Below are 226,074 nucleotides of genomic sequence, written 5' to 3'. Positions count from 1 at the left end.
TGTTGTCGCTCTGGCCGGCGGTGGCGGTCCGGGCGTACGGGAAGGCGGCCGCCTGGTGGGCGGCGGGGCTGGAGGCGGTGCTGCTGGCGGTCTCCATCGCCGTCGTGCTGGGCGGCGGGCGGCCGATCCCGCTGCTGACCGCGCTCGGCCCGCTGATCCTCGTCCAGTGGCTGTACTGGCGGCGGTGGTCGGCCCGGCGCACGCCCGCGCCGGTCCGGCCCGCGGTGAACCGGGCGCTGGACGTCCCGGCCGGCGCGCAGGAGGGGGTGTGGGCCGCGCTGGACGACGGCGGCGCGCTCGTCGGCGCGGGCGCCACCCCGGGCCAGGCCCGCCGCGAGGCCCGGCTGGCAGGCGCGACCGGCACCCCGGTCGTGCGGTGGCTCCAGGACTGAGCCGGAAGCGGCGCCCCGTCACTACTTGTCGCGGGGGTGGTCCTTCAGGTAGGCGGCGACCTGGCGGCCCTCCGGGGTGTCGCCGAACAGGGGCAGGGCGTGCCGCCAGGCCGTGGCCGCCTCCTCGTGCCGTCCGAGGCGGGCGTGGGCCCGGCCCATCTCCGTGAGCGTGCGGGCCCGCCACACCTGCGGGCCGTCGCGGCCGAGCCGGTCCAGCGCGGCGGCCAGGTGCCGCAGCGCCTCGCGCGGGTCGCCCTGGCGCAGCCGGACGACGCCGAGTGCGTGCCCGCTCAGCGCCTCGCCCAGGACGTCGCCGCACTCCACGAACAGCCGCAGGCTCGCCGCCAGCGTCTCGGCCGCCTCCTCGAACCGGCCGAGCGCGCCCAGCGCCTCGCCGAGCCTGCGCAGCACCTTGCTCATCTCGACCCGGTCGCCGACGGCCTGGGCGGTCAGCAGGCTCTCGCGGTAGCACGCGACCGCCTCGGCCGTCTCGCCCGCCTGGTAGCAGGCGGTGCCGAGGGCGCGCAGCAGGTTGCCGCGGGTGCCGTGGTCCTCCTCGCCGGTCTCCGCCAGCCGGGCACGCGCGATCTTGACGGCCTGCTCGTGCTCGCCGCGTTCGATGTGGATCCAGATCGGCCACGTCCAGGCGTAGGCCAGGCCGGCGGCGTCGTCGTGCGCGGCCAGCAGCTCGATCGCCGCGTACGCGTCGGCCAGCGCCTCGTCCAGCCGGCCCGAGCCGTGGCGGTCGGCGGCCCGGCTGATCAGCGCGTACGCGGCCCCGTGCGGGTCGCCGACCCGCACGAAGGCGGCCAGCAGCTCCCCGCACGCCGCGTCGGCGGCCGGGTAGCGGCCCCGCTCGATGTCCATGTTGACCAGCAGCAGCCTGGACCGCAGGGCCGTGCGCTCGTCGCCCGCCGCGGTGGCCGCCGCGATCACCGCGTGCTGGACGCGCTCGGCGTCGGCCAGGAAACGTTCCATCGTCAGGTAGCCGGTCAGGTGGTGGGCCAGCTCCGCGGCGGTGGCGACCTGCCCCAGCTCGGCGGCGGTGGTGACGGCGAGCACCAGCGTGCGCCGCTCGGCCGACAACCACACCGTGCCGGCGGGCGTGTCGGCGGTCGGGCCGGAAGTCGGGCCGGAAGTCGGGTCGGCGGGCGTGCTGGAAGTCGGGTCGGCGGGCGTGCCGGGGCCGGGTTCTCCGCGTTCGTAGGGCGGGGACAGTGGAATGGGCAGGCCGCGGGCGGCGGCCCTGGTCCTGCGGAGGCTTTCCAGCGCGAGCCGGGTCAGCGCGGCATGCCGCTGCCCGGCGGGCTCCTCCGCCTCGGCGCGTTCCCTGGCGTAGACGCGCAGCAGGTCGTGCAGCCGGTAGCGGGGCTGACCGGCGGCGTCGATCTCGGTGGAGGTGAGCATGCCGCGCGCGACCAGCGTCTCCAGGACGGCGTCGGCCTCCCGCGCGGGCAGGCCGAGCAGGGCGGCGGTGGTCCACTCGGCGACGCTGTCCAGCCCGGCCAGCCCGAGCAGGCGGAAGGCGTGCCTGGCCCACTCCGGCAGCGCCGCGTAGCCGGGCTCGAACGTCGCCCGGACGTCGAGGCCGCCGACGACCAGCTCGTCCAGGTCGTGGCCGGCCAGGCGGGTGGCCAGCTCGCGTACCGGCCAGACCGGGCGGATGGCCAGGCGGGCGCCGGCGACCCTGAGCGCCAGCGGCAGCCGGCCGCAGGAACGCAGGATCTCCTCGGCGGCGTCCGGCGCGGCGCCGATCCGGTCGCGGCCGGCCACGCGTTCGAGCAGCAGCCGGGCGTCCCGCTCGCCGGGCAGGTCGAGCCGGATCCGGACGGCGCCCTCCAGCGCGGGCAGCGGCGAGCGGGAGGTCACCAGGACCGCGCCGCGCGGCGTGCCCGGCAGCAGGTGGCGGAGCTGCGCCTCGTCCACGGCGTCGTCGAGGACGACCAGCACCGCCTGGTCGGCCAGCCGCTGGCGGAGCAGCCCGGCGCGCTCCTCGGCCGAGGCGGGGATCATGGCGCCGTCCAGGCCGAGGGAGCGCAGCAGCACGTCGAGCAGCTCGCCGGGGTCGCGCGGGCCGCGGGCGTCCTGGCCGAGCCGGACGAAGAGCTGGCCGCCCGGGTAGTCGGCGCGCAGCAGGTGGGCCAGGTGCACGGCGAGCGTGGTCTTGCCGATGCCGGGCAGGCCCGACAGGATCGCGATCGGCGGGCTGAGCCGGTCCGGCCGCGCCCGTAACAGCGGCAGCAGCTCGGCGATCTCCGGCTCCCGGCCGACGAAGTCGGCGGTGTCGGCGGGAAGCTGGCACAACGCCTGTAGCGGGACGGCCGCCCCGGGCCACTGGTCGGCCGGCCCGGCCGCCGGGAAGCGCGGATCGGCCGCCGCGGTCGTCCCCGGCGGCCGGTCGAGGTCGGGATCGCCGGCCAGCAGCGCGGCGTGCAGGCGGCGCAGCTCGGGGCCGGGTTCCAGGCCCAGCTCGGCGACCAGCAGCTCGCGGGCCTCGCGGAAGGCCTCCAGCGCCTCGTCCCGCCGCCCGCCGCGGTGCAGGGCGATCACGAGCTGCTCCCACAGCCGCTCGCGCAGCGGGTGGGCGGCGATGAGGGCGCGCAGCTCGGCGACGAGGTCGTCCTGCCGGAGGGCGAGCCGGGCGTCGATCCACTCCGACCTGGCGACCGCGAGGCGTTCCTCCAGTTCGAGGAGCCGGGGGGCCATCGCGCCGGTGAGCGGCACGTCCTCGGCGGGCGCGCCGCGCCACAGGGCGACGGCCTCGGCGTAGGCGCGCTCGGCCGCGGCCAGGTCGCCCGCCGCCCGCTCCCGCCGGGCCAGCCTCAGCGTGTCCTCGAACACCAGCAGGTCCAGGCTGCCCGGCGGGACCTCGCAGACGTAGCCCGAGCCCTCGGTGCGCACCAGCAGGCCGCCGCCCGCCAGGGACCGCCGGAGCTGGTGGACGTAGGTCTGGATGTTGGCCAGGGCCGAGCGCGGCGGATCGTCCCAGACGGCGGAGATCAGGCGCTCCCTGGAGACGGTCGCGTTCGGGTGGAGCAGCAGGACGCCGAGCACGGCCCGCTGCTTGCGGCTCAGGTGCACCCGCCCGCCGGGGCCGTTGACCCGGATCGTGCCGAGGATCGCGAAGTCCACCGTGCCTCCCTCGTGGCCGGACCGAAAGATCGGCTTTCCGGACGGCAGTACATCCCCCGCGACGGCGTTTTGACAATCCCGGGTGAGGGACCCTGACCTGATCCGGCGCGGTCAGCCGCAGACGGGCCGGTAGGGCAGCGTGGGCACGTACGTCCGCCATTCCCGCTCGGTCAGCGCCCGCCCGGCGCGCGCGCAGACCGTCTTCGCCACCAGCTCGGCGGCGGCCGGGACGCGCCCGACGGTCCCGCCGGCGTCCACCGTCAGGACGTGCGAGCCGTCGGGGGCGAAGGCGATCGACAGCAGCTCGCCCTCGTCGCGGTCGAGTCCGCCGCCCGGGTCGGCGGACAGGCCGAGGTCGCCGCCCGTCCTGGGGTCGATCAGGCGGACGCGGCCCTGCCCCGCGTTGACCGCGACGAGGTCCTCGACCGGCGAGTACGCCGGCGTGCCGAGGAAGGAGAAGCCCTCGGTCCCCTCGGTCAGCCGCCGGCCGCCCGCGTCCCACGTGCTCAGCCGGCCGCGCGAGTCGAACACGACCAGCCCGTCCCCCGCGTGGGTGAAACGCACCCAGGAGCCCAGGACGTCCTTGCCGAAGACGCTGAACGGCGGGCCCGCGACCCGGCCGTCGGCCGCCCGCAACACGCGCACGTCCAGGCCGGTCACCGCCAGCCGTCCGCCGTCGGGCGCGAACGCCAGGTCCACGACCTGGCTCAGGGGCGTGCTCCACAGACGGCGGCGCGACCGCCAGTCCCACAGCTCGACCGCGTCCTCGCCGGTTCCCGGACCGTCGAGCACGAGCGCGAGCCGGGCGCCGTCCGGGCTGAAGCGGACGAGCTCGGGCTGCGACCGCCCGGCACCGGCGGTGAACCCGCCCGCGGGCTGCCTGGTCGCGGCGTCCAGGACGCTGACGTCGTGGCCGGACAGCAGCGCGAGGCTCCGGCCGTCGCGGCTGAAGGCGAGCGCGTGCGCGGTGGGCAGGCGGCCGGACGTCGCGCCCCCGACCTGGCGGAGCGCGCCGTCCACGACGAGGTGCAGCCCGTCCTCGGCGAGGTCGGCCCGTTCGTACGACGGGCCCTCGACCGGCTCGTTCACCAGGTCGGCGACGTCCACGGCGAACACCTGGTCGCCGACGAGGTAGCGGAAGGTCGTGCCGTCGAAGGCGGCGGCCGGGCGGGTTCCGGCGTCCACGTCCCCGCGCACCGGGACGGCGCTCAGCAGGTGGCTGTCGGGCAGCCGCCAGAACTGGACGGTGGCGTCGGTGACGGTGGCCAGCAGCCGGCCCGTGTGGTCGAAGACGGGATCGCCCTTGTTCCAGGCGCCTTCCCTGCCCTCGCCGACCTCCTCGGTCCAGCCTTCCTCCGTCTGTCTCAGGGTCAGGGTCCCGTCGCCGGATGTGGCCAGCCACCGGCCGTCGGGGCTCAGCGTGCCGCGCCGGGCGGCGGGGTCGGTGACGTCCCACTGCTCGCTGTCGTCCGGCTTGACGATCACCTTGCGGCCCTCGTGCCGGCGGACGGCGTCCTGCCAGCCCTCGACCAGGTCCCTGAGCCGGTGGACCGGCCAGTCGCCGACCGGGCGGCCGGTGCCGGCGTCCCAGGCGCGGGCGCGGCGCCCGGTGGCGGCGACCAGCGTGCGGCCCGAGGGGGACAGCCCGATGTCGGACACCCGCTCACGGCCGAGGCCCAGGCCGGAGATCAGCGTGACGCGCCGGCCCGTGCGCACGTCCCAGAGCCGCGCCTGGTCCTGGCCGACGCTGAGCAGCGTGCGGCCGTCGGCGCCCAGCGCCCGCAGGGTGCTGCGGGCGGCGGCCGGATCGCGGAACATGCCGCGCTCGCGCTGCGCGAGCGCGGCGGTCAGCGCCGCCCTGGCCTGCGGCGTGGGCCGCAGCCGCCAGGCGGCCACGGCGAGCAGCCCGGCGAGCACCGGATCGCTGCGCCTGGTCGCCTCGGCGCGCGCGGCCAGGCGCGTGGACTCCGACGTCGTCAGCCGGTCCTGGAGCTCGTCGGCGCGGGCGGCGGCGAGCCTGCTCTGCTGGACGGCCACGCCGCCCGCGACCAGCGCGACGACCAGCAGCCCCGCCAGGCTCAACGTCAGCAGCCGGGCGCGGCGGGCCCGGCGTTTGGCCAGCCGCGCCGACGACTCCAGGAAGTCGCGCTCGGCCTGGGACAGCCTGATGTCGCGGCGGGCGGTCGCCGCCCAGCTCAGGGCCTCCTCCAGCATCGTGCCGTGGAACAGGCCGCCGTCCCTGCGGCCGCCGTCGTCCCAGCGCCGGACCGCGGCCAGGATCGGGCCGTGGACGGCCAGCCCCTCCCTGTTGGCCTCGATCCAGCGGCGCAGCCGCGGCCAGGCGTGCGGCAGGGCCGGACGGGCCAGCCAGACCTCGTGGCCGTCGCGGCCCAGCAGGTACGCGAACACCTCCAGGATCCTGGTGACCGCCGGGATCTCGGCCGCCGATCGTCCGGCCACCAGCTCGTCCAGGGCGGCCTTCCGGGTGGCCAGCTCGCCCATGCCGTCCACGGTGAACAGGCGCAGGAACACCTCGGGCGCCAGCTCCCGCTCCGCGGGGGACAGCAGGGTGTAGGAGTCCTCGGCCAGCGTGCCGAGCGCCGGGTCGGCGACCGTCCCGGCGACGTGGGCGGCCTGTCGGCCGCGTTCGAGCAGCCGCGCGGTGTCGAGCCCGCCGTCCCCGCTGACCAGCGCGAGCAGCAGCTGGCGGGCCTCGGGACGCCGGCCGGGCTCCTTGCTCAGCGCCGCCGACACCAGCGGGCGCAGCGAGTCGGGCAGCGCGGCCAGGTCAGGCGTGGCCGACAACACCCGGTGCATCACCCCGCCCAGGCTCTCGGCCTCGAACGGGTCGGCGCCGGTGGCCGCGTACAGCACGACGCAGCCCCAGGCGAACACGTCCGCGGGCGCGCCGGCCCGCTGGCCGCCGAACACCTCGGGCGCCATGTACGTCGGCGTGCCGGTCACCAGGCCGGTCGCGGTCAGCGACATCTCGGCGGTGCGCGCGATGCCGAAGTCGATGACCCGCGGGCCGTCCGGGCCGAGCAGCACGTTGTCCGGTTTGAGGTCGCGGTGCACCACGCCGGCCTCGTGGATGGCGGTGAGCGCCGTCGCCACCGCCGTGGCCAGGCGGTGCAGGTCGCCGCCGAGGAAGCGGCGTCCGGCGGCGACCGCCTGGCGCAGGCTCGGCCCGGCGACGTACTCGCTGACGATGTGGGGGCGCGGACCGTCCAGTTCGGCGGCGAGCACGCGGGCGGTGCAGAACGAGGCGACCCGCCGCGCCGCCTCGGCCTCCCTGGCCAGCCGTCCGGCCTCGTCGCCGTGCAGCACCTTGATCGCCACCCGGGCGCCGTCCTCGGCGTAGGCCTCGTAGACGACGCCCTGACCGCCGGCGCCCAGCCGTCCGGCGAGCCAGTAGCCGCCCAGGCGTTGCGGGTCGTCGGCGGTCAACGCGTTCACGGCTGGTTGGATGCGATGATCGCCGGCAAAGTTGTGGTCATTTTGCCGGATTTATCGGTGCTTGACATTCCAGCGGCGTCAGGATCTAGGATCGCCGCCGTGCTCATGACCTTGACGCTCAGCGCGGCGCTCGTTCTGACCGGAACGCCCGCGCAGGCCACCAAACCCGTGTCGTTCCAGGGGTTCACCATCCAGATACCGGTCTCCTGGAAGGTGAAGAAGGACGCGATCGGCGGGCTCGACGTGGTCACCGGGGCCTGCTCCAAGCGGGCGACGGAGTGCCCCGGCTTCTCCCTCGGCGGGCCGCGGGCCATCGCCTACGCCTCCGAGGGCGGCACGTACCGGCCGGGTGAGCCGTACCACCCCAGCAGCGGGGTCGTGGAGTGCGTCCCGGACCGGCGCTACCTGGAGGGCGTGCCGCCCGTCCGGCCGTCCCGCGCCGCGACCGTGCAGGTGGGGGCGGGGCACCAGGCCCGCTTCACCGAGTGGAGACTGGGCTGCCAGACGAGGACCAGCAAGCCGGTCCCGGTGTCCTTCACCCAGCGCATCTGGTATCTGCGCAAGGAGAAGGTGCTGGTCGTCGACCAGTGGAAGACCCCCGGGCTGGGGAACATCCTGGCCAAGGCCGTCTGGAAGTGACCGGGTTGCCCGCGCGCCGTGCGGGCAGGAGATCGTCATGCGCAGCAAGCGGCTCTCCACCGTGGAGGAGCAGACGTACGCGGTGGTCCTCGACCCAGGTGACGAGGTGGTCGAGAGCCTGACGGCGTGGGCCGCCGACAACGGCGTCCGCGCCGCCCGGCTGACCGGCATCGGCGGGTTCCGGCAGGTCACGCTGGGCTTCTTCGACCCGGAGGCGCTCCGCTACGACCCGATCCCGGTCGACCGCCAGACCGAGGTGCTCTCCCTGATCGGCGACTTCGCCATGCCCGACGACGACGTGCGGCCCACCCTGCACGCCCATGCGGTCGTGGGCCTGCCCGACGGCACGACCCGCGGCGGTCACCTGCTGGCCGGCGAGGTGTGGCCGACGCTGGAGGTGATCGTCACGCAGTCCCCCAGCTACCTGCGGCGCCGCCACGACCCCGCCACCGGCCTGGCCCTCATCGACCTGCGCTGACCCCACGGCCTGCGCCGCCGCCGGCCTCTCCCCCTGCGCTGCCGCTGACCCTGCGCTGCCGCTGACCCCTCGGCCTGCGCCGCTCCCGCCCGGTCGCCGGCCCGGCCCGCTCCCGCCCGGTCGCCGGGCGGCGGCGGTCACTCGAAGTCGTCCGGGTTCAGTTCCTTCATGTGCTCGAAGCGCTCGCGTTCCTCGTCGTAGTCTTCCTCGCCTGCGGGGCCTTCGAGGTCGGCCGCGGGCGTCTCTTCGTCCTCGGGCTCTTTGCGTCGCATGCTCATCCCCCTCCCGGCGGACCGGGCACGGGGCTCCCCCGCGCCCATCGCTCCGGCTACCCCTCTGACCTGCGGGCAAACGATCGCGGACGCCGGATGTTGACCGGCTCTTGTGCGGGCTCGTGGGGGCGCTTGGCGCGCCGAAGGGGAGGTTTCCGGGCGATTGTTCCGACTATCTGAGGAGATGTACGTGCCCACCAAACGCTCCGCCAAGCCGACCCGGTCGAAGCCCGACAGCCAGCCGTGGCTGCACGTGAACGGCGTGGAGATCCAGGAGTACGGCACCGTGCGGATGTTCCCGCTCGGCCTCTCCCGCGACGCGCGCGAGTACTCCTGCCAGCGCCTCAACCAGATCCTGGCCGACACCCAGATCCTCTACAGCCTGTACAAGAAGCACCACTGGCTGATGCGCGGCCCGACCTTCTACCAGCTCCACCTGCTGCTGGACAAGCACGCCTCGGAGCAGATCGCGCTGGTGGACGAGATGGCCGAGCGCGTGCAGACCCTCGGCGGCGTCGCGGTGGGCGACCCTCGGCACGTGGCCGAGATCACCGTGATCCCGCGCCCGCCGAACGGCTGCGAGGAGGTGCCCGCCATGCTCTCGCGCCTGATCGAGGCGCACGAGACCATCCTCGTGGCCGCCCACGACGCGGCCGCCCGGGCGCAGGAGATGGGCGACGACGGCACCAACGACCTGCTGGTCTCCGACGTCATCAGGACGAACGAGCTCCAGACCTGGTTCCTGATCGAGCACCTGGTGGACACCCCGCTGGTGGAGAAGCCGGACAGCTGACCGGCCACCCGATGTCCGGTAAGCCGGAAATCGACGCCAGGTGAAGGAAATGTCTGGATTTAGGCGGACATCGCACACCGGACGTAACGGTTCATACCGGGCGCAGTAAGGCGCCGCATCGAGCCCGCACCGCCGGGTACGGAGGAATCGCGGGCCTTCGGGGCCGCCGGCGACCCGCCAGAGCGCGCCGCCACGAAGGCGTGCCTCACCAGCGGGACGCCCTCTGACCAGGGCCGACCCCGACCGGGCCGCCCTGACGGGGGCTACTTCTGACCGGGAGCGACGGAGAACGACATGACCCAACCGCTGACCTCACCGCCCGCCCCCGCCCACGGCGTCGCGGGACGGGAGCGGCGGCCATGAGCCTGTCGGACCGCGAACGCCGCATCCTGGCCGAGATCGAGCAGGATCTGCGCTGGCAGGACCGCGACTTCGCCTGCCGCATCGACGCGCTCAACGCCAAACCGGCCCGCCGCCGCCGCTGCCCGGTGACCCGCAGGGAGATGGCGTTCATCCTGGTCATCGTGGTCGCGATGACGCTGCTGTCGGCGGTCGTGTTCGTGGCGGCGGGCCGTCCGCGCACCCCGCCCGCGCCGCGCCCCACGCGCGAGGTGGTGACCACCTCGCCCCAGGTCACCCATCCATGACCGCCGGCCGCCCGCTCAGGACGGCGGCGGGGCGACCGAGGCGCGGGTGACCAGGCGCGAGCGCAGCGTGTGCACGCCGTGCCGCGGCTCGGCCCCGTCGAGCACGTCGAGCAGCACCTCGGCGGCCTTCGCGCCGAGCTGGTGGACCGGCTGCTCGATCATCGTCAGCGGCGGGTCCATGACGGCCGCCCAGGCGCTGTCGTCGAAGCCGATGAGCGAGATGTCGGCCGGGTAGGACAGCCCGGCGGCGCGCACGGCCCGCAGCGCCCCGGTCACGGCGTCGGTCTCGGTGCAGAACAGGGCGGTGGTGCGGTCGGGCAGCGCCAGCATGCGGGCCACCTCCTGGGTGGCCCACTCCTCGGTCTTCGGGCCGGTCATGACCAGCTCGGGATCGAAGGGGATGCGGGCGTCGTCGAGCGCGTCGAGGTAGCCGCGCAGGCGCTCGCCGTCGGTCCACACGTTGCGGGCCTTCTCCAGCAGCGCCCGCCTGGTCACGGGCGGGTCGACCGAGGACGGCCCCCACACGAACCCGATGCGCCGGTGGCCGGCCGCGATCATCACCTCGACCGCCTCGCGGGCCGCGCCGCGGTTGTCGATGACGACCGTGTCGAGGTCGAGCGGCGCGACCGCGCGGTCGACCAGCACGATCGGGATGCCCCGGCCCATGGCCGCCCTGATGTGCTTGACCTCGTCGCGCCCCACGGCCGCCGAGGCGATGATGACGCCGTCGACCCGCTTGTCGATGAGCACGTCGGTGGCCGCCACCTCCTCGTCGAGCCGCTCGTACGTGCTCAGCACGATCGTGTCGAACCCGCGGGCGCGCGAGGCGTCGGAGATGCCGCGCATGACGCCCGCGAAGAACGGGTTGCCGATGTCGGCCAGGATCACGCCGAGCGTGTGGCTGACCCCGGTGGACATGCTGCGGGCCAGGGCGTTGGTGCGGTAGCCGAGCTTCTCGGCCGCCGCCAGCACCCGTTCGCGCAGCTCCGGGCTGACATAGCCGTAGCCGCCGAGGGTGCGGGCCGCGGTGGCGCGGCCGACGCCGGCCTCGGCGGCCACCTCCGAGATCGTCGGCCGGCCCGACTGGCTCCGGTCGGCTGCCATCGAACGGGTTCCTCGTTTCTGGGGGGTCGCGGGCACGCCCATGCTAGCCGCGCGGGGCGGGCCTGCCGAAGCCGAAGGCGCCTTCGACGAAGCACTGGTCGTAGGCGGTCTCCGCGCCGGCCAGCAGCGCCCGCAGGACCGCCCCGCGGCCGGGCGCGGCACCCTTGCGCCAGCCGTCGCGCAGCAGGGAGACGGCGAACCCGGCCAGGAACGCGTCCCCGCAGCCCATGGTGTCGACGATCTTGCCCGGGTCCTCGACCAGCCGGGCGGGGGCGGCGACCAGGTCGTGGCCGTCGTAGGCCATCGCGCCGTCCACGCCCCTGGTGCCGAGGGCCAGGCGGGCGCCGCTCGCCACGGCGCGGGCCAGCAGGTCGCGGGTGCCCGCCGCGTCCAGGTGGGAGCAGGACAGGAGCACCAGGTCGGCGTGCGGGCAGACGCGGTCCAGGTAGGCGGGGGCGCGGTAGTCGTCCTCGCTGGACAGGTCGAAGCTGACCAGGGGCGGCAGACCGGCCAGCCCGGGCAGCTCGTCCTCGCTGCCGGAGTAGACGCTGGAGTGCACCAGGTCGAACGAGCCGGCGTAGGCGAGCAGGTCGCCGGTCAGCGTCAGCGGCTCCCGCACGGTGACGCCGCCGCCGTTCCAGCCCAGGAAGACCCGGTCGCCGTCGTCCACGCGCAGCCGCGACACGCCGCTCTCGCCGGGACGCACCACGCAGCGGTCGACCGCGACGCCCTGCGCGGCGACGGCCTCGCGCAGGAAGCCGCCGAGGTCGTCGTCGCCGAAGACCCCGAGGTAGGCGGCCTCGACGCCGAGGCGGCCCGCGTAGACGGCGACGTTCACGCTGTTGCCGCCCGGATAGTCGATGCCCCGATCGACGAACCGGTCGACGATGTTGTCGCCGAAGCCGAGGACTCTCATGTTTCTCCTGTGCCGAGGGGGTTCGGGATGGGCAGGCCGGGGCCGCTCCCGTCCCGGCGGGCGGGAGCGGGAGCGGGGGTGGCGGCGGCCTAGTAGTCCATGACCCGGTAGTAGCGGCGCAGGTCGAGCGAGTGGTCGCGGACGCGTTCCAGGTGCTTGCTGACCCGGCCCAGCACCGTGTCGAGCACGAGCGGCGCGAGCAGGCCGCGGAACTCGGGGCTGATGCCGTCGAGCGGGTAGTCGCGGGTGTCGAAGACGGTGACGTCCTTGGAGATGCGCCGGGCGAAGGCTTCGGCGCGGTCGGTGAGCGGGCGCGTCTCGTCCTCGCCCTGGAAGATCAGCACGCTCGTGTCCTCCTCCAGCAGCTCCAGCGAGCCGTGGAAGAACTCGGCGCTGTGCACCCTGGTGGTGCGCAGCCACTGCATCTCCTCAAGGATGCACATCGAGTACAGGTAGGTGAATCCCCACAGGTTCCCGCCGCCAATGAGGAAGTGGTAGTCGGTGTCCTTGTGGGCCTCGGCGAACGCGGCGGCCACCGGCTCGGCCTGCCGGGCGACCTCCAGCATCACGCCGGGCAGCCCGGCCAGCTCGCCGGCCAGCTTCTCGTAGCCCTCGAACTCGCCGCGGCGGGACAGCAGGCGGCCCATGAACAGCAACATCTGCTGGTCGAACGGCCACGCCTTCGGCTCCGACACCAGCACGGCGTCCACGGCCTTGGCGATCGGCGAGTCGGGGTAGCCGGTGAAACCGACCGTGTAGGCGCCCTTGTCCTTGACGTACTCGATCGCGCGCAGGCTGTCCTCGGTGGTGCCGGAGACCGAGGTGAAGATCGCGACCGTGCGCTCGCCGAGCCGGGCGTCGCCCGAGACGACCAGCTCGGCCGCGATCGCGGCGCGCACGTCGAGCGTCGAGCTGCGCCTGGCCAGGTGCTCGTAGGGCCACATCTGGGCGTACGTGCCGCCGGCGCCGACGAGCAGGAGGGTGTCGAACCCCTGGTCCACGAGCCGATCGACGAGCTCCTCGATCTGGGGGCGCAGGGCCACGGTGCTGGCCAGCTGCGACAGGAATTCCGGCTCGTTGAATCCGAGCATCTTCGCGTCCTTTCGGGAAAGCTTGCGGGCCGGCGGCGTCCAGCGGCCTGATACCGGTATCACGCGGAGGTCACGCTGACACAGGATCCGGCCGCGCGTCAACACCCCACCTGCGAGAACCCGCTTCTTGCTGCTGTTTCGTCGCAGGAAAAAGCCCACAGGCAGGCGCTCGGAAAGAAAATCTTGCTTCGCGGTCTGGTACCGGTATCAGTTCATCTGTACAGTCAGCCAACACCCCCACCGCGGACCGGCAGGTCCCCCTCTCCCTCCGAGAGAAAGGAAGCCCATGCGCCCTCGCGCAATGACGTCGTTCGCGGCGCTCCTCGGGACGCTCGCCCTGGCCGGCTGTTCCGGCGGCGGCGACGGAGCGGCCACGGCCCCCGCCGCCGACCTGTCCGCCACGCCCGACTTCTCCGGCACGCTGAGCATCCTCACCAAGTTCGCCGGCGAGCCGCTGCAGCCGTACTTCGAGGACCTGGCCGCGGCGTACCAGAAGCAGCACCCGGGCGTGAAGGTCGAGCTCATCCAGGAGACCGACCAGAGCATCAAGGACAAGACCAAGACGCTGACCGCCTCCGACGCGCTGCCCGACGTCTTCTTCACCTGGAGCGGCAACTGGGCGGAGAACTTCGTGCGCGGCGGGCGGGCCGCCGACCTGAGCAAGGTGATCGGCCCGGACACCGAGTGGGGCAGGACGTTCAGCCCCGGCTCGCTGTCGGCCTTCGCCTACGACGGCAAGTACTACGGCATCCCGCTGTACGGCAACGGCAAGTTCATGGGCTACAACAAGACCGCCTTCGACAAGGCCGGCGTCAAGGTGCCCGGCACGTTCGAGGAGCTGGTCGGGAGCTGCGCGGCGCTGCGCAAGGCGGGCTACGAGCCGATCGCCTTCGGCAACAAGGACGGCTGGCCCGCCCTGCACTACCTCCAGCAGCTCTTCGCCTACGACGTGCCGGCCGACGTCCTGCAGGCCGACTTCACCCCGAAGACGGCCAAGCTCGACAACCCGGGTTACGTGACCGCGCTCAACCGGTTCAAGACCCTGGTCGACACCTGCACCGACACCGGCAAGGGCACCAACGGCGTGCTCTACAGCTCGGCGCAGCAGGCCTTCCACGACGGCAAGGCGGCCATGTACTACCAGGAGGTCCTGGAGTTCGACAACGCCACCGACAAGAACGGCCTCAAGCCGGACGACTTCGGCATCTTCCAGCTCCCCGCCTCCCAGAACGCGGCCGGCGACCCCAAGACCATCGAGGGCGCTCCCGAGGGTTACCTGATCAACGCCAGGTCGCCGCGGGCCGCGCTGGCCGTCGACTTCATGAAGTTCGTGACCTCCACGCAGAACGCCAAGACCCTGTCGGCGCCCCCGTACGGGCAGCCCAGCACGGTCGTCGGCGCGGTCAGCCCCGAGACCTCCAGCAAGGCCGTCTACGAGGGCATGGAGCAGGTCAACAAGGCGCCGCGGCTGGCCGCGTGGCTCGACACCGTCACCGTGCCCGAGGTCGCCGACGCCTGGCTGGCCGGCGGCGAGGCGCTGATCAGCGGCGGCTCGACCCCCGACAAGGTGCTGGCGAGCGTCCGCGAGGCGTCGGAGTCGGCGAAGTAGGCCGGGCGGCCGGAGGGAGAGCATGCCGGTGCGTGCCATACGTCAACGGGCGCTCGGCCTGGCGTGGGTGGCTCCCGCGCTCGCGCTGGTCGTGGTGTTCGTCTACCTGCCGCTGGTGCAGAACTTCCAGTTCAGCACCCTCAAATGGGACATCTACCGCGGCACCCAGGAGTACGTCGGGCTCGACAACTACCGCAAGCTGATCGACGACCCGGTCTTCTGGTCCTCGCTGGGCAACAACGTCCTGTACGCGGTGGTCTCGATCGTCTTCCAGGTGTTCGGCGCGCTGCTGCTGGCCGCGCTGATCGAGGGCGTCCGCAGTGAGCGGTGGCAGCGCGGCCTGCGGGCGGTGTACTTCATCCCGTCGGCGATCTCGATGACCGTCGCCGGCCTGCTCTTCTACTTCATCTACGAGCCCAACCTGGGCCCGCTCAACCACCTGCTCAGGGCGATCGGCCTGGACGGCCTGGCCCAGGCGTGGCTGGGCCAGGAGAGCACCGCCATGTCGGCGATCATCGCGATGAGCCAGTGGCAGGGCTTCGGCTACTCGACGCTGCTGTTCGCGGTCGCGATCCAGCGCATCCCGCGCGAGATCTACGGCGCCGCCGCCATCGACGGCACCGGCCCGGTCCGGCGGTTCTTCCACGTGACCGTGCCGCTCGTGCGGGAGATGACCGGGCTGATGATGATGGTCACCGTCTCGGGCGCCTTCCAGGTGTTCAACGAGGTCATGGTGATGACCAGCGGCGGCCCCGACAACTCCAGCCAGGTCCTGGGCACCTGGCTCTACCGCAGCGGCTTCGTGCGCAACAACTTCGGCTACGCCGCCGCCATCGCGACGGTGATCTTCGTCATCACGCTCGGCATCGCCGTGGGACAGATGTGGGTCACCCGTAAGAGAAGGGTGGAATGGTGAGTCGCCGCGGCTTCCTCGGCGTGATCGCGCGCGTGTTCCTCTGGGCGTTCCTGCTCTGCCTCGCGGTGGTCGTGCTCTATCCCCTGCTGTGGATGGTGCTCAACGGGTTCAAGTCCAACAGCGAGCTGTTCGGCAACCCGTTCGCGCTGCCGTCGAGCTGGAGCTTCGAGAGCTACCAGAAGGCGTGGAACCGGGGGGTGAGCGACTACCTGACGACGAGCGTGCTGGTCACGCTCACCTCCACGGTCGCCACCGTGTTCGTCAGCGCGTGGGCGGCCTACGGGCTGACCCGGGTGGACATCCCGTTCAACCGGTTCGTCACGATGGCCATCCTGGGCGGGCTCATGCTCGCGCCGACCGTGGCGCTCGTGCCGCTGGTCAAGATGTTCCAGGCCATGGGGTTGTACAACAGCTTCTGGGCGCTGCTGATCCTCTACACCGCGTTCCGGATCCCGTTCACGACGTTCCTCATCAGGGCGTACATGATCGACCTGCCGCGCGAGGTGGACGAGGCCGCCGAGATGGACGGGTGCGGCCGCTGGACCGCGTTCTGGCGGATCATCCTGCCGATGTGCAAGCCGATCCTCACCTCGACCGTGCTGCTGCACATCCTGTTCGCCTGGAACGAGTACCTGTTCGCGATGGTCTTCACCAGCGGCGCCGGCGTGCAGACGCTGCCGGTCGGCCTGACCGGCCTGATGAGCAAGCACGGCACGGACTTCCCCGTCGTCTTCGCCGGGATGGTGATCGCGGCGCTGCCCGTGGTGCTGCTGTTCTTCCTCGGCCAGCGCTACATCGTCAAGGGCCTCGCCGACGGGGTCGGGAAGTGAGTCTGATGTCGTTGTCACTGCGGCAGGTCACCGGTTCGAACTTCGCCTACCAGCACCTGCCCTTCGACCGTTTCCTCGACGACGCGGCCGCGCTCGGGCGCGAGCACCTGGAGCTGTGGGGCGTCGCGCCGCAGCTGCACGTGCCGTGGCTGAGCGACGCCGAGGCGCGGGCGATCCGCCGGCGCGCCGCCGGGCGGGGGCTCACCGTCCGCTGCCTGACGCCCGAGCAGGTGGCCTACCCCGTCAACCTGGCCTCGCCGGACAGCCGGCTGCGGGCCGCGAGCGTGGCGATGTTCCGCCGGGCCGCCGAACTGGCCGCCGAGCTGGGGGCCGAGCTGCTGCTGCTGACCCCGGGCCGGGGCTTCGAGGACGAGCCGGTCGCCGCCGCCTGGCGGCGCTCGGCCGACGCGATCGGCGAGATCTGCGCCTACGCCGGCACGCTCGGCGTGTCGTGCGTGCTGGAGGCGTTGCAGCGGGTGGAGTCCAACCTGGTCAACGACGCGCCCACGCTGGCCCGCATGATCGGCGAGGTGGGCGCCCCGAACCTGGGCGCGGTGCTGGACACCGTGGCCATGGCGGCGGCCGGGGAGGGCGTGGACGACTACTTCGACGCCCTCGGCGACCGGGTCAGGCACGTGCACCTGATCGACGGCTCCCCCACCGGGCACCTGGCCTGGGGCGACGGCGAGCTGCCGCTCACGGAGTACCTGGCCGCGCTGGACCGCAGGGGCTACCAGGGGGCGATGACGTTCGAGCTGTTCGGGGCCGGGAACTACGCCTTCGACCCGCGTCCCGTGGTGGAGCGCTGCCTGGCCTCCGTACAGGCAGCGCTCCCGGGAGCCTCATAGCCCGCCGACGGCACCGGGCATGACCAGTCCCCTGCCCTGGCCGGGGTACTTGGCCACCGGCCTGGACCTGCCGGTGCGGACGTCCACCGCGTAGGCCCGGGTGTCCTTCCCGGCCTCGACGGCGAGCGTGACCTCCGACCGGCTCTGCCAGATCGTGGCGTCGTGGATGCCCGCCCCCGTCGGCAGGCCCTTCACGGAGACCTTCCGCAGGGTGCGGCCGGTCCTGGTGTCGAGCACGGTGAGCCTGCGGGTGACGTACTCGGGCTGGGCCTTCTTGCCGGGCGGGAACTCGAAGGCGACCACCGTGCGGCCGTCCGGGGCGAGCTCGCTGAACATGATGAAGACGCCGTCGAAGCGCACCGGCCGGCCGCCGCCGGTGACCGGCATGAACAGCAGGTCGGTCTTGCGGTAGCGGACCAGCTCGGCGACGCCGTCCTTGATGGCGACCGGCTCGTACACGCCGGGGACGGACACCGTCCCGCCGGTCCGCACGTCGATCAGCAGGCCGGGGTCCTTGGTGCCCTCGCGCGGGTCGAACGCCAGGTGGCGGCCGTCGTCGGAGACCACCAGCATGGAGCCCGTGCCGAGACGTTCCTCCGCCACCTTCGCGGCGGAGACCGTCTCCGCGCCGGTCACCATGTCCCGGACGACGTGCGCCCCCGCGTCTTCGTCGTAGTAGGCGAACATGCGCCCGTCGCGGCTGAGGGCGACGGGCACGCGGTCGTTCCTGGCGGTCCTCGCGAGCGCCTGGGGCACCCGGTACGTCCTGCCGTCGGCGGTGACCACCCGCCATTCGCCGTCCAGGCAGCCGGGCGGCGCGCTGTTCCCCTTGGGAGGCAGGCAGCTCTGCCGGTAGGCGTGGCTGAGCGTCCCCACCTTCCCCTCGGGCAGGACGGGCACGGCCGCGGCCGCGGCCTGCGGCGCGGCGGCGGGCACCCGTCGCGGCCCGGCCACCAGCACGGTCGCCGTCACCCCGGCCAGCACCGCGATCGTCGCGGCGGCCGCCAGCGTCGCCGAGGCGCGGCGTCTGCGCCGGTACCCCGCCACCGCGAGGTCGGCCAGGTTCACCGGGGGCGCCTCCTCGGCGATGCCGTTCAGCGCGTCACGCAGTCTGGTCATCGGGCCACCTCCTGAGGGGTTCGCGAGTCCACGAGGTCGGGGGCCAGCGCGCGCAGGCGCGCCAGCGCGTGATGGGTCTGGCTCTTCACCGTGCCGACCGCGCAGCCGAGCGCGTCGGCGGTCTGGGCCTCGGTGAGGTCCTCCCAGAAGCGCAGGACGATCACCGCGCGCTGCTTGCGCGTCAGCTTGTCCAGCGCCTGGCGCAGCACGATCCGGTCGAGCGCGTCGTCGTCGTAGGTGACCGCGCGCTCGGGCGGGTCGGCGCTGGGCAGCTCGGGGTTCGGCCGGCGTCGCCACGAGATGTACTGGTTGACCAGCGCCTTACGCGTGTACGCCTCCGGGTTGCCGTCCCGCGCCAGCTTGTGCCAGTGCCGGACGACCTTGACCAGCACGCTCTGGAGCAGGTCCTCGGCCTGGTGAGGGTCGCCCACGAGCAGGTAGGCGGTCCGCATCAGCGCCTGTTGCCGGGCGATGACGAACTCGCGGAAGCCGTCGTGAGCGTCCAATGTGGTGATCTCCCTTCGCCCGTTCCCAACGCGGCCGGCCGGGCGGAGGGTTGCAGGTTCGTCGCAGAATTCTCTACGGCCTCACCGGGCCCGCCGGTCGGGACGGCGGCCCCAGGTGGCCCAGCGCCACAACCATTCCAGCGGGCCGAAGCGGTACCGGCGCAGCCAGAGGGTGGACCACACCCACTGCAGAGCCAGGATGACGGCGGCGATCCCCACGATCGTGGTCAGCGTCCAGCCCTCCGGCGGGCCGCCGGCCAGCTTGCCGAGGACCAGGACGAGGGCGGTGGCGCTCAGGTAGTTGGTCAGCGCCATGCGGCCCAGCGGGGCGAAGACGGCCCGCAACACCGGGCGCAGCGGGGTCCTGAGCAGGACGAGCAGGACGCACACGTACAGACCGGCCATGAGCAGCCCGGACGCGGCCATCGGCAGGGGGACGCCCGTGCTCGCGGCCTGCCACATGAGCGCCGGGACGGTGGCCGCTGCGAGCCCCAGGGCCAGCAGCGCCGGGACGCGGGTGGAGCTCTCGATCCGGTCGATCACGCCGTACCTGGTGAGGGCCGAGCCCAGCAGGAACAGGCCGGGCACCAGCATCGTGCCGCCCCCGAAGACGACCAGCGCCGCGACGACGAGCACGGCGGCGAGCCCGGCCACGGCCCAGCGCGGCAACCATGTCGAGGGCAGCAGCACCACCAGGCCGACGACCGCGTAGACGGTCAGGATGTCGCCGCGCCACAGCAGGAACATGTGCGCCAGGCCCATGCAGGCCAGCAGGAGGAGCCTGCGCAGCAGCAACGCCCGCGGATGGGGCACGCGGGCGGCGGCGGAGTCGAGCAGCAGCGAGAAGCCGACGCCGAACAGCAGCGAGAAGATCGGGAAGAAGCGCTGCTCGACGAGCAGGCCCAGCCAGCGGGCGGTCTCGTCGAGCGTCGCCTGCTGCGCGGTGACCGGGTCGGTGCCGACGTGCGAGATCGGCTGGACGTTGGCCAGCAGGATCCCGCACAGGGCGAAGCCGCGCACGACGTCGAGCGCGATGATGCGCGACCGCCCGGGGGCGGCCGGGGATGTGGTTCGGGGTGTGGTGTCCTGGGGCAGGGCGCGGGCGGGCCGCGGGTCGTCATGGGGCATGAAGCCTCATCCTGCGGCGGGCGGCGGGGCGCGGGGAGGGTCCAAAGCAGGGTTCGGGCCGCGGCGACCGTACTTTCGGCCGGTGTGCGGGACGGACCGGCCTCCCTGGCCTGGAGTGCGCGCGGCGACCGTACTTTCGGCCGGTGTGCCGGGCGGGCCCGCCTCCCTAGCCTGGGTGCGTGAACGTGCGGAACCGGCCGGAGCTCGCCTGGCCCTTCGGGCGGCGGGCCGCGGCCGTGACGGCGCAGGCCGCGCTGGCGGTGGCGGCCGTGGCCGTGCTGGTCTTCTGGGCCGGCCTGATCGCCGGCAGCTGGGGCGGCGGCTACTGGGTGTTCGACTGCGCGGCGGGGGCGGCGGTGTGCGCGCTGGCCCTGGCGCGCCGCCTGGCCCCGGTGTGGACGGCCGTGGGCGGGCTGGCGGTGGCGGCCGTGGCCGTCCTGGTCGCCGCGTGGGCCGGGCTGCCGAACGAGCCGGGACCGGCCATGGCGCTGGGCCTGTCCGTGCTGGTCGGGTCGGCGGTCAGGACGCTTCCCGTACGGGCCGCCTGCGCCGTCGCGGCCGGTGGGCTCGCGGTCGCCGCGGCGAGCGTGCCCGGAGCGCACAACGGGGCCACGGTGGGGCTCAACGTGGCCTGGTGGCTGGCCGCTCTGGGCGTCGGCGGCGGCCTGCGGCTGCTGTCGGCGCGCCGCCTGTCGGCCGCCGATCGCGTCCGGCACGACGAGCGCCGCAGGCTGGCCAGGGAGCTGCACGACGTGGCCGCCCACCACCTGACCGGCATCGTCCTGCAGGCCCAGGCCGCCCGGCTGCTGGCCCGCAGGGGTTCAGGCCCGCTGGAGGAGTCGCTGGAGGACATCGAGGACGCCGGCGCCGGAGCCCTGGCCGCCCTGCGCCGCGTCGTGGGCCTGCTGCGCGAGGCCGCCGACGACGTGCCCGGCCCGCCCGGCCGGCTCACCGACCTGGTCGGCGGCTTCGACGGCCCGCCCGTGACCCTGCGCGTCCCCGGCGAGGCCGAGAGCTGGCCGCCGGAGGTGAACAGCACCGTCTACCGGATCGTCCAGGAGTCGCTGACGAACGTCGCCCGCCACGCGGCCCGCGCCCGCGCGGTCACCGTCGAGGTCACGGTCACCGGGCGGGACGGCGCGGTCGTGGTCGCCGACGACGCGCCGCCCGCGCCGCCGTCCCGGAGCCGCGGCGGCTACGGCCTGCTCGGCATGCGCGAACGCGTCGAGGCCCTCGACGGCACCCTGCGCGCGGGCCCCCGGCCGGAGGGCGGCTGGACGGTCCACGCGACCCTGCCACTAGGGGGGCGGCGATGACGATCGGCGTGCTGCTGGCCGACGACCAGGCGATGGTCCGCCGGGGCCTGCGGCTGATCCTGGAGGACCAGCCCGACATCCGCGTGGTGGCCGAGGCCCGGGACGGCGCGGAGGCCGTGGAGCTGGCCCGGCGGGTACGCCCCGACGTCTGCCTGGTGGACATCCTCATGCCCGGCATGGACGGCATAGCGGTCACCCGCGCCCTGGCCGGCGCCGGCGTGCCCGACCCGCTGCCGGTGGTCGTGGTCACCACCTTCGACCTGGACGAGTACGTCTACGACGCGCTGCGCTGCGGCGCGGCCGGGTTCGTGCTGAAGGACGCCGGCCCGGCCCTGCTCGCCGAGGCCGTACGGGCGGCCAGCACCGGGGACGCCCTGATCTCGCCGTCGATCACGCCGCGCCTGCTGGGCCGCCTGGCCAGGCGGGCGCCGCGCGCGACGGGAGCGGTGCACCCGCTGTCGGAGCGGGAGACCGACGTGGTGCGCGCCGTGGCCGCCGGACGCAGCAACCGGGAGATCGCCGCCGCCCTGCACATCTCGCTGAGCACCGTGAAAGGCCACATCTCCGCCATCCTCGACAAGCTGGGCATACGCAACCGGGTCGAGATCATCGCGTGGGCCTGGGAGAACGGGGTGGCGGGCTGACCGCGGGCCCGGGGACGTCCCTCAGCGCGACTCGTCTCCCAGCCGCACGCTCGCGCGGGCGATGTCGGCCAGCGTGATGTCGGCCAGCATCATCTCCTCGTGGTCGCGCAGCGCGCTCCACACCTCGGCGAGCGGGCTGGCCACACCGGGATAGCCGCCGTGGTCGCCGCCCTCGGAGACGCCTTCGACGATCAGCACGATGTCGGCGAGGGTGATCTCGCAAGCGGGCCTGGCCAGCCAGTAGCCGCCCTCGGGGCCGCGCTGGCTGTGCAGCAGGCCCGCCCGGCGCAGCTGCAGCAGGATGTTGTCGAGGAACTTGCGGGGGATGCCCTGGGCCGTGGCGATCTTCTCGGCGGGCATGGGGCCCGGCGGCGCTGCGGCCAGCTCGGCCGCGGCGCGCAGGGCGTACTGGGTTCTGGCGGAGATCCGCATGACCGTCTACTGCTCAGGTGCTCACCTGGTGCAGGCCCCAGCGGCGGCGCAGCGCGTCGTCCGCCAGGCCGAAGACGCGGTCCACCACGATGCCGATGACCAGGATGACGATCATGGTGGCGAGCAGGCCGGGCGAGTCGGCCAGTTCGCGGGCGTAGTGGAGCTGCTCGCCCAGCGAGGCCTGGTTGGCGATGATGACCAGCAGCTCACCGGCCATCAGCGAGCGCCAGGCGAACGCCCAGCCCTGCTTGAGCCCGGCCAGGAACGACGGCAGCGAGGCCGGCAGGATGACGTGCCGGTAGAGCGCGATCCGGCGGAAGCCGAGCATGTGCCCGGCGCGCAGCAGGATCGGCGGCGTGTAGTCCACCCCGGTGATCAGGCCGTTGGCGATGGACGGCGCCGCGCCCAGCACCACCACGAACAGGATCGCGCTCTCCGACAGCCCGAACAGCAGGATGGCCAGCGGGAACCAGGCGATGGACGGCATCGTCTGGAGCCCGGTGATCAGCGAGCCCGTGGCGCGGCGCAGCGGCCCGATCCGCGAGACCAGCGCGCCGACGACCAGCCCGACGGCGATCGCCAGGGCGAACCCGGTGACCGCGCGGCGCATGGTGACCGTCAGCGCGGTGTAGAACTCGGGGTCGCCGAGCCGGTGCCCGAGCTCGGCGAGCGTGGTGACCGGCCCGGCGAAGACGTACTCGGGCCACCAGCCCGCCCACACCACGGCCTGCCAGACGGCCAGCACGATGAGCACGGCCGAGGCGATCGGCCACAGCCCCGCCCACAGCCGGGAGGCCAGGCCGGCGCGGTGGCCGGTGCCCAGCTCCAGCGCGTCGAGCCCGGCGAGCTGCTGGGCGTGGGTGTCCGTCGTCGTCATGCGGGCTCCTCCTGACGGGCGTGGCGCAGGACCTCCTGGCGGAGGCGGCCGGTGATCTCCCCCGCCAGCTCGGCCACCTCGCCCGAGTCGGTACGGCGGGGCCGCGGCAGCGCGACGGGGAAGTCCTCGACCACCCGCCCCGGCCTGCTGGACAGCAGCACGACCCGGTCGCCGAGCCGGACGGCCTCGCGCACGTTGTGGGTGACGAACAGGACCGACAGGGCGCGTTCCCGCCAGATGCGTTCGAGCTCGTCGTGCAGCAGGTCGCGGGTCATGGCGTCCAGGGCGCCGAAGGGCTCGTCCATCAGCAGCACGTCGGCGTCCTGGGCGAGCGCCCTGGCCAGGGCGACGCGCTGGCGCATGCCGCCGGACAGCTCGTGCGGCCGTTTCCTGCCGAACCCGCTGAGGTGGACGATGTCGAGGAACTCGGCGGCCCGGTCCCGGCGTTCCCGCTTGCTCACGCCCTTGGCGCGCAGCGCCATCTCGACGTTGGCCGAGACGGTCAGCCAGGGGAACAGCGCGGGCTCCTGGAACATGAGCGCGACGCGGGCGTCGTCCACGTCGATCCGGCCGGCCGTGGGCCGGTCGAGCCCGGCGACCAGCGACAGCAGCGTGCTCTTGCCGCAGCCGGACGCGCCGAGCAGGCAGACGAACTCGCCGGGCGCCACCGACAGCGAGACCTGGTCGAGGGCTTGCAGGGCCGTCCGGCCCTGACCGTAGAGCTTGGAGACGGCCTCCAGCCGGATCGCGGGGCTCTGCCCGTCGACCCGGCCGGTGACCTGCTCCGTGAGCGGAGCGGACATCGCGTGCGCCTCCTACTTGTCGGAGATGGCCTGCTGGCCCTTGGCGGCGAGGACCTCGTTGAGGACCTTGAGGTCGTAGATGCCGTTCAGGTCGACCGGGTCGAGGAGGCCGACCTTGGTCGCGTGCTCGGCGCTGCCCACCAGCGACGAGGCGATCGGGTCGTTGGTGAAGGTGATGTTCTTGAACGCGCTGTCCAGCACCTCGGGCTTGAGCGCCTTGCCGGTCAGCTTCTGCAGGGCGGCGTTGGCGGTCTGCGCGGCGCCGGCCGGGTCCTTGGCGATGACGTCGTTGGCCTCGACGTGCGCCTCGATCAGCTTCTTGAGCAGGTCGGGGTGCTCCTTAGCCCACTCCTGGCGGACGATCAGGTGGGTGATCACGAACTGCTTGTTCGGCCACAGGTCGCGCTCGTCGACCAGCACCTTGCCGCCGCTCTCCTTGATCAGGCGGCTGGCGAACGGCTCGGGCACCCAGGCGCCGTCGATGTCGCCGGTGGCGAAGGTCTGGATAGTCTGGGAGTTCTCCTGGGGCACGATCGAGACCTCGCCGCCGCCCTTGGTGTCGGTCTTGATGCCCTTCTCGGTCAGCCAGTAGCGCAGCGCGACGTCCTGGGTGTTGCCGAGCTGCGGGGTGGCGATCTTCTTGCCCTTGAGGTCCTCCACCGAGTTGATCCCGGGCTTGACCACGAGGAACACGCCGCCGGACGCCGCGCCGGCGACGATCTTGATGGCCTGGCCCTTCGACTTCGACCAGGCGTTGATGGCCGGGTTGGGGCCGACGTAGGTGGCGTCGATGGCGCCGGAGAACACGGCCTCGATCGCGGCCGGCCCGGCGTTGAACGTGCTGGTCCTGGGCGCGGTGCCGAGGTGCTTGGCGTAGATGCCCTTCTCCACGCCGACCAGCGCGGTGGCGTGGGTGATGTTGGGGAAGAAGCCCAGACGCACCTGCGTGGCGCCGGCTCCCCCGCTCTTCGCGCCGCTGTCCGCAGGGCTGCCGCTGCCCCCACAGGCGGCCGCCATGGTCGTGAGCGCCAGGGCGGCCAGGGTGGCCACCGTTACGCGAACCCTGCGAGCGTTCATCTCTTCTCCCTATTTCCCACTTATTTAGTGGCTTTAGAGTGTTTATAGGAGCAAGGGAGGGCGCTCGTCAATCCCACTCTGGGTCACAGACTCTTCACGAAAGGCAGCGGGCCGCGCTTCGGACGGTCGTCCGGGTCGAAGCGCGGGGTGTAGCCGCCGGCCAGGTACAGGGCGACGGCCTCGGGCTGGCGGGGGCCGGTGGTCAGGTGAACGCGCAGGTAGCCGCGGCGGGCGGCCTCGCGTTCCAGCTCCCGTACGACGACAGCGCCCAGGCCGCGCCTGCGGTGGCCGGGATGCGTCCACACCCGCTTCAGCTCGGCCGTGTCGGCGTCGTAGCGGCGGAAGGCCCCGCCCGCCACGGTCTCGCCGCCCACCACCAGGACGAGGAAGGCCCCGTCCGGCGGCGCGAACTCCTCGGCCGGGTACCGGTTCAGCTCGTCGTTGGCGCCGTACCGGCTGGTGTACTCCAGCGCGAGGTCCGCCAGCAGCGGCCGGACGGCGGGATCGTCCGGCGCGACCAGGCGGACCTCGAAGGCGGGCGCGCTCAACCGCTCTGCCTCGGCAGGCCCGGCGGGTTGACCCTGGACTCGGCGACCGCCTCGTTGCCCAGCCCCCACCGGTCGAGCACCTGCCGGTACGTCCCGTTCCCGATCACCGTGGCCAGCGCGTCGTGCACCGGCCCGACCAGGCCGTCGCCCTTCTTCGTCATCGCCGCGATGAGCCCCTGCAGGCCCGGCCCGGCGCCCGAGGCGGTGCCCACGATCCTGGAGCCGCCGCTGACCGCGACGTTGTAGGCGATGGTCGGGTTCGGGCCGAAGTACGCCTGCACGCGCCCCGACTTCAGGGCGAGCAGCACGTCGCCGTACTTCTGGTAGTAGAGGATCTCGACCGGTTTCCGGCCGGCCTTCCGGTTCTGGGCGTCCCAGTCGAGCAGGATCTTCTCCTGGTTGGTGCCCGAGCCGACCGAGACGCGCAGCCCGGCCACGTCGGCGGGCCCGGAGATCCTTTTGATCGGGCTGGAGCCGGGAACCTGCCAGGCGAGCTGGTCGATCCGGTACGTCGCGAAGTCGTAGACGTCCTTGCGCTCCTCGGTGACGGTGACGTTGTTGAACACGGCCTCGTACTTGCCGGACTTGGCGCCCAGGAACAGGTTCTCCCAGGAGGAGCTCTCCGGCTCCAGCTCCAGGCCGAGCACGTCCGCCACGAGCTGGGCCAGGTCGGTCTCCACGCCGATCGGCGTGACGTTGTCGCTGGCCGGGAAGACCAGCGGCGGCGAGCTCTGGACGCTGAAGCCGACGGTGAGCCGGCCGTCCCGCGCGATCGCGGCGGGCACCCGGGCGGCGATGCTCGCGACCTTGCCGGTGCGCACCCGCTTCTGGTCGGGGCCGGTGTCGACGGCGCGGCCGGCGACCGCGCCGTCGGCGCCGGCCCCCTCGCCGGCTCTTCGGACGAGCGCGGGTTCGGCCGCGCAGGCGGTGACGGTGGTGGAGACGATCAGCAGGAGTGCGGGCACGGCGGTGAGACGCATGGGGGTTCCTTGTGATCAGAGGACCTTGCCGAGGAAGGCGCGGGTGCGCTCGTGGCGCGGGGCGTCGAGGACCTGGGCGGCCGGGCCGCGCTCGACGATGCGGCCGTCGTCCATGAACACGACGGTGTCGGCCACCTCCCGGGCGAAGCCGATCTCGTGCGTGACGACGATCATGGTCGTGCCGCTGCGGGCCAGGTCCTTCATGACCTCCAGGACCTCGCCGACCAGCTCCGGGTCGAGGGCGGAGGTGGGCTCGTCGAACAGCACCACCTTGGGCTCCAGGGCCAGCGCCCTGGCGATGGCGACGCGCTGCTGCTGGCCGCCGGAGAGCGTGCGCGGGTAGGCCGCCGCCTTGCCGGCCAGCCCGACCCGGTCGAGCAGGCGGGCGGTCAGCTCGGCCACCTCGGCGCGCGGCCGGCGCTGGGCCGACAGCGGGGCCTCGGCGATGTTCTGGCTGACGGTGAGGTGCGGGAAGAGGTTGAAGTTCTGGAAGACGAAGCCGATGCTGGTGCGCTGGCGGAGGATCTCGCGTTCGGGCAGCTCGTACAGGTGGTCGCCGGCGCGCCGGTAGCCCAGCAGCTCGCCGTCGACCGTCACCGTCCCGCGTTCCACCTTCTCCAGGTGGTTGATCACGCGCAGCAGGGTGGACTTGCCCGAGCCGGACGGCCCGAGCACCACCGCCACCTCGCCCTGGCGTACGCGCAGGTCGATGCCCTTGAGCACGTGCAGCGCGCCGAAGCTCTTGTGCACACCGGCCAGTTCCACCATCATGAGCGGCCCCTGCCGTAGTGGCGCTCCAGGAAGTGCTGGACGACCGAGAGCGTGGTCGTCAGGACGAGGTACCAGACGGTCGCGACCAGCAGCAGCGCCATCACCCTGCCGTTGCGGTTGTAGATCACCTGTACCTGGTAGAACAGCTCGGGCAGGGCCATGATGTAGACCACCGAGGTGCCCTTGACCAGGCTGACGATCTCGTTGCCGGCGTTCGGCACGATCGTCCGCATGGCCTGCGGCAGGATGATCCGGAAGAACCGGCGGGCCCGCGGCACGCCCAGCGCCGCCGCGGCCAGGCGCTGCCCCGGATCGACCGACAGCAGGCCGCCGCGGACGATCTCGGCGGCGTAGGCCGCCTGGTGCAGCGCGAGCCCGAGCGCGGCGGCGGTGACCGGCCCGATCAGGTCCATCGTGCCGACGTCGAAGAAGGCCGGCCCGAACGGCACCCCGAACGACAACCTCGGGTACAGCAGCGCCAGGTTGTACCAGAACAGCAGTTGCAGGATCAGCGGCACCGAGCGGAACAGCCACACGTACCCCCAGGCCACCGAGGCCAGCAGCCGGTTGGCCGACAGGCGCATGAGGGCGAGCAGGGTGCCGAGCGCGAACCCGAGCCCGATGCCCAGCGCGGTCAGCTCCAGCGTGAGCAGCACCGAGCGCAGGACGGAGGGCGCGAACAGGTACATGCCGACGACGTCCCACTCCCAGGCGGGGTTGGTGACCAGGGCGTTGGCCGCCATCGCCAGCAGCACCAGCACGACGAGCGCGGCCACCGCCCGTGACGGGTGGCGGGCGGTCACGACCTTCGGCGCGGGCTCCTCCAGCCCGGCGGCGGGCACCGCCTCGGCCGTGTCACGCAGCGCCATGGCCCGCACGCACGTCGTCGCCACGACCCGAACGTGCGGCTCCCTCGCGTGCGGCTCCCTCGCGGGCGGCGTCGGCGCGGGCGGCGTCGCGGCGGGCCACTTCGGCGCGGACGAGCGGGATGACGTGCCGGCCGAAGTCGACGGCGTCCTCCAGGATCGCGTAGCCGCGCGCCGAGAGGATCTCCACGCCCAGGTCGTAGTAGTCGAGCAGGGCCTGCGCGACCGTCTCCGGGGTGCCGACCAGGGCGGTGGAGTTGCCGGCTGCGCCGGTGGCCGCCGCGGTGGGCGTCCACAGGGCACGATCGTGCCGCTCTCCCCTGGCGGCCACCTCCAGCAGCCGCAGCGACCCGGCGTTCTGCGGCGGCCCCCCGGGACGCCGCCGCGGGTTCGCCCGGGAGTGTCGCAGCTCGCCCAGGATCCGGTGCGCCTTCTCCCAGGCCAGCTCCTCGGTGGGCGCGATGATCGGCCGGAAGGCCACCTGGATGCGCGGCACGTCGGCCCGCCCGGCCGCACGGGCCGCCTCCTTGACCGAGGCGATCTGCTGCGCGGTCTCGGCCAGCGGCTCGCCCCACAGGCAGTAGACGTCGGCCTCGGCCCCGCCGGCCGCGTACGCCGCGGGCGACGAGCCGCCGAAGGAGACCTGGGGCCGCGGCCGCTGGACCGGGAAGACGTCGGAGACGAAGTCCCGGAAGGAGTAGTGGGCGCCCTCGTGGTCGAACGGCTCCCTGGAGGTCCACCCCTTCTTGACGATCCTGATGTACTCCCTGGTCCTGGCGTACCGCTCGTCCTTGGTCAGGACGTCGCCCTCCCTGCCCTGCTCGTGGTCGTTGCCGCCGGTGATGAAGTGCACGGTCAGGCGGCCGTCGCTGATCTGGTCGAGCGTGGCGAAGGTCTTGAGCGCGTACGTCGGGTACGACACGTTCGGCCGGTGGGCCAGCAGGATGCCCAGGCCCTCGACCCGGCCGGCGACGTACGCCGCCACCTGGGCCGGGTCGGGCGAGCCTGAGCCGTAGGCGAACAGCACCCGGTCCCAGCCGTGCTCCTGGTGGGCCCGCGCGAGCCGGAGCGTGTACTGCTTGTCGAAGGAGGGGCCCGAGCGGGGCGAGGTCTCCGAGCCGTCGTTGGTGCCACCGATACCGAGGAACTCCACAGGCATGTCGCGGCCTTTCTGGCGTCGTGAACGCCTTTCACCCCAGCACGGCGATCTTATTCCGTCAAGCCCTACCAATTTAGTTGGTTTTTATTTACGGTGGAGGCGTACGGAAGGAAGGACACCATGCCATCCCTGACCATCACCCCCGTCGCCGGCCGTATAGGAGCCGAGATCACCGGTGTGCGGCTCGCGCCCGATCTGCACCCCGACGTCGTGGCCGAGCTCCGCCAGGCCCTCCTCACCCACAAAGTGATCTTCCTGCGCGGTCAGGAGCACCTCGACGAGCAGAGCCAGGTGGGCTTCGCCCGGCTGCTCGGCGAGCCGACCGCCGCCCACCCGACCGTGCCCGCGCTGCACGGCAACGCCCACATCCTGGACCTCGACTACAGCAACGGCCACAAGGTCGACCGCTGGCACACCGACGTGACCTTCGTGGACCGGCCGCCGCTGGCCTCGGTGCTGCGCGCGGTCGTCGTGCCGGAGGCGGGCGGCGACACGTTGTGGGCCAACACCGTCAGCGCGTACCAGAACCTGCCCGCCGAGCTGCGCGACCTGCTCGACCGGCTGCGCGCCGTGCACACCAACCAGTACGACTACGTCCGCACGGCCACCATCGACGAGCGCGCCCGCGAGCACGCCGAGGTGTTCGCCTCCACCCTGTTCGAGACCGAGCACCCGGTCGTGCGCGTGCATCCGGAGACCGGCGAGCGCTCGATCCTGCTCGGCGACTTCGCCAAGCGGCTGAGCGGCCTGTCCGGGCACACCTCCGGCTCGATCATCCGGCTGGTCCAGGAGCACGTCACCGAGGTGGAGAACACCGTCCGCTGGCGCTGGTCGCCCGGTGACGTGGCCATCTGGGACAACCGGGCCACCCAGCACCGCGTGGTGCACGACTTCGGCGACCGTCCCCGCCGCCTGCACCGGGTCACGATCGCCGGGGACGTGCCGGTCGGCGTGGACGGCCGCACCAGCACCGCCCTCAGCGGCGACGCCGCGACCTACTCGCCGATCGCCGCCTGACCCTCCCCGGGGCCGCCCCGGCCACGAACGTCGCCGTGGCCGGGGCCTCGCGGAGCGGCCGAAGCCAGTGCGGGCGGGGTTGGCTGGGCCCCGCCCGCACCTCCCATCCCCCATCTGAAAGGCACGCCCATGAGCACCGGCGAATCCCCCACCGGACGCGAGAGCCGCGTCGCGATCAACGAGGACTGGGCCGCCACGGCCGTCGGCCTGGTCCTGCTCGTCCTCGTCCTCACCGGCGTCATCCCCGTCGGGCTGGTGCCCTGATGAGCGCCGCGACCGTCACCGCCGACCGCGCGACCTGGCGCGGGACGGCGCTCGGCGTCCTGGTCGTCCTCGTGCTGGCCGCCGCGACCCGGTTCCTGGAGAAGGGCGTGCCCGGCTGGCTCCCGGACTCCGGGCTCGCCAAGGCCGTCGAGTTCCCGGTCTACGCGATCGCCCTCGGGCTGCTCGGCAACGCGCTGCTGACCGCGGCCGGGCTGCGGGAGCGGCTGGCCGGCGGGTTCCGCACCGAGTTCTTCATCAAGACCGGGCTGGTGCTGCTCGGCGCCTCCATCAACCTCAAGGTGATCGTGACCGCCGCCGGGCCGGCCGTGCTCCAGGCGATCGTGCTGATCAGCACGGTGTTCCTGTTCACCTGGTGGCTCGGCGGGCGGCTCGGGCTCGACGACCGGCTGCGCGCGCTGCTGTCGTCGGCCGTGTCGATCTGCGGGGTCAGCGCGGCCATCGCGGCGGCGGGGGCCGTCCAGGCCAGGAAGGAGCAGCTCGCCTACAGCGCGAGCCTGGTGATCGCGTTCGCGCTGCCGTCGATCTTCGTGCTGCCCGCCCTGGCCTCGGCGTTCGGGCTGCCGCCCGAGGTGGCGGGGGCCTGGATCGGCGGCAACATCGACACCACCGCCGCCGTCACCGCCGCCGGCACGATCGCGGGCGAGGACGCCCTGGCCATCGCCACGATCGTCAAGGTCACCCAGAACGCGCTCATCGGCGTCGTCGTGGTCGCGCTGACCGCCTGGTTCGCCTTCCGGGTCGAGCGGCGGGCGGACGCCGAGCGGCCGGGGGCGGCCGAGTTGTGGCGGCGCTTCCCGAAGTTCGTGCTCGGGTTCGTCGCCGCGTCCGTGATCGCCACCTGGTGGCTCACGACGGTCCCCGCGGGCCAGGGCAAGGCGGTCGTCGGGGTCGCCAACGACCTGCGGACCTGGTTCCTCATCCTGGCGTTCGTCAGCATCGGGCTGGAGTTCCGGGTGGCCGCGCTGCGGGCGGCCGGCTGGCGGCCGGTCGCCGCGTTCGCCGCCGCGACGGTGGTGAACGTGGTCGTCGCCCTGGCCCTGGCCCTGGCCCTGTTCTCCGGCTTCACGGCCGGCTGAGGGTCCCGCCCTCGGGGGGCGGGACCGTCCCGCTACGCGACGGGCTGCTGGGCGGGATCCGCCACCCGGACGATCGAGCCGCTGATCTGCTGCGGGTTGCGGATCAGGTTGAGGATCGGGCAGACCCGCTCGACCTCGGCGTGCAGCCCGGCCAGCTGCTCGTCCGAGGCGGGCGAGCCGATCTGCACCTCGTAGCGGAAGTTGTGCGGGTACACCGGGACGCCCTGGTCGCCCGGGAGCTGGGCCTTCGGGTCGTACTCGGCGCGGACGTCCACCTCCAGGGAGTCGATCGGCACCTCCAGCTCGGCGGCCTTGATCAGGAAGATGTGCGTCACGCAGCTGCCCAGGACGCCGGCCTGCAGCTCGGGCGAGCCGGGGCCGAGGTCGTAGCCGGCGAAGTCGGGGCCGCTGTCGCTGATGATCTGGAAGTCCCTGATCCTGATGCGCCGGATCCCGCTGCGGCCCTCGGCCGTGACGTGGGCGTGCAGCGGCACCGGGCCGCCCGCCGGGGCCTCCCGGCGGGCCAGCAGGGCGGCGCGCTTGTGCGACAGGTACTCGCGAAGGGTGCTCATGGGTCTTTCTCTCTCGAACGGGGTTCAGCTCAGGGTCACGTGGCCGAGCGGGGTGTCGACGACGGCCCGCAGGCCGGGCTCCGGCCCCTCGGTGACGTCGAGCGTCACGTCGAGGGCGGCCAGGTCGCGGCGGAGCGCGCCGGGGTCGGGGTGGACGGCGGCGAAGGAGACCAGGCCGAGTTGCGGCAGGTCCGTGGCGGCCGGGTGGGTGGTCGTCCCCCAGTCGATGAGGAAGGGCACCGGACGGATCGCGGCGGGGTCCTCGCGCCGGGTGAGCCGCCACTCCAGCAGCTCGCCGGACGGGGTGCGCCGGGACAGCGGCTGCACGTCACCGGGGTCGTAGCCGCGCTCGCGGGCCAGCTCCACGGTCTTGTCCAGGTCCTGCGGATGCACGGCCCAGGCGGCCAGGCGCGGCTCGGTCAGCGTCGCCAGCCCGAACGCCCGCGGCCGCACGTCCGACTCCGGGTCCGGCCCGATGATCTCCAGGTACGCGGTCGGCCCGAAGCGCACCAGGTAGTTCGCGGTGCCGCCGGGATGGCTGCCGCCCCGGACGGGCCGCACGCCGGTGCGCGCGGCGAAGTCCTCGACCCCCGCGAGCAGGTCGGGAACGGCATAGACGAGGTGGTCGAGGTGACGGTCGGTCATCGGTGGTCCTCCGGTTCGCCGAGTGAGAGCATGAGCCGGTTCGCCCAGTTGAAGAAGGCGGCGGCGTGGATGGTGTCGCTGATCGCCAGGTCGTCCAGCCCGGCCGCGCGCAGCGCCGCGATGTGCTCGGGCCCGAACTCCACGGGCGTGGCGGCCAGCGCGACCGAGGCGTCGACGACCGCCCGCCAGGTGCCGTCCTGCGGCGCGTCCACCCCCTCGTCGAGCAGGCGCTGCACGTCCTGCGGGCGCTTGGAGTGGTGGGCGGCGAAGCGGGCGTGCACCGACGCGCAGAACACGCAGCCGTTGCGCCGCGAGGTCGCGGTCGCGGCCAGCTCGCGCTCGGCGCGCGGCAGCCCGCCGTCGGCGTTGTAGAAGATGTCGTTGTCGGTCTTGGTGCGCGCGTGCAGGATCTCGGGGTCGCGGGCCAGCAGCAGGAAGTACGGCGATGACGCCCGCGCCCGGTCCACCAGCGCCTCGTAGTGGGCCTCGGTCAGCTCCTCCGGCGCGAGCGGCGGCAGCCAGGGCCGCCAGCCGAGCTGTTCCTGGGTGAAGCCGGTGCTCACGCCGCCACCTCCGCGTTGAGCAGCCGCAGGCCGCCGACCACCCGGACCTGGAAGGCGAGGAAGGCGACGAGCTGCGACAACGTCACCACGCCCGTCGGGCTCCAGCCGGCCGCGGCCAGCGCCTCCAGGGCCTGCTCATCAGCCTCGCGGGGCCGGAAGACCAGCAGGTGCGCGTGCTCGAACGCGGCGGTGAGCCGGACGCCCAGCTCGGCCGGGTCGCGGACCCGGTAGCGCAGGCCCTCGTCGCTCTCGGCGGCCAGCGGCGCGGGGTAGACGCCGTACGGGCCGGTGGTGGCGCCCGCCTCGACCTCGGTCTCGACGGCCTTCAGCAGGCCGGGGGCCAGCTCGGCGAGCCGGTCGGCGTAGAAGCCGGCGACGACGGCGTCCCGGTGCAGCCCGGCCACGAAGGCCGCGACGGCGTCGCGTTCGACGAGGGTGACCTCGCCCTCCTCGTCGGGGGTGAAGAGCGCGTCGAAGCCGCGCTGGGCGTGCTCGCGGGCGGCGGGCCGCAGGTCGCGCAGCTTGTCGAGGCGGGAGCCCGGTCTTATCCCGGCCAGGTGGTCGATGACGTCGTTGATCATGTGGAGCTCATTTCGGTGGAGGGGAGCCAGCCGAGCGCGGGGGCGACCTCGGTCGCCAGCAACTCGGTCGAACGCAGGACCAGCGGGTGCGGCGGGTCCACCGAGTGCACCTGGAAGACCAGGTCGGTGACCCGTTCGAGGGTCGGATCGGCGCGCAGGCTGTCGATGACGTCCTGCGGGGTGCCCACGTGCACGTCGAAGGCGGCGATGCGGCTGTCGAGGTCGCCGCCGGGCAGCTCCCACGGCAGCCGGCCGCGCCCGAGCCCCCGCTCGGCCCAGCGCAGCGCCTCGGCGCGGCTGTCGGCCACGAACGCGGTCCGCGAGGCCACGATGCGCGGGACGACGCCCGCGGGCAGGTTCTCGTGGTAGGCGTCCACGATCGGCCGTTGCAGGTCGGCCAGCGTCGCCTGGGGGTCGTCGGCCGGCCGGGGCTGGGTGCGCGAGAGCATGAGCCCGTTGCCCGCCCGGCCGGCGCGCGCTCCGCCGGCGGCCGAGAACGTCGCCTCCCAGATCGCGCCGGGCAGCCGGGGCGCGGGCGGGTAGAGCCGGTTGCCGCCGCCCAGGTCCTCCCCCGACCAGGCCCTGAGCAGGATCGACAGGTGCTCGGCGTACAGGGCGGCGCGGTCGCCGCTGTCGTGCCCGAACGGCCCGAACGACGACGGCGTCCCGCCGCTGCCCACCCCGATCTCCAGCCGCCCGCCGGTGAGCAGGTCGAGCACGGCGGCGTCCTCGGCCACCCGCACCGGGTGCTCCAGCGGCAGCGTGATGATGCCGGTGCCGAGCCGGATGCGGCTGGTACGGGCCGCCACGTGGGCCAGGAACACCAGCGGCGCGGGCAGCCCGCCCTCCTCGCCGTCGAAGTGGTGCTGGGCCACCCAGGCGGTGTCGAACCCGAGCGACTCGGCGTGCGCGATCTGCTCGGCGGCCAGCCGGTAGCGCTCCGCCGGGGGCGCCTCGTCCAGGACGCGGGTGAAGAAGCCGAGCCTCATCGCACCGGCTCCGGGATGGCCGCGAGCAGCTCGCGGGTGTAGTCGTCGGCCGGGTCGGTGAAGACCCGCCGGGTGGATCCTGATTCCACGATGCGTCCTTTGTTCATGACGGAGACGGTGTGCGAGATCTGCCGCACCACCGCCAGGTCGTGCGAGATGAAGAGGTAGGTCAGGCCGAGGTCGCGCTGGAGCTGCCCGAGCAGGTCGAGGATCTGCGCCTGGACCGTGACGTCGAGCGCCGAGACGGCCTCGTCGAGCACCAGCACCTCCGGCCCCGCGGCCAGCGCGCGGGCGATGGCCACCCGCTGCCGCTGCCCGCCCGACAGCTCGCGCGGCCGGCGCGACGACACGTCCGCGGGCAGCGCCACCCGGTCGAGGAGCTCCGCGACGCGGGCCCGGCGGGCGGCGCGGTCGCCGAGCCGGAAGTTGCGCAACGGCTCCTCCACGATGTCGGCGACCGACTGCCGCGGGTCCAGCGACCCGTACGGGTTCTGGTGCACGAGCTGGACGTGCCGGCGGAAGCCGCGGCCGTCGGGGGCCCCGGCGACGGTGACCGTGCCCGACGTGGGCTCGGCGAAGCGCACCACCATGCGCGCGGTGGTGGTCTTGCCGGACCCCGACTCCCCGACGAGCGCGTGCGTGGTGCCGCGCGGCACCTCGAACGAGACGCCGTCCACGGCCCGGAAAGGCCGCCGCCCCGACCGGAACTCCTTGACCAGGTCGCGCACCACGATCGCGGGCTCGGCGGCCACCGGCTCGCGGAAGGGGCGGGCCGACAGCGCGGGGGCGTCGTGCAGCAGCTTGCGGGTGTAGTCCGCGCCGGGCGCCGCCAGGACGCCCCTGGTCGGGCCCTGCTCCTCGACGCGGCCGTCCTTCATGACGACCAGCCGGTCCGAGCGGCTCGCGGCCACGCCCAGGTCGTGGGTGACCAGCAGCACGGCGGTGCCGAACTCGGCGCGCAGGTCGTCGATGAGGTCCAGGATGCGCCGCTGCACGGTGACGTCCAGGGCGCTGGTGGGCTCGTCGGCGATGATCAGCCGGGGTTCGAGCGCGACGGCGATGGCGATCAGCACGCGCTGGCGCATGCCGCCGGACAGCTCGTGCGGGTACTGGCGGGCCCGCGTCTCGGGGTCGGGCAGGCCGACGCGGGTGAGCAGCTCGACCACCCGGCGCCGGACCGCGGCCCGGTCGCCGCGCTTGTGGATGCGCAGCACCTCGGCGATCTGCGCCCCGACCGTCTTGACCGGGTCGAGCGAGTTGGACGGGTCCTGCGGGACCAGCCCGATCTGGGCCCCCCGGACGGACTCCATCCGCCGCGGCGACCAGGTCGCCAGGTCGTTCTCCCCCAGCAGGACGCTGCCGCGGTCGAGCGAGGCGTTGCGCGGCAGCAGGCCGATGATCGAGTGCGCGGTCGTGGTCTTGCCGGACCCCGACTCGCCGACGACCGCCACCACCTCGCCCGGCTCGACGGTGAAGGAGACGCCGTGGACCGCCGGGCGGCCGTCATAGGAGACCGCGAGGTCGCGGACGTCGAGCAGGCTCACGAGGACTCCTTGGCGATGGACCGGCTGATCCGGCCGGCGGCGAGCACGACCGCGACCACCACGGCCCCGGGCAGCGTGGTCAGCCACCAGGACGTGGCCAGGTAGTTGCGGCCCTCGGCGATGAGCAGCCCCCACTCGGGGGTCGGCGGCTCGGCGCCGTAGCCGAGGAAGCCGAGCGTCGAGATGGCCAGGATGGCCACGCCGAACTGCAGGGCGGCCAGCGCGACGACGGGGCCGAGCGAGTTGGGCAGCACGTGCCGCCACAACACGGCGGTGAACCGGCCGCCGCTGCCGAACGCGGCCTCGACGTAGTCGGTGCGGCGCACCCGGACGACCTCCGACCGCGACAGCCGGGCGAACGCGGCCACCGAGCCGACGCCGACCGCGACGGCCACGTTCACCGTCCCCGGGCCGAGCAGGATGATCACGACCAGGGCCAGGAGCAGGCCGGGGACCGACAGCAGCACGTCCACGACCCGCATGACGGCGGCGTCGGGCACCCCGCCGAGCGAGCCGGCCAGCAGCCCGAGCAGCGTGCCGAGCAGCAGGCCGACCGCGACGGCGACGAACGCCCCCGACAACGAGTGCACGGCCCCGTGCACCACCCGCGCGAACACGTCCCGCCCGACGGCGTCGGTGCCGAACAGGTGCTGCGCGCTCGGCGCCTGGAGCTTCTCGACCGGCACGCCGGCGATCGGGTCGTACCCGGTGAACAGCCCCGGGACGACCGCCCACAGCAGCGCCACGGCGATCACCGTCCAGGCCAGGATCAGGCCCGCCCTCACGACGCCGCCTTCAGCCGCGGGTCGAGCACCGGGAACAACACGTCCACCACCAAGTTGACCAGGACGAACACCGCCGCGGCGAGCACCACCACGGCCAGCATCACCGGCGTGTCCTGGGCGGTCACGGCCTGCTCGGTGAGCCGCCCGATGCCGTTGCGGCCGAAGACGGTCTCCGTCACGACCGAGCCCGCGATCAGCTCGCCGAACGTCAGCCCGGCCACGGTCAGCGTCGGCAGGACGGCGTTGCGCGCCACGTGCCGCCACAGGATCCACCAGCGGGTGGCGCCCTTGGCCGCGATCACCGGCACGAACGGCTGCGCGTACACCTGGTCGATGCCGCGCGCCAGCACCTGCGCGATGGGCGCCGAGATCGGCACGGCCAGAGTCAGCACCGGCAGGACGAGCTGCTGCAGCTCGCCGCCGCCGATGACCGGCACCAGCCGCAGCCGGAAGGAGAAGACCTGGATCAGCAGGATCCCCAGCCAGAACGCCGGGACCGAGATGAACAGCGACGGCACCGACAGCAGCGCCCCGCGCAGCCACGACGTCCTGCTGTAGCTCGCCACGAACGCGATCACCACGGCGAGCAGCACCGCCAGGACGAACGCCGCCGAGGCCAGCCGGGCCGTCTCGGGCAGCGCCTCGCCCAGCCGCTCGACCACCGGGGTGCCGGTGTCGATCGAGTAGCCGAAGCCGCCGGTCAGGAAGCCGGTCAGCGTGCGCAGGTACTCACCGACCGGCGAGCCGCCGCTGTAGTAGGCCCGGATGTCGGCGATCTGCTGCGGCGACAGGCCGAGCTCGGGGTTCTGGAACTTGATCAGGATCGAGTCGCCGGGCAGCAGTTGCAGCAGCACGTAGCTCGCGGTGAAGGCGGCCCACAGCACGAGCACCGCCTGCCCGGCCCGCGTCAGGAGATACCTGGTCATTGCTGGGCCTTCCACGTCGAGTAGAACCACGGCCGGGCGACCGCCTCGAAGGCCACGCCCTTGACGTACGGCGCGCCGCCGTACACCTGGGGCTCCTCGAACAGGGGGATGGCGTAGCCCTGGTCGATCACGTACCGCTGGATCTCGCCGACCTTGGCGTTGCGCTTGGCGTTGTCGGGTTCGGCGGACTCCTCCTCCAGCAGGGTGTCGAGCTTCTTGTCCTTGGACAGGATGACGTCGCGGTTCTGGCTGTGGAAGTGGCTCTTGATGACGTCCTGGTCGGCGCGGCCGACCATGCTGTGCGCGACGGCGGTCTTCTCGGCGTCCTTGATGTCCACGGCCTGGGTGCCGGCGTCGGCGGGGCGGATCTCCAGCTGCACGCCGAGCTTGGCCCACTGCTGGCCGACGAGTTCGAGCGTCTGCTTGGACAGCGGCTGCGGGCCGGCGACGAAGACGCCCAGCCGCAGCTTGACGCCGTCCTTCTCGCGCACGCCGTCGGCGCCCCTGGTCCAGCCGGCCTTGTCGAGCAGCGCGTTGGCCTTGGCCGGGTCGTAGGCCAGGTCCTCGGACAGGTCGAGGTAGCCCTGGGCGAGGTGGCTGAGCACGGAGGTGGCCCGCGGGTAGCTCGCGGTGAACAGGGTGTCCACGACCTCCTTGACGTCGGTGCCCGCCTGCAGCGCCTTGCGCACGTCGAGGTCCTTCAGGATGCTGTTGGACGGCCGCAGGTACAGGCCGTTGTTCACGCCCCTGGTCGGCTCGGCGTAGATCTGGAAGCCGGCGTCCTTGACGGTCTTCTCGTCGTACGCCTGGACGTACCGCACGAAGTCGGCCTGCCCGGAGGTCAGCGCGCCGACGCGGACGTTGTCCTCGGGCGTCACGATGATCTTGATCTCGTCCAGGTACGCCCGCCCCTGGTGCTTCGACGACGGCGGCGCCCAGTCGTAGTCCTTGCGGGCGGCCAGGTCCACCTCCTTGTCGACGATCTGGTTCTTCAGCGTGAAGGGGCCCGAGCCGACGATGTTCTTCAGCTGGCACTGCTGCTCGTACGGCAGCGAGATCGTCTTCTTCGACACCAGCCCGGCCCCGATGACCGAAGTGCCCTGGAGGAAGCCGGGAGAGGGCTTCTTGAAGTGGAACTTCACGGTCAGCGGGTCGACGACCTCGCTGCGCTCGTAGTTGTTGACGAACTCGGCGACCGGCAGCTTGAGCTCGGTGTTCCCGAGGCCGTACACGTCGAAGTTGGCGGCGACGGCGGCGGCGTCGAGCGGGCTGCCGTCGCTGAAGGTCACGCCCTGGCGCAGGTGGAAGGTGTACTCGGTGGCATCGTCGTTCACCTCCCACTTGGTGGCGATCCAGGGCTCGATCTCCAGGGTCTGCGGGTTCTGCCAGGTCAGCTTGTCGGTGATCTGGTTGAGGATGCCGCCGTTGGGATAGAAGCCGGCGGCCGGCAGGTAGAGGCAGGTGGGCGGCTGGTGCTCCAGGTAGGTCAGCGTGCCGCCGTAGACCGGCTGACCGCTGGACGGCGCCGCGCCGGCAGCACCCCCTTGGCCGCCACAGGCGCCGAGGAGCCCAACGACGGCGAGCATGACGGCTGCGGTGCGCAGGCTGGATGAGGACATGGGGGTACTGCCTTTCAGACAAAACATACCTAAAAAGTAGGAAAAGGCTACAGCAAACGCGCGACCGAAGCCACCAGGGGCTTCGGTCGCGGCGTCAGAGGCGTCTCCGGATCACGGACGCGCCCAGGCCTCGGCGAGCAGTTCGTAGGAGCGCACGCGGTCGGCGGGGTCGTGGGTGATGGTGGTGACCAGCAACTCGTCGGCCCCGGTGACCCGGCGCAGCACGCGCAGCCCCTCGGCCACGGCCCGCGGCGTGCCGACGAATTGCGTGTCGATCCGGTCCTTGACCAGCGCGCGGTCGGCCTCGGTCCAGACGTGCCGGGCCGCCTCCGACGGCGTCGGGTACGGCATCGCGCCCGCCCCCGTCCTGATGCTGCGCACCCACAACCCGTACGGCGAGGCCAGCTCACGCGCCCTGGCCTCGTCCTCGGCCACCACCGCGTCGGCCGACACGATGACGTACGGCTCGGCCAGCTCGTCCGACGGCTTGAACGCCTCGCGGTACGCCTCCACGGCCTCCAGCACGCTCGACGGGCTGACGTGGTAGTTGGCCGCGAACGGCAATCCGCGCTCCCCCGCGACCCGGGCGCTCTGCCCGCCGCTGCTGCCCAGGATCCACACCTGGACGTCGGCCCCCTCGCCGGGCGTCACGTGCGCCTCGTGGGTCCCGCCGAGCAGCGCCAGCACCTCGTCGACCTGGTCGGCGAAGTCGGGCGTCACCGCTCCGGGCTGCTGGAGCAGGCTCGCCTGGAAGGCCAGGCGGGGGATCTTCGCCAGCCGCGACCAGTCGAAGGGCGGCGGGACGAGCAGCCCGTCCACCACCCTGGCCTCCGTGCTCGCGGGACGTGCGGGAGCCGGCTCGGCCCCGCGCCGCCCCGAGCGCCCGATGCCCAGATCGAGCCGGCCCGGATGCAGCGCGTCGATGATCCCGAACTCCTCGACCACGGACACCGGCGTCCGGTGGCCGAGCTGCACGGCTCCCGAGCCGACCCTGATCGTCGAGGTGGCCGCCGCCACCAGGCCGATCAGCACGGCGGGGGCCGAGCCGGCCACGCCCGGGGCGAAGTGGTGCTCGGCCAGCCAGTAACGGGCGTAGCCGAACTCCTCCGCGCGCCGGGCGAGCTCGATCGTGTCGCGTAACGCCTGGCCCGCGGTGCCGCCCGAGCTGATGGGGGCCAGGTCGAGGACGGACAGGCTCATGACGCGCTCCCCGGGAACGGGCGGCTGGGGATCTCCGCGCGCAGTGCCGGCGCGATCTCGGTCTGGAACAGCTCCAGCGTCTCCCGGTGCTGCCCCGGCGTCAGGCCGTCGGCATCGGCGGGCAGGTGCATGACCTCGTGCCCGAACCGCTTGTGGTAGCGCAGCACCTTGTCGATGATCTGCTGCGGGCTGCCGACCAGGATCGAGCCGCGCTCGACGGCGTCCTCCAGGGTGGGGAAGACCGGCCGCACCCCGGCCCGCCGGAACGTCTCCAGGCGGGCCTGGTAGATCGGCCGGTACTCGGCCAGCGCCCGTTGCGAGGTGCGGGCCGCGTAGTAGCCCGCACTGCCCGCCCCGACCAGGGCGTCGGCGGGGTCGTGGCCGTGATGGGCCCAGCGTTCGCGGTAGTGGTCGATCAGCTCGGCGTACGGCTCGATGGGGTTGGTGACGTTGGCCGAGAACAGCGGGTCGCCGTGGCGGGCGGCCAGCTCGACCGACTCCTTGCTGGTGGCGCTGCCGTGCCAGACCCTGATCGGCCGTTGCAGCGGGCGCGGCCAGGTCTCGGCGTCGGTCAGCGCGGGCCGGAAGCGGCCCTGCCAGGTGACCCGGTCCTCCCGCCACAGGCGGCGGAACAGCTCGTACGACTCGCGGTTGCGCTCCCACTGGTCCGCGGCGGTGACGTGGAAGAGCCTGGCCTGCGCCGCGCCGTTGCCCTTGCCGACGATCAGTTCGAGCCGGCCGCCGGACAGGTGGTCGAGCGTGGCGTAGTCCTCGTAGGCGCGGACCGGGTCGAGCAGGCTCAGCGTGGTGACCGCGGTGAACAGCCTGATCCTGGACGTTTTGGCGGCGATGTGGCTGAGCACGACCGGGGGCGAGGAGGAGATGAAGGGCCGCTCGTGCCGCTCGCCCACGCCGTAGCCGTCGAAGCCCAGTTCCTCGAAGAGCACGGCGGTCTCGACGACCTCGCGGAATCGTTGCGTGGGTGACCGGCCGTCGCTGTGGACGATCAATGTGATGCCCAGAAATTTCATGACACCTCCGCGTACCTGCTCGCCGGGCGCGGCAGGCCGAGCAGCCCGCGTAACGTCCGGGCTTCGTACCCGCTCCTGAAGGCCCCGCGCCCGCGCAGCTCGGCCGTCAGCTCCCGGCTGATCCGCTCCAGGTCGTACGGCACCGCCCCCGGCCGCAGCCGGAAGCCCTCGATCCCGGCCCGCCGCCACTCCAGCAGCAGGTCGGCCAGCTCCCCCGCGTCGCCGGTGAAGATCGCCGCGTCGGAGGTCAGTTCGGCCCCGTCCAGCTCGTCGAGCCGCGCCTTGCGCCGGGCCGCGTCCGGGCCCAGGAAGACGAGCAGGTCGGCGAAGATCCGCAGGTCGCCGGAGAGCCCCCGGACCTCCTGGACGATCTCCCGCGCGTGCTCGGCCGAGCGCGGCGTGACGAAGACGACGTCCGCGCCGCCCGCCGCGAACTCGTACGGCAGCCGCGCGTGGGCCAGCGCGGCCACCACCGGCTGCCCCTGCGGCGACCTGGGCGTGATGGACGGCCCCCGCACCGAGAAGAACCCGCCCTCGAAGTCGATGTGGTGGAGCTTGCCGCGGTCGACGAACCGGCCGGTGGCCACGTCCCTGATCTCGGCGTCGTCCTCCCAGCTGTCCCAGAGCCGCCGGGCCACCTCCACGGCGTCGGCGGCCTCGGCGAACAGGGCGCGGACGTGCGGGTCGGCCGACAGGTCCACCCCGCCGGGCCGGTTCAGCACCTGGTCGAGCGGGGCGAACCGGCGGCGGCCGAAGTGGGCCGCCTCGCTCGCCCGCGCCGAGACCTGCGGCCGCCAGCCCGCCCGGCCGCCGCTGACGTGGTCGAGGGTGGCGATGCCGATGGCCACGTGGAACGGCTCGGTGTGCGTGGTGGTGGCCGTCGGCACCAGGCCGATCCTGGTGGTCAGCGGCGCCAGCCGGGCCGCGAGCAGCACCGCGTCGAACCGGCCGCGTACCTGGTCGGTGCGGTCGTCGGGGCCGTCGGGCCGGGTGGACTGCAGGCCCAGGGCGTCCTCGATGGTGACGAAGTCCAGCAGCCCGCGCTCGGCCTCGGCGACCAGCCCCGCCCAGTGACCGGCCGAGAAGAGCCGCGTGCCGGGGGCCGCGCGCCAGGCGGCGGGGTGCCACCCGGCGCCGTCCAGGGCCACGGCCAGGTGCAGCGTCATGACAGCTCCAGGTGCTCGCGCAGGGTGGTCCCGGTGTACTCCGTGCGGAAGACGCCGCGTTCGCGCAGCGCCGGCACCACCCGGTCGACGAATTCGTCCAGCCCGCCGGGGGTCAGGTGCGGGACGAGGATGAAACCGTCGGCCGCGCCGGCCTGCACGTGCTCGTCCATCTGCCGGGCCACGCCCTCGGGGGTGCCGACGAACGTCTGCCGCCCGGTGACCTCGATCACCAGCTCGCGGATGCTCAGCCCCTTCTCCGCGGCCAGCGCCCGCCATTTGGCCGCCACCTCGGCGCGGTCCTTGATCGGCACCCGTCCCTGGGAGACGCCTTGGGACAGGTCCGGCTCGACGTCGGGGAACGGTCCATCGGGGTCGAAGGCCGACATGTCCCGCCCCCACACCTGCTCCAGGAACGCGATCGCGGTCTGCGGCCCGACCTGCTGCCGCCGGATCCTGGCCGCGTTCTCGGCGGCCTCCTCGTCGGTGTCGCCCAGCGCGAACGTCACACCGGGCATGATCTTGAGCTGGTGGGGCTCCCGGCCGTACCGGGCCAGGCGGCCCTTGACGTCGGCGGAGAAGCGCATGCCGTCCTCCAGCCCGCCGTGCGGGGTGAAGACCACGTCGGCGTGGGCGGCGGCGAACTCGCGGCCGTCGTCGGAGTCGCCGGCCTGGATGATCACCGGGTGTCCCTGCGGCGAGCGCGGCAGCGTGAACCGGCCCTCGACGGTGAAGTGCCTGCCCCGGTGGCTGACCGTGCCGATCGCGCCCTCCCGCAGGAAGCGGCCCGCGCCCTGGTCGGCGAGCACGGCGTCCGGCTGCCAGGAGTTCCACAACTCGCGCGACAGCCGGACGAACTCCTCGGCCCGCCGGTACCGGTCGGCGGGGTCGAGGAAGCCGCCGCGGCGGAAGTTCTCGCCGGTGAAGGCGTCGGAGGTGGTCACCACGTTCCAGGCGGCCCGGCCCTCGCTCAGGTGGTCGAGCGTGGACAGCCGCCTGGCCAGCTCGTACGGCTCGTTGAAGGTGGCGTTGACCGTGCCCGCGAGCCCGAGCCGCGAGGTCACCGCGGCCAGGGCGCTGAGCACGGTCAGCGCCTCGGGCCTGCCGACCACGTCCAGGTCGTGGATGCGGCCCTTGAGCTCGCGCAGCCGCAGCCCCTCGGCCAGGAAGAAGAAGTCGAACGTGCCGCGCTCGGCCGTCCTGGCGAGGTGGACGAACGAGGCGAAGTCGATCTGGCTCCCCGACCGGGGGTCGGCCCACACGGTGGTGTTGTTCACGCCGGGGAAGTGCGCGGCGAGGTGCACCTGCCTCTTGCGCGTCACCGGCCCCGCCCGTGCGGCGTGTCCCAGGCGGCGGGCAGGCCCTCGATGGTCTCGCCGAACGCCGGGCGCTGGTAGAGGTCGCGGGCGTAGCCCCAGAGGTGCTCGAAGTCGGGCAGCTCGCGCTCGCTGATGAGGTGCTCGCGGTTGTGCAGCGCGTCGAACCTGGCCAGCGTCACCCACAGCCGCACGTCCGCCTCGGTGATCGTGTCGCCGGTCAGGAACCGCTGCTCGGCCAGGCGTTCGTCCAGGCGTTCCAGGGCCGCGACGACGCGGTGGCGCTCCTCCTCGCGGGCGGCCTCGGTGCCGGCGGGGGCCACCCGGGTGACGCCGGTGTTGACGTCGTGGTAGATCCACGCGTTCAGCTTGTCGATCTCGGCGCGCAGGTGCTCGGGGTAGAGGTCGACCGAGGTGTCGGCCCACTTCTCGAACTGGGTGGCCAGGTCGATCGTGATGTCGGGGAAGTTGTTGCTGACGATCCTGCGCCGCGCCCTGTCCCAGAGCACGGGCACCGAGATGTGGCCCGGGTAGCCCTTCTCGGTGGCGTCGTAGGCCTGCTCCAGGAAGGCGAACCCGTTGACCGGGTCCGGGCCCCTGCGCTCCCTGAAGGCCCAGCCCCGGCCGTCGCGCTCGTCGTCCACGTACGACAGCGAGACGACGTCCTCCAGGCGCTTGAGCTTGCGGACGATCGCGACGCGCTGGGCGTAGGGGCAGGTCCAGGCGGCATAGACGTGGTAGCGGCCGGGCTCGGCGCGGTAGCCGCTGGTCCCGTCGGCGGTGACGCGGTCCTGGAAGGGGTAGACCGGGCGGTCCCAGCCGGCCGACAGGTGCAGGCGGCCGGGGCCGTAGCGGCCGTAGGCGATGCGGTCGAGCGGGCCGGCGTAGACCGGCGTGCCGGTGGTGGCGGTCACAGGTTCTCCTGGTGGGGTAGGAAGCGGCCGAACCGGCCCTGGTGGTAGAGCAGCGGACGGCCGGCGTTGTGCGTGGCCGCCTCGGCCACCAGGCCGACGACCAGCACGTGGTCGCCGACCTCGACGGTCTCGTACGGCAGGCAGATCAGGTGGGCGGAGACGTCCTGGAGCAGCGGCGCGCCGAGCGGCCCCGCCCGCCACCGCGTGGGCGCGGCGAACCTGTCCACCCCCTTGCGCGCGAACCGCGCCGCCAGCTCGGCCTGGTCGCTGGCCAGGATGTTGACCGCGAAGTGGTCGGCTCCCCGCAACCATGGCCAGGTGGTGGAGGACTGGTCCACGTAGAAGGAGACGAGCGGCGGGTCGAGGCTGACCGAGGAGAACGAGGTGGCGGTGAGCCCCACGGGGATGCCCTCGCTCTGCGCGGTGATCACCACCACTCCGCTGGCGTGCACGGCGAGCGCCTGGCGGAACACGTCGGCGCCGACGGCCTGCTGGTCGGGCAGGGTGTCGGTCATGCGCCGGCCTCCGCTCGGTACGGGCGGACGGTTCTGTTTGCGATCACGGAAAGGCTCCTCACGGGAGAGAGGGCGTGCTCACGCCGCTCCCGGCGGCCGGGCCGGGAGCGCCGGGAAGGGGGCACGCAAGGGTTCGTCAGCGGAGGCGTGGACGACGTCGGCCACGCTGGAGCGCTCAGGGGAAGGCGGGCGGCTGCTGGTCCGTGATCAACGACACTGCGCGCTGGCGACGTGGCCGAAGTCCACGTGCGGGCGCCTGGTCAGGAGAGTGCCCTGGCTCATGCCAACGACGCTAGGCCGCCGCGAGCCTCAAGTCAATATTCCCTACTGGTTTTAAAGGGAATACCTTATTGGGATGAATCGCGAAGTTTGGCGGGTGGCACGGGGATCGCCGGGAAGGGGTTGTCCGGCAGCAGGATGACCCGGCGCGCCTGCCGGGGCTGCATGGCGGCGTCGAGGTGCAGCAGGGCGGCCCCGATGCCGGCCGCGCCGACCATGTACCCGGTGTCCGCGCTCACCTCGCCCGGCCGCAGCCGCCGGTACGCCTGGTACCAGCGGAACCCCTGGCCGTCGTGGTTGTCGCCGCGCCCGATGAGGTGCCCGGCGAGCACCTGGGCCTGCGCGAGGCGCGCCTCGTCGCCGGTCGCCGCCCACAGGCCGACGAACAGTTCGAGCAGCCCGGCCGCGCCGCAACACTGGCAGGCCACGTTCCAGAAGCCGTCGGTCTGGCGGAGGGGGGCGCCGCTCTCGACGACGCCGTGCGCGAGCCGTTCGACCCAGTCGAGGTGGCCGGGGTCGCCGGTGACCCGGTACAGCTCGTAGAACATCCGGGCCACGCCCGCCGAGCCCGAACAGAAGCCCAGGTAGTGCAGCTCGCGCCCCTGCGGCACGTGATGCGGGACGACGGCGCACCTGCCCGCCACGGCGCTCACCTCGCGCACGAAGCCCGCGCCACGGGCGGCCGCCTCCAGGAAACGCCGCTCGCCCGTGACGCCGTGGAGCCTGGCCAGCAGGAAGGCGGTGCCCGCCGTGCCGGACAGGAAGCCCGGGGTGACGGCGTCGAGCGGCAGGTCGGCGCAGTCGCCGAAACGATGGCCGGGCACGGCGAGCCCGGCGATGCGCTCGCCCGCCGCCACCGCCGTCTCCTCGTAGCCGCGCACGCCGAGCGCGGCGGCGGCCTGGAGCAGCCCGAGCACGATCCCGCCGTCGCCGCGCTGGGCGGGCTCGCGGGTCCAGCCGAGGCCGCCGTCCAGCGGGCGGGCGGCGCGGACGATCGTGTCGGCCACCGCGACGGCCTCCTCCTCGAAGACGCCGTCGCCGAAGGCCCAGCCGGCCTCGATCAGCGCGACGAGCGTGCCGGTCAGGCCGTGGTAGAGGGTCAGGTCGGCGCGTTCGCGCCAGGTGGCGGCCAGGTAGCGGGCGCCTCTGCGGGCGTCGTCCAGGTACGCCTCGTGGCCGGTGGCGGCGGCCAGTTCCAGGAAGAACAGCACGATGCCGGCCGCGCCCGCGTACAGGGAGGCGGAGTCGCCGGCGGCGGCCGACCTGCCACGGGGGTCGGGGTTGGCGCGCCAGTGGCGGCCTCTGCCGTCGTCGACGGCGGCGGTGCGGATCCAGCGGCCCGCCATGATCGCGGCGGTCAGCGGAGTCTCGGCGCGCTCACTCGGCGAGCGGGTCCGGTCCAAGCCCATACTCCATTCTCCCACACTTCCGGTAGGAAAATCGGCCTTTTCTCAAGGGTTCGCCTCCATCATCGCGGGTAACGGAACGGTGACGTGGAGTATCGAATGGGGAGGGCGTCGTGAAGCGTCCCATCATCTGTGCCGCGATCCTGGCCCTGGGCGTCACGGGCTGCACGAACACCGGATACGACACAGGGCAGCACCTGCCGCAGAACGAGGGCGCGAACGCCGACGCCAAGGGCGTCATACACGTGCGCAACGCCCACCTGCGAGCCGCCGCCGGCCAGGCGGCCACCCCGACCTCGCCCGCCGCCGAGCAGAACCTCTACGCCGTGCTGATCAACGACGGCCACAAGCCCGACCAGCTCCAGCGGATCACCGTCGACGGCGGCGGCTCGGTGCAGCTCTCCGGCGCCGCCGCCGACATCCGGCCCGGCCAGCCCGTGGGCGCGGGCGACCAGCCGCTCGGCACGGTCACCGGCGTACGCGGCGCCACCGTGCCCATGACCTTCACCTTCCGCGACGCCGGGGCCGTGCGCGTGTACGTGCCCGTGAAGCAGAACGCGACCCAGTCCCCCGCCGGCTCGCCCGGCCCCGCGACCACTCCGGCGGCGCCGGGCCACGCCCCGCCCCACGCGCCCCGGCACCGGACCGGCCACTCAACCGGCCACTGACGGCCGCAGCGCCGACAGCAGCCGGTCCAGCTCTGCGGCGATCAGCGGCAGGTCGGCGTCCGGGTCGGCGGAGCGGGCCAGCAGCATGCCGCCCTCGCAGACGGCGCCGAACACGAGCTGCGCGCGGGCGGGCGCGTTCCCGCCCTCGATCCGGCCGCCCTCGGCGGCCCGGCGCAGGCCGCCGGCCAGGACCCGCAGCAGGTGGTCGTACTCGATCTCGCGGGCGGTCTCCCAGCCCAGCACCGAGGGCGCGTCGAGCAGCACGATCTGCCGGAAGCCCGGGTCGAGGCAGTGCTCCAGGAAGGTGCGCAGGCCCCGGCGCAGCGCCGCCAGCGGGTCGTCCTCCTGAGCCCCGGCGCGCTCCAGGGCCGCCGCGACCTCGGCCAGCTCGCCGGTGAACGCCGCCCGGAACAGCGCCGGCTTGCCGCCGAAGTGGTGGTAGGCGGCCCCCTTGGTCACCCCCGCGCGGGCGGCGACGGCGTCGATCGAGGTGTCGGCGTAGCCGTTCTCGCCGAACAGCCGGCGCGCGGCGCCCACCAGCCGCGCCGTCGTCTCGTCCGTGCGTTCTGCCTGGGTACGGCGGCTCATTGACTTCCATACTCCTAGTACGTATGTTCGAATCACGTACCAGAAGTATGGAACATGGAGGCCGATCGTGTCCGCAGAACCCATCGCCGTCTACGGAGCAAGTGGTCATACCGGACGCCTGGTGGCGGCGGAATTACGCGCCCGCGGCCTGGAGGTGATCCTGGCCGGCCGCGACGCCGCCCGCCTCAAGGCCGTCTCCGACGAGCTCGGCGGAGCCCGCGTGCACGAGGCCCCGCTCGACGACGCCGACGCCCTGCGGGCCCTCACCGCCGAGGCCGGCGTGCTGGTCCACTGTGCCGGGCCCTTCACCGACACCGGCCGGCCCGTGGCCCGCGCCGCCGCGGCGTCCGGCTGCCACTACGTCGACCACGCCCTGGAGCAGCACCACACCAAGTGGATGTTCGACGCCATGTCCGAGCCCGCCGCGGCCGCGGGCATCACGATGATCACGGCCATGAGCTTCTACGGCGGCATGGGCGACCTGCTGGCCGCGGCCGTGTCCGCCGGGCTGACCGGCATCGACCGGGTGACCAGCGCGTACGCCGTGTCCGGCTGGCGGCTGACCACCGGCGCGCGCAGGACCGCCGAGCTGCTGTTCGCCGACACCCGCCGCATCACCTTCAGCGACGGCGCCCAGCACGTCGGGTACGTCGAGCCGCGCAACGCCGTCTTCCCCTTCCCGCCGCCGCTCGGCCCGCGGACGATGATCGCGCCGATCCCGTCGTCGGAGGTCGTCACCGTGCCCAGGCACGTGCCCGCTCGCTGGGTCGAGGCACAGCTCACCGCGCACACCTTCGAGGAGGAGGGCGCGTTCACCGGCGAGGCCGTCGACCCGGAGACCAGGGCGGGCTCGGAGTTCACCGTGGCCGTCCAGGTCGTCACCGAGGACGGCGGCGCGGCCGGCCGGATCACCGGCCGCGACCTGTGGCGGCTCAGCGCGCTGGCCTCGGTCGAGGCCGCCGTGCGGCTGGCCGCCGGGCACGGGCCGGGGCCCGGCGTCTTCGCCCCGGCCGAGGCGTTCCCCGCCGAGCCGTTCCTGCGCGACCTCGAAGCGCTCGGGCTGCTCAGGCTCACCCTGCCGGGAAGGAGCGGGCGATGATCCTGGTCACGGGCGCGGCCGGCGGCCCCCAGGGCGGCACCGGCAGGCAGGTGGCCGAACAGCTGCTCCAGCGCGACCAGGCCGTGCGCGCCTTCGTGCACTCCGACGACGAGCGCGCCGGCGAGCTGCGCAAGCTCGGCGCGGACGTCGTCGTCGGCGACCTGCGCGAGATCAGGGACGTGCGGCCCGCGATGCGCGGGGTACGGCGGGCGTACTTCACCTATCCGGTGACGGCCGGGCTGCTCGACGCGACCGGCGCGTTCGCGGCGGCGGCCCGGGAGGAGGGGGTCGAGCGGGTGGTCGAGGTCTCCCAGCTCGACGCCCAGCCCGAGGCCGGGACGCCGCGCATGCGCCGCCACTGGCTGTCGGAGCAGGTCTTCGACTGGGCGGGGGTGGGCGCGGTGCACCTGCGCGCGGCGGTCTTCTTCGAGAACCTGGCCGTCGTGGCGGACGCGTACGGCGAGCTGGCCCTCCCGCTGGGCCCGCCGGACACGCTGATCCCGCTCGTCGCCGCCGCCGACGTGGCGCGGGTGGGCGCGGGCCTGCTGCTGGACCCGGCGCCGGCCGACCCGGTGTGCCTGGTGACGGGCCAGATGGCGACGGCCGCCGAGGCCGCCGACGCCCTCGGCGTGCGCTACGCGGACCTGCCGCCCGAGGAGTGGGAGCGGCGGGCGCACGAGGTGTACCGCGACCCGTACGCCGTCGAGCACCTGAGCCACCTGTGGGCGATCTTCCGCTTCATCGGCTCCGGCGACCACCCGCTCTACCGGGTCACCGAGAGCATCGAGCGCGTCGGCGGGCGTCGTCCGGTGACGATCGGGGAGTTCGCCGCCGCCCGGCGCTGATCCCGTCCTGGCCGGCCCGCCTCCACCAGGTCGGTCAGCGCAGGCCCGCGAGCACGCCGCGCGCGACGGCCTCCCGCCCGGCCTCCTCCTCGGCCGCCGCCGCCTGCTCGGCCGCCATGCGCACGTCGTAGGCGGCGCGGGCCGTGGCGATCTCGCCCTGGTGCTCCTCGGTCCAGGTGACCAGGGCGCGGATGGTGGCGTGCAACGTGCCGCCGAGGGGCGTCAGCGCGTAGTCCACGCGGGGCGGCACGGTCGGGTGGACGGTACGGCTGACCAGGCCGTCGCGCTCCAGGTGACGCAGGGTCCTGGTCAGCATGCGCTGGCTGACGCCGTCGATCATGCGGCGCAGCTCGGTGAAGCGCAGGCTGCGCCGGTCGAGCAGCGCGATCACCTGGAGCGACCACTTGTCGGCGATCCGGTCGAGGATCTGCCTGACCTCGCAGTCCTCCCGCTGGTCCCATTGCAGCACGTCGTAGTCGGTATCCCCGCAGTGACCGAGGGACATCGAAGTTCCGTCTTCCATGGCTCCTTATGGTGACCAAAAATGCTGCTGGTTACAAGAAGGAACCGACCATTATGGAAGGAATTCACCATGTCTCCCTCGAACCACCCCCGCATGGGGGCGCGCGCGTGGAGCGCGCTGTTCGTCCTGGCGGGGGCCGTCTTCCTGGAAGGCATCGACGTGGCCATGCTCAACGTGGCGCTGCCGTCGATCCGCGCCGACCTCGGCCTGTCCACCGGCACGCTCAGCGGCGTGGTCAGCGCGTACGTGCTGGGTTACGGCGGTTTCATGCTGCTGGGCGGCCGGGCCGCCGACCTGCTCGGCCACCGCCGCATGTTCCTGACCTGGCTGACGGTGTTCCTGCTCTTCTCCGGGCTGGGCGGCCTGGCGACCGAAGGATGGATGTTGCTGGTCGCCCGGTTCGTCACGGGGGTCGCCGCCGCGTTCATGGCGCCCGCCGGGCTGGCGCTGGTCACCGGCAACTTCCCCGAGGGCCCGCAGCGCACCAAGGCGCTCGGCGTGTACGCCGGGACCGCGGCGGGCGGCTTCTCGCTCGGCCTGGTCGCCGGCGGCCTGCTGGCCTCGATCGGCTGGCGCTGGGTGTTCTTCGCCCCCGTGGTGTTGTCGGCGGTGATCCTGCTGGCCGCCGTCCCGCTGGTCAAGGACTCCGGCGAACGGGTGCGGGGCTCGTTCGACCTGGCCGGGGCGCTGACCATCACCGGCTCGATGTTGCTGCTCGTGTACGGCGTGGTCCGCCTGGAGGCGCCCGCGGACGGCTCCGGCGCCACCGTCGCGACGTTCGCCGCCGGGCTGCTGCTGCTCGCCCTGTTCGTGCTGATCGAACGCCGCTCGTCCAACCCGCTGGTCCGGCTGGACATCCTGCGCTCGGGGCCGCTCGTCCGGGCCAACCTCGGCGCGCTGCTCTTCCTGGCCTCGTTCGCCGGGTTCCAGTTCCTGGCCACGCTCTACCTGCAGGAGGTTCGCGGCTGGAGCACCCTGCAGACCGGCCTGGCCATGCTGGTGATCGGCATCGACACGGTGCTGGCCCCCACGCTCACGCCGCGCCTGGTGAACAGGTTCGGCAACGCCCGCGTGCTGTTCGCCGGGATCGTGCTGTCGGCGCTGGCGTACGCGCTGTTCCTGCCGGTCGGCCCGGACTGGACGTACGCCGCCATGCTGCCCACCATGCTCCTGCTCGGCCTGGCCTTCTCGCTGACCTACGGCCCGCTGACCATGGCCGCGACCGAGGGCGTGGCGGAGGACCGGCAGGGCCTGGCCGGCGGCCTGCTCTACACGGCGATGCAGTTCGGGACCGCGCTCGGCCTGTCGGCGGTCACCGCCGTGAACGTGGCCGCGCTCGGCGGGGGCGCCGCGCCGACCCTGGACTCTCTGCGGATCGCCCTGGCCGTCCCGCTGGCCGTCGCGGTGGCGGCGGTGCTGGTGACCGCGTTCGGCCTGCGTGCCCGCGCCGCCGCCGCGCCCGTGGAGAGCCCGGTGCCCGAGACCGTCGGCTAGGACGGGTCCGCCCCCGGCTCCTTGCGCACCCGGGAGATCTTGTCGGGGTTCGCGACCGTGTAGATGTCGCGCACCTGCGACCCGTCGGAGGTCAGATCGACGACCATGACGGCGAACGGCGCGTTCTCCACGAACACCACCGCCGACGGGTCCCCGTTGGTCTCCCGGTACTGGATGTCCAGCCCCTCCATCGGCTGGGCGGTGCGCGCGACGAGCAGCCGGGCCACCTTGTCGCGGCCCCGGACCGGACGCGGCCCGCCCACCACGGACTTGCCGCCGCCGTCGGCCCACAGGGTCACCTCCGGCGCCAGCAGCTCCATCAGCGCGTCGAGGTCGCCGCCGAACGCCGCCGCCACGAACCGCTCGGTCACCTCCTGCTGGACGTGCGCGTCCACCCGGTAACGCGGACGCCGGGCCTGCACGTGCTCGCGGGCCCGGTGCGCGAGCTGGCGTACGGCGGCGGGGCTGCGGCCGAGCATGCCGGCGATCTCGGTGTGCTGGAAGGCGAACACCTCGTGCAGGACGAACACGGCCCGCTCCAGCGGGGTCAGCGTCTCCAGCACCACCAGCAGGGCCAGCGACACCGACTCGCCCCGCACCACGTCCTCCGCCCCGTCGGCCGGCCCGTCAGCCGCGGTGACCAGGGGTTCGGGCAGCCACGGCCCGACGTAGGTCTCGCGGCGGCGGCGCAGCGCCGACTGGTGCGCGAGCGCCTGGTTCACGGCGATGCGCACCAGGTAGGCGCGCGGGTTGCCGATCTCGTCCGGGTCCCGCGACGACCAGGCCAGCCAGGTGTCCTGGAGCACGTCCTCGGTGTCGGAGACGCTGCCGAGCATGTTGTAGACGATGGAGAACAGCAGCTCCCTGTGGCCGCCGAAAACGTCCGTCATTCCAGGCATCATGTCCTTTGAGAGCCTTTGTGGCCCCCGGGTGTGACATGGACTGCGTCACACCAGGTAACGCAGCCACAGGTACGGCGTCGCCAGCGCGACCGTCGTCGCGGTGACGATCAGACCGTACTTCGTGAACTGCCAGAAGCTGATCGGGGTGCCGTTGCGGGCGGCGATGCCGAGGATGACCACGTTCGCCGCCGCGCCCACGGCGGTGGCGTTGCCGCCCAGGTCGGCGCCGAGCGCCAGGGCCCACCACAACACCTGCGCCGGCCCCTCCCCGCCGTTGGCCTGGACGAGGTCGGCGACGATCGGGCTCATGGTGGCCACGTACGGGATGTTGTCGACGATGGCGGAAAGGCCCGCCGAGGCCCACAGCAGGACCATCGTGGTCAGCCCGAGCTGACCGTGCGTGGCCTGCGCGGCGGCCTGGGAGACCTGGGCGATGACCCCGGTCTCCACCAGCGCGCCGACCATGACGAACAGCCCCGCGAAGAACACCAGCGTGGGCCACTCGACCTCGGCGATCGCCTCCTCGGTGGTCACCTTGGTGAGCGCCACCAGCACGCCCGCGCCGAGCAGCGCCACCACCGACGGCTCGTAGTGCAGCACGGGATGCAGCACGAACGCCGCCATCACCACCGCGAGCACGGTCAGCGACTGCCACAGCAGCCGGCGGTCGGCGATGGCCTCGCGCTCGTCGAGCGTCATGATCTCGGCCGCCAGCTCGGGGTCGTAGCGGAACGACCGGCGGAACATCACCCGGCACAGCCCGATGAAGACCACGAGCAGCACCACGATCAGCGGGGCGAGGTGGGCGAGGAAGTCGTTGAAGGTCAGCCCGCCGCGGCTGGCGATGATGATGTTGGGCGGGTCGCCGACCAGGGTGGCGGTGCCGCCGATGTTGGAGGCCATCGCCTCGGCGATGAGGAACGGCGCCACCGGCAGCGCCAGCCGTTCGCAGACCAGGAACGTCACCGGCGCGATCAGCAGCACGGTGGTCACGTTGTCCAGCAGCGCCGACGCGCCCGCGGTGATCAGGATCAGCAGCACCATGAGCCGGAACGGGCGCCCCCTGGCCCGTTTGGCGGCCCAGATGGCCAGGAACTCGAAGACGCCCGTCTGTTTCAGCACGCCGACGATGACCATCATGCCGAGCAGCAGGAAGATGACGTTCCAGTCGATGCCGGTGTGCTCGTCGAAGAAGGCCGCGCCGCCGTCGGTGGCGTGCAGCACCAGCATGATCCCCGCGCCGCCGAGCGCGGCGGCGACCCGGTGCACCTTCTCGGTGGCGATCAGCGTGTACGAGACGAGGAAGACGGCGACCGCCAGCCACGCGGTGACGGTCACGGCGGACCGCCCGGGAAAGCCTTCAAGGAGAACTCCACGATCGACGACAGAATCGCCGACCAGACTTCCCGGCACACCTCAGGACAACTTACCAAGAGGCGCGGCCGGACGGGACCGGCGGACTGGCCGCCCGTACGGGGCCAGGCGCCGGTCGCGCCCGGTGGGGTGGCTGCTCAGCCGACGCTGAACTGCCCCTTGAAGCCCGCGTGCAGGACGCTGCCGGACGAGCCCGAGACGCACGTGCCCGAACCGCCGAGCAGGTAGGTGTCGAACCGGCCGGTGAACGTCCTGCCCCTGAACGGCCCGGACTGGATCGTGCCCGACACCTTGGCCGTGTCGTGCACGACCTCGACGATGCGCGCGCTGGCCTTGCTGGTCTGCCTGGCGCCCTTGATGGTCCAGTCGATGGTGACCGTGCCGGCGCCCGCGGGCGCGGCGGTCCCGGCGGCGGCGGCGCGGTCGCGGATGACGCCGTCGGACTGCCCCCAGCGCTCGCGGTCGTAGACGACGCGGTCGGCCAGGTTGCGCTCGTCCTGGTCGTGGACGATGCGGTCGGCCAGGCTGCGGCCCTCGCGGTTGTAGACGATGCGGTTGGACAGGCTGCGGTCCTCGGCGTCACGGTCGCCGAACACGCGGTCGAAGGCGTTGCCCTCGCCGGACGGGCGTCCCCTGGTGATGGTGCGTCCGCCGCAGCTCGGGTTCACGCCGTTGAAGCTGGCTCTGAGCCGTGCCGCGGTGACGCCCGTGCCGCTGCGGTCGACGCAGTTCCACGGCTCCCGGCGGCTGACGGAACGGTCCAGGTGCAGCAGCCGCTGCGCCCCGGGAAGGTACTGTGCCTCGCCGGACACGGTGCAGGAGATCACGGCCGCGGCGTGCGCGGCCCCCGGGACGACGGCCGGAGCCAGTACGGTCAGCCCGGCGGCGGCCAGGGCGGGCAGTGACGTGGCGAGAGTAGGCATGAGACTGCTCCTTTTCGAGGCAGGACGGGTCGGCGCATCGGGCCGGCCTGTCACGACAGGACGGGTCGACGCGAGCCGGCCGGGCCCGCCATCGCTCTCCGGTGAGAGGTCCCGATCTCGGACGCTACGAGGCGAACCGCAAACATCGCCCCAAATGGCCGCCCGTGGCGTCCCAGATGTACGGACTCACCCCTGCCTGTCCGCCCCCAGCCGCTCCGGCAGCGCAGGCGCGGAAGCCCGGCAGCCGGAGCAGGCGATCAGAGGAGGTCGTGCGCGCGGGCGGCGGCGGCCGCCTGCGTACGGGTGGAGACCTCCAGCTTGGCCAGGATGTTGGAGACGTGCACGCTCACCGTCTTCTGCGCGATGAACAGCCGCCCGGCGATCTCCTTGTTGGTCAGCCCCTCGGCGACCAGCCGCAACACCTCGACCTCGCGCGCGGTGAGCCCGCCCTCGGCCTGCCCGCCGCCGAACCTGGCCCGCCTGCCGAACTCCGTCAGCGCGGCCTCCAGCGGCGCGGCCCGCAGCCGGCCGGCCGCCTCCTTGGCGAGGGACCACTCCTCCTGCGCCGCCTCCCGCTCACCGGCCGCGAGCAGCGCCTCGGCCAGCCGCCAGCGCGCCCTGGCCACCTCGTAGACGAAGCCGAAGTCGAACGCCGCGACCACCTGGCGCCACAGCCCGACGTCGAGCCGCCCGTGGAGGCGGTGCCAGTCGGCCTCCACGCGCAGCGCCCACGCCTGGCCCTCGGGACCGAGGTGGCCGCCGTCGCCGGTCGGCCCTCTCGTGGCGGCGAACCGGGCGCGGGCCAGCAGGTCGTCGGCCCCCTCGGTGGTGCCCAGCTCGGCCATCGCCCACAGGCTGACGGCGGCCAGCCGCAGCGTGCCCGACTCGCCCTCGTCGAGCGTGGCCATGGCCGCGTGGGCGTGGTCGAGCGCGGCGGCCGGGTCGCCGTTCCACAGGGCGTGCTCGGCGGCCATGCCCCGCGACATGTACGTCGCCAGCGGGTCGTGCCAGAACGGGCGCAGCCACCCCAGCCGCGCCTCGACCGCCGGCAACCCCCGACCCACCTCGATGAACAGGGCGAAGGACGACAGGATGGCCTCCGGCAACGTGCCCACCCGCGCGCCGAACCCGGCGGCCACCGCCTCCGCGGCGTCCCACTCGCCCGCGACGTAGTGGATGAGCAGGCGCAGGAAGCGCAGGTCGGTGCCGTAGGTGCTCCAGTTGAGGCCGGTGTGGACGGCCAGCTTGATGCCGTCGTCGGCGACCTCGGCGGCCTGGGCCGGCAGGCCCTGCTCGTAGAGGATGCGGGCGTGGTGGAAGCGGGCCCGCAAGTCCATCGCCAGGTCGCCGGTCTCCCGGGCGGAGGCGCTCTCGACCAGCGAATGGGCGCGGGCGACGTCGCCCCGCTGCTCGACGTAGCTGGCCAGCGTGAGCAGCGCGCCCACCTCGGCGTCGACGGCGCCGCAGGCGCGGGCCGTCTCCAGGGCGCGCGCGGTCAGCGGCTCGACCTCGTGGTGGCGCGGCGTCCACAGCAGCGTGCGGGCCTGCGTGGCGAGGGCACGGGCGAGGCTCGGCTCGTCTTCGGCGCTCTCGACCGCGCGTTCGGCCGCCGCGATCGCGCCGGGCGGGTCGTTGGTCTCGAAGAGGTAGTACGCCAGCCGCTCCGCCACCTCGGAGGTCGAGGGCAGCGCGCGCAGCCGGTGGACGGCCCGGTGGTTGTCGCCGCTGTCGGCCGCCGCGACGGCGCTGCGGAAGGCCAGCGCGACCCGGCTCTCCCCGGCCAGGCCTGCGGCGTCCTCGACGCGGTCCCACAGGCCGAGCGCCTGGTCGTAGTGGTTGTGGGCCTCGGCGGGCGCACCCAGCCGCTCGGCCTCGCGGCCCGCCTGCGCCGAGGCCGCCAGCGCCCCGGCCAGGTCGTGGCTGGCGAGGTGGTGGTGGGCCAGCTCGGCGGGCGAGGTGAGCAGCCGGGCGAAGTCGGCGTGCAGCCGCGTGCGCTCGCCGGGCAGCAGGTCGGTGTAGACGGCCTCCTGCAGCAGGGCGTGGCGGAAGGCGTAGCCGTGGCCCTGCACCTTGAGCAGGCCGCGCGAGACGATCTCCCTGACCGCCTCCTCGAACTCGGCGAGCGGCAGCCCCGCCACCTCGCGCAGCAGGTCGTCCTCCACCCGGCGGCCGGCCACCGCGGCGGCGCGCAGCACCCGCTGCCCGGCCTCGGACAGCACCTCGACCCGCGACAGCAGCAGGCTGGCCAGCCCGTCGGGCAGGCTGTCGCCCTCGGACATGGCCGCGAACAGCTCTTCGGCGTAGAACGGGTTGCCCTCGGCGCGCGAGACGATGAGCCCGAGCTCCTGCGCGTCCACCTGCCCCAAGGTGGTGACATAGTCCGACATTTCGCCGGATTCCAGCGGGCCGAGCTCCACGTTCGTCACCGACGGCAGCCGCTTCAGCTCGGCCAGCACCGCGCGCAGCGGATGGCGGCGGTGGAGGTCGTCGGTGCGGTAGGTGCCGGCCACGCAGACGCGCTCGCTCTGGAGCATGCGGCTGAGGAAGACCAGCAGGTCGCGGGTGGAACGGTCGGCCCAGTGGAGGTCTTCGATCACGAACAGCACCGGCTGGACGTCGGCCAGCAGCCCGAGCAGCGACCCGAACAGCCGCTGCTGGGTGAGCCCGGCCGACGGCGCCCCGCTCTCCCGGCCCGGCAGGAGCTGGCCCAGCATGGGATGGGCGGCGACGGCCTCGCGCACGCCGGGCTCGGCCCCGCGCAGCGCGTCGGCCAGCGGCAGGTAGGGCAGCGCGTCGCCCAGCTCGGCGCACTGGCCGACCATGACGTGGAAGCCGCGCTCGCGCGCCTCGGCGACCAGCTCGCCGACCATGCGCGTCTTGCCGATCCCCGCGTCGCCGCCGACGAGCGCGACCCCGGCCGTGCCGTCGGCCGCGGACTCCAGCACACGCACGAGCTTGGACAGCTCGGCCGAGCGCCCGACGAGAAGACCGTTCACGCCAGCAAGTGTGCCACGGGCCTGTGACATTCCATTGGTCCGCCCGGCCGCCCCGGGATTGGCCCTCATCGTCGAACCGGACCCGCTCTACGCTGCTCTTTCGTGATCTCCTTGACGACTTTCGTGCTCTTCACGACGGCCTCGCTCGCCCTGGTGCTCGTCCCCGGCCCCAACCACCTCTACATCGCCGCCAGGGGCCTGGCCCAGGGCAGGGCCGCCGGGCTGGCCAGCGCGCTCGGCGTGGAGACCGGGACGCTGGTGCACATCGCCGCCGCCGCGGCCGGGCTCTCGTACGTGATCTCGCGGTCGGCGACGCTGTTCGCGGTCGTCAAGTGGGCGGGCGTGGCCTACCTCGTCTACCTGGGCGTGCGCGCCTTCACCGCCAAGGAGGCGCAGGCCGGGACGCCGCCCGTGCAGCCGCTGGCCAAGGTGTTCCTCGAAGGGGTCCTGGTCAACGTGCTCAACCCCAAGGTGGCGCTGTTCTTCGTGGCGTTCCTCCCGCACTTCGTGGACCCCGGCGCCGGCTCGCCGGCGCTGCAGATCGTCGTGTTCGGCCTGACGCTGCTGCTCCTGGGGTTCGTCTCCGACGTCGTGTACGCCCTCACCGCCGGCACCCTCGGCACCCGCCTGACCAGGGGCGCCAAGGCTCTGCGGTACGTCAGCGGCGTCGTCTACCTGGGGCTCGGCGTGGCCATGGCGTTCGCCGGGAGAAAATGACCTATGGCGCCGAGGAAGCAGCAGGAGATCTTCGACGCGACCCTGTGGATGGTCGCGGAGAAGGGCTACGACGGGCTCACCGTCGAGGGGGTCGCCGAGCGCTCGGGGGTCAACAAGACGACGATCTACCGGTGGTGGCCGTCCAAGGCGGCGCTGCTGGGGGCCGCGCTGGTCGAGTCGGACGTGCTGGCGTTCGAGCCGCCGGACACCGGGTCGTTCCGCGGCGACCTGGTGGCGCTGGTCGAGCAGGTCGGGCGGCTGCTCACCGAGCCGCCCGGCAGCGACATCGCGGTCGCGGCGCTGGCCGCCGTCGTGCGCCATCCCGAGCTCGACGTCCGCCGGTTCTTCGCCGACCGGTTCGCGCGGGAACGCGTGGTGTTCGAGCGCGCGGTGCGGCGCGGTGAGCTGAGCGCGTCCGCCGACCCGTTGCTGATCATGGATCTGCTGGCCGGGGCCGTGTGGATGCGCACGGTCTTCCGCGGCCTGCCGCTGCCCGGCGGCTTCGCCGAGAAGGCCGTCTCGGCCCTGCTCGACGCCTTCTGAGCATTGGCAGGTCAGCCGGCGGCGGCGAGGGCGGCCGGGATGCGGTCGAGCACCGGGTGCGGCACCAGACCGTAGGCGTAGAAGTCGACCGCCAGCGCGCCCGCCGCCTTCGCGCCCCTGGCCTTGGCCACCAGGCGGTCGGTGGAGTCGCTGTCGGGGTAGCCGGGCCGCAGCACCGCCCGCACCTCGCGGTCCTTGCCCACCGACCGCAGGTACGCGCCCACGTCGTCGGCCACCCGCGCCGCGTCCCGCGCGTACGCCAGCACGCCGAAGGCGGGCACCAGGTCGCCCAGCGCCACCAGGTCCACGCCGAGCTGCCAGGCGTCGTGGGCGGCCAGGCCCGGCGTCGGCAGGCCGTCCCGGTAGCCCTTCACCGCGCCGGTGGAGTCGATGAAGACCAGCTTGGAGCCCTCTTCCGCGACCGCCGACGACACCTCGGAGACCAGCGTGGTGACGGTCTCCGAGCGCGCCCGCGCGTACGCCACCACCTCGGGCCCGGCGTAGGCGGTGAGCGCCGCCCTGGTCACCTCGCCCTGCGCGGCCGGGTCGCCGTCGAAGACGCCGCCCACGATCCGCGCGCACTCCTCGCGCGCCACCTCGGCGTTCACGCCCAGGTCGGTGGCCCGGCGCATGCAGTAGTCGCAGAAGCAGAGCCCGAACAGGAACGTGTCCATGGGGCCGAGCTGCACGAACGAGCGCTGCGGCTGGACCGGCGTGAAGTGCAGCGCCTCGGCGACCACGCTCTCGACGCCCAGCCGGGCCACCGCCCTGGCCAGCGCGACGGAGTATGCGCGCACGTCGGGATGGGCCGGGCACAGGTCGACGAGCGAGCCGCGGTCGCCGAAGCAGTCGCGCACGGTCACGTCGGGGTGCTCGTTGCCGAGCGTGGCGTTGCGCAGGAAGACCGTCCAGCCGTGGAGCTTCAGGCCGCGCCCGGCGCACGCCTCGCGCAGCCCGTCGAGGGCGTGGACGTGGCCGGGCACGGGGGCGAGCCGCAGCCCGTCGAACAGCTCGGCCGGCGGGGTGAAGTGGGCGCCGTCGTGCCTGACGGTCAGCCGGGACAGTCCGTGCGGGGTGACGTCGCGCGCGGCGTGGTGGACGGCGCCGACCGTGACCCCGCCCACGCCGTACGCGCTGATCCTGTCGAGCACCCGCTCGACGCCCTCACCGTGCAGGTCCTCGGCGAAGACGTATACCGAACTGTCCACGTGCAGACCTTACGCGCTCTTGTGCGCGACGAAGTCGATCTCCACCAGGATGTTCATGAGCTGCGAGCCCACCGTCGTCCGCACCGGGTACGGCTGGGTGAAGTACGACTTGTACACCTCGTTGTACGCGGCGAAGTCCTCCTTCACGTTCTGGAGGTGGACCGTCGACTTGACGACGTCGTCGAAGCCGAGGCCGTGGGCGGCGAGGATGGCCCCGAGGTTCTTCATGACCTGGTGGGTCTGGGCGGCCACGTCGTCGCCGACGATCTCGCCGGTGTGCGGGTCGAGCGGGCCCATGCCGGAGGTGAAGACGAAGTCGCCCACCACGAGCCCCTGGGAGTACGCCCCGACCGGCGCGGCGCCCTCGGTGGTCTTGAGCTCTTTCTTCACGGAATCTCCCTAGAAATCGGTGTGAATCGTGCCGACGACACGGTAATCCCGGTCCACCAACGGCAGCACGCGCCACTTGTCGAACGCGGTGCACGGATGTGAGATCCCGAAGGCCAGCAGGTCGCCCGGCTTGAGCCCGTCGGCCCGGACGACGGTGTGCTGGTCCTGCATCTTCGTGATCGTGACGCCGCTGCGGCGCGGCACCGGCAGGCCCTCGTCGTAGGGCGCGTCGCGCTTGCCCATGCCCACGATCGCGAGGCCCGGCTCGGGCGTGGACAACACGTGCGCCCACACCTCAAGGGCCGGCCGCAGCTCGCCCTCCATCCGGTTGAACGGCGTGCGCTCCCGGTAGTAGCCGTCGTCGTGGGTGACGTACGCGCCGCTGCGCAGCAGGATCCTGGCGTGCGTGGTGACCAGCTCCCGCCCGATCACGTCGAACCACTGGCTGCCGCCGATCGTCAGGATCGGGGTGCGCACGCGGACGTGCTCGACGGCCTCCTGCAGCCCGCCCAGGTACCGCCGCACCTCGTCGGCGCTCTTCAGCGCCCCTTCGTACCCGGCGACGCCGGCCAGCTCGACGCCGGGCGTCTCCTGCGCGTACGCGGCCACCTTCAGCAGCTCGTCGAGGGTGCGGCAGCCGGCTCGTCCGCCTTCGTGCCCGAGCTCCACCAGCACCCGGAACGGCCGGGTCGAGGCGTGCCGGGCGAGGATGTCCACCCCGGCCTCGGAGTCGACGAAGCTGAGGAACTCGAAGGCGGGGTCGCGGTCGAGCTCTCCGGCTGCCCAGGTCAGCCCGGCGGTGTCGACGACCTGGTTGGCCACCATGATCCGGTCGCCGCCGTAGCCGCGGGCGATCCTGGCCTGCCGGGTCGTGGCGACCGTCAGCCCCCAGGCGCCCGCTTCGAGCTGCATCGCGGAGATCTCTGGCGACATGTGCGTCTTGACGTGCGGAGCCAGCTCCATGCCGTGGTCGCGGGCGAAGGCCGCCATCGTGGCCACGTTGTGCTCCAGCGCGTCGCGGTGCACGATCATCAGCGGAAAGCCGAGCTCGCCGTCGAGGACGGACTGCCCAAGGATCACCTGCACGACACCCCCTTTTATCCGCGTCTGACCTTATCCCAGGCGGGATCAGCGTGATCGAAGCGCCCGTCCTGGATTGGCCCCGGTCAGCTCGCCACCGATCAGCACCCGCACGCCGGAGACGAGCACGTCGTCCACGCCGTGCGCGGGGGTGCGCGGATCGGCGTACGTCGACCGGTCCGACACCGTGAGCGGGTCGAACACCACCAGGTCGGCGACGTGTCCGGCGCGTACCAGCCCGCGCCGGTCGAGCCCGAACCGCCGGGCCGGGTGGGAGGCCAGGTGCACGACCGCCTGCTCCCACGTCCAGTCGCCCAGCTCGCGGACGTGCCGGCCGAGGAACCTGGCGAAGGCCCCGAACCCGCGCGGATGCGGATGACCGCCCACGTAGATGCCGTCGGAGCCGCCGGTGTGGGAGGGATGGCGCAGGATCCGGCGTACGGACTCCTCACCCGCCGGGCCCTCGTCGGGACGCGCGGAGACGCACCCGGCCTCCAGCCGCGTCGCCACCAGCAGGTGGCGGCAGAAGGCGGCGGGCGTCATGCCGGCCCGCTCCGCGGCGTCCGGCAGGGCGAGCCCTTCGGCCCATTCCAGGCCCGGCGCGTGGGAGACGGTCAGCCGGGGGTAGACCTCGCCGAGCCCCGCCCACCAGTCGTCCAGCTCGGGCGAGGCGATCATCTCCAGCGCCGCGTCGGTGTCGGCGCCCGGCACGGACGGCGGCAGCACCACCATGGCCAGGATCGTGCTGCCGCGCAGGTAGGGGTAGGTGTCGAAGGTGAGGTCGACGCCGTCGTCGTGAGCCCTGCCGACCAGCGGCAGCAGCACGTCGGCCGGCCCGTGCAGGTGGGAGACGTGCACGGCCGCGCCCGAACGGCCGGCGATGTCCACGACCTCCGCCATGCCGACCCCGGCGTTCGCGCCGTAGGCCCGCATGTGGGTGACGTACGGCAGCCCGCCGAGCGGCGCGCACAGGGCGGCCAGCTCGGCGGCGTCGGCGTAGCGGCCCGGCAGGTACTCCAGCCCGCTGGACAGCCCGACCGCGCCCTCGGACAGGCCGCGCTCGACCCGCTCGACCATCGCGGCCAGCTCCGCCCGCGAGGCCGATTCCGGCGACGGCCCGAGGACGTCGTAGCGGATCGTGCCGTGCGGCAGCAGGTAGGCCGTGTTCAGCGCCACCGCGCGGTCGTAGCCGTCGAGCAGCTCGGCCACGCTCAGCGGGCCCTCGTGCAGGGCGCCGTTGACGGCGGCGAAGTAGCGGGAGGCGTAGGCGACGGTCTCCGCCGACCCCGGCGCGAAGGACAGACCATCCTGTCCCAGGACGAACGTGGTCACCCCCTGCCGCAACGCCGCAAGCTGCACGGCCGGGTCGAACACGGCCGCGTCGCCGTGCGCGTGGCAGTCGACGAAGCCCGGCGCGACGAACCGGCCGGTCGCGTCGATCATCGTCCCGGCCTGCGCGCCGCCCAGCCTGCCGACCGCCGCGACCTCGTCGCCCGCGATGCCCACATCCGCCCGGTACGGCGGCGCGCCCGTGCCGTCGAGCACCCGGCCGCCGCTGATGACTACGTCGAACCTCACACCAAGATTCAATCAGAGCCGCGCGAGGACGCCGATGGGCACGTGATCGAGCGGACGACGGGCCGCTCGGCCAGCAGGTCCCTGGCCCGCGCACGGGCGAGGTTCCAGCCGTTCCACGGGTCGGGACGGTCGAGCCCGTTGGCGCGGACCACGTCGGCCAGCACGCAACTGCGCTGCGGCTCGGGCAGCCGGTCGAGCGCGGGCACGGCCTCCGCGCCGAGGTCGCCCAGGTAGTCGGAGTCCATGTTGGTCACGCCGCGCACCTCGACCTGGGTCTGCGCGACCTGCAGATCGGGGTTCACCATCGCGAACGCCCCCAGGCCGAGCCCGGTGACCAGGACGATCGTGCGCGGCAGCCAGCCGGAGCCGCGGCCCGCCAGGCGTACCGCCCCGGCCAGCAGCACCAGCGCGAACAGCGCGCCCAGCCACCACACCGTCGCCTGCACCGAGATCCGCAGCCGCGACAGGCCGTAGGCGTCGGTGTAGAGGCTCATCCGGTGCAGGGCCGAGACCAGCACCACCATGGTCAGCCCGCACAACACGCCGAGCATGACGGCCAGCAGCCAGCGCTCGCCGCGCTCGGTCCGCAGCAGCCCCCCGGCCACCGCGACGATGCCCAGCACGAACACGCTGACCACCACGAGCTGGAAGAACCCCTGCCTGGCGTACTCGGCGTAGGTCAGGCCCGCCGTCCGCAGCACCCAGCCGTCGCCGCCGAACAGCACCCTGATCTGGACCGCCACGAACGCCGTGAACAGCAGGTTCACCGCGACCAGCGGAACCAGCCACACGCTCCTGCTCACGCCGAGCTTGTGCTCAGGACCGACCGGGTCGATCACCGGCCGCAGCGCGACCAGCACCGTGGCGGCCAGCAGCACGGCGGCGAACCCGAAGACGAAGATCCGCGAAGGCACCGAGTCGGCCCAGGCCGGGGTGCTGGTCAGGCGCTCGACGTACGCGGCGAACACCGCGTCGGCCGAGGCGAACAGCAGCCCGAACACCAGCACCAGCACGACCGTGATGCCGAGCCCCGCGAGCACCGGCAGGATCCGCCGCCTGGCGGTCAGCTTCCGCAACGGCCCGGCGAGGAACCACGGCACCGGGCCGAGCGCGAGCACCACGGACATGCCGCCCCTGATCACGCCCAGCCATCCCGCCCCCGCCCCGGACACCGCCAGCGCGCCCAGCCCGGCCCCCGCCATGAGCAGGATCGCGACCAGCCAGTCCGCGTCGCGCACGGCCGTCATGGAGATCAGCCAGTACGCCGTCATCCCGAACGCCAGCGTCCAGGGGGTCATCCTGCGCAGCACGGCCGGCAGCGCCGCCGCGCCGAGCACCATGGCGACGAGCACGATCCCCAGCCCGACCTGCGCGTCGGGCAGTGCCACGGCGGCGAACACGCCCGCGCCCGCGGCGGCCGGCAGCAGCCAGCGCGGCGGGGCGGGCAGCTCGGGCCTGGGAAAGAGCGGCGGCGGCACATAAGCCTGCCCACCCCCGCCCCCTGCCCGCCCGGCCCCCTGATAGGCGGCCTCCTGATGCGCTGCCCCTTGATAGGCGGCACCCTGGTGCGCGGCGCCCTGGGGCGCGGCGCCTTGATAGACGGCACCCTGGTGCGTCGCGGTCTGGTAGGCGGCCTGGTAGGCCGCCGTCCTGCGTGCTGAGCCCGCGCCCAGCGCCATGCCGAGCGCGCCGCCCAGGGCGGTCACCATGACGAGGGTGACGAGCGCGAGGCCGTCGCCGACCGTCATCGAAACCAGCACGGCCGCGAACAGACCGCCCAGGAACCCGACGATCAGCCCGAGGACCCCGCCACCAACCATCCTGGCCAGCCCCCCGCTCCCAACCCCCGCCGGAGCCGCCCCCGCCGACGTGGGCTGCGCCGGACCGCCCGCTCCATACCCCCCGCCTCCCACCGGCACCCCGGCCCCCGCCGCCCCCCCGGGCCGCGTCAACGCCCCGGACCACGCGGGCACGCCGCCCCCTGCCGTGGCAGCGATCCCCACGGGCACGCCGGCCCCTGTGGCGGTACCAGACACTGCGGGCACGCCGCCCCCTGCCGTGGCGCTGCTGGGGACGCCGGCCTCTCCGGACACGCCAGACCCTGTGGCGGCACCGGCCCCTGCCGGTACGCCGACCCCTGTGGTGGCGCTGGATCCTGTGGAGATGCCAGACCTGCCGGGCAAGCCGGCCCCTGCGGGGATGCCGGAGACTGCGGGGATGCCGGAGACTGCGGGGATGCCGGAGACTGCGGGGATGCCGGCCCCTGCGGGGATGCTGGAGCCTGTGGCGGCACCAGTCGCTGCGGTGGCGCCAGCCGCTGTGGGGATGCCGGTTCCTGTAGGGATGCTGTCCCCCGTGGGCGCCCCAGCCCCTGCGGAGGCCCCAGGCCCTCTGGGGGCGCTGGACCCTGCGGGTGCGTCGAGCCCTCTGGGGGTGCCGGAGGCCGGGAGCGGGCCGGGGTCCGTCATTGCCGGGGCGGGCGGCGCGTCCTCGGCCGCGGCCGGCCGGACCGGCGTTCCCGAGGCAGCCGCGCCCTCCCTTGCCGTCGGGCCCTCCTCCGCCGTCGCACCGTGAGCGCCCGTCGCGCGCTCCCCCGCCGTCGCGCGCTGCGCGCCCATCGCGCCCTGACCGGCCGCCGTGCCCTGAGCCGCCGTCGCGCCCTGAGCCGCCGTCGTGCCTTCAGCCGCCATCTGGGGCGCCAGGGTGCCGGGAGCCGGGGTGGGGGCGGCGTGGACGGCGTCGCCTGCGTGGAGGGCGGCGGCTGGGGGGAGCGGGCCTCTCAGGTGGTCGTCGTGGCTCCGGTTCGCCCCCGTGTCGAACGGTGTGTCCGTCATCGTCGTCCTTCCTGGTAGATCGACGACCATGCGGCACCCCGCGCACTCGTCGATGCGGATCGACCCCCCGTGCAGCTCCACGACCTCCTTGACGATCGCCAGCCCCAGCCCCGCGCCCCCGGAGTCGGCCGCGCGCCCCGCGTCCAGCCGGGAGAACCGTTCGAACACCCGCCCCCGGGCCGCCGCCGGGATGCCCGGCCCCTGGTCGGCCACCACCAGCCGAGCCCCGTCCCGCTCCGCACCGCACGCCACCGTCACCACGCCCCCGGGAGGGCTGTGCCGTACGGCGTTGTCCAGCAGGTTCGCCAGCACCTGCGCCAGCAGGTCGGGATCGGCCCGCACCCCCAGCCCGGCGGGCACCGACGCCTCGATCGTGACGTCCTCACGGGCCAGCGACGCCTCCCGCACAGCCTGCTCGACCAGCGGCGCCAGCGCGACGGCCTCGGGCTCGATCAGCCGGACGCCGGAGTCCAGCCTGGACAGGTCGAGGAGCTGGGCGACCAGGCGGCCGAGCCGTTCGGTCTGGGCGAGCGCGGTCCTCATGGTGACCGGGTCGGGCGCGGAGACGCCGTCCACGACGTTCTCCAGCACCGCGCGCAGGCCGGTGATGGGGGTGCGCAGCTCGTGGCTGACGTTCGCGACGAGCTCGCGCCGCTGCCGGTCCACCTCGCCGAGGTCGGCGGCCATCGCGTTGAACGCCCTGGCCAGCTCGCCCACCTCGTCCCGCGAGGTGGCGCTGACCCGCAGGCCGTAGCTGCCCTTGGCGATCGTCTGGGCGGCCCTGGCCATCTGGCGCAGCGGCTTGGTCATGCCCATGGCCAGCACCTGGACCATGATCAGAGCGAGGATGACCGCGACCACGATCCGGACGTCCCGGGTGAACCCGGCGTTCAGCCCGACCTCGTTCACCACGAACGCGGTGCCCACCGCCAGCACGATGACGATGCCCAGCTTGACCTTGATGCGGCCGAGGAAGTCGAGCGGCCTCATTGCCGGACCAGGGCGTAGCCCACGCCGTGGACGGTGCGCACCACGTCGGAGCCGAGCTTGCGGCGCAGCGCGCGGACGTGGCTGTCCACGGTCCTGGTCGCGGCGGCCTCGGAGAAGCCCCACACGTCCGACAGCAGCCGGTCGCGCTCGAAGACCTGCCCGGGGCGCTCGGCCAGCCGCCGCAGCAGGTCGAACTCGGTCCTGGTGAGCTGGGCCTCGATCCCGCCCACGAACACCCGGCGCGCGGCCGTGTCGATCTCCACCTCGCCCACCCTGATCACCGTGTCCTCGACGGCGAGCTGGGCGGCCCGCTCGACCCGGCGCAGCAGCGCGTGGATCCTGGCCACCAGCTCGCGCATGCTGAACGGCTTGGCCAGGTAGTCGTCGGCCCCCACCCCCAGCCCGACCAGCACGTCGGTCTCCTCGCCGAGCGCGGTCAGCATGAGGACGGGCACGGGCCGCGCCGCCTGCATCCTGCGGCACACCTCCAGCCCGTCCAGACCGGGCAACAGCCGGTCGAGGATCACCAGGTCGGGCTCCGCCTTCCCGTACTGGACGAGGGCGTCCTGCCCGTCGCCCGCCACCCGGACGTCGAAGCCCTCGGCGGCCAGCCTGTTCCGCACGGCCAGTGCGATCGTCACATCGTCCTCGACCACGAGGACACGCCGCTGCTCTGCCACGTACGAAAGCCTAGAAGTGCGCTGTGCAGACGACACTCCATAATTTGTGCACATCTGGTGCAGACTTGCCGCGTGAACACCGCTGGCTACCTCAGCCGTCTGGGCCTGTCCCACCTGATAGACGCCCCCGCGAGCGCCGAGGGCCTGCGCGCGCTCCACGTGGCGCACGTCGAGAAGGTCGCCTACGAGGCGCTGGAGATCTGGCTCGGCCGTCCCACCTCCCTCGATCCCGTCGAGTCCGCCGAGCGCATCATCAGGGGCCGCGGCGGCTACTGCTACCACCTGAACGGCGCCTTCTCCGAGCTGATCAGGGCCCTCGGCTACGACGTCACCAGGCACGTCGGCGGCGTGCAGAACCCCGGCAGCGAGCCCGGCGTCACCGGCAACCACCTCGTGCTGACCGTGCGGGGCCTGCCGAGCCAGGACAACCCGGGCGGCGAGTGGCTGGCCGACCTCGGCCTCGGGGACGGCGTGCACGAGCCGCTGCCGCTGGTCGCGGGCGCGTACCGGCAGGGGCCGTTCACGTACGTCCTGCGGCCGTCGCAGGTCGCGCCCGGCGGGTGGCGGTTCGACCATGACCCGAGCGGTTCGTTCGTGGGGATGGATTTCGAGCGGACCCCGACAGAGATGTCCGCTTTCGCTGATATGCACAGCCATTTGTCGACGTCACCGTCGTCGGGGTTCGTGCGCACCGCCGTCGTGCAGAGGCGCGACGCCTCGGGCGTGGACACGCTGCGCGGGCTCGTCCTGACCCGCGTCGGCGCCGGCAGCCACTCGATCACCCTGGACACGGCGCGCGACTACTTCGCGGCGCTGGCCGACGTGTTCTCGCTGACCTTCGACGACCTGACCGACCAGGACGAGGAGCGGCTGTGGAGCAGGCTGCACGACGCCCACGAGGCGTGGCTGACCGGCCGGACCGCGTGATGGCCGGGCGGGCCGGGCGAGCGCTATCGTGCACTCGACATGGCTGAGACCAGGAAGCTGGCCGGGCGCTACCGGCTGCTCAACCCCCTGGGCGCGGGGTCCGTACGGCTGGCCTTCGACGAGACGGAACACCGCGACGTCGCGGTCAGGGAGCTGCGCATCCCGCCCGAGTTGCGCGAGTCCGCGCTGCACGAGGCGCGCAGGGCCGCGGGGCTGCGGCACGCCTCGATCGCCCGGGTGCTCGGCGTGCTGGTCGAGGACCGGGTGCCCTGGCTGGTCATGGAGTTCGTCTCGGGGGTGTCGCTGGAGCAGGCCGTACGCGCGCGGCAGCCGCTGCCCGTCGTCCAGGTGGCCAGGATGGGCGTCTGCGTGTTGTCGGCGCTGTCCGTGGCGCACGCGGCCGGGATCGTCCATGGGCAGGTCAGCCCCGGGAACGTGCTGCTGACCGGCACCGGGAGGGCGGTGCTCACCGGGTTCGGGGTGCCGAGCCTCAGCATGCGGCCCTCGGCCGACCTGTGGTCGCTGGCGGCCACGCTGCACTTCGCCGTCGAGGGCCGCCCGCCCGGCCAGGTGCCCGCCGAGGGCGCCGACCCGCTGCGGTCGCTGATCCGCGCCATGCTGCATCCCGCCGGGTCGCCGCCGGTGGAGGTGGTCCGCGAGACGCTGGAGAGACTGGCTCTCGACCAGCCGCTCGACCAGGTCGTCCGCGCCCTTGGACCGCTCCCGCCCGCCGAGGTGGCCGAGATCGGGCTCGCCCTGCTCGACCAGCTCCAGGCCATGGGCGGGCGGCACGGGGCGGTGCAGCCGAGCGGCGTGCTCATCTCCGACCAGGGGCGGGCCACGCTGGTCGCGCCGCTGCGGTCGGGCACCGTCCCGGCGTACACGGCTCCGGAGGGGGTGGCGAGCCCGGCCGCCGACCTGTGGTCCCTGGGGGCGACCCTGTTCATGGCCGTGGAGGGGGTGCCGCCCGCGCCGGGGGCGTCGCTGGCGCGGGCCGGGGCGCTGGCTCCCGTCCTGGTGCGCCTCCTGTCCGGCAATCCGGCCGACCGTCCCGCCCCCGAACTTCTCCGGCACGAGCTGCGGGCGGTCATGGGCCCACGCCGATGACCCGCGTGCCCGTCCTGCCGCGTCCCGTCGACGCCGCCACGCGGGACGCCGGCCGGTGGTGGCCGGTCGTGCCCGCGGCCGTCGCCGCGGCGGCCGGGTTCTGGGGGCTCTCGGGGCCGTCGTTGTGGCGGGACGAGTCGGTCAGCGCACTGGTCGCGCGCATGCCGTTCGGCGAGCTGCGCCGTTTCCTGGCCGACCTCGACGCCGTCCACGCCCTCTACTACCTGCTCCTGCGGCCCTTCGCCGCGCTTCCCTGGCCGCCGGAGATCGCCGTCCGGCTGCCCTCGGTGCTCGCCTTCACGGCCGCCGCGCTCGGGGTCGCGGCCCTGGGCCGCCGCCTGGCCGGCACCCCCGCCGGCCTGTACGCCGGCCTGCTGTACGCCCTCACCCCCATCGCCGCCCGGTACGCCCAGGAGGCCCGCTCGTACGCCCTGGTGAGCGCGGTCGCCGTGCTGGCCACGTGGCTCCTGGTCAAGCTGCTCGACCGTCCCGGCGCGGGGGTCTGCGCGGCCTACGGCGCGAGCGTGGCGCTGCTCGGCTGGCTGCACCTGTACGCCCTGCTGCTCGTCCCCGCCCACCTGCTCACCGCCTGGCTGCCCGCCCTCCGCCGCCGGCTCACCGCGAACCCGATGCCCGCCGTCGTTCGGTCGTCGGTGGCGGTCGGCGCGGCGGGCGCGGCGCTCGTGCCGCTGCTCGTCCTGGCCGCCGGTCAGCGGGACGCCCAGGTCTTCTGGCTCAGGACCCCCGGCTGGGCCGAGCTGGCCGCCTTCCCCGGCGAGGTCGCGGGGGCGGGCGCGGTCGTGCTGTTCGCCGCCGCGCTATGGGGAGCCGTACGCGCCCCGGCCGTGGCGGTGTGGGCGGTGCTGCCGGTGGCGCTGTCGTTCGCGATCTCCCAGGTCCAGCCCGTCTACCATCCGCGTTACGTGCTCTTCGCGGTCCCCCTGCTCGCGGTGCTCGCCGGGATCGGCCTGGCCGGGGTGCGGTGGCGGGCCGTGCCGGTCGCCGTCCTGGTGCTGTTCGCCGTGCTCGTGTTCCCCGCGCAGGCGGCGATGAGGCAGCCCGCCGCCCGTCCCGACGACCTGCGCGCGCTGGCCGCCACGCTGGCCGCGGAGGAACGTCCGGGCGACCGGGTGTTGTTCGTGCCGCAGCGCTTCCGGCTGTTCGTGGCCGTGTACGGCGCCCCGTACGACCGCCTGACGGACCTCACCCGCGCGCCCGGCGCGCCCGGCCCGCGCACGGCCGCCGAACTGGACGCGGCCCTCAAGGGCGTGGACCGGGTCTGGCTCGTCTCCCCCAGGATCGGGACGAAGTACGCCGACGACGAGCGCTACCGCACCCTCAAAAGAACGCTCGTCCCAGGACAGACCCGCACATACGGCTCGATCCACCTCACCCTCTGGTCCCGCAACAATTGAGATACATCGCGTCATGGAACCTCAGGCACGGGTCCACTCGTTGAACGGGCGACGCAGAATGTGGGAGAGGCGGGGCGCGGGCTCCGCGTTCGGAGGAAGCCAGGGATGTCGCCAGTTCAGAAGTACGTCATCGGCGCAGGCGCCGCGGTTCTGCTCTCGCTGATCTTCTTGCCGGGCTGGATCACCCTGCTGGTGGTGCTCGGCGCGGTCGCGGCGCCGGTGGTCGGCTACCTCATGCTCGACCCGTCGCAGCGCGAGCGGCTCAAGCGGGCCCGCAGGCGCGGGATCGGCGGCTGAGGCCCGCGGGCCGCGGCGGGGGTCGTCAGGCCCTCGCCGCGCTCAGCTCCGACCGCACCCGGCCGTGCACCCTGCGCTCCACGTAGAACGACAGGAACGGGACCGTGCCGCCGAGCATGACCCCGAGCATGTACGGCCAGCTCCAGCGTGCCTTCATGCCCAGGTTCATGACGGTGATGAGGTAGATCATGTACAGGCCGCCGTGGATGGGCGCGACGATCTTCGACAGCTCGGCGGCGCCGAAGCCGTAGCGCAGCACCATCGCGACGCACAGGATGAGCAGCATGACGCCGACCACGTAGGCGAGCACCCGGAAGGGCTTGAGAGCCGATTCCACCGTTAACCTTCCAGAACCATCTCGGGGGACTTGTCGCGGTCCCGATCCGCCCGTACGGCGTCGCGTACGAAGTGGAACCACATGAAGACGGCGAATCCAGCGAAGATCCACCAGTTTGCGGCATAAGCCAGGTTACGCCAGGTCAGCGTGCCACCGACCTCCGGCGGCCGGACCTTCACCTGCGTGAGCGAGCCGGACGGCGGCTGGGCCACCAGGAAACCGGTCCGCAGCTTCTGGCCGGTCCACAGGTTGATCAGCTCGCCGGTGGACACGGTCTGCACCTGCCCCGGAGGCAGCCCCTCCGCCCGCCGCTGGACGCTGTCGGTGCCCTGCTGGCCCCGCAGCCGCCCGTGCACCGTGACCCGGCCCTGCGGCACGGCGGCGACGCCCGGATCGTCCGCCTCGGCCGCCCAGCCGCGCACGACCGGCATCAGCGTGCCGTCGTCGAGCCTGATCGGGGTGAGCACCCAGTAGCCGTGGCCGCGTGAGACGTTGCCGCCGGGGGCGTCGACGTCGGGCCGCCGGTCGGCGACCAGGAGCTGCCGGGCGGCCTCGTACGTGCCCTCGGCGGCCACCCTGCGGCCGACGGCCTCGCCGTCCATCTGCCCGCCCACCTGGGCCAGCGTGGCGACGCCCACCGGGGCCGGATCGACGGCCGCGTGCGGCTTGCCGGAGTCCTGGAACACGCCGAGCTGCCAGCGGCCGAGCAGGATGAAGGCGACGAGGACCCCGATCGTCAGCAGATGCAGCCCCACGACGCGGGGTGAGAGCAGGGTCCGGAGCATGCCTCAAAGCTATCCGCCGGGTGGAGTGGTCCCCTCATCAGCCCATGCCTATAGGTAGTGGCAAAGGGGTGCAAATGGACCATGCCATCGCGCTAGGCTGCTGGCCATGTCTGACCAGCATATCGATCCCGCGGGCAACACCCAGCAGTTCCGCGCCTTCGCGCAGCGCCAGGAGCAGGAGGCCGCGGCGGCCCCCAAGAAGTCGCCGCTGCTGCCGATCCTCGCGGTCGCCGTGGTGATCGTGATCATCGGCGTCGCCGCCTTCCTGCTGCTCCGCTAGCACCCAACCGCATACGGACACCCCACCCGCCCCGACGCCGTGGCGGGTCTTTGCCGTTTCCGCACATGCTGGACATACCGGCCAGTCGGTTTGGCGGGCTCACCTCTGGACACCTCTGGACCGGCGACCGGCGGCTGACTACATTGGACGTCATGTCCAATACACCGGACATCGAGCCGGTCAGGAGGTTCAGTGGCTGAGCCAGGAGTGGTGATCATCGGCACCGGCTTCGCCGGGATCGGCATGGCGATCAAGCTCAAGGAGGCCGGCTACCACGACTTCGTGATCCTGGAGAAGGCCGCCGACCTCGGTGGCACCTGGCGGGACAACACCTACCCCGGGTGCGCGTGCGACGTGCCGTCGCACATGTACTCCTACTCGTACGAGCTGAACCCCGGCTGGTCGCGGATGTTCGCCCCGCAGGCCGAGATCCAGGACTACATGCGCACGTGCGCGGACAAGTACGGAGTGACCCCCCACATCCGCTACAACAAGCACGTCACGTCCCTGGAGTACGACGACGACCACCGGACCTGGACGGTCACCACGGACGACGGCGCAACCATGCGGGCGAACGCGATCGTCTCCGGCATCGGCGCCCTCCATATCCCGAAATTTCCGGAAATTGCGGGGAGGGAATCCTTCGCCGGCCCTTCCTTCCACTCCGCCGAATGGGACCACTCGGTCGATCTGACCGGCAAGCGCGTCGCCGTCGTCGGCACCGGCGCGTCCGCCGTCCAGTTCGTCCCCCAGCTCGCCCCCCGGGTGCGCGAGCTGACCGTCTTCCAGCGCACGCCGCCGTGGATCCATCCCAAGCCCGACTTCGCCTTCTCCCCCGCCGCCCGGCGCGTCCTGGCCCTGCCCGGCATGGCGCGGGCCCTGCGCGGGGCCATCTACTGGGCGCTGGAGAGCCGGGCGCTCGGCTTCGCGGTGCACCCGCGCCTGATGAAGGCGCACGAGGCGCTGGCGCTCAAGCACCTGGCGGCGCAGGTGCCCGATCCCGGCCTGCGGCGCAGGCTGACGCCCGGCTACACGATCGGCTGCAAGCGCGTGCTCGTCTCCAGCGACTACTACCCGGCCCTGACCAGGCCGGACGTCACCCTGGTCACCGACGGCATCGCCGAGATCCGGCCGCGCTCGATCGTCACCACGACCGGCGCGGAGCACCCGGCCGACGTGATCGTCTACGGCACCGGCTTCAAGGTCGTGGAGGCCCTCCAGGACCAGCGCATCACCGGCCGGAACGGCCTGAAGATCCAGGACGCCTGGCAGCACGGCATCGAGACCTACCACGGCATCACGACCACCGGCTTCCCGAACCTGTTCTTCCTGCTCGGCCCGAACACCGGGCTCGGGCACAACTCGGTCGTCTTCATGATCGAGTCGCAGGTCCGCTACGTCATCGAGTGCCTGCGCCTGCTCTCCAGGACCCAGGCCAGGGCGCTGGACGTCAGGAAGGACGCCCAGGACGCCTTCAACCGCCGGCTGCACGCGCGCCTGGACCCGCTCGTGTGGAACGCGGGCGGCTGCCGCTCCTGGTATCTGGACGAGCACGGAGTGAACCGGACGATCTGGCCGGGCTTCACCTTCGAGTACTGGGCCCGTACGCGGAAGGTGCGGCCGGAGGCGTACGAGCTCATCTACTGAGGACGGCGAGTCACCTGCGGCCCAGCGCCTTGAGCTGGACGGGGGTGAGCGCGGAGACGTTCTGGTCCACCGGCGCGTCGGCGTACTGGTGGATGGTCCAGGTCTTCCAGTCGGCCGGGGCGGTCACCTGACCGGGGCCCTTGCCGTAGCGGGCCACCCACAGCGGATACTGCTGGAGGCCGTGGCCGTACTCGTCGGCGAAGTTCCAGCCGCTGTAGAACAGCGGCGTGACGCCGGTCCTGGCCTGGACGTGCGCCAGCCACTTCTTGGCCCAGGCGTTGACCTCGGTCACGGAGCGGCCGTCGGCGGTCTCCAGGTCGAGCGCGAGCAGGTCGCCCTTGGCGGCCGGCTGCCGGTCGACCACGGACAGGAAGTGGTCGGCCTCGGCGATCGGGTCGTTCGACGGGTGCCCGTAGTGGTAGGCGCCCCGCACCTTGCCCTTCGCGCCCAGGTCGGCCCAGTGGCGGGCGAAGGAGGCGTCCACGCGGGTGGCGCCCTCGGTGGCCTTGACGATGCCGAACGCGGCGCCGCTGGCGGCCCAGTCGTGGTCCGGCTGGTAGTGGGAGACGTCCTGGCCGTAGGTGAGGCCGTCGGCATGGGCGGGGGCGGACGTCAGGCCGAGGCCCGACACGGCGGCGGTGGCGGCCAGCAGGGCGCTCGCGTACAGCTTCTTGACGTTCGGCTTCACGGGGTTCCTCCTGAGGGCAGGCGGCAGCCGCCCACGGGTGTCTGTCGGATGCCGCGACGGCGGCTGATGAGCTGCGGCAGGCGGTTCCCGCCCGGCGGCATGGCGCGTCGCGATGCCCGTTACAACCCCGTGACCTGGGCAAACATTCCCTCATGCCGAGGTCAAGCCGGCGAGTGGCGGCGGCCCGCGAGCGGGCCGCCGCCGTGCGCGCTCAGCGCGGGTCGACGACCAGGGCGCTGCCGCCGCCCCGCCGTACGGGCTCGGCGACGGCCTGGACCAGGCCGTGGCCGCGCAGTTCCAGCGCCGTGGCCGCGCCGATCTCGGGGTTCAGCACGAAGCCGTGCCCCTTGGCCTCCAGCTCGGCCCGGTACTTGTCGAGGAACGCCTGCTCGGCCTGCGTCTGGGCGGTGTTGCGCTGCGTGGCCCGCGGCGCGGCGAGGGCGTCGGGCAGGCTCATGCCGAATTCGTACCGGTTGACCAGGATCTGCAGCACGGTGGTGATGATCGTCGAGCCGCCCGGCGAGCCCGCGGCCAGCACCGGCCTGCCGTGGTCGAACACCAGCGTGGGCGCCATCGACGAGCGCGGCCGCTTGCCGGGGCCGGGCAGGTTGGGATCGCCGGGGGCGGGACCGAAGGTGAAGTCGGTCAGCTCGTTGTTGAGCAGCACGCCGCGGCCCGGCACCACGATGCCGTTGCCGCCGGTCGACTCGATGGTGAGGTTGTAGGCGACCACGTTGCCCCAGCGGTCGGCGACGACCAGGTGCGTGGTCTCCGGCCCCTCGTCCGCGATCGGGGTCGCGGTGCCGGTCGGGGTGGCGCAGTCGCCGTACGTGCCGTCGGGGCTGCCGGGAGCGACCGGGCTGGTCAGGGCCCTGTCGCCGATCAGGCACGCGCGCTCCTTGGCGAACCCGTCGGACAGCAGCTCGCGCAGCGGCACGCCGGGGATGTCGCCGACGTAGGCGTTGCGGTCGGCGAAGGCCAGCCTGGACGCCTCCAGGTACTCGTGCAGGCCCACCTTGGGCAGGGCTTCGAGGATGTTGAGCGCCTCGCCGACGGTCGAGCCGCCCGAGGACGGCGGGGCCATGCCGTAGACGTCCATGCCGTTGTAGGAGATCTTGGTGGGCTCGCGCAGGAGGGCGCGATAGTCCCGCAGGTCCGACAGCTCCATCAGGCCGGGCCGGACATTGCGGGTGCTGCCGGGGGTGACCGGCGGCTTCTTCACGGTGGCGACGATCTCCGCGCCGAGCCGGCCGCCGTACAGCCAGCCGGGGCCGCGCCGGGCCAGTTCCCGGTACGTGTTCGCCAGCTCCGGGTTCTTGAACACCGAGCCGACCGGCGGCGGGGCGCCGTTCGGCAGGTAGAGCCGGGCCGTCGAGGCGATGTCCTTGAAGCGGCCGGCGTTCGCGGCGGTCTGGTCGTGGAACGTCTGGTCCACGACGAAGCCGCGGGAGGCCACCTCGATGGCGGGCTGGAGCGCCTGGCCGAGCGAGAGGGTGCCGAACCGGCGCAGGGCCAGGTCCCAGTGCGCCAGCGTGCCGGGCACGCCCGCCGACAGGCCGCTGGTGACGCCCTCGTCGAACGGGATGCCCTCGAAGCTGGTCGCGGTCATCGCGCGCGGGGCGGTCTCGCGGCCGTCGATGGTGACGACCTTGCGCTGCCTGGCGTCGTACAACACCATGAAGCCGCCGCCGGTCAGGCCGGCCGAGTACGGCTCGGTCACCCCGAGCACGGCTCCGGCGGCCACGGCCGCGTCGACGGCGTTGCCCCCGCGTCTCAGCACGGAGATCGCGGCCTTGCTGGCGTCGAGGTCGACGGTGGCGACGGCGCCTCCGTACCCCTCGGCGACCGGGGCCTTCTGCTGGGGGCCCGCGGACGCGGGCGCGGCGGGCAGGAGTGAGATGAGGACTGCTGCTGCGGAGAAGATCACACGGCGCATGGTGTCCACGATGACCCAGCTACGCCCGTCGTGGTAGGGCCCCCTCGGACAAGGGGATGATGTCGCGCGCGCCACCGGTGGCCTAGCGTGGAGGCGTGCGCTGGAAGTCCGGTTTCGACCCTTATCTCGCCCTCATCGTGGCGGTCGCCCAATTGGTGATCGCCCAAGGCGCGACGTGGGGACAGCGTCTCCTCAGGGAGCAACTCGACCCCTACGCGTACGCGTTGCTGCTGGTCGGGCCGCTGGCCATCCTCTTCCGCAGGCGGTTCCCCCTGCTGACGGTCGCCGTCGCGCTCGGCGCGATGGACCTGTTCCTCATCGGCGGCTACGCCTACGGCCCCGCCTTCCTCAGCCCCGGTGTCCTGCTGTTCCTCCTGGTCACAGGGGGCATACGGCTGATGGCCTGGACGATGGCGACCATGACGGTGACCTCGCTCCTCAGCTACGCCTGGTGGGTGGGCAACCGCGACCTGTTCCACAGCGTGTCGATCCTCGCGTTCATCCTGCTGTTCATGGTCGTGGCCGAGCTGGTCAGGATCGTCAGGGAACGCCGGGCCGAACGCGAGCGCGTCGCGGAGGAGGAGGCCAGGCGGCAGGCCAGCGAGGAGCGCCTGACCATGGCCCAGGAGCTGCACGACGTGCTCGCGCACAACATCTCGCTCATCCACGTGCAGGCCAGCACCGCGCTGCACCTCATCGACGCCAACCCCGAGCAGGCCCGCTCGGCCCTGGCCACGATCAAGACGGCGTCCAAGGAGGTGCTGGGCGAGATGCGCTCGGTGCTCAACGTGCTGCGCGACGGCGCCCCGCGCTCCCCGACGGCCGGGCTCGACCGGCTCGACGACCTCGTCCAGCGTTCGGGGATGGAGGTCTCGCTCCGGCGGGTGGGGTCGCGGCCGCTGCCGCCGCAGGTCGAGCGGGCCGCGTACCGGATCGTGCAGGAGTCGCTCACCAACGCCGCCCGCCACGCGCCCGGCTCGCGGGTGTCGGTGCGCCTGGAGTACGGCGCCGGGGAGCTGGTCATCGTGGTCGCCGACACGGGGGCGACCAAGCCCGCCGTGCTGTCGGAGGAAGGCAGCGGCAACGGCATCCCCGGCATGCGCGAGCGCGCCTCCGCACTGGGCGGCACGCTCGTCGCCGGCCCGTCGGGCGGCGGCTTCCAGGTCGAGGCCCGTCTGCCCCTACCCGAGGAGAACCCAACGTGATCAAGGTGTTGCTCGCCGACGACCAGGCGCTGGTCCGGGCGGGCTTCAAGGCCCTGCTGGACGCCCAGCCCGACATGACGGTGGTGGCCGAGGCGGCCGACGGCGCGGAGGCGGTGCGCCTGGCCGGCGAGCACGCCCCGGACGTCGTGCTGATGGACATCCGCATGCCCGGCACCGACGGCCTGACCGCCACCCGCCTGATGCCGCCCGGGCCGCACATCATCATCCTGACCACCTTCGAGCTGGACGAGTACGTCTTCGAGGCGCTGCGCGGCGGCGCGTCCGGCTTCCTGGTCAAGGACACCGAGCCGGCCGAGCTCATCCAGGCCGTGCGGGTGGTGGCGGCGGGCGAGGCGCTGCTGTCGCCGAGCGTGACCCGGCGGCTGATCGCCGAGTACGCCTCGCGCGCCAAGGAGCCGGTCGCCACCCAGGGCCTCGACCAGCTCACCGAACGCGAGCGCGAGGTGCTCTCCCTGGTCGGCACGGGCATGACCAACGACGAGATCGCCGCCAAGCTGTTCATGTCGCCGGCCACGGCCAAGACGCACGTCAGCCGGGCCATGATGAAGCTGCACGCCCGCGACCGCGCCCAGCTCGTGGTCATCGCCTACGAGTCGGGCCTGGTCAAGCCGGGCTGGCTCTGACGGCAGCCGGTCCTGGGCCGAACCACGCCCGCGCCGCCTCGGCCAGGCCGCCGGTCCCGGCCCAGGCCACGTACCCGTCGGGGCGGACGAGCAGCACGTCGGCGGGCGGCTCGGCGCACCGCGCCCGCACCACGTCGATCCAGCCGCCCTCGGGTAGCACCGGGGCCGGCCCGCCGCCAGGGTCGCCGGAAAGCGCCGGGGCCGGGTCGTCGCGGAGGTCGAGCAGCAGCGGGCGTCCGGCCCGCAGCAGCCCGGCGGTCCGCTGCTCCCCCGCCGCCGTGCTCAGCGGCAGGTCGGGGAGGAACCGGCCGGCGAGCGGATGCGGGTGCTCCAGCCCGGGCGCGGGCGGGTAGCGGGTGTCGGAGCCGTGCAGGAGCGCGGCGAGCCGGCGCAGCGGCTGCTCGTCGGCGAACAGCTCGGCGAGCAGCGCGCGCAGGGCGTCGCCGTCCTCGCCGGGGGCCCGTTCCAGCGCCGCCTGGGCGCGGGTCTGGGCCAGCGCCCGCGCGGCCACCGGACGGCGCTCCTCCTCGTAGGTGTCGAGCAGCCCGGCGGGCACCCGCCCGAGCAGCACGGCGGCCAGCTTCCAGGCCAGGTTGGCCGCCTCCGTCAGGCCAACGTTGAGCGCGGACCCGCCGGCCGGGAACAGGTGGGCGGCGTCCCCGGCCAGGAACACCCGCCCGGCCCGGTAACGCTCGGCGAGCCGGGCCTGGGCGACCGTGCCGGACAGCCAGATCGGCTCGCCCAGCGGCAGGTCCCGACCGATCACCCGGCGTACGGCCGCGCGGAAGTCGTCCTGGGTCACCGGGCCGCCGGGCAGCGTGCCGCGCTCGCGCACGCCCGCGATGAGCACGCCGGGCCGCAGCGAGGTGAGCAGCAGGCGGCCAGCCGGGGTGCGGTTCCAGCCGGGTTCCAGGCCCTCGACGCGCGGCGCCTGGAACGGGCCCTGCTCCTCGCAGGCGAAGTGGCCGAGCCGCAGCACCTCGTCGTCGGTGGTGCCCGGGAAGCCGATGCCCGCCAGGGCGCGGACGGTGCTGTGCCCGCCGTCGCAGCCGACCACGTACCGGGCGCGGGCCCGGCCGGTGGACAGGTCCAGCGTGACGCCCTCCTCGTCCTGGACCAGCCCGAGGACCTCGTGGCCGCGTCTGATCTCGGCCCCGAGCCGGACGGCCCGCTCGGTCAGCAGCCGTTCCAGCCGGGGCTGCTGGATCAGCAGCAGCCGCAGCGGCATGTCGTCGTGCCCGGCGAAGCGCAGCGGCACCTGCCCGAACGGGAACCCCGGGGCGGGGCCGGCGAAGCCGCTGCCCTCGGCGAGAAGGCCGAGCAGGCCGCGGTGGCCGAGCAGCTCCACGATCTGCCCGGCGAGCCCGTTGGCCTTGGGCAGCTCGCTCGGTTCCGGGCGTTTGTCCAGCACGATCGGGCGTAATCCGGCCAGCGCCAGCTCGCCCGCGAGCATGAGCCCGACCGGGCCCGCTCCCACGATCATCACGTCGTCCATGCCTGTCAGGCTAGATTGACACAATCCCGCCTGTCAATCTAGCCTGACACCGTGGACATGGAAGAGCTGTCTCAACGCATCAGGTCGAACGACCCCGCCCTCGGCCTGCGGGCAGTGGGCGCGCTGCACCGGCTGGCCGAGCAGGTCGAGGCGGCGTCGGTGGCGGCGGCCAGGGAGCAGGGCTGGACCTGGGAACAGATCGGCGACGCGCTCGGCATGTCGCGGCAGTCCGTGCACGCCAGATACGGAAAGTGAGGATCGCCATGTTCGGCAAGGAGAAGAGCCCCTTCGCGGCCGTCGTCAGCGCGGCGCTCGACGAGGCCAGGCAGCGCGGCGACCGGCGGCTCGGCACCGAGCACCTGCTGCTCGGCCTGCTGCACGATCCCGCCGCCGAGCCGGCGCGGGCGCTCGGCGTCGACCTGGCCGGGGCGCGCGCCGCGCTCGACGAGCTCGACCGCGAGGCGCTGCGCTCGATCGGCCTCGACCTCGGCCAGGCCCCGCGCGCGACGCCCCGCCGGCATCCGCCGGTCCCCGGCACCGCGCTCACGTCGAGCGCCCGCGCGGTGATCAACGCCGCCATCGGGGCCACCCGGCGGAAGACCAGGCCGCAGGCGCCCCGCCACCTCCTGCTCGCCCTCCTGGAGCGCGACCGCCACGACCCGGTGGCCCGGCTGATCGACCAGCTCGGGATCGACCGCGCGGCCGTCCGCGCCCGGGTCGCCTGATCGGCGACACGGGAGAAATCCGGTTGAAGCCGCGGCCGGGGCGCTGACATGGTCGAAGGATGCGGCGTACATACGATGACCTGGTCGAGGAGGCCGACACGGTGTCCGTGGCCGGCTGGGACTTCTCCTGGCTGGAGGGCCGGGCCACCGAGGAGCGGCCCTCATGGGGCTACTCCCGCCTGCTGGCCGGGCGGATGGCGGAGGCGCGGGCGGCGCTCGACGTCCAGACCGGCGGGGGCGAGATCCTGGCCGGGCTGCCCACACTGCCGAAGGTGACGGTGGCGACCGAGTCGTGGCCGCCCAACCTGGCGCTGGCCGCCGCCCGGCTGCGTCCGCGCGGCGCGTACGTGGTGGCCGACGACGACGAGCCGCGCCTGCCGTTCCGCGACGGCGTCTTCGACCTCGTGGTCAGCCGCCATCCGGTGGCGACCTGGTGGGCGGAGATCGCCCGGGTGCTGCGTCCCGGGGGCGCGTACTTCTCGCAGCAGGTAGGCCCGCGCAGCGTGTTCGAGCTGACCGAGTTCTTCATGGGCCCCCAGGACGGCTCGGCCCGCGACCCGCGCCAGGCCGTGGCGGAGGCGGAGGCGGCCGGGCTGGAGGTGGTCGACCTGCGGGCCGAGCGGCTGCGCATGGAGTTCCGCGACATCGGCGCGGTGATCTACTTCCTGCGCAAGGTGATCTGGATCGTGCCTGGCTTCTCGGTCGCCCGCTACGGCGACAGGCTGCGCGAGCTGCACGAGCTCATCGAGGCCGAGGGCCCGTTCGTCGCCCATTCGTCCAGGTTCCTCATCGAGGCCCGGCGGCCCTGAGCGCACCCGTCCTTCGGCCGATGAAACGCGCCGGCGCGCTACCGCCTCAGGCGTACGCCGGGCCCGCCTGAGCACTCCCCGGGGCGCAGCGGCGGCGGCTCCCGGGGGGCGATTCGCCGCGCCGCGCGAAGGCGGACCCTGGAGGCAGGACGAAGGAGGAAGTCATGCATCCGCATCTCTGGCCGGTCTTCCCGGTCTTCTGGGGCCTGTTCTGGGTCGCGCTCATCGCGCTCGCCGTCACCGCCCGCCGCAAGGGCTGGTGGGGGCGTCGACCGGCGGCCGTCCCCGACCGGCCCACCGCGTCGGCCGAGCAGATCCTGGCCGAACGGTACGCCCGCGGCGAGCTGGGCGACGACGAGTTCTTCGAGAAGATGTCCGTGCTCGAGGGCGCAACCACCTAAACATCACTAAGGGTACAAGAACTGTCACTGGCCGCATCCAGCCTGCCGCGTTACGTTTCCCCCGAAAGCATCGCGCGCGACCGGGGAGGGCTGAGCGTGGAGGCGGTCACCCTGTTCGCCGGGGGCGCGGCAGCCGGGCTGGTGGCGGGCACCGCCTCGTGCACGGCCGCCCAGGGCGGGCTGCTCGTGGGCCTGGTCGGCCACCGCCCCGGCCGCGACCCGGCGCTGGTGGCCTGGTTCCTGGCCGGCCGGCTGGCGGCGTACACGCTGGTGGGGGCGCTGCTCGGGCTGCTCGGCTCGGCGGTCGGCCTGCCGCCGCGGGCGCGGGCCGTGCTCCTGGTCGCGGCCGGCTGCGCCGTGATCGTGTTCGCGATCCGGCTCATGCGCGGCGGGCGGCACGCGTGCGCCGAGCCCGTCCGGCCGTTCGGGTACCAGGCGCCGCTGCTGGGGGCGGCCACCGTCCTGGTGCCCTGCGGGGTGACGATCGGCATGGAGATGCTCGCCGTCTCCAGCGGCTCGCCGCTGTCGGGCGCGGCGGCCATGGCGGGGTTCGTGGTCGGCACGGCGCCGGCGTTCGCGCTGCTCGGCTACGTGCTGCGGCGGATCTCCCGCACCCGGCTGGCCAGGTTCGCCGGGGTCGTCGCCGTCGCCGCCGGGCTCTGGACCGTCGTGGCCGGGCTCAACCTGGGCGGCTGGACGGGTGAGGCCGCACCGGCCGCCGCCGGGCCCGCCGCCCGGACCGTCACGGTCTACGCCACCCGCGAGGGCTACCGGCCCGCCGCCGTGTCCGTCCCGGCGAACGTACCGGTCGAGGTCATCTTCAAACTGGTCGATCAGGGCTGCACGGGCACCGTCACCATCGACGGGCGCGACGTGGCCCTGCCCGCCACCGTACGGCTGCCGCCCCACCGCCCCGGCTCGCTGCGTTACGTGTGCGGGATGGGGATGTATTCCGGGTTCATCAGGTTCTCCTAGGGCCGTTGTCGGCGATTACGGTTCGCGATCGTATGATCACGTGCCACTCTGTCGCCATGGCCTGGTGGCAGGGAGAGGTGGCGACGCCGGCCGTTCCGGCGCCACGGGTGGGTGACGAGCCGGAGTTGCTGGTGGCCGCGCAGCAGGGCGACGCCCAGGCGGCCCACCGGCTCGGCAAGCTCTACGCCCAGCGCGGCGACCGCGCGGCGGCCCGGCTCTGGTGGGAGCTGGCGGCCGCGGGCGGCAACGTCGACAGCGCGTACAACCTGGGCGTCTGGCACGAGAAGCACGGCAGCCTGGAGGAGGCGGTCATCTGGTACGAGACCGCCGCGGCCACCGGCGACGCGGAGGCCGCCGCCAACCTGGCCACGCTCCTGCTCGAACAGCGCGGCGACGCCGGCGCCGCGCGGGCCTGGTTCGAACGCTCGGCCCTGGCCGGGTCGCGCGCCGCGGCCCGCCGGCTGGCGCTGCTGTGCGAGGACACCGGCGAGACCGGCGTGGCCCGCGAGTGGCACCGCAGGGCGGCCGACGACGGCGACATGGCCTCGGCCCACGACCTCGGCTTCCTGGCCTACTCCGCCGGCGAGGACGAGGAGACCGTGCGCTGGTGGGAGTACGCCGCCAGGGGCGGCCACGCCGACTCCGCCCACTGCATGGGCCTCTACCTGCACGCCAGCCGCGACCCCGAGGGCGCCGAGGCCTACTACCGGCTGGCCGCCAAGAACGAGCACCCGGGCGCCGCCTCCCGGCTCGGCGCCATCGCCCTGTCCCGCGGCGACCTGCGTACGGCCCGCGCCTGGTACGAGCGGGCGGCCGCCGCCGGAAGGCTGGAGGACCAGCGCATGGCCGGGTTCGTCTGCGTGGAGCTCGGCGACACCCCGGCGGCCAGCCACTGGTTCGGCAGGGCGGCGGCGGGCGGCGACGCGGAGTCCGCCTTCAACTACGGCCTGCTGCTGATCGCCGAGTTCGGCGACCTGGCCGGCGGCCGCCACTGGTTCCGCCAGGCGGCGCGGGCGGGCCACCACGGCGCGGCGGTCGAGCTGGGCGGGCTGCTGACGGTCGCCGGCGAGCTGGGCGAGGCCGAGGAGTGGCTGGCCGACCCGCCACCGCAGACGTGGGCGCGCACCGCCGAGCCGGAGCTGGCCGCCCGCGCGGAGCTGGCGGCCGCGGCCACCGGCCGCAGGGGCGGCGTGCCGCTGTCGGTGCCCGACCTGACGGAGGTGCTGGGCACCTGGGACCTGGTGACCAGGCCGCTGCACGACCACTCCGACGTGATCGGCTGGCTGGTGGAGCGGAGCGGGGTGCACCGCAGCGCGGTCGAGCACCTGGCGTCGGTGCGCGGCACGCTGCTGCGCCCCGGCAGCGCGCCGTGGCCGGGCACGGGCGAGATCCAGCACGTCCTCGCCACCGCCCGTGACCTGCGGCGCCGCCTGGGAGTGCGTTAGGGGCGCGACCGCCGGCCGCGCCCCCGGAAGAGGGTCAGAGAACGTCGGCGACCGGCGTGTACGGCAGCCCCAGCGCCTGGGCGACCGGCTCGTTGGTGAGCAGGCCGTCATGGGTGTTCAGACCGCCCGCGAGGCCCTGGTCGGCCTTCAGCGCGTCGCGCCAGCCCAGGTTGGCCAGCTTGACCGCGTACGGGAGGGTCGCGTTGGTCAGGGCGTAGGTGGAGGTGTTGGCCACCGAGCCCGGCATGTTGGCCACGCAGTAGAAGATCGAGCCGTGCACCGTGTACGTCGGCTCGGCGTGCGTGGTCGGCCGCGAGTCCTCGAAGCAGCCGCCCTGGTCGATGGCGATGTCCACGAGCACCGAGCCCGGCTTCATCCGCGCGACCAGGTCGTTGGAGACCAGCGTCGGGGCCTTGGCGCCGGGGATCAGCACCGCGCCGATGACCAGGTCGGCCTGCAGGACCTCGCGCTCGATCGCGTACGAGGTGGACACGAGGGTCTTGAGCCGGCCCTGGTAGATGGCGTCGATCTGGCGGAGCCGGTCGATGTTGGTGTCGAGCACGGTCACGTCCGCGCCCATGCCGACGGCGATCTGCGCCGCGTTGAGGCCCGAGACGCCGCCGCCGATGACGACGACCTTGGCCGGGGCCACGCCGGGCACCCCGCCGGGCAGCACGCCCCGGCCGCCGTTGAAGCGCATGAGGTTGTAGGCGCCCACCTGCGGCGCGAGCCGGCCCGCGACCTCCGACATCGGGGCGAGCAGCGGCAGCGTGTGGCCCACCTGCACGGTCTCGTACGCGATGCCGGTCGTCCTGGCGGCGAGCAGGGCGTCGGTGCACGGGCGGGAGGCGGCCAGGTGCAGGTAGGTGAACAGGACCAGGCCCTCGCGCAGGCGGTGGTACTCCTCGGCGATGGGCTCCTTCACCTTCAGGACCATGTCCGCCCCGGCCCATACGGCGTCGGCGTTGTCGAGGATCTTCGCGCCCGCGGCGAGGTACTCCTCGTCGGTGATGTGTGAGCCGAGGCCGGCACCCCGCTGGACGGTGACGTCGTGGCCGTTCCGCACCAGCTCGTGAACACCGGCGGGGGTGACCGCCACACGGTATTCGTGGTTCTTGACCTCGGCAGGGACGCCGATCTTCATCGTAGGGATCCTTTCGGAGACCGGCACTTCGTCGTACCGGGTGGGGAGGGTGTTAGAGGCGCGCCCACGCTTCCGAGAGCACACCCCGCAGGATGGATCCGATCTCGTCGAACTCTCTCTGCCCCGCGATCAGCGGGGGCGCGAGCTGGATCACGGGGTCGCCGCGGTCGTCCGCCCGGCAGTAGAGTCCGGCGTCGAACAGCGCCTTGGACAGGAATCCGCGCAGCAACCGCTCGGACTCCTCGGCGTTGAACGTCTCCTTGGTGGCCTTGTCCTTGACCAGCTCGATGCCCCAGAAGTAGCCCGAGCCCCGCACGTCGCCGACGATCGGCAGGTCGCGCAGGTCGTCGAGGGTCGCCTGGAAGAGGGGCTCGTTCTTGGTGACGTGGCCGAGCAGGTCCTCGCGCTCGAAGATGTCGAGGTTGGCGAGGGCCACGGCGGCCGACACGGGGTGGCCGCCGAAGGTGTAGCCGTGGGCGAACATGTTGTCGCCCTGCTTGAACGGCTCGAACAGCCGCTCGTGCGCGATCATGGCGCCGATGGGCGAGTAGCCGCTGGTCATGCCCTTGGCGCAGGTGATGATGTCGGGCACGTAGTCGAACTTCTGGCCGCCGAACATGGTGCCGAGGCGGCCGAAGGCGCAGATGACCTCGTCGGAGACGAGCAGCACGTCGTACTCGTCGCAGATCTCGCGCAGGCGCTGGAAGTAGCCGGGGGGCGGCGGGAAGCAGCCGCCGGCGTTCTGGACGGGCTCGGCGAAGACGGCGGCCACCGTGTCGGGGCCCTCCATCTCGATGGCGCGGGCCACGCGGTCGGCCGCCCAGATGCCGTATTCCTCCGGCGACATGCCGGGGATGCCACTGATCTCGTCGGCGCGGTAGTAATTCGTGTTCGGGACGCGCACCGAGCCGGGCACGAGGGGCTCGAACATCTGCTTGAACGCCGGGATGCCGGTGATCGACAGGGCGCCCTGCGGGGTGCCGTGGTAGGCGATCTGGCGGCTGATGACCTTGTGCTTGAGCGGCTTGCCGACGAGCTTGTAGTACTGCTTGGCCAGCTTCCACGCGGTCTCGACGGCCTCGCCGCCGCCGGTGGTGAAGAAGACCCGGTTCAGCTCGCCCGGCGCCTGCTCGGCCAGGCGGGCGGCCAGCTCGGCCGCCTTGGGGTGCGAGTAGGACCACAAGGGGAAGAAGGCCAGCTCCTGGGCCTGCTTGGCGGCGGCCTCGGCCAGCTCGCCACGCCCGTGCCCGACCTGGACGACGAACAGCCCGGCCAGGCCGTCGAGGTAACGCTTGCCGTGGATGTCGTAGATATAGGACCCCTCACCGCGCACGATGGTCGGGATCTCGTTCTCCTGGTAGGCGCTGTGCCTCGTGAAGTGCAACCACAGGTTGTCCTGCGCGGCCTTCAGGACGTCGTTTTCCGGCTGCGTCATGGTTATCTTCCCTCGTGTCGAACTCCCCACAGTGTGCATCTTCACCTGCGGTTTGCCAAGCGAATCGGTCGCAGCACTATGCAAGAAAATCGAGATCCGCAGAACCGTTGTGTAACAGCAACGAAATCCGCAGGTAGATTAACGCGCGGGTCATGCCCGTTTCCATACTGTGGAACCTTCTGTGATCCAATGAGACCAAACTGCCGAGAACGACCCCCGGGGGACCGTCCCGTGACTCCTGACCAGATCGAGAGCGCCGTCGCCGCCGCGATGCCCCGAGCCATCGAGGAGCTCAAGCGGCTCGCCGCCATTCCCTCCGTGGCCTTCCCCGGGCACCCGGAGGAGCCGGTCTACGCCGCCGCGGCGGCGACGGAGGAGCTCGTGCGCTCGGCGGGCCTGCCGCACGTGCAGCAGGTCGCCGTCGAAGGCAGCTTCCCCGCGATCTACGGCGAGGCCCCGGCCCCTCCCGGCGCGCCCACCGTCCTGCTGTACGCGCACTACGACGTGCAGCCCGCCGGCGACCTGGCCGCCTGGCGCACGCCGCCGTTCGAGCCCACCCTGATCGACGGCAAGCTGTACGGCCGCGGCTGCGCCGACGACAAGTCGGGCATCATCTCCCACATCGCCGCGCTGCGCGCCTTCCAGGGCCGGTTCCCGGTGGGCATCAAGGTCATCATCGAGGGCCAGGAGGAGTACGCGGGCGAGCGCCTGGAGGCCTTCGTCGAGCGCAACCCCGAGCTGCTGCGGGCCGACGCCATCGTGGTCGCCGACACCGGCAACCCGCGCGTCGGCGACCCGGCGGTCACGACGTCGCTGCGCGGCATGGCGGCCTTCACCATCGAGGTGCGCACGCTGCGCGAGGCCGTGCACAGCGGCTCGTTCGGCGGCGCCGCCCCCGACGCGCTGGCCGCCCTGATGCGCATGCTGACCGCCCTGCACGACGAGAACGGCGACATCCGGGTGCCCGGCCTGCCGCGCGGCAGCTTCCTCGGCCAGGGGCCCTCGGAGGAGGAGTTCAGGAAGACGGCCGGCGTGGCGGACGGCGTCTCGCTGGTCGGCTCCGGCTCGCTGGCCGACCGGCTGTGGGCCTCGTACGCCATCACCGTCACGGGCCTCGACGTGCCGACCGTGTCGGGCGCCGTGAACGCGGTCCAGCCGGCGGCGCGGGCCCGGGTGACCGTCCGGGTGCCTCCGTCCGGCGACCCGAAGACCACGGTCAACGCCGTGGTGGAGTTCCTGCGCCAGGTGGCGCCGTGGGGCGTGCAGGTGTCGTTCGACGACTTCACCGTCGGGTCCGGCTTCCAGGCCGACTCCGGCGGCAAGGCGCGGGCGGCGCTCAACCGGGCGATGGAGCGCGCGTTCGGCCGCCCGCCGCGCGACGTGGGCGCGGGCGGGTCGATCCCGCTGGTGAACACGCTGCTCAAGCAGTACCCGGCGGCCGAGATCCTGCTGTTCGGCGCCGAGGACGAGGACGCCGCCATCCACGCCCCCAACGAGCGGGTCGACCTTGAGGAGCTGCGCCGGGTGGCCACCGCCGAGGCGCTGTTCCTGCAGGAGCTGAGCCTGCCGTCGGCGCTCGGCGTCTGAGCCGCGCCTCTCGCCCCCGGGCGGAAATTGCGTTGCCCTTCCTGGCCGCCGTTCGTCAGACTGCACGACGTTCCGCGGAAACCGCCGGGAAGGGCTGCGTATGTTGACCGACGAGCAGATCGAGTCGTTCGTCGAGGACGGGTTCGTCCGGCTTCCCGGCGCGGTTCCCCCGGAGACGGCCGAGCAGTGCCGGGCCGAGCTGTGGGCGGCCAGCGGTTGCGTCCCCGACGACCCGTCGAGCTGGACCCAGCCGGTCGTGCGGCTGGGCTGGATCGCGACCCCGCCGTTCCGCGCGGCGGCCAACACGCAGGCGCTGCACGAGGCCTACGACCAGCTCGTGGGCGCCGGGCGGTGGACCGCGCCCATGGGCCTCGGCACCTTCCCGCTGCGTTTCCCCAGCGACGAGGAGCCCGGCGACGACGGCTGGCACCTGGAGGCGAGCTTCGCCGGTGCCGCCGGCGAGTACCGGGTGAACCTGCGCTCGCGCGGCCGGGCCCTCCTCATGCTGTTCCTGTTCTCCGAGGTCGGCCCCGACGACGCCCCCACCCGGGTACGCGTCGGCTCACATCTGGACGTGCCCGCCCTGCTCGCCGATTCCGGGGACGAAGGGCGCGAATGGTTCCCGCTGTGCGGGGAGGCCGTGCCGCTCAGCGAGGGGCGCCGGGAGGCCACCGTCACCGGCTCCCCCGGCGACGTCTTCCTGTGCCACCCGTTCCTGATCCACTCGGCCCAGCCGCATCGCGGCAGCGTGCCGCGGTTCATGGCCCAGCCGCCGCTGATGCCGACCGGCCTGCTCGACCTCACCGGCACCGCGCCGACGCCGGTCGAACGCGCGGTCCTGAAGGGGTTGAACGGGACCGCTCCGGCTTAGAACGCCCGGCGGTTCGGCGGCGGGGGCTTGGCGGCTTGGGCCGGGCAGGTCAGGCGTGGTGGTCCGCCAGGCGTGGGGTCTGGTTGGTCGTGCCGCGGCTGACCAGGCGGAGGCCGGTTTCCACCAGGGCCCAGCCCAGCCGCCGTTCCCAGGCGCGGGCGACCGTGCCCGGGTGCGTCCGGGCTGTCCGACGGGGTGTCCGGGCGGCGGCGCGCAGTTCTTGCCCGCGCACTCGCTCGACAAGTAGGTATAAGTCGGGATTCATCCTGCTCTCTCCTCACGTCGTGAACGGGAACCCGTACAGGTGCACGGCCACGTTCTCGCGGCCCTCGGTGTCCCCCGCCTCGCCGGCCGCCCTGCCGCGGGCCGTCCACTTCACGACCACGTCGTCGATCTCCTGCCTGAGGGCGCGCAACTCCTCCGCGGTCAGCGACAGCAGGAACTCCGACCCGAAGGACGAGTCCTGCCAGGCCTCGCTCCAGGCCCACTGCGCGTCGAGGTAGCCGTCGTACATCTCGGCGAGCTGACGGGCGTGCAGGCGGGACAGGGTCTGGTGGACCACGACGCCCTCGGGGCTGTCGCGGAAGTCGGAGTTGCGGGTGGAGAAGCTCTCCGCCGACGTCCGCCACCAGCGCTCCCGGGCGTCGCCCCGGCCGCCCTGCGTCTCCTCGATGAGGCCGTGCGAGGCCAGCTTGCGCAGGTGGTAGCTGACCAGGGAGACCGCCTCGTCCACCTGCTCGGCGAGCTGCGAGGCGGTCGCGAGCTCGGCGACCTTGAGCGCGCGGTACAGCTTCATGCGCAGCGGGTGCGCCAGCGCCTTGAGCGTGCCGACGTCCTGGACGCGGGGCCGATCGGAGCCTGCCATGCCTTCACGCTAGATACGAAAGGAAAATTGCGCAATAAAAGTTGCGAGATATTTTCTGTCGCAGCCGCTCGCCATACTGCGTCGGGAACAGGGACACGACGAGGGGAGCACCAGCCATGAGCGAGGCATCTCGGGGCGTTTCCGGCACGACGGCGCGGAGGTGAGGCGGATGGCGACGTTCGCGCTGATCCACGGCGGCGGCAGCTCCGCCTGGGACTGGCATCTGGTCGAGGCCGAGCTGCGCGCCCGGGGCCACCGCACGGTGGCCGTCGACCTGCCGATCGAGGACGAGTCGGCCGGGCTGGCCGACTACGCCGACACGGTGGCGCGGGCCGTCGGCGAGGCGGACGAGCTGGTCGTGGTGGCCCACTCGTGGGGCGGCTTCGTCGCCCCGCTGGTCTGCGACCGCCTGCCCGTCAAGCTGCTCGTGCTGGTCACGGCCATGATCCCGGTCCCTGGCGAGCCGCCGGGCGAGTGGTGGGCCAACACCGGCTACCGAGGCGCCGAGGGCCTGGACACGATCGCCGAGTACATGCACGACGTCCCGGAGGAGCTGGCGCAGGAGGAGTTGTCCCGGGGGCGTCCGCAGGCGGAGAAGTCGTCCGTCGAGCCGTGGCCGGGCGCGGCGTGGCCCGACGTGCCGACGCGGTTCCTGCTCTGCCGGGACGACCGGTTCTTCCCGCCCGAGTTCATGCGGCGGGTGGTCCGGGAGCGGCTCGGTGTCATGCCCGACGAGATCGGGGGCAGTCACATGGTCATGCTGTCGCGGCCGAAGGAGCTGGCCGAGCGGTTCGAGGCGTATCTCACAGTGTGACGCACCGCATCACGAGGTAATCTTTTGTACTGACCAGTCAGTTCAAGAGATGGGGTTGTGGTGATCGTCGCGGAGGGCTTGTCGATCGAGGGGGTGTACCCGGCGGTCTCGCTGAAGGCGGGCCCCGGGACGCTCACGGCGGTCGCCGGACCGGCGGGCAGCGGGCGGACGAGCCTGCTGCTCACGCTGGCCGGGCGGATGAAGCCGACGACGGGCACGCTCTCCGTCGCCGGGCACACCAGGCCGCGGGCCATCCGCAAGGCGGCGGCGCTCGCGCTGGTCGACGGCGTGACGGATCTCGACAGAGCGCTGACGGTCAAGGAGCACCTGCGCGAGCGCAGGCGCAAGCCGTACCAGGAAGTTCTGAAGCGGGCGGGGCTCGCGGCGCCGGACACGACGCCGGTGAGCGAGCTGGACCGCGAGCAGCAGGTGCGCCTCGGCGTCGCCCTGGCCCTGCTGGACGAGCCCGCGGTGATCCTCGCCGACAACGTGGACGCGGGCCTGCCCGACGACCGCGTACGGGAGCTCTGGGACCTCCTGCGCGACCTCGGCGCCGGCCTGGGCACGGCCGTGGTCGCGAGCTGCGTGCGCCCGCCCGCCCGCTACGACCACCTCGTGGAGCTGTGATGAAGGGCATGCTGCGGTCCCGGTTGACCCGGGCTGCGCTGGCGGCGGTGATCGTGCTGCCGCTGCTGTACGCCGGACTGTACCTGTGGTCGTTCTGGGACCCCCAGGGCAACCTCGACCGGGTCCCCGTCGCGCTGGTCATGGAGGACCGCCCGGCCACGGTCGACGGCAAGACCCTGCACGCGGGCCAGGACCTGGCCGACGAGCTGCGCGAGCGCCGGACGTTCGCCTGGCACGAGGCCACGCCCCGGCAGGCTGCCGACGGGGTCGCCGACGGCAGCTACTACCTGTCGCTCACCGTGCCCGCCGACTTCAGCGCCCGCCTGGCCTCGCCGTCCGACGACACGACAACCCCCACCCCTGCCCAGCTCGGCCTGCGCGTGGACACCGGCCGCAGCTACATCGTCGGCAGCATCTCCGACGCGGTCTTCAACGAGGTGCGCGCCGCGGCCGAGCGCACGGCCATCCACGACTACTTCGACAAGGTCTTCGTCTCGATCGGCGACATCCACGACGCCACCACCGAGGCCGCCGACGGCGCCGGCAAGCTGCACGACGGCGCGGTCAAGGCCGGCGACGGCGTCTCCCGGCTCAATTCCGGCCTCGGCACCGCCGAGAACGGCGCGCAGCAGCTCTCCGTCGGCCTGAACAGCGCCAACACCGCCACCGGCAAGCTGCGGAACGGCTCGGCCCAGGTCACCAGCGGCATCGGCAAGGCGCAGCAGGCCATCGGCGAGCTGCGCGACGGCCTGCGCAAGCTCCGCAGCGAGGGCACCTCCGAGCTGCGGAAGGGCACCCGGAAGGCGGCCGACCAGGTCCACACCCAGACGCGCGCGGTCAACCAGCTCGCCGACAAGTACGTGCCGGTGCTGAACGAGTGGGGCCCGAAGGTCGCCGACGCCGCCGAGCAGGTGGCCGACGCCGCCGACCGGCTGGCGGACGGCTCCGGCACGGGCGCCGGCGCGACCCGCGCGGCGGGCAGCGCCCGCGAGGCCGCCTCCCAGGCCCAGGCCGCGCTCGACCGCCTCGGCGCGGACGCCGACCCCGAGGTGCGCTCCCTGCTGCGCAGCGCGGCGAACGCCGCCGAACGCGCCGCCGAGCAGGCCGGCTCGGCGGGCACCGGCGGCACCGGCGGCACGGGCGGCGCCTCCGCCCTGTCCGCCCAGGCCCGCGAGCTGGCCAGGAACGCCAGGAAGATCGCGGCCGTGGCCCCGCAGATCGGCCCCAAGGTCGACCAGGTCAGGACCCAGGTGAACGCCCTGGACGACGGCCTGGCCAAGCTGGCCGCTGGCGCGGCGACCGTGGACGCCAGCCTGGCCAAGGCCGGCACCGGCGCGGGCACCCTCTACCAGGGCGCGACCAAGCTGCACGACGGCTCGGCCCAGGTCACCAGCGGCCTCGGGCAGCTCGGCGGCGGGCTGGTCAAGCTCAGCGACGGCGCGAGCACCCTGCGCACCGGGGTCGGCCGGCTGCACGACGGCGCGGGCCAGGTGGACAAGGGCATGGACCAGCTCGCCAAGGGCTCGAAGGACCTGGCGGGCGGGCTCGGCGACGGCGCGGAGAAGATCCCCGACTACGACGCCCAGCAGCGGGCCGCCCGCGCCGACGTGATGAGCGACCCGGTGCGGCTGGCCAAGACGGTCGACAACGAGGTCCCCAACTACGGCACCGGCTTCGCGCCGTTCTTCCTGCCGCTGGCGCTGTGGGTGGGCGCGATGATCACCTTCATGGTGCTCAAGCCGCTGAACCAGCGGCGGCTGGCCGGGACCCAGGGCGCGGTGCGCATCGCGCTGGCCGGCTGGCTGCCCGCGGTGGCGCTGGGCGCGGCCCAGGTCGGCGTGCTGGCGGCGGTGCTGCGGTTCGCGCTCGGCCTGGAGGCGGCCCACTGGCTCGGGGTGATCGGGCTGCTGCTGCTGGCGGCGGCCGCGTTCCTGGCGGTGGTGCAGGCGGTCAACGCGCTGCTCGGGCCGCCCGGCCGGGTGGTGGGGCTGGCGCTGCTGATGCTCCAGCTCACCTCGGCGGCGGGGACGTACCCGATCGAGACCTCGCCCGGGTTCTTCCAGACGATCTCGCCGTGGCTGCCGATGAGCTGGGTCGTCTCGGCGCTGCGCAGGCTGATCAGTGGCGGCGATCTGACCGTGGTGTGGCAGGCTTGCGGCGTGCTGTCCGCATTCCTCGTGCTCGGGCTCGCGCTGACCACCCTCGCGGTGGAGCGGGGCCGCGTCTGGTCCATGAAGCGCCTGCACCCCGAGCTGTCGCTGTGAGCAGGCAGGACACCCGGGCGAAGGTGTTCACGGCGGCGGTCGAGCTGATCGCCGAGCAGGGCTACGCGGCCACCACGGTCGACGCGATCGCCGAGCGCGCCGGGGTGGCCAAGGGCACCGTGTTCTACAACTTCGGCAGCAAGGAGGGCCTGTTCTCCGCGCTGCTGGAGCACTCGATCGAGCGGCTGGCGGGCGCGCTGGCCGCCGCCGACACCGGCGAGAGCGGCGTGGCCGCCCTCGACTCGGTCGTGCTCGGCCAGCTGCGCTTCTTCGAGGAGCACGGCCCGTTCGCCCGGGTGTTGCTGGCCGAGATGTGGCGCACCGCCTGGCAGGAGGCGGTGGCGCGGCTGCGCGAGAGCGCGCTCGGCGTGTACGCGGACGTGCTGCGCAGGGCGGCGGCCAGTGGCGAGATCCGCGCCGACCTCGACGTGGAGACGGCGGCGACCGCCCTGTTCGGCATGGTCCTGACGGTCGCCATCGAACGCCGTGCCCTCTACCCCGAGCGGCCGATCGAGCAGACCCACCAGACCCTGGTCGAGCTGCTCCACGGCCGCATCAGGTGAGGCGGGCTCAGCGCACCGGCAGCTCGTAGACGCGGCGCACGCTGCTGCCCAGCTTGCCGACGTCGGCGCCGTACACGTGCAGCGACACCCCGACCTCGTCGCTGGTGTTGAGCACCATGTGGATGTCGCCGGGCGGGGCGAAGCCGCTGACCTCGCCCGGCCGGTTGTCGGCGCGTCCGATCTCCAGCAGGTGGTCGCCCATGTCGCGGTAGAGCGTCTCGTGCTCGATGCCGCTGAGGATGCCGAACGTGCACCACGACACGTGGTCGTGGATGACCGTGTACTGGCCGGGACGCCACACGACGGCCACGATCGAGAACTCGTCCTGGGCGTGCAGCAGGTGGGAGGCATAGCGGTCGGGCGTGCCGAGGCGTTCCTCGGGCGTGAGGATGTCCATGCCGGGCAGCCGGTCGCGCAGCAGGTCGGCGACGGCGAAGGCGGTCTCGCGGGCGCCGAGCTTCCTGGCCACGATCTCGGAGATGCCGGACACCAGAACGTCGAGCCCTGGCCTGGTGGTGGTCGCGACCATGTTCACGGTGTCCCCCTAGGGAAAATGTGGCAATTTGCCCTCCCTCTCTACGGTGACCTATGGCGATCGATAGGTCCAACAGAAGTCTTCTGGCCTATTGATAGATACGATTGATGAATGCTCGACGTCGCCCGGCTCCGCGTCCTCGTCGCGGTGGCCCGCAAGGGGTCGCTCACCGCGGCCGCCAAGGAGCTCCACTATTCCCAGCCGTCCATCAGCCACCACCTGGCCCGGCTGGAGGCCGAGACCGGCGCCAAGCTCGTCCAGCGGGTGGGGCGCGGCATCCGGCTGACCGAGGCGGGCCGGCTGCTGGCCGACCGCGCCGCCGACATCATCGGCCGGATCGACGCCACCGCCGAGGAGCTGGCCGCCCACGTGGGCCTGCGCGAGGGCCGCGTGCGGCTGGCCGCCTTCCCGTCGGCGCTCGGCACGTTCATCCCGTCCGCCGTCCGCCGCCTGGCGGCCGCCCATCCCGGGCTGCGGCTGGAGCTCACCGAGACCGAGCCGCCCGAGGCCCTCCGGCTGCTGCGCGCCGGCCGCGTCGACGTCGCCGTCATGTTCCGGTACGACGACACCGCCCCCGAGGACGCCGGCCTGCATCTGATCCACCTCCTCGACGACCCCAGCTACCTGGTCTCCCCCGAGCCGGGCGGCGAGCTGGCCGACCACGCCGACTCCCCCTGGATCGCCGGCTGCGACCGCTGCCGCAGCCACCTGCTCGACATCTGCGCCAAGGCCGGGTTCGAGCCGCGCATCTCCTTCACCAGCGACGACATCGTGGCCGTGCAGGCGCTCGTGGCGGCCGGGATGGGCCTGACCGTGCTGCCCGGCCTGGCGCTCAGCGCCCACCGCAACCCCGACGTCGCGGCGGCCCAGGTGCCGGGCTCCACCAGGCACGTGTACGCCGCCGTCTACGGCGACCCGCCGCACCCGCCGGCCACCGGCGCCCTGCTCGAAGCGCTCGGCGCGAGCCTGCCGCCCGCCGGGGAAAACCGTTGACGGCGTCCTTACGATGAGCACATGCCGGACATCACGCATATCGCGCTGTTCTGCGCGGCCACGCTGGGACTGCTCGTGGTCCCCGGCCCCGCGGTGCTCTACATCGTCACCCGCAGCGTCTCCCAGGGCCGGTCCGCCGGGTTCGTCTCGGTGCTGGGCGTGCACGCCGGCTCGCTGGTCCACATCGGCGCGGCGGCCCTCGGCCTCAGCGCGCTGATCGCGGCCTCGGCGACCGCGTTCACGGTCGTCAAGTACGTGGGCGTGGCGTACCTGCTCTGGCTCGGCCTGCGCAAGCTGATGAAGCGCGGCGGGGAGTCCGAGGAGGTCGTCGAGCTGCAGGTGCAGTCCAGGCGGCGGCTGTTCTGGGAGGGGTTCGTGGTCAACGTGCTCAACCCGAAGACGGCCGTGTTCTTCCTGACCTTCCTGCCGCTGTTCACCGTCCCGGCGGCGGGGCCGGTGGGACCGCAGATCCTGATGCTCGGCGGGTTGTGGCTGGTGCTGGGGATGGCCAGTGACGGCATGTACGCGCTGCTGTCGTCCACGCTGGCCGGACGGCTGCGCGGGTCCGTACGGGCGCGGCGGCGGCTCGACGTGGGCAGCGGCCTGGTCTACCTCGGGCTGGCCGCGTGGCTCACAACCGAGAAGGCATGACAAGCCGCGAAATTTCCCGCTCTTAATGCGATAGTGAGATCGATCGGGGGACGAAAAGCCGGGACGTAGCAGCTAGGCGGACCCATGGACGCGCCACCGCACCGCCTCGGCCTCGAACGAGTCGTCGAGGTCTACTCGGGTCACGACGACGTGGTCGGCGTGACCGGGACCGGCCATGTGATCGGCACGGACCTCGTGCTGACCGCGTCCCTCGTGGTGGATCCCGGCGCGCCCTGCCAGGTGCGCCCGCCGTGGTCGTCCCGGTGGGCGGCGGCCGAGCAGGTCTGGCGCGGGCACGGCGCGGTGCTGCTGCGGGTGCCCGGACCGCCCTGGGCCGACGTGCCCGGCATCGGGCACCTTCGGTGGGCCGCCTTGTCCGGGGAACGGATGCCGTGCCTGGCCATGGGGTTCCCGCGGGCGCGGCGGCGGTCGGGGTTCAGGGACGTCCGGGTGCTGTCCGGAACCGCCGCCGCCCCCACGGGCCCGGCGTCGCGGACGCTCAGCATGGACGTGCCCGGCCCGCCGCCTCCGATGGAGGTGTGGGCGGGCCTGACCGGAGCCGCGCTGCTGGCCGAGCCCGCCGGGCAGGTCGCCGCCGTCGTCACGGCCTCGGCCGCCGGGCACGCCCGGGGGCGGCTCGACGCGGTGCCCGTGGGCGTGCTGCTGCGCGACGACCGGTTCCGCGAGCTGACCGGCGCTGCGCCGGGCCCCTTGGAGAGGGTTTCGGCCGGTGACGGGCGGGTGGTCCTGTCCGGGCTGCTGCTGCCGGCGCGGGAGCCGTTGCCGTCCGACTGCCCGGACTGGCGGCTGCTGCTGCCGCGGCACGCCGTGGTGCCGTACTCCGGGCGGGACGGGCAGCTCGCCGCCCTGCGGGCCTGGGCCGGGGAGCCGGCCGCGCTGTCGGTCGCGGTGGTGACCGGGCGGAGCGGCACGGGCCGTACCCGGCTGGCCGGGGAGCTGTGCGAGGAACTGCGGGAAGCGGGCTGGGACGCCGGTTTCCTGGCCCTGGACGCCGCGCTCGCCGCCCTGTCCGGGCGCGCGGCGGTGTCTTTGGAGGCGGTGCGGCCCTCGCTGGTGGTCGTGGAGTCGCCGGAGCCGTCCGCTCCGCTGGTGGGCGAGCTGGTACGGCGGCTGGCCAAGCACGGGCACAACCCCCGCGTACGGGTGTTGCTGCTGGCCCGCGAGCCCGGCGAGGCGGAGTGGTGGCGGCGGCTGGACACGGCGGCGGGCGGCTGGCTGCGCCGGCTCAACACCACGACCGTGCAGCTCAACCAGCACCCGCTCACCCTGAACGAGCGCACCGAGCACGCGTTCACGGCGATGAAGGCGTTCGCGCCGAGCCGGGCCGCGCTCCCCACCCCCCCGCGCCTGGACGACCCCGAGTACGGCCTGCCGCTCCGCGTCCACCTGGCGGCCCTGCTGCGGCTGCGCGGCGGCGAGACGGAGGTCCTGCCCGCACCCACCGTCCCGGACGCCCTGCCCGGCGGCGGGATCGGCGCCCCGCCCTACCGGACGGCGCCCGACCCCCGCCCCGGGACGTCCTGGAACGCCTTCCGTCCCGGCGGCCGGAGCGGAACCCGGACGCGCGCGACGGTGACCGTCGGCGAGGAGCTGCTCAGCCGCTTCCTCGACCGCGAACGCGACCAGTGGGCCACCGTCTGGCCCGCCGGCCGCGCCCAGGTGGACGAGACCACCGCCCGGCAGTCCGTCGCCCTGCTCACGCTCACCGCTCCCACCCCCGCCGAGCTGCCCGGCCTGCTGTCGGCCGTGCCCGCCCTGTACGGCGACCCGCAGGCCGCGGCGGTCGTCGCCGACTGGCTGGGACGCGTCTTCCCCGGCGTGGACCGGCTGTGCCCGCTCGGGCCGGACCTGGTTGCCGAGCAGGCGCTCGCCGAGACCGAGGACCTGGATGCGCTGGTCCTGGCCGTGCACGACCACGAGCGGCGGACGGCCGGGCACCTGGCACGCCTGCTCGACGTGCTCCGCCTGGGCGCGGAGCGGGCGGAGGTGGGGCGGGCGCTGCGTGCGCTGGTGACGTCCAGGATCGGGGCGCTGGTCGCGGAGGCGGCGGCGAACCCCGCCACCCGGCTCGGCGACCTGCTCAACGCCGCGCTCACGCGACTGCCGGCCGACCGGGCGACGACCGCGGCGGTGGCCGCGCTGCCCTTCGAACCACAGGCGGATGCGCAGGTGGATTCCCGAGCGGATTCATGGGGTCCGTCCCATGCTGGGCCGCCGCTCGGGTTGCGGGCCCTTGAGGTGACGCTGGCCGAGCTGGCCGTACGGCACTTTCGTGCAGGCGGCAGGCGGACCGCGCTGGCGGGGGCGCTGGCCCGGCTGTCGTCCGGGTTGTCGGCCGTGGGCCGGGTGGGTGAGGCGGTGGTGGCCGCCGCCGAGGCCGTGGAGATCTTCGCGGCCGCTCCCCCGTACGAGGAGGCGGCCGGGCAGGCGGAGGCGCTGTTCGTCCTGGGGGCGTGCCTGCTGCTCGCGGGCGAGTCCGGGAGCGCGCTCAGGCCCGCCCAGGAGGCGGCGACCCGGTTCCGCATCCTGGCCGAGGACGATCCCGGGTACGCGGGACGGGCCGGGCAGGCGTACCACAACCTGGCGTGCGCGCTGCTGGACTCGGGGCGGACGGCCGAGGCGGTGGAGGCGTTCGCGGCGGCGGGCGGTGCCGGCGAGGTCGCCGCAGCCCTGACCGACGTCCTCACAGCGCACGCCTCCCCCACAAGCCCCACCTCGGCTCCCCCGCCCCAGCTCCCCACGCCAGCCACCGCACAACCGCCGTCACCCAGCTCCGGCCAGCCCACCACACCCGATGCCGGACCGCCCGGCATGCCGGGCGGCATCAGGCGGGTGCCCGCGCCTGTCCCGCCATTCGCCTTCCCCGGACCCGAGCCGGGGGCGTTGCCCGAGTTGGCCGCCTGTCTTGCCGTCGCGGCCACCGCCGGCGTGGCGGGCGCGGCGCCGACCGACAGGGACCTGGCTCAACGGTTGTGCCTGCTGGCCGGGTGGCTCGGTGAACACGGCAGGGCGGCCGAGGCCGTCGCTCCCGCCGCAGAGGCCGTCGTACGGCTGCGCGGCCTGGCGGACGAGGAGCCGGGCCTGCGGCTGATGCTGGCCGGGGCCGCGGGCCTGCTGGCCGGGCTGCACCGCGAGCTGGACGACCTGGACCAGGCCGAGCGGTTCGCCGCCGAGGCGGTGCGGAACCTGCGCTCGCTGGTCGCGCTCGAACCCGACGAGCACCGCCCGGCCCTGACCGTCCAGCTCCTCGACCTGGGCGAACTGCTGCTGACCGACGCGCGCCCCCGCGACGCGCTCGACCCGCTCCAGGACGCCGCGATCCTCGCCTCCGAACTGGACGAGCGGCACAGGGCCGTCAGGGCCCGCTCCAGACACCTGCTCGCCCTCTGCCTGGCCGAACTCGACCGCCCCGCCGACGCCCGAGCCCATGCGGAGGCAGCGGCCGCTCTGTACGACGCCCTGAGCACCGAAGACGCGTCCTACCGGCGACACCGGGAGGAGATCCGAGCCTGGCAGGAGTCGACGACCGACCCCACCGCCGCCGGGGCCGGAGAACCCGAACAGCCCTGGATGACCACCCTGATCACCCCGCCACCCGACGTGGCCAGAGCCGAACGAACCCTGCTCGAACGCCGCGCCGCCCTGGAGCCCGCGGACAGCCCTGCATCCGCCGACGACCTCGCGGTCCTGGAGGGTCCACAGGTCATGGGCGGCCCTGGGGTCTTGGAAGGCCCCCCGGTCATGGGCGGACCTGGGGGCGCGGAAGACCCGCAGGTCCCCGCAGGACCGCCGCCCGCGAACGGTCCGCGAACCGCAGACAGGCCACAGGCCGCGGACAGGCCGCAGACTCCGGACGGGCCGCAAGCCGCGCGGGTGCAAGCGTACGCCGCCGCCCAGGCAGCGCTGGCACGCGCCTGGGCCGAGACCGGACGCGCCCGCGACGCCCTCCGCCTCGCAACCCAGGCCGCCGACCTGCTACGACGCCACGCGACACCTGACGACCCCGGCGACGGGAGCACCCAGGGGGCTGGAGTCGGTGGGGCGGTCGGGGGTGCGGTGGGCGCGGGTGGGGCCGTTGTGGGTGGGGCCGTTGTGGGGGCGGTTGGGCGGGCGCTTGTGGGGTTGGGGCGGTATTCGGAGGCGGTGCCGTATCTGCGGGGTGCCGTTGAGGCGTGTGGGCCACAGGCCGAGGTCAGCTTCGTGGTGCAGCAGGAGCTGGCCAAGCTGCTCGTCCTGGAGGTCGTGGCGCTGGAGGCCACGGGCCGCCTGGAGGTCGCCGACGGCGAGGCGGAGCGGCTGGTCGCGGTGTGCGAGGGGCTGGTGGCCGAGCGGCTGGAGTCCCCGGTCGTGCTCGCGGGGGCGCTGCGGCTGCACGCGGGCCTCCGGCTGGCCGCCGGGAACGTGGCAGGAGCGCTCCAATCGGTCACCCGCGCCCTGGACATCCTCGTGCCCGAGCCGCCCGAGCGCACCCGTCTGCTCACCGCCACCTGCCTGGAGCTCAGCGGCCTGTGCCACGCCGACCTGGACGAACGCGACCTCGCCGCCGCCGAGCTGGCCAAGGGCGTCGCCCTGATGGCCGAGGAGGGCCCGCTCACCCGGGACCTGGCCGGCGTGCACGTCCGAGCGCTGGCCCGCCTGGCCCGGCTCCGCGTGACCGGCCACGGCCCGTCCGCCGGAACCGACCTGTACGCCCAGATCCTCCGGGTACGCCCGCTGCCGCACCCCGACGTGCTCACCACGGCCGTGGACGAGCTGTCCGCCCACCTGCGCGCGGCCACCCCGAGGACGGCCGCCAGGCTGCTGCCGCTGCTGACGGCGTTCGCCGAGGCGTTGGAGCGCGAGGCCCCGGTCAGCGAGAACCCGCTGCTGCACGAGCGGTTCGGCCACTGCCTCGTGCTCGGCGGCGCGACGGCGGCTCCGGCCGTACGCGTCCTCAAGGGGCTGGCCGCGCTCGACGCCCGCCACCGGCACTCCCTGGGCCTGGCGCTGGCCGCGCTCGGCGACGCCGACCTGACCGTCCTTGAGCAGGCCGTGGACCTGTTGTCCGAGGACGGGAGGGCGCTGGCCGACACGCTGAACAGGTACGCGGTCAGGCTGTTGGAGGCCGGACGGCCGGTGGAGGCGCTGGCCCACTCGGAACGCGCCGCCGACCTCTGCGACGAGCTGGACGAGCCCGCGGTCGCCGCCGTCACGTACGCCCAGCTCGGGGCCGCTCTGGCCGCCCTCGACCGGCCGCAGGCCGCGCTGGAGGCGGTGACCTGGTCGCTGGCCGAGCAGGAACGCGCCGCGGAGGCGCGGGGCGGCGAGGCCGGGCTGCTCGGCGTGCGCGCGCAGGCGATCCAGGTGCGCGGGCAGGTGCTGCGCGTGTCCGGCCGGACGCAGGAGGCGCTGGCCCACCTGGTGGAGGCCATGCGCCTGCACGTCCGGCTCGCCCGGCCCGCGGCGGCGGCCGAGGTGGCCGGGACGGTCGCCGACGACCTGCTGGCCGCCGGGCGTCCCGAGGAGGCCGCCGAGTACGCCAGGATCGCCGTCACCGGCCTGCCGCCGCGCACGCTCAGGCATGCCCTGGCCACCCAGCGCCTGGTCAGGTGCCACATGATGCTGGGCGAGGCGCGGGAGGCGGGCGCGCTGGCCGAGGAGCTGATCCGGCTGGCCAGGCGGTCGCCGGGCGAGCTCACGTACCGGGCGATCCTGGCCGATTCGCTGGCGCAGAGCTCGGAGCTGCTGCCCCTGCTGCGGCCCGGCGCGGCTGCGGAGGCCGAGCAGCGGGCCCGCGAGGCCATCGCGATCTACGACGAGCTGCTGACCACGGGCATGAACGCCGAGGCGCTGCACGTCAGCCGGGCGGGCGCCGGGCTGACGCTGGCCGCCGCGCTCCGGCTGCGCGAGCAGCCGGCGGCGGCGGTGGGGCCGCTGCGCGAGGCCGTCGCCGTGCTCGAACGCCACGCCCCCGCGAACCCCCTGCTCGGCGGCATCCTGTCCCGCGCCCTGCTCATGCTGGGCGACGCGCTGATGGAGTCGGGCCGGGCGCTGGAGGCCAGCCTGGTCTTCCATCGCGGCGCCCAGGTCATCGACGACGAGCCGGCCGCCGCCGTCGCCCACGCCCGGCTCGGCTTCTGCCAGCAGGAGCTGGGCAGGGACGACGCGGCCGACACCGCGCTCCGGGTCGCGCACGGCCTGCTGCGCGGCCTCCTGACCGCCGGCGGCACCGCCCCGAACGGCGGGAACGGCGAGCTCACCGAACTGCTGCGCGACGTGCTGCGCGGCCGGCTGCGGCTGCTGGAGAAGTCCGGCAGGCGCGAGGAGGCGGCCCAGGTGGAGGCCGAACTACGCACGACCTAGCCACCGCGCGGCCGGAGCCCACGAGCGACGACCGGGTGGTCAGGGGGTGGCGGCTTCGGCGGTTTGCCTGGCCCAGCGGTAGTCGGCCTTGCCGGCGGGCGAGCGGACCATCTCCTTCACGAACGCGTACGAACGCGGCACCTTGTACCCCGACAACGACGCCCGGCAGTGAACGTCCAGCTCGGCGGCGGTCACCTCGACGCCGGGACGCGGCTCGACCACCGCCGCCACCCTGCTCCCCCACCGGTCGTCCGGCACGCCGGTCACCACCGCGTCGAACACCGCCGGATGGCCCTTGAGCACGGCCTCGACCTCCTCGGGGAACACCTTCTCCCCGCCGGTGTTGATGCACTGCGAGCCGCGGCCGAACACGTGCACGGTGCCGTCGGCGTCCACGGTCGCCAGGTCGCCGGTGAGCAGCCAGCGGGTGCCGTCGGGGTCGGTGACGAACGTGCGCGCCGACTTGTCCGGGTCGTTGTAGTAGCCGAACGCCACCCGCCCGGACCTGGCCACCGTCCCCATCTGCCCCGAACCCGGCGGAACGGGACGTCCCCGCTCGTCCAGGACGCTGATCCTGGCCGACGGGTTGGGCTGGTAGCGCAGCCCGGTCTCGGGCGTGGAGCCGGGCAGCGCGGAGGCGGTGTAGCCGGACTCCGTCGAGCCGAAGCTGTCCACGATCATGACGTCGGGCAGCAGGCCCTGAAGCCGGTCGCGGACCGCGCCGCTCAGGATCGCGCCGGTCGAGCTGACGACGAACAGCGACGACAGGTCGTACGTGCCCGTCTCCAGCGCCTCGGCCAGCGGCCTGGCCATGGCGTCGCCCGTGATGCTCATGGTGAGCACGCGCTCGCGCTCGACCGCCCGCCACACCTCGCCCGCGTCGAACTTGGGGACGAGCACCATCGTCCCGCCCGCCCACCAGCTGATGAAGGTGGCCATCTGCGCGGCGCCGTGCATGAGCGGCGAGGTGGCCATCATGATCATGGGCGTGGCCTTGACGGCCTCGTCGACGACCTCCTGCGGGGTGGTGCGCGGGTCGCCGTACGGGTTGCCGCCGCCGAAGGCCATGAACAGGTCCTCGACGTGCCACATCGCGCCCTTGGGCATGCCGGTGGTGCCGCCGGTGTAGATGATGTAGACGTCCTGGCCGGTGCGCGGGGCGAAGCAGCGTTCCGGATCGCCGCGCTCCAGCGCCGCCTCGTACGGCACCGCCGAGGCGATCGACGACTCGCCGCCGACCGCGATCAAGTGCTCCAGCAGCGGCGCCTGGTGCGCGACGGCGGCCACGCGGGGGTCGAACTCGACGTCGTAGACCAGCGCGCGCAGGTCGGCGTCCTGGTAGAGGTAGAGCAGCTCGGCCTCGACGTACCGGTAGTTGACGTTGATCGGCACGGCCCGGATCTTGAGCGCGGCCAGCAGCCCGGCCAGGTACTCCACGCCGTTGTACAGGTGCAGCCCGACGTGCTGGCCCGGCCGCACGCCCAGGTCGGCGAGGTAGTGGGCGAGCCGGTTGGCCTCGGCGTCCAGCTCGGCGTAGGTGCGCCGCCGGTCGCCGCAGATGACGGCGGTGCGGTCCCCGATCGCGTCGGCGAGTGCTTCGAACAGGTCCGCGTGGTTGAACTCCATCAGGGTCTCTCCCGTCCGACGATCCACATCGCGAAGAACTGGGCTCCGCCGCCGTAGGCGTGGCCGAGCGCCATGCGGGCGCCGTCCACCTGGTGCTCGCCGGCCTGGCCGCGCACCTGGAGCGCGGCCTCGGCGAACCTGATCAGCCCCGAGGCCCCGATCGGGTTGCTGGACAGCACGCCGCCGGAGGCGTTCCACGGGATGTCGCCGTCGAGGGCCGTGGCGCCGGACTCGGTCAGCTTCCAGCCCTCGCCCTCCGCCGCGAATCCCAGGTTCTCCAGCCACATCGGCTCGTACCAGGAGAAGGGCACGTACACCTCGGCCACGTCGATCTCGCGGCGCGGGTCGGTGACGCCGGCCTGGCGGTAGACGTCGGCGGCGCAGTCCTTGCCGCCCTGGGGGCTGACGGTGTCGCGGCCGGCCCGGAAGATGGGCTCCGAGCGCATGGCGGTGCCGTGCACCCAGGCGGGGGTGCCGGTGACCTTGTGCTCGGCGGCCAGGACCATCGCGCACGCGCCGTCGCTGGACGGGCAGGTCTCCAGGTAGCGGATCGGCTCCCAGAGCATCGGCGTGGACTCGACCATCTTCTGGTCGATGCCGGGGATCCTGAGGTGGGCGTAGGGGTTCTTCAGGGCGTTGAGCCGGTCCTTGACGGCGACCAGCGTGCCGATGTGGCCGGGCGCGCCGGACCTGCGCATGTACTCGCGGATGTGCGGCGCGAAGTAGCCGCCCGCGCCGACCACGAGCGACGCGCTGAAGGGCAGGTGCGTGGACAGCGCCCAGGTGGCGTTGGACTCCGACTGCTTCTCGAAGGCCACCACGAGCACCCGCTCGTGCACGCCGCCCTGGATCAGGCTCGCGCCGACCAGCGCCGTCGAGCCGCCGACGCTGCCCGCGGTGTGCACCCGCATCATCGGCTTGCCCGCCGCGCCGAGCGCGTCGGCGAGGTACGCCTCGGGCATCATCACGCCCTCGAACAGGTCGGGCGCCTTGCCGACCACGACGGCGTCGATGTCCTTGAACGTCAGCCCGGCGTCCTCCAGGGCCCGCAGCGCCGCCTCGCGGACCAGGCCCGCGATGGAGACGTCCCTGCGCTTGGTGGTGTAGTGCGTCTGCCCGACCCCGATCACCGCGCAGCGGTTGCCCATGATTCACGCCTCCAGGACCGTGACGAGGTTGTGCTGCAGGCAGGGGCCGCCGGCGGCGTGCCCGACGGTGCGGCTCGCGCCGCCGTCGAGGATGCGCCGCGCGGCCTCGCCGATGCGGATGAGCCCCGTGGCCATGACGGGGTTGGCGGCGAGCGGGCCGCCGGACGGGTTGATCAACGTGTCGCCGCCCAGTTCGAGCGCCTCGCGCAGGATGAGCTCCTCGTGCGGGAACTGGGCGTGCAGCTCGGCCACCTCGACCGGGCCCTTGCCGACGCCGGCGGCCCGTGCGGCGTCGGCCGCGGAGGCCGACCTGGCCAGGTCCCGCGTGCCCAGGTAGTGGGGCTCGATGCGGTGGGCGATGCCCTTGACGAAGGCGGGGCGGCTGGTGAGCCGTCCGGCCAGTTCCGCCGTGGCCAGCACGATCGCCGCCGCGCCGTCCGTGACGGGCGGCACGTCCGTCTTCCTGAGGGGTTCGACCGCGACTTCCTCGCCGTCCGGTTCGGGCAGGTCGAGCGCGTACGGGTTGCTCCTGCCGTCCGCCCTGGACCTGCGGACGATCTCGTCGAGCTGTTTCCTGTCCGCGTCGAGCGCGTTCGCCTGGAGTGCGGCCAGGGAGAGCTGGTCGAGGCCGAGGGGTTCCAGGTAGTAGGGGTCGAGCTGGAGGGTCATGATGGTGCGCAGGTCGCCGAGCGACGACTTGCCGAAGCCGTAGACCAGGGCCGAGTCGATGTCGCCGTGCTGGAGGCGGACCCACGCCTCGTACAGGGCCCAGGCGCCGTCCATCTCGACGTGGCTCTCGGAGACGGGCGGCCAGGCGCCGAGCGCGTCCAGGGCGCTGACGAACGAGAACGGCGCCCCGGCCAGGTAGTCGCAGCTCCCCGAGCAGGTGAAGCCGAACCTGGTCAGCCCGGTCCGCTCCTTGACCTCGCTGATCACCGGCAGGATCAGCTCGGGCTCGGTGAGCCCGGTGTCGTGGTCGGTGTGGACGGTCTGCGCGAACGCGACGATCGCGACGTCTCTCATGACAGCTCCACGTCGGGCTCGCCGGTGGGGGCGAACCAGCGGATGTTCGCCATGGACTTGCTCCGCTCCTCCTCGGGCACCCAGACGGCCCTGACCCGCATGCCCTGGCGCACCTCGTGCGCGGGTACGTCGCCGATCAGGGCGATCATGGGGATGTCGGCGTTGTCGAGCAGGATGTAGGCGGAGACGAACGGCACTTCCGGCGCGCGCGGATCCGGCAGGTTGTTGATGGCGAACGTGGTGATTGTCCCGGTGTCGGGGAGTTCGAGCGTCTCCGGGATGAGACCTCCGCACTGGGGGCAGGACATCCGGTACGGCACGTACACCTGGTCGCACTGCTCGCAACGTCCGCCGAGGAAGACGCCGCGCTCGACGCCCTCCAGGAAGACGCGGAGCGAGCCGCCCGCCTGGAGGCGGTACTCGGCCCGCACATGGGACACGATCTTCGTGACCTCGGGCGCGAAGTGGGCGATGTCGGTGATGTGGCCCGTGGGCCGGTCGCGCCACACCGGCCAGACCCGGGAGCCCTTCGACAGCGCCCTGGGGTCGTCGGCGGCGACGGCGTGCACGAGCGCGGTGTCGGCGCCGTCCAGCAGGATCGTGGCCCAGGCGAAGGGCCGGTCGAGCGGGTGGTTCTGCAGGGGCTCGGGCACCCAGGCCCAGGAGGTCACCGTGCCGGCCGGGCCGACCTCGACGTACTCGGAGGTGACGGGGTCGCCGCTGGCGGGGTCGTATTCGAGGGGCGGCACGAGCACCTTGCCCTCTTTCGTGCGAACTCCGACGATGCGGCGGCCGCGTAATTCGGTGAGGAAGCGCCCGATCACCGGCCCGGTCGTCCGGGTGTAGCCGCCGGGGAACTCCAGGACGTGCTGGGCGACCAGCGGATCGTCAGATGGCACGGTCGTGACCCTCCCAGTACGGTGCGCGGAGCTTGCGCTTGAGCAGCTTGCCGTTGGGCTCGCGGGGCATCTCGGCGATGAAGTCGACGCTCTTGGGCCACTTCATCCGGGCCAGGCGGCCCTCCAGCGAGGCGATCAGCTCGGCCGCGAGCTCGGGGCCCGGCGCGACGCCCGGCGCGGGCTCGACGACGGCCTTGATCTGCTCGCCCCAGTCGTCGTCGGGGATGCCGAACACGGCCACGTCGGCGACCTTGGGGTGGACCATGAGCTCGTTCTCGATCTCGGCCGGGTAGATGTTCGTCCCGCCGGAGATGATCATGTCGGCCTTGCGGTCGCAGAGGAACAGGAAGCCGTCCTCGTCCAGGTATCCGATGTCGCCGACCGTGAAGTAGTCCTTGAGCCGGTTCGCGGCGGTCTTGTCGGGGTCGCCCTTGTACTCGAAGGGCACGCCCATCATCTTCATGTAGATCGTCCCGGGGGTGCCGGTCGGTACGGGTTCGCCCTCGTCGTCCGCGATCAGCAGCTCGCTGATCGGCCAGGCGGAGCCGACCGTGCCCGGGTGCGCCTTCCAGCCCTCGGGCGTGGCCAGGGTGCCGCCGCCCTCGGTGGCCGCGTAGTACTCGTAGATGCAGTCGCCCCACCACTCGAACATCGCCCATTTGACCGGGACCGGGCAGGGTGCGGCGGCGTGGATCATCCACTTGAGCGAGGACAGGTCGTACTTGGCCCTGGTGGCCTCGGGGAGCGCGAGCAGGCGCTTGAAGTGCGTGGGGACCATGTGGGAGTTCGTGACGCGGTAGCGCTCGCACAGCCGGAGCGTCTCCTCGGCGTCCCATCTGTCCATGTAGACGAGGGTGTGGCCCATGTGCAGGGCGCTGCCGCCGAACTGGGTGACGGCGGTGTGGTAGCTGGGCGAGGTGACCAGGTGCGCGTTGGGCGGCCCGGCCGTGATGCCGAACAGGCCGAGCAGGAAGGTCATCAGCTCGGCGCCGTCGTCGGGGTCGAGGCCGCTCAGCGTGCGCCGGACGCCCTTGGGCCGGCCGGTGGTGCCCGAGGTGTAGTGCATGGTGGCGCCGGCCGTGCGGCCGGGCGGCGCGGTGTCCGGTTGCCCGGCGGTCAGCTCGCCCGCCGGGCGGAAGCCGTCCTGGCCGCCGTCCCCGAGGAGGAAGCGGCGGTGCGGCTCGATCGCCTCGGCTCCCCTGGCGCCCTCCGGGAGGAAGCGGGGGTGGACGAAGAACGCCTTGGCCTCGCTGTCGGACACGATGTAGCCGATCTCCGGGCCGGTGAGGTGCCAGTTGATCGGCGTGTAGTACCAGCCGGCCTGGAGCGCGGCCAGGTAGAGGACGAGGCCGTCCGCGCCGTTCGGGACCAGGCCGCAGATCCCGTCGCCCGGCTCCAGGCCGAGCTCGCGTAACCCGTGGACGAGGCGGTTCGAACGGGCCAGGAGGTCACCCGCGCGGTGCTCCGTGCCGTCGGGGTCGACGGCCGCGATCCACTCGGGATCCGCCTGCGCCAGCCTCCAGAAACCGAGCGTGCCCATCTGATCTCCTCAGCTCAGGCGTAGCAAAACAGGAACTTGTTCTCGTTTGCTGTGGGGAGCGTATCCCGCGGGTAAAGTTCGTAGCAAGCGCTTGATTTAGTAGCTTCTGGGACTTGGGAGGCGTACATGGAGCTTCTGCCGATCAGCACCCCGCACTGCCGGGTGGAACGCGACGGCCACGTCCTGACCGTCACGATGAACCGGCCGGAGGCCCGCAACGCCCTCTCCTCGGACATGCTGATCGGGCTGGCCTCGGCGTGGGCGTACGCGTCGGCGGAGCCCTCGATCCGGGTCGCGATCCTGACCGGGGCGGAGGGCACGTTCTGCGCCGGGGCCGACCTCAAGGCCATGGGCCAACCCTCGACCGATCCAGAGGTTCAAGCAAGAGCCGCCCAGATCCCGAATTTTCACTGGAAAGGGCTCTTAAGGGAGGACTTGCCGACAAAGCCGATCATCAGCGCTGTCGAGGGGTACGCGGTCGCCGGCGGCACGGAGCTGCTGGTCGGGACGGACCTGCGAGTGGTGGCGGAATCGGCCACCCTGGGGCTGTTCGAGGCCAAACGCGCGCTCTTCCCCATGGGCGGCTGCGCGGTCCGGCTGCCCCGCCAGATCCCGTACTGCCACGCCATGGACCTGCTGCTCACCGGCCGTTCCGTGACCGCCGCCGAGGCCCTGGCGATGGGGCTGGTCAACCGGGTCGTGCCGGACGGGCGGGCGCTGGAGACGGCCCGGGAGCTGGCAGCGGACATCGCCGGTTCCGGACCGCTGGCGGTCCAGGCCATTCTGCGGACGTACCGGGACACCCTGGGCATGCCGGAGCCCGAGGCCCTGAAGGTGTCGGACGAGCTGGGCTGGCCGGTGATCGGCTCGGAGGACGCCAAGGAGGGCACCCGGGCCTTCCGCGAGAAGCGCCCGGCCCGCTACGAAGGCCGCTGACCACTCGCCGGGAGGAGAGACGCACGTCACATCCGTTCCTGTCACATCCCGTCCGGCTGCCCCGTCCGAGAGGTGGAAGCAGTCGACGACGACAAGGAGCGCGTCATGGAAGCCCGTCTCAACCTCTTCGAGAACCAGGTCGCGGCCAAGGTCATGAAGCACCTCATCAGCACCAACAAGGTCATCATGGACTCGGGCCTGCCCCACGCCACGCAGGAGCTGGTGAAGATCCGGGCCAGCCAGATCAACGGCTGCGGCTTCTGCACCGACATGCACACCAAGGACGCCGCGCACGCCGGTGAGACCCCGATCCGGCTCAACCTGGTCGCCGCCTGGCGCGAGGCCAAGGTGTTCACCGAGGCCGAGCGGGCCGCGCTGGAGCTGGCCGAGCAGGGCACCCGCATCGCCGACGGCGCCGGCGGCGTCCCGGACGAGGTCTGGGCGAACGCCGCCAAGCACTACGACGAGGAGCAGCTCGGGGCGCTGGTGTGCCTGATCGCCCTGATCAACACCTTCAACCGGGTGAACGTCATCATCCAGCAGCCCGCGGGCGACTACGTGCCCGGCATGTTCGGCTGACCGAGAGCTGACGGAGAGCCCAGGGAGAGCCGGGAGAGCCGGCGGAGAACCGCGGCCTGCGGGAAGGAGTCAGTCCCGCAGGCCGCCGAGGACCGCCGTCACCAGGTGCTCGCGGACGCCGCCGGGATCGTCCCGGCCCGGATGCCACGTGCAGGCGAGGTTGAGCGCGGCGAGCCGGCCGCTGTCCAGCACCACCCGCACGGCCCGCAGCAGGGCCGGGACGTCCGGCCCGCCGGCCGCCGGGTAGCGCAGGCCCGGCAGGCGGGACGGGTCGAGGACGTCCAGGTCGAGGTTGAGCAGCAGCGGCCCGGGAGGCAGGGTTTCGGGCGTCACCTCGTCGAGGCTCGACCGGGTCACCCCCGAGGACGCCAGGTAGCCGGCCTCGGGCGGGTCGAGGTCGCGGGCGTCCACGAGCAGCACGCGCTCCTCCGGCGGCGGGCGCAGGGCCAGGCGGTCGGCCACGTCGCGGGAGCGGTAGCCGAGCAGGAAGCGCAGCGCCATGCCGCCGAGGTAGCCGGACGTGGTCGTCTCCAGCGTCTGGAGGTCGCCGTGGGCGTCGATCCAGACGATCGAGGGGTCGAGCCCGGCCCGTTGCAGGCCCGCCGTCATGCCGATCGACACCGTGCAGTCGCCGGAGACCACGACCGGCCGCTCCCCCGCCCGCACGGTCCGCTCGACGGTGGTGGCGACGGCGTCGTAGAGCCGCCCGAGGCGGGACCAGACGTCCTGGCCGGGCAGCTCCACGGTGAATTCGGCGACGGGCACGCCGTCGGGCAGCGGCACGTTGAGATCGGGCTGGTGCTCGTCGAGGTGGTACGGCACGTATAAGACCGGCACGTGCCCACGGTAACAGCCGGGCGATCAGTCCCGGGTGATGCGGTCGAGGCGTTCCAGGGCCTCCGCGTACTCCTCCACGAGCCCGAACACCACGTCCTTCGTCGAGCGCACCTGGTTGGTCAGGCCGATGACCTGCCCGGCGGGGAACGTGGCCAGCTCCGAGGCGTCCGAGCGGCCGATCCGGCGCAGGGCGTCCGAGACGAGCATGAACTGCAGCGGCATCGGCAGCGTGCCCGGCGACTCCTGCGACTCCCACGCCTCGGTCCACTCGTTCCTGAGCAGGCGGGCGGGCTTGCCGGTCCAGCTCCGGGAGCGCACGGTGTCGCGCGAGGTGGCCTCCAGGATGCGGCGTTTCGCCATCTCGGGGGTGTCGGCCTCCTCGACGGTGAGCCAGAGCGAGCCGGTCCAGACGCCCTCCGCGCCCAGCGCCATGCCGGCCGCCATCTGCCGGCCGTTCCCGATGCCGCCCGCCGCCAGGACGGGGACGTCCACGGCGTCCACCACCTGCGGGATGAGCACCATGGTCGAGATCTCGCCGGTGTGGCCGCCGGCCTCGGTGCCCTGGGCGACGACGACGTCCACGCCGACCTCGACCTGCTTGAGCGCGTGCCGCGGGGTCGAGGCGAGGGCGGCGACCTTGACGCCGTGCCGGTGGGCGAGGTCCACGACGTCGGCCGGGGGCGGCCCGAGGGCGTTGGCCAGCAGGGCGATGGGGTGGCGGAGCGCGACCTCGACCTGGGGACGCGCGGTGGCGTCGGTCCAGCCCAGCAGCACCCGGCCCGGGTCGGCGTCGGACGACAGGGGCGGCACGCCGTGCCTGCCCAGCAGGTTCTCGACGAACGCGCGGTGCCCCTCGGGGATCATCGCCTGCAGGCGGCCGACCAGCTCCTCGGGGGCGAAGTCGGCGCCCTCGTAGGAGGCGGGCATGACCACGTCCACGCCGTACGGTCTGCCGTCGACGTGGTCGTCGATCCACTTGAGCTCCATTTCGAGCTCTTCCGGGGTGAAGTAGAGCGCGCCGAGCACTCCCATGCCGCCCGCGCGGCTGACCGCGGCGACCACGTCCCTGCAGTGGCTGAAGGCGAAGATCGGGAGCTCGATTCCGAACATGTCCGTGACCCGTGTCCGCATGGCCCGACGATAAGCCGCGCCGCAGCCGAACTGCAACGTGTTCTACTCTAGAACCTTTCGTCGGTAGGTTTCCGGCTTGCAACGCGTTCTAGCGCGGCAGCCGCCGCCAGAGCGGCCGCGGCAGCAGGCGCAGCAGGCCGAACGCCGGGCCGAGCGCCCGCGGCACCCACACGGACGACGCGCCCTCGCGCAGCGCGCGCACGGTGGCCAGGGCCACCTGGCGGGGCGTCGAGGACAGCGGCGCCGGGGGCAGGCCCTTCGTCATCCGGCCGATCACGAAACCCGGCCGGACGATCAGCACGCGCGCGCCCGACCCGTGCAGCGCGTCGCCGAGCCCCTGCGCGAACCCGTCGAGCCCGGCCTTGGCCGAGCCGTAGACGAAGTTGGCCTTGCGCACCCGCGCCCCGGCGACCGACGAGAGCACCACGAGGGTGCCGTGCCCCTGCTCGCGCAGGACCCTGGCGGCGTGCAGGTCCACGGAGACGTGGCCGCCGTAGTTGACCGCGACGGCCTCGGCGGCGGCGGCCGGGTCGGCGTCGTAGTCGTCCTGGCTGCCGAGCACGCCGAACGCGGAGATCACCACGTCGAGGTCGCCCACCAGCTCCACGGCCCCGGCCAGGACGGCGGCGTGCGACCCCACGTCCAGCGCGTCGAACGGCAGGACGTGCACCTCGGCGGCGAGGTCCGCCGGCGGCGTGAGCTCGCCCCTGGCGGCCAGCACGACCCTGGTCGCGCCCAGCCCGACCAGCAGCCGGACGATCTCCAGGCCGATCTCGCTCCGCCCACCCAGCAGCAGCACGCTGTCGACGGCCCCGAGCGCGTTCCTCACGACGCCCCACGCCCCGGAGCGGCGGCCGCCCGGGTCGCGTCAGAAGTGGTGGTCACAGTCGTAGTCTCCTGGACAGGTCCGAGCGGAACAGGCCCTCCGGGTCGGCCTCGTCCCTGATGCTCCGCCATCGTTCCAGTTCGGGGTACATCGACGCCATCATGTCGGCGCGCAGCCGGGCGTCCTTGGCCAGGTACACCCGTCCTCCGGCCTGCGCGACGCGCTCGTCGAAGCCGCGCAGGAGCCCGCTCAGGCCGCGCTGACCGGCCGGGATGTCCAGGGCCAGGGTCCAGCCGGGCACGGGGAAGGACAGGAGACCGCCCGAACCGGGACCGAACCGCTTGAGCACGGTCAGGAACGACACCGTCCCGTGCGCCGACAACGACCCGACGATGCCGCGCAACGTCTCCTCCGCGCCGAACGGCACCACGAACTGGTACTGCACGAAGCCGCGCGGGCCGTACATGCGGTTCCAGCCCTCGACGAAGTCGAGCGGGTGGAAGAACGGCGCGATGCCCTGCGTGACGGTCGCGCTCGCGGGCGCCTTGCGGTACCAGAGCTCGTTGAAGGCGCGCACGCTGAGCCCGTTGAGCAGCCCGTCCGGCGCCCACGGCGGCGCGTGCAGCCGGGCGCGCGGCGCGAAGACCGGCGGCGCCTTGTCCCCGTCGCGCGGCGCGTGGTCGCCCCTGGTCAGGACGCTGCGGCCCATCCGGCGGCCGCGGGCGAGCAGGTCGATCCAGGCCACCGTGTAGCGGTAGCGGTCGTCGGTGCGGGCCATGACGTCGAGCGTCTCGTCGAGGTCGGCGGTGCGCCGCACGTCCACCCGCATCCGGGACGACTCGACGGGCACGCAGCCGAACGTCGCCTCGGCCACCACCCCGGTCAGGCCCATGCCGCCGAGGGTCGCCCGGAAGAGCGGATCGCCGGGGCGCAGCACCCTGGCGGCGCCGTCGGCGGTCACCAGGGTGAGCGAGCGCACGTGCGCGCCGAAGGAGGAGTCGCGGTGGTGGTTCTTGCCGTGCACGTCGGCCGCGACGGCCCCGCCGACCGTGACGTGCCTGGTCCCGGGGCTCACGGGCACGAACCAGCCGCGCGGCACCAGCGCCGTCATCACCTCGTGCAGGCTGACCCCGCCCGCCGCGGTCACGACGCCGGTGCGCTCGTCGAAGCTCCAGGCGTCCAGGCCGGTGCAGTCGAGGACGAGGCCGCCGGCGTTCTGGGCGGCGTCGCCGTACGAGCGGCCGAGCCCGCGGGCGACGACGCCGCGGCCCGGCGCGGCCACGACCAGGTCGCGCAGCTCGTCCAGGGAGCGCGGGCGGCGCAGCACGGCGGGGGTGGGCGAGGTGCGGCCCCAGCCGGTGAGGAACGTGCTCACGCGTAGATCCCGAGCCCCACCAGGACGACCAGCGCGGCGGCGAAGACGAGGGTGGGCCGGTCGCGGATCACCAGTTCCTCGGGCTCCTCGCCACCGCCCCGCTCGACCAGCAGGTTGTGCCGGAGCACCAGGAGCAGGAACGGGACGATGCTGAGCCCGTAGAACACGTTCTCGTGCGCGTTCAGCGCCCACAGGCAGTACGTGACGATCATCGCCCCGGACGCCATGATCCGCACGTGCGTCAGGTACGCGGCCGGGTAGGCGGCCAGCGTGGCCCGCGTCCCCGACACGCCCCGCGACCGCAGCTCGGCCTCGCGCTTGCCGGCCACCAGCTGCAGCGCGGCCAGCGAGACGACCACCAGGAACCAGCCGGTCACCGGCACCCCGACGGCGACGGCTCCGGCGTAGGCCCTGATCACGTGGCATCCGGCGACCGCGATGAGGTCCACGACCTCCTGGTGCTTGAGCCAGGTCGTGTAGGCCAGGGTCAGGGCGACGTACCCGGCGACGACCGCGGGCGACTGCCAGCCGCCGGTGAGCGCGGCGACCGCGGGCGCGAGGACCAGCAGGACGACGCCCGCCACCCGGGCCGTGCGCACCGACACCGCGCCGGAGGCGACGGCCCGGCGGCGCTTGCGCGGGTGCAGCCGGTCGGCCTCCACGTCGGAAGCGTCGTTCAGCAGGTAGGAGCCGCTGGCGGCCAGGCAGAAGGCGGCCAGGACGAGCAGCGCCGCGAGCAGGCGGCCCGGCTGCCCGAGCACCCCGGCCGCCATGGGGGCGGCCAGGACGAGCAGGTTCTTCAGCCACTGACGCGGCCGGGCCGCCCTGACCAGGGCCAGTGCGGGCGCGGGCGACCAGGGCCGGGCGACCACGCCCTGGCTCATGCGGACCGGCGGCCGCGCAGGGCGAGCAGCAGGCCGCCCAGGAGCAGGACGACCCCGACCACGCCGAGCACGATCGGCAGCGTGGTCCTGATCAGGTTGATCTGGCTCTTGCCCTCGGAGGCGCTGTCGACCAGGCCCTTGACCGTGTCGTCGGTCATCTTGGCGGTGGCCACGAACGCCTTGGAGCGCTCGATGCCGTCCTGGCTCTTGAGCACCTCGTTGCGCACCTGCTCCTGCTTGACGGGCGCGCCGGTGGTGGGCTCGATCCAGTAGGTGACGGTGCCGGAGTAGAACCGGTTCAGCTGCACGTCGCCCGAGGTGCCCATGCCGAACCAGGCGGCGGGCGCGTTCAGCGTCTGCGTCCTGGTCTCGGGGACGGTCTGCTCGAACTTGTACGTGGCCAGCCCGTTGACCTGCTCCTCGCCGACGAACCTGGCGTCGAACGCCTTGCCCGCGCTGGCGTTGAAGACCTGGTAGGTCTTCTTCTCCACGTCGAACGGGAACTTGTAGATCTGGCCCTGGAGCTGCACCGGGGCCTTGTCGATGCTGGCGCCGCAGCAGTTGAGGCCGACGCCGGAGCGCTTGTCGAAGGCGCTGCGCCGCTCGCTGAAGTTGATGCCCGGCTTGCTGTTGGTGACGTCGTTGACGGCGGTGAACTCGTCCCAGACGACGCGGTCGTCGTTGGCCTCCTTCACGTCGCCGCGGGTGGTGACGATGATGTCGAGGTCGGCGGTCAGCACCTTGCCGTCCGGGATGCTGAAGTACTGGGCGCCCGTCGCGTGCAGCTTGCTGATGCTGTACTGGTCGCCCTTGGCGGCCATGAAGGCGGGCGCGACCTGGAGACGCACCAGGGGAGCCAGAACGATGAGGAATGCCCCGACGGCGATGAGGACGCTGCCAACGACGACCCGGTTCATGGACCCTCCATGTGCGCAGGTGCACTGACGCCTGTTTGGGTGGTTAAGTACTGAAACGAACTACCTACTCGCCGGTATGTTATTGCGACGAGTGACCGACGTCACCAGGGATGCGGAAACGTGACCGAAACAGGTTCTACTTCGGGCGGGCTGCCGGTGGTCTCAGGACACCAGACCTCGCTCGACGGCGTGCGCGCCGTGGCCGCCTTCGCCGTCCTGCTGTTCCACGTGTCCATGGAGGCGGGGACGGCGCTGGACCCGGGGTTCCTGGGCGGCGTGCTGTCCAGGGGCGAGATCGGCGTGCCGATCTTCTTCACGCTCTCCGGCCTGCTGCTGTACCGGCCGTGGGCGGCTGAGGCGCTGCTCGGCGACCGGGCTCCGGACACCCGCCGCTACCTGTGGAAACGCTTCTTCCGGATCATGCCGGCGTACTGGCTGGTGGTCGCCGTGGCGCTGCTGCTGTGGGGCGACGCGCACCGCGCCGACCCCTGGACGTGGGCGCAGATGTTGTTCCTCGTGCACACCTACGACATCACCCCCTGGTGGTACGGCCTCGGCCCCAAGGGGCTCGGCCAGATGTGGAGCCTCGCGGTCGAGCTGACCTTCTACCTCACGCTCCCGCTGATGGCGGCGGTGCTGCGCAGGTTCGCCCTGCGCGGCGACCCCGACCTGCGGACCAGGGGACGGCGGCTGCTCATCGGCCTGGCCGCCTTCGGCGCGCTGTCCTACGTGTACACGGTCTTCGAGTACTTCCCCGACTACCGGCCCTGGATGAACGTGTGGCTGCCGCGCTCCTGGACGTTCTTCGTGCCCGGCATGGCGCTGGCCGTGCTGACCGTCTGGGCCAGGGCCGAGGACGGCCGCGCGCGGCGGCTGAGCGCCGCGCTGGCCTCCTCCTGGGGCACGTTGTGGGTCATCGCGGGCCTGGCCTACCTCATCGCCGCCACGCCGCTCACCGGGCCGCGCGCGGTCGGCCTGGGCAGCATCTGGACCGCGTTCACCGAGCAGGGCCTCTACACGCTCGTCGCCTTCTGCCTGGTCGCCCCCGCCGCGCTGGCGGCCGGACGGCCCACGCGGGTGCACGAGCTGCTCGGCGGCCGGGTGATGAGCTACCTGGGCCAGATCTCCTACGGCGTCTTCCTGTGGCAGTTCGTCATCCTCTACCTCTGGTACGACTTCACCGGCCAGCGGCCGTGGACCGGCAACCTCCTGGTGAACCTGGTCGCCGTCACCGCCGTCACGGTCACCATGGCCGGGCTCACCCACCGCTACGTCGAGGAGCCGGCCAGGCGGCTGATCCGCCTGGCGCCTCAGCGCGCCGCCGGGCCCGGCTCGCCGAAGGCCACCGCCCTGAGGCAGAACGCCTGACCCTGCGCCCCGGCCGCGGTGATCCGCATGCCCTTGCCCGGCCCGTCGTGCGGCACGTAGAACAGCGCGCCCATGGCGCCGGTCGCGGGCAGCGTGGCCGCCCGCTGCGCCTCGCCGACCTCCACCACGACCTGCACGGGCCGCGGGCTGACGTACGACATGGCCACCACCACGCCGGGCCCGCCGAAGGACTCGACGGGGAACTCCTTGCCCGCCGGGTAGCACTTGCGCCCCTTGACCGCGTCGAAGAACGGCACCACCCGCCCCACCAGGACGAGCTTGCCCGTGTCGTCCAGCACGTACGGCTCCGCCGAGGGCCGCGGGTCGCGCATGCGCTCCCTGGTCGCGTCGTCGGCCAGCGGCGCCAGCACGTACGAGGTCATCCGGCGCTCCCCGTTCCACGGCAGGACGATCTCCGGCGGCACGGGACGGGAGTAGATGTCGGCCTCCCCCGCCGCCGCGGCCAGCGAGGCTCTCGCGTTCTCCAGGTACGTCCTGACCCGGTCGCCGGTGAGCGTGTCGCCGAAGGTGTTGATCGAGATCAGCGACACGACGACGAAGACGGCGGTCAGCGCACCGCCGACGGCCGGCATGCTCGCCGGCACCGGCCGGCGTACGACATCGGGCTCGTCCTCCACCGGCATGACGGCCAGCGCCAGGCAGAGCGCGAAGAGCACGGCGGCGTCGGCGACGTACCGGGTCTCGGCGCCGACCAGGTCCCAGGCGGTGGCCCGCGCGATCACGGTGGGCACCGCGTCGGCGACCACCACGTAGGCCGCCAGGATCGCCCACGCCCGCCAGGCCCGCCTGCGGTACACGCAGGTGACCACGACCAGCGCGGCGAGCACCGCCCACGCCACGGCCACGGTCACCGGGGCCGGGTCGGCCAGCCCGCCGGTCGAGGTGACGCCGCCCCAGCGCAGCGGCCCGCCCACCGCCCCCGTCGGGAAGGTCTCGCCCAGCAGCCTGCGCAGCAGCCCCGGGACCACCTCGGCCTTCGGGCCGGTCAGCGCGTCGGCCCCGGCGGTGTCGCGGCGCAGCCAGTAGAGCAGCGCGTACCCGGCCAGCAGCAGGCCGTGCGCCCACCAGACGGGCCGGCGCAGCTCGGCGAGCAGGGCACGGGCCCACAGGCCACGCCCGAGGTAGGCGCTGCTGACGCCGAGCACCACGAACGGGATGAACACCCCCTTGGTGGAGAAGGCCATCCCGACGGCGGTCCAGGCCAGGGCCCGCCAGCGGCCCTTGCCCTCGCGTACGTACCTGACGTGCGCGGCCAGCGCCGCGATCAGCGCGAGCTGCAGCGGCACGGCGTTGAGCGCGGCCGACCACCAGCTCATGGCGGGCACGGTGAGCGGCGCGAACGCGTAGACGGTCAGCGCGGCGAGCACCGCCGCCCGGTCGCCGAACAGCCGCCGCAGCAGCACCAGGAACATGACCGAGGCCGCCCCCTGGATCGCGACGGTCACGAACGACACCAGCGCCCAGCTGTACGGCGCGACCGACGTGAGCAGCCACACCAGGCCGAGCGCGCCCGGCATGAGGTGCCCCTTGTGCACCCTCATCAGGTACTCCCAGGTCGGCCCGCTGTCGCCGGCCCCGGCCACGAAGAGGAAGTCGTCCTCGACGAAGTAGGCCTTGCTGAGCAGGCTGGCCCGGAACACCAGCGAGATCAGCACGATCAGCAGGCCCACGCCGATGACCGGCCCGGTGCGCACCGCCGGGATGGTGATCTGGAAGGGCTCGGCTCGCTTGACGTCTTCAGCCATGGACGTATCCCTCCACTGCAGTAAGCTCCGCGCCGTGGACACCGAACCGTTCCGAGCGGATCTCGGCAGATCCGTCCGGTTGCTGCGCGCCTTCCGCCTGGAGCAGAGCGACCCCGACTTCTTCTACGGCACCCTGGCCAGGGACACGGTGGCCCAGCTCGCCACCTACACCGACCTGGCCGGCGCGACCGTGGCCGACATCGGCGGCGGCCCCGGCTACTTCGCCGACGCCCTGCGCGCGGTCGGCGCGCGGCCGCTGTGCGTCGACTGCGACGCCGGTGAGATGCGCCTGCGCGACGGCGTGCCGCCCCGCGACGCCGTGCTCGGCAGCGCGCTCGACCTGCCGCTCGCCACCGGCTCGGTGGACGTGTGCTTCTCCTCCAACGTGCTGGAGCACGTGCCCGACCCGCTGCGGATGGCCGAGGAGATGGTCCGGGTGACCCGGCCGGGCGGCGTGGTCTACCTGTCGTACACGATCTGGTTCTCGCCCTGGGGCGGCCACGAGACCTCCCCCTGGCACTACCTCGGCGGCCACTACGCCGCCCGCCGCTACGCCCGCACCCACGGCAAGCCGCCCAAGAACGTCTTCGGCGAGAGCATGTACGCCATCGGCGTGGCCAAGCCGCTGGCCTGGGCGCGCAGGAGGCGCGACGTGGAGGTCCTCGACGCGATCCCTCGCTACCATCCACGCTGGGCCAGGCACGTCGTCCACCTACCTGGCATCCGCGAGCTGGTCACCTGGAACCTGCTCCTCGTCCTGCGCCGCAGGTGAGCGCCGCCGCGACAACCACAGGGCGGCCGCCACGCAGCCCGCGCCGAGCAGGCCGCCGCCGACCGGCGCCACCGTGCCGAGCAGCAGGATCCAGCGCTTGTAGGCGGCCGCCGTCGCCAGGGCCGCGACGACGTCCGGCTCGGCGGTGCGGAAGTCCGCGTCCAGGGCGGTCAGGCGGCCCCGGCCGTCCGCGGTGACCAGCGTCTCGGTCACCTCCTCCAGCGTCCTGACGGGCAGGCCGCTGACCGGTTCGACCCAGTACGTGCGCCGGATCTCGGCGTAGCGGCCGAGGCCGACGTCGCCCTTGCCGGGCAGGCCGAGCAGGCGGCGCGGCAGCGGCGGCGTCTCGCCGGGCACCAACTGGCGCGGCGTGCGCTGGACGTAGCGGTAGGTCTCGACGCCGCGCACCCGCTCGACCCCGTCGAAGACGGCCGTGACCGGGCGGCGCAGGCGCAGGTCGAACAGCGGGTAGTCGCGGCGCTCCGCGTTGAACGGCCAGCGGAAGGCCTGCCCGGTCTGCCGGACGGAGACGTCCTCGTCCAGGTACTCGCCGCAGCAGTTCACGATCTCGCCGGTACGCCGGTCGAAGGCCAGGCGGCGCTCGTGGTAGTCCAGGCGGTGGCCGTCGCGGGTGGCCAGGGAGACCGACTCGCCCCACACCGCGCGGTCGTCGTCGCCGGCCAGCACGTCGCCGATCAGCCACCGGGTCTGGACCAGGTCGCCGGTCGTCTGCCGCATGGTGGCCGGGTCCACGTACGTGGCCGACTCGGCGGTCGCCCTGGTCATGCTCTGCTGTTCCAGGGGGGCCTTGAGCACCCGGTCGTAGACGTACAGGCGGCTCAGCGGGATGAGCGTCAGCAGGAAGGCCCCCACGGCGGCCAGCACCAGCGCGAGGCTCCTTCGGCTCGTGGCGGTCACGGCCGGGGCACCGCCTGTCCCGGCGTCACGTCGCCCAGGCACAGGCCGGGCGGCACGTCGTGCACGACGATCCGGTCCGCGCCGGGCACGGCCAGCACGAAGACCCGGCCGAAGCCCGCGCGCAGCTTCACGTCGGTGGCGCGGTCGCCCATCCACAGGGTGACCGTCGTGTCGGAGCGGGCCGCGTACCCCAGCCTGACCAGGGTGCCCTCGATGCGGGTGACGCGGTTGTCCAGCGGCACCTGGACGGTCCCGCCGGTCACCGGCCAGCACCGGTCGCGGGTCGTGGGCACGAGCGGGATGCCCTGCACGTCCACCGGCCGCAGGCGGCCCTGGTCGTCGAAGACCAGGCCGTCGAGCGCGGCGGGCGGCGCCTGCATCCTGGCCCTGAGCGCGGGCGTGGCCAGCGCGCCCAGCACCCGCGAGGTCAGGCTGTAGGTCCCGTACGAGTTCGGCAGCACCTCCGTCGGCACCAGCCGGTCGTAGATCACGCTGTCGGGGGCCGCCCTGGCCAGCTCGGCGCGGGCGGTCTCGACGTAGCCGTGCCGCCGCTCGGCCCCCAGGTACCCGGCGAAGAGCGTCACCGTGACCAGCGACGCGCCCGCGAACAGCCCGAGCATCGCGCCGGCCGCCCCGGTCACCCGCTCCCGCGCCGGCAGCGCCCTGCGGTACGGCTCCTCCTCGCCGCGCAGCGGCAGCAGCACCAGGCCCACGACCAACGCGAGCAGCGGGACGGCGTCGGCGACGTACCGGGTGTCGGTGCCGACGAACGAGCCCAGCAGGTGGACGCGTCCCCACAACACCGGCAGCGCGTCCGCGACGAGCAGGTAGCCCAGCAGCGTGGCCCAGGCCAGGACCGCCCGCCGGCGGTACCGGCTGGTGACCACCACCAGCGCGGCCAGGACGACGAGGGAGGCGATGACCAGCGGCAGCGGCGGCGAGGCCACCCCCCAGTCGCCGCCCGCGAACCACCGCCACGGCCCGCCGAGCACGGTGGTGGCGAACGTCTTGCCCAGCAGCTCCCACAGGAAGCCCAAAGCCTGGTCGAAGATCGGCAGCGCCCCGGTGTTCGGCGCCGACGACGACCGCTGGACGTAGAGCGCGCCGAAGGCCACCAGCACGGTCGCGTACATGGCCCAGGCGGCCAGGTGGCGGCGCAGCGCGGCGCGCAGGCCGCCGTGGTAGATCGCGGTGAGGGCGAACAGCAGCAGCGGCAGCGCGAACCCCTTGACGAAGCCCAGCAGCCCGACCAGCACCCACAGCGCCGCGGCCACGGCGTGCCGCAGCCGGCCCGTCCGCAGGTGGTGCCAGTGCGAGGCGACCGCCATGGGCAGCGCGACCTGGAGGAAGACGGTGTTGAGCCCGGCCGCCCACCAGGCCAGCGCGGGCACGGTGACCGGCGCGAGCAGGAAGACCAGCAGCGGCACGAGCGTCGCCGGCCGCCTGCCGAAGACCACCCGCAGCATGCGCAGCACGCCCAGGGCGGCCAGGGCGTGCAGCGCCAGCACCGTGCCGGCCGCCCACCCCCAGTCGAAGGGGTGCAGCCGGGAGACCAGCCAGGCCACCAGGAAGCCGCCCGGCATGAACTGGCCGAAATGGATCCGGGTCAGGTAGTCGAAGGACAGGCCGCCCTCCATCGCCCTGGCCACGAACTCGTAGTCGTCCTCCTTGAAGTACGCCTCCTGGACGACGGCCGCCTTGCCCGCCACCGAGGCGGCGATGAGCACGAGCCCGGCCAGCAGGACGCCGTGGCGGCGGGCCCACCGGGCGGCACGCGCCACCGGGCCGGGAACCGTGATGACGGTCCCCGGACGCGGCTTGATCGTGTCGGTCACGGAACACTCGTCATGGTCGGGCCGCCTGCGGCGACGGTGATCGGTACGGTGGTCTGCCGGGCCGGCGCGCGTCTGGCCGCCACCTCGACGAGGAGCTGCCCGAGCAGCGGCAGGCAGAGCAGCTGCGCCCACAGGCCGCCCGCGCCGAGCGCCACCGCGACCGTGGCGGCCAGGTAGAGCGCGAGCCCGCCGGGCGGCCCGAGCAGCAGGGTCCAGCGCCGCCGCCCGCGCAGGTGCTCGGCCTCCCGCAGCGGACGCGACCAGGCGCCCAGCACGAACGCCACCCCGGCCACGCCCGCCCCCGCCGGCCCGCCGACCCAGTAGCCGAGCGCCACGGCGAACATCGCGACGTGCCGGATCCGTGGCCGGGCGGCCAGGACGGGCGCCAGATGGCGTCCCGGCCGGCCCCTGCCCACCAGCGCCAGCCCGGCGACGAGCAGCGCCAGCGCCCCGCCCGCGGCGAGCCCCGCCCGGTATGGCTCGTCCGGCTCGTAGGTGAGCGTCACCGTCCCGGCCGTGAAGGCGGGCAGGAACCAGGCCTGCCGCCAGCCGTCGAGCCGGACCGGCTTGAGCGCCGCGGCCCCCAGCGTGGCCTTCCAGCCGGCGTTGAAGTTCTCGTTGACCACCAGGTAGGCGTCGTCCTGGACGTTCACCTGGACGACCCGCTCGCCGGCCGCCCACGTGGTGACCGGCGTGCGCCGCATGACGGTGGGCCCGGCCGCGGGGCTGCCCGGCTCGTGCCGCACGACCGCCGACTCGACCCGGTACGACTCGCCCGGCCGCACCGACAGCCGGGTCGGACCGGCCACGAGCTGGAGCCGCTCGCAGGTCTCGAAGGTCACCGGCCGACCGGTGACCACGTCGTGCAGGGTGCCGCCGGTGACGGCGGTGTGCACCTCGTTGCCGTCGATGGTGAGCGTGGGCCCGAAGCCGCACGGCAGCGTGAGCTTGAAGCCGGTCAGCGCGCCGAGCGGCCGCACGCCGGGGAAGGCCACGTCGCTGATCTCGATCGGCCGGCCGCCGGACGCGCCGAACTCCAGCGCGACCTTCCTGGCCCTCATCTCGGGGAATCGGACGAGCCCGTCCGTGCCGACCCAGCTCTGCCGGACGCCGCCTTCCGCGCGGATCGTCACCCGGACGGGAGGGGCGCCGAGGTAGGAGTCGGGCGTGATGACGCGGATCCGCGACAGCTTCGTCTCGCGGGCCAGCTCAACGTTCAGCGTGGGCCTGGGGTCGAGCGGGTCGGCGAACCAGGCCGTCTTCGGGTCGCCGTCGAAGGCCCAGCGGCCGCCCGCCGCGCCGCTGTCCACCGCGGTGGAGGAGGCGCGCACGGTCAGGGAGTCGCCGGGCAGCGTGCTGAGGCGTTCGATCGTCGCGCGGTCGGTGACCGTGGCGCGGCCCGAGATGCCGTATGCGCCGTCCTTGCCGGTGACGAAGGAGCGGTCGAAGCCGTTGCCGTCGTCGCCCAGCACCTCGTGGCCCTTGGCGCAGCTCCAGGCGGCCGAGCCGCGGACGCAGCCGGGCACGTCGCCGGTCCTGGCGACCGCGATCGTGGCCGGCTCGCCGGTGTCCTCGCGCGGGTCGGGCACGACGATCGAGCGTCCGGGCCGGACGCCGGGGATGGCCAGCTCGGTGATGCCGACCCGGCCGCCGAGGCGGTTCGCCGGCTCGTACGCGGTGGCGACGACCTTCACCCGCAGCCGCTCGACCGGCCCCTTCGGCACGGCCAGCTCCTGCGGGTCGGCGGTCGCGCGCACCTTCTGGCGCAGCGAGCCGGCGCCGGTCTCCACGACGACCTCGCTGGGCGGCGGGCCGATCGGCGAGTTCTCGAACGCCACCTGGATCGTGGGGATCGTCAGCGGCTCGGCGAAGGTCACCTCCAGCCACTCGCCGACGGCGCCGTTCCAGCCGGTGGAGCGCCAGCTCGTGCGGCGGTCGCCGTCCAGGGCGGCGAAGGGCTGGTGGCCGGGCTCGCGGCTGTTCGCCGCGGCGCCGACGTCGGCCTCGGAGCTGGAGGCGGTGACGCCCGCGACGCCGGTGAGGCCCGCCGTGGAGACGTACCGCGCCCAGCCGGGGTCGAGCAGGTCGCTGGAGGGCGAGCTGCCGCGCAGGGGCTCGTCGGCGGTGAGCGTGGCGCTGGCGTTGCGGCGCAGGTCGGCGAAGGCGACCTCCCTGCGGCGCAGCGTGTCGGTCAGGATCGTGTCGTGCGCGGGCACCTTGACCACGCCCGCGTCGTCGTTGAGCAGGACGGGCCGGTCGTCGTCCAGGAGGCCCTGCTCGGCCAGGGAGAGCACGGACTCCGGCGCGCCGCCGACGCGCAGCGGGCGGGTGGCGTCCACGGTGCCGACCAGCGGCGCGGCGCCGGCCACGCGGTAGATCTCGACGGCCGGGTAGGGCTGGTCCAGCCAGGCGGCGGCCCGGCCGTACTGGGCGATGCCGACGCCCGGCCCCATCTGGGCCACGAGCGAGACGCCGGGCGAGTCCTCCAGCGCCTGGTGCACCCGGGCCGGCCAGGCCGTGCCGATCGTCGCCCGGTCCAGGTCGTTCCGGACGACCAGGTACGACACCCCCATCCGGCGCAGCGTGGCGGCCAGCCCCGGCGAGCCCTTGCCGGTGGCCAGGCGGTCGTCCACGGCGGCCATGAGCCGCGAGATGCCGGCCGAGCCCCACGGCACGATCGTGTGGGTGGCCCAGCGGGCCTGCGAGAGCGCCTGCAGCGGCTCGTCCAGGGGGCGGCCCCACAGGTACTCGCCGCGCTTGGCGCCCGGCACGGCCAGCACCATGCCGTCGCCGGCGTTGCGGTTGAGCCAGGTGATGGCCTGCCGCCAGTAGTCGGGGATGGCGGTGAAGCCGCCGGCGGGGGCGAGACCGGCGTACAGGACGGGCAGGCCCGACAGGGTCACGAGCCCGGCGGCCAGCACGGTCAGGGGCGTGCGCAGGCGCGGGCGGGCCAGTGAGAGCAGCCCGGCCAGGCCGAGCGCGACCGGCAGCCTGATCAGCGCGTCGAACTTGTGCAGGTTGCGGAAGGCGGCGAGCGGGCCGTCGAGCAGCCCCACCATCACCTGCTCGTGCGGCGTGCCGGGATGGCCGGTGGTGATGATCGCGATCCCGCACAGCAGGCTGATCAGCAGGAACGGCCGCTCGGGCAGCCGGCGCAGGGTGAGCCCGGCCAGGCCGAGCGCGGCCACGGCGGCGGTGACCACGATCAGCCACGGGACGGTGGACTGCTGGTGGGCGTCGGGCAGCCAGGTCTGGCCGTCCACGGTCAGGAAGCTGAGCCAGCTCGACGTGCCGCGCAGCGCGTTGACCAGCGACGTCACGCCGGTCGTCGCGGTGGCGGTCTCGATGTAGGGCAGGAACGAGAAGATGTAGCCGCCGAGCGTGAGCAACGGCACGGCCCACCACAGCGAGGCGAGCGCGACCAGCGGCAACCACCAGGCGATCAGGCGGCGTTTGACCGGCCCGCCGCGCCTGGTCAGCAGGTAGATCATCGGCACCACGAGCACGGCCGCCTCGGCCACCGCGTTGACGCCGCCGCAGAACAGGAAGGCGAACGCCGACAGCGCCGCCGCCCGGCGTGGCGTCAGCTCGCCCTTGGCCCCCTTGACCAGCGGCAGCAGGATCCACGGCAGCACGGCGCTGGGCAGGAACTCCGAGGAGTTGATGCCGATCAGCGCTTGGGCGTGCGGCGCGAGCGCGTACACGAAGCCGGCCAGGACGCGGGTGTGCGGGCCGCCGACGCCGAACGCGCGGGCGAGCTGGACCACGCCGAGGAAGGCGACGCACAGCACGAGCGACATCCACAGCCGCTGGACGGCCCACGACTCCATGCCCAGCTTGAGGAAGATCGCGTAGAACGGGCCCATCGGGAACAGGTAGCCGTACGCCTGGTTCTGCAGGTGGCCGAAGTAGGCGCCGTCCCACAGGTGCAGCGCCCGGCCGAGGAAGCCCAGCGGGTTGACCGCCATGTCGAGCTTCGTCTCGGGGATGATCTTCTCGGTCGAGGTGTTGAACGCGATGGCGCCGAGCAGCAGACAGGAGGCGAGCAGCCGCAGCCTGTGCCTGATCCGGGCCTCGTAGCTCTCGACGGTGGAGTCCCCGCGTTCCCCCGGGGGTCCAGGCGAGGCTTGGGTCACTGAGGGGCTCCGCCGCAATCTTGGAGTTTCGCCAGGATAAGTCCGGTCATGTTAGCCCCAGTTCGGGCCCACGTAAATTCCCCGGCCCAGGCGCGGCAGGCCGCGGCCACCTCCGCCCGCCGCCGCGGGTCGGCCAGCTCCTCCAGCGCGCGGCCGGTCACCTCGGCCAGGCTCTCGCCGTCCCGTACGAGCCAGCCGGTGACGCCGTCCCGCACGGAGTCGCGCAGCCCGGCCACGTCGTAGGCCACGGTCGGCACGCCGAGCGCGGCGGCCTCGATCACGGTCAGCCCCCAGCCCTCGAACTCCGAGGCCGTCACGTTGAGCCGGGCGGCGGCCAGCAGGGCGTTCTTGCGCGGCTCGGGCAGGAAGCCGTGCAGCTCGACCCGGCCGTCCAGGCCGCGGCCGGAGATCCGGGCGGCCAGGGCGTCGCGCTCGGGGCCGCGGCCCACGACGTGCACCCGCAGGCCCGGCCAGGCGTCGCCGAGCTCGGCGGCCAGGTCCACGACGCGCTCGATGCGCTTGTGGCCGATCAGGCGGCCGGCGTACACGAGGGCGGGCTCGCCCACGGCGGCCGGCGGCTCGCTGCGCGCGGGCTCGGCGCAGCCGTTCGGCACGACGGTGACCGGCGCGAGCCAGCGCAACTTCGTGGCCAGGTCGTGCCTCGACGACTCCGAGACGGTGACCGTCAGGCAGCGCCGGTAGACCAGCCGGGCCACCTCGCCCTCCACGAAGCACCCGATCCGGGCCAGCCAGGCGGGCAGGAAGGCGTGGAACTGCCGGTCGTGGACGTGGTGCACGAGGCTGATCACGGGCGTGCGGCGGCGGACGACGAGCGGGGAGAAGAAGGGGATGCCGTTCATGGTGTCGATGACGACGTCCACGCGCCGCCGGTGGATCAGCAGCCAGAGCGGGACCAGCAGGTAGACGAGGTACGGGTTGCCCATCCTGCGCAGGTCGACGCCGTCGAGCATCTCGGCGCGGCGCTGCCCGCGCTGGCGGCCGGTGAGGAACACGACCGAGGCCCCCTGGGTCAGCAGGAACCGGCTGACCTGCCAGGCGTACTCCTCGGCGCCGCCGGCCGTGGACTGGCAGGGTTCGCGGAAGTTGAGCATCGCCACGCGGACGCCCGCGAGTGGCCGCTCTCCCGCCGTCGCGTCGTTGGTCCGCGGCTCGATCAGCCGTGCCGTGTCCGCCTTGCGCTCACCGGTAAAGACCACCATCACTCCTCGTCGGCGGGCATGCGGGCATGGCGGAGCCACACTCCGTGCTCGCTGTGTATGGCCCCGCGTCAAGCGGGATGGATCACCTGGTGCCGTAGTTGTAGAGCGGCTGGTTGGGCGGGGTGAGCGACGGTGAGGCCACGTTGACCACCGCGACGGAGGCTCCGACCGCCAGCAGGGCTCCTATCGCCAGGGCCACGAGAAGTCGCAACACGAAGCTCTCCCTTCCTTCCGGTGACGCGGTGTGCCGAGACTAGAACGTGTTTCGTCTTGAATCCATAACATTGGTCAAACCGTGATAAAGCAAGTTACCCTCCGGTACATCATGAAACAGCCGGTCAACGCCGCAGCAAGCGCAGCTCTTCGCCGTCGAAAACCGTTCTCCAGCCGGGCGGCGCGGACGGGAACCCGTTCTCGCCCGCGGCCATGAGGAGATACCTGGCGGGCAGGTCGCCGTAGGCGCCGGCGACCAGCAGGTCACCGGTCAGGCGGTTCAGCGGGTCCTCGCCGCGCACCCGCAGCCGGCCGCCGCCGGGCAGGCCGACGAGCAACGTGTCGTCCCAGAGCACCCGGCGCCGGAACAGCTTGGTCGCCGGGTCGAGCACCACCCGGCCGCCGTTCCAGGGGAAGGCCCGGTGGGCGCCCCACGGCAGCGACACCAGCGGGCCCGGCGCGGGGTCGCCGTCCACGATCCGCTGGACCGCCGTCCATTCCGCCGGGTACGTCACCGCCTCCAGCCGGCCGAACGCGCCCAGCGCGAACGTCGGCATCGCCAGCACCGGGGCCAGCACCCCGACCAGCGCGAGCGCGCCCGACCGCAGGACCGAGGCCAGGCCGACCGCCGTCAGCAGGGCCAGCGGAGCCAGGTATGCCTGGCCGTCGCGCAGCGGCCCGAACCCCGGCCACAGGGCGATCAGCCACTTGAGCGCCTCGCGTCCCGGCTGGAACGCGCCCAGCCCGGCGACGCAGAACCCGGCGGCCGCCGCCACCGCCAGGCCGCCCCACCAGGCGGGCCGTTCCGGGGCCGCGCGGAGGCGGGCGTAGCCGTACAGGCCGGCGAGTACCAGGAGGAGCCGGGCGGTCGCCGTCCACCACGCCTCCTGGCCCGGCAGGCCGGCCTCGGCGTTCCAGATGCCGCCGAGTGAGAGCAGGCTGCCCAGCACGCCGAAGGGCCCGTCGGCGCGGGCCGCGAACGCGTCCACGCCCGCCGGGTCGGTCGCCGCGCCCGAGCCGAGCGCGGGCACCGCCCACGGCAGGCTGTACGCGACCAGCACCCCGGCGGCGACCGGCACCCTGCGCCGGGCGACGGCGATCGGCATCAGGGTGAGCCAGGACACCAGCATCGCCTGGAACCCGCCCACCGCCGCCGGCAGCAACGCCACCCCCAGCCGCCCGAACCGCGCGAACCCTCCGGGGGTCTCCCGCGTGAGCGCGCGGATCGCCCACGGAAGCCCGGCCACGCCCAGCAGCAGGGCCCACTGGCCGAGCATGAGCCGCTGGGCGAGGTAGAGGTTCCAGGCGTAGAACGCGGCGGCCACGAGCCGGGCGAGCCTGCGCTCCGGCGGAACCAGCGCCGCCGCCCCGGTCGCGGCCAGCACGAACACGGCGACCAGGGCCGCCTTCTGCACGATCTCCACGGGCAACGCCCGGGACAGCAGCGCCACGACCAGGTCGCTGGGCACCGCCCGGGGGAAACCGCCGCGGTCGGGCCACAGGGGCGGATCGGGCACGAAGAGCAGGTCGTACCGGAGCACCAGCCCCCAGCCCAGCGCCGGGCCGAGCGCCAGCACCGCCAGCCCCAGCCCCAGCGCCGCCGGCCCCCAGCGGCCCGCACGGCCTTCGCGCACCGTGACACCGCCTCTCCCTCGTGCCAGGACCGGCAGTCCGGGCACAAGGGAGATTAGCTGCCGACGCCTCACATGTGTTACTTACCGGGCTCGGGGTCCCGGGGCAGGCCCAGCATGCGCTCGCCGATGATGTTGAGCTGCACCTCGGTGGTGCCGCCGTAGATGGTCATGGCCCTGGTCGCGAGCACCGCCCGGTTCCAGTAGCCGGCGTCGCCGAGCTTCATGTCGGCGGCCACCACGGCCTGGGCGCCGAGCAGGCCGACGGCCGTCTCGGAGACGTGCTGGGCGTGCGAGGTGGACAGCAGCTTCCGTACGGACGCGTCGGCGCCCGGCTCGTTCCCGGCCAGCTGCTTGAGCGTGACCCGCAGCGACAGCGCGTTGATCGAGTGCCCCTCGCACACGACCCCGGCCACCTCCTGCTCCTCGGCCGGCGTGAGCTCGCGCCCGAGCCGGCCGATCAGCCCGAGCAGGTCGGGCACGGACGCGCCGGTGCCGCCCGATCCGGACGACAGCGAGACGCGCTCGTTGGACAGCGTGTTGCGGGCGACCTTCCAGCCGTCGCCGACCTCGCCCACGACCAGGTCGTCCGGGACGAAGACGTCGTCGAGGAAGACCTCGTTGAACAGGTTCTCGCCGGTCATCTCGGTCAGTGGCCGGACCGTGACGCCGGGCGCCTTCATGTCCACCAGGAAGTACGTGATGCCCTCGTGCTTGGTGCCCTCGGAGGAGTTGCGGGCGATGCAGATGCCCCATTCGGCCACGTGGGCGACCGACGTCCAGATCTTCTGGCCGTTGAGCCGCCAGCCGCCCTCGACCTTCTCCGCCTTCATCTGCAGCGAGGCCAGGTCGGACCCGGCGCCCGGCTCGGAGAAGAGCTGGCACCAGATCATCTCGCCGCTGAGCGTCTTGGGCAGGAAACGTTCCTGCTGCTCGGGCGTGCCGTACACGGCGATGGACGGCACCACCCAGGCGCCGATGATCATCGCGGGCAGCCTGACCTTGGCGGCCTTGAGCTCCTGGGCGATGAGCACCTGCTCCAGCGGCTTGGCCGCGCGGCCCCACGGCCTGGGCAGGTGGGGCATGACGAACCCGCGGTCGGCGAGCGCCCGCTTCTGCTCCTGGCCCTCAAGGCGGGCGATCTCGGCGATCTCCGCACGGATGCCCTCGCGCAGCTCCTCGGCGCCCTCGGGCAGGTCGATCTCCATCTCCCGGCCGACGCCCTGCAGCGCGAGCGCGGTCACCGAGGCGGCCCATTCGGCCGACGAGCCGAGCAGGGCGCGCAGAGTGAGGGCGCGCCGGTAGTAGAGGTGCACGTCGTGCTCGAAGGTGTAGCCGATGCCGCCGAACGTCTGGATCGCGTCCTTGGCGCACTGGACGGCCGCGTCGGGGGCCATCACCCCGGCGACGGCGGCGGCGTACTCCAGCTCGCGGCCCTCGGCCCTGGTGGCGTCCCAGACGGTGGCGCGGGCCTGCTCAAGGGCGACGAGCATCCGGGAGATCTTGTGCTTGATGCCCTGGAACTGGCCGATCGGGCGGCCGAACTGCTCGCGTACCTTGGCGTAGGCGGCGGCGGCCGTGACGCACCAGGACGCCAGCCCGGCGGCCTCGGCGCCGAGCAGGATCGCGGCCAGGTTGAGCACGTCGGGGCTCTCCACGCCGTCGAGCACGCGCTCGGCGGGGACGCGCGCCTCCGACAGCTCCACCTTGGCCACCGGCCGGGTCAGGTCGAGCGACCGGACCGGCGTGACGGTGACGGCCGAGGCGTCGACGGCGATCCACTCCTCGCCCTCGGACGTGGTCACCGGCAGCACCAGCACGTCGGCCAGCGAGCCGGCCAGCACCGGGTCGGCCGTGCCGGACACGACCAGCGAGCCGTCGTCGGCACGGGAGCCGGTGAGCGAGCCGGACAGCGCGACGGCGCCCGTCAGCGTGCCGTCGGCGAGGGCTTCGAGCAGGTCGTGCCGCTTGGAGGCGTGGATGACCGCACTGGCCAGCACGGTCGGCACGTACGGGCCCGGGGCGAGCTTCTCGGCCAGCGCCTCGACGGCGACGGCCGCCTCCAGCAGCCCGTAGCCCGAGCCGCCGGACTCCTCGGGCAGGTGCAGTCCGAGCAGCCCCTGCTCGGCCAGGCCCGGCCAGAAGGGCGGACGTTCGTCCGACCCGGATCGCAGCAGCTCCGAGGGGATGTTCCGGTCGGCCCAGCCGCTCACCGAGTCGCGGAGCGCCTCGTGCTCCTCGCTCAATCCGATCGCCATTGCTCATCCTCCAGCCAGGTCAAAGTCAGTGCCCGATGCCCAGAACCATATTCTAGAGCATGCTTCTGGCCTAGAGGGGCCGTACCTGCTGGACGAGTGTGTTCAAATCAGCCCATCGCGCCTTGTTCTTCTCGGGAATCGAGGCCAGCAGCATCGCCGGCTTGGTCTTGCCCACCTCGACGACCGTCACCAGGGCCTGGGCGGTCTCGGTCTTGCCGCCCGAGACGTAGGTGACCTTGTAGCCCAGCGACCAGCCCTTGCCGACCGGCACCTTCGCGGACCCGGTCCAGGAGGTCAGCTCGGCGCCCGCCGGATACTGCGTGCGCAACGCCCAGCGGGCCGCGCGGACGGCCATCTCGCGGTAGTCGGCGTCCTTGGATGGCTTCTTCTCCGGGGCGTCGCCGGGGAACATGGCCGAGGCGATCACGGTGTGCGGCACCGCCACCTTGCCGATGCGCTGGGCGACGGTGAACGGCGCGAACGACTTGGCGTCCCAGGGCGCGGCCAGGCGCGGGTAGCTGATGCCGCTCGTCTTGTCGGAGATGATCCCGCTCACCACGGACGCCTTGCCCGGCAGCGTGGGGAACGCCTTGCTCGCCGGCACCGAGGGCAGCGCGACCGGCGTCTCGCTGGGGGTCGGGGAGGCGGTCGGGGTGGCGGTCGCGGCCGGCACGGGGGCGACGGAGACCGTCGTCCCGGCGGGGTCGCCGGTCGTGGGCACGTCGCCGGAGAACACGACGAAGATCAGCAGCACCGCCGTGACGGTGACGAGGATGGCGCCCGCCAGATAGATCGCGCGGATGGGGATGTCCCCGATGCCACGCTTGTGCGGCTTGGTGACGAGCGGCGTCACGGGACCGACGGCGCCCGGCTGGGGCGGAGGCTGGGGCTGGGACGACCTGGGCGCTCCCGGCGGCCACACCTGCACAGGCTGATGCTGCGACGCCCTCCCCGGCCCCGGCCGCTGCCCCTGCCCCTGCGCAAGCCCAGGCCCAGGCCCTTGCGCGTGCACCTGCCCCTGCCCTTGCGCAAGCCCAGGCCCTTGCGCGTTGACCTGCCCCGGTCCTTGTGCGAGCCCTTGCCCCGCCCCCTGTCCTGGCCCTTGCGCGGCCCCCGGGCCCGGGCCCTGCCGGCCGGCGCCTTGGAGCTGCTGGTTCCCACCCGGAGACTGCGGCGGGTGCGGCGGGCGTCCCTGCGGGCCGGACGGAGGCTGCGGACGCACCTGCGGGCCCGAGGGCGGCCCAGGGTAGGGACGCGACTGCGGACCGGACGGAGACTGCGGACCGGACGGCGGCTGCGGGCCGGAGGGAAGCTGCGGGCCGGACGGCGGTTGCGGAGTCGGTCGTACCGGCTGGGACGCACCCGGCCGCGGCGGACGCGGGATCTTGACCGTCTGCTCCGCAGGCGGCACGACTTGCTCGGCAGGCGGCACGACGACCTTGCGAAAAGGTTGAGTGTCCTGTGCTGATCTCTCGTCGCCGACGTCCGCCATGGCCTTGAGGTTACGTCACCGAAGAGCAGGATAATTCCTCTATTCCCCCAGCAGAATCTAATTCTGTATGGTCTGCGGACATGAGGGGTTTCTACGAGATCGCAGCCGCCGACCCGGACCGTCCTGCCCTGCTCGGCGACGACGGCGCGACCTACGGCGAGCTGCTCGCCCGCGCCAACAGAGCCTCCCACGGCCTGGTCGCGCGCGGCGTCCGACCGGGCGGCGCCGTGGTGACCGTGCTGAAGAACGGGCTCGACGCCCTCACCATGATGCTGGCCACCTACCAGATCGGCGCCTACCTGGTGCCGGCCAACTGGCACTACACGGCCGAGGAGATCGACTACATCGTCGCCGACTGCGGCGCCGACGTCGTCGTCTCCCCCGGCGCGCTCACGGTCGCCGAACTGACCGACGGCCGGCCCGACACCGCGCCCGAGCACCGCCGGGCCGGCTCCATGATGCTCTACACCTCCGGCACCACGGGCCGCCCCAAGGGCGTGCGCCGCCGGCTGCTCGACCTCACGCCCGAGGACCTCTACCCCATCCTGATGCGCAAGAGCTGGCGGCACTTCGGCCTGCCGTCCGACGGGGTGCACCTGGTGTGCTCGCAGCTCTACCACTCGGCCCCTTACGGCCAGGCGATGATGGCGCTGCAGTTCGGCCACTCGATCGTGGCGCCGGAACGGTTCGACGCCGCCGAGGCGCTGGCGCTGATCGAACGGCACCGGGTGACGAACGCGTTCATGGTGCCCACGATGTTCCACCGGCTGCTCGCCGTGCCGGACCGGAAGACCTACGACCTGTCCTCCCTCACCCATCTCTACCACGGCGCCGCCCCCTGCCCGCCCGCCACCAAGCAGGCGATGATCGACTGGCTCGGTCCCGTCCTGTGGGAGTACTACGGCTCGACGGAGGCCGCGGTGGCGACGATGGTGTCGTCCCAGGAGTGGCTGGAACGGCCGGGCACGGTCGGCAGGGCCCTCGACGGCATGGCCTTCACGATCATCCGCGACGACGGCCACGAGGCGGCCCCCGGCGAACCCGGGACGGTCTACATCGGCGGCATCAACCGCTTCGAGTACCACCGCGACCCCGGCAAGACCGCCTCGGCCATGCGCGGCGCCGCCTACACCCCCGGCGACATCGGCTACCTCGACGCCGACGGCTACCTGTTCCTGCTGGACCGCAGGACCGACCTGATCATCTCGGGCGGCGTCAACATCTACCCCGCCGAGATCGAGGCCGCGCTGCTCGAACATCCGTCGGTGGCCGACGTGGCGGTGATCGGCGTGCCCGACCCCGAGTGGGGGCACAGGGTCGTGGCGCTGGTCCAGCCCGTGCCGGGCGTGACGGGCGGCGCGGAGCTGACCGCCGAGCTGCTGCGGCACTGCGCGCCCCGGCTGGCCAGGATGAAACACCCCCGGGTGATCGAGTACCGCGAGTCGCTGCCGCGCACCCCCACGGGCAAACTCAGCAGACGGGACGTCCGGGAGGCGTATCTTTCCCGCTGAGCTGGGCAGACATCTCCCCATGAGGGAGATCGTCGCCGGACTGGCAGCCGTCGTACTGCTCACCGCCTGCGGGCGGTCCCCGTCGATCCCGGCGTCCACCTCCACGGCCACCGCGAGCCCGGCCACCACCACGCCGGGCTCGCCCACCGCCACCGCGGAGGCGCCGGGGAGCGCGCCGCAGTCGCTGGAGAGCGCGTACGAGCGGGTCATCACGGACGTCCTGCCGTCGATCGTGCAGATCAACACCAAGGTGGGCCTCGGCTCCGGCATCGTCTACGACACGGCGGGCCACATCGTCACCAACGCCCACGTGGTCGGCGAGGCGACCGAGATGAACGTCACGATCGCCACCGGCGGCGCGCCCCGCCCGGCCAAGCTGGTCAAGGCGTTCGGCGCCGGCGACCTGGCGGTGATCAAGGTCGATCGGCCCGACGGGCTGCGCCCGGCCAGGTTCGGCGACTCGGGCAAGCTGCGGGTGGGCCAGATCGTCCTGGCCATGGGCAACCCGCTGGGCCTGTCGGGCAGCGTCACGAACGGGATCGTCTCGGCGCTCGGCCGTACCGTCAGCGAGCCCCAGAGCCCCGAGTCGCCGGGCGCCACCATCAGCGGCGCGATCCAGACCTCCGCCGCGATCAACCCCGGCAACAGCGGCGGCGCGCTGGTGAACCTGGCCGGCGAGGTCATCGGCATCCCGACCCTCGCCGCCACCGACCCGCAGCTCGGCGGCGGGGCCGCGCCCGGCATCGGGTTCGCGATCCCGAGCAACACGGCCACCGACATCGCGGCCCAGATCGTGAAGAACGGCAAGGTCACCAACAGCCACCGGGCCGCGCTCGGCATCCGCGGCAGCACGGTCATCGGCGCCACCGGGCAGCCGAGCGGTGTGGGCGTGGCGAGCGTGGAGAAGGGCGGAGGCGCGGAGAAGGCCGGGATCCGGGCCGGTGACGTGATCCTCTCGATCAACGGCAAGAAGACCACGACCATGGCCGCGCTGGCCGAGGAGATCACCGCCTACAAGCCCGGCGACCAGGTCAAGGTGGAGGTGCTGCGCCCCGACGGCGGCACCCAGACCGTCACGGTGACCCTCGGCGAGCTCAAGGCCGAGTGACGGCCCGACCGGGCCGCTGTGTCCCTGCCGGGCCGGCGTGTCAGTGCCGGGCCGATCCCTCACTGCCCGGCCGATCCGTCAGCCGGGCCGGTCCCTCACTGCCGGGCCGTGAAGACGATCTCCACGCGCCGGTTCTTCGCCCGGTTCCGTTCCACCGGCTTGCCCTCGACCAGATTGGGCAGCTTGGGCCGCCGCTCGCCGTATCCGGCCGCCTGGAGGGTCACGTTCCCGCCGCCGAGCAGGCTCTCCAGGGCCGCGCGCACGGCCTGCGCCCGCCGCCGCGACAACGCCAGGTTGTACGCGTCGCTCCCCTGGTCGTCGGTGTGCCCCTCGATCCTGACGACGCCGCCCGCGCCCTCCGCCTCGACCTTCGCGGCGACGTCCGCCAGCCGTTTCCTGGCCTTGGGCGTGAGCCGCCACTTGTCCAGCGCGAACAGCACGTCGCTGGTCAGCGCGACCGTCACCTCGCGGCCCTGCCTGGTCTCGCTCTGCGCGCCGTCCATGGACTCGACCTCGCCGACGATGTCCTCGACCGGCAGCACCAGGTCCTCCACCGGGCCCGCGGCGTCGGACGGGACCGGGACCGGCGTGGGCGTCAGCACGAGGGCCAACGCCAGGCTAAGAGAGCGGAACATCGGTGAGCACGCCCAGCATCGGCATCTCGACGTTGACCTTCGTGACCTCCGGCGGCGGCGCGGCGAAGACCGCGTACAGCGTGCTGGACTCCCCCGCCTCCAGGAACTGGCCCTGCGTGCCGGAGCACACGCAGGTGGCGTCGGCGGCGGTGCCGTTGCGGGCGACGCGGTAGCGCTTGGCGTTCACCGGGTCGATCAGGGAGACGTTGGAGACCGTGTAGTCGAAGCCGCCGCCGCCCAGGCCGTTGTGCACGTTGACCTTGCCCTCGACGGCGGTGATCGTCCAGTTGAGGGTGGCGGTCTTACCCTGGCGCAGCAGGGCGGTGATCTCGACGCGGGCCTTGCCGTACTGGTCGCCGGAGCCGACCTTGGCCTCACGGGTGGCGATGACCACGTCCGCCTGCGGCGGCGCCGTCTGCGCGGGCGCGGTCCGCGGCGGCGCGGGGGCGGTGGTGCTCGCCTCCTTGGCGGCGGTCTGCGGCTGCCCGCCGGGCGACATGCCACACCCGGCCAGGACGACGGCCGCCCCGATGAGCACGATCGTCTTTCGCATCTGCTGATCACCTTAATGCTCAGAAAAGGCTCAAGTCAGACACCCTAGCCCGGATTGCCCATTTCGGGCGGGATAAATGGCGATCAGCCGGTCGTGGACGACTGGGTCAGCCGATAGCGGGACGGCGGGATGCCGTACCGGTCCACGAACGCCTGGCGCAGCGTCTCGGCCGTCCCGAACCCGCACCGTACGGCGATCGCGGACATGGGCAACGAGGTCGAGACCAGCAGCTGGGCCGCCCCCTCGGTACGGGCCCGCCGCACGAACCTGCCCGGCGTCTGCCCCAGATGCCGGAGGAACAGCCGGGTGAGATGGCGTTCGCTGACGCCCGCCGCGGCGGCCAGCGTGGCCGCGGTGAGGTCGGCGGCCAGGTTCGCGCTGATGTGCTCGACGATCCGCCTGACCAGGCCGTCGGCGGGCGCCGGAGGGCTGACGAACATGCTCATCTGGGCCTGGTTGCCCGGCCGTTGCAGGTAGGTGACCATGCCGCGGGCCACCGTCCTGGCCAGTTCGGCGCCGTTGTCCTCCTCGACCAGGGCGAGCGTGAGGTCGAGCGCGGCGGTGACCCCCGCGGACGTGGCCACCTCGCCGTCGCGGACGAAGATCGGGGCCGGGTCCACGGTGACGCGCGGGTAGCGGGCGGCCATGTCGGCCGCCTCCCGCCAGTGGGTGGTGGCGCGCCTGCCGTCGAGCAGTCCCGCGGCGGCCAGCACGTACGCGCCGGTGCACACCGACGCGACCCGCCTGCTCTCCCGCGCCAGCCTGCGGACATGGCCGACGACCAGCGGGTTCGCCGCGGCGTCCACGTGGCCGGTGCCGCCGGAGACGATGAGCGTGTCGAGCGGCCCGGTGATCCGCTCCAGCGCGAGCTGGGCCTGCAGCACCAGCGCGCCGGCCGTGGTCACGGGATGACCGCCGGGGGTGGCCAGCCGTACCTGGTAGTACGGTGAGGCGCCGTGCCAGTTCGCGTTCTCCAGCGTCGAGCTGACGCACGCGATGTCGAGCAGCTCGGCCGCCTCGTAGGCGACGACCACGACCCGCCGGTACTCCATGGCACGACTGTAGGTCCGTAAGACCAAGAACCCAAGTTTCCAGACATGTACGGCTTCGCCTCTCGTCCCCGTCCCCCCACCCGGCCACAGTCGAAGCCATGACACCGACGCCCCCTGCACCCGCGACCCCCTCCGCGACCGGACGCCGCTGGTCGAAGTTCGCCCTCCACTACGTGGAGATGATCGTCGCCATGTTCGTCGGCATGTTCGCGCTCGGCGCCCTCCAGTCGGCCCTCGGCCTCTCCGTCTCCCACGACGAGTCGCCCGAGCTCGCGTACCTGATCATGGCCGTCGACATGTCGGTGGGCATGGCCGTGTGGATGCGCTTCCGCGGCCACCGCTGGCCGGCGACGCTGGAGATGTGCGCGGCGATGTTCGTCCCGATCGTGCCGCTCTATCCGCTGCTCTGGCTCGGCGTCATCGACGGCGGCGTCCTGATGCTCGTCGCGCACGTCGCGATGTTCCCGCTCATGCTGGCCGCCATGTTCCGGCGCCTCGACGAGTACGCCGGCTGCGCCCACTAGCCCGACGAGTACGCCGGCTGCGCCCACTAGCCCGCCCCCCTCGGCCCCGCGCCCACGGGGATCCCTAAGATGCCGCCATGGCGCGTTTCGAGACCGTGACCCTGGTCTTCGCTCCCCCCGACGTGCTCTTCGACACGTCGCTGTCGGTCGAGACCCACACCGCGTCCATGGCCGGCTCGTCGGAACGCGCCGTCGCGGGCGTCACCACGGGCCTGCTCGGCCTCGGCGACCAGGTCACCTGGCAGGCCCGGCACTTCGGCCTCACCTGGCGGATGACCTCCACGATCAGCGCCTGGGAACGGCCCGCGTACTTCGTGGACGAGCAGGTGTCCGGGCCGTTCCGCCACTGGCGGCACGAACACCGCTTCGAGGCGGCTCCGCACGCGGGCGCCACCCTCATGACCGACGTCGTCGAGTTCTCCGCCCCCGCCGGCCCCCTGGGCCGCCTGGCCGAGCTGCTGGTCCTGCGCCGCCACATGACCCACCTCATCAACATGCGCAACCAGCACATCAAGACGATCCTCGAACCGTCCCGTTGACCGAACCCGCGCCGCCCGGCGGTCGTCGAAAGCAGCGGCAGAACCTGACGGACATCGGGCCCGACCGTCCGCCCGGCGGGGTCGCGTCGCGGCCGCTGCTGGTCCTGGCCCAGCTCGTCGCCGCCTGGGCGGCCGGATCGGTCTTCCTGCCGACGGCGTGGCTGGTCCTGCTGGCCGTGCTGCTCGCCGGCGACGAGGCGGTGCTCCTCGCCGCCGCCGCACTGGGCGTGGCGGCCCTGCTCGGCTACCTGGTCATCGTGATCAGGGCCACCCGCGGCGTGTCCGTCCTCGGCGCGACGCGCGGCGGCCGGTTCCTGTGGGCGCTGCTGGTGCTGGGCCTGGGAACCGCCGGCTGGGCCCTCGGCTGGGTGGTGACCGACGTCGCCGGCCTCGGGGTGAGCCGCGACCTGCTGCTGACGGCCGTGCTCGGCGGCGTTCCGTACGCCCTCGTGGCCGGGACGCTGCTGCGCGGATGGCGCCACAAGGGCGTCGCGCTCGGGCTGGGCGTGGCGCTTCTGGGGGCGGGCGTGGCCGTGCTGCGCCAGGAGCCGCCGGACGACCTGGAGGCACGCCTGGCGGCGGGCGACCTCCACCGGGAGACCGCGTACGTGGTCGCCGTCCCCGGCTACCGGCCCGACGACCGGGACTACGGCGGCGGGCTGGGCGGCTCCGGCTTCACTCCGGCGGACCCGGCCGCCATCCCGCCCGACCGGTACGTCAGGATCGTCGCCTACGACCGGCTCCTGCCGGGCGCCGCCGTGTGCGGCCAGCCCACCGCCCAGGACGCCGACCTGCCGACCGGATCCTGCACGGCGGAGCCCGGCGGCCTGGTCCACCGGCAGGGCCCGGTCGAGCACGGCTACCAGGTGCGGGTGGGCCGCCGGTACGTCACGGTGGTGGGCAGCACCGCCGTCCCCCGCGACCTGCTCCGGTCGGCCGCCCGGAGCCTGCGCCCGGCCACCGCCCGCGAACTGGGCGACCAGGAACAGACCGGGGACTACTACGCGGCCCGCGTCCCGGGTTACACCCCACAGCTCATGGGCATCCCGGCGGGCCTGGTCTACACGCCCTCCGACCACACCGGCAACGGCGGCCAGAGCGTCCACATCACGTTGTCCGTGAGCCAAGCCGACGACGACTTGTGCTATCTCGCCGAGAAGTGCGCCCCCGCCGGCTCCGGCCTCACCTATGTCCGCCGCGAGGACACGCACGGCTACGCGGTGCGCCGCGGCACGGTGACCGTCCAGGTGCTCGGCGGCCTGCGGGTGGACGCGAAGCCGCTGCGCCAGGCCGCGCTCGACGCCCGCCCGGCCACCGACGACGAGCTGCGCCGCCTGCTGCCCCCGCTGGAGCCGCGCACCCCCCTCGACCGCCTCCGCCGCTGGCTGCGCACGTTCTGAGCTGGGACGCCCACGTCTCCCGGACAGCGAAAAGCCTCCGACCCGCCGAGTAATCGGCAGGTCGGAGGCTTTTTGATCACGTGGAGGTGGCGGGAATCGAACCCGCGTCCTTCAATCCCAAGTCAGGGCTTCTCCGGGCGCAGCCTGCTGTGCTTTTCTCAGCCCCGGCGATCACGCAGGCGAGTCGCCGACGGGCTCAGCCACTGTTTGATTTCCCGATCTCCCCCGTGGCCGGGTCGATCGGTTGAGCCTTCTAACGATGCCAGACACCGGGCCGAAGGCACTCCCGGGCTGACAGAGGTTTCGCTACTTAGGCAGCGAGGGCCAGGGAACCCTGGCCGACCTCAGTGCGCTTGGAATTGGCACTTATTGTTTTGCGGTCACAGGATTAACGAGGTTATGTCCGCAGTCCTCGGCCCGCTTCACCTGGCTTGCAAGATCGAAGTCGAAGCCAGTCACCCCCTGTGCAGTTGTCAACACGCCTCACGCTGATCATCACGCAGAGACGAGCAACACTGAATCTACAGGGGACAACGCCCCCAACGCCAACTTAATTCCAGCATGGCGAAACCCCCGGGAGCGTGGCACAGCAGCACGCGCTCCCGGGGGCCGACCGGCAGGGTCGAGCCGGTCCGGACGGCAGGACTTCCCCCGAGATGAAGTCCTGATCTCATCACGGCGACTGAGTCCGCAACCCCCCGAGCGGGCCCAGTCATTCAGTAAGACGCAGCCACGACCAGGAACGGTTGCTCGCCGTCACAAGATTTTCACGCAGAGTCACGAAGGCCCGAGAAGAAGCTGCCCGCGACGGCCGCCGCGTCGTAGTTCTTGGCCAGGACGGCGATCGCCACGTCCCCCTGCCAGCCGACGAACCACGTCATGGGCTTGTCCTGGGTGCCCGCCGTCGCGCGCACGCCGTAGACCCTGCCCCGGCCCGCCTGGGCGGGGCTGCCGACCGCTCCGGCGCGCATCATCGCGGTCAGCGCGGTGCGCACCTTCGGATCCATCGGGACGGCGTCCGGCTGCTTGGCCGGGACGACCTCCGCCGCCGGATCGGGCGACGCGGGCGAGGTCACGAGCACCGGCGGCCGCCAGGTGCCCGACCCCACGGCCGCCGCGACCAGCGCCATCGACAGCGGGCTGACCTCGACGGTCTGCCCCGCGATGGCCCTGGCCTTGTCGGCGTCGCTGGACAGTTCGGGCATCGCCCCGCTGAACGACTTCAGCGGCAGCCGCCACGGCTGGCCGATGCCGAACGCCTTGGCGCTCGCGGCCAGGCCGCCGGCGCTGGCCCGGCGGGCCAGCGAGGCCAGCGCGGTCACGCAGCCCTTGGCGAAGTTGTCCTGGAACGTGGCCGACGACGTGACCCCGGCGGTCTGGCTGGTGTGCACGAACTTGGCGCCGCCCACCGTGCGCTCGGCCGGGCAGGCCAGCCGCTGCTTGGTGCTGACGCCGCTCTTGATCAGCGCGTCGGCCGCCACGATCGAGAAGGCCGTGCCCGCGGGGAACCTGCCCGCCAGCGCGTCCTTCTCCTGGTTGAGCCCGCTGGTGCCGACCGCGAGGATCTGGCCGGTGTCACGCTGCACGGCCACCAGCGCGCTGGTGGCCGTCTCGGCCACCGCCCGCTCGGCCGCCGCCTGGGCGCGGCTGTCGATCGTGGTCTTGACCGAGACGTTCTGGCGGCCCAGCCACTCCTTCAGCTTGGCCACCTGCCGGCCGGTCTTGAGATCGAGGGTGATCACCTTGGTCTCGGTGGAGCCGGTCAGATAGTCCTGGTACGCCTGCTGCAGGCCGCTCTGGCCGATCGAGTCGCCGGCCCGCTGGGGGCCGCCGAGCTTCTGCTCGTCCTCGGGGGTGAGCGCGCTGACCTTGCCGACGATCTGCTTGGGGGCGGCCGGGTCGATGGGCTGCGGCTGCGGGTCGGTCTGGATGCCGGAGATGCCGGCCAGCTTCGACTTCATCGACAGGTAACGCGAGCGCCCGAACGTGACCAGCGGCACGAACTTGTCGGGCGGCGAGGACCTGATCCGGCTCAGCAGCCGGTCCTGGGCGTAGCCGGTGATCGCCGACAGCTTGGCCACGACGTCCTCGGCCCGGTCGCCCAGCGCGGACGGCACCACGCCCACGACGTAGACGTAGAGCTCGTTCTGCAGGGGGTCGTCGGCCCGGTCGACCACCGGCTGGCGCGGCTTGGGGTTGGTCTCGACCGCGAACCGCTGGCCCTCCTTGAGCTGCGGATGCAGCACCGACGGCGACCAGCGCACCTTCCACCTGCCGTCGACCAGGTGCAGCGGCAGCGAGCCGTCGTACGCCCAGAGCGGGGTGTTCTCCCCCAGGTCGACCTCGGCGCGGAAGTCGGCCTTGGACTCCTCGCCGTTCACGCTCACGCTCTTGATCTTGAAGCGGAACGAGGCCGCGTCGAGCTCCAGCTTGGCGTTGGCCAGGGCCTTGCCCACCTTGGCGGGGTCGCCGTCGGTGCGGCCCGCGGCCAGGGCGTAGTCCTCGGACTGCCAGCCCACGAGGAAGTCGCGCACCGCGTCGTGCGGCGAGGACTCCTCGAAGCAGCCGGTCAGCGTCATGCTCGCGACCGCCAGGGTGACGGTCGCGGCAAGGGTGCGGCGCGCGCGTGTCATCGGTTAGAGTGCCGCCGCTCTCATCGGTTGCGGTGCCGCAGGGCCCGCGCCATCTCCCGCTTGGCCTGCTGCTCGGCCAGCGACTGCCGCTTGTCCCAGTCCTTCTTGCCCCGGGCGACGGCGATCTCGACCTTGGCCCGGCCGTCCTGGAAGTACAGGACCGTGGGGACGATCGTGAGGCCGCCCTCCTTGGTCATGGCGGCCAGCTTCTCGATCTCCTTGCGGTGCAGCAGCAACTTGCGCTTGCGCTTGGCGGCGTGGTTGGTCCACGTGCCCTGCATGTATTCGGGGATGTGCACGTTGAGCAGCCACGCTTCGCCATTGTCGATGCTGGCGTAGCCGTCGACGAGCGAGGCGCGGCCCTCGCGGAGCGACTTCACCTCCGTGCCCTGGAGCACGAGCCCCGCCTCGAAGGTGTCCTCAAGGTGGTAGTCGTGCCGGGCCCGCTTGTTCTGGGCGATGACCTTCCGCCCGGTCTCACGTGGCATGCTTCGACCTTACCGGCGATTCCTCACACCCTGAGGTATCGGCGGAGCGTCACGAACGAGGCCAGCACACAGATCACGACGCCGATGGCCATGGTGAGCGTGATGGTCTGGGCCACCGCGTCCCAGCCGAGCTGGGCCATGCCGCTGCCGAAGTAGCCGGCGATCTCCTCGAACAGCAGGACCTTCGTCACGATCAGGATGATGGCCGCGAAGACGCCGCCGATCAGACCGGCGATCACGCCTTCCATGACGAACGGCAGCTGGATGTAGAGGTTCGAGGCGCCCACCAGGCGCATGATCCCCGTCTCCCGGCGCCGGTTGAACGCCGACAATCGCACCGTGTTGCCGATCAGCAACGCCGCGGCCAGCACCAGCACGATGGCGACCGCCAGCGCGTAGAAGGACAGCTTGTCGAGCAGGTCGAAGAACTTGCCGATGAGCTGCTTGTGGTCCATCACCTGGGACACGCCCGGCTGGCCCTTCACGGCGTCGATCACCGGCTGGTAGTTGTCGGGGTCGACCAGCTTCACGCGGAACGACTGCGGCATGTCCTCGACCCTGGTGGCCTGGACGAGCGTCGGGCTGGCCTGGTAGGCCGTCTTGAAGTTCTCGTACGCCGTGCTCTGGTCCTCGTAGAAGACCTCCTTGACGCCCTGGAGGCTCTCAAGGCGGGTCTTCAACGCCTTCGTCTGGGCCGGCGTGACGGCCTTGCCGTTGCACTCGGGGATCGCGGTGCCCTTGGTGCACAGGAAGACCGAGATCTCGACCTTGTCGAACCAGAAGGACTTGAGCATGGAGACCTGGGTGTTGATCAACAAGCCGACGCCCAACATCGCCATGCCGACGGCCACGGTGATGACGACCGCGATCGTCATGGTCAGGTTGCGACGGAGGCCGATCCAGACCTCGGAGAAGATGAAGTTCGCCCGCATGTTGTGTCTGCCGCTCCCTGTCAGTACGCCTGGCCGTAAACGCCACGCGACTGGTCACGGACGATTTTCCCGTCTTCCAGCTCGACGACGCGTTTGCGCATGGAGTCCACGATGGCCGCGTCGTGCGTGGCCATGACGACCGTGGTGCCAGTTCGGTTGATGCGGTCGAGCACCTTCATGATGCCGATGCTCGTCGCGGGGTCGATGTTGCCCGTGGGCTCGTCGGCCAGCAGGATCATCGGCCGGTTGACGAACGCGCGGGCCATGGCGACACGCTGCTGCTCGCCGCCGGACAGCTCGTCGGGCATGCGATGGGCCTTGCCCTCCAGGCCGACCAGCTCGATGACCTCGGGCACGACCTTGCGGATGAACCGCCTGGGCTTGCCGATCACCTCTAGGGCGAACGCCACGTTCTCGTAGACGTTCTTGTTCGGGAGCAACCTGAAGTCCTGGAAGACGCAGCCGATGCGGCGGCGCAGGTGAGGCACCTTGAAGTTGGAGAGGCGGGCCAGATCCTTGCCGGCGACGTGGATCGCCCCGGAGTTGGGCCGCTCCTCCTTCAGGACCAGACGCAGGAACGTGGACTTGCCTGACCCCGAAGGGCCGACGAGGAACACGAACTCGCCCTTGTCCACGTCGACGGAGACGTGGTCGAGAGCGGGCCGGTTCTGGTTCGCGTAGACCTTGGTGACATTATCGAAATGGATCACGAGAGCATCACGGCATGCCAGTCTAGGGGTCAGGACGGAAGCGAGGGTGGCACATGCCCATTTCCCGCCGCCGGCCGATCGGGGGCGCCGTCTTTACTGATGATCGACGTTCCGATTGGCCAGACGACAGTCTAGGGGGAAGACTGGCATGGAACGTCCATAACGGAAACAAAACGATTGTGCGGCTAGACTTGGGGCTGTCATGAGTTGTGAACACCTCGTATGCGCGCAGTGCGCCCACCCCGTGATCGAGGGCCGCTGCCCCCTCTGCCGAGCCAACAGGGAGCGGATGCACAATCACGGCTTCGCCGGACTGTCACCCGCCCTCGTCGTCGTCCTGCTCCTCGTGCTGCTCTTCGCGACGCTGGTGCTCAGGCACCTAGTCGGTGGCGCCTGACTCCGCCCTGCGCATCCAGCGGATCTCCGACTCGATGAACCCGTCGAGGTCGCCGTCGAGCACCGCCGACGGGTTGCCCGCCTCCGTGCCCGTGCGCAGGTCCTTCACGATCTGGTACGGGTGCAGCACGTAGTTGCGGATCTGCGTGCCCCACGACGTGGTGGTCGCGCCACGCAGCTCCGACATCTTCTCCGCCTCCTCCTGCCGCTTGCGCTCCAGCAGCTTGGCCTGGAGCACGTTCATGGCCGAGGCGCGGTTCTGGAGCTGGGAGCGCTCGTTCTGGCAGGAGACCACGATGCCGGTGGGCAGGTGGGTGATGCGCACCGCCGAGTCGGTGGTGTTGACGCCCTGGCCGCCGGGGCCCGAGGACCGGTAGACGTCGACCCGCAGGTCGTCTTCGTTGATGTCGATGTGGTCGGTCTGCTCCACGACCGGCACGATGTCGACGCCCGCGAACGAGGTCTGGCGGCGGCCCTGGTTGTCGAACGGGCTGATGCGGACCAGCCGGTGGGTGCCGTGCTCGCCGCGCAGCGTGCCGTAGGCGTAGGGGGCCTTGATGGTGAACGTGGCCGACTTGATGCCGGCCTCCTCCGCGTAGGAGGTGTCGTAGACCTCGGTGGAGTAGCCCTTGCGCTCGGCCCACCGCAGGTACATGCGCAGCAGCATCTCCGCCCAGTCGGCGGCGTCGACGCCACCGGCCTGGGAGTTGATGGTGACGAGCGCCTCGCGGGCGTCGTACTCGCCCGACAGGAGCGTGCGCACCTCAAGGGCGCCGATGTCGGTCTTGAGCGACTCCAGCTCCTTGTCGGCCTCAAGGCGCGTGTCGTCGTCGCCTTCCTCGGCCGCGAGCTCGTAGAGCACCTTCAGGTCGTCGAGACGGCGCGCGACGCCCTCGACGCGGTTGAGCTCGCCCTGGAGATGGGAGAGCTTGCTCGTGACCTTCTGCGCCTGCTCGGGGTCGTCCCACAGGTCTGGGGCGGCAACCTGCTGCTCCAGCTCCTCGATCTGCTTGCGCATCGCGTCGAGGTCGAGCACGTCCTGGATGCTGCGGAGCGTGTTCGCGAGCTCGTTGATCTCTTCTGCCGGATCGATGCCTGCCACGTCTCCCTAGGGTACGCGACCCTCGCGTGCACGAATAACATGGCGAGGTGCGTGCATACGGTCGGGGGAAGATGCTGGCGCTCGCCGTCGGCGTGCTGGCCGCGGCGACCGCGTGCACAGGCCCTGCTCAGACGTCCCCGGCGGTGACCCAGGGAAAGGCGGGCGCCACCGGCGCGGCGAGCCCCTCGCCCAGCGCGCCGCCGCCCGCCGTCACGCGTCAGGAGGCGGCCGAGGCGGTCGCCGAGATCCTGCCCACCGACGATACGCTGCGCGTGGAGAGCCCCGTGACGGGGCGGGTCTTCCTCGACACCGACCTGGTCGCCGGCGGGCAGCTGGCGCTCACGCTGGCCGCCTTCCAGTCCTCCGGCGACCGCCCGCCGCGCTACTCCTGGGGCTCGCCGACCCTCTACGTGCCCAGGTTCGCCCAGGGCGAGCGGGCGCCCTGGTTCAGCGCGCTGGTCACGCGCAACGGGCAGCCGACGCTGCTGACGTTCGCCAAGAGCGGCGACGACTGGCTGCTCAGCTCGGCCGCGCAACTGCTGCCGGGCCAGGAGCTGCCGCGGGTGCGGCTCGACGCCGACGGCTACGCCACGGCGCTGACGCCCGACGACAAGACCGTCACGATCAGCCCCCAGTACATGGGCCCGGTGCACGCCAGCGTGGCCGAGACCGGGGCGGCCGGGATGACGGCGGGCCTGCTCGCCGACGGGCCGTACACGACGGACGTGGCCAAGCAGATCGCCACCGACCGCGAGAAGGCCAAGAAGGACGGGTTCAGCTACGACTCGATCTTCAGCGCCGACAACTGGCCGGTCTACGCGCTGCGCACGGCCGACGGCGGCGCGCTGATCCAGTACTCGCTGTCGCGCAACACCTCGACCCGCACCGTCGCCAACAACACCTACATCATCCCGGTGCCGCCGGAGGCAGGCTGGGCCATCTCGACCTCGTCGGTGCGCCGCAGCCTCAAGCTCACCGAGGTCCACCAGTACGCCACGGCGGTGCCCCCGCTGTCGGCCCCGGCCGCCGCCCGGGTCGTCGCCCACGACGGAGCCCTCACCCGCGCCAGCGGCGAGTGAGGGCCCCTTCGGGCGGTTCCTACGCCTCCGTGTGAGGCAGGTTGCTGGCGGCCACCAGCGTGCGGATCGCGCGCAGGGCCACCGAGAGCGTCGCCAGGTCGAAGTGGTCGCTCTCCCAGATCTCCGACAGCGTCTGGCGGGCGCGTCCCACGGCGGCCGCGTTGCCGTCGGTCCACCGGGCCAGCCGCTCCTCGGGCGGCAGCCCGGACGTGCTGTGGGCCAGCACGTCACGGGTCAGCGAGGCGTGCGCGGCGTACAGGTCGTCGCGCAGCGCCGAGCGGGCGATGGAGTTCCACCGGTTGTCCCTGGGCAGGGCGATGACGCGTTCGCGCAGGCGGGCCAGCTGCAGGCGGTCGGCCAGGTCGAAGTAGACCTCCGCCACCTCGTTCACCGGACGGCCCGTCAGGGACGCCACCTCGACCAGGTCCAGCGTCGAGTACGCGGGCACCATCGCGGCCACCCGCTCGGCCAGCTCCTGCGGCACGCCGCGGGCCACGAAGGAGTCGCGGCGCTCCTCGTAGGCGGCCAGGTCGGGCCCGGTGAGCAGCTTGGGGATGTGCGCGGACAGCCCGTTGACGCCCTTGAGGAAGAAGCCGACCGACCCGGCCAGGTCGAGCGGCGGACGCCGGTTGACCAGCAGCCAGCGGGTGCCGCGCTCGACCAGCTTGCGGCCCTCCAGCAGCATGGCGATCTGGGTGGCGGTGTCGACCTCGTTGTCCAGCGCCTCCACGGCCCGGTAGAAGCTCGGCAGGTCGAAGACCTCCCGCGCCACCAGGTACGCCCGCACGATGTCGGACGTGGAGGCGCCGGTCTCCTCCGCGAAGCGGAACATGAACGTGGTGCCCATGGCGTTGACCAGCTCGTTCACCACGCAGGTCGTGATGATCTCGCGCCGCAGCGGATGGGCGTCCATGTACGTGCGGAACCGCTCGCGCAGGTCCGACGGGAAGTACGACACCAGCCAGGAGGCCAGGTACGGGTCGTCGGGCAGCTCGGAGCCCAGCACCTCGGCGTCGGCCACCAGCTTGGTGTAGGCCAGCAGGACCGAGAACTCCGGCGCGGTCAGCCCGAGCCTGGCCTGCCGCCGCTCGGCCAGCGTCTTGTCCGAGGGCAGGAACTCCAGCTCGCGGTTGACCAGCCCGTCGCGTTCGAGCTTGCGCAGGTAGCGGGCGTGGATGTGGAGCATGTCGACCGCCTGGGCGCGGGTCGCGTCGAGCACCACGTTCTGGGCGTGGTTGTCGCGCAGCACCAGGTCGGCGACCTCGTCGGTCATCGACGTGAAGACCTGGTTGCGCTGCTTGTCGGTCAGCTCGCCGTCGCGGACGACCTGGTCGAGCAGGATCTTGATGTTCACCTCGTGGTCGGAGGTGTCCACGCCGGCCGAGTTGTCGATGAAGTCGGTGTTGACCAGGCCGCCGTTCAGGGCGAACTCGATGCGGGCGAGCTGGGTGAAGCCCAGGTTGCCGCCCTCGCCGATGACCTTGCAGCGCAGGTCGCCGGCGTCCACCCGGAGCGCGTCGTTGGCCTTGTCGCCGACGTCGGCGTGGGACTCCGAGCCGGCCTTGACGTAGGTGCCGATGCCGCCGTTCCACAGCAGGTCGACGGGGGCCCGCAGGATGGCGCTGATCAGGTCGTTGGGGGCCAGCGAGCTGACGCCCGCCTCGATGCCCAGCGCCTCGCGCATCTGCGGGGTGATCTGGATCGACTTGGCCGTACGCGGGAACACGCCGCCGCCCGCGGAGATCAGCGACGGGTCGTAGTCGTCCCAGGAGCTGCGCGGGAGGTCGAACAGGCGCTGCCGCTCGGCGAACGAGCGGGCCGCGTCGGGCGCCGGGTCGATGAAGACGTGCCGGTGGTCGAAGGCGGCCACCAGCCGGATGTGCTGGGAGAGCAGCATGCCGTTGCCGAACACGTCGCCGGACATGTCGCCGATGCCGGCCACGGTGAAGTCGGTGGTCTGCACGTCCACGCCCATGGTGCGGAAGTGGTACTTGACCGACTCCCAGGCGCCGCGGGCGGTGATGCCCATGGCCTTGTGGTCGTAGCCGACCGAGCCGCCGGAGGCGAAGGCGTCGCCGAGCCAGAAGCCGTACTCCTTGGCCACGCTGTTGGCGATGTCGGAGAAGGTGGCGGTGCCCTTGTCGGCGGCGACCACGAGGTAGGTGTCGTCGCCGTCGTGCCTGACCACGTCGGCCGGCGGCACGACCTTGCCGTCGACCAGGTTGTCGGTGATGTCCAGCAGGCCGGAGATGAACATCCGGTAGCAGGCCACGCCCTCGGCCAGCACGTCCTCGCGGGCGCCGGAGGCGGGCGGCTGCTTCACCACGAACCCGCCCTTGGACCCGGTGGGCACGATGACGGTGTTCTTCACCATCTGCGCCTTGACCAGGCCGAGGATCTCCGTCCTGAAGTCCTCCATGCGGTCGGACCAGCGCAGGCCGCCGCGGGCGACCTTGCCGAAGCGCAGGTGCACGCCCTCGACGCGGGGCGAGTACACGAAGATCTCGTACTTCGGCCGCGGCAGCGGCAGCACGCTGATCGCCTGCGGGTCGACCTTCAGCGAGATGTACGGCTTGCGCTGCCCGTCGACCGTCTGGAAGTAGTTGGTGCGCAGGGTCGCCTGGATCATCTCCAGGTAGGCCCGCAGGATGCGGTCCTCGTCGAGGGAGGCCACCTCGTCGAGGGCGCCCAGGATCTCCTCGTTGAGCGCCTCCACGAGGTCGACCCGCACGTCGTCGCCGCGCCTCGGGTCGAGCTTGGCCTCGAACAGGCGGACCAGCAGCCGGGCCAGCCGCACGTTGCCCAGCAGCACGCGTTCCATGTAGAGCTGCGAGAACGTGCTGCCGGCCTGCCGCAGGTACTTGGCGTAGACCCGCAGGATCTCGACCTGCTCCCAGGTCAGGCCCGCCCGCAGGATGAGGGCGTTGAAGTTGTCGGCCTGGACGCGGCCCTGCCACAGGGCGCTCAGGCCGTCCTGGAAGAGCCGCTTGAAGTCGTTCCTGTCCACCTCGCCGGAGGGGGTGTAGCGCAGGCCGAAGTCGTAGATCCAGGCGTTCTTGGTGCTCGCGTCGCCGTCCCGGTCGATCTCGTACGGCCGCTCGTCCACGACCTCGACGCCGAGCCGCTGGATCAGGGGCAGCGCCTCCGACAGGGAGATCGGCGAGCCGACCTTGTAGATCTTCAGCCGCCGCTCGCCCTCGGCGGCGTCGTACGGCTCGTAGAGGTTGATCGCCACCTCCTCGCCGTCGGCGACGAGCTGCTCCAGGCGGCGCAGGTCGACCACGGCGACCTTGGGCGGGAAGTCGGCCTTGTACCCCTCGGGGAAGGCGGAGACGTACCTCCTGGCCAGCCCGGGGGCCTCCTCCTCGGAGGTCATCTCGTCGAGGGCGGCGGCCAGGTCGTCCTCCCAGGAGCGGGTGAGCGCGGCCAGGCGCGCCTCCAGCTCCTCCACGTCGACGCTCGGCGCGGGGAGCTGCTTGCCGCGCTCGCCGCGCACGACCACGTGCAGCCGGGCCAGCACGGACTCGCCGATCATCGCGCTGTAGTCGAGTGACCTGCCGCCGAGCGCCTTGAGCAGCACCTCCTGCATCTTCAGCCGCACCTTGGTGGTGTAGCGGTCGCGGGGCAGGTAGATCAGGCAGGAGATGTAACGGCCGTAGTCGTCGCGCCGCAGGAACAGCTTGACCTGCTTGCGCTCGCGCAGCCGCAGCACGCCGAGCGCGATCGGCAGGAGCTGGGCGACCGAGGTCTGGAACAGCTCGTCGCGCGGGAACGTCTCCAGGATCTCGATCAGATCCTTGCCGTCGTGGCTGTCGGGCGCGTGGCCGGCGGCGTTGAGCACCTCGGCCAGCTTGCGCCGCAGCACGGGGATCCTGGAGATCGACTCGTTGTAGGCCACGTGCGTGAGCAGGCCCAGGAAGCGGCGCTCCCCGATCACCTCGCCCTCGGGCGAGAACAGCTTGACCCCGATGTAGTCGAGGTAGGTCGCGCGGTGGACGGTGGCCCGGCTGTTGGCCTTGGTGATGATCACGAGCTGCTTCTCGCGGGCCTTGGCGCGCACCTCCGCGGGCAGCGCGGAGAAGCTGTCGGAGCTCACCTTGTCGTCGCGCAGGATGCCGAGCGCGGCCCCGGGCAGGGCCTTCAGCATCTCGCCCTGGTCGGTGTGCTCCAGCCGGTACTCGCGGTAGCCGAGGAACGTGAAGTGCCCGTCGGCGAGCCAGCGCAGCAGGTCGAGGCTGTCCTCGACCTCGGCGGGCTCCAGCGGCGGCGGGTTCATGCTCAGGTCCTCGGCCGTCTGGACGGCCAGGGCCCGCATCTTCCTGAAGTCCTCGACCGCGTACCGGACGTCGGCGAGCACCCGCTGCAGGTCGGCCTCGACGCGCCTGAGCACCGCGGGGTCGGCCTGGCGGTCGATCTCGATGTGGATCCACGACTCGACCAGCATCTGGCCGGTGACGTCCTCCTGGCCGCGGCCGAGCATCCGGCCCGTCATGTCGCGGCGCACCCGCATCTGGGGGTGGACCACGAGGTGGGTGCCGATGTCCTGCCGGTCGAGCTCCATGGTGACCGAGTCGACGAGGAACGGCATGTCGTCGGTGACCACCTCGACGACCGAGTGCCCCGGGTCCCAGCCGTTCTCCTCCAGCGTGGGGGTGTAGGCGCGGACCACGGCCCGGCCCTGGGGGCGTACCTCGGCGAGCTGCCGCTGGGACATCGCCGGGCCGTACACGTCGACGGGGTTGCGGTCGAGCAGGTCCTCGGGTGCGACATGGCGGTAGTAGAACCGCAGGAAGGAGAGGGCCTCCTCCGCGCTCATGTGCTCGCTGCCGACCGCGCAACTTTCCGCGGCTCTTTGCAGCAGCTCATCCTTGGCCTCGTCGAGCGGCATTTCGCTCTCACTCCTTTGTGAGGGTTTGCCATGGCTGTTCATAGCCAGGCTCTTCGTTCCCATAGCGAGGGGAAGTAGTGCAGACGGGTACGTCCGGGGAGATGGGCGACAGCCGGTCGCCTTCCTCGCCGGACCGCCGGCGCGGGGGGAACGGGCGCATCACCGTCGATGCCCACCGAACACCTCCCCCTGAACGCCCGGCCCTGATTCCGGGCGTGTGCCTCGCCGTACCGATATCACCCGAAAAGGGCATAGACGTCAACGTGACATCGACATGGGGGGATCGTCGCCGGAGGCCGAGGGGGCGGTCCTGAGATCGTCGAGCCGGTCGGGAAGCTCGGCCAGCTCCATGAGCTCGGCCTGGCACCGCTCGCACGCGTCGAGGTGGCGTTCGAACGCCTCGTGCTCCTCCTCGTCGAGGACGCCGAGGACGTAGGCGGCCACCCCGTCGTGCATCAGCCGGCTACCCCCTTGTCACGCAGCTGTTCGCGGAGAGCCCGGATCCCGTAGTAGAGCCGGGACTTCACCGTGCCCGGCGGAATCCCCAGAATCTCCGCCGCTTCACTTATCGTACGGTCTCGGAGGTAGGTCTGCTCAATGACTTCGCGGTGTTCGGCGGACAGGCTGCGCAGCGCGTCGGCGACGACGATCGCCGACAGCGCGCGTTCGGAGCCGTCCGGCACCGACATCTGGTCGACTTCGGGCGGCTCGACCTCGTGAGGCCGGGCGCTCTTCCGTCGGCGTCCGTCGATGACGATGCGGCGGGCCACTGTCAGCAGCCACGCCCATAAAAGGCTCGGTTCCCATTGCAGTCTTGCCGAGTTTCGCCAGGCCCTGACCAGCGTCTCCTGTACGACGTCCTCGGCCCATTGCAGATCGTTTCCGGTCGATTTGCGTACGTGGCGCAGCAGAGGGCCGCCGAACTCCTGGTAGAGCACCGCGATGCGATGTTCCGCCTCGGCATCCGCACTCTCGAACCTGCCGTCGAGGTGACCTAGCACGGGGCACATCTTTACACCTTCGTTATCGGTCCGGCAGCCACTCCGATAACTCCAGTTATTTCTAACTATCTCCGGTCATGGGTGAACCTGATGGTGTAAGCCCGCGTACCTCCCACCATGCAACGGCTGACAACCATGAGAACCGGGCGCATGGCCGCGGCCATGACCGCTCTTGCCGTGGCGGCGGGCGGCCTGGTGTCCGCCGCCGTCATCGGCGTGGCCCCGGCGCGGGCCGACCACTGCGACCCGGCCCAGGCGAGCCAGGACGACTCCCGCCGCCAGCGCGACCGCGCCCCCGACCAGCAGGCCCCGGACCAGCAAGCGCCGGACCAGCAGGCGCCTGACGAGCAGGCACCCGACCAGCAAGTGCCGGACCAGCAGGTCCCTGACCAGCAGGCGCCCGACCAGCAAGTGCCGGACCGGCAGGGGCAGGACGGGGATCAGCAGGTGCAGGGCGGCGGGATCGTGCTGCGCGACCCGGCGCAGTCGCCGGAGCCGGAGGACTCCGGCGACGGCCTGTTCCGCCGCGACCGCTCGCCCCGCACCCCCACGACCGCCCCCCAGGCCCCCCAGGACCCCCAGAATCCCCAAGATCCACAGGACCCCCAGAACCCGCAGGACCCCGGTGACCAGTCGCAGGACCGGCGTGGCCGGCCGACCCGGACCGCCTCCCCCTCCCCCACGGCCTCCCAGGACGACGACTGCAAGGACCTCGGCCCGTTCGTCACCGACTTCGTGGACATCCGTCAGGTCCAGCCCCTGAGGCTCGACGCCGGCATCGGCAGGAACGGCTCACGCGGCACGTTCGTCGCTCAATGCGGCACCAACCGCAATGGTCACAATAACCCCGACAATTTCATCGTGGCCCCCGGCGTGAGCAACGGCGCCCACCATCTCCACGACTACGTCGGCAACCTGTCCACGGACGGCTTCTCCACCGACGAGAGTTTGGCCGCCGCCGGAACCACCTGCCGCCTAGGGGATAAATCCACTTACTTCTGGCCAGTTCTGCGCGACCGCAAAGTGGACGCGAACACCCAGGACCCCGACGGCAACGTGGGCCGGGTGATCCGCGCCGGCACGGTGAGCCTGCAGTTCCGGGGCAACGCGACCTCCAGGGTCGTCGCGATGCCGAGGTTCCTGCGCCTGATCACCGGCGACGCCAAGGCGGGCACCAACGGCGCCGCGAACGCCCGCGCCCGCTGGAGCTGCACAGGATTCACAAATCGCATAAGTCCCGATAAATATCCGCTTTGCCCGCGCGGAAGTCAGGTTCTTCGTATTCTGGATTTCCCCAGCTGCTGGGACGGTCAGAACACCGACAGCGCCAATCACCGCACGCACGTGGTCTTCCCCGGGCAGAACGGCGCTTGTCCGCAAGGCACCAGGGCGATTCCGCAACTGCGCATGCTCCTCGCCTACACGGTTCCACAGGGTCCGTCGTTCGCCGTGGACGCGTTCCCTGAACAGAAGCACAACCCGGTCACCGACCACGCGGACTTCGCCAACGTCATGCCCGAACGGCTGATGCAGTTCGTCGTCTCGTGCATCAACCGGGGTCGCCGCTGCTGACACGTCCCCATCAGCCTTCCGAGTCGTACCCTCACCCGACCTTGGAGGGAAATAGATGCTCCACAGACGACACCCCCGGCACGCCCCCACCAAGCTGGACACCAGGAACGTCCGGCTAGGGGCGAGCGCCTCGTTGACGGCCGTCCTGTTGTCGGTGTTCGCGCTGGCCAGGACAGAACGCGGCGTCGCGCTGCTCGGCCGAGGAGTGAGTTTCCTAGAGTTCTACGCGGGCGTGTTCGCCCTGGTGCTGCTGACCGCGACGGTCGCGCTCGGCCTGGTCACCACCGAACGCGTGTTCCTGTCCCCGCCCAACCGGGTCAGGGCCCAGCTCGCGCACCGCGCCACCGCCCTCATCGGGCTCGCCTACCTGGTCACGCACATCGTCCTCATGATCAGCCTGGGACACGCGCCGCCGGGCGCGGCGATCGTGCCGGTCGCCGGGATCTACGTGGGGTTCGGCGCGCTCGCCTTCGACCTGATGGTCGTGGCGGTGGCCACGGGGATGCTCAGGGGCCGCTTCGCCGTGCGGGGCACACCGTGGTTGTGGCGGCTGCTGCACTCGGCCGCCTACCTGGCCTGGCCCATCGCGATCATGCACGGGCTGACGGCCGGCCGGTCGCCGGCCGGCTGGGTGGCCTGGTCGTACGTGGCGTGCCTGGCCGCGGTCGGGTCCGCGCTGATCGTGCGGGTGCTGGCCACGCTGCGCAGGCCGCCCGTCGTACCGGAGAGGGTCGAGGCGCCCCCCGTGACGGCCGGGGTGGCGGCGGACGTGCCCGTCGAGCGGCCGCGGGCGACGGCCGCGGCCACAGCGGCTGCCACGGCAGCGGCGGCCACAGCGGCGGCCGACGCGCCGGTGAGCCTGGCCGACGCACGGCGCAGGTACCGGGAGGCCGGATGAACCCGCGCCGCACGACCCAGGGGAGCCGGTCGTGATCCCGCACCGGGTGCCGCGCGTGCTGCGGATGGGCCCGGCGCGGCTGACCGCCGGGCTCGACCACTGCCGGCGGCTCGACCTGCCCGCGCACCGGACGCTGCACGGCGAGCCGCGGCCGCGCGAACTGGCCGAGCTCATCTCCATGGTGAACGAGGTCGACATGCGCGGACGGGGCGGCGCCGCCTTCCCGTTCGCCCGCAAGCTGCGGGCCGTGGCCGACGCGGCGGGCACGGGCGAGAGCGTGGTGCTGGTCAACGGCGCAGAGGGCGAGCCGGCCAGCTCCAAGGACGCCATGCTGCTCACCCGCAACCCCCACCTCGTGCTGGACGGCGCCATCCTGGCGGCGGAGGCGCTGGGCGCCCGCGAGGTGGTCGTGGCCACGGTCGAGGGCGAGGTGGCCGAGTCGTCCGTGGCGGCGGCCGTGGCCGAACGCCGGGCCGCGAACGTGTCGGGCGGTTCGGAGAGCCGCATCCCGATCCGGGTCGTCGGGCTGGCGGAGAGGTTCATCAGCGGGGAGGGCGGTGCGCTCGTCCGCGGCGTGAACGGCGAGGAGGCCATCCCGCCGGGAAGGAAGCGGCGGGCCGCGACGAGCGGCGTGGACGGGCTGCCGACCCTGCTGTCCAACACCGAGACCTACGCCCAGTTCGCGCTGCTGGCCGAGTACGGCCCCCAGAAGTACGCCGAGGTGGGCACCAGCAAGGAGCCCGGCACGATCCTGCTCACGGTGAGCGGCGGCGCGGCCAACGGCGCGGTGATCGAGGCGCCGACCGGCGTCCTGCTGGCCGACGTGCTCGCGTTGTGCGAGGCCGAGGCCGGGGACGGCGTGCTGGTCGGCGGCTACCACGGCGCGTGGCTGTCGGCCGAGGTGGCCGGGTCGGCGGTGATCTCGCGGGAGGGCATGAAGCTGGCCGGCGCCACGCTGGGCGCGGGGATCATCGTGCCGCTCGGTGACGGCACCTGCCCGCTGGGCGAGGCGGCCAGGGTGGCCTCGTACCTGGCCGCCGAGTCGGCCGGGCAGTGCGGGCCCTGCCGTCTGGGGCTGCCCGACGTGGCGCGGGCCCTGTGCGCGATCGCCGAGGGCACCGGCTCCGTGGACGCGGTGCGCCGGTGCGTGCGGGCCGTCGAGCGGCGTGGGGCGTGCTTCCATCCCGACGGCACGGCCAAGTTCGTGCTGTCGGCGCTGGACGCGTTCGAGAGCGAGATCGCGCTGCACCTGGAGCACGGCTCGTGCGGCCGGCCGGTGCGCGGCGTGCTGCCGATGCCGGAGCCGGAGGTGGAGCCCGAGTACCGGCTGGAGGTGGACTGGACCCGCTGCCAGGGGCACGGCCTGTGCGCGCACCTGCTGCCGGAGTTCGTGGACCTGGACGACTACGGGTTCCCGTCGTTCCGGAACGTGCCGGGGTGGATGGTCAAGGACGCGCGGCGGGCGGTCGAGATGTGCCCGGCGCTGGCCCTGCGGGTCGTCCAGACGAGCGGGGAGGCGCCGAAGCCGCCCGCGTCGCCGCTGCGGCTGGTCAAGGACGGCGTGCTGCGGAAGGCTCCCGGGCTGACGCGGGTGGGGGCCAGTACCAACATCTTCGGATTTGGCGGGACAGCGGGGTGATGTCGGTAGTGACGTAGTTGTGACGAACTTGTCCGGAGGGCCAGGCGTCTCATCGATCGGTTCGACACGACCGACGGGGGACGCCCATGGACCGCCGCGACTTTCTCCACCTCACCGCCCTCGCGCCGCTGGCGCTGGCCGCCGACGCGAAGACGGCCACCGGTGCCCGGCCGTCCGGCGCCGGACCGCACGGCCCGGGTCCCCACGGCACCGGCACGCGCGGCGCTGAGCTGATCGGCGCGCTCGGCGCCGGGCGGTCGGCGCCGCCGCCGGACTGGGCGCGGCTGCGCGGGCGGCTCGCCGGCACGCTGGTGCTGCCCGGCGACTCCGGGTACGACGCCGCCCGCCGCCTGGTCAACCCGGCCTACGACCGGATCAGACCTGGCGGGGTTGCCTACTGCGCGAGCCCGGCGGACGTCTCGGCGTGCCTGGCCTTCGCGCGCGCGAGCGGCGTCGCGGTCACCCCCCGCTCCGGCGGCCACTCCTACGCGGGCTGGTCCACAGGGACCGGCCTGGTCATCGACGTGTCCCGGATGAACACGGTCGCCTACGCCGCCGGACGGGCCACGATCGGGGCGGGCGCCAAGCTGGTCGACGTCTACGACGGGCTGGCCCGGCACGGCGTGAGCATCCCCGCGGGCTCGTGCCCCACGGTCGGGATCGCCGGGCTGGCGCTGGGCGGCGGCATCGGGGTGGTGTCCAGGAAGTACGGCCTGACCTGCGACACGCTGGAGTCCGTACGCGTGGTCACGGCCGACGGCCGCCTGCTGACCGCGGACGCCACCCACCACTCCGGCCTCTACTGGGCCTGCCGCGGCGGTGGCGGCGGCAACGTCGGCGTCGCGGTCTCCTTCACCTTCCGCACCCACGCCACCCGCGACCTGACCGTGTTCTTCCTGCACTGGCCGTGGTCCAGGGCCGGGACCGCGGTGCGCGCCTGGCAGTCGTGGGCCCCGTCCGCGCCGGACGAGCTGTGGTCCTCGCTGCACCTGGCGCGCGAGGAACGCGACCTGGACGTGCTCCTCGTCGGCACGTACGAGGGCACGAAGGCGTCACTGGACCGCCTGCTCGCCCCGCTGGTCGCGCGGGTCGGCGCGCCGTCGTCGAGGTCGGTGCGGACGACGTCGTACCGGGAGGCCATGATGATCATGGCGGGATGCGCGTCACGGCCGGTGGCGCAGTGCCGGCGGCCGCGGCGGGAGGCGTTCGCCGCCAAGTCGCACCTGGCCTACGCCGAGCTCCCCGCCGACGGCGTGCGCCGCCTGGTGGACGGGGTGGCGCGCGGCGGACGGCACGCCGTGCTGCTGGACGCGCTCGGCGGCGCGGTGGGCCGGGTCAAGCCGGCGGCCACGGCGTTCCCGCACCGGGCCGCGCTCTACGGCGTGCAGTACTACGCGAAGGGCACGGACCGGACGTGGCTGCGCCGGCTGCACGGCGAGCTGACCCCGCACTTCGGCGAGCACGCCTACGTGAACTACGTCGACCCCGACCTGACCGGCTGGCGCGGCGCCTACTACGGCCCCAACGCCGCCCGCCTGGCCGAGGTGAAGGCCACCTACGACCCCGACCGGCTGTTCCGCCTGCCGCAAGGCGTCTGACCTACTTCTCCCGCACATAGACCGGCTCGCCGATCTTCACCATGTCGAACAGCCGCTTCGAGGTGGGCAGCGGCAGGCGGACGCAGCCGTGCGAGGCGGGCCGCAGCGGCACCTTCGACGAGCCGTGCATGGCGATGCCCCCGACGAAGTAGAGCGAGTCGTACATCGTGCCCAGCGGGCCTTCGGTCCAGCCCGGCGCGCGGCTGGTGACGTGGAAGTCGCCGGTCGGGGTGATCGCGTTGCCGCAGTGACCGTTCTCGCAGTAGTTCACCCGCGCGCCCGTCGAGACGTGCGAGATGAGCGCCGGGCGGCGGTGGCGGTAGACGATGAGCAGCTGGTAGCGCAGGTTGATCTCGACCCGGTCCGCCTCGCCGCGCGGGACCAGCGGCTTCATCCGCACCGGACGGTCGAAGGCCCGCCACACCTCCGGCCCGACCGCACCCTGGGGACGCAGGTGCCGGTGCTTCTGGAAGGCCCACACGCCGAACTTGGTCTGCTCGTCGTAGACGCCGTTGAGCCTGCCGTAGTAGTAGCCGTTCCGGTGCAGCCGCTCCTGGAGGCGTCTGACGGTCTCGCCACGGTCGCCCGGCCGCAGCACGATCCCCCCGCCAGGCACCGCCTTCTCCGTCTTATCCGCCTTTTCCGCCTTGTCGGCCCGGCCCACCGTTTCTACCCGGTCCACCGTTTCTGCCCGGTCCACCCTGTCCGGCCGGTACGCCCTGTCTTCTATGTCAACCGTGTCCGCCGCGTCGGCCCTGTCCGCTTTGTCCGGCGTGTCCGCTACGGCGGGCGTACCGGCCAGGAAGGGGAGCCCACCACACCCGAGAGCGGCGAAAACAACCGCTCTCCGAACCTTTGTGATCATAGGTCAACGCCTACCCAGATCGCCGACAATTCACGACACTGGCAAATCCCACTAAAAACCGGCATATCGCTTTTATGCGACGGCACGGTCAAACCTTTAGCAAGCGTGGACCGAGGCGAGACCCGCGCGAAATCAGCGGAACAAAGAAAAGGCGGATGCGCCATGGACGCATCCGCCTTTTCTCCAGAGGCCGGGGAGCGAGCTGCGCGTTCACCCGCCCGGCCTCTGTTCACCCCTCCGAACAGCCCCAACCTTAGCCAAGGCGAGACCTGGAACGCACACCGTTCGGCAAATCCTTTCCGGCAAAGTTCGGGGCCGGGCAAAAAACGAGTCGCGCACGCGGGGCTACGCCTGGAAGTATGCCGGAATATGCGTAACTGGCCGCTCTTTGAGCTCTCCATCACCACGCCGCGGCTGGAACTGCGGCATCCCACCCTCGACGACCTCGACGACCTGGCCGACCGGGCGGCCGAGGGCGTCCACGAGGCGGGTTTCATGCCGTTCATGTTCCCGTGGACCGAGGCGCCCCCGGCCGAGCGGGCCCGCCGTACGGTGCAGTACCACTTCCGCAACTGGGCCGGGTTCACCGCCGACGACTGGTCGCTGGAGCTGGTCGTGGTGCACGAGGGCCAGGTCGTCGGCACCCAGGGCGTCATGGCGGCCGGCTTTCCCGTCACCCGCGAGGTCAAGACGGGCTCCTGGCTGGGCCGGCGGTTCCAGGGCCGCGGCATCGGCACGGAGATGCGCAGGGCCGTCCTGCACCTCGCCTTCGCCGGCCTCGGCGCGCGGCACGCCGTGACGGAGGCGTTCGAGGACAACCACGCCTCGCTGGCGGTGACCAGGAAGCTCGGCTACCGCGAGGACGGCGTCACCGTCCACGCGCGCCAGGGCGAGCCGGTCGTCACCCGGCGCTTCCGCATGGCCCGCGAGGACTGGTCGCCGTCCCCCGACGTCGAGATCCGCAACCTCGACGCCTGCCTGCCCCTGTTCGGCCTGGAGCCCTGAGCCCTCCCCGTCACGGCCTGAAGTGCCGCAGCACCTCCGGGTTGGCCATCGCGTCGGGGTTGGCCGCCTCCTCGACGGGCGTGCCGAGCAGGATCTTGCGCACCGGCACCTCCAGCTTCTTGCCGGACAACGTCCGGGGGATGCCGGGCACGACGCGGATCTCGTTCGGCACGTGCCGGGGCGACAGCTCCTGGCGCAGGGCCGCGCACAGGGCGCGTTCGAGCTGCTCGCCGAACTCGGCGCCCTCGGCGAGGGTGACGTAGAGCAGCAGGCTGCCCTCCTGGCCGAGCTGCCCGGTGTCGATCACGAGGCTGTCGGCGATCTCGTCGAACCGCTCCACGACCCGGTAGAACTCGCTGGTGCCCATGCGCACGCCGCCGCGGTTGAGCGTCGAGTCGGAGCGGCCGTAGATGACGCAGCTGCCGTCCTCGTTGATCTTGATCCAGTCGCCGTGCCGCCACACGCCCGGGTAGACGTCGAAGTAGCTGTCGAAGTAGCGCCGCCCGTCGGGGTCGTTCCAGAACATCACCGGCATCGAGGGCATCGGCTTGGTCAGCACCAGCTCGCCCACCTCGCCGACCACCGGCTCGCCCTTGGGGTCGTACGACTCCACCTTGGCCCCCAGCGACCGGCACGGGATGATCCCCGCCCTGATCGGGTGGAGCATCGTGGCCCCGACGAACCCCGTGCACACGTCGGTGCCGCCGGAGAACGACCCGATCGGCGTGCCGGGCAGCTCGGCGGCGACCCAGGCGAAGCCCTCGGGCGGCAGCGGCGAGCCGGTCGAGCCGATGCCGCGCAGCCGCTCCAGCCCGTCCGGACGCAGCCCGGCCTTCAGCGAGGCCATGATGTACGGCGCCCCCACCCCGAAGTACGTCACCTTCTCCGAGGCGGCGATCCGCCAGAGCGCGGCGGGCGAGGGATGCGTGGCCGAGCCGTCGTAGAGCACCGGCGTGGCCCCCACCAGCAGGGCGCCGACGAGGTAGTTCCACATCATCCAGCCCGTGGTGGTGTACCAGAAGAACACATCGCCCTCGCCCAGGTCCTGGTGGAAGGCGAGCGACTTGAGGTGTTCCAGCAGCACGCCGCCGTGCCCGTGCACGATCGGCTTGGGCAGCCCGGTCGTGCCGCTGGAGTAGAGGATCCACAGCGGATGGCCGAACGGCACCCGCTCGAACTCCAGCGGCCCCGCCTCGGCCCGCAGCCCCTCCCAGCCGATGACCTCGCCGTGCGGCACCGAACGGGCGTGCGCGGCGGCCGGCTCGGCCTCCTGGGGGGCGCGGCCCTCGCCGGCCGCCGACAGGTAGGGGATCCAGACCGTGGCGCGCAGCGTGGGCAGCTCGGCGGCGATCTCGTTCACGGCGTCGGAACGGTCGTAGCTCTTGCCGTTGTAGTGGTAGCCGTCGACCGCGATGAGCACCTTGGGCTCGATCTGCCGGAACCGGTCGACGATGCTCGGCACCCCGAAGTCGGGCGAGCCGGCCGACCAGACGGCGCCGAGCGAGGCCGTGGCGAGGAAGGCGATCAGGGCCTGCGGGATGTTCGGCAGGTAGCCGGCCACGCGGTCGCCTCTGGTGACGCCGAGCCTGGCCAGGCCGGTGCGGACGCGGGCCACCTCGTCGCGCAGCTCGGCGTGGGTCAGCTCCTGGCGGGCGCCGTCCTCGGAGACGAAGACCAGGGCGGTGCCCTCGGTGCGCCGCAACGCGTTCTCGGCGTAGTTGACCTCGGCGCCCGCGAACCAGGTCGCGCCCGGCATCTCCCCCGACAACACCGGCCCGTCGCCGCGCTCCCCGACGACGTCGAAGTAGTCCCAGATCGACGTCCAGAACTCCTCAGGACGGTCGACGGACCACTGCCACACCTCCTCGTAGCTCGCGCCGGACCGCCCCAGCCACTCCAGGTAGCGGGTCAGCTTGGCGGCGGACACGACCTCGCCGGTCGGTTCCCAGAGAAGCGCACCTTCAGCAACCATGTGCCCCATCCTGTCGCCCGTCAGGTGGAAAGTCATACCTGACCTCCCCCATAACTTGCTACCTCCGTAGGTGGTCCACCGCCATACGGGCGGCGGTGCCGATCACCGCGTCCGCGCGCGGCTGGATGACCGCCGTGCTGAACGAGCGGGTGAACACCGCCACCGCGTACCGGCCGCCGTCGGGGTACTCGACCACGCCGACCTCGGTGCGCAGCGTCGGCAGCGACCCGGTCTTGCCGCCGACCTCGACGTCGTCGTACGGGAAGCCCGAGGCCAGCCGGTGGGGCCACACCTGCATGTTGAGCACGCCGCGCATCCAGGAGCACGACTGCGGCGAGGCGGCCTCGTCCCGCCAGATCATGGACAGCAGGCGGGTCATCTCGCGCGGGGTGCTGCGGTTGGTGTGCGCGGGGTCGAGCGCCCGCATGCGGGAGATGTCGTCGGGATCCAGGTACGGCCACCCGTGGCCGGTGTCCAGCTCCATGGTCTCGTACAGGTCGCGGCCGCTCTGCAGCATCCGGGTGCCGTCGAGGCCGAAGGCGTCCAGCATGGCGTTGACGTTGTCCATGCCCACCCGGTCGAGCAGCACGTCGGCGGAGGTGTTGTCGCTCACCGCCATCATCAGGTACGCCAGGTCGCGCAGCGACATCGTCACGTCGTCGAGCATGGCCGACAGGCCCGTGGGGCCCGAGACCCGCTGGCCGGACGTCACGGTCGTCGGGGCCGTCGCGTCCAGCCGCCCGGCGTCGGCCTGCCGGCAGAACTCGACCAGCAGCGGCAGCTTGTACACCGACGCCAGCGGCATCGGCTCGTCGGCGCCGTGGCCGGACTGCCGTCCGGAGTCGATGTCGCAGGCGTGCAGCCAGCCCGTCACCCCGGCCATCCGGAACAGCGCCGCGTAGTCGGGATCGCTCATGCCAGCATCCCCGGCCTCCGGCTGATCCGCCGCGCGGGCGCGGCGCCCTCGTCGGTCATCCCGGCGCTCTCCTTCAACGTGCGTACGGCGACGTCCGAGAACTCGGCGACCCAGTCCTGCTTCGGGCCCGTCGCCGCGCGCCAGGCCGTGGAGACCCGGCACGCGATCGGCGAGCCTAGCAGCGGCCGCCAGGCCAGCCCAGGGACGTCCGCCCTGGGCCCGAAGGCCACCGCCTGGCCGGCGAGCACCAGGCCGAGCCCGGCGCCCTGGTGCACCTGGCCGGGCACGTACCCGTGGCGGCGGCACTCGGCCAGCGTCTCGGCGTGCCAGCCCGGCTCGCCCTCCTTGGGCGGCATCAGCAGCTCGCGCCCGGCCAGATCGGTCAGGTGCACCTCGCCGGCCCCGGCCAGCGGGTCGTCCCCGGCCAGCAGCACGCCCAGGGGCTGCACGAGCACCTGGCCGAAGTCCAGGCCGGGGGCGGCGACCGGATGGCGGACGAGCCCGACGTCGATCGTGCCTCCGGCCAGGGCGGACACCTGGTCGGCCGTCCAGGTCTCGACGGGGACGAGCCGTACGTCCGGGTTGACCGCGCGGAAGCCCGCGACCAGGGCGGCGATCGCGGAGGCGGCCAGGTCGGGCGGCACCCCGATCTTGAGCACGCCGCCGTCGCCGCGGCGGGCCAGCTCGCGCAGCCGCTCGACCCTGGAGACGATCTCGCGGGACTCGCCGAGCAGCAGCCGGCCGGCCTCGGTCAGGCGTACCTGCCGGGCGGAGCGGTCGAACAGCTGCACGCCGAGCTCCTCCTCCAGACGTTTGATGCGCTGGCTGAGCGGCGGCTGCGCCATGCCGAGGCGGATCGCGGCGTTCCCGAAGTGCAGTTCCTCCGCCACGACGACGAAGTAGCGGAGATGCCGGACCAAGTCCATGACCAGCCACTATATCCAGATTTATATCTATATAGCCGTCATATCAATATTGGACGGGACTCCTCCGTCTCTGGTGTTCTCGGGCCATGGCATCACAAACGGGGACACTGTACGGGCGCGCCCGGCCGGAAGGACCACGTCGCGGACGGCGGCGCAGGTGGCCGCTGGTCCTGACCGTCCTTGTCGTGCTGATCGTGGCGGCGGGGGCCACGGTCTGGCTGTTGCGCACGAAGGGCTCACCCGAGCAGACGACCGACGAATACCTCTCGGCCTGGTCCGTCCAGGATTATGCGAAGATGCGGGCGCTCGTCGCCGACCCGCCCACCGACTTCGAGGCCTGGCACCGGCGTTTCCGCACCGACCTCAAGGTCGACCAGGCCACCTTCGCCCGCTCCCGCTCGACCGGCCCCTTCGCCGACGACGGCCCGGACGACGACGGCTACCTGGGTTTCAACGTCAGCCTGACCGGCCCCCGGGACTGGACGTACGGCAGCCGGCTCAAGCTGGTCGAGCGGGACGGCGCCTGGAAGGTCGCCTGGACCCCGGCCACCATCCACCCCAAGCTCGGGAAGGGCCTCTCGCTGCGCCTGGTCGCCCAGAAGCGCGACTCCACCCGCGTCCTGGCCGCCGACGGCACCGAGATCGGCGGCGCGGACGCCCCCGGCTCGGTGCAGCAGCTGGTCGAGGGCATCAAGCAGACCTACCCCGACCGCTTCGACCTGGGCGGCGACTCCATTATCGGCCTCTACAAGGGCGACGAGCTGGTCGAGACGCTGGCCAAGCCGGGCGGCACCAAGCCGTTCAGCACCACCATCGACCTGAAGGTGCACGCGGCGGGGGCCGCGGCGCTGGAAGGCGTCACCAAGCCGGCCTCGCTGGTGGCGCTGCGCGCCTCGACCGCCGAGATCCTGGCCGTGGTCAACAAGCCCGGCGGCTTCAACCGGGCGCTGCTCGGAAAGTACCCGCCCGGCTCGACGTTCAAGGTCGTGACGGCCTCGGCGCTGGTCGCGGACGGGGTCGAGCCCGGCAGGACGGTCACCTGCCCGGCCGAGAAGAACATCGGCGGCTTCCCCTTCCACAACGCCGGCTTCAAGGACTACGGCACGCTCTCCTTCCAGGACGCCTTCGCGCACTCGTGCAACACGACGTTCGGCGAGATGAGCGTGGCCGAGCTGAACGGCGGCAGGCTGGCCGAGGTGGCCAGGAGCTTCGGCTTCCGCACCCCGATCAAGCCGGGCGTGCCCGCCGTGCGGGCCGAGTTCCCCGACCCCAAGGACGACACCGACCTCGCCTCGGCCTCCATCGGCCAGGGCCGGGTGCTGGCCAGCCCGCTCAACATGGCCTCCGTCGCCGCCGCCATCGCCTCGGGCGCCTGGATCCCGCCGCGGATCGTGTCCAAGGAGATGGCCTCCGACGACCGTCCGCGCCCGCTGGAGCGGGGCGTGGTGTCGGCCCTGCGCAAGCTCATGCCCGCCGTCGTCACGGACGGCACCGCCAAGGGCGCGCACTTCCCCGCGGGCACCGCGGGCAAGACCGGGACGGCCGAGTACGGCTCGGGCAAGGAGCCGCCCGCGCACTCGTGGTTCATCGGCTACAAGGGGGACGTGGCGTTCGCGGTGATCGTGGAGGGCGGCGGCGCCGGCTCGGCCGTGGCGGCCCCCGTCGCCGCCCGCTTCCTCGCCGCCCTGCCCTGACGGGCCGCACGGGGGCGCGCGTGAGCCGGGTAGGGGGTCGTCAACGGGGGCGGGGGTGGGGCGGCCGGGCGGGGTCAGCCGGCCTTGCGGTCCAGCGGGGAGGTCAGGCCGGCCACCGCGGCCACCACCTCCGAGGCGTCCGACAGGTCGGGCAGCACCAGGTCGGCGCCCGCCTCGCGCAGTTCGGCGGCCGTCGACCGCCCCGAGGCGACCCCGATCACGGCGGCCCCGCCGATCCTGGCGGCCTGCACGTCGCGCGTGGAGTCGCCGATCACCACCGTGTTGGCCGCCGTGAACGGCGTGCCCAGCCGCTGCTTGGCCCTCCCCTGCGCGACCTGCAGCAGCGTCGCCTTGGGGTAGACCTCCTCGCCGTAGCCGCCGAGCTCGAAGTCGACGTACCTGTCCAGCCCGAACGCCTTGAGCTTGTGCACGGCGTTGCCCTTGATCGTGCCGGTCAGCACCGACTGCACGACGCCGTCGAGCCGGGCCACCGACTTCAGCGCGTCCTTGGCCCCCGGCATCATCCGGCCCTCCTTGGCCAGCCGGCCGCGCCGGTCGGCGAAGGCGAGGGCGAGAGCGGCCAGGAATCTCGGCAGGTGGTCGTCCTCGGCCGCGATGCCGTTGACGGCCAGCGTCTCGAAGACGATCTCGGAGTCGGGACGGCCGAGCGGCGGCACGAGCTTGACCAGCGGCCGGCCGGTCACGGCGCGGAACGCCTCGGCGTAGGCGTCCCGGGTCACGATGGCGACGTCGACCAGGGTGAGATCGACGTTCCAGAGCACAAGGCGGTTGATGGCGACCTCCTGAGGGGTTCCCGGCAAGGGTACGGCCCCGGCCCGGCCGGGAGCTGCCCCCCGGCGGATCCGGCATGTCCCCCTCAGGCGTACTGGAGCGCCTGGGCGAGCGTGTCCACCACGGGCAGGCCGGTGCCCTCCAGCTCGGCCCGCGTGGTCATGCCGCCGGTGTAGAGCACCGCCCGCGCACCCACGTGCCGCGCGGCGAGCCCGTCGTCGACGCTGTCGCCGATCACCAGGATCTCGCCGGGGTCGAGGTCGAGGGCCTCGATGTGCGCCGTCATGTGCACGGCCTTCTCGCCGCCCGTGGTGCCGACCAGGCCGTCGATCCGGGTGAAGTGCCGGGTGATGCCGAAGGACTCGACGATCGGCACGAGATGGGCGTGGGGGGCCATCGAGCACAGCGACTGGGTGCCGGCCCAGCCCCCGAGCACCACCTCGGCGTCGGGGGCCAGCCCGCAGGCGGCGCTGAGCCTGAAGTAGTGCTCGTGGAACCCGTCGTCCAGCAGCTCCCACTCCCCCTCGGCCAGCGGCCTGCCGAGCAGCCGCTCGTAGGCGACCCAGATGGGGCGGGTGTAGACCGCACGGAACCCGTCGGCGGTCAGCTCAGGCAGCGCGTACGGCTTGAACAGGGCGTTGGTGGCGCCGACGACGGCCTCGACGTCGTGGAAGAGCGTCCCGTTCCAATCCCAGATGATGTGTTTTGTCATGTCCCAGCAAGCTTATTCGACAAGGGTGACGATCCTATGAACCCAGCAGGTCCGGGATCTCCTGGGTGGCGTACCACATGAGCTCGTGGGCCTCGGCGCCGTCGACCGTGAAGCGGGCGTCGTCGTCGCCGTCGTCGGCGGCGGGCAGCGCCTCGACGGCGGCCTCGATGTCGCCGACGGCGTCGTGGTCGTCGACGTGCACGGCGGCCACCTTCGCCATCGGGACGGCCGCGGCCAGGCGCACGCGGGCCCGTTCCTCCAGGTCGACGCCGGCCGAGACCGAGCCGTCGGGCACCTCGGCGGCCACCACCACCCGCCGGTGCGCGGCGGCCACGCCGTCGGCGCGGTCGGCGGCCAGCATGCGCAGCGAGGCGCGGGCCGCCTCGGTCAGCGCGACGTACTCCAGTTCCTCGGTGTCGCCCGAGGCGTACCACTCGGTCAGCGCGGGGGTCACCGCGTAACCGGTCAGGGGGGCCGGACCCAGCTCCCCCGCCTCGACCGCGCGGGCGAGGGCGGGGAGGGTGCACGGCAGATAGACGCGCATCACGAACCTTTCCGAAATCGCAAGGGCACCATCATGCCCGTCGCAGCGTGAGCCGGAGTACGGTCTCCAGCTCTGTGAGGGTCGTGTCGGCGTCGCGGTGGTGGATGCCGGTGATGCCGAGCGCGCGGGCGGCCAGGATGTTGGCCTCGATGTCGTCGATGAACACGCACTGCTCGCCGGGCAGTCCGACCTGGTCGAGGGCGTGGCGGAAGATGCGTTCCTCGGGCTTGCGCATGCCGACCTCGCCGGAGATCACGACCGCGTCGAAGAGGCCGTCCCATTCGTGGCGGGGGTAGGTGTTCGACCAGGAGTTAGACAACAAACACGTCTTAACACCATTTTTCCGTACGTCGCGGAGCATGTCGTACATGGCGTCAACCCGTTCGAAGCCCGCGAACATGCGCTCCAGCAGCCCCTCGGCCACCGGCGGCACGCCGTCCACGGTGAGCAGCCGCGCGGCCAGGTCGCGCTCGAAGGCCGGGCCGTCGAGCTCGCCGCGTTCGAGCGCGTGCACGACGTTCTGCCCTTCGCCGCCCCGGTAGGCGTGGTCCACCAGCTCGCGCATCACCGAACGGTAGTGCTCGGCGTCGATCCGGTCGGCCGCGAGCCACCGGGCGATGGAGTCGGTCAGGCTGGTCGTGAGCACGCCACCCCAGTCGATGAGCACCCCTGCGACCACGACCGCCTCCTCGCTCGAATCCGGTTCTAGGATAGAACCCCGCGAATCAGCCTTCGCGCCTACCCCGCGGCCCGCACCTTGGCGGCCAGCCTGCGGTGCTCGGACGAGCGCAGCACGCCGGCCGCCTGCTGCGCCGACGCGACGGGCGCCGCCGACAGCAGGCCCCTCTTCTGCTTGAGCCTGAGCAGCCGGACCACCGACTGGTCGAGGCGGTCCTCGGAGACGCGCCCCGACTTCACCGCCGCCAGCACCGCCTGGTACGCCTTGCCCAGGTCGTACGGCATGAGCAGCAGGTCAGCCCCGGCCAGCACGGCGCGCACCGCCACCTCGCCGTCGCCGTACTTCTTGCGCACGCCCTCCATGTTGAGCGCGTCGGTGGAGATCACGCCCTTGAAGCCGAGCTTCTGCCGCAGCAGGCCGGTCAGGATGGGCTTGGACAACGTCGCCGGGTCGCCCGACGGGTCGAGCTTGGGGAAGACGATGTGGGCGCTCATCACGGCGTCGACCCCGGCGCCGACGGCGGCCCTGAACGGCGGCGCGTCGATCCTCTCCCACTGGGCCATGGTGTGCTTGATCACCGGCAGGCCGGTGTGGCTGTCGACGGAGGTGTCGCCGTGGCCCGGGAAGTGTTTGGCCGTGGCCGCCACCTTGGCGTCGCCGAAGCCCTTGACCGCCGCCGCGACCATCTTCGCCACCGCGGCCGGGTCGTCGCCGTAGGCCCGCCTGCCGATGACCGGGTTCCGCGGGTTGACGTTGACGTCGGCGACCGGCGCGAAGTCGAGGTTGACCCCGAGCGCCCGCAGCTCCTCGCCGGTCGCCCTGGCCACGGCCCTGGAGTTCGCCGGGTCCTTCGTGGCGCCGATCTCGGCCGCGCCCGGGAAATCGGTCATCAGCGCGGACATGCGGGAGACCAGGCCGTTCTCCTGGTCGGTGCCGACCAGCAGCGGGACCTTCTTCGACGCCTCCTGCAGGCCGTTGGTGAGCTGCACGACCTGGGCGGTCGACTTGACGTTCGCCGGGAAGAGGATCACGCCGCCCAGGTGGTAGCGGGCGATCACCTTGGCCGGGGTCTGGGCGCCGTAGCGGGCCTGGTTCTCGCCGGAGACGGTGTCGGCGGCGGTGCCGTACAGGACGGGCATGAACAGCTGGCCGACCTTCTCCTCCAGCGTCATCCGCCGCAGGGCCCGCAGCACCGGGTCGGACTCGGCCTGCGGCGGGCTCTGTGGTGTCGTGCTGCCCGCGGGGGTGGCGGCGGGGGTGGCCCCGTCGTTCGCCGGGGCCGCGCTCGCCGGGGCGCCACCGCCGCCGCCGCCGCACGCGGTCAGCGCCAACACCAGGAGCCCTGCCGGGCCGATCCGTCTGAACATGCCTTCCAAGGTATCCATGCCGCGGCCCGCACGAGTCCGGCGACCCGAAAACGGCCCGTTCACACCCCCAGCGCCGCGAGCCCCGGCAGGTGGGTGCGCGCGACCGCGCGCGCGTTCGCCGCCGTGACCTGGGCCCGCGCGGTGCGCGCCGCCATCCTGCACTGCTCCAGCGTGTGCGCGGCCAGCGCCGCCCGTACGGCCCCCAGCGCCCCCGCCCCCATCGACAGCGTGGTCGCCCCCAGCCCGACCAGCACGCACGCCAGAGCCGGATCGGCGGCCGCCTCACCGCAGATGCCCACCGGCTTGCCGTGGCCGCAGGACATGGCGATCAGGTCGAGCAGCGCCGGCTGCCACGGGTCCTGGAGCCCGCTCACCGTGCCGAGCTGGCGGTCGGCGGCGAAGGCGTACTGGGCCAGGTCGTTGGTGCCGAGCGAGACGAAGTCCACCACCCCGGCCAGCTGACCGGCCCGCAGCGCCGCCGACGGGATCTCGATCATGACGCCCACCTTGGACAACCCGCGCGCCCGGCAGGCGTCGGCGAACCATCTGGCCTCCTCGGCCGTGGCCACCATGGGCGCCATCACCAGCAGCTCGGCCGGCGCGTCCTCGGCCGCCGCCGCCAGCGCGCGCAACTGCGCGTCCATCACCTCGGGGAAGCGCCTGAACAGGCGCAGCCCGCGCTCCCCCAGCGCCGGGTTCGGCTCGGCGGGGGCGGGCAGGAACCGCAGCGGCTTGTCGGCGCCCGCGTCGAGGGTGCGCACGACCACGGTGGCGCCGGGCACGGCCTCCAGCGCCGCCCGGTAGGCCCGTCGCTGCTCCTCGACGGCCGGGGCCTCGGCCCGGTCGAGGAAGAGGAACTCGGTCCGGTAGAGCCCGACGCCCTCCGCCCCGGCGGCCAGCGCCTCCGCCAGCTCGGCGGGGCCGGCGACGTTGGCCAGCAGCGGCACCGCGTGCCCGTCGGCGGTCCGGCCCGGTCCCTTGGCCGCGCCGATCGCCGCCTGCTTCGCCGCCGCCGCGTCCCGCGCCCCGGCCACGTGGTCGTCGGACGGCTCCAGGCTCACCTCGCCCGTCGTGCCGTCCACCAGGACGGGGACGCCGGCGGGGATGCCGGTCGCCCCCGGGCAGGCGACCACGGCGGGCACGCCCATCGCCCGGGCCATGATCGCGGTGTGGCTCGTGGGCCCGCCCTGCTCGGTGACGAACCCGGCCACGTCCCGCCTGGACAGCAGGGCCGTGTCGGCGGGCGCCAGGTCGGTCGCGACCAGCACGTACGGCACCTCGGGGGCGGCCGGCAGCCCCGGCATCGGGTGCGCGGTGAGCAGGGCGATCACCCGGTCCCTGATGTCGTCGAGGTCGGCGGCCCGCTCGCCCAGGTAGCCGCCGGCCCCGCTGAGCACGTCCCGGTACTTCGTGAACGCCTCGAAGACCGCCCGGGGAGCGGCCAGGCCCCGGTCGATGAGGGTCCTGACCTTCACCACCAGACCGGGGTCCTCGGCCATCAGCGCCTGGGCCTTGAGGATCTCCCCGGCCTCGCCGCCGGCCTGGTTGCCGCGGGCCTCAAGCTCTCCCGCGACCCGTGAGAGCGCGGCCGAGGCCCGCTCCTTCTCCTGCTCCGCCTCACCGGTGTAGGTGCTGCCCTCGGGGGGTTCGGGCACAGAGGCGGTCAGAACGTACGCGGGGCCGTGCCCGATTCCCGGGCTGACCCCAACCCCCCGCAGGTTCATGGCGCTCCGGCGATCGTGGCCAGTTCGTCCAGGATCTCCTCGGAGCCGTCGCCCTCCGCCGTGATCACGACGGTCTCGCCCTGCCGGACGTCGAGCGCCATGATGGCGAGGATGCTCTTGCCGTTGACCGGGGCGCCGCCGCCGCTGGCCTTGGCGACGCTGATGTCCATCGGGGCCAGCTGGGCCCGTTTCACGAACGTCGCCGCGGGACGGGCGTGCAGACCCACCTCCGCCGCGACCGTGACCTTGCGCTCACCCATGAGCCTCTCCTTCTGTACCCGGTCCAGACCAGCTGGACCCTTGCGTGAATGGCGGCCGGCCGCTCGCGGTCGGGCCGGGCGCCGGCGTGGCTGGGGGCACGCCTATTGTGACGTCTTCTGCCGGTACGACCGTGCCGCTGAGGCGTCGTACGCCGGTCTCGGGGACCGCGCCGACGCTGTCTACATCCATGTGAACAGCTCGTCCCCCACGTGCACCGCCCCCTGGACGATGCCGGTCACCGACTCCGAGAGGGCGTCCAGGGCCACGACGGGACAGACCGGGGACCGTCCGCCGGCCTCGACGACGGACGGGTCCCACGCCACCACGGGCTGCCCCGCGCTGACCCTGTCGCCCTCGGCCGCCAGCAGCTGGAACCCCTTCCCCTTGAGCTGGACCGTGTCGATGCCCAGGTGCACCAGCACGCCCCTGCCGTCGTCCCCCACGATGACGTAGGCATGCGGATGCAGTTTCATGATTTTTCCCGCTATGGGGGCTACGGCCTTGCCGGGCCCCCGCAGCGGGTCGATCGCCGTTCCCGGTCCCACCATGCCCGCGGAGAAGACCGGATCGGGCACGGCGGCCAACCCCACAGCCGCCCCCTCGACCGGGGCGAGAACAGTCGTCATGGTCTCGCCCTTAGCCGATGATGTCCTCGATGTCGCTGGCGATCGTGTCCGCCTCGGGCCCCACGACGACCTGGACCACGTTCCCCGCGGCCATCACGCCGTGCGCCCCCGCCGCCTTGAGGGCGGCCTGATCGACCTTGGACGCGTCGTGCACTTCGGTGCGCAACCGGGTGATGCAGGGCTCGATCTCGATGATGTTGTCGGCACCGCCGAGACCGGCGATGATCGCATTCACATCCGCCGCCATCCGGTCCTCCCTCGTTCCAACTCCGTGACCAGGCTAAACGAGGCGCCTCGCTCAGTCCGTCTGCGTGACCTTGTTGAGGCCGCGCGGCGAGTCGGGGTCGATGCCGAGGCGCCGGGCCAGCGCTTCGGTGAGGAGCTGGCCGGGGATGATCAGGCCCATCGGCGCCACCCATTCGGGCAGGTCGGGGCCGTTCAGCGCGGCCGTGCCGGCCTGCGCGAGCGCGTCGCCGCCGCCGATCGTGTACGCCGCCGCGCCCGCCGCCACGACCCGCTCGGCCAGGGCCACCGTGCCGGACAGCGTGGGGCTGTTCTCGGCGGCCACCAGCAGCGCCGGGGTGTCGGCGTCGACCACGGCGATCGGGCCGTGCAGCAGGTCGGCGTAGGACAGGCCCATGGCGTGCAGGTAGCAGGCCTCCTTGAGCTTGAGCGCGGTCTCCAGGGCCGTGGAGAAGGCGAGCCCGCGTCCGGACACCACCACGCCCGGCTTGTCCAGCAGCCCTTCGACGACCGCGTCCAGGTCGCCCGGCTCGGCGATCAGCTTCTCCACCGCGTCGGGCACCCGCCGCAGGTCCTCGGCGTCCACGTCGGCGCCCAGACCCAGCGCCAGCACGGCCAGCGCGGCGAGCTGGGTGGTGTAGGTCTTGGTCGCCGGGACGGCCTTCTCCTCGCCGGCCAGCGTGCACAGCGCGACGTCGGCCGCCTGGGCGAGCGGGCTGTCCTCGCCGCCGTTGGTGATGCCGACCGTCTTCGCGCCGCAGTCCTTGGCCCAGGCCAGGGTCTCGACGATCTCCTCCGTCCGGCCCGACTGGGAGATCGCGACGGCCAGCACGCCGTCGAGGTCGAGCTTGCGCCGGTAGGTCGTCGCGATGGACGGCGCGGCCAGCGCGCCCATCCGGCCCGCGTGGGACTCGACCAGGTAGCGGCCGTAGACTGCGGCGTTGTCGGAGGTTCCACGCGCGATGAACAGCAGCTGGCGAGTCTGCTCGCCCACCGCCTTCACCTCGCCCACCCTGGGGAGCAGGGCGTCGAGCGTGGCCCGCAGCGCTTCCGGCTGCTCGGCGATCTCACTGCGCATCTTGGTGGTCATCCTGAGCTCATCCCTCGATTCATACGGTGTCGGACTTGACCGTCTTTCGCGACATGTGGTCTAGTCCGGACTAGACCAGTACGAACCATAGCCCATGGCCACCAAACAAGAAATCTGCCCATAGACTGCCGCACCACCAGATCCAGATTTCTTCTTTGCCGATCGAGGGGAGGATCCGTGGCGCACATCGATCCGGATAGCCCGGTGCCCAAGTACTTCCAGCTTCGCGAGATCCTGCTGGACCTCATTGACAGCAACGAGCTCAGCATCGGCGCGGCCATCCCGTCCGAGCGGGAGCTCTGCCAGCGGTTCGGCCTGTCCAGGATGACCGTGCGGCAGGCCGTCGACCACCTGGTCTCCGAGGGCCGACTGCACCGCGTGCCGGGCAAGGGCACGTTCGTGGCCAGGCCCAAGATCGAGCTGGCGTTGCAGCTCACGTCGTTCACCGACGACATGAGGGCGCGCGGGATGATCCCGGGCTCGCGCGACCTCGACCGCCGCATCGTGCGGGCCAGCGCCCACCTGGCCAAGGAGCTGGGGATCCAGCCGGGTGAGGAAGTGCACTTCATCGAACGCCTGCGCACGGCCGACGGCGAGCCGCTGTCCATCGAACGGGCACACATCCCGGTCAAGCTCGCCCCCGATCTGGCTGATGACGATCTGTCGGACAAATCGCTGTACGAGCTGCTGGAGAGCCGCTACGGGCTGGTCATGGACGCCGGCGAGCTCACCATCGACGGCGGCATCGCCGACCCGAGCGACGCCGACCTGCTGAAGCTGCCGCGCGGCGGCGCCGTGCTGCTGCTCCAGCGCAGGTCCTTCTCCGGCGGCGTCTGCGCGGAGCTCGGCGTGTCCACCTACCGCGCTGACCGCTATCAGCTGCGGACCATCCTCGAAATGCCCGTTAGACGGGGCTAGGGCCACTCCGCCGGGCCCGGACGGCCTGCCCGGCGGACCGCCTGACTCCCACCCCCCGGAGGAACGCCCGGTGAACGAGACCACCGCCGCCGCCCGGCCTTCGCCGTTCGCACGCGTGATGAACGTGCTCCAGCGGCTGGGCCGCTCGCTGATGCTGCCCATCGCGGCCCTGCCCGCGGCCGCGCTGCTCTTCCGGTTCGGGCAGCCCGACATGCTGGGCTCCAACGGCCCGGCCCCCGGCGGCCTGGCCGACGTGCCCGGGTTCGCGTGGATGAGCCAGGTCGCCGAGGTGCTGGCCGCGGCCGGGGACGCGCTGTTCCAGAACCTGCCGCTGCTGTTCGCGGTGGGCGTGGCCATCGGCTTCGCCCGCAAGGCCGACGGCACCACCGCGCTCGCGGCCGTCGTCGGCTACCTGGTGTTCGACCGGGTGACCAAGGTGATGTTCTTCGGCTCCGACATCCGCGACACCGTGGCCATCCGCCAGGTCCAGGACCAGGGCATCAAAGAGGTCATCAACTACGGCATGCAGAACCCCACCAAGGTGCTCGGCGGCATCGTGATGGGCCTGGTCACCGCGCTGCTGTGGCAGCGCTTCCACCGCATCAAGCTGCCGCCGTGGCTGGCCTTCTTCGGCGGACGCCGGTTCGTGCCGATCATCACCTCCATCGTCGCGCTGCTCCTCGGCGTGCTGTTCGGCTGGCTCTGGCCGGTCCTCGGCGAGTGGATCCGGCACGCCGGCGAGGCCCTGGCCGCCATCGGCCCGATCGGCACCGGCATCTACGGCCTGATCAACCGCCTGCTCATCCCGCTCGGCCTGCACCACTTCGTGAACTCGGTCGTCTGGTACGTCGTGCCGCAGTGCGAGGTGGGCGGTCACGTGCTGGGCGGCGACTGGAACTGCTACTTCGGCGGCGCCCCGCACTCCGGCCAGTTCATGGCCGGCTTCTTCCCCGTCATGATGTTCGCCCTGCCGGCCGCCGCCCTGGCCATGTGGCGGGCCGCGCCCCCGCACCGCCGGGCCACGGTGGGCGGCATCATGCTCTCGGCCGGGCTGGCCTCGTTCGTCACCGGCATCACCGAGCCGATCGAGTTCGCGTTCATCTTCGTCGCGCCCGCGCTGCTGGTCGCGCACGCCGTCCTGACCGGCCTGGCGATGGCGCTCACCACGCTCATCGGCGGGCAGCTCGGCTTCGGCTTCTCCGCCGGCCTGCTCGACATGCTGCTGAACGCCAGCAAGTCCAACACCCAGAACCTGCCCGGCATCCTGCTGCTCGGCCTGATCTACGGCGTCGTGTACTACGTCGTGTTCACCTTCCTCATCCGCAGGTTCGACATCATGACGCCGGGCCGGGAACCCGAGCCCGACCTCGACTCCGGCGAGACCTAGCGGCCGTTTTCCGCCACGCCCGCCGTGGTAGGAACCTGGCATTCCCCCGCTGACGGAGCACCGAGCGGGGGTGAGGACCATGGGCGCGTCGCCCTGGTCGGCGACGTTCGCGGTGCTGCAACGTATCGGCCGCTCGCTCATGATGCCCATCGCCGTACTGCCCGCCGCCGGCCTGCTCTTCCGCTTCGGCCAGGACGACCTGCTCGGCAAGGACGGCCTCGGCGGCCTCCTGCCCTGGATGCTGCCCGTCGCCAACGTCCTGGCCGCGGCCGGCGGCGCCCTGTTCGACAACCTGCCCGTCCTGTTCGCGATCGGCGTCGCCATCGGGTTCGCGCGCAAGTCCGACGGCTCCACCGCCCTCGCCGCCCTGGTCGGCTACCTGGTGTTCGACCGCGTCAGCCGCACGCTCTTCTACGACGCGGGCCACGGCGCGGTCTACGACAAGGTCGTCGTCACCACCCCGCGGGGGCCGATGCTCGACCTGGGGGCCCAGAACCCCACCGGCGTACTCGGCGGCATCGTCATCGGCATCACCGCGGCGCTGCTCTGGCAGCGCTTCTACCGGCTGAAGCCGCCCCCGTGGCTGGCCTTCTTCGGCGGACGCCGCTCGGTCCCGATCATCACCGCCGTCGCCGCCCTGCTGCTCGGCGTCGTGTTCGGGCTGGTCTGGCGGCCGGTGGGCGACTGGCTGTCCGGCGTCGGCGACTGGCTCTCGGCCCACGGCACCGTGGGCACCGGCATCTACGGCGTGGCCAACCGCCTGCTGATCCCCGTCGGCCTGCACCACTTCCTCAACACCATCGTCTGGTTCACCCTGCCCGAGTGCCGCGCCGGCGTGAACGGCGCCACCCGGGACGCCGCCGGCGACCTGAACTGCTACTTCGCCGGCGAGCAGGGCGCCGGCATCTTCATGACCGGCTTCTTCCCCGTCATGATGTTCGGGCTGCTCGGGGCCGCCATCGCCATGTGGCGGGCGGCCCCGCCGGAACGCCGCAAGTCCGTGGGCGGCATCATGTTGTCGGCCGGGCTGACGGCATTCATCACCGGCATAACCGAGCCCCTGGAATTCGCCTTCATTTTCGTCGCGCCGGTGCTTTTCGTGGTGCACGCCCTGCTGACCGGGCTGTCGATGGCCCTGATGGCGGAATTGGGCGCGCGGCTCGGCTTCACCTTCTCCGGCGGCGCCATTGACATGCTGCTGAACGCCAGCAAATCGAACACCCACCGGCTCGGGCTGATCATCGGCTTCGGGCTGCTGTATTTCGTTCTCTATTATCTGATCTTCGCGTTCCTGATCCGCCGCCTGAACATCCCCACCCCCGGCCACGAACCCCCCGCCCCGCCGGCCCCCTAGGTGCCCCCGCGCCAACGACGAAGCCCCCGCCCTCCTGCTCGCGCAGGGGGACGGGGGCCCGTTCAGGCTCGCCTCAGCGGGTCAGACGGCGTTCTTCGGGTCGCCGTGGCAGCGCTTGTACTTCTTGCCCGACCCGCAGGGGCAGGGCGCGTTGCGCTCGACGTTCCCGTACGCGGCCCGCTCGGCCGACGTGGTGCGCACCCGCGTGTGCTCGACGTCGCCCTGCTCGCCCGGGGCGGAGTACTCAAGCTCGGCCGGGCGCTGCGGCGCGCGCAGGGCGGTGGAGATGATCGACCGCGTCTCGGTGACCGCGGCGTCCTCCTCCTCGACGATCGGGTTCTCCTGCACCTCGACCTCAAGGTTGAACAGGAAGCCGACGGAGTCCTCCTTGATGCCCTCCAGCATCGCGGAGAACATCTCGAAGCCCTCGCGCTGGTACTCGATCTGCGGGTCCTTCTGCGCGTAGGCCCGCATGCCGATGCCCTCGCGCAGGTAGTCCATCTCGTAGAGGTGCTCGCGCCACTTGCGGTCGAGCACCGACAGGATGACCTGACGCTCGAAGTTGCGCGTGGCCTCCGCCCCGAGCTGCTCCTCGCGCCTGGCGTACGCCTCCAGGGCGTCGGCCTTGATCTTCTCGGAGATGAACTCGGCGGTCAGCTCCTCGCGGCTGCCGGCCTCCTCGACGAGGTTGTCGATGGTGACCGTGACCGGGTAGAGCTCGCCGAACGCCTTCCACAGCCGGTCAAGGTCCCACTCCTCGGCGAAGCCCTCGGAGGTGGCGCCGGCGACGTAGCCGTCGATCACGTCGCCGATGAAGCCGCGCACCTGGTCGTGCAGGTCGGCGCCCTCCAGCACGCGGCGGCGCTCGGAGTAGATCACCTTGCGCTGCCGGTTCATGACCTCGTCGTACTTCAGAACTTCCTTGCGGATCTCGAAGTTCTGCTGCTCGACCTGGTGCTGGGCGGAGGCGATGGCCTTGGAGACGATGCCCGACTCGATCGGCTGGTCGTCGGGGATGCTCAGCCTGTTCATGATCAGCTCGACCCTGGCCGCGTTGAACAGGCGCATGAGGTCGTCGCCGAGTGAGAGGTAGAAGCGCGACTCGCCGGGGTCGCCCTGACGACCGGAACGGCCGCGGAGCTGGTTGTCGATGCGGCGCGACTCGTGCCGCTCGGTGCCGAGGACGTAGAGGCCGCCGAGCTGGGTGACCTCGTCGTGCTCGGCCTTGACGGCCGCCCTGGCCTTCTCCAGCGCCTCGGGGTAGGCCTTCTCGTACTCCTCCGGCGTCTCGACCGGGTCGAGGCCGCGCTGGCGCAGTTCGAGGTCGGCGCGGAACTCGGAGTTGCCGCCGAGCATGATGTCGGTGCCTCGACCGGCCATGTTCGTGGCGACGGTGACGGCGCCCTTGCGGCCCGCCTCGGCGATGATCGACGCCTCACGCGCGTGGTTCTTCGCGTTGAGCACCTCGTGCGGCACGCCACGCCGCTTGAGCGCCTTGGACAGCCGCTCGGACTTCTCCACCGACGTGGTGCCCACGAGGACCGGCTGACCGGCCTCGTAACGCTCCTTGATGTCCTCGACGACCGCGTTGAACTTGGCGTCCTCGGTCTTGTAGACGACGTCCGGCTGGTCCTTGCGGACCATCGGCCGGTTGGTCGGGATCGGGACGACGCCCAGCTTGTACGTCTGGTGGAACTCGTTGGCCTCGGTGGCGGCCGTGCCGGTCATGCCGGACAGCTTGGCGTAGAGGCGGAAGTAGTTCTGGAGGGTGACCGTGGCGAGAGTCTGGTTCTCGTCCTTGATCTTCACACCTTCCTTGGCCTCGATGGCCTGGTGCATGCCCTCGTTGTAGCGCCGGCCGTGCAGCACGCGGCCGGTGAACTCGTCGACGATGAGCACCTCGCCGTCGGCGACGATGTAGTCCTTGTCCTTCTTGAACAGCTCTTTCGCCTTGAGCGCGTTGTTCAGGAAGCCGACCAGGTGGGTGTGCTCGGGCTTGTAGAGGTTGTCGATGCCGAGCCAGTCCTCGACCTTCTCGACGCCGGCCTCCAGGATGCCGACCGTGCGCTTCTTCTCGTCGACGATGTAGTCGCCGGTGCTCTCCTCGCCCGGGTTCTTCGCCTCGACGCCCTTGCGCAGCCGCGGAACGATCTTGGCGAACTCGCTGTACCACTTGCCCGACTGCTCGCCGGGGCCGGAGATGATCAGCGGCGTGCGGGCCTCGTCGATGAGGATCGAGTCGACCTCGTCGACGACCGCGAAGTTGTGGCCGCGCTGGACGCACTCCTCCAGCGACCACGCCATGTTGTCGCGCAGGTAGTCGAAGCCGAACTCGTTGTTGGTGCCGTACGTGATGTCGGCCTCGTACTGCTTGCGACGCTCGTCGGGCGCCTGCCCGGACACGATGCAGCCGACCTCCAGCCCGAGGAAGCGGTGCACGCGGCCCATGGTCTCGGCGTCGCGCTTGGCCAGGTAGTCGTTGACCGTGACCACGTGGACGCCCTTGCCGGACAGGGCGTTGAGATAGGCGGGCAACGTACAGGTCAGGGTCTTGCCCTCACCGGTGCGCATCTCGGAGATGTTGCCCAGGTGCAGGTTAGCGCCGCCCATGATCTGCACGTCGAAGTGCCGCTGGCCGAGCACGCGGCGAGCCGCCTCGCGGACGGTCGCGAACGCCTCGGGAAGCAGGTCGTCGAGGCTCTCGCCGTCGGCGTAACGCTGCTTGAACTCGTCGGTCAGCGCGCGCAACTCCGCGTCGGACAGGCTCGTGAAGTCGTCCTCGATGGAGTTGACCTGATCGGCGATCCGCTTGAGCTTGCGCAGAGTCTTGCCTTCGCCGGCACGTAGGATCTTGTCGAGAATGGCTGCCACTTTATGTAAAGCTCCTCGCAGGTCTACCCCGGCGGCGCCGCCAGGAGGAGAGGCCGAGACAAACTTCCCCGGTTGCCATCGTAGGCGGTTCCGCAACCAGACACAGCCACCGTGACGACGAGGGCGCCGGACACGTCTGGGAGAATGGGGCCAAGGCAGAGGGTATGCCGGTTGAGCGCCGGTTCGCACCAATAGCGGGATATCCGGCAAAGGAAGGATTTAGTCATGGTTGAGGGGAAGAAGTCCGAGCACACGGAGAATCTCGGCAACCACGGCGGGCGCGCCTCCTCGTGGCTGGCCGTGACTGTCATGGTGGTGGGCACCATCGTGGCCGGCTTCGGGCTGACGGCCGACAACTGGACGCTGGTCTGGGTCGGCGCCGGCGTGTTCGTCGTCGGCGGCATCCTCGCCCTCGTCTTCGACATCTTCACGGACGTGGTGATCGACGCGCCCCGCGTCGGCATGCGCGCCGAAGACCACCGCTGACGCACCCGGCACACGGCGGGCCCCGACGGACCGGGCGCCCGCCGTTCCCATGCCCGGCCACTCCTGGACTCTTTCTTCTCGGCATCCAATTCCCCAACCCCGGTACATCGGCGTGTCGCCCCCGCCCCTTGCACGGCGCGTCTTTCCCGGCCCGCCCTTCCGGTCCAGGGCGTGCCCGGGGGTGGGCCGATTCTGTCGGTGGGCGCCGCTAAATTCCTCCCATGGATAGCCCTACCGTCCCCCAAAGCCTCCCGGGGTTCGCCGCATGACGAACGTGACCGACCTGACCGCCGACGAGGCGCGCCGGGTCATCCTGCGTGCCCAGGGGCTCATCGGCGCCGACGCGCGCAAGGGCGGGGTGCGCGGCATGCTCCGCCGGCTCGGCGCCGTACAGCTCGACACGATCTCCGTCCTGGCCCGCTCCCACGAGCTGGTCGCCTACGCGCGCCTGGGCGCGGTGGGCAGGCCCACGGTCGAGCGCGCCTACTGGCACGATCCCGCCCAGAGCTTCGAGTACTGGTGTCACGCCGCCTGCATCCTGCCCATCGAGCACTGGCCGCTCTACGCCTTCCGGCGCCGCGCCTACCGCGACCGGCGCTACCGCTGGCACGAGGTGCCCGACAGCGTCGACAAGCTGCTGCAGCAGGTGCGCGACTCGGGCCCGCTCACGACGTCCGACGTCGGCGGCGCCAAGAACGGCGGCCCGTGGTGGGACTGGTCCGACTCCAAGATCGGGCTGGAGTGGCTGCTCGACATCGGTGAGATCACCTGCGTGCGCCGCGTCGGCTGGCGCCGCGTCTACGACCTCACCGAGCGCGTGGTGCCCGCCGACCTGCTGGCCGACGACCTGCCCGACGAGGAGTGCGTCGTCCTGCTGGCCGCCATCGCGGGCCGGTCGCTCGGGGTGGCCAACCGTACCGACCTGCTCGACTTCCTGCGGCTCAAGGGCAAGTACGCGGCCATGCTCGACCAGGCCCTGCTCAGCGGCGCCGCCGGGCTGGTGCCGGTCAAGGTGGCGGGCTGGCCGGCCAAGAAGGGCCAGGCCAACGCGTGGGCCGATCCGCAGGCGCTGGAGTCCGAGCCGCGCGGCCGCCATCGCACGACGCTGCTGTCGCCGTTCGACTCCCTGATCTGGCACCGCGGCCGCACCGAGCGCGTCTTCGGCTTCAAGTACCAGCTTGAGCTCTACGTGCCCAAGGAGAAGCGCGTCCACGGCTACTTCACGATGCCGGTGCTGGCCGGGGGCCGCCTGATCGGCCGGGTCGACCCGGCTCGTGAGGGCACCACCCTGGTCGCCCGTCAGGTCCACCTGGAGCCCGGCCTGTCCCCGGCCAAGTGGGCCGACGCCTTCCGCGACGCCCTGTGGTCGGCCGCCGACTGGGTGGGCTGCGACGCCGTCCGCGTCGAACGCACCGACCCTCCGGAGCTCGCCCACCTCCTGACCGCGCCCCGGCCGTAGCTCATCGGCGGGCCGGCGCCACGGCCGCGCCCGCCACGGCCGGAGAAGGGGAACAGCGAACAAGGGACGGCGATCGCACCGGCTCACCGTCCCGGGAGGACAGATCCGGGGGCGCGGCCGGCGGCCTTCGCACGGGCCCGCGCCAGGGTCAGGTGATCTCCAGCATGCGTTCGCGTACCGCGTAGACCACCGCTTCCATCCGCGAGTGCAGCTGAAGCTTGTCGAGGATGTTGCGGACGTGGTTCTTCACCGTGTTCTCGGAGATGAACAGCTGCTTGGCGATCTCGCGGTTGTTCATGCCCTTGGCGACCAGGCGCAGGACCTCCATCTCGCGGTCGGTCAGCCGGGGCACGGGGAGCTGCGGCGGGCGTTCGGCCTCCTTGCGGCTCATGTTCGCGAACTCGCTGATGAGCTTGGCGGCCATCGCCGGGTTGATTAAGGACTGGCCCTCGTGCACGCCCCGCACCGCGGCGGGCACGTCGTTGATCTGCACGTCCTTCAGCAGGTATCCGGTGGCGCCGGCCTTGATGGCCTCGAAGAGGTCCTCCTCCTCGTCGCTCACCGTCAGCATGATGATGCGGGTGCTCGGGACGGACGCCCTGATGCTCTTGGTCGCCTCGATCCCGTCCTGCCGGGGCATGCGCACGTCCATCAGCGCGACGTCGGGCATGAGGCGATCGGCCAGTTCGACCGCCTCCTGCCCGTCGCTCGCCTCACCGACCACCTCGATGTCGGGCTCCGCGGCCAGCGTCAACGCCAGGCTTCGCCGGATCAGCTCGTGATCGTCAACGATCAGCACGCGGATCGGCTCGCTGTCTGCCGTGCGGACCTCGCCGGACTCGGTCACGAGCCCTCCTCGGTCCGGCTTGCGCCTGCCTTGCTCACGGGGAACCTGCTCATCGGACGGCCGCTCCGCTGTCACGCCCGGTCGGGGCCGTAGCGGCGGTCCGCATGGCGGTTGTCCCGTCAGTACCCTCGCTTCGCTCGCTCATCTGAACCTGACTGAGCTCGCTCACGTCTCCTCCTCGTCGGGGGGCCAGAGCCGTCGGACCGCCATGATGGCACGTATGGCACGGTCCTCGGGTGGTCGAGAAGATCTTCCGGTGTGCGATCAGGGCTCTACGAGCCGCAACACGCCGTAGTTGTACCCGCGCCGGTTGTAGACCACGCTCGGCAGGCCGCTCTCCTTGTCACGGAACAGGTAGAAGTCGTGCCCGACCAGTTCCATCTCGAGCATGGCCTGGTCGATGGTCATGGGTTCCGCTCTGTGGAACTTCTCCCGCACGACGAGCGGGCCGTCGCCGTCCATCTCGATCGGGACGATGTCGTCGTCGAGCTTGTCCTCCTGCACCGGCAGGTCCTCGTAGGACTCGGCCGGCTCGGGGACGGGCTTGGTTCCCCGGGACGGCGGGCCGGCGACGTCAGGGAGCGTCGCGGTGAGCTCCGCCACCGAGGGCGGGCAGTGGTTGCCGTGATGGACCTTGCGCCGGTCGGCCAGCCGGCGGAGGCGGCCTTCCAGCTTGTCGAGGGCTAGATCGAGGGCTACGAACCGGTCGTCGGCCGAGGCTTCGGCGCGGATGGCCGGGCCTTTCGAATGGATGGTGAGTTCGACGCGCTCGCGCTGGTCGGCGAGGCGAGGGTTGCGTTCTTTGGACACCTCCACATCGACTCGGATGAGTTTGTTGTCCAGACGTTCGATCCTGGCCAGCTTGGTCGTCACCTGGTCTCGGAACCGGTCACTCACTCCTGTGTGCCGACCCTTGACGATGATGTCCATGCAACAGCCCCCCTTCGTCTAACGACTGAGCAAGAGCGCCCGACGATGTGCGTACCGGACGGGGTTTCCTGTCCGCCTCTCTGTCACCGCTACCCTCTTCCGCCACGACGTCACCGGGTTCTCGGGTGGCACCCGTCCGGCCGACCTGGTCTTCGACCCCACATTCGCCTGCTGAGGATTTCGCAGCTCTGTTGCCACTACTGCCCTTCTCTTCTGGCGAGGGACATCTGGACCCTCGGGAAGGCAGGACTTACCCCTAAGCCGCACCGTGATCGGTCGACAAAGAGTCGCCTTACGTGGACCGTTTTGCCTGCGGCTGGCCTCGGCTAGCAGAGCCGGGGACACCGACTCTGCGCAACCACGGACCCGGACGGGTGCCATGTCAGAACGCTATCCGCATCCTGGGCGAATGTCAGCCGGACGCTCGGCCAAAGGATCACTTTCCGTGATTTTCCCGGAGTTCCGGACGTCCGGATGACCCCGGTGCCGGCGGTCGCCAACCCCTGCGGCCACGCGGCTTCCGGACGCCTGAGCTGTGCCACCTCTTGTTCCCGGGAAGAGACATCCTCTCTTCAAGACGTCCCCAAGAATTGGATCTTTCTTTACCGACAGTGATGCAGAGCAGTTTCAAGATCTTCGGCGTGTCGCGGCGACCGTGGCCGCCAACGGCACCCGCAGACCGGCGGCGCGCAGTGCTCGCGCGGCTTCGGTGAGCGAGGCGCCGGTGGTCAGGACGTCGTCCAGCAGCACCGCAGACGGCGCTGGAGGGCCTTTCGCGCGCCCGGCCACACAGAGGGACCCGGCGAGGTTCGCGGCGCGCTGCGTGGAACTCAGGCCCGCCTGGTCGGCCACCCGCCGGGCCTGCCGCAGCGCCGCCCACGGCTCGGCCCGCACGCCGGACGCGACCAGATGACGGGCGACGAGCACCGCCACCCGGCCCATGGGATCGTGCCCACGGACCCGCAGCGCCCTCCTCGCGCTCGGCACCGGCACGACGGCGAACGGCCCTCGCGCCCACCCGGCCCCGGTCCCGGTCGCCGCGCCCAGCGCCGTGAGCACGGTGAACGCCAGCACCTGCGCCAGCACGCCGGCCAGCCCCACCGCCCCCCGCTCCTTGTACGCCAGGATCGCCGCGCGGGCCGCGCCCTCGTACGACGTGGCCGACCAGCACTCGGGCAGGCCGGGCGGGCCCGGCTCAGGCCCGCGCCTGGCGGGCAGGACCGCCATCCCGGCCGCGCACCCGGCGCAACACCGCGCCCCGGCACGCCCGCAGCCCACGCAGGACTGCGGCAGAAACACATCAAGCACCCCCGCCAACACGCCCCCAGCATGCCCCTCACCACCGACAGTTCCCGCGGCTCCGGGAACGCGCCTCCAGCTCAGCAGGGAGGCGGCCCGGGGGGACGGGCCCCTCGCGGTCCGGGCGGAGGACCACTCCAGGCACCACCGAACCCAGGTGAAAGGCGGTTCTAGGGAGGGGCCCCTCGCGGTTCGGGCGGAGGACCACTCCAGGCACGACCGAACCCGGGTGGAAGGCGGTCCGGGGACGGGTTCAGCCCAGGGGGAAGAAGGGGTTCTTGGCGTTGGGTTCGATCTTGCTGGTCCAGCCCTGGCGGTCCTGGTTGAGCTCGATGATCTTGGGGCCCTTCTCGGTGCTCGCCTCCGCGAGCACCCGCCCGTTCAGCGCCGTCACCCCCGCCAGCCGGTCCTTCAGCGGGATCCCGATGGTCTCGCCGTCGCCGATGTCGATCTCGTTCAGGATCTGCCCGGCCTTGCTCTTGATGAGGACCAGCAGGTGCTCGTCGTCCTCCCAGGCGATGTCCTCGATCTCGTACTCGACCTCCGTCGAGGTCAGCGTCTGGAGGTTGCCCAGCATGGGCCCGTTGAGCCCCTCGCTCAGCGCCCCGAGCTGCACGGTGTTCTTGCCGGTGCGCAGGGCCACCCGCACGCCGTCCCTGGCGATCCGGAACGCGGTGACGTCGAGGCCGTCGAGCCCGGGGGCGGAGACGCGCTCGGGGCCGCGCCCGCCGTTGGGGTCGTACCGCAGGACCACCTTGTTGTGCTGGTCGAACGTCCAGAGGGAGCCGTCGCGGCGCCAGGTGGGATCGGTGAGGTCGGCGCCCTCGACGACCTGCTGCCAGCGGCCCTCGGGGGTCAGCCCGGCGATCGAGATGCCGGTGGAGGTGCGCGCCGCGACGATCGCGCCGGTCTGCTGCGTGGACAGTGCGAACGCCTTGAAGTCGGTGTTCCCCTCCCCCGCCGGCCCGGACACGGCGACGCCCGGGCCCTCGTTGCTCATGACGTGCACGGACCCCTTGCTGGTGTAGTACGGCGTGTTGCCGCCGTTGTCCAGCCAGTGGGCCTCCAGGTTGGGCGGCTCGGTCCAGTACTGCTCGCCGTCGACCTGCACCTCGATGGTGCGGCTGTTGGCGACCTTGTTGGTGGTCAGGCTGTACTTGAGCTGCGCCACCAGGGCGGCCTTCTCGCCCAGGTCGAGCGGCAGGAGCGGGCCCGAGAAGTTGATCAGGACGCGGTCTTCGCCGGTGCCGACCGACTCGACCCGCGTGCCCTCGGGGAACACGGTGCCCACGGCGCCGCGCAGCGCGCCGCTCGGCCCCTTGAGCAGCCGCTTGACGATGGTCTGGGCGAAGGTCTCGGTCGGCTTGAGCCGCAGGCACACCCGGTCGACGACCAGGCGCTCGCGGGCGCTGTTGAGGTAGTACAGGTTGGTCAGCCGGTACGCCCGCGCCACGTCGGACTTGGTGAGCAGCAGCCCGTCCGGCAGGTCGTCGACCCGGTAGGCGCCCCGGGCGTCCTTCTTCAGCACGAACAGCCGCTCGGGCGCGTTCCCCGACAGCGGCACGTACGCGTCGTCGGGGTCGATGCGGGCGACCTGCTTGCCCTTGAGCCCGTACGTCTCCGCCTCGTCGCCCTCCCCCGGGGGCTCCACCTGGTACACGTCCTCGATCACCGTCACCGGCCCGGACGCCTTCCACTTGGCCTGGGCCTTGGGCGTCAGGTACCTGGCCAGCACGGTGGGGTCGTCGGGGTAGGCCGCCATGGCCGCCTGGAGCCCCTGGATGAGCCGCTCGGGGTCCCAGTCGTCGCGCGGCGGGACGGCGATCATGCGCTGGAACGGCTTGTTCAGCGGGTCGCCGCCCCCGGTGTCGCTCACCGTGTACGGCCCGCTCACCGGGATCACGGTGCACCCGGAGCCCGCGCAGGCCACGGCCGCGGCGAGGGCGACCGCGGCGCCCACCCGTCTAGTCCTCCTCATGGCCGCCTCCGTCCCCCGAGGCCGGGAGCAGCACCGGCGTCATGTGGCTGCGCCAGGTGCGCCGCATCTCGATCTCGGGCGGCACCAGCGACAGCGGCGAGCCCTTCAGGTCGGCCCCCGCCAGCCTGGGCAGCGTGAGGCGGAACTGCGAGCCCTCGCCCGGCTGCCCCCACGCCTGGAGCCAGCCGCCGTGCAGCGTGGCGTCCTCGCGGGAGATGGCCAGGCCGAGCCCGGTGCCGCCGATGGTCCTGGCCCTGGACGGGTCGGCCCGCCAGAACCGGTCGAAGACCATCGTCTCCTCGCCCGGCTTGAGCCCGATCCCGTGGTCGCGCACGGCGACGGCGACGGCGTCCCGGTCGGCCCCCACGGTCACCACGATCTCCCTGCCCTCGCCGTGCTCGATGGCGTTGAACAGCAGGTTGCGCAGGATGCGCTCGACGCGGCGGTTGTCGACCTCCACCATGCACGGCTCGTGCGGCAGGCGGATGTCGAAGCGGGTGGAGTGGCGCTCGGCCAGCGCCTCTGAGTCGGCGATGGCCCGGTGGACGACGTCGCGCATGTCCACGGAGTCGACGTCGAGCGTGGCGGCGCCGGCGTCGTAGCGGCTGATCTCCAGCAGGTCGGCCAGCATCGACTCGAACCGTTCGAGCTGGGCCTGCATCAGCTCGGCCGAGCGGGCGGCCATGGGGTCGAAGTCCTCGCGGGCGTCGTACAGCAGGTCGGCGGCCATGCGGACGGTGGTCAGCGGCGTGCGCAGCTCGTGGGAGACGTCGGAGACGAACTGGCGCTGGACCTGCGACAGCTCCTCAAGCTGGTGGATCTTGAGCGCCAGGTTGGCGGCCATCTCGTTGAACGAGTTCGCCAGGCGGGCCAGGTCGTCCTCGCCGCGCACCTTGAGACGTTCGTCCAGTTTGCCGGCGGCCAGGCGCTCGGCGGCCTGGCGGGCCAGCCGCACGGGCGTGACGACCTGCCGCGCGACCAGGTACGCGATGGCGGCCAGCAGCAGCACCAGCCCGAGCCCCACCACGACGATGGCCAGCCGGACGTTGGACAGCAGCTCCTCTTCCTCGCTGAACGGGAAGAAGTGGTAGACCTGGTAGTCATCGCCGGTCATGGGCTCGTGCACGACGCCGCCGACCACGAACGTCAGCGTGGCCTGGCTCTGCCCGGCGAACCTGATCGACTCGATCTGGGCCTCGGTCTTGCCGTACTCGGCCCGGTTCATGTACCTCTGCAGGCGCTGCCGGAGCGAGGCGGGCACGTCGTCCTGCACCACCCGGCCCGAGGCCCGCGACATGCCGGGCACGGCCTCGTTGAGTATGAGCACGTCGTAGCGCTTCTTGGAGCCGTCCTCGCCCGACCCGGTGACGGTGTCCATGACCTCGTCGAGCGGGTTGACCTTCTGGTCGGTGTCGGGGGCCTTGGCGCCGTCGTCGGAGGGCGGGATCAGCGCGTCGGCGATCTGCAGCCGGTCGGCGTACGCCTCGTTGAGCGACGACTGCTGGCTGCTCGCGACCACGGACCGGTTGATCTCGTCGGACAGGAACGTGCCGAGGACGACCACGACGGTCACGGAGATCACCAGTGTGCTGGTGACCACCTGGAGCTGGAGCGAGCGCCGCCACACGCTGCGCACCCGGCCCGCCGCACGGCGCACCCTCCGGCGGACGCCGCCGAGAATCTGGCGGATCGTCCGTCGGCGGGCTTTCCTGGTCGGGGGCATGGCGGGGCGGGGCGAAGGCTAGGCGGGGCCGGCTTTGTAGCCCACGCCGCGGACCGTCACGACGATCTCGGGGTGCTCGGGGTCCTTCTCGATCTTGGCGCGGAGTCGCTGCACGTGCACGTTCACCAGCCGGGTGTCGGCGGCGTGCCGGTAGCCCCAGACCTGCTCCAGCAGGACCTCGCGGGTGAAGACCTGGCGCGGCTTGCGGGCCAGGGCGACGAGCAGGTCGAACTCCAGCGGCGTGAGGTTGATCGTCTCCTCGCCGCGCTTGACCGAGTGGCCGGCCACGTCGATGGTGATGTCGCCGATCTGCAGGATCTCGGGCGTCGGCTCGTCGGTGCGGCGCAGCCGCGCCCGCACCCGCGCCACGAGCTCCTTGGGCTTGAACGGCTTGACGATGTAGTCGTCGGCGCCGGACTCCAGCCCGAGCACGACGTCGATCGTGTCGCTCTTGGCGGTGAGCATCACGATCGGCACCCCCGACTCCGCCCTGATCCTGCGCGCCACGTCGATGCCGTCGGCGCCCGGCAGCATCAGGTCGAGCAGGACAAGGTCCGGGCGTGTATCCCGGAACGCGTCGAGCGCCTTGTCGCCGTCGGAGACGAAGGACGGCTCGAAGCCTTCTCCGCGCAACACGATGCCGAGCATCTCGGCGAGAGCGGCGTCGTCGTCGACGACCAGCACGCGACCTTTCATGGCCCCTCATTCGTTCTACGCATTGTGGGACATACCCGCACGATCGCTGAAGGTTACCCTTGGTCGGCCCATGTGTGGGACATGAGCCCTGCGAAAGGCGAATTTTAGGTTCCCCCGGCAACCACAAACCCAGTCTGCGGTAACGGAGCGACTTTCGGCCATCCCCGGCTGCCTTCCTTGCCCCGTTTCGCCGATAAATGAGGGCAAGATGAGCCGGCGAATCACCTCGGTGACACCAGCCACCCGCCCAGCGTGCCAGGATTGGGATATGTCAGACGGTCACGGACGCACGCCCGAGACGCCCCCAGGCTGGTCTGCCGAACAGCCCCCGCCCTACAGCGCCCCGCAGGCTTCACCGTGGACCGCGCCGGGATCGCCCACGCAGACGCCGTACGGCCAACCGTACGAGCCGCAGGGCGAAGCCCCCCAGCCGCCGCCCTACGGCCCGCCGGGGCCTCAGCCACCCTACCCCCAGCCGGGCCACCCGCAGTCCGGCCATCCGCAGCCGGGGTACCCCCAGCCCGGATACCAACAGCCGGGACACCAGCAGCCCGGATACCAGCAAGCCGGATACCAGCAGGGCGGCTACCAGCAGCCCGGCTACGGCTACATGCCGCCGCCCGCGCTGCGGCCCGGCATCATCCCGCTGCGGCCGCTGGGGCTCGGCGACATCCTCGACGGCACGATCAAGCTGATCAGGTCCAACCCCAAGGCCGTGCTCGGCCTGTCCGCCGTCGCCGCCCTGCTCGGCGCGGTGCCGCTGGCCGTGGGACAGGCGGTCATGCTCGGCTCGATGGGCGACGTCCTCGACGACCCGCAGGCCGCCTCCGCCGGTCTCGACAGCTTCTACGGCATCGTCGCCCAGTACGGCGGCATGCTGGTCTCGTACGCGATCCAGTTCGTCGTGGTCACGGTGCTGACCGGCGTGCTGACGCGCATCCTCGGCCGGGCCGTCTTCGGCGGCAACATCACCGCGGCCGAGGCCTGGCACCTCAGCAAGGGCCGGCTCCCGGCGCTGTTCGGTGTCGTCGGGCTGATGGCCGCCATGATGGTCGTGCCCCTGATCGTCCTCACGGCGGTCGTGGTGGCGCTGGCGATGAACGTCTCCTCCTCCGAGGGCGTCGGGCTGACCATCGGCGTGATGGGGCTGTTCGTCCTGCTGTTCATCCCGTACTACCTGTTCATCACCACGCGCTTCGCGTTCGCCGCGCCCGCCGTGGTGCTGGAGGGCAGGGGCCCGATCGACGCGATGCGGCGCTCGTGGCACCTGGTGACCGGCGACTTCTGGCGGGTGCTCGGCATCCTGCTGCTGACGTCGCTGCTGGTCGGCCTGGTGTCGGGGGTGCTGTCGGTGCCGTTCTCGTTCGGCGGGACGCTGATCGGCATGCTCGGCGGCGGCTCGCCGGGCTCGGCCGTGATCGCGGCGGTGTTCATCGCCGCCGGCGCCACGCTGAGCTCGATGTTCGCCTATCCCTTCCAGGCAGGCGTCTCCGGCCTGCTCTACGCCGACCGGCGCATGCGCGGCGAGGCGTTCGACCTCGTGCTGCAGACGGCGGCGATCGAGCAGCAGCGCCAGGGTTGGGTGCACGCCTCGGCCGACGATCTCTGGCACCCGTCCAACTCAGCCAGGTCGTGAGCCCGGTCGGCCGGGAGGAGGCGGCGCGCAAGGCGGCCGAGGAGCTCCTCAAGCCCGGATACGAGAAGGAATCCCTGTTCGACCAGCTCTACCGGCGTTTCGTCCAGTTCATCGGCGACCTGACCGACGCCGTGACGGGCGGCGGCCCGGCCGGCGGGATCATCGCCGCGGTCGTGATCACGCTCATCATCCTGGGCGTGATCCTGCTGGTCGGCTGGCGGCTGCGCAGGACCGCCCGGCGGAACGCCATGGCCGCCGGCGGCCTCTACGGCGAGCGCGTGCTCAACGCCGCCGAGCACCGCAGGGCCGCCGAACGCCTGGCCGCCGAGGGCGACTGGACGCAGGCCATCCGCGAACGCCTCCGCGCCATCGCCCGCGACCTGGAGGAACGCGCGCTGGTGGACGGCATGCCGGGCCGCACGGCCGACGAGCTGGCCGCCGAGGCGGGCAGGGCGCTGCCCGGCTTCGCCGCCGAGCTGGCCGCCGCCGCGCGCTCGTTCGACGACGTCAGCTACGGCGGCGTGCCCGGCACGCAGGCCGCGTACCAGGCGATGAGCGACCTGGACGAGCGGCTGCGCCAGGCGCGGCCCGTCCCGCTCGCCGTGGGAGGCGGGCCGTCGTGAGCGTCTGGAACTCGGAGCCGGCCGCGGCCGGCAGCGCGCCGAGCGCGAACACCACCCCGGTCACCACCCCGGTGGCCACCCCGGTCGCCACCCCGGTCACCGGCTCCGCGCCGGGGGCCGCCGGGCCCTCCGCCGCCACCTCCCCCACCGCCCGCTCCACCTGGCGGGCGAGCCGCGTGATCGTCGTACTGGGCCTGGTCGTCGTCCTGGTCGCGGTGGCCGCGGTGCTGCTCGGCCCGCAGCGGGGCCCCTCGCGCTTCCTCGACCCCGCCGACACCTCGCTCGCCGGGTCGAAGGCGCTGGCGGAGCTGCTGCGGGCGCGGGGCGTCCAGGTCGACCGGGTCGACTCGGTCGAGGCAGCCGCCGCCAAGGCCGCCGGCGGCGGCCGGCTGCTGCTGGTCACCGACCTGACCTACCTCGACGAGCACCGGCTCGCCGAGATCCCCGGCGACCGGCTGATCGTCGGCGACCTGCCCGGCCTCGGCGTGCTGGCCCCCGGCACGAGCACCGAGCGCGAGCCGTCGCGGGTGCGCTCCCGCGAGCCCGGGTGCGCACTGCCCGCCGCCACGCGGGCCGGCAGCGCGCACGTCGGCGGCCTGGTGCTGAACGGCCCGCCCGGCGCCGCCTCCTGCTACCCCGCGGGCGACGGCTACTCCCTGGTCAGCTACCGCACCGGCGACGGCGCCACCACCACGGTCGTCGGCGACGGCGCGTTCATGACCAACCTGCGCCTGCCCGAGGACGGCAACGCGGCCCTCGCACTCAACCTCGTCGGCACCGGCAGGCCCGTCACCTGGCTGGTCCGCCCGGACAATCCGCCCCCGCTCGACCTGCCCGGCTCCGAGGGCAAGTCGATGTACGAGCTGATGCCTCCGAGCGTGCCCTGGGCGATCCTGATGACCTGCCTGACCGTGGCGCTCGTCGCGTTCTGGCGGGGGCGCCGCCTCGGGCCGGTGGTCACCGAGAAACTGCCCGTCGTCGTGCGGGCCGCCGAGACGGTCGAGGGCCGCGGCAGGCTCTACCGCGCCAGGAGGGCCAGGCAGCGGGCCGCCGACTCGCTGCGCGCCGGCACGGTCGACCGGCTCACGCCCCGCCTGGGCCTGGCCCAGGGCGCCGGGCCGCACGAGCTGGTCGCGGCCCTGGCGGCGCGGATCGCCGACGACCCGCAGGTGGTCGGCGCCGCACTGTACGGCCCGCCGCCGGCCGACGACGCCGGGCTCGTCGCGCTGGCCGGGTACTTGGACTCCATCGAAAGGCAGGTCAGTGAACTCTGAGGAGACTTTCCGCGTGGCCCCCTCGGGCGAGGCGGCCAGGGAGGCGCTCGGCGCGCTGCGGGCCGAGGTGTCCAAGGCCGTGGTCGGCCAGGACGCCGTGGTCACCGGGCTCGTCATCGCCCTGCTGTGCCGGGGGCACGTGCTGCTCGAAGGCGTGCCGGGCGTGGCCAAGACGTTGATGGTGCGCACTCTCTCAGCGGCCCTGTCGCTCGACTTCAAGCGCGTGCAGTTCACGCCCGACCTGATGCCGGGCGACGTGACCGGCTCGCTAATCTACGACGCGAAGTCCAGCGAGTTCGAGTTCAGGGAGGGGCCGGTCTTCACGAACCTGCTGCTCGCCGACGAGATCAACCGCACCCCGCCCAAGACGCAGGCGGCGCTGCTGGAGGCCATGGAGGAGCGGCAGGTGAGCGTGGAGGGCGCGGCCCGTCCGCTGCCCGACCCGTTCGTGGTCTGCGCGACCCAGAACCCGGTCGAGTACGAGGGCACCTACCAGCTCCCCGAGGCCCAGCTCGACCGGTTCCTGCTCAAGCTCACCGTGCCGCTGCCGCCGCGCGACCACGAGATCTCGGTGCTCGAACGGCACGCGCGCGGCTTCGACCCGCGCGACCTGTCCGACGTCAAGCCCGTGGCCACGGCCGAGGACCTGGCGGCCGGCCGCGAGGCGGTCTCCCAGGTGCACGTGGCCCCCGAGGTGCTCGGCTACATCGTCGACGTGGCCCGCGCGACCAGGAGCTCGGCGTCGCTGCAGCTCGGCGTCTCGCCACGTGGCGCGACGGCGCTGCTGGCCGCCTCCAGGGCGTGGGCGTGGCTGTCCGGGCGCCCCTACGTGACGCCCGACGACGTGAAGGCGCTGGCCAGGCCGGCGCTGCGGCACCGCGTCCAGCTGCGGCCCGAGGCCGAGCTGGAGGGCGCGACCGCCGACGGCCTGCTCGACGGCATCCTGGCCTCGGTCCCGGTCCCGCGCTGATGGCCCGCTCCGACGCACGCGAGAGGTCCGCGGCAGGCTCGGCCGGGAGGCGCCGATGGCTCTGACGGGACGCGCCGGGCTGCTCGCCGCGGCCGGGATCGTGGTCGTGCTGCTCGCGCCGCAGCCCGGGGCCGCGCTGGCCGGGGTCTGCCTGCTGCTGGCCGCCGCGATCATCGTGGACCTGGTGTTCGCGGGCGCCGTGCGGCCCCTGCGGTTCCACCGTTCGGGCGACACGCTCGTACGTCTGGGGCAGACGGCCACGGTCGAGCTGATCGTGGAGAACCCGGGCCGCCGGCGGGTGCGCGGCCGGATCAGGGACGCCTGGCCGCCCTCGGCCGGGGCCGTCCCCCGGGTCGCCGAGCTCGACGTGCCGGGCGGCGAGCGGCGCAGGATCGTGGTCACGCTCAACCCGACCAGGCGCGGGGACCGGTCGTCGGTGGCGGTGACCGTGCGCTCGGTCGGGCCGCTCGGCCTGGCCGCCCGTCAGGGCAGCCACCGTTCGCCCTGGTCGGTGCGGGTGCTGCCGCCGTTCCTGTCGCGCAAGCACCTGCCGTCCAGGCTGGCGCGGCTGCGCGAGCTCGACGGCCGGCATCCGGCGCTGGTGCGCGGGCAGGGCACCGAGTTCGACTCGCTGCGCGAGTACGTGGTGGGCGACGACGTGCGGTCCATCGACTGGCGGGCCACGGCGCGCCGCAACGACGTGGTCGTGCGCACGTGGCGGCCGGAGCGCGACCGGCGCGTGCTGATCGTGCTCGACACCGGCCGCACGTCGGCGGGCCGGGTGGGCGACGCGCCGCTGCCCCTGGCCGGGGCCGCCGCGCAGGGCCCGGGGCTGCTGGTACGTCCCGACCCGCGGCCCGCCCCCGGCTGGCCGCGGCTCGACTGGTCGATGGACGCGGCGCTGCTGCTGGCCGCGCTCGCCGCCCGGGCCGGCGACCAGGTCGACTTCCTGGCCTACGACCGGGCGGTGCGCGCGTGGGTGAGCGGCGCGTCCCGTACCGAGCTGCTGTCGTCGCTGGTCAACGTGATGGCGCCGATCGAGGCCGAGCTGGTCGAGGCCGACGGGCAGGGCATGGTGGCCGCCGTCCTGTCCCGGGCCAAGCGGCGCTGCCTGGTCGTGCTGCTCACCGACCTCAACGCGGCGGCGCTCGACGAGGGCCTGATGCCGGTGTTGTCGCAGCTGTCCTCGCGGCACCTGGTGCTGGTCGCGGGCGTGTCCGACCCGCGGGTGGCGGCCATGGCGGCCAGGCGCGGCAGCACCGAGGAGGTCTACGACGCGGCGGCGGCCGAGCAGGCCCAGCTCGCGCGCAGGCGCATCACGGCCAGGCTGCGCCGGCACGGCGTCGAGGTCGTGGACGCGCTGCCCGAGGACATCGCGCCCGCGCTGGCGGACGCCTACCTGGCGCTGAAGGCCGCGGGCCGGCTCTAGACCGGGGGCCGCTAGGCCGTGGGGGCGACGTCGGGCGCGCGTTCGACGTCGCCGGTCTCGTTCTCGCGCAGGGCCCTGCGGCCGAAGACGATCACGTACGCCAGGAAGGCCGCCTCGGCGAGCACGCCGATGCCCACCCGCACGGCCGTGGGCAGCCCGGACGGCGTCACGAACGCCTCGATGAGGCCCGACACGAACAGCACCACGACCAGCCCGAGCGCGACGCTCATCACGGCCCTGCCCTGCTCGGCCAGCGCCTCCAGCCGTTTGCGCGGCCCCGGATCGATCACCGTCCAGCCCAGGCGCAGGCCGACGGCGGCGGCCAGGAAGACGCCGGTCAGCTCCAGCAGGCCGTGCGGCGTGATCAGGCCGAAGAAGATGTCCAGCTTGCCCCTGGAGGCCATCAGTCCGGCCGAGACGCCGACGTTCTCGGCGTTGCTGTAGAGGATGAACGGGATGGGGATGCCGAGCAGGATGGCGTAGATGATGACCTGGGCCGACACCCAGGCGTTGTTGACCCACACGTGGCTGGCGAAGGAGGCGGCGGGGTGCTCGGAGTAGTAGTCGGCGAAGTCGTGGTCGACGAGCTGGGCGATCTCGTCCGGCGAGGCGATCGACGCCTGCACGTCGGGGTTGGCGGCCACCCACGCCCCCAGCACCCACGCGACCGCGATGCTGGCCAGCGCCGCGGCCAGCCACCACCACCGCGCCCGGTAGGCCACCACGGGGAAGGAGACGGTGAAGAAGCGGGCCAGCTCCCGCCAGGCGGGCGTGTGCGCGCCGGTCACCGCCGACCTGGCCCTGGCCACCAGCGCCGACAGCCGTCCGGCCAGCACCGCGTCACGGGAGGAGGAGCGCACGATGGACAGGTGCGTGGACACCCGCTGATAGAGGTCGACCAGTTCGTCCACTTCCGCGCCGGTCAGCGAGGAGCGGTTCTTGACCAGGTGGTCGAGCCGGTCCCAGACGGGGCGGTGTGCTGTGACGAACGCATCGATGTCCACCCGACCATTGTGGCCGCTCGATCAATGCGGCATTGCCGTTAGGCTCCACATATGTCAGAGGTTGTGACCGGGGACGCCGTCGTCGTCGAGGTGCGGGTGGCCCAGATGCCCTCGCGCGCGCTGGCGTTCGTCATCGACATGACGGTGCAGCTCGTCGTGCTGATCGGCGCGTACATGCTCCTGGGCGCGTTCGCGGTCGTCTCGGACGACGCCATGCTCGGCGCGGCCATGATCGTGCTGCTGGTGCTGGTCATGATCGGCTATCCGGTGCTCTTCGAGACGCTCAGCAGGGGGCGCAGCCTCGGCAAGCTGGCGCTCGGCCTGCGGGTGGTCGCCGACGACGGCAGCCCGGAACGCTTCCGGCAGGCGCTGTTCCGCGGGCTGGCCGGGCTGGTGGAGTTCTGGATGTTCTCCGGCGCGCCCGCGCTGATCTCCTCGCTGGTCTCCCAGCGGGGCAAGCGGCTCGGCGACATCTTCGCCGGGACCATCGTGATCTCCGACCGGGGGCCGCGCGAGAGCGGACAGGCCATCCTCATGCCGCCGCCGCTGGCCGCGTGGGCCGCCACCCTGGAGCTCTCCCAGCTTCCCGAGGAGGTGGCGCAGGCCGCCCGCCAGTACCTGATGCGCTGGCACGACCTCACGCCGCAGGTCCAGCACGACATGGGGGTGCGCATCGCGACGCAGACCGCGGCCTTCGTGTCGCCGGCCGCGCCCGCGGGGGTGCCGCCGCACGCGTACCTGAGCGCGGTGCTGGCCGAGCGCCGGCGGCGGGAGGAGGCCCGCTTCGCGCGCCAGGCCGCCCTGGCAGCCGGCGCCGCGCCGCGGCCCACGCCGTACGCGCCGTACCCGCAGCCGGGGCCGTACCCGCAGCCGGGGCCTCATGCGCCGCAGGGGCCCTACCAGCAGCAGGGGCCGTACCCGCAGGCGCAGCCGCAGGCGCAGCCGCAGGCGCAGCCGCAGGGAGCTCCGCGGCGGCCTCAGCCGGGGCCCGCGCCGGAGCCGCCGAAGGCGACTCCGGGCGGGTTCGCGCCGCCGCAGTGAGCCGGCGGCGCGGGATCATGCAGCGGATCAGTTGCCGCCGGGGACGCCGCGCCCGTGCTCGGGGTACGAGCCCTGCGTCTGCGCGTTCAGCTGGCCCATCTTGACGCTGTTGGCCTGGTTCGTCCGCGGGTCGTTGAGCTTGAGCACGTCCAGGCCCAGGTTGAAGTCCGAGCCGTAGATGTAGCCGTTGTAGTAGTACGCCGACCAGAAGCCGCCGTCGAGCGGCGGAGCGGTCTCGTCCGGCCCGCGCTCGAAGTAGGCGATCTCCTGCGGGTGGGCGGAGTCGGTGAAGTCCACCACCGAGATGCCGCCCTGGTACCACGCCTGCACCATGACGTCGCGGCCCTTGACCGGGATCAGCGAGCCGTTGTGCGCGACGCAGTTCTCGGTGTCGGCCTGGTGCCGGGCGATCTTGAAGTAGCCCTTGAACACGAGCTGCCCGCCGACGATGTCGTAGTAGGCGTTGGCGCCCTTGTTCGGGCCGATGGCCGCGTTGCAGGTGGCCCGGCTGCCGCCGCCCAGCTCGTCGGTGAAGACGACCTTCGTGCCCTCGTTGTTGAACGTGGCCGAGTGCCAGAACGCGAAGTTCACGTCATCGCGCACCTTCGCGGTGACCTTGGGCTGCTCGGGGTCGGAGATGTCGAGCAGGATGCCCTCGCCCATGCAGGCGCCCGCGGCGATGCCCTTCTCGGGGTAGGCGGTGATGTCGTGGCAGCCGGTGGTGGCCGACTTGCCGTTCGGGTACGGCAGCGGCAGGCCGGGGTTGCCGCCGTCGGGGAACAGGTTCGGCGTCGCGATGACGGCCGCGCCGGCCGGGTTGTCCAGCGGGACCTTGATGATCGAGATCAGGTCGTGCGGCGGCTTGCAGTCCGGGTAATTCGCGTTGGGGCCGTAGGAGGAGACGTAGATGTAGACGTTCTTGCCGTCGCGGCCGGGCACCAGCGTGTTGGTGTGCGAGCCGCAGTTCGTCTCGACCGACTTGACGTACTTGGGGTTGGACTTGTCGCTCACGTCGAAGATGCGCATGCCCTCCCACGACTCCTTGACGGAGGCGCTCTGGGAGGTGCTGCTGCACGAGTCGTCGTTGCGCGAGGAGTCGACGGACCCGAACAGCAGATTGCCGTAGACGGACATGTCCATCTGGCCGCCGGGGCACACGACCGAGCTCACCAGCGACGTCTTCTTCGGCTGCTTGATGTCGTAGATCGAGAAGCCGTAGTAGTTGCCGACGAAGGCGTAGTCGCCCTGGAAGGCCATGTCGGTGTGGATGTCGGACAGCGCCTGTGGCTTGGGCACGTTCGTGACGTGCGTGATGTTGGAGCTCATGACGATCTCGCCGGGAGCCGGGATGTCCGCAGCCTGGGCGGGCAGTGTGGCGCCCGTTGCCGCCACGAGGGCGGCGACCAGGATGAGGGCCCTTCGGGGGGTGAACACTCCGTGGTCCTCCTATAAAGGGGGCATAAATCTCCGTCATCGTCGCTCACGCCGCCAGGACCTGGCCAGTGTCCAATGTGTCAAATCTTGTTCCGTTTCAACCTCTTTCGCTGGAGCGGTATATGGCCTAGAGTCCGCATTCTCGTCCCGAGCCAGTCAGGAGGCCGAGTGCGCGGCGCGCTCATCGTCATCGCGGGCACGCTGATTGCCCTGTCCGGCTGCTCCTCCGGCGCGTCCTCCGCCCCGCGGGCCGACTCCACCGCGCCGGTGCTCGCCCCCGGCCGTCCCGGCGAGCAGGCCCGCACGCTGGCCCCGGGCGAGGCGGCCACCGCCGTCCCCGGGCCCACGGCCAACGCCGCCGACATCACGTACGTCCAGGACATGATCGTCCATCACCGGCAGGCCCTCGACATGGCGATCCTGGCTCCCACCAGGGCGGACTCCGTCAAGCTCAAGGGCCTGGCCGACCGGATCAAGACGGCCCAGGGCCCGGAGATCCAGTTCATGACCACCTGGCTCAAGGAGCAGGACCAGAAGGTGCCCGACCACCACGCGGCGCACGGCGACATGCCCGGCATGGCCACGCCCGAGCAGATGGCGGCGCTGAAGGCGGCCACGGGCAAGGACTTCGACCGGCTGTTCCTGGAGCTGATGATCAAACACCATCTGGGCGCTCTTGAGATGTCCGACCGGGTCCTGACCGCGGGCTCGCACATCAAGATCGAGGAGCTGGCCACGGACGTCAGCGTCACCCAGACGGCCGAGATCCGCCGCATGCAGGAGATGCAGGCGGCTCTCTAGCCTCCTGGAAGCTCCGGTCTCCCAGGAGCTCTGGTCTGTCTCCTAGGAGCCGACCCGCCAGGAGTGGAGGTAGTCCTCCTGCTCCGGGGTCAGCGTGTCGATGCCGATGCCGGCGGCGGCCAGCTTGAGCTTGGCCACCTCGTGGTCGATCTCCTCCGGCACGTCGTACACGCCGGGCACCAGGCCCGCCCGCTGCCCCGCCAGCCAGGCCACGGCCAGCGCCTGCGCGGAGAACGACATGTCCATGACGGCCGCCGGATGGCCCTCGGCGGCGGTCAGGTTGACCAGTCGGCCCTCGGCCAGCAGCAGCAGGCGGTTGCCGTCGGGCATGACGTACTCGTCGGTGTTCGGGCGCACCCCCCTGTGCACCTCGCGGGCCATCTCGTCGAGGGCCCGCACGTCGATCTCGACGTCGAAGTGGCCGGCGTTGGCCAGGATCGCGCCGTCCTTCATCACGGACAGGTGCTCGGCCCTGATGACGTCCCGGTTGCCCGTCACGGTGACGAACAGGTCGCCGATCATCGCCGCCTGGGCCATGGGACGCACCTCGTAGCCCTGCAGGGTGGCGTCGAGGGCCTTGACGGCGTCGATCTCGGTGACGACGACCCGCGCGCCGAGCCCCTTGGCCCGCTCGGCCACGCCGCGCCCGCAGAACCCGAACCCGGCCACCACGACCGTACGGCCCGCGAGCATGGTGTTGGTGGCGCGCATGATCCCGTCGAGGGTGGACTGCCCGGTGCCGTACCGGTTGTCGAACATGCGCTTCGTACGGGTGTCGTTGACGGCCACGACCGGGAAGCGCAACGCCTGCTCGGCCGCCATCTGCCGCAGCCGGATGATGCCGGTCGTGGTCTCCTCGCACCCGCCGCTCACGCCTTCGAGCAGGTCGGTGCGCTCGGTGTGCAGGATGTTCACCAGGTCGCAGCCGTCGTCGAGCACGAGGTCGGGGCCGAGGTCGAGGGCCTGGTGGATGTGCAGGTAGTAGGTGGCGCGATCGACCCCGGCCCGCGCGTGCACGGCGATCCCATACGCGCGCAGGGCCTCGGCCACGTCGTCCTGGGTGGACAGCGGGTTGGAGGCGGCCAGCGCGATCTCGGCGCCGCCCGCCTTCAGCGCGCCCATGAGCACGGCCGTCTCGGCGGTGACGTGCAGGCAGGCCGCGATCTTGAGCCCGTCGAGCGGGCGTTCGAGCGCGAACCGCTCGCCGATGGCGGTCAGCACCGGCATCGAGCGCGCGGCCCAGGAGATCTGCCGCTCGCCGCTTTCCCAGAGATCCATGCCCAGCCCCTCGCGAAAGAGCACGGCTCCGGGAGGGCCCCCCTCCCGGAGCCGCCCAGCCGATCAGTAGCGGTAGTGGTCGGACTTGTACGGGCCCTCGACGTGCACGCCGATGTAGGCCGCCTGCTCCTTGGTCAGCTCGGTGAGCTTGACGCCGAGCGCGTCGAGGTGGAGGCGGGCGACCTTCTCGTCGAGGTGCTTGGGCAGCGTGTAGACGCCGATCGGGTATTCGGCCGTCTTGGTGAACAGCTCGATCTGCGCGATCACCTGGTTGGTGAAGGAGTTGGACATGACGAAGCTGGGGTGGCCGGTGGCGCAGCCCAGGTTCATCAGGCGGCCCTCGGCCAGCACGATGATCGAGTGGCCGTCGGCGAAGACCCATTCGTCGACCTGCGGCTTGATGTTGTTCTTCACGATGCCGGGCAGCTTGGCCAGGCCGGCCATGTCGATCTCGTTGTCGAAGTGGCCGATGTTGGACACGATCGCCTGGTGCTTCATCTGCGCCATGTGCTCGGCGGTGATGATGTTGAAGTTGCCGGTGGTGGTCACGAAGATGTCGGCGATGCCGACGACGTCCTCCAGCGTGGTGACCTGGAAGCCGTCCATGGCCGCCTGGAGGGCGCAGATCGGGTCGATCTCGGTGACGATGACCCGGGCGCCCTGGCCGCGCAGCGCGTCGGCGCAGCCCTTGCCGACGTCGCCGTAGCCGCAGACCACGGCCACCTTGCCGCCGATGAGCACGTCGGTGGCGCGGTTGAGGCCGTCGATGACGGAGTGGCGGCAGCCGTACTTGTTGTCGAACTTGGACTTGGTGACCGAGTCGTTGACGTTGATCGCCGGGAAGAGCAGCTGGCCGTTCTTGTGCATCTCGTAGAGACGGTGCACGCCGGTGGTGGTCTCCTCGGTCACGCCCTTGATGCTCTCGGCGATGCGCGTCCAGCGCTTGTCCTCGCCGACCGTGCGGGTGAGCAGGTCGATGATGACGTGCCACTCCTCCGGGTCGTCGGCGCCGGCGGGGGGCACGGCCCCGGCCTTCTCGTACTCGGCGCCCTTGTGCACGAGGAGCGTGGCGTCGCCGCCGTCGTCGAGGATCATGTTGGGGGCGTCACCGCCGGGCCAGGTGAGGGCCTGCTCGGTGCACCACCAGTACTCCTCCAGCGTCTCGCCCTTCCAGGCGAACACGGGGACGCCCTTCGGGTCGTCGACGGTGCCCTCGGGGCCGACGACGACCGCGGCGGCGGCGTGGTCCTGGGTGGAGAAGATGTTGCAGCTGACCCAGCGGACCTCGGCGCCGAGCGCGACCAGCGTCTCGATGAGCACGGCCGTCTGGATCGTCATGTGCAGGGAGCCCATGATCTTCGCGCCGCGCAGGGGCTGGGAGGCCGCGTATTCCTTGCGCATCGCCATGAGGCCGGGCATCTCGTGCTCGGCGAGCCGGATTTCCTTACGGCCGAAGTCGGCAAGTGAAAGGTCGGCGACCTTGAAGTCCATCGGGATTCCCCTCGCGTCACGATTGCTGTCGCGGACGAGTTTAGGCGGCGCTCGGGCAGCCCCGCATCTCCGAGACAGCGAAACTGACGTAAGAATGTAAGGATGCGCATCACGGAAGCGGCCAAGCGGCTCGGCATGTCCCCACGAATGCTCCGATACCGGGAGGCACTGGGCCTGCTGCCGCCGGTCCGTGAGCGGGGGGCGCACCGCAGATTCGGGCCCGAGGAGCTGGCCGCCGTGGCGCAGGGGGTGGAGCTGGAGAAACGCTTCGACGTCTCGCCCGCCGAGCTGGCCTTCGCGTTGCGCGTGCTGAGCGAGCCGCAGGTGGCCGCGGCCGTGCGCGACCTGGGCGTGCGCATCGGCCGCATCCAGGTGCCGCGCCGGGCCCTGGACTTCGAGAAGGAGAAGGCCCTGAGGCTCCTGCGACCCCAGGGCTGAGCGTCAGCTCGTCGTCGTGCGCAGCCGGTCGAGGTCGGGCTCCAGGTAGATCACCCGCGCGATCGGCACGGCGTCGCGGATGCGCCGCTCGGCCTCGTCGATGCCGCGGGCCACCTCGCCGGCCGTGTCGTCGTGCTCGACCGCGATCTTGGCGGCCACCAGCAGCTCCTCGGGGCCGAGGTGCAGCGTGCGCATGTGGATGATCCTGGCCACCTCGGGCGCCCCTTCCAGCGCGGCCCGGATCTGCTCCTCGACCTCGGGCGAGGCGCCCTCACCGAGCAGCAGCGACTTGGTCTCGACGGCCAGCACGACCGCGATGATCGCCAGCAGCACGCCGATCATGAGGGTGCCGATGCCGTCCCAGACGCCGTCGCCGGTGATGACCGCCATCGTCACGCCGAACAGCGCGAAGATCAGACCGAGCAGCGCGCCCAGGTCCTCCAGCAGGATGACGGGCAGCTCGGGCGACTTCGACCGGCGGATGAAGGCGAACCACGACTGCTTGCCGCGCAGCGGGTTGGACTCCTTGATCGCCGTACGGAAGGAGAAGCCCTCGGCGATGATCGCGAAGATCAGCACCGCGAACGCCCAGATGGGCTTGTCGACCTCGGCCGGTTCGGAGATCTTGTGCCAGCCCTCGTAGAGGGAGAAGACCGCGCCGATCGTGAACAGCACGACGGCGACCACGAACGCGTAGAAGTAACGCTCGCGCCCGTAGCCGAAGGGATGGGTCTTGTCGCTGGCCCGCTGGGCCCGTTTCCCGCCGATCAGCAGCAGGAGCTGGTTGCCCGAGTCGGCGACCGAGTGGATGCCCTCGGCCAGCATCGAGGACGACCCGGTGAAGAACGCCGCCACGAACTTCGACACCGCGATCGCCAGGTTGGCGCTCAGCGCCGCAATGATTGCCTTCGTGCCACCACTCGCGCTCACCGGACGTCTCCACTCATAAAGATCACCTAAAAAGACCCTGACATGGGATCCTATTGGGAAATCCTGGCCCGAAGCTCATTGATCGTGGCCACAGGCGTCGGATCGACGGCGTAGCCGAGGGCCAGGTAGGTGGCGGCGTAGTCGGCCAGGCCGACGAGCGTGGCCAGCCGTTCGAGCGGATGCACGCCCTCCGCGGCCAGCTCGGTGACCGGCACGTCACGGTCGTGCGCGAGCCGCAGCGACGCCTCGCGCTGCCGCGTGACCTGGGGATGTTCCTCGACGTCGCGCAGCATGACGAGCCTGAGCGTCGGCCCGGCCTCGTCGGCGAAGATGTCCCGCTCGGCCAGCGGCCCCTCCAGAGCCGCCACCTGGTTGTGGCCGGCCTCGGGCAGCTGACCGAAGACCGCGGGGTACTTGCCGGTCTCGTTGAGCTGGCAGGCCAGCCGGTACGCCGCCGCGCAGGCCACCGGCGAGGAACCCCAGATCATCGGGATGCTCTCGGCCAGGTCCATGGCGAGCGATTTACCCGGATTGACGAAGGACTCGCTGGAGGGACGGCAGCGGTTGGCGATGTCCTCCAGGATCGCGGCCACCCGCTCGAACACCTCGGGCCCGGCGGTGACCAGCCCGAGCGCCGACGCGGCCACGATCACCGGAACCGTCAGCAGCCACAGCCCCGACCTCGGCTGCCCCTCCACCCGCACCGGGACGTGGATCGCCGACGCCTGCACGGCCACGGCCTCCAGCGGCGAGCCCGGCGGGCACACCGCCAGCAGCCCGCACCCCCGCCGCACGGCCTGGACGGCGACGGAGACCGTCTCGTCGTCGTCGCCGGTGGCGGAGACGGCGATGACCAGGTCGGTCGCACCGACCCAGCCCGGCAGCTGGTAGGACCGCAACGTCACGATCGGCGCCGGCACGCCGTTGCCGCACACCGCCGCGAGGATGTCTCCGGTCAGGCCCGCCGTGCCCATGCCCGCGACCACGACGGCCCGCGGGCGGCCCTGGGCGGACAGCCGGTCGACGCCGGCCTCGACCGCGGCACGGTGACCCGTGCGCACCTGGGCGGCCGAGGCCGCGACCGCGAGCAGCATGCCGCCCGGATCGGCCGCGGTGAGGTGTTGCTGGTCATCGAGCCGCCCGGGCTCCCAGGTCACGGCTTCCTTGCCTCATCGACCAGCAGGACGGGGATGTCGTCGCGCACGGGGTAGATCAGACCGCAGTCCGTGCAGACCAGCTCCTCGGTCTCGGCCTCGGCGCGCAGGGGCGCCTTGCAGGCCGGGCAGGCCAGGATCTCCAGCAGCCAGTCGTCGATCTTCACAGTGACACCCTTCCCACGATGGCGAGGACCTCGTCCTTGATCGCCTTCATCTTGCTCTCGTCGGCCGCCTCGGCGTTCAGCCTGAGGAGCGGCTCGGTGTTGGACGCGCGCAGGTTGAACCACCAGTCGGGGCCGGTGATCGTCAGGCCGTCGAGCTCGTCGACCTCGCCGCGGCCCGCGAAGGCCGCGCGGACGAGCGCCAGCGCCTCATCCTGGTCGGCGACCGCGCTGTTGAGCTCGCCGGAGGCGTGGTAGCGCGAGTAGGCGGCCACCACCTGGGACAACGGGCGCTCCTGCTCGCCGAGCGCGGCCAGCACGTGCATCGCGGCGAGCAGGCCCGAGTCGGCGAACCAGAAGTCGCGGAAGTAGTAGTGGGCGGAGTGCTCGCCGCCGAAGATCGCGCCGGTGCGGGCCATCTCCGCCTTGATGAAGGAGTGGCCGACGCGCGTGCGCACGGGCGTGCCGCCGTGCTCGCGGACGATCTCCGGCACGCCGAGCGAGGTGATCACGTTGTGGATGATCGTGCCGCCGGGGTCTTTGGCCAGCTCACGGGTGGCGACCAGGGCGGTGACGGCCGACGGCGAGACGGACGCGCCCCGCTCGTCGACCACCCAGCAGCGGTCGGCGTCGCCGTCGAAGGCGAGGCCCAGGTCGGCGCCGCTCTCGACGACGGCCCGCTGCACGTCGAGGAGGTTCTGCGGCTCCAGCGGGTTGGCCTCGTGGTTGGGGAAGCTGCCGTCGAGCTCGAAGTAGAGCGGGACCAGCTCCAGCGGCAGGCCCTCGAACACGGCCGGGACGGTGTGGCCGGCCATGCCGTTGCCGGCGTCGGCGACGACCTTGAGCGGCCGGATCGCCGACAGGTCGACGAGCCCGCGCAGGTGGGCGGCGTAGCCGGACAGCAGGTCCTTCTCGATCAGCGACCCGGTCGGGGTGGCGGGGGCGCCCAGCAGCTCGGCCGCGCGGTCGCGGATCTCTGCCAGCCCGGTCTCGCCGCCGATCGGCACCGCGCCGGCGCGGCACATCTTCATCCCGTTGTAGCGGGCCGGGTTGTGGCTGGCGGTGAACATCACGCCGGGCAGGCCGAGGCTGCCGCTGGCGTAGTAGAGCAGGTCGGTGGAGCCCAGCCCGGCGAACACGACGTCGGCGCCGCGCGAGCGGGCGCCCCTGACGAACGCCTCGGCCAGCGGCACGGAGGACTCTCGCATGTCATGGGCGACCACGACGGACGCGGCTCCGGTCACCTCGACGAACGCCGCACCCACGGCCTCGGCGATCGGCTCGTCGAGCTCGTCGGGAACCACCCCGCGAACGTCGTACGCTTTGAAGATCTTGGCGAGGTCGCCCACTCTCCAGCTCCGCCCTAGGTCGTTTGTCGTGTGAAACGAGCCTACCGGTCGCGGTGCTGCTGGGCCGACCGGAGAACGCGCAGGTGGCCCCTGCGCCCGACCTCGACCCCTTGGCCGACCGGCTCGCCGCTGCCGGACGGGGTGGGCCTGGCGGCTTCCCTGACCGCGTTGGCCAGCGCCTCCAGGTCGTCTGAGCTGGGGGAGTTGCCGTCGGTGGGGAGCCGGACGACCTCCCAGCCGCGGGGAGCGGTCAGCCGCTCGGCGTGTTCGGCGCACAGGTCGTAACAGTGTGGCTCGGCGTACGTCGCCAGAGGGCCGAGAACTGCGGTCGAGTCGGCGTATACGTACGTGAGCGTGAAGACGGCAGGCTGGCTGCAAGCGGTGCGGGAACAGCGGCGGACGGGGCTCACGGAGGGACCGTATCTGGTAAGAGTGCGAGGCGCCACTATCTGAGCGCTCTTAACGAGCGTGTCGCCACAATTCGGACACCTGTCGCAGGCTTTCCACCCACATGCGCCGATGCGCGCGCCTGAGGGACAACCTTGCCCCCTCGCCGCTGACGCCACACCGGTCGCGCCGTACTTTCGGGATTCCTTGATCGACGGCCGAGGAAGGTGACCATCCGGAACGGACAGCCGGGCACGAGGGCGTCCGTCGGAACCCACGCCCCCTGACGGCGGCGGCGCGGGCGGGGGTTCCGGGGGTTCGCGGGCACGTGCCCTTACACTTGGTCGGTGACTCCAAAGCGCGGTCCCAGACGGCGCGATCGCCACGGTCGTGGCCTGCGCGGCCCCCTCGCCCCCTCCCACGTCCCCATGGCCCGTTCCCGCAGCGAGCGCTTCGACGACCTCGTCCTCGACGCCGTCGACCGGCTGCGGCCCCGGTGGGACAAACAGCTGTCCGCCGTGGAGTTCGCGGTCGAGGAGGTGCCGCCGCTCAACGAACTGGGCGACGGCCCGAGCATGGGCACCGAGCCGATCCCGTTCGGCCGGGCCGACGCGGCCAGCGGCCAGTCACCGGCCGCGGTGGTGATCTACCGCCGCCCGCTGGAGGCGCGCGCCCGCGACCGCGACACCCTGGGCGCGATGGTGCACGACACGGTGGTCGAGCAGGTCGCCACGCTGCTCGGCCTCGCCCCCGAGACCGTCGACCCGGGCTACGACGACCGCCGCTGACCCGCGGCTCCCCCGGGCTGCGACGACCGCCGCTCACCCCCGGCTCACCCGTGGCTCACCTGCCGCTCAGCCGCGGCTCAGCCGGGCAGCACCACGCGGGGGCTGTCGGTCAGCGCGGGCAGCACGGTCCACACGCGCGCGGGCGCGAGCGGCTGGGCGGTGACGAGCAGGCCGTCCTTCTCCCGCTCCTCGATGACCCGGCCGCCGTAGACCTGGCCCGACACGGGCGTGACGACCACGGCGAACTCGCCCTTGCCGCGCAGCCGCACCTCCTTGGTCCGCCCGGCGGGCACCGCCACGTCGTACGGCCTGCCCGCCGCGCCCTTCGCCGGCACCTCCTGCACCCTGACCTCGCCGGGCCCGTCCGGCGCGGTGAGCAGCAGCCGCGTGCCCGGACCGTTGCCCGCGACCGCGCTGCCCAGGTCGAGCGGGGGCGTGCCCGCGGTGAACGCCACGTCCAGCCGCCGCCCGGTGCCGGTGGCGACCAGCCCGGCCACGATCGGCGCGGGCGCGGTGAGCACGAGCGCGGCCGCCTCGCCGCCGATCCCGGTGGTCACGTCCAGCGCGACCACGCTGCCGGCGGGCACGTCGACGCTCTCGCGGCCTCGCATCGCGTACGTGGCGTCCTCGCTGACCGCCTTGACCTGCACGGACACGTCGTTCTCGCCGGGCGCGGCGACCAGCAGCTCGCGCCGCCCGCCGCCGCCGGGGATGCCGGGCACCACCACGCGGGTGGCCGGGGGCGCGGCGAGCGGCAGCCAGTCCACGCCGCCGCCGCGCATCGACGCCCTGGCCGCGACCGCGAGCCGGCCGAAGACGGTGGTCACGCCGACGGCCATGACGTCGGCCGAGGGCGCGAGCGTCTTGAGGTCGATCTCCTTGTGCTCGCCGGGCGCGATCTCCAGGCCGCGGCCGGCGTCGCCGGAGACCAGGCCCTCGGCCGCGTACACCTCGACGTCGGCCTGGGCCGGGGCCTTGTCGGCGTTGGTTAGGTGCAGGATCACGTCGGCCGCCGCGGGGCCGGGGCCGGCCAGCCAGGCCGACTGCGCCGGCTCGGTGCAGCGCACCCCGGACAGCCCGCGGGCCGCACCCGAGGTGACCCGGGTGGTATATCCGGCTTCGAGTGCTCCCGGGCCGTTCGTCACGTACGGCTCGGCGTTCTTCATGACCTCGTGGGACAGGCGTCCGGGCAGGTAGACGTTCATCCGCGCGCCTTCGGCGCCGGGGCAGACGGCCGTCACCGACTCGACGGCGACCTTCCGCGGCCCCTCGGCCCTGGCGGCCGGGACGGGGGCCGGGCGGGTGACGAGGGCGACGCCGTACAGGGCGGACAGGGCCACCACGACCAGCACCAGCAGGCCGAACCTGTTCTCCACGAATGCCTTCATCGCACCCCCGCGGGCACGGGGACGGCCGCCTCGACGCCCTCGACCGCGCCGCTCCCCCGGCGTCCCGGCATGGCCAGGACCAGCACGATCAGGGCCAAGGCGCCCTGGGTCCACAACCAGGGCGCGTGCAGGACGTCCGCCGGCCGGGCGGGCACGCGGGTGAACGGCTCGGTCAGCCGCCACAGGCCGCCCGCCTCCGACAGGCTCATGCGTTCCAGCGACGGCTGGGAGTCCAGCGACCTGGCCAGCGGCGGCGGCACCGGCGCGGCCACCGCCAGCATGGCGATCCCGTGCTGGGCCAGCGTCGCGGCGTCGGTTCCGCCACGGCCGCCGACCAGTCCGCGCGCCGCGTCCGCCACCTTCGACCGTCCCTCGGACGCGACCGGCAGCTCGGCCTCGCCGATCAACGGGGTACGGCCGTGCAGCACGGTGAAGGCGTCCCCCTTGACGACCAGCGTGCGCTCGCCGTGCCGGGTGCTCCACGCGGCCAGGGCGGGCAGCACGCCGGGCGCGTGGCCGGTCAGCGGGCCGCGCACCCCGTACGCCACCCAATATCCGGCGGCCAGGATCGGCGTGCTCACCGCCGCGGCCACCACCAGGGACGCGCCGATCCTGCGCAGCCCGCCGTCGGCCCGCAACTCGGCCAGCCGGTGCGCGGTCAGGCCGACGAGCACCAGCAGCCCGGTCCCCGCGAACGCCAGCGGCACGCCGGGCCAGGCCCGTGCTCCTTCGACGCTGATCCGGCTGACCAGGACGGCCGCCAGCACGCCGTACAGCGTGACGCCCCAGCCGATCGCGACGATCAGCCGCTGGCGGCGCATGAGCAGCGCGGCCAGCGCCGTCACCACCAGCCCGGCCGTCACCCAGAACGGCGGCAGCCCCGGCCCTCCCGGGCTGAGCGCGAGCAGCGACTCCGGCGCGAGCCCCGCCGCCACCAGGGCGGGATCGTGCAGGCCCGCCTCCAGGAGGATCCGGCCCGGGTCCGTGACCAGCCCGGCCAGCCACGGGAGCAGCAGCGCGACGGGCACCGCGAGCGCGATCACCATGGAGGTCACCACGCCGCGCCGCACCCCGCCGTACGCGACGGCGGCCAGCACGCCGAGCACCGCGAAGAGCGGGTACACCAGCGGGACGAACGCCGTCCCCACGGCCAGCAGCAACCCCAGCCCCCAGGCCGCGCGCCGCGCGCGGCGCCGTTCCCCGGACAGCAGCGTGGCGCCGAGCGCGGCGTACACCGGGACCAGCACGAACACCACCGCCGTGCCGAGCCGTCCGGACGCGATCGCGCCGGTCGCGACGGGCAGCAGCGCGTACGTGCCCGCCGCCCACGCCCGCGCGGGCACCGCCGGGATGACGTGCCGGGTCGCCAGGTACGCCGACGCCCCGGCCAGCGGCACCGAGCCGAGCAGCAGCACGGACACCGCCAGCCACGTCTTGCCGAGCGCGAGCGTCGAGGCCAGCGCCAGCAGCGCCACGTACGGCGGCGCCCAGTCGGTGGAGCCGAGCCCGATGTCGTGGAAGCCCTCGGTGTAGAACCGCCACAGGTCTCCCGCGCCGCCCGTGACCGGGACCAGCGCGCCGCCGCCCAGCCGGTCGCCGCCGAGCAGCGACCGTTCGGCGGCCAGCGAGATCACGGCCAGGGCGATCATGAGGACGACGCCGGGCCGCCGGAGGAGGCCCTTGACCACGCCGGTGTCGGCGGGCGCGCGGTCCTCGTCGTCCTCGGGGGTGGAGTGGTGGTGGCGGCCGGTGGAGTCGACGGGGCCCGCGCCGGCGAGGAAGCTCTGCACCATGTCGGTCAGCCGCCGGTAGGCCGCCCCCGGCGGCGTCAGCAACCGCTTTATACGAATAAATCCCTTTTTACGGCCTTCGCGGCGGGACCTGCGCGCCTTCAGCAGCCGGAACGGATGCGCCAGGATCGACCCCAGCGCCACCATCTCGTCCAGCGCGTTCGCCGGCTGCTTGCCCACCAGGAACAGCAGCGTGCGCAGGGCCGACCCGGCCAGGTTCCGCAGCAGCGCCCACACCATCACGCGGAACGGCAGGTTCGCCATGACGACGAACATCGCGTTGCGCCGGTCGAGCCTGCGCGGATGGTCGCCGCTGACCGTGATCCGCCGCCGTCTGCGGGCCGCCGCCTCGGCGTGCCAGGCCACCGCCGAGGTGACGGCCAGCACCCGGTGCCCGGCGTTGCGCACCCGCCAGCACAGGTCGAGGTCGTCGCGGAAGAGCGGGAACAGCGGGTCGAGACCGCCGAGCCGCTCCCAGACGTCGCGGCGGACCAGCATGCCCGCCGTGGAGACCGAGAGCACCTCCCGGGTGCCGTCGTGCTGCCCCTGGTCGAACTCGCGCGGCTCCAGCCCGGTGTCCCTGCGCCCGGTGAGGCCGACGGTCACGCCCAGTTCGAGCAGGCGCCTGCGGTCGAGCCAGTCGCGCAGCTTCGGGCCGAGCACCGCCGCCTTGGGATCCTGCTCGGCCGCCATGAGCAGGGCCTCCAGCGCCCGCCGGTCGGGGGCGCAGTCGTCGTGCAGCAGCCAGAGCCACTCGTCCTGGCCGCACGGCGGCAGCCGGTCCAGCACCTCCGCCACCGCGTCGCCGAAGGAGGCCGAGCGCGGGAGCGTGAGCACGTTGGACGCGCCGAGCGCCTGCGCGAGCAGGTCGGCCGAGCCGTCCCTGCTGCCGTTGTCGACCCCGGCGACGCGCTCCGGCCTGCGGCTCTGACCAGCCAGCGCGCGCAAGGTGTCCCCCAGCCAGCGGCCGCCGTCATGGGCGACGACGATCGCGGTGACGAGGGGGCGTGACATGGGCGGGCGACTCCAGCGTTGATCAGGCGCGCCCACCCTACAGGTGACATCACACGCGAAAAAGGGCCACGCGGGCTACCGCGTGACCCTTTCGCTCATATCCCCTAAACGGCCTGGCGCTTGATCCGTCTGCGCTCCCGCTCCGACAACCCACCCCAGATGCCGAAGCGCTCATCGTGTTCGAGCGCGTATTCCAAGCACTCGGCACGGACCTCGCACGATCGACAAACCTTCTTGGCTTCTCGGGTGGAGCCGCCTTTTTCCGGGAAGAACGCCTCCGGATCGGTCTGCGCGCACAACGCACGCTCCTGCCATCCGAGTTCTTCAGCGTCAAGCTGATCCTGTGCGATGACCGGATCGGTCACTGCACACCTCCCTGCCGCCCGCCCGCAATGGAGCCCCCCATGGACGCCTTCCTCCTACCCACCCACGGGAAGGCGTAACAACATGGTTGTAATTACACGCGCGTGCCGTACGTGACGTCAAGCGGCATGACGGTATCCGGGGAAAGACCGACTCTCGCCCCGGTGTGCTCGGCATGTGGTGTTCGCACCAGGCCGAGACCCCCTGCACAGCAAGGCTTCGACCCGGTTCGTTCAACGCTGTCAGCGGTCGGAACCGTATCAGGGCGGGGTAGACGCCCGCCCTTTGGGCCACCTTCTCTCTAGCCGTCGTTTGCCGGTCCGTTACCTGCGTGGCTCGTTGGGCGTGTATATGGCCGTTGGGTCGATTGGGTCGTCACCCGGGCGGTTCTGGGCGCCCAGGGCGTCCCCGAACTGCGAGGGGTCGAGCCGCATCGTCGACTCGCTCTGCGCCTCGTTCCAGCCGGCCGGGGCCTGGTGGGTGGGGCGGTAGGTCTGGGGCTGCTCGTACTGGCCCTGCTGGGGTTCGTACGCGTTCTGCTGCTGCTGGTACGGCTGGGCCTGCTGCGGGTGGCCGAACGGGTCGTCGTACGGCCGGGCCGGCTGGCCGGCGTAGTCGGGCACCCGCAGGTCGGGCTGGGTGCCGGAGGCGGCCGTCGAGCTCTGGTAGGTCTCGGCCTGCTGGTAGGCGTCCAGGAGCTGCTGGGAGCGCGGGTCCACGGGCGGGTCCGGCTCCTGGAAGGCGGGGGTGGCGTACTCGTGGCCGGAGTAGCCGGTGAACGGCTGGCCGCCCTGCTGGTCGAAGGCGTTCTGCCGGTCCTGGTACGGCTGCTGTGGCTCCGCCTGCGGGTACGGGACGCTCGGGCTGGTCTCGCCGCTCGGGTACGCCTGGTCGGCGAAGGCGTTCGGGGAGCTGTTGCTCGGGGCGTACGGGTTCTCCGGGGTGGGGTAGCCGGACTGGCCGTACGCGCTGGGCTGACTGTCGGCCGGGACGTACGGCGCGGGGGTGTACTCGCCGGCCGGCGGCTGGTAGCCGGAGTCGGGGAGCGTCTCGGACGGGGTGTAGGCGGGCGGGGCGTACCCCTGGTCCTGGCCGAAACCCTGCGGCTGCGCGAACGGCTGACCGGCCGGTGCCTGGGGGTTGCCGAAGGGCTGCTCGGCGGACGCGGCGGGAAGCGCGGCCCTGGCCGGCTGGTAGGGCTGCTGCTGGTACGGCTCGGACTGCTGGCCATGCGAAGGCTGGCCGAAGGGAGCCTGGTCAGGCTGACCGTGCGAAGACTGCCCGAAGGGAGCCTGGTCAGGCTGGCCCTGGGCGGGCTGGCCGAACGGGGCCTGCTCGGGCAGCTGACCGTGCGAAGACTGCCCGAAGGGAGCCTGGTCGGGCTGCTGGCCGAACGGGGACTGATCAGGCTGGTGGCCCTGGGCGGGCTGGCCGAACGGGGACTGATCGGGCTGGCCGTAGGCGGGCTGCTGGCCGTGCCCCTGGCCCTGGGCCTGGCCGTAGGCGGGCTGGCCGTCGGAAGCCTGGGGGGCGTAGGGGGACTGCGCCTCGGTCGCGTGCGGGACGGGGGTCTCCTGCTGGTGGCCGTAGCCGGGGGCGTCGGACTGGCCGAAGCCGGGCGCGGAGGGCGCGGGTTGGCCGTAACCGGCGGGGTCGGGCTGGCCGAAGGCGGCGGCGGGCTGGCCGTAACCGGGGGTGGACGGCTCGGGCTGGCCGTAGCCACCGGCGGCGGGGTCGGGGTGGCCGCCGTAGCTCGGGGGCTGCTGGCCGTAGCCGGGCTGCGCGCCGGGGTTCGGCGCCTGTCCGCCGCCGTAACCCGGCTGCTGCCCGAAGGCGGCCTGCTGGTCCTGCTGGCCGTAAGGGGCCTGCTGGTCCTGCTGCCCGAAGGAAGCCTGGGAGTCCTGCTGGCCGTACGGAGCCTGCGGGTCCTGCTGACCGAAGGCGACGGTGGCGTGCTGGCCGGACGGGGGCTGGGGCGCGTACCCGGCGGAGGCGGCCTGGGGCTCGTAGCCCGAGGACGGGGGCTGCGGCGCGTAGGCCGGGGACTGCTGGCCCGAGGGCGGCTGGGGCGTGTAGCCCGGGGACTGCTGGCCCGAGGGCGGCTGGGGCGCGTAGCCCGAGCCCGCTGGAACCTGGCCCGACGGCGGTTGCGGGGCGTAGCCGGAGGAACCCGGCTGGCTGTCGGAAGCCGGGGGCTGGGCGTCCTGGCCCGGGGGGAGCTGGGCGAGCGCGGGCTGCTGGCCGTAGGGGGTCGGCGCGGCGTGCGGCTGCGCGTACGCGGGTTGGGGCGCGGGGTCGGGCCGGCCCTGCGAGGGCTGGTCGGGCTGGCCGTAGGCGGGCTGGTCCTGCTGGCCGAACTGCTGGGGGCGGCCGTACTGGGGCTGGTCCTGCTGGCCGAACTGCTGGGGCTGGCCGTAGTGGGTGGTGGGACGGCCGTACCCGTCGAGGGTGGGGATGGGGGTCCGGCCGGGCATGACCTCGGGGAGCAGGTAGACCAGTCCGACGGCGGTCAGCGCGAGCATGGGCACGCCGGTGAGCACGTACTCCACCACGCCACGGAAGCCGCCACCGGCGAACAGCCCGACGATCAGCGCCAGCGCGCCGAACACGGCGGCGAGCAGCAGGCCGGCGGCCGAGCCGTAGGCGATGAGCCGGGCCTTGGGCGAGCGTTCGCCCGTCCTGGTGACGAGCAGCACGGCGCCCACGAGCAGCGCGGTCACGACCGGGCTGGTCAGGCCCGTCAGGTTCGCGGCGGCACGGGTGGCGAACCCGCCGCCGAGCGGGCTGCCCGAGCCGATCAGGATGTGGCCGATCGTCAGGACGACGTCCACCACCCCGGTGACGAGCATGATCCAGGCAGCCGGCTCCCGTAGTCGGGCGGCATTTACTTTGCTCATGAGTAACCCCCATCGGACCCTTTGGCCCGAAGGGAGTTTGCCACATTGCCGACTTTCGCGGCGGATGTCCCAAGAACCTCTTCCATCCCATTTACCCCTATAGCTGGAGCTTCATTGCTCCGAAGTGGGGCAGAACCACTCCCCCCACGGGGATGTCGGACGCCGATGGAAGACTGGGACGCATGCACATCGTGTCACTCGCCGGCGGCATCGGCGGCGCCCGTTTCCTGCGCGGCCTGCGCGCCACCGCACCCGACGCCTCGATCACCGTCATCGGCAACACGGGCGACGACATCACCCTGTTCGGCCTGCGTGTCTGTCCCGACCTCGACACCGTCATGTACACCCTGGGCGGCGGCATCGACGAGGAGCAGGGCTGGGGCCGGGCCAAGGAGTCCCACGTCGTCAAGGAGGAGCTGGCCGCCTACGGGGTCGAGCCGCAGTGGTTCGGGCTCGGCGACCGCGACTTCGCCACCCACATCGTCCGCTCGCAGATGCTGGAGGCGGGCTATCCGCTCTCGCAGATCACCGAGGCCCTGTGCGTGCGCTGGCAGCCGGGCGTGCGGCTGCTGCCGATGACCGACGACCGCTGCGAGACGCACGTGGTGATCTCCGACGAGCGCGGCAAGCGGGCCGTGCACTTCCAGGAGTGGTGGGTGCGCCTGCGCGCCTCGGTCCCGGCCGAGTCGTTCGCGCTGGTGGGGGTCGAGACCGCCAAGCCCGCGCCGGGCGTGCTGGAGGCGATCGAGCAGGCCGACGTGGTCATCCTGCCGCCGTCCAACCCGGTGGTGAGCATCGGCACGATCCTGCAGGTCCCCGGCATCCGCGAGGCGGTCGCGGCCAAGACCGTGGTCGGCGTCTCCCCCATCATCGGCGGCGCGCCCGTGCGCGGCATGGCCGACGCCTGCCTGACGGCCATCGGGGTGGAGACCACGGCCCAGGCCGTGCTCGACCTCTACGGCGCCGGCCTGGTCGACGGCTGGCTGGTGGCCGAGGAGGACTCCGGGGTGGCGCTCGACGGTGTGCGCGTGGTGTCCCGTCCGATCCTCATGCACGACGCCGAGACGGCCGCCGACATCGCCCGCACGGCGCTCGACCTGGCGCTGGAGCTGGCCCGATGAGCTCACGACGGGTCGAGGTGATCGCCGTCACCGGCATCGGCGAGGTCCGGCCGGGCGACGACGTGGCCGCCCTGCTCAAGGACGCCGACCTGCGCGACGGCGACATCGTGGTGGTCACCTCCAAGATCGTCAGCAAGGCCGAGGGCCGCGTCCGCCAGGCGCCCGACCGCGCGAGCGCGATCGAGGAGGAGACCGAGCGGGTCGTCGCCAGGCGCGGCGACACGGTGATCGTCCAGACCCGCCACGGTTTCGTCATGGCCGCGGCGGGGGTCGACGCCTCCAACACCGAGCCGGGCACCGTCCTGCTGCTGCCTGAAGACCCCGACGCCTCGGCGGCGCGGATCAGGGCCGGGCTGGGCGCGCGGGTAGGGGTGATCGTCTCCGACACGTTCGGGCGTCCGTGGCGCAACGGGCTGACCGACGTGGCGATCGGCGCCGCCGGGGTGCGCCCGCTCGACGACTTCCGCGGCTCCTCCGACCCCTACGGCAACGCGCTCGGCGCCACCGTCACCGCGCTGGCCGACGAGATCGCGAGCGCGGCCGAGCTGGTCAAGGGCAAGCTCGACGGCGTTCCCGCGGCGATCGTGCGCGGTCTGGCCCATCTGGTGACCGACGACGACGGGCCGGGGGTCAGGCCGCTCGTCCGCCCGGCCGACGAGGACATGTTCCGCTTCGGCGCCCGCGACGTCGTGTTCGCCCGCCGTACGATCAGGGAGTTCTCCGACCGGCCGGTCGACGGCGAGGCAGTGCGCAGGGCGGTGGCCGCGGGCATCGCGGCGCCGGCGCCGCACCACACGACCCCGTGGCGGTTCGTGCTGGTCGAGTCGGCGCAGGCCCGCACCGAGCTGCTCGACGCGATGCGGGAGGCGTGGATCGACGACCTGCGCGGCGACGGTTTCACCGAGCAGTCGATCGCCAAGCGGGTCAAACGCGGCGACGTCCTGCGCAACGCCCCCTACCTGGTCGTGCCGTGCCTGGTGATGGAGGGCTCGCACACCTACCGCGACGACCGGCGCAACGCCTCCGAGCGGGAGATGTTCGTGGTGGCGACGGGCGCCGGCGTGGAGAACTTCCTGATCCAGCTCGCGGTCGAGGGGCTGGGCTCGGCGTGGGTGTCCTCCACGATGTTCTGCCGGCCGGTGGTCAGGCGGGTGCTCGACCTGCCGGAGTCCTGGGACCCGATGGGCTGCGTGGCGATCGGGCACGCCGCCGCGCCGCCGCGCGACCGCGCCCCCCGTGACCCGCGCGATTTCATCGTGACGCGCTGAGCCTCTGACGAGAGTCTGGAAATCCGGTAAGCCAACCGTTTACCGTTAGGAAACTTTCCTTTACATTTGGACTATCCCCCCATGTAAAGGAGCCACTTCAATGCGAAGGACTCTCACGTTAGTCGCCGTGGCGGTGATCACCATCGCCACGGCGGTGTTCAACACCTCTCCCGCGTTCGCCCACGGTTATGTGAACTCGCCGCCCAGCAGGCAGGCGTTCTGCGCCCAGGGCAAGGTGCCCGACTGCGGCCAGATCATGTACGAGCCGCAGAGCGTGGAGGGCCCGAAGGGCCTGCGGAGCTGCAACGCCAATCTTGGACAGTTCGCTCAGCTCAGCGACGAGAGCAAGCCGTGGCCGGCCACCTCGGTGGGCAACTCGGTGACCTTCACCTGGACGTTCACCGCCAGGCACGCCACGCTCAACTACGAGTACTACATCGGCGGCACCCGGGTCGCGGTCTTCAACGGCAACGGCCAGCAACCGCCGTCGACGATCTCCCACACCGTCAACCTCTCCGGCTACTCCGGCCGCCAGAAGGTGCTGGCGATCTGGAACATCTCCGACACCTCCAACGCCTTTTACTCCTGCATCGACCTGCAGATCGGCGGCGGCGGCCAGCCGACCCCCACCCCCACCCCGACCGTGACCCCCACGCCCACCCCGACCCCGACGCCGACCACGACGGCCTCGGGCACCTGGAAGGCCGGCACGGCCTACACCACGGGCAGCACGGTCACCTACAACGGCGTCTCCTACCGGTGCCTGCAGCCCCACACGGCCATCGCGGGCTGGGAGCCGCCGAACGTCCCGGCGCTCTGGCAGCGGATCTGAGGGTCTGGACAGGCCGATGACCAAGCTTCGTGACGCCGCGCTGTCGCTGTTCCGCATCGTGGTGGGCCTGCTGTTCGCCTGCCACGGGGCCGCCACTCTGTTCGGCGTACTCGGCGGCCCGTACGGCGGAACGACCCCGTCCGTAGGCCAATGGCCCGACTGGTGGGCGGGGGTGATCGAGCTCGGCGCGGGCGGCCTCGTCCTCATCGGGCTCGCCACCCGCGTCGCCGCCCTGCTCTGCTCGGGCACGATGGCCTACGCCTACTTCACCGTCCACCTGCCCAAGGGTCTGTTCCCGTTGCAGAACGGGGGCGAGACCGCGGCCATGTTCTCGTGGTCGTTCCTGATGCTGGCGCTGCTCGGCAGCGGCGCGTGGTCGCTGGACAAGCTCGTGTCCCGCTTCACCCACCGCGGCGAGAACGCCACCGTGCACCAGATGTAGGCCGAGGGGGTGCCGGGCGACCGGCATCCCCTCAGGCGGCCGGCTTGCAGGTGGGATGGCAGAGCCTGCGGGCCAGCGCGCCGAGGAAGACGTCGATGATCTCCCCGGGCTCCTGCGCCTCGTGCAGCGAGCCGTTGGTGGCCGCCGCGATCTGCGACAGGCTGCCGCGGTCCACGTCCTTGCCGAACGCGATGATGACGATCTGGACGGGCTTGTCCGGGTCCCACTCCTTCCGCAGGGCGTCGAGCAGCCGCGGGAGCTTGACCCCCTTGCCGTCGTCCTTGCCGGCGGTGATCACCAGCAGCGTGTTGTTCATGTCGTCGCGGTAGTCGCCGCTCATCCTGCGGAACCCGGCCAGCATCGCGTCGTAGAGCGAGCTGTCCAGGTCGGGGTGCGGGGCGATCGTGCTGGTCAGCTCGTCGAGGACGCTGCGCCGCAGCACCTGGCCCGACTCCGGCTCGCTGATCGGGCCGAGGCTGACCCGCTGCCGGTAGCTGCGGAGGTTCCCCACCTTGTCGGCGAACTCCCACATGCCCATGTGCGTGGAGTTCGGGAAGAGCTGCAGCCCGATCTTGGCCGCGGCCAGCGCGATGCGCACCTTCGTGCTGCCGTTCAGCGGCTCGGCCATGTGCTTGGAGGTGTCGGCCAGCACGAGGATGTTGGTCGGCGGCGCCAGCCTGCTCCAGGCGCGCAGCGCCTCGTCGATGTCCTGCTGCGACACCGACGGCCTGGTCTTCGGCGCCTCCGACGGGAGCTGCGACCCGGTCAGGAGCGGCCCCAGCCGGCCGTCGCCCGACCTGAACCCGGCCCGCCGGACGATCTCCTGGGCCTGGCCGCCCTTCAGCCAGTCGGCGAAGGCGGTGGACGCCTCCGCGACGTCGGGATCGGCCGCCGTGACGACGTAGGGATAGTCGAGGTCGATCGTGCCCTCGCGCGGGTGCAGCGCGACGACCGGGTCGGGCGAGGGCACCCGGTTGTGGTTCCACACCGACTGCTCAGGGACGATGACCACCGGCCGCTGCCAGAACCCGCGGTCGTCCACGGCGTCCAGCATGCTGCGGTAGTCGGGCGCCGACCCGGCCTGCGCCCAGCGGACGAACGCCGTCAGCGCCTTGTCGGCGGCCGGCCCGGTGCCCACGACGTCCCTGGCCGCGGCCACGGTCGCGATCCCCGCGCCCACCAGCGACGGGTCGGGCACCCGTACCACGTCGGGCTCGCCCGAGCTGGGCGTCAGCCGCCCGCGCACGGTCGGCGGGAAGACCATCCGCCAGTTCATCTCGGTCCCGCCGACCGAGAAACGCCGGGCCAGCGACGAGCGGGTGGCGAACACCAGCGGCGAGGTGGCCACCACGGTCTCCCCCGCGGGCAGCGAGCTCGCGCCCTGGCTGCGGGCCAGCCTGATCCAGGCCGAGGAGTCGGCGATCCAGCCGTCCGGACGTTCGCGCAGCACGCCGGCCCGGTCGCCGATCAGCGTGCGCAGCACGGTGGCCGACGGCTGCTCGGTCACCTGGACCAGCACGCACCGCCCGCCGACCGACGCCCTGGTCTCGTTGAAGCGCCCGGCGGCCTCCATGACCGCCGGCGCCACGTCCACGGCGGCGGCCACGCTGACCAGAACAGGATCTCGTGACACGCACAGGGCGGGACCGCCGCCGAGCACCACGTACAGGCCGCCGGCGGCGACGGCCACGGCGGCGAGGCCGGCCAGCATGCCCCGTTGGAGCGCCTTCCTGCGTCGCTGCACGGGAGGCAGCGCGGCACGGTGTCGACCCAACCGCACGATGAACCTCTCTCCAGTGGAGTGATGATTCTTCCAGTGCCTCCCATACCGGGCGCAACCCTTGTTAGAACTTGTTACAACTATGCCATCGGCAAGATTCTTCTCACGCTCTGGCACACCCCGTCGCTCGCCTGCGCGGCGGCCAGCCGTTCGGCCGTGGGGGTGCCGTACTCGGTGGTGCGCTGGCGTACCGGCCTGCCGGTGACCTCGACCATCTCGCGCAGCTCGCTGATCGTCTTGTACGAGCCGTTCTCCGAGCCCGCCATCCGGCTGATCGTCTCCTCCATGAGGGTGCCGCCGAGGTCGTTCACGCCGCCCCGGAGCACCTGGCGGCACAGGTCGTCCTGGAGCTTGACCCAGGAGCACTGGATGTTGGAGATCGCGCCGTGCAGCAGGATCCTGGCCAGGGCGTGCACCGCGCGGTTCTCCTGGGCGGTGGGGCCGGGCCGGGCGATGCCGGCCAGGTAGATCGGGGCGCTGGTGTGCACGAACGGCAGCAGCACGAACTCCGAGAACCCGCCGGTCTGCTCCTGCAGCCGCCTGATCAGCTTGATGTGCCTGACCCAGTGCAGGTGGTGGTCCACGTGGCCGTACATCATCGTGGACGTCGTCGGGATGCCGACCTCGTGGGCCGTGGTGATGACCTCGATCCACTCCTTGGCCGGCAGCTTGCCCTTGGTCAGCACCCAGCGCACGTCGTCGTCGAGGATCTCGGCCGCCGTGCCGGGCAGCGAGTCCACCCCGGCCTCCTTGGCCGCCTCCAGCCAGTCGCGTACGGACAGGTTCGTCCGGGAGGCTCCGTTGATGACCTCCATCGGGGAGAACGCGTGCACGTGCATGCCGGGCGTCCTGGCCTTGACCGCCCTGGCGATGTCGAAGTACGCGGTTCCCGGCAGGTCGGGATGGATGCCGCCCTGCATGCACACCTCGGTCGCGCCCGCCGCCCACGCCTCCTCGGCCCGGTCGGCCACCTGGTCCAGGCTCAGCGTGTACGCGTCG

200 protein-coding genes and 1 other RNA gene (2 of these 201 cut by a window edge) are annotated in these 226,074 nt (G+C 72.5%); 77 read left to right on the top strand and 124 right to left on the bottom strand.

Annotation, left to right across the window (positions count from 1 at the left end; all coding sequences use genetic code 11):
• Positions 1-392 carry the 3' end of a hypothetical protein gene (locus tag ACWEJ6_RS04140; RefSeq protein ID WP_452421093.1) on the top strand. Its footprint begins 583 nt before the window's first position, so 392 of the gene's 975 nt are visible here — the last part of the coding sequence; its start codon lies beyond the left edge, outside the window; the stop codon is at positions 390-392.
• Positions 393-413: 21 nt separating this feature from the next.
• Here ACWEJ6_RS04140 and ACWEJ6_RS04135 read toward each other — a convergent pair whose 3' ends face one another.
• Both ACWEJ6_RS04135 and ACWEJ6_RS04130 read right to left on the bottom strand, forming a co-directional pair.
• On the bottom strand, positions 414-3,524 hold the full coding sequence (locus ACWEJ6_RS04135) for an AfsR/SARP family transcriptional regulator (protein WP_452421091.1): 3,111 nt from the start codon (positions 3,522-3,524) through the stop codon (positions 414-416).
• Positions 3,525-3,635: 111 nt separating this feature from the next.
• Complete coding sequence (locus ACWEJ6_RS04130; RefSeq protein WP_452421089.1) at positions 3,636-6,980, bottom strand: protein kinase domain-containing protein; 3,345 nt, start codon at positions 6,978-6,980, stop codon at positions 3,636-3,638.
• A gap of 99 nt (positions 6,981-7,079) precedes the next feature.
• On the opposite strand from ACWEJ6_RS04130, the gene ACWEJ6_RS04125 reads away from it, so the two are divergent.
• Complete coding sequence (locus ACWEJ6_RS04125) at positions 7,080-7,619, top strand: hypothetical protein (RefSeq protein WP_452421087.1); 540 nt, start codon at positions 7,080-7,082, stop codon at positions 7,617-7,619.
• 37 nt (positions 7,620-7,656) lie between these two features.
• A complete protein-coding gene (locus tag ACWEJ6_RS04120; RefSeq protein WP_452421085.1) occupies positions 7,657-8,097 on the top strand; it encodes a PPC domain-containing DNA-binding protein in 441 nt (146 codons plus the stop codon).
• A gap of 137 nt (positions 8,098-8,234) precedes the next feature.
• On the opposite strand, the gene ACWEJ6_RS04115 is transcribed toward ACWEJ6_RS04120, so the two are convergent.
• A complete protein-coding gene (locus ACWEJ6_RS04115; RefSeq protein WP_352349578.1) occupies positions 8,235-8,369 on the bottom strand; it encodes a hypothetical protein in 135 nt (44 codons plus the stop codon).
• A 190-nt stretch (positions 8,370-8,559) separates the two neighbouring features.
• Here ACWEJ6_RS04115 and ACWEJ6_RS04110 point away from each other — a divergent pair, with 190 nt between their 5' ends.
• Positions 8,560-9,162, top strand: coding sequence for a Dps family protein (locus tag ACWEJ6_RS04110; RefSeq protein WP_358283061.1), 603 nt, complete (start codon positions 8,560-8,562; stop codon positions 9,160-9,162).
• Between the two features lie 359 nt (positions 9,163-9,521).
• Entirely contained in the window at positions 9,522-9,809 is a 288-nt protein-coding gene (locus tag ACWEJ6_RS04105) for a DUF3040 domain-containing protein (RefSeq protein ID WP_357970689.1), read from the top strand.
• Between the two features lie 15 nt (positions 9,810-9,824).
• Here the strand turns inward: ACWEJ6_RS04105 and ACWEJ6_RS04100 are convergent, their stop codons facing one another.
• From ACWEJ6_RS04100 to ACWEJ6_RS04090, 3 genes are all read right to left on the bottom strand, one after another.
• Positions 9,825-10,913 (bottom strand): LacI family DNA-binding transcriptional regulator, encoded by a 1,089-nt coding sequence (locus ACWEJ6_RS04100; protein WP_452421082.1) that lies wholly within the window; start codon positions 10,911-10,913, stop codon positions 9,825-9,827.
• Positions 10,914-10,956: 43 nt separating this feature from the next.
• On the bottom strand, positions 10,957-11,829 hold the full coding sequence (locus tag ACWEJ6_RS04095) for a PfkB family carbohydrate kinase (RefSeq protein ID WP_452421080.1): 873 nt from the start codon (positions 11,827-11,829) through the stop codon (positions 10,957-10,959).
• An 89-nt stretch (positions 11,830-11,918) separates the two neighbouring features.
• The gene (locus ACWEJ6_RS04090) at positions 11,919-12,920 is read right to left on the bottom strand and encodes an SIS domain-containing protein (protein WP_358283057.1); all 1,002 of its coding nucleotides are present in this window, start codon (positions 12,918-12,920) and stop codon (positions 11,919-11,921) included.
• A gap of 286 nt (positions 12,921-13,206) precedes the next feature.
• Here ACWEJ6_RS04090 and ACWEJ6_RS04085 point away from each other — a divergent pair, with 286 nt between their 5' ends.
• The 4 genes from ACWEJ6_RS04085 to ACWEJ6_RS04070 are packed head-to-tail and all read left to right on the top strand — an operon-like array spanning position 13,207 to position 17,123.
• Positions 13,207-14,529, top strand: coding sequence for an ABC transporter substrate-binding protein (locus ACWEJ6_RS04085; RefSeq protein ID WP_452421078.1), 1,323 nt, complete (start codon positions 13,207-13,209; stop codon positions 14,527-14,529).
• Positions 14,530-14,557: 28 nt separating this feature from the next.
• Positions 14,558-15,445, top strand: coding sequence for a carbohydrate ABC transporter permease (locus tag ACWEJ6_RS04080; protein WP_358283053.1), 888 nt, complete (start codon positions 14,558-14,560; stop codon positions 15,443-15,445).
• Entirely contained in the window at positions 15,439-16,275 is an 837-nt protein-coding gene (locus tag ACWEJ6_RS04075) for a carbohydrate ABC transporter permease (protein ID WP_358283051.1), read from the top strand. The genes ACWEJ6_RS04080 and ACWEJ6_RS04075 overlap by 7 nt, the downstream gene beginning before the upstream one ends.
• 5 nt (positions 16,276-16,280) lie before the next feature.
• Entirely contained in the window at positions 16,281-17,123 is an 843-nt protein-coding gene (locus ACWEJ6_RS04070) for a TIM barrel protein (RefSeq protein ID WP_452421075.1), read from the top strand.
• On the opposite strand, the gene ACWEJ6_RS04065 is transcribed toward ACWEJ6_RS04070, so the two are convergent.
• The 3 genes from ACWEJ6_RS04065 to ACWEJ6_RS04055 form a co-directional block, all read right to left on the bottom strand.
• Positions 17,118-18,242 carry a hypothetical protein gene (locus ACWEJ6_RS04065; protein WP_452421073.1) on the bottom strand — a complete coding sequence of 375 codons (1,125 nt, stop codon included), beginning with the start codon at positions 18,240-18,242 and terminating at the stop codon, positions 17,118-17,120. The two genes, ACWEJ6_RS04070 and ACWEJ6_RS04065, sit on opposite strands and share 6 nt — an antisense overlap.
• Positions 18,239-18,748 (bottom strand): SigE family RNA polymerase sigma factor, encoded by a 510-nt coding sequence (locus ACWEJ6_RS04060; protein WP_452421071.1) that lies wholly within the window; start codon positions 18,746-18,748, stop codon positions 18,239-18,241. The genes ACWEJ6_RS04065 and ACWEJ6_RS04060 overlap by 4 nt, the downstream gene beginning before the upstream one ends.
• Positions 18,749-18,829: 81 nt before the next feature.
• A complete protein-coding gene (locus ACWEJ6_RS04055) occupies positions 18,830-19,876 on the bottom strand; it encodes a DUF418 domain-containing protein (RefSeq protein ID WP_452421070.1) in 1,047 nt (348 codons plus the stop codon).
• 179 nt (positions 19,877-20,055) lie between these two features.
• Here ACWEJ6_RS04055 and ACWEJ6_RS04050 point away from each other — a divergent pair, with 179 nt between their 5' ends.
• Entirely contained in the window at positions 20,056-21,192 is a 1,137-nt protein-coding gene (locus ACWEJ6_RS04050) for a sensor histidine kinase (RefSeq protein ID WP_452421068.1), read from the top strand.
• The gene (locus ACWEJ6_RS04045) at positions 21,189-21,836 is read left to right on the top strand and encodes a response regulator (protein WP_387668494.1); all 648 of its coding nucleotides are present in this window, start codon (positions 21,189-21,191) and stop codon (positions 21,834-21,836) included. The genes ACWEJ6_RS04050 and ACWEJ6_RS04045 overlap by 4 nt, the downstream gene beginning before the upstream one ends.
• A gap of 21 nt (positions 21,837-21,857) precedes the next feature.
• On the opposite strand, the gene ACWEJ6_RS04040 is transcribed toward ACWEJ6_RS04045, so the two are convergent.
• From ACWEJ6_RS04040 to ACWEJ6_RS04000, 9 genes are all read right to left on the bottom strand, one after another.
• A complete protein-coding gene (locus tag ACWEJ6_RS04040) occupies positions 21,858-22,268 on the bottom strand; it encodes an RrF2 family transcriptional regulator (RefSeq protein WP_452421066.1) in 411 nt (136 codons plus the stop codon).
• A gap of 13 nt (positions 22,269-22,281) precedes the next feature.
• Positions 22,282-23,145, bottom strand: coding sequence for an ABC transporter permease (locus ACWEJ6_RS04035; protein ID WP_452421064.1), 864 nt, complete (start codon positions 23,143-23,145; stop codon positions 22,282-22,284).
• Positions 23,142-23,948 (bottom strand): ABC transporter ATP-binding protein, encoded by an 807-nt coding sequence (locus ACWEJ6_RS04030; protein ID WP_358283036.1) that lies wholly within the window; start codon positions 23,946-23,948, stop codon positions 23,142-23,144. The genes ACWEJ6_RS04035 and ACWEJ6_RS04030 overlap by 4 nt, the downstream gene beginning before the upstream one ends.
• A gap of 12 nt (positions 23,949-23,960) precedes the next feature.
• Entirely contained in the window at positions 23,961-25,025 is a 1,065-nt protein-coding gene (locus ACWEJ6_RS04025; protein WP_387668500.1) for an ABC transporter substrate-binding protein, read from the bottom strand.
• An 83-nt stretch (positions 25,026-25,108) separates the two neighbouring features.
• Positions 25,109-25,573, bottom strand: a complete 465-nt coding sequence (locus ACWEJ6_RS04020; RefSeq protein ID WP_387668502.1) for a GNAT family N-acetyltransferase — start codon at positions 25,571-25,573, stop codon at positions 25,109-25,111.
• On the bottom strand, positions 25,570-26,553 hold the full coding sequence (locus tag ACWEJ6_RS04015; protein ID WP_452421061.1) for an ABC transporter substrate-binding protein: 984 nt from the start codon (positions 26,551-26,553) through the stop codon (positions 25,570-25,572). Before ACWEJ6_RS04015 ends, ACWEJ6_RS04020 begins: the two co-directional genes overlap by 4 nt.
• 15 nt (positions 26,554-26,568) lie before the next feature.
• Positions 26,569-27,321 carry an amino acid ABC transporter ATP-binding protein gene (locus tag ACWEJ6_RS04010; protein WP_449916645.1) on the bottom strand — a complete coding sequence of 251 codons (753 nt, stop codon included), beginning with the start codon at positions 27,319-27,321 and terminating at the stop codon, positions 26,569-26,571.
• The gene (locus ACWEJ6_RS04005) at positions 27,321-28,217 is read right to left on the bottom strand and encodes an amino acid ABC transporter permease (RefSeq protein ID WP_452421059.1); all 897 of its coding nucleotides are present in this window, start codon (positions 28,215-28,217) and stop codon (positions 27,321-27,323) included. The genes ACWEJ6_RS04010 and ACWEJ6_RS04005 overlap by 1 nt, the downstream gene beginning before the upstream one ends.
• The gene (locus ACWEJ6_RS04000; RefSeq protein ID WP_452421057.1) at positions 28,180-29,349 is read right to left on the bottom strand and encodes an LLM class flavin-dependent oxidoreductase; all 1,170 of its coding nucleotides are present in this window, start codon (positions 29,347-29,349) and stop codon (positions 28,180-28,182) included. The genes ACWEJ6_RS04005 and ACWEJ6_RS04000 overlap by 38 nt, the downstream gene beginning before the upstream one ends.
• A gap of 120 nt (positions 29,350-29,469) precedes the next feature.
• Between ACWEJ6_RS04000 and ACWEJ6_RS03995 the strand changes: the two genes are divergently transcribed.
• From ACWEJ6_RS03995 to ACWEJ6_RS03985, 3 genes are all read left to right on the top strand, one after another.
• Positions 29,470-30,366 carry a TauD/TfdA dioxygenase family protein gene (locus ACWEJ6_RS03995; protein ID WP_358283023.1) on the top strand — a complete coding sequence of 299 codons (897 nt, stop codon included), beginning with the start codon at positions 29,470-29,472 and terminating at the stop codon, positions 30,364-30,366.
• A 129-nt stretch (positions 30,367-30,495) separates the two neighbouring features.
• Positions 30,496-30,630, top strand: a complete 135-nt coding sequence (locus ACWEJ6_RS03990; RefSeq protein ID WP_352330037.1) for a hypothetical protein — start codon at positions 30,496-30,498, stop codon at positions 30,628-30,630.
• Positions 30,630-31,727: a YeiH family protein gene (locus ACWEJ6_RS03985; protein ID WP_452421055.1), complete on the top strand. Its 1,098-nt coding sequence runs from the start codon at positions 30,630-30,632 to the stop codon at positions 31,725-31,727. Before ACWEJ6_RS03990 ends, ACWEJ6_RS03985 begins: the two co-directional genes overlap by 1 nt.
• Before the next feature lie 32 nt (positions 31,728-31,759).
• On the opposite strand, the gene ACWEJ6_RS03980 is transcribed toward ACWEJ6_RS03985, so the two are convergent.
• The 16 genes from ACWEJ6_RS03980 to ACWEJ6_RS03905 form a co-directional block, all read right to left on the bottom strand.
• Complete coding sequence (locus ACWEJ6_RS03980) at positions 31,760-32,299, bottom strand: OsmC family protein (protein ID WP_387668520.1); 540 nt, start codon at positions 32,297-32,299, stop codon at positions 31,760-31,762.
• A gap of 24 nt (positions 32,300-32,323) precedes the next feature.
• Positions 32,324-32,944 carry a VOC family protein gene (locus ACWEJ6_RS03975; RefSeq protein WP_452421052.1) on the bottom strand — a complete coding sequence of 207 codons (621 nt, stop codon included), beginning with the start codon at positions 32,942-32,944 and terminating at the stop codon, positions 32,324-32,326.
• On the bottom strand, positions 32,941-33,507 hold the full coding sequence (locus ACWEJ6_RS03970) for an alkylhydroperoxidase domain protein (RefSeq protein WP_357990849.1): 567 nt from the start codon (positions 33,505-33,507) through the stop codon (positions 32,941-32,943). Before ACWEJ6_RS03970 ends, ACWEJ6_RS03975 begins: the two co-directional genes overlap by 4 nt.
• Positions 33,504-34,088 carry a CMD domain protein gene (locus tag ACWEJ6_RS03965; RefSeq protein WP_452421050.1) on the bottom strand — a complete coding sequence of 195 codons (585 nt, stop codon included), beginning with the start codon at positions 34,086-34,088 and terminating at the stop codon, positions 33,504-33,506. The genes ACWEJ6_RS03970 and ACWEJ6_RS03965 overlap by 4 nt, the downstream gene beginning before the upstream one ends.
• Entirely contained in the window at positions 34,085-35,077 is a 993-nt protein-coding gene (locus tag ACWEJ6_RS03960; protein WP_387668528.1) for a putative FMN-dependent luciferase-like monooxygenase, read from the bottom strand. Before ACWEJ6_RS03960 ends, ACWEJ6_RS03965 begins: the two co-directional genes overlap by 4 nt.
• Complete coding sequence (locus ACWEJ6_RS03955; protein ID WP_452421048.1) at positions 35,074-36,621, bottom strand: dipeptide ABC transporter ATP-binding protein; 1,548 nt, start codon at positions 36,619-36,621, stop codon at positions 35,074-35,076. The genes ACWEJ6_RS03960 and ACWEJ6_RS03955 overlap by 4 nt, the downstream gene beginning before the upstream one ends.
• The gene (locus ACWEJ6_RS03950; protein ID WP_397164833.1) at positions 36,618-37,406 is read right to left on the bottom strand and encodes an ABC transporter permease; all 789 of its coding nucleotides are present in this window, start codon (positions 37,404-37,406) and stop codon (positions 36,618-36,620) included. The genes ACWEJ6_RS03955 and ACWEJ6_RS03950 overlap by 4 nt, the downstream gene beginning before the upstream one ends.
• Complete coding sequence (locus ACWEJ6_RS03945) at positions 37,403-38,332, bottom strand: ABC transporter permease (protein ID WP_358283006.1); 930 nt, start codon at positions 38,330-38,332, stop codon at positions 37,403-37,405. The genes ACWEJ6_RS03950 and ACWEJ6_RS03945 overlap by 4 nt, the downstream gene beginning before the upstream one ends.
• The gene (locus ACWEJ6_RS03940) at positions 38,329-39,951 is read right to left on the bottom strand and encodes a TIGR04028 family ABC transporter substrate-binding protein (RefSeq protein WP_452421046.1); all 1,623 of its coding nucleotides are present in this window, start codon (positions 39,949-39,951) and stop codon (positions 38,329-38,331) included. Before ACWEJ6_RS03940 ends, ACWEJ6_RS03945 begins: the two co-directional genes overlap by 4 nt.
• A gap of 111 nt (positions 39,952-40,062) precedes the next feature.
• Positions 40,063-41,151, bottom strand: coding sequence for an LLM class flavin-dependent oxidoreductase (locus tag ACWEJ6_RS03935; protein WP_358283002.1), 1,089 nt, complete (start codon positions 41,149-41,151; stop codon positions 40,063-40,065).
• A complete protein-coding gene (locus ACWEJ6_RS03930; RefSeq protein ID WP_387668538.1) occupies positions 41,148-42,182 on the bottom strand; it encodes an LLM class flavin-dependent oxidoreductase in 1,035 nt (344 codons plus the stop codon). The genes ACWEJ6_RS03935 and ACWEJ6_RS03930 overlap by 4 nt, the downstream gene beginning before the upstream one ends.
• Positions 42,179-43,348, bottom strand: coding sequence for an LLM class flavin-dependent oxidoreductase (locus ACWEJ6_RS03925; RefSeq protein WP_452421043.1), 1,170 nt, complete (start codon positions 43,346-43,348; stop codon positions 42,179-42,181). Before ACWEJ6_RS03925 ends, ACWEJ6_RS03930 begins: the two co-directional genes overlap by 4 nt.
• Entirely contained in the window at positions 43,345-44,667 is a 1,323-nt protein-coding gene (locus ACWEJ6_RS03920; RefSeq protein ID WP_452421041.1) for an NtaA/DmoA family FMN-dependent monooxygenase, read from the bottom strand. The genes ACWEJ6_RS03925 and ACWEJ6_RS03920 overlap by 4 nt, the downstream gene beginning before the upstream one ends.
• Entirely contained in the window at positions 44,664-45,575 is a 912-nt protein-coding gene (locus ACWEJ6_RS03915) for a glutathione S-transferase C-terminal domain-containing protein (RefSeq protein WP_452421039.1), read from the bottom strand. The genes ACWEJ6_RS03920 and ACWEJ6_RS03915 overlap by 4 nt, the downstream gene beginning before the upstream one ends.
• The gene (locus ACWEJ6_RS03910) at positions 45,572-46,090 is read right to left on the bottom strand and encodes a flavin reductase family protein (protein ID WP_352349501.1); all 519 of its coding nucleotides are present in this window, start codon (positions 46,088-46,090) and stop codon (positions 45,572-45,574) included. The genes ACWEJ6_RS03915 and ACWEJ6_RS03910 overlap by 4 nt, the downstream gene beginning before the upstream one ends.
• A 347-nt stretch (positions 46,091-46,437) precedes the next feature.
• Complete coding sequence (locus tag ACWEJ6_RS03905; RefSeq protein ID WP_358282994.1) at positions 46,438-47,778, bottom strand: lanthionine synthetase LanC family protein; 1,341 nt, start codon at positions 47,776-47,778, stop codon at positions 46,438-46,440.
• Positions 47,779-47,888: 110 nt separating this feature from the next.
• Here ACWEJ6_RS03905 and ACWEJ6_RS03900 point away from each other — a divergent pair, with 110 nt between their 5' ends.
• Complete coding sequence (locus tag ACWEJ6_RS03900) at positions 47,889-48,443, top strand: copper chaperone PCu(A)C (protein ID WP_387668550.1); 555 nt, start codon at positions 47,889-47,891, stop codon at positions 48,441-48,443.
• On the opposite strand, the gene ACWEJ6_RS03895 is transcribed toward ACWEJ6_RS03900, so the two are convergent.
• On the bottom strand, positions 48,429-49,031 hold the full coding sequence (locus tag ACWEJ6_RS03895; protein WP_452421037.1) for a TetR/AcrR family transcriptional regulator: 603 nt from the start codon (positions 49,029-49,031) through the stop codon (positions 48,429-48,431). The genes ACWEJ6_RS03900 and ACWEJ6_RS03895 overlap by 15 nt on opposite strands.
• A 67-nt stretch (positions 49,032-49,098) precedes the next feature.
• On the opposite strand from ACWEJ6_RS03895, the gene ACWEJ6_RS03890 reads away from it, so the two are divergent.
• Together ACWEJ6_RS03890 and ACWEJ6_RS03885 are read left to right on the top strand one after the other, a co-directional pair.
• A complete protein-coding gene (locus ACWEJ6_RS03890; RefSeq protein WP_452421035.1) occupies positions 49,099-50,130 on the top strand; it encodes a saccharopine dehydrogenase NADP-binding domain-containing protein in 1,032 nt (343 codons plus the stop codon).
• A complete protein-coding gene (locus tag ACWEJ6_RS03885) occupies positions 50,127-50,975 on the top strand; it encodes an NAD(P)H-binding protein (protein ID WP_452421033.1) in 849 nt (282 codons plus the stop codon). Before ACWEJ6_RS03890 ends, ACWEJ6_RS03885 begins: the two co-directional genes overlap by 4 nt.
• A gap of 34 nt (positions 50,976-51,009) precedes the next feature.
• On the opposite strand, the gene ACWEJ6_RS03880 is transcribed toward ACWEJ6_RS03885, so the two are convergent.
• The gene (locus tag ACWEJ6_RS03880) at positions 51,010-51,498 is read right to left on the bottom strand and encodes a winged helix-turn-helix transcriptional regulator (protein ID WP_358282985.1); all 489 of its coding nucleotides are present in this window, start codon (positions 51,496-51,498) and stop codon (positions 51,010-51,012) included.
• Between the two features lie 69 nt (positions 51,499-51,567).
• Between ACWEJ6_RS03880 and ACWEJ6_RS03875 the strand changes: the two genes are divergently transcribed.
• Positions 51,568-52,992, top strand: a complete 1,425-nt coding sequence (locus tag ACWEJ6_RS03875) for an MFS transporter (RefSeq protein WP_452421031.1) — start codon at positions 51,568-51,570, stop codon at positions 52,990-52,992.
• Here ACWEJ6_RS03875 and sigJ read toward each other — a convergent pair.
• The 4 genes from sigJ to ACWEJ6_RS03855 all read right to left on the bottom strand — a co-directional run bounded on the left by sigJ (position 52,989) and on the right by ACWEJ6_RS03855 (position 59,187).
• Positions 52,989-53,882 carry an RNA polymerase sigma factor SigJ gene (gene sigJ, locus ACWEJ6_RS03870; protein WP_452421029.1) on the bottom strand — a complete coding sequence of 298 codons (894 nt, stop codon included), beginning with the start codon at positions 53,880-53,882 and terminating at the stop codon, positions 52,989-52,991. The genes ACWEJ6_RS03875 and sigJ overlap by 4 nt on opposite strands.
• A 57-nt stretch (positions 53,883-53,939) precedes the next feature.
• On the bottom strand, positions 53,940-55,232 hold the full coding sequence (locus tag ACWEJ6_RS03865; RefSeq protein ID WP_387668567.1) for an ArsB/NhaD family transporter: 1,293 nt from the start codon (positions 55,230-55,232) through the stop codon (positions 53,940-53,942).
• Between the two features lie 173 nt (positions 55,233-55,405).
• Positions 55,406-56,191, bottom strand: coding sequence for a hypothetical protein (locus ACWEJ6_RS03860; protein ID WP_452421027.1), 786 nt, complete (start codon positions 56,189-56,191; stop codon positions 55,406-55,408).
• A 257-nt stretch (positions 56,192-56,448) separates the two neighbouring features.
• Entirely contained in the window at positions 56,449-59,187 is a 2,739-nt protein-coding gene (locus ACWEJ6_RS03855) for a helix-turn-helix transcriptional regulator (RefSeq protein WP_452421025.1), read from the bottom strand.
• A gap of 102 nt (positions 59,188-59,289) precedes the next feature.
• Between ACWEJ6_RS03855 and ACWEJ6_RS03850 the strand changes: the two genes are divergently transcribed.
• Positions 59,290-59,904 carry a LysE family translocator gene (locus ACWEJ6_RS03850; RefSeq protein ID WP_387668574.1) on the top strand — a complete coding sequence of 205 codons (615 nt, stop codon included), beginning with the start codon at positions 59,290-59,292 and terminating at the stop codon, positions 59,902-59,904.
• Between the two features lie 3 nt (positions 59,905-59,907).
• Positions 59,908-60,447, top strand: coding sequence for a TetR/AcrR family transcriptional regulator (locus tag ACWEJ6_RS03845; RefSeq protein ID WP_452421022.1), 540 nt, complete (start codon positions 59,908-59,910; stop codon positions 60,445-60,447).
• An 11-nt stretch (positions 60,448-60,458) separates the two neighbouring features.
• Here ACWEJ6_RS03845 and ACWEJ6_RS03840 read toward each other — a convergent pair whose 3' ends face one another.
• From ACWEJ6_RS03840 to ACWEJ6_RS03815, 6 genes are read right to left on the bottom strand one after another with little or no spacing between them, the layout of a single operon-like run.
• Positions 60,459-61,655, bottom strand: coding sequence for a hypothetical protein (locus ACWEJ6_RS03840; RefSeq protein WP_397164864.1), 1,197 nt, complete (start codon positions 61,653-61,655; stop codon positions 60,459-60,461).
• A gap of 9 nt (positions 61,656-61,664) precedes the next feature.
• Positions 61,665-62,045 (bottom strand): RidA family protein, encoded by a 381-nt coding sequence (locus ACWEJ6_RS03835; RefSeq protein WP_352349473.1) that lies wholly within the window; start codon positions 62,043-62,045, stop codon positions 61,665-61,667.
• A 9-nt stretch (positions 62,046-62,054) separates the two neighbouring features.
• Positions 62,055-63,131 carry an alanine racemase gene (locus ACWEJ6_RS03830; RefSeq protein WP_364325493.1) on the bottom strand — a complete coding sequence of 359 codons (1,077 nt, stop codon included), beginning with the start codon at positions 63,129-63,131 and terminating at the stop codon, positions 62,055-62,057.
• 42 nt (positions 63,132-63,173) lie between these two features.
• On the bottom strand, positions 63,174-64,703 hold the full coding sequence (locus tag ACWEJ6_RS03825) for an N-acyl-D-amino-acid deacylase family protein (RefSeq protein WP_452421019.1): 1,530 nt from the start codon (positions 64,701-64,703) through the stop codon (positions 63,174-63,176).
• Positions 64,704-64,711: 8 nt separating this feature from the next.
• On the bottom strand, positions 64,712-68,527 hold the full coding sequence (locus ACWEJ6_RS03820) for a DUF4153 domain-containing protein (protein WP_452421017.1): 3,816 nt from the start codon (positions 68,525-68,527) through the stop codon (positions 64,712-64,714).
• The gene (locus ACWEJ6_RS03815; RefSeq protein ID WP_387668586.1) at positions 68,524-69,207 is read right to left on the bottom strand and encodes a response regulator transcription factor; all 684 of its coding nucleotides are present in this window, start codon (positions 69,205-69,207) and stop codon (positions 68,524-68,526) included. Before ACWEJ6_RS03815 ends, ACWEJ6_RS03820 begins: the two co-directional genes overlap by 4 nt.
• A gap of 72 nt (positions 69,208-69,279) precedes the next feature.
• On the opposite strand from ACWEJ6_RS03815, the gene ACWEJ6_RS03810 reads away from it, so the two are divergent.
• The 4 genes from ACWEJ6_RS03810 to ACWEJ6_RS03795 all read left to right on the top strand — a co-directional run bounded on the left by ACWEJ6_RS03810 (position 69,280) and on the right by ACWEJ6_RS03795 (position 72,953).
• Positions 69,280-70,134 (top strand): arylamine N-acetyltransferase family protein, encoded by an 855-nt coding sequence (locus ACWEJ6_RS03810; protein ID WP_358282964.1) that lies wholly within the window; start codon positions 69,280-69,282, stop codon positions 70,132-70,134.
• Positions 70,135-70,173: 39 nt separating this feature from the next.
• Positions 70,174-71,241 carry a protein kinase domain-containing protein gene (locus ACWEJ6_RS03805; RefSeq protein ID WP_387668590.1) on the top strand — a complete coding sequence of 356 codons (1,068 nt, stop codon included), beginning with the start codon at positions 70,174-70,176 and terminating at the stop codon, positions 71,239-71,241.
• Positions 71,238-72,656: a glycosyltransferase family 39 protein gene (locus tag ACWEJ6_RS03800; protein ID WP_452421014.1), complete on the top strand. Its 1,419-nt coding sequence runs from the start codon at positions 71,238-71,240 to the stop codon at positions 72,654-72,656. The genes ACWEJ6_RS03805 and ACWEJ6_RS03800 overlap by 4 nt, the downstream gene beginning before the upstream one ends.
• Positions 72,657-72,761: 105 nt before the next feature.
• Positions 72,762-72,953, top strand: coding sequence for a hypothetical protein (locus ACWEJ6_RS03795; protein WP_352322643.1), 192 nt, complete (start codon positions 72,762-72,764; stop codon positions 72,951-72,953).
• Positions 72,954-72,978: 25 nt separating this feature from the next.
• On the opposite strand, the gene ACWEJ6_RS03790 is transcribed toward ACWEJ6_RS03795, so the two are convergent.
• Positions 72,979-73,290 carry a DUF3817 domain-containing protein gene (locus ACWEJ6_RS03790; RefSeq protein ID WP_352349459.1) on the bottom strand — a complete coding sequence of 104 codons (312 nt, stop codon included), beginning with the start codon at positions 73,288-73,290 and terminating at the stop codon, positions 72,979-72,981.
• A 2-nt stretch (positions 73,291-73,292) separates the two neighbouring features.
• A complete protein-coding gene (locus tag ACWEJ6_RS03785) occupies positions 73,293-74,075 on the bottom strand; it encodes an SURF1 family protein (RefSeq protein WP_452421012.1) in 783 nt (260 codons plus the stop codon).
• A 106-nt stretch (positions 74,076-74,181) separates the two neighbouring features.
• Between ACWEJ6_RS03785 and ACWEJ6_RS03780 the strand changes: the two genes are divergently transcribed.
• The gene (locus ACWEJ6_RS03780; RefSeq protein ID WP_357990759.1) at positions 74,182-74,355 is read left to right on the top strand and encodes a hypothetical protein; all 174 of its coding nucleotides are present in this window, start codon (positions 74,182-74,184) and stop codon (positions 74,353-74,355) included.
• Positions 74,356-74,547: 192 nt separating this feature from the next.
• Positions 74,548-76,002 carry a flavin-containing monooxygenase gene (locus ACWEJ6_RS03775; protein ID WP_452421009.1) on the top strand — a complete coding sequence of 485 codons (1,455 nt, stop codon included), beginning with the start codon at positions 74,548-74,550 and terminating at the stop codon, positions 76,000-76,002.
• A 10-nt stretch (positions 76,003-76,012) separates the two neighbouring features.
• Here the strand turns inward: ACWEJ6_RS03775 and ACWEJ6_RS03770 are convergent, their stop codons facing one another.
• Positions 76,013-76,690, bottom strand: a complete 678-nt coding sequence (locus ACWEJ6_RS03770) for a glycoside hydrolase family 25 protein (protein ID WP_452421007.1) — start codon at positions 76,688-76,690, stop codon at positions 76,013-76,015.
• Between the two features lie 211 nt (positions 76,691-76,901).
• Entirely contained in the window at positions 76,902-78,626 is a 1,725-nt protein-coding gene (locus ACWEJ6_RS03765) for a gamma-glutamyltransferase family protein (RefSeq protein ID WP_452421005.1), read from the bottom strand.
• A gap of 95 nt (positions 78,627-78,721) precedes the next feature.
• Here ACWEJ6_RS03765 and ACWEJ6_RS03760 point away from each other — a divergent pair, with 95 nt between their 5' ends.
• Together ACWEJ6_RS03760 and ACWEJ6_RS03755 are read left to right on the top strand one after the other, a co-directional pair.
• Positions 78,722-79,831, top strand: coding sequence for a sensor histidine kinase (locus ACWEJ6_RS03760; RefSeq protein ID WP_452421003.1), 1,110 nt, complete (start codon positions 78,722-78,724; stop codon positions 79,829-79,831).
• Positions 79,828-80,475 carry a response regulator transcription factor gene (locus ACWEJ6_RS03755; protein ID WP_352349443.1) on the top strand — a complete coding sequence of 216 codons (648 nt, stop codon included), beginning with the start codon at positions 79,828-79,830 and terminating at the stop codon, positions 80,473-80,475. Before ACWEJ6_RS03760 ends, ACWEJ6_RS03755 begins: the two co-directional genes overlap by 4 nt.
• Here ACWEJ6_RS03755 and ACWEJ6_RS03750 read toward each other — a convergent pair.
• Positions 80,456-81,970, bottom strand: a complete 1,515-nt coding sequence (locus ACWEJ6_RS03750; protein WP_452421001.1) for an FAD-dependent monooxygenase — start codon at positions 81,968-81,970, stop codon at positions 80,456-80,458. The two genes, ACWEJ6_RS03755 and ACWEJ6_RS03750, sit on opposite strands and share 20 nt — an antisense overlap.
• A 57-nt stretch (positions 81,971-82,027) precedes the next feature.
• On the opposite strand from ACWEJ6_RS03750, the gene ACWEJ6_RS03745 reads away from it, so the two are divergent.
• The 6 genes from ACWEJ6_RS03745 (at position 82,028) to ACWEJ6_RS03720 (ending at position 86,325) form a co-directional block, all read left to right on the top strand.
• On the top strand, positions 82,028-82,225 hold the full coding sequence (locus ACWEJ6_RS03745; RefSeq protein WP_352326953.1) for a helix-turn-helix domain-containing protein: 198 nt from the start codon (positions 82,028-82,030) through the stop codon (positions 82,223-82,225).
• Complete coding sequence (locus ACWEJ6_RS03740; RefSeq protein ID WP_352349439.1) at positions 82,222-82,695, top strand: Clp protease N-terminal domain-containing protein; 474 nt, start codon at positions 82,222-82,224, stop codon at positions 82,693-82,695. Before ACWEJ6_RS03745 ends, ACWEJ6_RS03740 begins: the two co-directional genes overlap by 4 nt.
• Before the next feature lie 59 nt (positions 82,696-82,754).
• On the top strand, positions 82,755-83,504 hold the full coding sequence (locus tag ACWEJ6_RS03735; RefSeq protein ID WP_452420999.1) for a class I SAM-dependent methyltransferase: 750 nt from the start codon (positions 82,755-82,757) through the stop codon (positions 83,502-83,504).
• A 164-nt stretch (positions 83,505-83,668) separates the two neighbouring features.
• Positions 83,669-83,905: an SHOCT domain-containing protein gene (locus tag ACWEJ6_RS03730; RefSeq protein WP_452420997.1), complete on the top strand. Its 237-nt coding sequence runs from the start codon at positions 83,669-83,671 to the stop codon at positions 83,903-83,905.
• Between the two features lie 96 nt (positions 83,906-84,001).
• Complete coding sequence (locus ACWEJ6_RS03725; RefSeq protein ID WP_452420995.1) at positions 84,002-84,880, top strand: urease accessory protein UreH domain-containing protein; 879 nt, start codon at positions 84,002-84,004, stop codon at positions 84,878-84,880.
• A gap of 56 nt (positions 84,881-84,936) precedes the next feature.
• A complete protein-coding gene (locus ACWEJ6_RS03720) occupies positions 84,937-86,325 on the top strand; it encodes a tetratricopeptide repeat protein (protein WP_387668619.1) in 1,389 nt (462 codons plus the stop codon).
• A gap of 34 nt (positions 86,326-86,359) precedes the next feature.
• Here the strand turns inward: ACWEJ6_RS03720 and ald are convergent, their stop codons facing one another.
• Both ald and ACWEJ6_RS03710 read right to left on the bottom strand, forming a co-directional pair.
• The gene (gene ald / locus ACWEJ6_RS03715) at positions 86,360-87,469 is read right to left on the bottom strand and encodes an alanine dehydrogenase (RefSeq protein WP_358282942.1); all 1,110 of its coding nucleotides are present in this window, start codon (positions 87,467-87,469) and stop codon (positions 86,360-86,362) included.
• Positions 87,470-87,521: 52 nt separating this feature from the next.
• On the bottom strand, positions 87,522-88,904 hold the full coding sequence (locus tag ACWEJ6_RS03710) for an aspartate aminotransferase family protein (protein ID WP_452420993.1): 1,383 nt from the start codon (positions 88,902-88,904) through the stop codon (positions 87,522-87,524).
• 231 nt (positions 88,905-89,135) lie between these two features.
• Here ACWEJ6_RS03710 and ACWEJ6_RS03705 point away from each other — a divergent pair, with 231 nt between their 5' ends.
• The gene (locus tag ACWEJ6_RS03705) at positions 89,136-90,491 is read left to right on the top strand and encodes a dipeptidase (RefSeq protein ID WP_358282938.1); all 1,356 of its coding nucleotides are present in this window, start codon (positions 89,136-89,138) and stop codon (positions 90,489-90,491) included.
• Positions 90,492-90,591: 100 nt separating this feature from the next.
• Entirely contained in the window at positions 90,592-91,362 is a 771-nt protein-coding gene (locus ACWEJ6_RS03700; RefSeq protein WP_452420991.1) for a phytanoyl-CoA dioxygenase family protein, read from the top strand.
• 49 nt (positions 91,363-91,411) lie between these two features.
• Here the strand turns inward: ACWEJ6_RS03700 and ACWEJ6_RS03695 are convergent, their stop codons facing one another.
• Complete coding sequence (locus ACWEJ6_RS03695) at positions 91,412-91,627, bottom strand: hypothetical protein (protein ID WP_452420989.1); 216 nt, start codon at positions 91,625-91,627, stop codon at positions 91,412-91,414.
• Positions 91,628-91,639: 12 nt separating this feature from the next.
• The gene (locus tag ACWEJ6_RS03690; RefSeq protein WP_452420987.1) at positions 91,640-92,227 is read right to left on the bottom strand and encodes a helix-turn-helix domain-containing protein; all 588 of its coding nucleotides are present in this window, start codon (positions 92,225-92,227) and stop codon (positions 91,640-91,642) included.
• Between the two features lie 169 nt (positions 92,228-92,396).
• Here ACWEJ6_RS03690 and ACWEJ6_RS03685 point away from each other — a divergent pair, with 169 nt between their 5' ends.
• Genes ACWEJ6_RS03685 through ACWEJ6_RS03670 form a run of 4 tightly spaced genes read left to right on the top strand, consistent with a single transcriptional unit; the run spans position 92,397 to position 96,495 of the window.
• Positions 92,397-93,041 (top strand): alpha/beta fold hydrolase, encoded by a 645-nt coding sequence (locus ACWEJ6_RS03685; RefSeq protein WP_397164899.1) that lies wholly within the window; start codon positions 92,397-92,399, stop codon positions 93,039-93,041.
• Between the two features lie 57 nt (positions 93,042-93,098).
• Positions 93,099-93,668 (top strand): ABC transporter ATP-binding protein, encoded by a 570-nt coding sequence (locus tag ACWEJ6_RS03680; RefSeq protein WP_387668634.1) that lies wholly within the window; start codon positions 93,099-93,101, stop codon positions 93,666-93,668.
• Complete coding sequence (locus ACWEJ6_RS03675) at positions 93,668-95,932, top strand: YhgE/Pip family protein (protein WP_452420984.1); 2,265 nt, start codon at positions 93,668-93,670, stop codon at positions 95,930-95,932. The genes ACWEJ6_RS03680 and ACWEJ6_RS03675 overlap by 1 nt, the downstream gene beginning before the upstream one ends.
• Complete coding sequence (locus ACWEJ6_RS03670) at positions 95,929-96,495, top strand: TetR/AcrR family transcriptional regulator (protein WP_452420982.1); 567 nt, start codon at positions 95,929-95,931, stop codon at positions 96,493-96,495. The genes ACWEJ6_RS03675 and ACWEJ6_RS03670 overlap by 4 nt, the downstream gene beginning before the upstream one ends.
• Before the next feature lie 7 nt (positions 96,496-96,502).
• On the opposite strand, the gene ACWEJ6_RS03665 is transcribed toward ACWEJ6_RS03670, so the two are convergent.
• Positions 96,503-97,024, bottom strand: a complete 522-nt coding sequence (locus ACWEJ6_RS03665; protein ID WP_452421306.1) for a cysteine dioxygenase — start codon at positions 97,022-97,024, stop codon at positions 96,503-96,505.
• A gap of 117 nt (positions 97,025-97,141) precedes the next feature.
• Between ACWEJ6_RS03665 and ACWEJ6_RS03660 the strand changes: the two genes are divergently transcribed.
• From ACWEJ6_RS03660 to ACWEJ6_RS03650, 3 genes are all read left to right on the top strand, one after another.
• Positions 97,142-98,023, top strand: coding sequence for a LysR family transcriptional regulator (locus tag ACWEJ6_RS03660; RefSeq protein WP_387668642.1), 882 nt, complete (start codon positions 97,142-97,144; stop codon positions 98,021-98,023).
• Between the two features lie 21 nt (positions 98,024-98,044).
• On the top strand, positions 98,045-98,674 hold the full coding sequence (locus ACWEJ6_RS03655) for a LysE family translocator (RefSeq protein ID WP_387668644.1): 630 nt from the start codon (positions 98,045-98,047) through the stop codon (positions 98,672-98,674).
• Between the two features lie 84 nt (positions 98,675-98,758).
• The gene (locus tag ACWEJ6_RS03650) at positions 98,759-105,037 is read left to right on the top strand and encodes a hypothetical protein (protein WP_452420980.1); all 6,279 of its coding nucleotides are present in this window, start codon (positions 98,759-98,761) and stop codon (positions 105,035-105,037) included.
• Between the two features lie 39 nt (positions 105,038-105,076).
• Here the strand turns inward: ACWEJ6_RS03650 and ACWEJ6_RS03645 are convergent, their stop codons facing one another.
• From ACWEJ6_RS03645 to ACWEJ6_RS03625, 5 genes are read right to left on the bottom strand one after another with little or no spacing between them, the layout of a single operon-like run.
• A complete protein-coding gene (locus ACWEJ6_RS03645) occupies positions 105,077-106,663 on the bottom strand; it encodes an acyl-CoA synthetase (protein ID WP_452420978.1) in 1,587 nt (528 codons plus the stop codon).
• Complete coding sequence (locus tag ACWEJ6_RS03640) at positions 106,663-107,811, bottom strand: thiolase domain-containing protein (protein ID WP_452420976.1); 1,149 nt, start codon at positions 107,809-107,811, stop codon at positions 106,663-106,665. Before ACWEJ6_RS03640 ends, ACWEJ6_RS03645 begins: the two co-directional genes overlap by 1 nt.
• A gap of 3 nt (positions 107,812-107,814) precedes the next feature.
• Positions 107,815-108,834 carry a thiolase domain-containing protein gene (locus ACWEJ6_RS03635; RefSeq protein WP_452420974.1) on the bottom strand — a complete coding sequence of 340 codons (1,020 nt, stop codon included), beginning with the start codon at positions 108,832-108,834 and terminating at the stop codon, positions 107,815-107,817.
• On the bottom strand, positions 108,831-109,733 hold the full coding sequence (locus tag ACWEJ6_RS03630; protein ID WP_452420972.1) for a Zn-ribbon domain-containing OB-fold protein: 903 nt from the start codon (positions 109,731-109,733) through the stop codon (positions 108,831-108,833). The genes ACWEJ6_RS03635 and ACWEJ6_RS03630 overlap by 4 nt, the downstream gene beginning before the upstream one ends.
• Positions 109,723-111,273 (bottom strand): acyl-CoA synthetase, encoded by a 1,551-nt coding sequence (locus ACWEJ6_RS03625; RefSeq protein ID WP_452420970.1) that lies wholly within the window; start codon positions 111,271-111,273, stop codon positions 109,723-109,725. The genes ACWEJ6_RS03630 and ACWEJ6_RS03625 overlap by 11 nt, the downstream gene beginning before the upstream one ends.
• Before the next feature lie 126 nt (positions 111,274-111,399).
• Here ACWEJ6_RS03625 and ACWEJ6_RS03620 point away from each other — a divergent pair, with 126 nt between their 5' ends.
• The gene (locus ACWEJ6_RS03620; RefSeq protein ID WP_358282870.1) at positions 111,400-112,209 is read left to right on the top strand and encodes a crotonase/enoyl-CoA hydratase family protein; all 810 of its coding nucleotides are present in this window, start codon (positions 111,400-111,402) and stop codon (positions 112,207-112,209) included.
• A gap of 105 nt (positions 112,210-112,314) precedes the next feature.
• The gene (locus ACWEJ6_RS03615) at positions 112,315-112,788 is read left to right on the top strand and encodes a carboxymuconolactone decarboxylase family protein (RefSeq protein WP_452420968.1); all 474 of its coding nucleotides are present in this window, start codon (positions 112,315-112,317) and stop codon (positions 112,786-112,788) included.
• Between the two features lie 69 nt (positions 112,789-112,857).
• Here ACWEJ6_RS03615 and ACWEJ6_RS03610 read toward each other — a convergent pair whose 3' ends face one another.
• From ACWEJ6_RS03610 to ACWEJ6_RS03585, 6 genes are all read right to left on the bottom strand, one after another.
• Positions 112,858-113,625, bottom strand: coding sequence for an arginase family protein (locus tag ACWEJ6_RS03610; RefSeq protein ID WP_452420966.1), 768 nt, complete (start codon positions 113,623-113,625; stop codon positions 112,858-112,860).
• 24 nt (positions 113,626-113,649) lie between these two features.
• The gene (locus ACWEJ6_RS03605) at positions 113,650-114,756 is read right to left on the bottom strand and encodes an NAD(P)H-dependent flavin oxidoreductase (protein ID WP_352323097.1); all 1,107 of its coding nucleotides are present in this window, start codon (positions 114,754-114,756) and stop codon (positions 113,650-113,652) included.
• A gap of 88 nt (positions 114,757-114,844) precedes the next feature.
• Entirely contained in the window at positions 114,845-115,585 is a 741-nt protein-coding gene (locus ACWEJ6_RS03600) for an SDR family NAD(P)-dependent oxidoreductase (RefSeq protein ID WP_452420964.1), read from the bottom strand.
• Positions 115,586-115,637: 52 nt separating this feature from the next.
• Positions 115,638-116,957: an FAD-binding protein gene (locus ACWEJ6_RS03595; RefSeq protein ID WP_452420962.1), complete on the bottom strand. Its 1,320-nt coding sequence runs from the start codon at positions 116,955-116,957 to the stop codon at positions 115,638-115,640.
• Positions 116,954-117,841, bottom strand: a complete 888-nt coding sequence (locus tag ACWEJ6_RS03590; protein WP_358282860.1) for a decaprenyl-phosphate phosphoribosyltransferase — start codon at positions 117,839-117,841, stop codon at positions 116,954-116,956. The genes ACWEJ6_RS03595 and ACWEJ6_RS03590 overlap by 4 nt, the downstream gene beginning before the upstream one ends.
• Entirely contained in the window at positions 117,838-118,758 is a 921-nt protein-coding gene (locus ACWEJ6_RS03585; RefSeq protein WP_358282858.1) for a DUF3068 domain-containing protein, read from the bottom strand. The genes ACWEJ6_RS03590 and ACWEJ6_RS03585 overlap by 4 nt, the downstream gene beginning before the upstream one ends.
• Positions 118,759-118,878: 120 nt before the next feature.
• Here ACWEJ6_RS03585 and ACWEJ6_RS03580 point away from each other — a divergent pair, with 120 nt between their 5' ends.
• Complete coding sequence (locus tag ACWEJ6_RS03580) at positions 118,879-120,126, top strand: acyltransferase family protein (RefSeq protein WP_452420959.1); 1,248 nt, start codon at positions 118,879-118,881, stop codon at positions 120,124-120,126.
• On the opposite strand, the gene ACWEJ6_RS03575 is transcribed toward ACWEJ6_RS03580, so the two are convergent.
• A complete protein-coding gene (locus ACWEJ6_RS03575) occupies positions 120,069-121,892 on the bottom strand; it encodes an ArnT family glycosyltransferase (protein WP_452420957.1) in 1,824 nt (607 codons plus the stop codon). The two genes, ACWEJ6_RS03580 and ACWEJ6_RS03575, sit on opposite strands and share 58 nt — an antisense overlap.
• 34 nt (positions 121,893-121,926) lie before the next feature.
• On the opposite strand from ACWEJ6_RS03575, the gene ACWEJ6_RS03570 reads away from it, so the two are divergent.
• Entirely contained in the window at positions 121,927-122,664 is a 738-nt protein-coding gene (locus ACWEJ6_RS03570) for a class I SAM-dependent methyltransferase (RefSeq protein WP_358282852.1), read from the top strand.
• On the opposite strand, the gene ACWEJ6_RS03565 is transcribed toward ACWEJ6_RS03570, so the two are convergent.
• The 8 genes from ACWEJ6_RS03565 to ACWEJ6_RS03530 form a co-directional block, all read right to left on the bottom strand.
• Positions 122,605-123,582 carry a DUF3068 domain-containing protein gene (locus ACWEJ6_RS03565; protein WP_452420954.1) on the bottom strand — a complete coding sequence of 326 codons (978 nt, stop codon included), beginning with the start codon at positions 123,580-123,582 and terminating at the stop codon, positions 122,605-122,607. The genes ACWEJ6_RS03570 and ACWEJ6_RS03565 overlap by 60 nt on opposite strands.
• Positions 123,579-125,417: a hypothetical protein gene (locus ACWEJ6_RS03560; protein ID WP_452420952.1), complete on the bottom strand. Its 1,839-nt coding sequence runs from the start codon at positions 125,415-125,417 to the stop codon at positions 123,579-123,581. The genes ACWEJ6_RS03565 and ACWEJ6_RS03560 overlap by 4 nt, the downstream gene beginning before the upstream one ends.
• The gene (locus ACWEJ6_RS03555; RefSeq protein ID WP_452420950.1) at positions 125,414-129,553 is read right to left on the bottom strand and encodes an alpha-(1->3)-arabinofuranosyltransferase domain-containing protein; all 4,140 of its coding nucleotides are present in this window, start codon (positions 129,551-129,553) and stop codon (positions 125,414-125,416) included. Before ACWEJ6_RS03555 ends, ACWEJ6_RS03560 begins: the two co-directional genes overlap by 4 nt.
• A complete protein-coding gene (locus ACWEJ6_RS03550) occupies positions 129,550-130,773 on the bottom strand; it encodes a glycosyltransferase family 4 protein (protein WP_452420948.1) in 1,224 nt (407 codons plus the stop codon). The genes ACWEJ6_RS03555 and ACWEJ6_RS03550 overlap by 4 nt, the downstream gene beginning before the upstream one ends.
• Positions 130,774-130,855: 82 nt before the next feature.
• Positions 130,856-130,987, bottom strand: coding sequence for a hypothetical protein (locus ACWEJ6_RS03545; protein WP_260477562.1), 132 nt, complete (start codon positions 130,985-130,987; stop codon positions 130,856-130,858).
• Between the two features lie 124 nt (positions 130,988-131,111).
• Positions 131,112-132,620 (bottom strand): hypothetical protein, encoded by a 1,509-nt coding sequence (locus ACWEJ6_RS03540; protein ID WP_452420946.1) that lies wholly within the window; start codon positions 132,618-132,620, stop codon positions 131,112-131,114.
• 77 nt (positions 132,621-132,697) lie between these two features.
• Positions 132,698-134,875 (bottom strand): acyl-CoA dehydrogenase, encoded by a 2,178-nt coding sequence (locus ACWEJ6_RS03535; RefSeq protein ID WP_452420944.1) that lies wholly within the window; start codon positions 134,873-134,875, stop codon positions 132,698-132,700.
• Positions 134,876-134,945: 70 nt separating this feature from the next.
• Entirely contained in the window at positions 134,946-135,728 is a 783-nt protein-coding gene (locus ACWEJ6_RS03530) for a hypothetical protein (RefSeq protein WP_452420942.1), read from the bottom strand.
• A gap of 719 nt (positions 135,729-136,447) precedes the next feature.
• On the opposite strand from ACWEJ6_RS03530, the gene ACWEJ6_RS03525 reads away from it, so the two are divergent.
• Both ACWEJ6_RS03525 and ACWEJ6_RS03520 read left to right on the top strand, forming a co-directional pair.
• Positions 136,448-137,878: an AMP-binding protein gene (locus ACWEJ6_RS03525; RefSeq protein WP_452420940.1), complete on the top strand. Its 1,431-nt coding sequence runs from the start codon at positions 136,448-136,450 to the stop codon at positions 137,876-137,878.
• A gap of 19 nt (positions 137,879-137,897) precedes the next feature.
• A complete protein-coding gene (locus ACWEJ6_RS03520) occupies positions 137,898-138,986 on the top strand; it encodes a S1C family serine protease (RefSeq protein WP_387668695.1) in 1,089 nt (362 codons plus the stop codon).
• Between the two features lie 95 nt (positions 138,987-139,081).
• Here the strand turns inward: ACWEJ6_RS03520 and ACWEJ6_RS03515 are convergent, their stop codons facing one another.
• From ACWEJ6_RS03515 to ACWEJ6_RS03505, 3 genes are all read right to left on the bottom strand, one after another.
• Positions 139,082-139,621, bottom strand: coding sequence for an OmpA family protein (locus ACWEJ6_RS03515; protein WP_452420938.1), 540 nt, complete (start codon positions 139,619-139,621; stop codon positions 139,082-139,084).
• The gene (locus ACWEJ6_RS03510; protein ID WP_452420936.1) at positions 139,605-140,174 is read right to left on the bottom strand and encodes a lipoprotein; all 570 of its coding nucleotides are present in this window, start codon (positions 140,172-140,174) and stop codon (positions 139,605-139,607) included. The genes ACWEJ6_RS03515 and ACWEJ6_RS03510 overlap by 17 nt, the downstream gene beginning before the upstream one ends.
• An 83-nt stretch (positions 140,175-140,257) precedes the next feature.
• The gene (locus ACWEJ6_RS03505) at positions 140,258-141,226 is read right to left on the bottom strand and encodes a GlxA family transcriptional regulator (protein WP_452420934.1); all 969 of its coding nucleotides are present in this window, start codon (positions 141,224-141,226) and stop codon (positions 140,258-140,260) included.
• Positions 141,227-141,324: 98 nt separating this feature from the next.
• Here ACWEJ6_RS03505 and ACWEJ6_RS03500 point away from each other — a divergent pair, with 98 nt between their 5' ends.
• From ACWEJ6_RS03500 to ACWEJ6_RS03490, 3 genes are all read left to right on the top strand, one after another.
• Entirely contained in the window at positions 141,325-141,750 is a 426-nt protein-coding gene (locus ACWEJ6_RS03500; protein ID WP_387668704.1) for a hypothetical protein, read from the top strand.
• Positions 141,751-141,827: 77 nt separating this feature from the next.
• Positions 141,828-142,289 carry an SRPBCC family protein gene (locus ACWEJ6_RS03495; protein ID WP_452420932.1) on the top strand — a complete coding sequence of 154 codons (462 nt, stop codon included), beginning with the start codon at positions 141,828-141,830 and terminating at the stop codon, positions 142,287-142,289.
• A complete protein-coding gene (locus tag ACWEJ6_RS03490; RefSeq protein ID WP_452420930.1) occupies positions 142,286-143,689 on the top strand; it encodes a hypothetical protein in 1,404 nt (467 codons plus the stop codon). Before ACWEJ6_RS03495 ends, ACWEJ6_RS03490 begins: the two co-directional genes overlap by 4 nt.
• Positions 143,690-143,767: 78 nt before the next feature.
• On the opposite strand, the gene ssrA is transcribed toward ACWEJ6_RS03490, so the two are convergent.
• The 6 genes from ssrA to prfB form a co-directional block, all read right to left on the bottom strand.
• Positions 143,768-144,152, bottom strand: a transfer-messenger RNA (tmRNA) gene (gene ssrA, locus ACWEJ6_RS03485).
• A gap of 304 nt (positions 144,153-144,456) precedes the next feature.
• On the bottom strand, positions 144,457-146,322 hold the full coding sequence (locus ACWEJ6_RS03480) for a penicillin-binding transpeptidase domain-containing protein (RefSeq protein WP_387668711.1): 1,866 nt from the start codon (positions 146,320-146,322) through the stop codon (positions 144,457-144,459).
• A gap of 20 nt (positions 146,323-146,342) precedes the next feature.
• A complete protein-coding gene (gene smpB, locus ACWEJ6_RS03475; protein ID WP_387668714.1) occupies positions 146,343-146,810 on the bottom strand; it encodes an SsrA-binding protein SmpB in 468 nt (155 codons plus the stop codon).
• A 23-nt stretch (positions 146,811-146,833) separates the two neighbouring features.
• Complete coding sequence (gene ftsX / locus ACWEJ6_RS03470; protein ID WP_452420927.1) at positions 146,834-147,742, bottom strand: permease-like cell division protein FtsX; 909 nt, start codon at positions 147,740-147,742, stop codon at positions 146,834-146,836.
• 20 nt (positions 147,743-147,762) lie between these two features.
• Positions 147,763-148,452, bottom strand: coding sequence for a cell division ATP-binding protein FtsE (gene ftsE / locus ACWEJ6_RS03465; protein WP_020541427.1), 690 nt, complete (start codon positions 148,450-148,452; stop codon positions 147,763-147,765).
• A gap of 379 nt (positions 148,453-148,831) precedes the next feature.
• Complete coding sequence (prfB, locus tag ACWEJ6_RS03460) at positions 148,832-149,950, bottom strand: peptide chain release factor 2 (protein ID WP_387668720.1); 1,119 nt, start codon at positions 149,948-149,950, stop codon at positions 148,832-148,834.
• A 47-nt stretch (positions 149,951-149,997) separates the two neighbouring features.
• Between prfB and ACWEJ6_RS03455 the strand changes: the two genes are divergently transcribed.
• Entirely contained in the window at positions 149,998-151,029 is a 1,032-nt protein-coding gene (locus tag ACWEJ6_RS03455) for a hypothetical protein (protein ID WP_452420925.1), read from the top strand.
• Between the two features lie 19 nt (positions 151,030-151,048).
• Here the strand turns inward: ACWEJ6_RS03455 and ACWEJ6_RS03450 are convergent, their stop codons facing one another.
• From ACWEJ6_RS03450 to ACWEJ6_RS03440, 3 genes are all read right to left on the bottom strand, one after another.
• Positions 151,049-155,917 (bottom strand): NAD-glutamate dehydrogenase, encoded by a 4,869-nt coding sequence (locus ACWEJ6_RS03450; protein ID WP_452420923.1) that lies wholly within the window; start codon positions 155,915-155,917, stop codon positions 151,049-151,051.
• Positions 155,918-156,175: 258 nt separating this feature from the next.
• Positions 156,176-156,373 carry a zf-HC2 domain-containing protein gene (locus ACWEJ6_RS03445; RefSeq protein WP_452420921.1) on the bottom strand — a complete coding sequence of 66 codons (198 nt, stop codon included), beginning with the start codon at positions 156,371-156,373 and terminating at the stop codon, positions 156,176-156,178.
• Positions 156,373-156,927 carry a sigma-70 family RNA polymerase sigma factor gene (locus tag ACWEJ6_RS03440; protein WP_352321706.1) on the bottom strand — a complete coding sequence of 185 codons (555 nt, stop codon included), beginning with the start codon at positions 156,925-156,927 and terminating at the stop codon, positions 156,373-156,375. The genes ACWEJ6_RS03445 and ACWEJ6_RS03440 overlap by 1 nt, the downstream gene beginning before the upstream one ends.
• 141 nt (positions 156,928-157,068) lie before the next feature.
• On the opposite strand from ACWEJ6_RS03440, the gene ACWEJ6_RS03435 reads away from it, so the two are divergent.
• From ACWEJ6_RS03435 to ACWEJ6_RS03420, 4 genes are all read left to right on the top strand, one after another.
• Positions 157,069-158,490: a DUF1996 domain-containing protein gene (locus ACWEJ6_RS03435; RefSeq protein WP_452420919.1), complete on the top strand. Its 1,422-nt coding sequence runs from the start codon at positions 157,069-157,071 to the stop codon at positions 158,488-158,490.
• Positions 158,491-158,545: 55 nt separating this feature from the next.
• Positions 158,546-159,388, top strand: a complete 843-nt coding sequence (locus ACWEJ6_RS03430) for a ferric reductase-like transmembrane domain-containing protein (protein ID WP_452420917.1) — start codon at positions 158,546-158,548, stop codon at positions 159,386-159,388.
• Between the two features lie 31 nt (positions 159,389-159,419).
• A complete protein-coding gene (locus ACWEJ6_RS03425; protein WP_387668734.1) occupies positions 159,420-161,027 on the top strand; it encodes an NADH-ubiquinone oxidoreductase-F iron-sulfur binding region domain-containing protein in 1,608 nt (535 codons plus the stop codon).
• Between the two features lie 86 nt (positions 161,028-161,113).
• Positions 161,114-162,625 carry an FAD-binding oxidoreductase gene (locus ACWEJ6_RS03420; protein WP_452420915.1) on the top strand — a complete coding sequence of 504 codons (1,512 nt, stop codon included), beginning with the start codon at positions 161,114-161,116 and terminating at the stop codon, positions 162,623-162,625.
• A 1-nt stretch (position 162,626) separates the two neighbouring features.
• Here ACWEJ6_RS03420 and ACWEJ6_RS03415 read toward each other — a convergent pair whose 3' ends face one another.
• Entirely contained in the window at positions 162,627-163,241 is a 615-nt protein-coding gene (locus ACWEJ6_RS03415; protein WP_397214922.1) for a L,D-transpeptidase family protein, read from the bottom strand.
• A gap of 618 nt (positions 163,242-163,859) precedes the next feature.
• Between ACWEJ6_RS03415 and ACWEJ6_RS03410 the strand changes: the two genes are divergently transcribed.
• A complete protein-coding gene (locus tag ACWEJ6_RS03410) occupies positions 163,860-164,495 on the top strand; it encodes a GNAT family N-acetyltransferase (protein WP_452420913.1) in 636 nt (211 codons plus the stop codon).
• 10 nt (positions 164,496-164,505) lie between these two features.
• Here ACWEJ6_RS03410 and ACWEJ6_RS03405 read toward each other — a convergent pair whose 3' ends face one another.
• From ACWEJ6_RS03405 to ACWEJ6_RS03395, 3 genes are read right to left on the bottom strand one after another with little or no spacing between them, the layout of a single operon-like run.
• Positions 164,506-166,467 (bottom strand): acetoacetate--CoA ligase, encoded by a 1,962-nt coding sequence (locus ACWEJ6_RS03405; RefSeq protein WP_452420911.1) that lies wholly within the window; start codon positions 166,465-166,467, stop codon positions 164,506-164,508.
• 58 nt (positions 166,468-166,525) lie between these two features.
• Positions 166,526-167,383, bottom strand: a complete 858-nt coding sequence (locus tag ACWEJ6_RS03400) for a serine hydrolase (RefSeq protein WP_452420909.1) — start codon at positions 167,381-167,383, stop codon at positions 166,526-166,528.
• Positions 167,380-168,309 carry a LysR family transcriptional regulator gene (locus ACWEJ6_RS03395; protein WP_452420907.1) on the bottom strand — a complete coding sequence of 310 codons (930 nt, stop codon included), beginning with the start codon at positions 168,307-168,309 and terminating at the stop codon, positions 167,380-167,382. The genes ACWEJ6_RS03400 and ACWEJ6_RS03395 overlap by 4 nt, the downstream gene beginning before the upstream one ends.
• A gap of 86 nt (positions 168,310-168,395) precedes the next feature.
• Here ACWEJ6_RS03395 and ACWEJ6_RS03390 point away from each other — a divergent pair, with 86 nt between their 5' ends.
• Positions 168,396-170,003, top strand: coding sequence for a penicillin-binding transpeptidase domain-containing protein (locus ACWEJ6_RS03390; protein ID WP_452420905.1), 1,608 nt, complete (start codon positions 168,396-168,398; stop codon positions 170,001-170,003).
• 74 nt (positions 170,004-170,077) lie between these two features.
• Here the strand turns inward: ACWEJ6_RS03390 and ACWEJ6_RS03385 are convergent, their stop codons facing one another.
• The 10 genes from ACWEJ6_RS03385 to ACWEJ6_RS03340 all read right to left on the bottom strand — a co-directional run bounded on the left by ACWEJ6_RS03385 (position 170,078) and on the right by ACWEJ6_RS03340 (position 178,041).
• Positions 170,078-170,785 (bottom strand): HAD family hydrolase, encoded by a 708-nt coding sequence (locus ACWEJ6_RS03385; protein ID WP_449913907.1) that lies wholly within the window; start codon positions 170,783-170,785, stop codon positions 170,078-170,080.
• Positions 170,786-170,880: 95 nt separating this feature from the next.
• Positions 170,881-171,507, bottom strand: a complete 627-nt coding sequence (locus ACWEJ6_RS03380; protein WP_397164975.1) for an HAD family hydrolase — start codon at positions 171,505-171,507, stop codon at positions 170,881-170,883.
• 34 nt (positions 171,508-171,541) lie between these two features.
• Entirely contained in the window at positions 171,542-172,051 is a 510-nt protein-coding gene (locus tag ACWEJ6_RS03375) for a DUF6912 family protein (protein ID WP_357990569.1), read from the bottom strand.
• Between the two features lie 31 nt (positions 172,052-172,082).
• Positions 172,083-172,730 (bottom strand): HAD family hydrolase, encoded by a 648-nt coding sequence (locus ACWEJ6_RS03370; protein WP_357970302.1) that lies wholly within the window; start codon positions 172,728-172,730, stop codon positions 172,083-172,085.
• Between the two features lie 59 nt (positions 172,731-172,789).
• Positions 172,790-174,097 carry a beta-N-acetylhexosaminidase gene (nagZ, locus tag ACWEJ6_RS03365; RefSeq protein ID WP_452420902.1) on the bottom strand — a complete coding sequence of 436 codons (1,308 nt, stop codon included), beginning with the start codon at positions 174,095-174,097 and terminating at the stop codon, positions 172,790-172,792.
• 59 nt (positions 174,098-174,156) lie between these two features.
• Positions 174,157-175,821 (bottom strand): phosphoenolpyruvate--protein phosphotransferase, encoded by a 1,665-nt coding sequence (gene ptsP, locus ACWEJ6_RS03360; protein ID WP_452420900.1) that lies wholly within the window; start codon positions 175,819-175,821, stop codon positions 174,157-174,159.
• Positions 175,818-176,081: an HPr family phosphocarrier protein gene (locus ACWEJ6_RS03355; RefSeq protein WP_352321677.1), complete on the bottom strand. Its 264-nt coding sequence runs from the start codon at positions 176,079-176,081 to the stop codon at positions 175,818-175,820. Before ACWEJ6_RS03355 ends, ptsP begins: the two co-directional genes overlap by 4 nt.
• A 180-nt stretch (positions 176,082-176,261) precedes the next feature.
• A complete protein-coding gene (locus ACWEJ6_RS03350) occupies positions 176,262-176,708 on the bottom strand; it encodes a PTS sugar transporter subunit IIA (RefSeq protein ID WP_357970292.1) in 447 nt (148 codons plus the stop codon).
• A 10-nt stretch (positions 176,709-176,718) separates the two neighbouring features.
• A complete protein-coding gene (locus ACWEJ6_RS03345; RefSeq protein WP_352349299.1) occupies positions 176,719-176,955 on the bottom strand; it encodes a PTS glucose/sucrose transporter subunit IIB in 237 nt (78 codons plus the stop codon).
• Between the two features lie 51 nt (positions 176,956-177,006).
• Complete coding sequence (locus ACWEJ6_RS03340) at positions 177,007-178,041, bottom strand: SIS domain-containing protein (protein ID WP_352321673.1); 1,035 nt, start codon at positions 178,039-178,041, stop codon at positions 177,007-177,009.
• Positions 178,042-178,218: 177 nt separating this feature from the next.
• On the opposite strand from ACWEJ6_RS03340, the gene ACWEJ6_RS03335 reads away from it, so the two are divergent.
• The 3 genes from ACWEJ6_RS03335 (at position 178,219) to ACWEJ6_RS03325 (ending at position 181,700) form a co-directional block, all read left to right on the top strand.
• Positions 178,219-178,959, top strand: coding sequence for a GntR family transcriptional regulator (locus ACWEJ6_RS03335; protein ID WP_352349295.1), 741 nt, complete (start codon positions 178,219-178,221; stop codon positions 178,957-178,959).
• Between the two features lie 70 nt (positions 178,960-179,029).
• The gene (locus ACWEJ6_RS03330; RefSeq protein WP_358282778.1) at positions 179,030-180,346 is read left to right on the top strand and encodes a PTS transporter subunit EIIC; all 1,317 of its coding nucleotides are present in this window, start codon (positions 179,030-179,032) and stop codon (positions 180,344-180,346) included.
• Positions 180,347-180,425: 79 nt separating this feature from the next.
• Complete coding sequence (locus tag ACWEJ6_RS03325) at positions 180,426-181,700, top strand: PTS transporter subunit EIIC (RefSeq protein WP_452420896.1); 1,275 nt, start codon at positions 180,426-180,428, stop codon at positions 181,698-181,700.
• 81 nt (positions 181,701-181,781) lie between these two features.
• On the opposite strand, the gene secA is transcribed toward ACWEJ6_RS03325, so the two are convergent.
• Entirely contained in the window at positions 181,782-184,571 is a 2,790-nt protein-coding gene (secA, locus tag ACWEJ6_RS03320) for a preprotein translocase subunit SecA (protein ID WP_387668771.1), read from the bottom strand.
• Between the two features lie 225 nt (positions 184,572-184,796).
• On the opposite strand from secA, the gene ACWEJ6_RS03315 reads away from it, so the two are divergent.
• Together ACWEJ6_RS03315 and ACWEJ6_RS03310 are read left to right on the top strand one after the other, a co-directional pair.
• Positions 184,797-185,057: an HGxxPAAW family protein gene (locus ACWEJ6_RS03315; protein WP_357970282.1), complete on the top strand. Its 261-nt coding sequence runs from the start codon at positions 184,797-184,799 to the stop codon at positions 185,055-185,057.
• A 265-nt stretch (positions 185,058-185,322) separates the two neighbouring features.
• Entirely contained in the window at positions 185,323-186,516 is a 1,194-nt protein-coding gene (locus ACWEJ6_RS03310; protein ID WP_364325729.1) for a winged helix-turn-helix domain-containing protein, read from the top strand.
• Positions 186,517-186,664: 148 nt separating this feature from the next.
• Here ACWEJ6_RS03310 and ACWEJ6_RS03305 read toward each other — a convergent pair whose 3' ends face one another.
• The 6 genes from ACWEJ6_RS03305 to mtrA all read right to left on the bottom strand — a co-directional run bounded on the left by ACWEJ6_RS03305 (position 186,665) and on the right by mtrA (position 193,989).
• Positions 186,665-187,363 (bottom strand): response regulator transcription factor, encoded by a 699-nt coding sequence (locus tag ACWEJ6_RS03305; protein WP_352326269.1) that lies wholly within the window; start codon positions 187,361-187,363, stop codon positions 186,665-186,667.
• 264 nt (positions 187,364-187,627) lie between these two features.
• A complete protein-coding gene (gene hpf, locus ACWEJ6_RS03300) occupies positions 187,628-188,293 on the bottom strand; it encodes a ribosome hibernation-promoting factor, HPF/YfiA family (RefSeq protein WP_387668776.1) in 666 nt (221 codons plus the stop codon).
• A gap of 627 nt (positions 188,294-188,920) precedes the next feature.
• On the bottom strand, positions 188,921-189,520 hold the full coding sequence (locus ACWEJ6_RS03295) for a ComF family protein (RefSeq protein WP_452420892.1): 600 nt from the start codon (positions 189,518-189,520) through the stop codon (positions 188,921-188,923).
• 325 nt (positions 189,521-189,845) lie between these two features.
• A complete protein-coding gene (locus ACWEJ6_RS03290) occupies positions 189,846-191,570 on the bottom strand; it encodes an LpqB family beta-propeller domain-containing protein (protein WP_387668782.1) in 1,725 nt (574 codons plus the stop codon).
• Positions 191,557-193,293 carry an MtrAB system histidine kinase MtrB gene (gene mtrB / locus ACWEJ6_RS03285; protein ID WP_452420890.1) on the bottom strand — a complete coding sequence of 579 codons (1,737 nt, stop codon included), beginning with the start codon at positions 193,291-193,293 and terminating at the stop codon, positions 191,557-191,559. Before mtrB ends, ACWEJ6_RS03290 begins: the two co-directional genes overlap by 14 nt.
• A gap of 18 nt (positions 193,294-193,311) precedes the next feature.
• A complete protein-coding gene (gene mtrA / locus ACWEJ6_RS03280; protein ID WP_043620615.1) occupies positions 193,312-193,989 on the bottom strand; it encodes an MtrAB system response regulator MtrA in 678 nt (225 codons plus the stop codon).
• Between the two features lie 268 nt (positions 193,990-194,257).
• On the opposite strand from mtrA, the gene ACWEJ6_RS03275 reads away from it, so the two are divergent.
• The 5 genes from ACWEJ6_RS03275 to ACWEJ6_RS03255 are packed head-to-tail and all read left to right on the top strand — an operon-like array spanning position 194,258 to position 199,921.
• Positions 194,258-195,625: a glycerophosphoryl diester phosphodiesterase membrane domain-containing protein gene (locus ACWEJ6_RS03275; protein ID WP_452420888.1), complete on the top strand. Its 1,368-nt coding sequence runs from the start codon at positions 194,258-194,260 to the stop codon at positions 195,623-195,625.
• A complete protein-coding gene (locus ACWEJ6_RS03270) occupies positions 195,622-196,248 on the top strand; it encodes a DUF4129 domain-containing protein (RefSeq protein ID WP_452420886.1) in 627 nt (208 codons plus the stop codon). Before ACWEJ6_RS03275 ends, ACWEJ6_RS03270 begins: the two co-directional genes overlap by 4 nt.
• Positions 196,245-197,522, top strand: coding sequence for a DUF4350 domain-containing protein (locus tag ACWEJ6_RS03265; protein ID WP_452420885.1), 1,278 nt, complete (start codon positions 196,245-196,247; stop codon positions 197,520-197,522). The genes ACWEJ6_RS03270 and ACWEJ6_RS03265 overlap by 4 nt, the downstream gene beginning before the upstream one ends.
• 13 nt (positions 197,523-197,535) lie before the next feature.
• Positions 197,536-198,492, top strand: coding sequence for an AAA family ATPase (locus ACWEJ6_RS03260; RefSeq protein WP_358282759.1), 957 nt, complete (start codon positions 197,536-197,538; stop codon positions 198,490-198,492).
• A 55-nt stretch (positions 198,493-198,547) separates the two neighbouring features.
• Positions 198,548-199,921: a DUF58 domain-containing protein gene (locus tag ACWEJ6_RS03255; protein ID WP_452420882.1), complete on the top strand. Its 1,374-nt coding sequence runs from the start codon at positions 198,548-198,550 to the stop codon at positions 199,919-199,921.
• 11 nt (positions 199,922-199,932) lie between these two features.
• Here ACWEJ6_RS03255 and ACWEJ6_RS03250 read toward each other — a convergent pair whose 3' ends face one another.
• A complete protein-coding gene (locus tag ACWEJ6_RS03250; RefSeq protein WP_364325757.1) occupies positions 199,933-200,925 on the bottom strand; it encodes a stage II sporulation protein M in 993 nt (330 codons plus the stop codon).
• A gap of 51 nt (positions 200,926-200,976) precedes the next feature.
• Here ACWEJ6_RS03250 and ACWEJ6_RS03245 point away from each other — a divergent pair, with 51 nt between their 5' ends.
• A complete protein-coding gene (locus ACWEJ6_RS03245) occupies positions 200,977-201,966 on the top strand; it encodes an RDD family protein (RefSeq protein WP_452420880.1) in 990 nt (329 codons plus the stop codon).
• Between the two features lie 27 nt (positions 201,967-201,993).
• Here the strand turns inward: ACWEJ6_RS03245 and ACWEJ6_RS03240 are convergent, their stop codons facing one another.
• The gene (locus tag ACWEJ6_RS03240; protein ID WP_452420878.1) at positions 201,994-203,400 is read right to left on the bottom strand and encodes an LVIVD repeat-containing protein; all 1,407 of its coding nucleotides are present in this window, start codon (positions 203,398-203,400) and stop codon (positions 201,994-201,996) included.
• Between the two features lie 168 nt (positions 203,401-203,568).
• Here ACWEJ6_RS03240 and ACWEJ6_RS03235 point away from each other — a divergent pair, with 168 nt between their 5' ends.
• A complete protein-coding gene (locus tag ACWEJ6_RS03235) occupies positions 203,569-204,201 on the top strand; it encodes a DUF305 domain-containing protein (RefSeq protein ID WP_352349257.1) in 633 nt (210 codons plus the stop codon).
• 42 nt (positions 204,202-204,243) lie between these two features.
• Here ACWEJ6_RS03235 and ACWEJ6_RS03230 read toward each other — a convergent pair whose 3' ends face one another.
• Positions 204,244-205,479, bottom strand: a complete 1,236-nt coding sequence (locus ACWEJ6_RS03230; RefSeq protein WP_352349255.1) for an adenosylhomocysteinase — start codon at positions 205,477-205,479, stop codon at positions 204,244-204,246.
• Between the two features lie 63 nt (positions 205,480-205,542).
• The gene (ahcY, locus tag ACWEJ6_RS03225) at positions 205,543-206,976 is read right to left on the bottom strand and encodes an adenosylhomocysteinase (RefSeq protein ID WP_452421304.1); all 1,434 of its coding nucleotides are present in this window, start codon (positions 206,974-206,976) and stop codon (positions 205,543-205,545) included.
• Between the two features lie 96 nt (positions 206,977-207,072).
• Between ahcY and ACWEJ6_RS03220 the strand changes: the two genes are divergently transcribed.
• On the top strand, positions 207,073-207,408 hold the full coding sequence (locus ACWEJ6_RS03220) for a MerR family DNA-binding transcriptional regulator (protein ID WP_352323391.1): 336 nt from the start codon (positions 207,073-207,075) through the stop codon (positions 207,406-207,408).
• Positions 207,409-207,411: 3 nt separating this feature from the next.
• On the opposite strand, the gene ACWEJ6_RS03215 is transcribed toward ACWEJ6_RS03220, so the two are convergent.
• The 5 genes from ACWEJ6_RS03215 to ACWEJ6_RS03195 are packed head-to-tail and all read right to left on the bottom strand — an operon-like array spanning position 207,412 to position 211,415.
• On the bottom strand, positions 207,412-208,338 hold the full coding sequence (locus tag ACWEJ6_RS03215) for a cation diffusion facilitator family transporter (RefSeq protein WP_387668806.1): 927 nt from the start codon (positions 208,336-208,338) through the stop codon (positions 207,412-207,414).
• Between the two features lie 50 nt (positions 208,339-208,388).
• The gene (locus ACWEJ6_RS03210; RefSeq protein WP_452420875.1) at positions 208,389-209,495 is read right to left on the bottom strand and encodes an SIS domain-containing protein; all 1,107 of its coding nucleotides are present in this window, start codon (positions 209,493-209,495) and stop codon (positions 208,389-208,391) included.
• Complete coding sequence (locus ACWEJ6_RS03205) at positions 209,492-209,659, bottom strand: Trm112 family protein (RefSeq protein WP_352323388.1); 168 nt, start codon at positions 209,657-209,659, stop codon at positions 209,492-209,494. The genes ACWEJ6_RS03210 and ACWEJ6_RS03205 overlap by 4 nt, the downstream gene beginning before the upstream one ends.
• Positions 209,656-211,005 carry a phosphomannomutase/phosphoglucomutase gene (locus ACWEJ6_RS03200; protein ID WP_452420873.1) on the bottom strand — a complete coding sequence of 450 codons (1,350 nt, stop codon included), beginning with the start codon at positions 211,003-211,005 and terminating at the stop codon, positions 209,656-209,658. The genes ACWEJ6_RS03205 and ACWEJ6_RS03200 overlap by 4 nt, the downstream gene beginning before the upstream one ends.
• Positions 211,006-211,046: 41 nt before the next feature.
• Complete coding sequence (locus tag ACWEJ6_RS03195; protein ID WP_352323386.1) at positions 211,047-211,415, bottom strand: DUF3499 domain-containing protein; 369 nt, start codon at positions 211,413-211,415, stop codon at positions 211,047-211,049.
• 405 nt (positions 211,416-211,820) lie between these two features.
• On the opposite strand from ACWEJ6_RS03195, the gene ACWEJ6_RS03190 reads away from it, so the two are divergent.
• Positions 211,821-212,180: a metallopeptidase family protein gene (locus ACWEJ6_RS03190; RefSeq protein ID WP_221762053.1), complete on the top strand. Its 360-nt coding sequence runs from the start codon at positions 211,821-211,823 to the stop codon at positions 212,178-212,180.
• Positions 212,181-212,257: 77 nt separating this feature from the next.
• Here ACWEJ6_RS03190 and ACWEJ6_RS03185 read toward each other — a convergent pair whose 3' ends face one another.
• The 4 genes from ACWEJ6_RS03185 to ACWEJ6_RS03170 all read right to left on the bottom strand — a co-directional run bounded on the left by ACWEJ6_RS03185 (position 212,258) and on the right by ACWEJ6_RS03170 (position 219,632).
• Positions 212,258-213,568 carry a DUF5719 family protein gene (locus tag ACWEJ6_RS03185; protein ID WP_452420870.1) on the bottom strand — a complete coding sequence of 437 codons (1,311 nt, stop codon included), beginning with the start codon at positions 213,566-213,568 and terminating at the stop codon, positions 212,258-212,260.
• On the bottom strand, positions 213,565-216,372 hold the full coding sequence (locus tag ACWEJ6_RS03180) for a glycosyltransferase family 2 protein (RefSeq protein WP_452420868.1): 2,808 nt from the start codon (positions 216,370-216,372) through the stop codon (positions 213,565-213,567). The genes ACWEJ6_RS03185 and ACWEJ6_RS03180 overlap by 4 nt, the downstream gene beginning before the upstream one ends.
• Before the next feature lie 104 nt (positions 216,373-216,476).
• Complete coding sequence (locus ACWEJ6_RS03175; RefSeq protein ID WP_020546325.1) at positions 216,477-216,737, bottom strand: WhiB family transcriptional regulator; 261 nt, start codon at positions 216,735-216,737, stop codon at positions 216,477-216,479.
• A gap of 321 nt (positions 216,738-217,058) precedes the next feature.
• The gene (locus ACWEJ6_RS03170) at positions 217,059-219,632 is read right to left on the bottom strand and encodes a hypothetical protein (protein WP_452420865.1); all 2,574 of its coding nucleotides are present in this window, start codon (positions 219,630-219,632) and stop codon (positions 217,059-217,061) included.
• A gap of 182 nt (positions 219,633-219,814) precedes the next feature.
• On the opposite strand from ACWEJ6_RS03170, the gene cofD reads away from it, so the two are divergent.
• The 4 genes from cofD (at position 219,815) to ACWEJ6_RS03150 (ending at position 223,295) form a co-directional block, all read left to right on the top strand.
• Complete coding sequence (gene cofD, locus ACWEJ6_RS03165) at positions 219,815-220,753, top strand: 2-phospho-L-lactate transferase (RefSeq protein WP_387668821.1); 939 nt, start codon at positions 219,815-219,817, stop codon at positions 220,751-220,753.
• On the top strand, positions 220,750-222,021 hold the full coding sequence (locus ACWEJ6_RS03160) for a coenzyme F420-0:L-glutamate ligase (RefSeq protein ID WP_452420863.1): 1,272 nt from the start codon (positions 220,750-220,752) through the stop codon (positions 222,019-222,021). The genes cofD and ACWEJ6_RS03160 overlap by 4 nt, the downstream gene beginning before the upstream one ends.
• Positions 222,022-222,121: 100 nt before the next feature.
• Complete coding sequence (locus ACWEJ6_RS03155) at positions 222,122-222,853, top strand: lytic polysaccharide monooxygenase (RefSeq protein ID WP_452420861.1); 732 nt, start codon at positions 222,122-222,124, stop codon at positions 222,851-222,853.
• Between the two features lie 16 nt (positions 222,854-222,869).
• A complete protein-coding gene (locus ACWEJ6_RS03150; protein ID WP_358282726.1) occupies positions 222,870-223,295 on the top strand; it encodes a DoxX family protein in 426 nt (141 codons plus the stop codon).
• A gap of 31 nt (positions 223,296-223,326) precedes the next feature.
• Here ACWEJ6_RS03150 and ACWEJ6_RS03145 read toward each other — a convergent pair whose 3' ends face one another.
• Both ACWEJ6_RS03145 and ACWEJ6_RS03140 read right to left on the bottom strand, forming a co-directional pair.
• Positions 223,327-225,039 (bottom strand): substrate-binding and VWA domain-containing protein, encoded by a 1,713-nt coding sequence (locus ACWEJ6_RS03145; protein WP_452420859.1) that lies wholly within the window; start codon positions 225,037-225,039, stop codon positions 223,327-223,329.
• A 116-nt stretch (positions 225,040-225,155) separates the two neighbouring features.
• A protein-coding gene (locus ACWEJ6_RS03140; RefSeq protein ID WP_452420857.1) for a bifunctional FO biosynthesis protein CofGH crosses the window boundary here: on the bottom strand, positions 225,156-226,074 show its 3' portion. The gene runs 1,634 nt beyond the window's last position; 919 of the gene's 2,553 nt are visible here — the last part of the coding sequence; its start codon lies off the right edge, out of view — the gene reads right to left on this strand; the stop codon is at positions 225,156-225,158.

The organism is Nonomuraea sp. NPDC004702 (assembly GCF_053601695.1).
Note: the sequence above shows the minus strand (reverse complement) of the source record. Positions and strands in the feature narration are given on the sequence as shown.

Excerpts from the sequence above, each read along its gene's own strand:
- ACWEJ6_RS03615 (WP_452420968.1), top strand. The coding sequence starts at position 112,315 with ATGGAAGCCCGTCTCAACCTCTTCGAGAACCAGGTCGCGGCCAAGGTC.
- ftsX (WP_452420927.1), bottom strand. The coding sequence starts at position 147,742 with ATGCGGGCGAACTTCATCTTCTCCGAGGTCTGGATCGGCCTCCGTCGC.
- ACWEJ6_RS03585 (WP_358282858.1), bottom strand. The coding sequence starts at position 118,758 with ATGAACCGGGTCGTCGTTGGCAGCGTCCTCATCGCCGTCGGGGCATTC.
- hpf (WP_387668776.1), bottom strand. The coding sequence starts at position 188,293 with ATGGACATCATCGTCAAGGGTCGGCACACAGGAGTGAGTGACCGGTTC.
- ACWEJ6_RS03645 (WP_452420978.1), bottom strand. The coding sequence starts at position 106,663 with ATGGAGTTCAACCACGCGGACCTGTTCGAAGCACTCGCCGACGCGATC.
- ACWEJ6_RS03575 (WP_452420957.1), bottom strand. The coding sequence starts at position 121,892 with ATGGCTGAAGACGTCAAGCGAGCCGAGCCCTTCCAGATCACCATCCCG.
- ACWEJ6_RS03500 (WP_387668704.1), top strand. The coding sequence starts at position 141,325 with ATGACACCGACGCCCCCTGCACCCGCGACCCCCTCCGCGACCGGACGC.
- ACWEJ6_RS03995 (WP_358283023.1), top strand. The coding sequence starts at position 29,470 with ATGCCATCCCTGACCATCACCCCCGTCGCCGGCCGTATAGGAGCCGAG.
- ACWEJ6_RS03655 (WP_387668644.1), top strand. The coding sequence starts at position 98,045 with ATGCCGGACATCACGCATATCGCGCTGTTCTGCGCGGCCACGCTGGGA.
- ACWEJ6_RS04035 (WP_452421064.1), bottom strand. The coding sequence starts at position 23,145 with ATGACGACGACGGACACCCACGCCCAGCAGCTCGCCGGGCTCGACGCG.
- ACWEJ6_RS03910 (WP_352349501.1), bottom strand. The coding sequence starts at position 46,090 with ATGACCGACACCCTGCCCGACCAGCAGGCCGTCGGCGCCGACGTGTTC.
- ACWEJ6_RS03965 (WP_452421050.1), bottom strand. The coding sequence starts at position 34,088 with ATGATCAACGACGTCATCGACCACCTGGCCGGGATAAGACCGGGCTCC.
- ACWEJ6_RS03905 (WP_358282994.1), bottom strand. The coding sequence starts at position 47,778 with ATGGGCTTGGACCGGACCCGCTCGCCGAGTGAGCGCGCCGAGACTCCG.
- ACWEJ6_RS03620 (WP_358282870.1), top strand. The coding sequence starts at position 111,400 with ATGGAGCTTCTGCCGATCAGCACCCCGCACTGCCGGGTGGAACGCGAC.
- ACWEJ6_RS03420 (WP_452420915.1), top strand. The coding sequence starts at position 161,114 with ATGGACCGCCGCGACTTTCTCCACCTCACCGCCCTCGCGCCGCTGGCG.
- ACWEJ6_RS04030 (WP_358283036.1), bottom strand. The coding sequence starts at position 23,948 with ATGTCCGCTCCGCTCACGGAGCAGGTCACCGGCCGGGTCGACGGGCAG.
- ACWEJ6_RS03750 (WP_452421001.1), bottom strand. The coding sequence starts at position 81,970 with ATGGACGACGTGATGATCGTGGGAGCGGGCCCGGTCGGGCTCATGCTC.
- ACWEJ6_RS04045 (WP_387668494.1), top strand. The coding sequence starts at position 21,189 with ATGACGATCGGCGTGCTGCTGGCCGACGACCAGGCGATGGTCCGCCGG.
- ACWEJ6_RS03150 (WP_358282726.1), top strand. The coding sequence starts at position 222,870 with ATGACCAAGCTTCGTGACGCCGCGCTGTCGCTGTTCCGCATCGTGGTG.
- ACWEJ6_RS03400 (WP_452420909.1), bottom strand. The coding sequence starts at position 167,383 with ATGAGCGATCCCGACTACGCGGCGCTGTTCCGGATGGCCGGGGTGACG.
- ACWEJ6_RS03590 (WP_358282860.1), bottom strand. The coding sequence starts at position 117,841 with ATGAGCCAGGGCGTGGTCGCCCGGCCCTGGTCGCCCGCGCCCGCACTG.
- ACWEJ6_RS03785 (WP_452421012.1), bottom strand. The coding sequence starts at position 74,075 with ATGCTCCGGACCCTGCTCTCACCCCGCGTCGTGGGGCTGCATCTGCTG.
- mtrB (WP_452420890.1), bottom strand. The coding sequence starts at position 193,293 with ATGCCCCCGACCAGGAAAGCCCGCCGACGGACGATCCGCCAGATTCTC.
- ACWEJ6_RS04070 (WP_452421075.1), top strand. The coding sequence starts at position 16,281 with ATGTCGTTGTCACTGCGGCAGGTCACCGGTTCGAACTTCGCCTACCAG.
- ACWEJ6_RS03295 (WP_452420892.1), bottom strand. The coding sequence starts at position 189,520 with ATGGCGGTCCTGCCCGCCAGGCGCGGGCCTGAGCCGGGCCCGCCCGGC.
- ACWEJ6_RS03885 (WP_452421033.1), top strand. The coding sequence starts at position 50,127 with ATGATCCTGGTCACGGGCGCGGCCGGCGGCCCCCAGGGCGGCACCGGC.
- ACWEJ6_RS03980 (WP_387668520.1), bottom strand. The coding sequence starts at position 32,299 with ATGAGCACCCTTCGCGAGTACCTGTCGCACAAGCGCGCCGCCCTGCTG.
- ACWEJ6_RS03975 (WP_452421052.1), bottom strand. The coding sequence starts at position 32,944 with ATGACCGACCGTCACCTCGACCACCTCGTCTATGCCGTTCCCGACCTG.
- ACWEJ6_RS03925 (WP_452421043.1), bottom strand. The coding sequence starts at position 43,348 with ATGACGCTGCACCTGGCCGTGGCCCTGGACGGCGCCGGGTGGCACCCC.
- ACWEJ6_RS03535 (WP_452420944.1), bottom strand. The coding sequence starts at position 134,875 with ATGGCGATCGGATTGAGCGAGGAGCACGAGGCGCTCCGCGACTCGGTG.
- ACWEJ6_RS04115 (WP_352349578.1), bottom strand. The coding sequence starts at position 8,369 with ATGCGACGCAAAGAGCCCGAGGACGAAGAGACGCCCGCGGCCGACCTC.
- smpB (WP_387668714.1), bottom strand. The coding sequence starts at position 146,810 with ATGCCACGTGAGACCGGGCGGAAGGTCATCGCCCAGAACAAGCGGGCC.
- ACWEJ6_RS03275 (WP_452420888.1), top strand. The coding sequence starts at position 194,258 with ATGTCAGACGGTCACGGACGCACGCCCGAGACGCCCCCAGGCTGGTCT.
- ACWEJ6_RS03245 (WP_452420880.1), top strand. The coding sequence starts at position 200,977 with ATGTCAGAGGTTGTGACCGGGGACGCCGTCGTCGTCGAGGTGCGGGTG.
- ACWEJ6_RS03720 (WP_387668619.1), top strand. The coding sequence starts at position 84,937 with ATGGCCTGGTGGCAGGGAGAGGTGGCGACGCCGGCCGTTCCGGCGCCA.
- ACWEJ6_RS04055 (WP_452421070.1), bottom strand. The coding sequence starts at position 19,876 with ATGCCCCATGACGACCCGCGGCCCGCCCGCGCCCTGCCCCAGGACACC.
- ACWEJ6_RS04000 (WP_452421057.1), bottom strand. The coding sequence starts at position 29,349 with ATGCCTGTGGAGTTCCTCGGTATCGGTGGCACCAACGACGGCTCGGAG.
- nagZ (WP_452420902.1), bottom strand. The coding sequence starts at position 174,097 with ATGTTCAGACGGATCGGCCCGGCAGGGCTCCTGGTGTTGGCGCTGACC.
- ACWEJ6_RS03445 (WP_452420921.1), bottom strand. The coding sequence starts at position 156,373 with ATGCACGACGGGGTGGCCGCCTACGTCCTCGGCGTCCTCGACGAGGAG.
- ACWEJ6_RS03355 (WP_352321677.1), bottom strand. The coding sequence starts at position 176,081 with ATGGGTGAGCGCAAGGTCACGGTCGCGGCGGAGGTGGGTCTGCACGCC.
- ACWEJ6_RS03780 (WP_357990759.1), top strand. The coding sequence starts at position 74,182 with ATGTCTGACCAGCATATCGATCCCGCGGGCAACACCCAGCAGTTCCGC.
- ACWEJ6_RS03635 (WP_452420974.1), bottom strand. The coding sequence starts at position 108,834 with ATGAGAGACGTCGCGATCGTCGCGTTCGCGCAGACCGTCCACACCGAC.
- cofD (WP_387668821.1), top strand. The coding sequence starts at position 219,815 with ATGCACATCGTGTCACTCGCCGGCGGCATCGGCGGCGCCCGTTTCCTG.
- ACWEJ6_RS03650 (WP_452420980.1), top strand. The coding sequence starts at position 98,759 with ATGGACGCGCCACCGCACCGCCTCGGCCTCGAACGAGTCGTCGAGGTC.
- ACWEJ6_RS04100 (WP_452421082.1), bottom strand. The coding sequence starts at position 10,913 with ATGGCAGCCGACCGGAGCCAGTCGGGCCGGCCGACGATCTCGGAGGTG.
- ACWEJ6_RS03290 (WP_387668782.1), bottom strand. The coding sequence starts at position 191,570 with ATGAGGAGGACTAGACGGGTGGGCGCCGCGGTCGCCCTCGCCGCGGCC.
- ACWEJ6_RS03985 (WP_452421055.1), top strand. The coding sequence starts at position 30,630 with ATGAGCGCCGCGACCGTCACCGCCGACCGCGCGACCTGGCGCGGGACG.
- ACWEJ6_RS03230 (WP_352349255.1), bottom strand. The coding sequence starts at position 205,479 with ATGGATCTCTGGGAAAGCGGCGAGCGGCAGATCTCCTGGGCCGCGCGC.
- ACWEJ6_RS03345 (WP_352349299.1), bottom strand. The coding sequence starts at position 176,955 with ATGGCGGCGGATGTGAATGCGATCATCGCCGGTCTCGGCGGTGCCGAC.
- ACWEJ6_RS03550 (WP_452420948.1), bottom strand. The coding sequence starts at position 130,773 with ATGGTGGTCTTTACCGGTGAGCGCAAGGCGGACACGGCACGGCTGATC.
- ACWEJ6_RS03730 (WP_452420997.1), top strand. The coding sequence starts at position 83,669 with ATGCATCCGCATCTCTGGCCGGTCTTCCCGGTCTTCTGGGGCCTGTTC.
- ACWEJ6_RS03435 (WP_452420919.1), top strand. The coding sequence starts at position 157,069 with ATGGCCGCGGCCATGACCGCTCTTGCCGTGGCGGCGGGCGGCCTGGTG.
- ACWEJ6_RS03185 (WP_452420870.1), bottom strand. The coding sequence starts at position 213,568 with ATGAAGGCATTCGTGGAGAACAGGTTCGGCCTGCTGGTGCTGGTCGTG.
- ACWEJ6_RS04120 (WP_452421085.1), top strand. The coding sequence starts at position 7,657 with ATGCGCAGCAAGCGGCTCTCCACCGTGGAGGAGCAGACGTACGCGGTG.
- ACWEJ6_RS03395 (WP_452420907.1), bottom strand. The coding sequence starts at position 168,309 with ATGGACTTGGTCCGGCATCTCCGCTACTTCGTCGTCGTGGCGGAGGAA.
- ACWEJ6_RS03935 (WP_358283002.1), bottom strand. The coding sequence starts at position 41,151 with ATGAGCCTGTCCGTCCTCGACCTGGCCCCCATCAGCTCGGGCGGCACC.
- ACWEJ6_RS03340 (WP_352321673.1), bottom strand. The coding sequence starts at position 178,041 with ATGACCACCAAGATGCGCAGTGAGATCGCCGAGCAGCCGGAAGCGCTG.
- mtrA (WP_043620615.1), bottom strand. The coding sequence starts at position 193,989 with ATGAAAGGTCGCGTGCTGGTCGTCGACGACGACGCCGCTCTCGCCGAG.
- ACWEJ6_RS03480 (WP_387668711.1), bottom strand. The coding sequence starts at position 146,322 with ATGACACGCGCGCGCCGCACCCTTGCCGCGACCGTCACCCTGGCGGTC.
- ACWEJ6_RS03795 (WP_352322643.1), top strand. The coding sequence starts at position 72,762 with ATGTCGCCAGTTCAGAAGTACGTCATCGGCGCAGGCGCCGCGGTTCTG.
- ACWEJ6_RS03880 (WP_358282985.1), bottom strand. The coding sequence starts at position 51,498 with ATGGAAGACGGAACTTCGATGTCCCTCGGTCACTGCGGGGATACCGAC.
- ACWEJ6_RS03525 (WP_452420940.1), top strand. The coding sequence starts at position 136,448 with ATGAGGGGTTTCTACGAGATCGCAGCCGCCGACCCGGACCGTCCTGCC.
- ACWEJ6_RS04015 (WP_452421061.1), bottom strand. The coding sequence starts at position 26,553 with ATGCGTCTCACCGCCGTGCCCGCACTCCTGCTGATCGTCTCCACCACC.
- ACWEJ6_RS03895 (WP_452421037.1), bottom strand. The coding sequence starts at position 49,031 with ATGAGCCGCCGTACCCAGGCAGAACGCACGGACGAGACGACGGCGCGG.
- ACWEJ6_RS03155 (WP_452420861.1), top strand. The coding sequence starts at position 222,122 with ATGCGAAGGACTCTCACGTTAGTCGCCGTGGCGGTGATCACCATCGCC.
- ACWEJ6_RS03745 (WP_352326953.1), top strand. The coding sequence starts at position 82,028 with ATGGAAGAGCTGTCTCAACGCATCAGGTCGAACGACCCCGCCCTCGGC.
- ACWEJ6_RS04095 (WP_452421080.1), bottom strand. The coding sequence starts at position 11,829 with ATGAGAGTCCTCGGCTTCGGCGACAACATCGTCGACCGGTTCGTCGAT.
- ACWEJ6_RS03765 (WP_452421005.1), bottom strand. The coding sequence starts at position 78,626 with ATGCGCCGTGTGATCTTCTCCGCAGCAGCAGTCCTCATCTCACTCCTG.
- ACWEJ6_RS03190 (WP_221762053.1), top strand. The coding sequence starts at position 211,821 with ATGGCCCGTTCCCGCAGCGAGCGCTTCGACGACCTCGTCCTCGACGCC.
- ACWEJ6_RS03675 (WP_452420984.1), top strand. The coding sequence starts at position 93,668 with ATGAAGGGCATGCTGCGGTCCCGGTTGACCCGGGCTGCGCTGGCGGCG.
- ACWEJ6_RS03605 (WP_352323097.1), bottom strand. The coding sequence starts at position 114,756 with ATGCGGACACGGGTCACGGACATGTTCGGAATCGAGCTCCCGATCTTC.
- ald (WP_358282942.1), bottom strand. The coding sequence starts at position 87,469 with ATGAAGATCGGCGTCCCTGCCGAGGTCAAGAACCACGAATACCGTGTG.
- ACWEJ6_RS03690 (WP_452420987.1), bottom strand. The coding sequence starts at position 92,227 with ATGGCAGGCTCCGATCGGCCCCGCGTCCAGGACGTCGGCACGCTCAAG.
- ACWEJ6_RS04090 (WP_358283057.1), bottom strand. The coding sequence starts at position 12,920 with ATGCTCGGATTCAACGAGCCGGAATTCCTGTCGCAGCTGGCCAGCACC.
- ACWEJ6_RS03875 (WP_452421031.1), top strand. The coding sequence starts at position 51,568 with ATGTCTCCCTCGAACCACCCCCGCATGGGGGCGCGCGCGTGGAGCGCG.
- ACWEJ6_RS03220 (WP_352323391.1), top strand. The coding sequence starts at position 207,073 with ATGCGCATCACGGAAGCGGCCAAGCGGCTCGGCATGTCCCCACGAATG.
- ACWEJ6_RS03430 (WP_452420917.1), top strand. The coding sequence starts at position 158,546 with ATGCTCCACAGACGACACCCCCGGCACGCCCCCACCAAGCTGGACACC.
- ACWEJ6_RS03325 (WP_452420896.1), top strand. The coding sequence starts at position 180,426 with ATGGGCGCGTCGCCCTGGTCGGCGACGTTCGCGGTGCTGCAACGTATC.
- ACWEJ6_RS03805 (WP_387668590.1), top strand. The coding sequence starts at position 70,174 with ATGGCTGAGACCAGGAAGCTGGCCGGGCGCTACCGGCTGCTCAACCCC.
- ACWEJ6_RS04025 (WP_387668500.1), bottom strand. The coding sequence starts at position 25,025 with ATGAACGCTCGCAGGGTTCGCGTAACGGTGGCCACCCTGGCCGCCCTG.
- ACWEJ6_RS03845 (WP_452421022.1), top strand. The coding sequence starts at position 59,908 with ATGGCGCCGAGGAAGCAGCAGGAGATCTTCGACGCGACCCTGTGGATG.
- ACWEJ6_RS03860 (WP_452421027.1), bottom strand. The coding sequence starts at position 56,191 with ATGCCTACTCTCGCCACGTCACTGCCCGCCCTGGCCGCCGCCGGGCTG.
- ACWEJ6_RS04065 (WP_452421073.1), bottom strand. The coding sequence starts at position 18,242 with ATGACCAGACTGCGTGACGCGCTGAACGGCATCGCCGAGGAGGCGCCC.
- ACWEJ6_RS03625 (WP_452420970.1), bottom strand. The coding sequence starts at position 111,273 with ATGGGCACGCTCGGTTTCTGGAGGCTGGCGCAGGCGGATCCCGAGTGG.
- ACWEJ6_RS03820 (WP_452421017.1), bottom strand. The coding sequence starts at position 68,527 with ATGAGGCCGCTCGACTTCCTCGGCCGCATCAAGGTCAAGCTGGGCATC.
- ACWEJ6_RS03390 (WP_452420905.1), top strand. The coding sequence starts at position 168,396 with ATGGCATCACAAACGGGGACACTGTACGGGCGCGCCCGGCCGGAAGGA.
- ACWEJ6_RS03960 (WP_387668528.1), bottom strand. The coding sequence starts at position 35,077 with ATGAGGCTCGGCTTCTTCACCCGCGTCCTGGACGAGGCGCCCCCGGCG.
- ACWEJ6_RS03380 (WP_397164975.1), bottom strand. The coding sequence starts at position 171,507 with ATGACAAAACACATCATCTGGGATTGGAACGGGACGCTCTTCCACGAC.
- ACWEJ6_RS03410 (WP_452420913.1), top strand. The coding sequence starts at position 163,860 with ATGCGTAACTGGCCGCTCTTTGAGCTCTCCATCACCACGCCGCGGCTG.
- ACWEJ6_RS03660 (WP_387668642.1), top strand. The coding sequence starts at position 97,142 with ATGCTCGACGTCGCCCGGCTCCGCGTCCTCGTCGCGGTGGCCCGCAAG.
- ACWEJ6_RS03255 (WP_452420882.1), top strand. The coding sequence starts at position 198,548 with ATGGCTCTGACGGGACGCGCCGGGCTGCTCGCCGCGGCCGGGATCGTG.
- ACWEJ6_RS03520 (WP_387668695.1), top strand. The coding sequence starts at position 137,898 with ATGAGGGAGATCGTCGCCGGACTGGCAGCCGTCGTACTGCTCACCGCC.
- ACWEJ6_RS03640 (WP_452420976.1), bottom strand. The coding sequence starts at position 107,811 with ATGGGCAACCGCTGCGCGGTGATCGGGGTCGGGCAGACGCACTACACC.
- ACWEJ6_RS04075 (WP_358283051.1), top strand. The coding sequence starts at position 15,439 with ATGGTGAGTCGCCGCGGCTTCCTCGGCGTGATCGCGCGCGTGTTCCTC.
- ACWEJ6_RS03440 (WP_352321706.1), bottom strand. The coding sequence starts at position 156,927 with ATGTGCCCCGTGCTAGGTCACCTCGACGGCAGGTTCGAGAGTGCGGAT.
- ACWEJ6_RS03510 (WP_452420936.1), bottom strand. The coding sequence starts at position 140,174 with ATGCGAAAGACGATCGTGCTCATCGGGGCGGCCGTCGTCCTGGCCGGG.
- ACWEJ6_RS03405 (WP_452420911.1), bottom strand. The coding sequence starts at position 166,467 with ATGGTTGCTGAAGGTGCGCTTCTCTGGGAACCGACCGGCGAGGTCGTG.
- ACWEJ6_RS03735 (WP_452420999.1), top strand. The coding sequence starts at position 82,755 with ATGCGGCGTACATACGATGACCTGGTCGAGGAGGCCGACACGGTGTCC.
- ACWEJ6_RS03505 (WP_452420934.1), bottom strand. The coding sequence starts at position 141,226 with ATGGAGTACCGGCGGGTCGTGGTCGTCGCCTACGAGGCGGCCGAGCTG.
- ACWEJ6_RS04010 (WP_449916645.1), bottom strand. The coding sequence starts at position 27,321 with ATGGTGGAACTGGCCGGTGTGCACAAGAGCTTCGGCGCGCTGCACGTG.
- ACWEJ6_RS03700 (WP_452420991.1), top strand. The coding sequence starts at position 90,592 with ATGTTGACCGACGAGCAGATCGAGTCGTTCGTCGAGGACGGGTTCGTC.
- ACWEJ6_RS03170 (WP_452420865.1), bottom strand. The coding sequence starts at position 219,632 with ATGAGCAAAGTAAATGCCGCCCGACTACGGGAGCCGGCTGCCTGGATC.
- ACWEJ6_RS03515 (WP_452420938.1), bottom strand. The coding sequence starts at position 139,621 with ATGTTCCGCTCTCTTAGCCTGGCGTTGGCCCTCGTGCTGACGCCCACG.
- ACWEJ6_RS03315 (WP_357970282.1), top strand. The coding sequence starts at position 184,797 with ATGGTTGAGGGGAAGAAGTCCGAGCACACGGAGAATCTCGGCAACCAC.
- ACWEJ6_RS03665 (WP_452421306.1), bottom strand. The coding sequence starts at position 97,024 with ATGGTCGCGACCACCACCAGGCCAGGGCTCGACGTTCTGGTGTCCGGC.
- sigJ (WP_452421029.1), bottom strand. The coding sequence starts at position 53,882 with ATGACGGACGTTTTCGGCGGCCACAGGGAGCTGCTGTTCTCCATCGTC.
- ACWEJ6_RS03710 (WP_452420993.1), bottom strand. The coding sequence starts at position 88,904 with ATGACGCAGCCGGAAAACGACGTCCTGAAGGCCGCGCAGGACAACCTG.
- ACWEJ6_RS03685 (WP_397164899.1), top strand. The coding sequence starts at position 92,397 with ATGGCGACGTTCGCGCTGATCCACGGCGGCGGCAGCTCCGCCTGGGAC.
- ptsP (WP_452420900.1), bottom strand. The coding sequence starts at position 175,821 with ATGAACCTGCGGGGGGTTGGGGTCAGCCCGGGAATCGGGCACGGCCCC.
- ACWEJ6_RS03940 (WP_452421046.1), bottom strand. The coding sequence starts at position 39,951 with ATGTCCTCATCCAGCCTGCGCACCGCAGCCGTCATGCTCGCCGTCGTT.
- ACWEJ6_RS03695 (WP_452420989.1), bottom strand. The coding sequence starts at position 91,627 with ATGAATCCCGACTTATACCTACTTGTCGAGCGAGTGCGCGGGCAAGAA.
- ACWEJ6_RS03930 (WP_387668538.1), bottom strand. The coding sequence starts at position 42,182 with ATGAAATTTCTGGGCATCACATTGATCGTCCACAGCGACGGCCGGTCA.
- ACWEJ6_RS03495 (WP_452420932.1), top strand. The coding sequence starts at position 141,828 with ATGGCGCGTTTCGAGACCGTGACCCTGGTCTTCGCTCCCCCCGACGTG.
- ACWEJ6_RS04105 (WP_357970689.1), top strand. The coding sequence starts at position 9,522 with ATGAGCCTGTCGGACCGCGAACGCCGCATCCTGGCCGAGATCGAGCAG.
- ACWEJ6_RS03310 (WP_364325729.1), top strand. The coding sequence starts at position 185,323 with ATGACGAACGTGACCGACCTGACCGCCGACGAGGCGCGCCGGGTCATC.
- ACWEJ6_RS03350 (WP_357970292.1), bottom strand. The coding sequence starts at position 176,708 with ATGACGACTGTTCTCGCCCCGGTCGAGGGGGCGGCTGTGGGGTTGGCC.
- ACWEJ6_RS03180 (WP_452420868.1), bottom strand. The coding sequence starts at position 216,372 with ATGTCACGCCCCCTCGTCACCGCGATCGTCGTCGCCCATGACGGCGGC.
- ACWEJ6_RS03945 (WP_358283006.1), bottom strand. The coding sequence starts at position 38,332 with ATGACCAGGTATCTCCTGACGCGGGCCGGGCAGGCGGTGCTCGTGCTG.
- ACWEJ6_RS04085 (WP_452421078.1), top strand. The coding sequence starts at position 13,207 with ATGCGCCCTCGCGCAATGACGTCGTTCGCGGCGCTCCTCGGGACGCTC.
- ACWEJ6_RS03450 (WP_452420923.1), bottom strand. The coding sequence starts at position 155,917 with ATGCCGCTCGACGAGGCCAAGGATGAGCTGCTGCAAAGAGCCGCGGAA.
- ACWEJ6_RS04040 (WP_452421066.1), bottom strand. The coding sequence starts at position 22,268 with ATGCGGATCTCCGCCAGAACCCAGTACGCCCTGCGCGCCGCGGCCGAG.
- ACWEJ6_RS03160 (WP_452420863.1), top strand. The coding sequence starts at position 220,750 with ATGAGCTCACGACGGGTCGAGGTGATCGCCGTCACCGGCATCGGCGAG.
- ACWEJ6_RS03800 (WP_452421014.1), top strand. The coding sequence starts at position 71,238 with ATGACCCGCGTGCCCGTCCTGCCGCGTCCCGTCGACGCCGCCACGCGG.
- ACWEJ6_RS03990 (WP_352330037.1), top strand. The coding sequence starts at position 30,496 with ATGAGCACCGGCGAATCCCCCACCGGACGCGAGAGCCGCGTCGCGATC.
- ACWEJ6_RS03375 (WP_357990569.1), bottom strand. The coding sequence starts at position 172,051 with ATGCGCGTCTATCTGCCGTGCACCCTCCCCGCCCTCGCCCGCGCGGTC.